Source organism: Chryseobacterium taichungense (assembly GCF_900109935.1).
Classification (GTDB): Bacteria; Bacteroidota; Bacteroidia; order Flavobacteriales; family Weeksellaceae; genus Chryseobacterium; species Chryseobacterium taichungense.
In genome coordinates this window covers 1-230,686 of the sequence record NZ_FOBV01000002.1, presented here as the reverse complement: position 1 = coordinate 230,686, position 230,686 = coordinate 1, and the positions used below count along the sequence as shown (strand labels likewise).

The following is a 230,686-nucleotide window of genomic DNA, read 5'->3' as shown; positions in this document are numbered from 1 at the left end:
TTATTGATTCTTCATCATTAACTTTGAATATTTCTTTGACATCCAGTTGTATCTCTGGTTGATCTTTAACTAAAATAAATCCATTTTTAAAAACGACATCCTTAAACTTGAAATTTTTTAAAGCTGATCCCTTCAATTCTCTGGCTTTTTTGAAAAGTTTTTTATTTAAAGCCTGACAGGCGTTTTGTACGGCAGGTCCAACGGTTGCTGTAGTAAACGACCCACCCTGAATAGGAGCAAACGGCATCTTACTGTCAGCATATGAAAATGTAATATCTTCCATCGGAAGTCCCAGTTCATCGGCTGCAATCTGCGTCATAACCGTCTTCGTGCCAGTTCCGATATCAGTCACGGCACTTTTTATTTCAACTTTTCCATCAGCAGTCATGATCGCTTCTGCGCGTCCCAAAATACGATTGGCATCCCAAATTCCGGTAGCCATTCCATAGCCGACCAGCTTATTTCCTCGCTTCATGCTTCGGGGTTCTGGATTTCTCTGATTCCATCCAAATTTTTCTGCACCTTCCAGATAACATTTTCTGAGCTCTTTACTGGAATATTCCTTATCGCTGCTTTTATCAATCTCAGAATAGTTGATAAGCCTCAAGTCTAGCGGATCTATATTTAATTTGTAAGCAATTTCATCCATCGTTACTTCGACAGCATGCATTCCGGTGCTTCCTCCGGGCGCCCTCATATCAAGCGGGCTGTAAACATCTAATGGAATAAGCTGATGTTCCAGTAACGTATTTTCTGCCGGATACAGCATATTCGCCCAATTGACAACAATTTCCACATAGTCTTCAAAACGCGAAGTTTCACCAACTGCTTTGTGATAAATGGCATTTACTTTACCATCTTTATCAGCACCAAATCTCGTATGCTGCAACGTCGGTGGTCTGTGTCCGATCATGTACATCTGCGCACGATCAAGGGTTACACGAACATTTCGTTTTAAAGACAACGATGCCATTACTGCCATAAAAAGCTGCTGTTGCGGACGAAGGCCCGAACCAAAACCACCACCAACGAATGGTGAAATCACCTGCACATTTTTCATTTTAAGCCCGAAAACATTGGCAACATACATTTGGGAATTGATGGTTCCCTGGGTTTTATCAAAGATGATTAGCTTATCTTTTCCTTCGTAAATTACGGTGGAAGCATACATTTCCATGGGATTGTGATGCTCGGTTCCGTGACTGAAGTGACTGTCTGTTTTTACAAACGAATTCTTATATTCTTTTTCAAAATCACCGGTAGGTTTTGGCGGAGGCGGTTTCAGGAGCGAGGCTAAACCTTTTTTAGGATCTCTCGCCTTATCAAGATTCGTTTTCATATCTGTTTGAAAATTATCCTCTTCGTAAATGACTTTTATTTTTGCTGCAGCATAACGCGCTATTTCAAAGGTTTCTGCAACGACCAAAGCAATTGGCTGACCATTGTATTTAATCTCATTATCTTTAAGCGGTTTAAAAACAATTCCCGGAGGAGCATCCATATCAGCATACTGAAAATCAAACCAGGCAGTCGAAGGTCTGTTATCGTGGGTAAAAACCTCAACAACGCCTTCCATTTTCTTTATTTCTGATGTATCGATGGTTTTAATTTTACCTTTTGTGATCGTACTGTTCACGATATATCCGTACAATAAATCGGGAGCATCATATTCCGCGGCATATTTTGCCTTTCCTGTGACCTTCAGATGACCTTCCAGACGACTTATGGGTTGTCCGACAGATGGTGTATTTTTCATAAAATTTTAATTAGCATTAACAATAAATTATAAAGAAGGTTTTGCCCCCGGTCTCTGAGAGCTTGGGTCGAGCGCCATCATACAATTTCTCACGATCGCTTTTTTAGCCAGCTTAATTTTAAAGCCGTTATGTTCAAAACCTGCTGCTCCCTGTAAAATAATATCTGCTGCAGCCGCAAAATTTTCTGCATCAGCTTTTTTGCCCTTTAAAAATTCTTCAGCTTCTTGTACACGCCAGGGTTTGTGCGAAACGCCGCCCAGCGCAATTCTTGCTTCTTTAATTAATCCATCTTCAAGTTCCAGACCTGTTGCAACCGAAACGAGGGCAAATGCATAAGAACTTCGGTCTCTCAATTTCAGATAAGAATAATTTTTGGAAAATCCATTTCCGGGCAGCTCAATTCCGGTGATTACTTCTCCTTTTTTCAGATTATTGTCTATGTTCGGAGTATCACCCGGAAGCCTGTGAAAATCGGAAAATGCTAACGTCCGATCTCCGTCTAGTCCCGATATATGGACGATTGCAGCCAAAGCAGCCAATGCTACACACATATCCGAAGGAAAAACAGCAATACAATTTTCACTGTGCCCTAAAATGGCGTGAATACGGTTGTATCCTTTGATTGCTGAACATCCTGATCCAGGAGTTCTTTTATTACAGGGTGTGTGGATATCGTAAAAATAATAACATCTTGTGCGCTGTAACAGATTTCCGCCATTAGTCGCCATATTTCTGATCTGTGCCGAAGCTCCTGCCAGAATTGCTTTTGAAAGCAGCGGATATTTTTCTTCAATGAGTGGATGATATGCCGTGTCGGCGTTGGTCATTAAGGCTCCGATTAAAATTCCTCCGTTATCGAGTCCGACAATATCACGTTTTCCCTCAATTTTATTAATATCGATTAAGGTTTCTGCTTCAGTAACAAAATACTTCATCAGATCGATAATATTGGTACCGCCGGCAATGAATTTGTTATCTTCATTTACATTTGTCAATGAAACTGCTTCATCAACACTGTATGCTTTTGTATAGGAAAAATTATTCATAGATACCTTGTTTTACTGATAGTACAGCGTTAATTATTCCTTTATTCGCCCCACATCGGCAAAGATTACCACTCATCAATTCCTGAACTTCTTCACGGGTTTTTGCTTTATTTTCATTTAATAATCCTATGGCACTGCAGATCTGTCCCGGAGTGCAGTATCCGCATTGAAAAGCGTCGTGATCGATAAAAGCCTGCTGAACAGGATGCAGGCTTTCACCTTCGGAAATGCCCTCTATCGTTGTAATTTCCGCATCAGTTTTCATTACACAGAGACTAAGACAGCTCAAAACTCTCTTTCCGTCGATCAAAACCGTACATGCTCCGCACTGGCCATGATCGCAGCCTTTTTTTGTTCCTGTAAAATGCAGATTTTCACGTAGAGCATCAAGAAGTGAAACCCAGGGAAGTACATCCAGATGGTGTTCCTTTCCATTTACTTTCAGTGTAATAGATTGTTTTCCAGTATTTGACATAAATCTGTAATTTGGTTATCGGTTATGATACAAAAAGGAAACCGTTATTCATGAAAACAGGTCATGTGTGGTATATTACGTACTGAAATGATTTTAAATGTATTCAATCTAAATAAGAATATCAGGTCATTAATGAATAAAAAAATATTCCGTACCATTTCGATACAGAATATTTTATGATTGTAATAGTTGAAAATGTTACTTAGTGTGATAATGCCATTAATATTTTATCGGGGGTAATCGGTAAATCTCTCATCCGTACACCGATAGCATTATAAATTGCGTTTGCTATTGCCGGTGCCGTACCAATAATTCCCACTTCTCCCAAACCTTTGGCACCTGACGGATTGATATTCGGGTCCGGTTTATTAATAAATTCAACCTCAATAATAGGTGCATCAGCATTTACGGCAAAGTGATATCCTGCCAGATCATTACCGATGAGTGTACCTAATTTTGCATCGATCTGATTTTCTTCCATTAAAGCCATACCGATTCCGCCAACCGCAGCTCCTGACATCTGATTTGCTGCAGCCTGCGTGTTGATGATTTTTCCGCCATCTCCCACGACTGCCAGCTTTTCTATTTTCACTTTTCCGGTTCGCTTATTGACACGCACTTTACAAAAATGTGCCGCAGATGAACAGAAGGCAAATTTTTCACGCTCACTTCCCGGCTTTGATGCTACTTCAAGACGTACTTCGGTAAGATTATTCGTTTCAAACAATTCTTCGTAAGAAACAAAAACTTTTGAATTATTTTTTAAACTGATGCCTTTATCCGACAGAAGAATATTTTCCAGAACAGCTCCTTTAAAGCCTTGGTTAACCGACGATGCATATTCTGCCAGCTTCTGTTTTAGCTGATTGCTTGCATCATACACGGCTCCACTCACGGAAGACAGCCCTGTACTTCCACCCTGACTTGGTGCAGGAGGCAGCGCTGAATTTCCCAGTTCTATGCTGATTTTATCTTTTGGAATTCCGGTAATTTCGTGGGCAATATTCTGCATTCCGGTTCCGGTTCCGGTTCCAATATCGGTCATAGCGGTCTGTACAACAATATTTCCGTCTTTACGCATGACAATCGCTGCTTTTGCTTCTCTCCTTCCTGCATTCCACATTCCGACAGCCATTCCGTAGCCAATGTACCAATCTCCATCAGTGACGGTAGCAGGAGTTGATTTTCTGGCATTCCATCCAATCATTTTAGCACCTTTTTTTAATCCTTCATCAAGAAAATGAGTAGACCATGGCAGATTTGAATCGGGATGTTTTTCCAGTGAGATATTCTTTAACCTTAATTCAACGGGATCCATTTTAAGTTTATAAGACAATTCATCGATTGCCGACTCTAAAGCGAATACTCCGGTACAGTCGCCCGGGCCTCGCATCCAGGTTGGTGTACTTAAATTTAAAGGGACATTTGCTGCTTCTGTTTTTAAATTGGGAAACTTATAGATTAATCTTGTAACGCGGGTAATACCGTCGTTAAAGTTTTCATAAACAGATGTCTCATTCTTTGCCTGATGTAGAATTCCTAAAAAATTCCCAGACTGATCAGATCCTATTTTGACTCTCTGCCAGGAAGCTGGTCTGTATCCGGTAGCCGCAAACATCTGCGGTCGGGTAAGCATGAGTTTTACAGGGCGCCCAGCCTGCTTTGCTGCCATAACTGAAGCCAAAACGTGAGGCCAGACCCTTAATCCGGAACCGAAACCACCGCCTACAAATTCACTGAATACTTCTATATTTTTTTCAGGAAGTTCAAATAATTTGGCAAACGTTTTCTGAACATTGTTTACGCCTTGGTTTTTGTCATAAAGACGCAACGTATCATTCCCAGTCCAATGCGCGATTGTGGCATGCATTTCCATTGGGTTGTGCACATCAGCCTTAATATTGTATTGCTGATCTATAATAAAAGGTAAATTTTGCCAACTGTCAAAGCTTCCTCTTTCTTTCCCTTCTGCTTTTAAAGCAACGGATTCTTTTGCAGAATCAAAATCGACATTAAAATTATCTTTCTGATATTCAGCTTCTACCAATGAAGCTGCGAAAGTTGCGTCTTCCAGTGTCTCTGCAATGACCATTGCAACAGGCTGACCTTTAAAAAATATTTTATCAGTATGAAAAATCGGTAATCCGAATTTTGCTTCTTTAATTTTTTCTTCAGTCGCCAAACCAGGAACCGAAGGCTTGTGTAAATGTGTGATCACATCAATAACACCTTCTACCGCCTTAGCTTTATCAATCAATATCGATTGTATTTTACCGGAAGGCACTGTACTGTTTACCAACACGGCATAACACATATTTTTCACTTCATATTCAGCAGCATATTTACCGCTTCCGGTTACTTTTTCGACTCCTTCAACACGTCCTTCGGGTCTTTTGGATTTAATTTTCAGTAATTCGAGTAATCCCATAATTGTTACTTTTTAATATATCCTAACCTTATTGATTTACACAACTTTGCAGTGCTGTTACCATAGCTCCCTGAAGCATTGGAATCTTATAGCCGTTTTCAGATAAGGGCTTCAAATCTTTGGTTGCCAATCTTGCTGCCGCCTCAAAAACATCTGTTGTAGCGCGTTTGCCATTCAGAAATTTTTCCACTTCAAACCAACGCCATGGCTTGTGTGCCACTCCTCCTGATGCCAAACGTGCATTTTTTATTGTTTTTCCGTCAAGATCCAGTGCTGCGGCAACCGAAACCAATGCAAATGCATATGAGGTCCGGTCTCTTACTTTTACGTAGGCAGAATGTTTTTCAAAAGCATTATCCGGAATTTCGATACTGGTAATAACAGCGTCCTGTGGCAAATTATTATCGAGCCAAGGTGTGTTCTCCGGTAATTTATGAAAATCTTTGAATGGTATTTTAACTTCTTTCTGATCTTTTGTCTGTGCTATTACAGTTGCATCAAGAGCTGCCAGAGCAACACAGAAATCGGAAGGATGTACAGCTACACACTGATCATTATATCCTGCAACGGCACTCATTCGGTTCGCTCCATGAAGCGCACTGCAACCGCTGTTGGGTTTTCTTTTGTTGCAAGGTGTTGTGATATCATAAAAATAAGGACACCTTGTACGCTGCATCAAATTTCCTGCTGAGCTCGCCATATTTCTGATCTGAGGCGATGCTCCGGCTAAAATAGCTTTTGAAATAAGAGGAAATTTTTCAACAACATCTTTATTATTTGCTATTTTACTGTTGCTAGCCATTGCTCCAATCTGTAATATGTTATTTTGATGATTTACCGTATTAGACAACGCTATTGTTACATCAATCAGGGTTTCCGGCTGAGTAATATTTTTTTTCATCAGATCTACCAGGTTCGTTCCGCCTGCGATATACTGACCGACTGCTGATTTCATTGAAGAAGCTTCAGCTGTAGATTTTACTTTTTCAAAATTAAATGGTCTCATCGGGCTGCAACTTTTTGAATGGACTGAACAATACCGTTATACGCTCCGCAACGGCAAAGATTACCGCTCATATATTCTTTAATCTCTTCCACAGAACCTGTATGGCCTTCATTTACACAGGCAACAGCAGACATAATCTGACCTGGCGTGCAATATCCACACTGAAAGCCGTCGCATTCCACAAAAGCTTTCTGCATTGGATGAAGCTCATCACCATTTGCCAAACCTTCAATCGTTGTAATCTCTTTTCCTTGGGCCATCGCTGCCAATGTAAGGCAGCCCAATGCTCTTTCACCGTCAATGTGTATGGTACAGGCGCCACACTGACCGTGGTCACAACCTTTTTTTGATCCTGTAAGATTAAGCTGTTCCCTTAAAAGGTCAAGCAAGGTAGTACGGGTGTCAACATAGAGGGTATGACTTTTTTTATTAATGGATAAGGTAAGCCTCGATACATTTTTCTTGGGAACAAGATATTGCTTTACGTCCTGATAGAAAGCTTTTACCGACGACGGAATAGCCATAAAACCAGCCAGTAATCCCGAAACCTTGAGGAAGTTTCTCCTACTGTATTGTCCTTTTAATTCCATAAAAATATTTTTTTAAATCAATATAATTGTATACGGATATGGTTCTAACAAATATCAATAAATAAAATTACAAATCGATGATACAAATTACAGTTTTATATACCAATATTACTGTTTTCGATTAAAGATGCGAAAAAAACAGATATTATTTATGTAAATTTGAATAGATAATAACTTTTTAATGATTTTAATTCAACAAAAATCATACTTAAAATTAAAAAACAATTATTAATCCATAAAAATGTTTTCTGATGAAAGAGATCAATGATATTGTAAAAGCTTATAAACAAGCGCAGATTAATGGGTTAAAAACAGCTCTCGCAACAGTTGTAAAGGTTGAAGGTTCTTCTTACAGGCAGGCCGGAGCACGAATGCTGGTTACCGAAGACGGACAACTCACCGGTGCCATCAGTGGCGGATGTTTAGAGGGAGATGCTTTAAGAAAGGCATTACTTGCAATCCATCAGAAAAACAACAAGCTTATCACTTACGACACCAGTAATCCCGATGATGTGGAATTTGGTGTCCAGTTGGGATGCAACGGAATCGTACATATTCTTTTTGAATACATTGATGAAAATTCCTCTCAAAATCCGATCTCTCTTTTAGAGAAAACAATTGAAAACAGGAATGAATCTGTCATCACCACCTTATTTTCACTGGAAAAAAGAAGCAAACAGGCCGGAACCGTTGGATTGGTACGAAATCAAAATACTGTTTTGTCGGATTCAAGTTCTATTTCAGAAAGAGAACTGCTGAATTTTTCTTCAGAAGTTTTAGAAAAAAAACAAAATATACTGACCAGACTTTCATCAAATGAAATTTTGCTGCAATACATTCCTCCACAAACAACGCTAATCATTGCAGGAGCCGGAAACGACGTTAAACCTCTGGTAGACACCGCTTCCATTTTAGGCTGGAAAACAGTAATTGCAGACGGAAGATCAACGCACGCTCTGAAAAAGAGATTTCCTCTCGCAGATGAAGTATTGCTTGCCACACCGGAAGAAATCATTAAAGCAATCGAAATTGATGAGTCTACGGTTTTTGTTATGATGACCCACAATTATAATTATGACCTTGCTTTGCTGAAACTCATCATCCATAAGCCCGTGCAATATATAGGATTATTGGGGCCTAAAACCAGGTTCAACAGAATGATGGATGATCTTAAAAGTTCAGGAATTGATATCGGTGAAAAAGAATTAAATAAACTTTATGGTCCTGTTGGAATAGATATTGGTGCTGAAACTTCGGAAGAAATTGCCATTTCAGTAATTGCAGAGATCAAAGCGGTCTTGAGCCAGAAAAAGGGTTTATCATTACGGGATAAACCGGAAAAAATACATACTGATATTCTCAGTATATAAGAAAAAATTATGCTAACAGATCAATTCGGGAGAAACCATAACTATCTGCGGATATCTTTGACGGACAATTGTAACCTGCGATGCTTCTACTGTATGCCGGAAGAAAATTATGATTTTACACCACATTCAAAACTTATGCAGATCGATGAAATTGATACCATAGCAAAACTATTTGTAAAACAAGGCATTAATAAAATAAGACTCACCGGTGGCGAGCCATTCGTAAGAAAAGATGCTTCAAAGATCATCAGGAATTTAGGTAAACTGCCTGTCCAATTCACCTGTACCACAAACGGTATTCGTATTGATGATATGCTTCCTGAGATTATTCAGGCAAATTTCCACAGCATTAACATCAGCCTTGATACTCTACAGAAGGAAAAATTTCTAAAGATAACCCGCCGTGATTATTTTGACCGTGTTGTAAGAAATATTGATCTTTTACTGCAGCATAATATAAAAACCAAAATCAATGTTGTCGTAATGAAAGATATCAATGATAATGAGATTCCAGATTTCATAGCTTTTACAAAAGACAATCCTGTAGAGGTTCGGTTTATCGAGTTTATGCCTTTTAGCGGAAATAAATGGAGCAGCAATCAGGTGATGACGCAAAAAGACATTTTAAATATCATCAGAGAAAAATACGATTTTATTCCGTTGCCTATCGGTTTTCATGATACAGCGAAGCAATATAAAATTCAGGGTCACCAAGGAAGTTTTTCGATCATCAGTACAATGAGCGAGCCTTTTTGCAGTGGCTGTAACAGGATAAGACTAACAGCAGACGGCAAATTAAAAAACTGTCTGTTTTCAAAACAGGAAACCGATCTTCTGACCCCTTTGCGAAACGGCCAGGATATTTTACCAATCATACAGTCTGCTGTCTGGTCAAAAGCGAAGAAGCAGGGCGGGCAACTGAATGAACAATTTGAAAAAATAAATACTTCCATCATTCAGAACAGAAGCATGATCAATATTGGCGGATAATGAAAAATACAGGAATTATATTACTGGCAGCAGGAAATTCTTCGAGGATGGGATCTGCAAAGCAACTTTTAAGCTATCAGGGAAAAACCTTTCTGGAAAGAATCATTGATACTGCACTTGAAGTATTTGATAAAGATCAGATTATTTTGGTTTTAGGAGCAAATCACCATGAAATATCTTCAACTATTAAAGATAAAAATATATTGATTGCCATTAATGAAGATTGGGAATCAGGTATGGCCTCGTCGATAAAATCAGGACTGAAAACCTTATCAGATCATTTTCCCGAAATGGAAAGATGTTTTATTTCGGTATGCGATCAGCCTTACCTTACCAATGATTTATTTTTGAAAATGTCGCAGTTACAAGACACTTCCCAAAAGGAAATTGTTGTCGCTACATATGCCGATACGGTTGGCGTTCCGGCTTTATTTTCTAAAAAATATTTTAAACAATTAATGGAACTTACCGGTGAACAGGGTGCAAAAAAAATCATCCGGCAAAATATGGAAAATGTCGAAACGTTTGCATTTGCAAAAGGCGCAATTGATATCGACACCCCATCAGACTATGATCATTTAAAAACTAAAGCATGATAAGCGTAGAGGAAGCAGAAAAAATAATCGAACAAAACACCCCGGAAAGCAAACACGAGATTCTTCCTTTGAAAGAAGCATTCGGATATACTACTGCTGAAGATATCTATTCAGGATACGATACCCCGAATTTTTCCCAATCTTCGATGGACGGCTACGCAATCCGCTTTGAAGATAAAGATGTAAAGTTAAAAATAGCAGGTGAAATGCAGGCCGGATCGACAGAACAGTTTCATCTTGAAAAAGGAACTGCCTGCCGTATTTTCACAGGTGCGCCGCTTCCAACAGGTGCAGATACGATCGTTATGCAGGAAAAAGCCTTCATTGAAAACGGATATCTTACAGTTAATGATAATGAACTCGAAAAAGGATTACATGTAAGAAATGCCGGAAGTGATGCAAAAAAAGGCAGTGTGGCGATCAGTTCTGGAAGTTATCTTTCTGCTGCTGCAATAGGCTATCTGGCAGGCATCGGACGTACAGAAGTGAAGATTTTTGCGGCGCCATCGGTTTCCTTAATTCTTACGGGAAACGAGCTGGTACAGCCCGGAGAAAATTTAAGTTTCGGGCAGGTTTATGAATCCAATTCCTATCAGCTGGAAAGTGTTTTAAAACAATGTGGAATTAAAACTATTGAAAGCTTTTGGGTAAAAGATGATCCTTCTGAAGTTGAAAAAACGTTGAATTTGGCAATTGCCAAAACAGATATTGTAATTTTAGTAGGTGGCGTGAGCGTTGGCGATTATGATTTTGTGATTGATGCCACAAAAAAATGTGGTGTCGAGCAGAAATTTCATAAAATCCGACAAAAACCCGGGAAACCGTTCTATTTCGGAGCCAAAGCAGAAAAGCTCATTTTCGGACTACCAGGAAATCCTTCGTCCGCATTGACCTGTTTTTATTTATATATCGCTCCTTTACTCTCAAAAATGATGAAACGTAAAGCTATTACAGAAAAAGCCAATGCAACTTCAACTTCTTCGTATGAAAAGAAAACAGGACTTACTCATTTTCTGAAAGCAACTTATGACAACGGAAAAGTAACGCCACTTCACGCACAGGAATCTTATCGTCTTCAGTCTTTTGCAGAAGCCAACTGCCTGATGGTTTTACCTGAGAATTCTAAAGGCTGTAAAAAAGATGAACTGGTTGAAATTATATTGTTAAAATAAAATCACATAATGAGCGTAGAATTTTTTTATCTGATTTTATTCGTCATTGCGGCTTTGTATGCAGCAGTTGGGCACGGCGGAGCTAGCGGTTATCTGGCATTGATGGCTCTATACGGAATAGCGCCCAAAGAAATGAAGCCAACCGCTCTTGTGCTTAATCTGTTTGTATCACTCACTTCTTTTGTTCAATATTATCGTGGAGGACATTTTAAACTCCGCATTTTTATTCCGATTGCTCTGGCGTCTATTCCTCTGGCTTTTGTAGGAGGAATGATTCATGTTGAGGATACCCTTTACAAACGTATTTTAGGCATTTTACTACTTTTTCCGGTTTTTCGTTTTTTCTTTTTTAAAAGTCCGGATGACAGTGAACTGAAAGAGCCCAAAATCTATTTATCCTTGCTATTCGGAGGTGTTATTGGTTTATTATCAGGGATGATCGGTATTGGTGGAGGAATTTTATTATCTCCGGTTCTTATTTTATTGAAATGGACGAACCAGAAACAGACGGCGGCAATCAGTGCAGCCTTTATTTTTGTTAATTCCATAGCAGGTTTGGGAGGAATGCTTACAAAAGAAATTTCCTTTACAAGCGATATGTGGATGTACATCATCTGTGCGTTTGCAGGAGGATTGCTTGGTGCTTATTTAGCTTCAAAAAAACTCAATCAAAACGGTCTGAAATATGTACTTGCTGTTGTACTTTTGATGGCTTCCTATAAATTAATATCAAGCACTATTTAAAATAACGGAAGATAATACAATGCAGCTAAAAAAGTAAATGAATGAGTACTGTAAAAATAATAAGCTTTGGCAGACTGAAAGAGATTTTAGGTCCGGATTTTGAAATTGAATCCGAAAATACTGATGAATTGCTTAGTCAGCTGACTGAAAAATTTCCTCAGTTGAAAGATTTGAAAGTAAGAAGTGCGGTCAACCAAAAAATTATTTCAGAAAACAAAGCTTTACAAAACAACGACGTGGTAGCTTTAATGCCACCTTATTCAGGAGGATAAATTATGCTAAATTTAGAACGATACGACAGACAAATCAAATTGCAGGGTTTCGGGATTGAAGCTCAGAAAAAACTTGTCTCAGCAAGGGTTTTAGTGATCGGAGCCGGCGGTTTAGGATGTCCGGTTCTCCAATATCTGACTGCAGCCGGTGTCGGCAATATAGGCATTGTGGATGATGACCGGGTTTCATTAAGCAATTTACACAGACAGATTCTCTATAATCCTAATGACATCGGGAAACTGAAAACCGAAACTGCTTTTGAAAGGCTGAATGTAATGAATCCCGAAGTAAAATCCAGCATGATTCCTGAAAGAATTGCTACAAAAAATGCCGTTAAGATCATATCCAATTATGATATAATTATTGACTGCACAGACAATTTCCCGACACGCTATCTGCTTGACGATGTGTGCAGGATTTTACAAAAACCCCTGATATTCGGGGCAATTTATCAGTATGAAGGTCAGGTCGCTGTTTTTAATGTCAAAAATAAAGATGAATCTGTCACCCATTACAGACATCTTTTTCCTGAACCTCCAGAACCGGGAGAAGTTCCGGATTGTAATGATGCCGGAGTTTTGGGCGTTTTACCAGGAGTGATAGGAACTATTCAGGCTGCCGAAGCGATTAAATTAATTACAGGAATCGGAGAACCATTGATCAATAAATTAATGACCATTAATATCCTGAATTATCAGACTGCTGTATTTGAAATTCCTTCAATGAATTTAACCGATAAAAATATTCCTTCAAGTGTAGAAGAATTTGAGAATATGAATTATCAGCTTCACTGCGGAATTGAATATGATGGAATTAAGAATATTTCACCTTCAGAATTTAAAAAAACAGCACAACTTCATGATACAGTCATTATTGATGTTCGTGAACCTGATGAAAATCCAAAGCTTGATCTTCCGTATATTTCGATACCTTTATATCAATTAAAGGAAAATCTCAGTCAGATCCATAATCGAAATATTATTGTTGTCTGTCAATCCGGTAAAAGAAGTATTACCGCAGCGAAAATTTTGCAGGAAATTTTAGGAGCGGAATACAAGATTAGCCATCTGGAAGGCGGGATCAATCATTTAAATAAAAAAATTAATGAGCAAGATTAAAAATATATTTCAGGACTCTCCTATCTCCCCTTTATTCATCGCGGAAAGTATTACAAAACATTCCACGAAAACTGAAATCGGAGCGCATCAGATTTTTCTGGGCCAGATCCGGGCAGATGAAATTGGCAATAAAACTGTTAAAGCCATTGAATATACAGCGTACGAAGATTTAGCACTGACTCAAATGGCAACGATACGCGAAGAGATTTTTGCAAAATATAACCTTAGCTGCATGCATATTCATCACAGCTTGGGTATCGTTCATACAGGGGAAATCTGCCTTTTTGTATTCACCTCATCCAAACATCGAAAACAAGCGACACTTGCCTGCAATGAAGTAGTTGAACGTATCAAAAACGAACTTCCGATCTGGGGCAAAGAAATCTTTGAAGATGAAACGCATCAATGGAAAATAAACCAATAAACCATGGTAGATATTACTTTTAAAACTTTTACGCTGCGAAAGGCAATTGCGGCTGCAACCATAAAAACTTCGGACATTTCAACAATAGAAGCTGTTCAAAACGGAACAGTTCCGAAAGGTAATGTTCTGGAATTTGCGAGAGCTTCCTCTTTATTGGCGATCAAAAAAACAAGCGATGTTATTCCGGATTGCCATCCTTTGCCTGTAGAATATGCTGCCATTAATTATGAAATGAGCGGTTTACATATTAACATCACTGTTGAGGTTCATACCATCTACAAGACCGGCGTAGAGGTCGAAGCCATGCATGGAGCTTCCGTAGCCGCTTTGGTGATCTATGATATGCTGAAGCCCATTGATAAAAACGTAGAAATCTCCAACATCAGGCTTTTAGAAAAGCAGGGCGGAAAAAGCAGTCAGAAAAATATAGAAGCTGAACATCTTACAGCAGCGGTAGTGGTGTGCAGTGATACTGTTTCTCAGGGACTTAAAAATGATACTTCCGGAAAATTTTTGGTTGAATCTCTTAAAAATCAGGGAATTGCTGACGTTAATTATTCAGTTGTTCCAGATGATATTTCTGCGATTCAGGAAAAGATAGAACTTTTAAAAAATAAAGGCTGTAATCTTCTTATTTTTACGGGCGGAACAGGACTTTCCGATCGGGATGTTACTCCGGAAGCGGTTTTACCGTTTATTACGAAAGAAATTCCGGGAATTATGGAAACGGCCAGAAACTATGGGCAGGATCGGATAAAAACCTCCATGCTTTCACGGGGAATAGCCGGCTTTTCTAATGATATGCTGATTTTAACCTTCCCAGGATCCACTGGTGCTGTAAAGGAATATTTCCAGGCTCTGTTTCCGCAGGTTTTACATGTGTTTTCCGTAAAAAAAGGTGATGGCCATTAGTTTCCATTTCTCAGCTGAAGTACTGCTTTCTGTATTTTTTCCACGGCTAGTTCAATCTCTGAAAGTGTGGTGTATTTCCCTATGCTGAATCGTATTGAAGACAACGCATCTTGATCGCTCATTCCCATTGCCTGAAGAACGTGAGAGGGTTTAGTAGTGACTGCATTGCAGGCAGAACCACTTGAAACACAGATATTCCCTAAAGAAATAATTAATTCTTCGGAATTGATCCCTTCAAAGCAGATATTTGTGGTATTGAAAATTCTTGCTGAATGATCTCCGTTAATAGATGTTTGAGGAATTTTTAACAGTTCGTTTTCAAGTTGATCTCTTAATTTTTTAGCTTTTTGAGCATCTACTTCCATTTCCTCAACTGCGATCTGAGCGGCTTTTCCCATTCCGACAATTCCCGGAACATTTAAAGTACCGCTTCTCAGATTATTCTGTTGCCCACCGCCCTGAATTTGTGGCTGTATCTTATTTTTAATGTCAGAAGAAATATAAAGTACCCCTACTCCTTTCGGCCCGTAAAATTTATGTGCTGAAAAAGCCATCATATCAATATGTAATGTTTTTACATTAATCGGGATTTTTCCTACAGCCTGTGTTGCATCACAAAAAAAATAACAGCCGTTTCGATGGGCTAATTCAGCGATTTCTTTTATTGGGTGAATGACTCCTGTTTCATTGTTAACGAACATGATACAAACCATCAAAGTTCTTTCATTGATCAGAGATCCCAATTCAGAAAGATTGATATTCCCCAAATGATCAACACGTAAATAATCAATTTGAAATCCGTCTTTTTCAAGTTGCAAACAGGTATCTAAAACTGCCTTATGCTCTGTGGTAATTGTAATAATGTGGTTTTTATTTGCCTTAAATCCTTTTAGTGCAAGATTTACAGATTCTGTTGCGCCCGATGTGAAAGTAATTTCTTTAGGATGCGCTCCGATAAGTTCTGCAACTTCTTCTGCTGCATTTTCAACCGACTCTTTCACAGTAAGCCCGAAAAGGTGAGCACTTCCTGAATTTGCATATAATTGATTGAAAAAAGGCAACATTTCATCGAGTATTCTTGGATCGACAGGAGTTGTTGCATTGTAATCTAAATAAACGAAATCATTATCCATCTTGACATTTTAATTCAGTATAAAAATAACGATCTTTTTTAGTTTAATTTAAATCTCAGTAAAAGATGATTATTAATTTTAAAATAAAGAATCTAATTCTGTTTTAAAGCTTCGCACAATCCTGTACTTTATTCAACTTTCAATATAGGATTCTTTAACAATAGCTGTTACTTACAATTTAATTTCTATTCTAATCAGTTCTCCATGCAGTTTTCACCTTAAAAACTTATATTTGGCATCCCAAACGCTATTTCCATGCAGAATTTCTTTCCCGCACAATATTCTACGTTATCCGCTACAGCTTTAAAGGATTATTTAATTACAAAATATCGGTTAGACCATTCCACAACATGCCGATTACTTATCAGAAATGTAAGCGATACATATATTGTTGAAACTCTAGATCGAAAATATATTTTTAAAATTTACCGTGATGCTCACCGTAAACGCAGCGAAATTGAAGCTGAGGTAGAACTGCTCAACATTTTAAGAACAAGTGGAAATTCAGTTGCCTATCCGATTAAGGATATAGAAGGAAAACAGGTTCAACAGCTTAATGCCATTGAGGGCATACGAAATGGTGTATTATTTTCTTTTGCTGAGGGGAAAGTGATTGTAGATCTCACGGATCAACACCTTATTCAGTTGGGACATGATATGGCTAAATTACATCAAACCACATCATCAATAAAACTGAACAATCCCAGACCGTTATGGAATTTTGAAACCACTTTGTTTGAGCCCTTAAAAGATCTAAAACCCCATTTTTCAGAAATGAAAGAAGAATATGAATATTTGTATAATATCTCAGGAAAAGTAGTTGAAAAGTTTAAAGATTTCGATACCTCAAAATTCAGCTATGGCTATTGTCATTATGATTTCTTCCCTAAGAATTTTCATTTTGATGAGCAGCGGAAAATCACGTTTTTTGATTTCGATTTTGCTGGAGAAGGCTACCTTATCAACGATTTAATGTCATTTTTCAACCATTATTTCTTTCACCAATTTAATAACTTAATTTCAGCCGAACAGGCAGAAAAAGATTTCAATGTCTTCCTAAATGCCTATCAGCAGCAGCGGCCTTTAACTAACGATGAATTACAAGCCATTCCTTATTTAGGCATTACTTTTCATATTTTCTTCCTGAAATTCTTTTATGACAATTATGATGATTGGTCTAATGTTTTTTTAACTCCTCGATATACAAAACATCGTGTGGCATTGATTAAAAGATGGGAAGAAATGTATTGTAAATTTTAAGATTTCTATATATGATTCATTCCATTGATCATCAAAGCGGCTCAGGATTTGTTAATTTTTAACGATAAATTAAAAAATGGAAAAAAGACCCCATTTCAAAGCAACACTTACCTATCTTTCAACGGAAGACGGTGGTATTGTAACGCCTGTATCCTCGGGTTTCAGAGCAATCATTAGATTTCCATATGATAACCGGGAATTAATTGTCAATCAGACATTCTTAGAAACAGATATCGTATTTCCGGGAGACACTGTGATTGCAGACATGTTTTTGTTAGATGCCAAAGAAACGTTAGAAAAAATATATACAGGACTGGGCTTTGATCTTCTTATTCAATCAAATATAATCGCAAACGGCGTGGTCACTCATATTTATCGTATGAATGACAATAAATAATGTTTAAAAGAATTCAGCAAATACTTAAAAGAGAGGATCATACCATTTCCCGAAATCTGATCGGGGTAATCTGCATATTTTTTTTGAAAAAATTATTAAAATGTGTAGCCTCCTTAAATCCAAGTGAATAGGCAATTTCCGAAACGTTCCATTCGGTATGTTTGAGTAAAATTTTTGCTTCTTGTAACAGCCGTTCGGTAATAATTTCGGAAGTTGTTTTTTCAGTAATTTCCTTCACAGCTCTGTTAAGGTGATTAACATGAACAGAGAGCTGACCGGCAAATTCCGAGGGCGACCGAAAGTGTATCCGTTGTCTCACATCTTCAATGGGAAATTGACGCTCTAAAAGCTCCAGGAACAGATGGGTGATCCTCTGAGAAGCGTTAGCCTGTTGTTTTTCAGCTTTTGAAGCCGGTTTCATTTTGAGTGTATAATGCAGCAAGTCAAATACCAGGTTTCTTAGGAGGTCATATTTATGTACATAATCAGAACCAATTTCAGCCTGCATTTTCCTGAAAATCTGCGTTACATCATTCAGTTGTTCATCTGTCAGTTCAAAAACAGGTACTGCATTAGGTTTAAAAACTTCATAGTCATTCAGGTTTCCGAAATGATGAAAAAAAGCAGGTGTGAAGACACAAAAAAATCCTGATTTATGATCGTCAATCCATTCAAATTTGTACGGAATCTGGGGATTGGTAAAAAATAACGCATGCTTTTGAATATCAATGACCTTATCTGCATAATGGATCCTGTTTTTACCAATAATCAGGGTGATTTTAAAATAATCTTTCCGGCTATAGACTACAGGTTTAGTGCTTTTACCGATATATTCATCTATTGTGAAAACATTAAAATGCCCTACTCCATTTCTGATATTTTCAGGAATTTGGTTAAATTTTGAGCGGTAAAATTCTTCCAGTGACTGCATTTTTTCCATTTGATAAATGTACGAAAATCAAACAAAAGCGCCGTCTATTTATAATGACAACGCTTTAATTTTCGCCTGAAATATTACTAAAAATCAGTAGAAAAAGAAATTTCTTTATTGCTTTCCAATTCTTTTGAAAGTAAACGGATTTTTTCTTTTGCACGGGTATAGGCATCGCTTCCGACATATAGACGAACAGGCGGATTCGGGTTTTCTGCCAGATCGATAAGAACCTGAGCCAGCTTTTCGGGATTACCGATTTGTGTTCCGTTCATTGTAGTGTATTTCTCGTGTGAAGCTCTGATTGCATTATAACCTTCGATTTTCTCTTTAGCAAAAACAAGGGAACTGTCTTGTAAAAACTCAGTCCGGAAGGCCCCTGGTGCAACTACCGTCACTTTTACACCAAACTCTTTTACATCTTCTGCCATGACTTCGGAAATTCCCATTACCGCATATTTTGTTGCAGCATACATTGCCCAACCGATTCCCGGAGCAAACCCTGCAATAGAAGAAATATTGATGATATTTCCCGATTTTTGCTCCTTGAAATAAGGCATTATCGATTGCATTGTTTTGATAACAGCCAATACGTTTATATCAAAGCTGTCTTTGATTTCTCTTTGATTTAATTCTTCCACAGCTCCACCAATCCCATAACCTGCATTGTTTACCAAGACATCTATTTTTCCGAAGTGAGCAACCGCTTTTTCAACAGCCTCACTGATAGATTTTTCACTTGTCAAATTAACTTCCAGCGGTAAAAATTTTTGCTCATTAAAATTTCCAACGGCATCAATTAAGCCCTGAGATTTTCGGCTTGTTGCCGCTACTTTATAGCCTTTTTCAAGGAGTTTTTCCGCTAATGAAAGTCCCAATCCTTTAGATGCTCCTGTTATAAACCATACTTTTTTTGTGTTCATAATTTTTAAACTTTTTTATAGTACAAAGGTAGAACGCAATAAAAATCATGGGTTAACAAAATCAAAACAAATTCTTACAAAAATCAAACAATTACGCTCAAACCATCATATTCAGCACATCAGGATTATCATTAAGATAGGATTCAAAATAACCAAGGTTTTGCATTCTCTGTCTCAGGCCATTAAAATCAGAAATGCTGGAAAGCTCTATGCCGACGATTGCCAGCGCAGTTTCTCTTGAGTTTTTCTTGGTGTATTCGAAATGGGTGATATCGTCATTTTCTCCCAAAACATTCAGAACAAAATCTTTCAGAGAACCGGGACGCTGCGGAAATTTTACCATAAAATAATGTTTCAAACCATTGTAAAGCAAAGCGCGTTCTTTGATTTCCTCCATTCTGGTAATATCATTGTTGCTTCCGCTGACGATGCAGACCACATTTTTACCTTTAATCTGATTTCGATATTCTTCTAAAGCTGAAATAGACAACGCTCCGGCAGGTTCCAAAACAATTGCATCTTTGTTATAGAGTTGAAGAATCGTATCACAAATCTTCCCTTCATCCACAGGAATGCAATCTGCAAGCGCATTTCTGCAAATCTCAAAAGTCAAATCCCCTACTCTTTTTACCGCTGCTCCATCTACAAAACCATCAACTTCCTGCAATTCTGTATTGAGATTATTATCGATGGAGGTTTTCATAGAAGGTGCTCCTTTTGGTTCAACTCCAATCAATAGCGTTTCTTTTGATAATTCTTTAAAAACAGTAGAAATTCCCGAAGCCAAACCACCACCGCCAATCGGAATGAAAACAAAATCTATATTTTCTTTTTGTTGTTCTAAAATTTCCAGTGCCAAAGTCGCCTGTCCTTCAATAATCTGAACATCATCAAAAGGATGAATAAAAGCTGCTCCCGAAGTTTGCGCAAATTCCAAGGCTGCATTTTTTGAAGCATCGAAAGTATCGCCGACCAACTTGATTTCGGCAAAGTTTCCGCCAAACATTTCTACCTGTTCCAGCTTTTGTTTCGGAGTTGTCACAGGCATAAAAATCGTTCCCTTAATCTGAAGCTGTTTACAGGAAAAAGCCACTCCCTGAGCGTGATTTCCGGCGCTTGCACAGACTATTCCGTCCGAAGTTTTGCCTTCATTGTAAAGACTTTTGATTTTATTGTAAGCCCCGCGCAATTTATACGACCTCACAGGTTGCAGGTCTTCTCTTTTGAGAAAAATATTGGCTCCAAATTTATCTGACAAGCGGGCATTGTATTGCAATGGTGTGTAATTCACCACATTCTCTATACTTTTCCGGGCGTCTTTTACCGCTTCCAATGTTGGAAATATCATCGTTTCATTCATCTTCATTTATAATTACAGATTCTTTGATTTTAGTTTTAATCACTTGTTTTACTTAATTTTCTTAATCAAAATAAACTTGTTTATTCTGAATTTTTTGAAACATTAAGAAGTTTAGATTTATCTTTATTTGATATTCTATTTTTAAGAAATTGATAAATCAATTTAATTTAAGAATATTAAGTTCTTAATTCCTTAATGTTTTAATAATTCAAATGAACTATTAATTTTTCCGTTTTCCAGAACGAGTTTGTGACTGAGTTTTTTTGGTAATTGAGATTCAAAATGCCCAACGTAAATCAACGATTGTCCCTGGCCTGCCAAATCATCAATGACCTGATTAAAATATTGTGTCTGTTCGTTGTCCATTCCCTGACAAGGCTCATCCAGAATCAAAAGCTTTGGTTTTTTAATCAATGTTCTTGCGAGTAAAGCCAAACGTTGTTTCCCAAGCGGTAAAGTATTTAACTTCTTATTTTTATCATCTTTCAAATCGAAGAAATGCAGCATCTGCTCCAATTGTTGTTGCTGACTAAAACTCAGTTTCTGAAACAACGACATCGAATCAAAAAAACCGGAAGCAATGGTTTGTCCGACATTCGCATTCATATCGAAATACCAATGCAACTCAGGCGAAATCATTCCGATTTTTTCTTTGATGTCCCAGATACTTTCCCCGCTTCCCCGCTTTTGTCCGAAAAGATAAATCTCATTGGCATAAGCCTGAGGATGGTCACCATTTAACAAACTGAGCAATGTTGATTTTCCCGAGCCATTGTGACCCTGCAACAGCCATTGCTCACCGGAATTGACTTCCCAATCGATATTTCTCAGTACTTGTTTTTCACCATAAGAGATATTGATATTTTCCAGTTTGATGAGACTTTCCTGTTCGTTTTCCTGATTGTCTTGAAGGAAAAAAGGAAGCGATTTTGGCGTTCTTTCTTCTCCTTTGGAAAATTCTTTTGGAGAGTTTCTGTGAACTAATTTTCCGTTTTCTATTTCTACAAAATACTGAACACTTTCAGGATATTCTTCATCGTTATTTATCAAAATCAATGTGACATTTTCCTGAATTAAATTATCAAAAGCCTGATTCAAAAACTGTCTCGATTTGGTATCCAATCCTGTGTAAGGCTGGTCGATAATCAGAACCTGAGGTTTTAGCCAAAGTGCTTTCAGTAATTGTAATTTCTTGTGTTCGCCGCTTGACAATTCTATCAATTGCTGATTTTTAAAATTTTCAAATCCAAACGGTTCTAAATAGGATTCTAATATTCTGAAATCCAGATTTTCTTCTTTTCCAAAATGATTAAGCTCTGCAAAAACAGTGAGTGTATCATTTTTAGCAAATTGATTATATCGCTGTTGATAATAAAAATTGCGGTCGCCTTCCAGATTAGTGAACTGAAACCAATTGGAAACGTACAGAACTTTCCTCTTCAAGTTTAAATTTTCATTAAAATTGACCTCAACTTTTCCTTCAAAATTTTTGATTTCTCCGGAAATGATTTTGGCTAAGGTTGTTTTCCCGCTTCCGCTTAATCCGCCTAACATCCAGCATTCCCCGGAAGATATTTCCCAGTCGAAATGGTTCAGCATGAGTTTGTCATACTGGAAATTCAGGTTTGAAATGTGGATGATTGGGGTTGACATTTTTTAAGTTTTTTGAATCAATTTTGAACACAAAGTGCACAAAGATTTTTTATTAACTAACTGCTTTAAGTTCACAAAGCCGCTTCGCTTATAAAAGGTTTTGCATATAATTTGTCATTGACTTCTTCGAATCTCTGATTTCCGTAGGAATCTAAACTTAGTATTTTAAATTATTGCTGAGATTTCTACGAAATGACAAAAATGCTGTTGGTTTTAACGTGCCCCGGCTTGAACGGAGCTCGTCATTGCGAGGAACGAAGCAATCTGGATCTACTGGAGATTGCTTCGTTCCTCGCAATAACAGCGGGAGTGGAAGACGGATAAAGGCGCCCAAATAAATATTTTATACTGTTTTGATAGACTTCATCGCCGTCATTGCAGAGCGCAGTTTTCTGCCGACAATTTCTACCGGATGATTTCTCAAAACATCGTTCACATAAACCAATTGAGCGTTGTCAACCGAAGTTTTTTTGCCTTCGTTGAAGTCTTTTCCAACCAAATCCGTATCCACCGACTTCATAAAATCTGCCAGCAAAGGTTTGCAAGCCTGGTCGAACAGGTAACAGCCGTATTCTGCAGTGTCGGAAATCACACGATTCATCTCGAACAGTTTTTTTCGTGCGATGGTATTGGCAATCAAAGGGGTTTCGTGAAGCGATTCGTAATAAGCGGATTCCGGCTTGATTCCGGCTTCAACCATCGTTTCAAACGCTAATTCAACACCCGCTCTGATGAAGGCCGACATCAAAAGATAATTGTCAAAATATTCCTGCTCCTCGATTTTCACATCGCTTACAGGTGTTTTCTCGAAAGCGGTTTCTCCTGTTTCTGCACGCCATTTCAAAAGATTGGCATCGCCGTTTGCCCAGTCTTCCATCATTGTTTTGGAAAATTCGCCGGAGATGATATCGTCCTGATGTTTCTGGAAAAGCGGGCGCATAATATCTTTCAGTTTTTCTGACAACTCAAAGGCTTTTAGTTTCGCAGGGTTAGAAAGTCTGTCCAGCATTCCGCTTACACCGCCGTGTTTCAAGGCTTCTGTGATGACCTCAATACCGTATTGAACCAATTTGGAAGCGTAACCTGCATCAATTCCTTTTTCGACCATTTTGTCAAACGAAAGAATAGAACCTGTCTGCAAAAGTCCGCACAAAATCGTCTGTTCTCCCATCAAATCGGACTTCACTTCTGCCACGAAAGAGGATTTCAAAACACCGGCTTTGTGACCGCCTGTTCCTACACAATATGCTTTTGCTTCTGCCCAGCCTTTTCCTTGAGGGTCATTTTCAGGATGAACGGCAATCAGCGTCGGAACACCGAAACCTCGCAGATATTCGGCACGAACTTCGGAACCTGGGCATTTTGGAGCGACCATAATCACCGTCAAATCTTTACGAATCTGCATCCCTTCTTCCACGATATTGAAACCGTGTGAATAGGACAAAGTCGCACCCTGTTTCATCAAAGGCTGAACCGCATTGATTACCGAAGTGTGTTGCTTGTCAGGCGTTAAATTGATGACCAAATCCGCAGTGGGAATCAGTTCTTCGTAAGTTCCGACTTTGAAATTATTTTCGGTTGCGTTTTTCCACGAATCTCTCTTTTGGTCGATAGCTTCCTGACGCAATGCGTAAGAAACGTCCAGTCCGCTGTCTCTGAGATTCAGACCTTGATTCAGCCCCTGAGCGCCGCAACCAACCACTACGATTTTCTTTCCTTTCAATGCAGAAACGCCATCAGAAAACTCTGAACTGTCCATAAATTCCGCCTGTCCTAACTGATGCAACTGGTCTCTCAGTGATAAGGTATTGAAATAATTTGCCATTATAATATAATTGATAAATGATTATTGATAATTGATTTTATTTTATTTTTGAACACAAAGCGCACAAAGGTTTTTTAACAATTGAATGTTTTTAAGTTCACAAATCGAAGATTCATCGATTTCTTTGAATTCAATAAAAACTTTGAGATAAAGGCGCTTACGCTCAACAAAGTTTGATTGTTTATTTACATTGTGAAAACATCGTCTCTTTTATCGAGATATTCGTTTTCAATAAGTTCGGGAGATGGTTCTCTTTTTTCAAACTCGAGGACTTTTTCGTGGATTCCTGCGCTGTTTTTGATGATAGCGATTCTTGCTCCACGCACGAATTCGATGAGTCCGTATTTGTTGAGCTCTTCAGTTAACCGGTCGATTTCTTCCCGATGTCCTGCCGTTTCAAAAACGATGTAATCCTGACGAATCACAACTGTAGATGCGCCATACTGACGAAGCAATCGTTCTACATAGACCTTTTCTGTCACCACATTTGCGGGGACTTTGTAAAGTGCCTGTTCCTGCCAGACAATCTCATCATCTGTATTGAAATAAGCTTTCAGAATGTCGATTTGTTTTTCCAGCTGACGGCAAAGTTTTCTTACGACTTCTTCGGTTTCATTAATGAGAATTGTGAATCTGTGAATGCCTTCCACCTCGGAAGGAGATGTATTAAGACTCTCGATATTGATTTTTCTTCGTGAAAAAATCCCTGAAATTCTGCCAATTAATCCAACAGAATTTTCGGTGTATAATGTGATGGTAAATTCTTGTTTTTCCATTGTTTTTTCAAAATTTTCCATTATTGGAATGATATTGAACCCTTCGGGTTCTGTGGAATGTTGATTTTATGTTCCATAGGTTGCACCTACGGCTATTCATATTAAACCCTTCGGGTTTTGATAGGATTTTCATCCTATCATTTATTAAATCGTCCTTTCAGGACCCTATTGAAAATTTATTTCAGGCGAATTTCTGATACCGAAGTACCCTGCGCTACCATTGGAAAAACGTTATTTTCTTTTCCCACCATTACTTCCAAAAGATAAGCTCCATCGTGATTAAGCATTGTTTCCAAAGCTGTTTTGAGGTCTTTCCTTTCTGATATTTTTTGTCCGTCGATGTAATAACCTTTCGCAACGGCTACGAAATCCGGGCTCGTGATATTTACAAAAGAGTAACGCCTGTCGTGGAACAGCTGTTGCCATTGTCTTACCATTCCGAGGAATTCATTGTTTAGAATCAGGATTTTGACCTTCGCTCCAAACTGCATAATGGTTCCTAATTCCTGCAATGTCATCTGGAATCCGCCATCTCCAATGATTGCAACCACTGTTTTTTCCGGTGCGCCATACCAAGCGCCGATTGCCGCCGGCAAACCAAATCCCATTGTTCCCAATCCGCCTGAGGTTACGCTGGATTTAGAATTATTGAAATTTGCATAACGACAGGCAACCATCTGATGTTGACCAACATCGGTCGTTATAATGGCATCGCCATTTGTCAGCTCATTCAGAACTTTGATGACTTCTCCCATTGTCATTACATCGGTGGTTGGATTAAGTTCATTTTGAATGACCTCTTTGATTTCTTCTTTTTCCAACTTACGGAATTTTTCCAACCAAAGTGAATGGTCGTTTTCTTTGAGAAGCGCCGTCAGCATCGGAAGTGTCTTTTTACAATTTCCCCAAACCGGAACGGTGGTCTTCACATTTTTATCAATTTCGGCCGGGTCAATATCAAGATGAATTATTTTCGCCTGTTTTGCATATTTATCCAAACGACCTGTAACCCTGTCATCGAAACGCATTCCGACCGCAATCAGAACATCACATTCGTTGGTCATTACATTGGGTGCGTAATTGCCGTGCATTCCCAGCATTCCGACGTGTAACTTGTGGCTGGTTGGAAGCGCACTCAATCCCATTACAGTTGCTGCCGCAGGAAGATTGATTTTTTCAATAAATGCTTTGAATTCTTCTTCGGCTTTTCCCAAAATCACCCCTTGTCCAAAAAGAACAAATGGCTTTTTTGCCTGATTAATCAATTCTGCAGCCTGTTCGATATATTCATTTCTGATTTCCGGCTCCGGGCGGTAACTTCTGATATGATTGCATTTTTTATACCCCGAATATTCGAATAATTGCAACTGGGCATTTTTGGTAATATCAATCAAAACCGGACCTGGTCGACCCGTACTTGCGATATGAAAAGCTTTCGCAATCGCTTCCGGGATTTCGGTTGCATCGGTTACCTGATAATTCCATTTTGTAACCGGCGTTGTGATATTGATGACATCGGTTTCCTGGAAAGCATCCGTTCCCAAAAGTGAGGCGAAAACCTGACCTGTAATACAGACAATCGGATTGCTGTCTATCATTGCATCCGCTAAACCTGTCACCAGATTGGTTGCTCCCGGACCACTGGTTGCAAATACAACCCCCGTTTTTCCGGAAGTTCTGGCAAATCCCTGTGCAGCGTGAATTGCGCCTTGCTCGTGACGAACCAAAATATGTTTCAGTTTTTCGGAATAGTCGTACAAAGCATCATAAATCGGCATAATTGCACCACCGGGATAACCGAAAACCGTGTCTACATTTTCCTGCAACAGAGCTTCTAAAACGGCTTTGGAACCGGATATTTCTATCGATTTTGGCTGTTCTAATTCTGTGTTTTCTACTTGTAAAATGGTATTATTCATTTTTAATATTTTTCAGTTTAAAATTGAACCCTTCGGGTTCTGATTTGTTTGGGTTTATATCCGTTCCATAGGTTTCACCTACGGCTATTCCTATTGAATCCTTCGGATTCGTTTTGAGTTTTTATCCTGTTTTCAAATTTCACCTCCACATTTATATTAAATCCTCCAGATTTTTTTAAAACATTAATTTTGGAACGCAATACGATTGCAGCCCGGCTTGAACGGAGCTCTTTTTGCGATTCCTAATAGTTCAACTTATTGCTTCACTTCGTTCGCAAAAAAGCGGGAGTGGAAGACGGAAATAGCTGCCCCAAATAATATATTTTACAAATCGGTGACACAGCCTTGTGAGGCATCTGCTACAGATTTGGCGTATTTGTACAACACACCGCTTTTCACTTTGTATTCCGGTTGTTGGAACTCAGCCTTTCTTTTGGCGATTTCATCGTCTGACAGCAATGCGTGGATGGTATTTTTTTCAGCATCCAATTCAATCACATCTCCATCTTTAATTAAGCCAATCAATCCTCCGGCAAAAGCTTCCGGCGTGATGTGACCAACAACGAAACCGTGCGTTCCTCCGGAAAATCTTCCGTCGGTAATCAATGCGACATTTTTACCTAAGCCTGAACCCATCAAAGCGGAAGTCGGTTTCAGCATTTCCGGCATTCCGGGTGCGCCTTTTGGGCCTTCGTTTTTAATAACCACGACGTTTCCTTCATTAATTTTTTTATCTTCGATACCTTTGATGAATTCTTTTTCTCCGTCAAAAACAATCGCCGTTCCTTTGAAATAAGCGCCTTCTTTTCCTGTGATTTTTGCAACAGAACCTTTCTCGGCAAGATTTCCGTACATAATTCTGATGTGTCCGGTTTCTTTGATTGGATTTTTGATATCGTGAATGATGTTTTGCTGTCTGTCAATAATTGAAGTGACGTGTTCCAGATTTTCCGCAATGGTTTTTCCCGTAACCGTCAAACAATCACCGTGAAGCAAGCCTAAATCCAATAGATATTTCATCACGGCTGGAACTCCGCCTACTTTGTGAAGGTCTTCCATCAGATATTTACCACTTGGTTTAAGGTCGGCTAAAAATGGTGTTTCGTCGCTGATTCTCTGAAAATCATCTAAAGTCAAATCGTATCCGATGGATTTTGCAATGGCTATAAAATGGAGAACCGCATTGGTACTTCCACCCAGAATCATAATCAGCCTCAAAGCATTTTCGAAAGCTTTTGGCGTCATAATATCAGATGGTTTAATGTCTTTTTCTAAAAGAATTTTAATGTAATGCCCGGCAAACTGACATTCTTCTTTTTTTTCACGACTGAGAGCCGGGTAAGACGAGGAATAAGGCAAACTCATTCCAAGCGCTTCGATTGCGGAAGCCATCGTATTGGCTGTGTACATTCCGCCACAAGCTCCTGCACTTGGGCAGGAATTCTGAATCACACCCTGGAAATCTTCTTCGGAAATTTTACCTGCGATTTTATTTCCCAACGCTTCGAAAGCTGAAACGATGTTCAAATCTTCGCCTTTGTAATGTCCCGGCGCAATACTTCCGCCATAAACCATTATCGAAGGTCGGTCAAGGCGTGCCATTGCTATAAGAGAACCCGGCATATTTTTGTCGCAACCGGGAACTGTAATCAATCCATCATAATATTGTCCTGCGCAAACCGCTTCGATGGAATCTGCAATGATATCGCGACTTACGAGGGAATAACGCATTCCGTCTGTTCCGTTGGTCATTCCGTCGCTGATTCCGATGGTGTGGAACATTAATCCAACAAGATTTTGTTCTTTAACACCTTGTTTTACAATCTCCGCAAGACCATTGAGGTGCATATTACAGGTATTTCCGTCATAACCCATACTTGCAATTCCAATCTGTGCTTTGTCGAAATCCTCTTTTTGAAAACCAATCCCGTAAAACATCGCCTGAGTTGCCGGCTGCGTGGGGTCTTTTGTGAGGGTTTTAGAATATTTGTTTAAATTTTCTGACATATTTTATTTTTTTTGATGATAGGACTTCATCCTATCCTGTAATAGGACGTCCCTTTGGGACTTTTTTGATTATTTTTCGAGAATTAAATTTTTATTTTTTAAATAAGAATAATCTTGTTCTAACACTAAATGACGATAAGCTGTCTGAATTTTAGATGCTAAGCTTTCTTCCCAGTTCAGTTTGAAAGGAATGTTATCAAGAGAATCCAATGCTACAATTTCCGCCGCTGTACCGCAGAAAAAACCTGCATCTGCACCGTGCATTTCTTCCGGTTTGAAGAATTTTTCTTCGTAAGGGATTCCCAGATTATCACAGATTTCAAAAACTGTAGCTCTTGTGATTCCCGGAAGAATACTTCCTTTTGCAGGTGTAAAAAGTTTGCCGTCTTTTTCAAAGAAGATATTGGCTCCTGAACTTTCTGCTACATTTCCTTCAGCATCAAGAACCAACGCTTCATCAAAACCTTTGTCTTTTGCTTCCTGGCAAGCTAAAATAGAATTAACATAGTGACCGCTTACTTTTGCTTCAACTTTGAAAGCTTTTGGATTCGGACGTTCAAAAGAAGACGTCATAATTCTCATTTTGTTTGCCATATAACCATTATCCCAATTCCAAACTTCGATTACAAGATAACTTTTTTGTCCTTTTGATAATGACATATTCGGAGAACAAATGACCAATGGACGGATGTATGCATTGCTCAAATTATTAATTTCCAATAATTTGTAAGTTGCTTCTACCATTTCTTCGGTAGAATAATCAAAAGGCATCATCATCGTTTCGGCAGATTTTCTAAGTCTGTCGTAATGTTCCTCTGCTTTGAAAATTTTAGTCCCATTAACTGTTTTGTAAGATTTAATTCCCTCGAAAACAGCATATCCATAGTGTAACGATTGACCGTACAGGTCGGTTTTGGCTTCTTTAGCTTTCACATATTCCCTATCAAAAAAGAGAATACTGTCATCATTGTAATACATTCTGTATCGTTTTTATATTTATTAAATGTTTTGTTTTTAAATAAAAAAACCATTCTCGTGATGAGAATGGTCTGTCGTATTTCAATTTCAAAAATTATCACAAGCCATCGCTCACCACCGGAATCCGATAATGACAGAAATGACAATAATAATAATTGTGTTATTCATCTGTTTTTGTTTTGAACAGTACAAATGTATAAACTAAATTCAATAAATATTATATTTTTCACAAAAATTATCTTCAAAAAATATCGAAAATACATAATTTATCAGATTTTCTACGATATTCATTAAAAGAAAATCACATATAAAGTATTGATTATCAATCATCGATCGTTATAAAAAATACGACATCTGAAATTTGATAAAATTTGATTATTTTTAGACCTAATTCAAAGAAAGTGCAGAACTTGAAAATGTAACCTCTGAGTAAGGGAACTTCGAAATCGATTCCACCATTTTTGAAAGCTAACCTGTTTTCGATTTGTAGAAAACAAATTCAAAGTAAATTACGATTATTTTATTTGCGATGAAATAATGATGGGCAAATCATGTAGGATTGAATGAAGAATCACTTGTTTTCTACCATTCAAAGCATAAAAATTCAAATTTTTCAGCATCTGATTTTCAAGATATTGATGGACAAGCTCTAAAAAATTTAAGTAATTCATCCCCCTTCAGATGATCAATGGGATATAAAAGTTCATAGTTGGATCGATATACCTTTTAGCAGCAATGTCTGCTATCTTATCTTCTACAGTGATTCTCAAATAGACTGGAGCGGTACCGTTTTTAGCTTATTTTGGTTTCTAACCTAGCGGAAAGTGAGGGATTTTGTACCAATTCCTCATCGCTTTATGGATAAGATTTTCGCTGTAGCATCTCTGTGAATGGCCTCAAATAGGACATTTGCAAAAAAGTGGTAAAATCCTAATTTAAATTTTACGTAGTAAAGCTAAAAATTTCTGCTCAAATCTGCAAGTAAAAAGTCCAAAATTTGAATAGGTTTTTAGAATTCAAACCAAGAATCTATCTTTCTCTTTGCGTCTGAAATTTCTCAGTTGAAATATTTCTAAAAGAAAACGAAGAAAAAAAATTTAAAAAAAAGAAAAAAAGAAAGCCTTTTGAAAATGAGCGTGGTATTCTGTCAAGGTTTTTTGGAAAAAGTTTTTGCGTAGATTTTATACGTAAAAAGTTTTTCTGAAAATCCGGAGGGCTTGACCTTGACAGAATTTAGCTGTTGGATTAGGGAGCGAATTATTTTTGGTTTCTGTTTTTATTTTATGCAAATATCTGTAATTAGCCTTATGAAATTACTATATAGAATTGTAATTCTACTTCTTAATTATATTTAATAATTTAATTCCAATAGTATCATCTAATTGTCCAAAAGAGTTCAAAACAGAAATCTTACCCGAACCACATTGATGATGTTCATTTTCTGTAATTTTCTCAAAACTTAAAAAACTCTCTAAACTATCATCATTTGAAGGATAAAGTAAAAGAGCTTTTTCACTCTTCCAATACTCATTATAAACATACATCTGCCTTAGGTCATGAGTTGAAGGTTGAGACTGATCAATATTCTTCCATTTGGTATCAATTATCAAAGCAACCTCATCATTCTTTTTCAAGACGATATCAGGGCGAATCGTAATTCCGTTCCAAAAAGCCTTTGAATCCTGTCCATAAACTTCTATTCTGCTTTGACTTTCCATTGCTGCATGTTTTAATTTAATTAAAACATATTCTTCCCAAAGACTGTTCATATCAAAAAGTAAGGCAAGCATATTTTCTGATCCGCTGGAAATATTGGGTGCGTAATTCAAAATAATAGGTCTGGCAATTGCCAAAGCAGTTTGGTAAGGTGCCGTCTTTCTGGATTTAGGAATTTTGCTGAATGTATTTTCATTGGCTTTGATAGCTTTCACTTCTGGAAAATCAAGCTGTAGGGTTTTGCATTTATTGTACAGATAGCTGCCCTTTGAAAGATGCTCAATAATATACAATGCCTGACCTAATATCTGATGAATCAGATGATCTTTATCATATACTTGATGAATCGTATAAAATCTCTCCTTATGAACCAGATTTTTCTGAATATGACCAGCAAATTCAAGTTTACCTTTTAATGCTTTGACATTTCCTGTCTGCTGATAATATTGTTTGATTAAGCCTTGATGGATTAACAGTTGTACCTCGCTCAAAAACCATTCAAAATAAATATCCAAAAGATGAATAGACTGTTTGGAAACATTCGCCTGACCTACCTGCTTAATTTTCAACTTTCGGGTAACGCGAAGCATTTCTATCAAAACCTTTTGCCATTTGTTTTTGTTTGTAATATTCTCTGTTTCATAACGGTCAATTTTAGGTAAAATTTCTATTGTCAAACTATCTATCTGAATTATACCCACAAATTGTTTAAATACAATACCATTATGTTTCAAATCAAAATATTTGTAATTGTGTAATTCATTGAGTCTTGATAACGCTTTAAAATGTCGTTTTTCAAAACCTTGCTCTCCGATGGATAAAAAGCTATGTTCAAAAACCTGAATTCTACTCATTGTCGCTTTTACTCTTTTTTTGAAGAATGTTTAAAGCATCGATAATATTAAAATCGTTATCAATTTTTTTAAGTCTATTAATGCTCCCTGCTTCAGGAAAATTTTGAGAAGGAAATTCTGCAAATATATTCTTATCATATTTTTCAGTAACTTCAAAAAAACCATTTCCTATAACCATTCCTATTTTCTCATAATCGCCGTAAAAATATTCTTGTAATAATGGGATAATGTTATTTTTAAAGGCACTTCTAAGATCTTGTTCTGTTTCTAAATTAATAAAATAAGAATGCCCAATGGTATGATCTCTATCCAATAATACTTCAATTCTTTTGTTGATTGTAATTAACAGTTCCTTTAAATTAACTACACCAATATTCTTATCTATAAGCAGGTCGGGCTTTGGTAGCATTTCTTCAAAACAAAACCGCCTTCTTAAAGCAGTATCTAAGGCTTCTACACTTCGGTCAGCAGTATTCATTGTTCCGATGATATAGAGATTGGGGGGAACACTAAACTTATCTTTACTATAAGGTAATATAACTTCAAGTTCTTCAGAATTTCCCAACCGTTTACCTTCCTCAATAAGAGTTATTAATTCACCGAATATCTGTGAAACATTGCCTCGGTTAATCTCATCTATAATTAAAACGTATGGTTTAACATTTTTTTCTTTAATTAATTCTTTATCGACAACTTCATATTGTTCTCTTACTTCTTCGTAAGATTGATCTTTATAGTTAAAATGTACTGCTTCTACTTCACCTTTATTAATAATTACAAAATCATAAAATGACTTATAAACAGCAAAAAGCTCACAATGAATATAGCCAATCAAAGGATCTAATTCTAACTTTAAATTTTTTACTTCAGAAGGGTTAATACCTTCTAAAAGTACTTTTTTAAGTTTCTCTTTACTTATAATAAATGGTTGTTTTGCTTCTTTATCTTTTGTTTTATTATTATCCCAAAGATATTTTACGACAACAGATTTATCATTTGCATTAACTAACATCATTTCTATTCCTGTCTTCGTCGTGAACGTGCCCTTTCTTATCCCTTCTTCAGGTTTTATACTTTCAATAAAAGAGTCATAAAGCTGATCAAAATCTTCTTTTTCTGAACCGTTTTCGATATCATCTTTGATATATTCAGAAAGTGCCATCTTTACTATGTTTTTAAAAATCCCATCTTTTACTGAATATGTAACTATATCATTTTTAGTTTGTGGCTTAATCCCCTCAATAAAATCCTCATAGCTCATACTTTGATGAAATGTTGTAAAAACTATTTGTCCAGACTCAACTAGAAGCTTATATTTTTCTTTTAAAATTTCTCGATTCTCAATTTTACTAAAATCTGGATGTATAAGGCAAACAGCTTTATTCATCGTGTTATATGTTTTCCCTGTACCCGGAGGGCCATAGAGAATTTGGTTGATTGCCATAATCTTTTGTTGAGGATGATTTAATTTGAGTTTATTATTACTTTGTTTCTCAAAAAATTCGTTAAGAAAGGTGATATAATTTTTATTTCCTAAAATAGCTTTCGGACGACCATTACCAGTAAGGATATACTTGGAAAAACTGCTGGTGGAATTATTATAAATGTTTTTAGAGATTTCATTTATTTTGCTGATAAAATTAGTAGGATTTACTAGGAATAGATCATTCTTAAAATCATTTTTATATAGTTCCTCATACTTTTCAACTTCACTTGTAAAACGTGATAGACTACTACCAAATTGTTGATTAAAATAATTATTTTCTAGCCCATCTCTGGATACAAACCAGTTAATAAAATCATTTTTAACATTAACTGAGTTAATTATATCCTTTATATTTCTTACTTTATTTCCTAAGTTTACTTCTAAATATAATAATGCTTCTTCAATTTTCATTAAAAGTTCAGGATCAGAATAACTAAAAATATTTTGATAAGTTATACTAATACTTGGCTTATGCTTATCATTCCAATATACATCTGATGGTAAATTATCTTTCAGTAAAGAAAAATACTGTTTTTTAAATTTATCTTCAAAATGAATTTCTACAGAAAGACCTTTAGTATTGTCCAAACCATTTCTTTCTATTAATTCGTAATGACAGTTATCATCGCAAATTGTATTTGAATCATCAGAAATCCAAACATATTTTGCTCTTGCACCAAATTTAATAATGGAAAATTTAGATACAATTGAATCACTAATCTTTAAATAATCTATCAATGCATCTACTGCTTCAGAAAATTTTGTAACATTAGAGTTATTATGTGCTTTGTTTTTGATAACAAAACCTTCATTTTTTAGCAAATTAAAGGCTGGAGTACCTTGACCACCAGCAAAAGTATTATGATCCAGTTCTTCCCCCGTTGCATATTTATTTGCTATGCTTATCACTAGTTTTGGAGGATATGGTTTATTATTATATATCAAATCATATGTACTCGAGTTTCTTCCTGACCTTATCCCTTCATTGTCTATTTCTTGTATTGCTTTTAAAATATGTTCTTTTGTTATTAGTTTCATTTATATATTTTTTTTAATTAAAATATCTTCAAAGATAATTTAGAATAAAGTATAGATTATATCAAACCCAACTGCTTAGCGATATCTTGAGTATATTTTGCCATTGGTCTCTTAAATGTGTCGGAAGAATTAGCATAGTTTCCTAATATGAGATTTTCCAGAATCTTCTTGTCAGGAAATAAATCATGAAAAGTACTAACTAAGCTTTTATTATACGCATCTGTATAAACTTTAGCCTTATGTACAAGTTCTTCAGCAATATCATTCTGAGTGTCGTAGATTCCCTGTATTCCAAAAATTTTATTGTATTCATTTAACAGCTCATCATCACCCTCTATAGATTGGAAGTGAATTTTCAGCTTAGATGAATCTGATGTTTTTTCTAAACAATAATCAATGACTGTTTTATCATCAATCCAAAAATTAAATACATCTAGTTTAGATGGATCATCGGTATAGAGTTCAAATCTTATATCTAATTTAGACTTTGCTCTATTACAATTTCCACAGACTGGATATAGGTTATAGAAAGATGTGCATAGAAAAGGATATTGCGATTTTGAATGATAGTGGTCTAATTCAAATTTTGCTGATATTTTTGGTTTTCTTTTTTTCTCTTTTTTATCATAAAACGAGATCTCAGATATTATTGCTAATTGAGAATTACAGTAAACACAAGTCTTGATTCCAGAAGAACTAACAAATTGACGAAATTCTGAACTTCTTAGCTCATCATACCTCATTGCTTTTACTATTAATTCATGAAATTTTAATTTATCCTTTGTTTTCAGCTTGCTTTCCAGTATGTCACTTTTAGCAATTGTTTGAAAAGAAGTTATTAGCAATCTCATTTCTTCAGGAGAAGCTTTTAAAATTTCTTGATATTGATCAATAATCTTTTGAACATATTGTTTTTGTACTCCATGTTTCATTTGCAAACTATCCCTCAGTTTCTTGAGTTCATCAAGAGGAGTTTTAAAGTTTGCATTTCTACCCGTAAATAAGTTTTTACTATAGTTTTCAGCCTTAATCTCTAATTCACTATCTATCAGAATTCTTCTCATTTAATTCTTTAAGTTTTTGTTGAAGTTCATTGATTTTAGATTCCAAAGCCTCCTTTTCTGAGATATTAAATTTAATATCAAATAATGATTGTAGTCTCTGTTGAATAACTGGTTCACCTACGATTTCAATTAATTGCTGGGCTGAACTTTCATCCCATATTCCAATCGGATGATTTTCATTTGACGATTCCATATCAAATGTTAAAAATGCAATCAAATCCCTAATTTTCTCTTTTGCAAAATCTCCCATTAAACCATCTGAGATAAAAAAGCTATCTGCCAAAAGTTCATTGACGTTTGCGCCAAATGTTTCTATGTTCTGTTCACTTATGATAGTCTGTCCTTCATCATTTTTATCTAAGAAAATGACATTTTGTTTTGGCACGTCAGATAATGCCAAGGGGTCATGGGTCGTAAAAATTATTTGTATTTTTTTTCCTTTAAAAATTACTGGTAAAATTTTAATTAATAAAGAAATGTAGCGTTTTTTCCATGTTGGGTGGAAAGAAAGGTCAGCTTCATCTAATAAAATAAGATATGTTTCAAACTCATTTTCAAAATTAAATTCTCCATTTGATATTGCGATTTCCAACTTATACATTTGTGAAAAAAGCTCATACATAGAACGCTCTCCATTACTTAGCAGTATGTCTGTACTTAATCTTAAGATGGGATAATCATCATAAGTAAAATTAGACTTAAACGCTCTAATAAAACTTTGATACTTTATAATAAAATTATATGCAACATCTGAATTTACAGAAAATTTCGTCCAATTTGAAAAATTTTGCTGCTCTTCTACTATTGAAAGTAATGCATCCGCGAATTCTTTTATTTCTTCAAATGGTAAAAATATAGGCTGAGAATCCTTGGTTAATTTAAAATATGTTTTTTCAATAATCCAATAAAATGCTTCTTTATAAGAATTTACATTTTTCAACTCAGAAATTGGCTCATCAATAAAGCCTTCTTCTAAATATCTATTGCCTGTTCTTTCTAAAATTCTTTTAACCTTTAAGATTACAGCGTTAATTACCTCTAATTCCAAACGAATCTTATATGAGGTTTCATAATATTCTTTACTGAGCTTGATTTCGTCAACGTTTTTTAATCCTAGGTCGTCGATTTTTTGCTGTTCCCTTACTGAGCGTTCTTGATCCTTTTTTAGCTCTAATTCTTCAAAATAAGGTCTCAAATTTCTAGAAATATTCCAATCATCTTCTTTCAATTTAAGAAGTGAAATTTCATATTTTTCGATATGAGGTAATCCCAAATCTAATAAAAGAGAGTTTAATTCTTCATTTTTCTTAAGTTGAATTAAATCTAAATAAAATTCTGAATTATGAATTTCAAGCATTTCTGTAACTCCAATTTCATCTCCCCGCAATTCTCTTTTTAATCTTGAATATAAAGAGAGATTAATGACTGTGTTATCTTCAAATTGGTCATTTTCATAACTTAAATTAGATGTATAATAAATTTTTAAAAAAGTAGACACAGGAACTTCTTCTCCTAAGTCATTTACTGCATCTATATACGAATCTTTGATTGATCTTAGTATGCTAGTTTTGCCAGTTCCATTCTTACCTACAATGGCGGAAACCATATCAAGATTTCCTCCCCAAAAAGAACCTTTAATAGAGCCTAAATTTAATTCTACTTCAACTTCTTCATCTTTAAAAAGAAAAGGGAAATTTGCAGTATTTAATATTATTTTTTGTATCATTTTATTAATTATAAAACACAACAATTTTTGCTTGTTAGCTTCTTTGTTGTAAAATAAAATCTCTCATCATATTAACCGAATTTTCTAACTGTTCAAATGTAAATCGTAGATTCAAAGTATTCTCTGGATGATGTATTTGATGTCTTACATATTCTGTCAAGATAATCTGATGTACAGTTGTATTTCCTCGATATGTTTTATTATAGTTCATAGTTGGTTTTCCATTTTTATAATCATTCCATAATTCTTCGGCTTCAATATAACCATGTAGCTCATTATGATATTCTACTGTTAAATCTCTGAATGCAATAAAGTTAATTTCATTTAAGGAAGGATATGGAAGTTGATTTGGGATAACTTCCTCAATTAATTTATTACCATCATCGTTTTTAGACACTAAACGTAAATGATCAAATGATAAACCTTTTACCACTGTAGAGCTATGTGTTGTTAATAAAACCTGTGTCTTATCTGCTGAAGAAAGTTCTAAAAATGCTCTAATTAATATTTTTTGATGTTCAGTATGTTGAGATGTTTCAGGTTCTTCAATTGCATAAATAATAGACTGAGAATTAACCGAAGACATTCTTCTCTCGGCTTCTGCTCTGAAAAAATTTAACAAAATCAATCTCTTAACTCCGCTACCTCTTTTATTTACAGGTATATTTTCATCGCCTGAAATTGAGACACTTTTAAAAACATCAACCCATTTTAGTGCATTAGCAGGTGGTATAATAGGATTTAAACTACTAGCAATCTCAGGATTCATTTCTCTGAGTTTTTCTAATGTGGAATCTGAAACTTCTGTTAGTCGCTGCGAAACTCTTTGTGCAATATCTGCAAACATCGTAACTATTTCTTGATCTCCAAGAATCTGTGCAACAGCTTTTTTTAAAGGATCTTGAACCTCGCTATCATTATCGCTATTTTTTCTATCAGACTGAAACAAACAATACTGAGGAAGATATTGCTGTATTTTTTCCCAAATATTTTTTGCATCTTCTTTAGAAGCATCAATTTCTAATTTCTGTAATTGTAAATTACTTGAAAAATGTGACCAAATAGCGCTTCTCATCACTGCATTAATAGTATTATTCTCACAGACAATATTATGTTGCTGAATTATTTTTCTATAATCAGTACTTTTCTTAAGTAATAAATCTGAACATTCAACATTCGTAGGGTGATATGCTTTAATAAAAACTTTTGCAGACCCTGCATTCGGATACATTTTTGTAATTTCTAAGTTTCCGTCTGAGTTTAAAAGATATTCTGCGTCAAAAGAAGTCTCGTTTGTAGTATCTATAACTATTGAATTTGGTAATTCTGAAAATACTGTTGTAATAGAAATAACATTATCTCCTTCATTAACCGCAGATTTATTAACATCATCTTTATCCAATTTAACAGCACCTTTATTATCATTAAAGAATATATCTAACGCTTCTAAAATTGTTGACTTACCAATATCATTTTTTCCAACAAATGCAGTTAAATCATCTAAATTTATTATTACTTCATCTTTATAACTTCTAAAATTTTTTGAGTTTTAATTGTAATAATTTCATGGCTTAGTTATTAGTTTTTATTATTTATCATTCAGTCATTTTTAATAGTATATAATATTTTGACACCTAAGATCATATATTATTTAAAGTTTTAAAAGTACAAAGCATTACAGCATGAAAATTATGGTAATCCGTAAAAACGATTTTTATTTTTAATTTCTACGATGCCACCCCATCAATAAACACATCCACAAAATCCTGTACCTTCTGAATAATTCTTCTTCCGATATTATTACGTTCAGTAAGCTTTGGCTTTATTTCAAGGAGTTTTAAGGTATCACTTATTTTTGGAGTTTTGGAAGTGAAAAGAAAATCATCAATAGCATCTCTAAATCTATCTTTATTCAAAGATTCTTCGGTAGCAATTTTCTCAAAAGCAGAGTTTTTTTCTCTATTCCAGTATTTTTCAAATTCTTCACTGACGTTGTCTCCGTCAGAAATATGAGGAAGATTTTCTTCTATGAATTTTTCTATCAGTTCTTTTTTACTTCGAAGCTTGGCATCGCCGGAAAGAATATCTCTGATTTCTTTTTTCTTTTTTTCTAATTTATCACCTTTCAGATTTGAATCAGTAAGATTGGCTAAAAGTGATAGAATATAACTTACATTAATTTCATCACGATGGATTAGTTCTAGCTCAAAATCAACATCATCTAAAACACTTTCTTTTCCTTCTCCTCCTTTTGGTTTGGTTTCGTTCCAAATATCCAAATACTTGCTTTTGTAACCATCAAATTCAAATTCAGTCATTTCCAGTTTATCAAAATCAAAATCCGCAAATGATTTTAAAACATTCAGAACACGCATTATCTCACGGAAAGCAGTGATAAATTCAAATTTTTCCTGCTCGGTTTGGTAAGCATTAACACTGTCAATTTCAGGTGCAACTATTTTTAATTTATCCAGCGCTGCATTGAAAAGCTCAATATAATCTTCAATCGGTAGAATGATAATTTCCTGAATCGCTTCTTTATTGGAAAACAAGGTCACGGCATCATCAGTTGCAGATTTTAGATTTCTAAAACAAACAATATTTCCTTGTGATTTCTTTTCGCCTAACAATCTGTTGGTCCGGGAAAAAGCCTGTATTAATCCGTGATATTTCAGGTTTTTATCAACAAATAAAGTGTTCAATTGTGGACTATCAAATCCAGTCAGAAACATATTCACTACAATAATTAAATCAACTTCTTTATTGCGGACTCTTTTAGCAATATCATTATAATAATTATAAAAACTTTGGCTGTCTTTGGTCGTAAAGTTTGTTCCAAACATTTCATTGTAATGACCAATATATCTTTCTAACACATTTCTGCTATGAGAATCTCCGTATTGTGCCTGCGGTTCTGCAACCATTCCAAACTCAGGTTCATCATAGATTCCATTGGCATCTTTAGATTCTTCATTTGTTCCATAGCTGAAAATAGTAGCAATTTTTAATTGATGCTTACCTTCTTCTTTTTTCTTCTGAAAAAGGTCATAATATTTCTGTAAAACATCAATACTGCTTACACAAAACATTGCATTAAAAGTACCGCTGTGCGTTTTTCTACCGTATTCTGCGATGAGATAATCTGCAATTTTTTCAAGACGTTTTGGACTTTCAAGAAGTTCTTGTGTATCGATTGCTTCAACATCAGTATCAATATAAGTATTGCTGCCTTCTTTTTCTTTGTATCTTCCGACATATTCCACAGAAAACTTCAAAACATTATCATCCCGAATGGCATCTGTAATCACATATTTATGCAGGCAATCTTCAAAAAGTCTATTAGTCGTTGCAGGAGCTCCGTCTATTTTCCCAATTGAATTCACTTCAGAAATCGGAGTTCCTGTAAAGCCAATAATTTGGGCGTTCTTAAAGTATTTTTTAATATTCTGATGTGTATCTCCGAACTGGCTTCTGTGACATTCATCAAAAATAAAAACCACTTTTTTGTCTTTCAGCTTATCAATTTTATTGCCGTGCTTTTCCTTTGTAATAGCAGTATTCAACTTCTGTAAAGTAGTTACAATCAATTTTGTATTGTCTGAAAGTTGCTTAACCAAATGTGCTGTGTTTTCAGTGGCATCAACACTTCCTTTTTCAAAAGCATCAAATTCTTTTTGGGTCTGATAATCCAAATCTTTTCTGTCAACTACAAAAACAACTTTCTCTACTTTCGGAATTTCCTTCAGAATCTGACTGGCTTTAAAGGAAGTCAATGTTTTTCCTGAACCTGTTGTATGCCAGATAAATCCATTCTTATCGGTATTTCTTACTCTATCAACAATTTTCTCAACGGCATAATATTGATAAGGTCTTAAAACCATCAGTATCTTATTCGTTTCGTTCAAAACGATATACTTTGTAATCATTTTTGCAATGTGACAAGGCTCTAAAAATGCAGGAGCAAAATGGTCGAGTTGAGTGATGTTATTGTTATGCTCATCAGACCAAAAGAAGGTTTGCTTAAAAGTTTGCTTTGCGTTGTTGGAATAATATTTTGTATTGACTCCGTTACTGATGATAAACAACTGAACGTAATTAAACAATCCACTTCCGGAATTGAAAGACTGATGATGATAACGATTGATTTGATTGAAAGCTTCTTTCATTTCCAACCCACGACGTTTCAATTCAATCTGTACCAAAGGCAGTCCATTGATGAGAATGGTTACATCATATCTGTTTTTGAAATTTCCTTCCTGAGCAATTTGATTCGTTACCTGAAACTGATTCTGACACCAATGATCTTGGCTGATGAATTCAATCCACTCTGAAGTCCCGTCATCTTTTATGAAATGAAATTTATCGCGTAAGATTTTGGCTTTTTCAAAAACATTTCCTTTGGAAAGATGATTGAGGATTTTTTCAAACTCGGTATCTGAGAATGTTTTTTTATTATGAATTTCGAGTTGAGTCTTTAGATTTTTAATAAGGTCTGCCTCATTACATATCGTAACTTTTTTGTGACCTAACTGTTGTAATTGTTCTACTAATTTCTGCTCTAAAATATATTCCGGCTGACTTGACATTCGGTTTTGAGTTTTTGGTTAAAAACTTTGTCAGAAGTATGAGTTCTGACAAAGTGATTGATAGTTTTCCCAAATGTAAGAAATTATCAATTATAATTACAACTATTTTAGCGCTTTAAACATCTGGTCAATTGCTTTTTTCTTTTGTTCCAGATTGGGATGAACGTATAAGTTCAAAGTTGTACTGATATTGGAATGACCTAGCAAAACACTCACGGTTTTATAGTCACATTTGCTTTCGATACATCGGGTTGCAAAACTGTGTCTAAGGCCGTGAAACTTGATATCAGGAATTTCTAAAAACTTCATCAGGTTTTTATAATAACTTCGGTAAGTTCTTGGTTCTGTTGGTTTAGAATCGTTGGTTAACACATAGAACGCCGGATTTACAATTTTCTTAAAAGGTTTCAGCATTCTCAACAAATCCCTACTCATCGGGATTTCACGTATGGAGTTTTTGGTTTTAGGCGTATCAATCAATAATTCTGTTTTGCGTTCCCCATCCTCAATCACATAAATTCTTTGAATGGTTTTTCGGATATTAATAATCCCATTATCCGTATCAATATCTTCCCAAGTCAACGCACAAATCTCGCCAATCCGCATTCCCGAACAAAGACAGATATAAACGCCTAAATTTCTAAAAGTAAAATGTTCCTGAATATAGCTCATCACTTTTTTCTGATGTGTTCTACTCAATACTTCAATTGTATGCGTTTCCCTCACTGTAGGATATTGCACATCAAAATTGATAAACTCAATCCATTTATTCTTTGCTCCAAACTTCAGCACCATTTTCAAAACAATGAGAATATCTTTGATACTTTTCTGACTTAATCCTTGTTCTAATTTTTGAAATACAAACTTTTGTACCTCCTCATCTTCAATCTCAGAATAGTCTTTAAATACAGGCAATAAATGATTTTCCAGCAACAGCACATAAGCCGAAAAAGTTGATTTTTTCACATACAGCTTTTTGTCATTCTTCCATAGTTCAGCGATTTCTGCCAATGTCTTCTTTCTTGTCATAATTTTTTGATTTTATATTTATTATTTAAAATCCTAAAAGGTATGAATTGATAACAGCTAATCAAAAATTTAGGATTAGTGGATAAATTTCTCCTCAATGTGCGGAAAGGAGATAATTATGACTTTCTTTCCTAATTTATTACCGAAGCTTAGATTTCCCGAGTTTGAGAGGAATTGGGAAGTGAAGAAATTGGGAGATATATGTAAAATGCAAGCTGGAAAATTTGTTAGTGCTTCAGAGATTTTAAAGGAGACAAATAATAAATTATATCCTTGTTATGGAGCAAATGGATTAAGAGGATTTACTTATTCATATAATTATGATGGAGAATACTCTTTAATTGGTAGACAAGGAGCACTTTGTGGAAACATAACAAGAGTATATGATAAATTTTATGCAACTGAGCACGCAGTTGTTGTAACTCCTAAAGATAAAGTACATTCCAATTGGTTATTTTATTTATTAAACTACCTAAATTTAAATCAGTATGCTACTGGTATGGCTCAACCGGGATTATCTGTCCAAAATTTATTAGAGGTTGAATCAATAATTACAGATTCCATAGAGGAGCAGAAAAAAATTGCATCTTCATTATCATTAATCGACATCAGAATTTCAACCCAAAAGAAAATAATTGAACAATTAGAAACCTTAATGAAAGTAAGTCGTACAAATATTTTTTCTCAAAAATTAAGATTCAAAAACGAACAAGGATATGATTTTCCTAATTGGGAAAAATTAAAACTTGGTGAAATTGGAAATTTTCAGACAAGTAGTATTGATAAACTTTCAAGGGAAAACGAAAATGAGGTCTATCTAGTAAATTATATGAACGTTTACAGACACGAAGATATAAATTCTACGACCATAAAATCGTTTCAAAAAGTAACTGCAAAAGAGCAGCAAATTACAAGTTGTAATTTAAAGAAAGGAGATATTCTTTTTACTCCATCATCAGAAACCCCTGATGATATTGGTCATTCAGTTGTTATTTCTGAAAATCTTGAAAATGCTGTGTTTAGTTATCACTTAATGCGTTTTAGACCAAAAATTGAGATTGACATATTATATTCTCACTATTTCTGTAATGTTCCAATTGTTTTAAGCCAGTTATCAAAATTTGCAACAGGGAGCACAAGATTTACAATATCTGTTAAATCATTTTCCGATGTTGAAATTAGTATTCCAAGTTTACCCGAACAAAAAGTTATAGGAAAGTTTCTTTCTGTAATCGAAAATAAAATAGAAGCAGAAAAACAGATTTTAGAAAAGTTAGAACTTCAAAAAAAGTTTCTTTTGGCTAATTTGTTTGTTTGATGGAAAAAAAGTCTTTTCAAGTTTTAAAACTTGAAAAAGACTTCTCTAATTCCCAATCTCTTAAACAAAAAGATTTTGTAATAAATATTTTTTCTGATTTTCGTATTGAGTTAGTAACTCGTTCTCTAAATTTATTTTTTCATCAAACTTTGATAAAAACTCAGCTATTTTAATTTGTTCCTCAATAACAGGAACTAATACAGATTCATTATTTACAATTTCCGAGTTAAGGTTTATTTGAATTCCTGGCTGTCCATACTTATACCAATTCAATTGAATAAAATCTAAATAATAATATAGAAACTCTTTATCGAGCGTTAGGTTTTCAAAAACAACAAAACCATCGTGTATACAAACATCAAAATTTGTGTAAATAGGCTTTCCTATAGTAGCACAAATGCTCATTATCATGTTTCCTTTTTTCACCAATCTGCTTTTCGAAATACCTGCATTAGATAAATATTGTTCTGTCTTTTCTAAATACTTATTAGATTTTGTAACGTCAGAAATTCTTACCCATCCAATTTTGGAATCTTCATCAAACCATTTACTCTCTGAAATAGGGCGTGGGGAAGCGCCTCTTTTTATTTCGCAAACATCTCCTAGCTTTTTAATATCCCACTTAGGAAAATCATTATCTTCAGAATCTTTAAATCTAAAAACTTGATTAAATATATTTTGAGCAGTACTAGATTTTAAAATAATTAAATCCTCAATTATTTTCATTGAATATAATATCCTCTTATCCAAAAGAGATAAAAATTCAGAAATCTTTTGTTGCTCTGGAATTGAAGGATATACTAAATGAATATTAGAAATCCTACCCACATTAATGCTTAATACCTTAGACCCTTGTGATTCTCTTTTTATTTGATTTCTTACATAATCAGATTTTAATAAATATCCAAGAAATCCTTTAGAGAAATTATTTTTTTGCGGTCTTGCTAAAAGAGTATGCAAACCGGAAAGTAATTTTTCTCCATTAACATTTATAATTTCAATACTTTTCCCAACATCGTTTAAATCTTCAGAAGCATCTGCAAAAATTACATCTCCTTCTTGGCAATAAAAATCTTCTGAAATCCTATTCAGAGAAATATCTTCATTTATATATGGAACATTTTCTTTTTCTAAATCAAAAAGAGTTTGAAATTTGGTATGGATATCTCCATAGTGAATATTTTTTACGGTTCCTGATTCATAATTGAGATTATCTCTTGAATAAGAATTAGTTACTTTGAAATTCATTAAGTCTCCAAGTTTCTTATCTTCCCATCCATCATTGAATTTTAAAAACCTCAATTTGGGTATGTTTCTCGAATTAGGAAAATTCTTTACACTTTTATTTTCTTCTGTCATCTTTATAATTTATTTGTTAAAATTCTAAACCTTGAGGATTTTACTAAGCCAAAAAAAATTTAGCTGACTAATCCCAATTCTTTCAAATAAACTTCAATTTCAGAATCCAATTGAGAACGCTTTGCTTCAAGCTCCTTAATTTCTGCCATTACCGCCTGAATATCAATTTCCTCTTCTTCCTCAAAAGCATCCACATAGCGAGGAATATTTAGATTGTAATCATTATCTGCAACCTCCTGCAATGTCGCTTTATGACTGAACTTTTCAGTTACTGTACGATTTTGATAAGTGTCAACAATTTTATTGATATGAGCATTGAGCAATACATTTTGATTTTTTTGCTTCTCAAACTCTTTGCTTGCATCTACAAATAGGATATCTTCATCGGCTTCACGACATTTCTTAAAGACTAATATACAGGTAGGAATACTGGTTCCAAAGAAAATATTGGAAGGCAAACCAATCACAGCATCTAAATAATTTTTCTCTTTAATCAGATATTTTCGGATAACCAATTCGGCTGCACCACGAAACAGAACTCCGTGTGGCATTACGACAGCCATAATTCCGTTTTCATCCAAGTGATGAATCATATGCTGGATAAAAGCAAAGTCTGCTTTTGAAGACGGCGCTAATTTTCCGTATTGTGAAAATCTTTCATCTAATAAAAGAAGTTCATTAGAGCTCCACTTCGCAGAAAAGGGAGGATTGGCTACAATAGCATCAAAGGTTTTATCTAAATGTTGAGGTTTTTCCAGAGTATCTTCCTGACGGATATCAAAGTTGCTGTAATTGACACCGTGCAGAATCATATTCATCCTTGCTAAGTTGTAAGTCGTACGGTTCATTTCCTGACCATAGAAATCGCTTACTTTTGCTTCACGGGCAACTCTTAAAAGCAATGAACCACTTCCGCAAGTCGGGTCATATACAGATTTTAATTGTGATTTTCGACTCGTAACAATTCTTGCTAAAATAGTAGAAACCTGTTGCGGAGTATAAAATTCTCCTGCTTTTTTACCAGCCCCACTTGCAAACTGTGCAATCAGATATTCATAAGCATCGCCTAAAACATCAGCATTGGTATCTGATAAATTGAAATCAATATCATCTAAATGATACAGAACTTTGGAGATTAATGTATTTTTTTCGTCTTCAGTTCGTCCAAGTTTTGCCGAAGTAAGATCCAAATCATCAAACAATCCTTCAAAATCATCTTCACTATTTGTTCCTAATGTGGATTGCTCAATATTATTGAGGATTTTAGAAAGTTCAGCTAAGATAAAATTAGATTTCCCTTCCTGTTTCTGATGTCCTTTTTTGGCAATATTACTGAAAAGTTCCGAAGGTTTCAGGAAATATCCCAAATCTTCAACGACTTCTTCATAAATGGCTTCTACAATTCCTTTCCCTTCTTCAGTATTTTCATCAACATCATTGTAATCAACATCTTCTCCTGAATCTAATAAAATTTTGTTAGCCGTAAAATGTATTTTCTCTGAAAGATATTTATAGAAAATAAATCCTAAAATATAATCACGGAATTCATCCGCATCCATTTTACCTCTTAAAGTATTCGCTATATTCCAAAGTTGCTGCTGCAACTGACGTTTCTGTTCTTCTGACATTTAATGATAATCCTTAAGGTTAATTCCCAAAGATAAAAAATGTTAAATGTATAAACCCTAAAAATAGCTATAAATATTAAATCAGTATTGGAAAAGTAATAAAGATTATTTATTTCTTTGCTGCTGACCAACCTTCAACTCCCCACCAAAATCCACCATCACCACCTGGCTTCCCTGAAACGGATTATACGACGGCTGATAATCAATATAGCCCGAAGAGTGAAGATTCTTCAGGCATTTATGATAGGTGGCCTTTGAGCGGATTTTACTGATACGCATCACTTCATCGCGGGAAATACTGACCGGATTTCGGAAACGGCTGAAATTCCAGAACTGGAATAAGGCTAAATAGAGGCTGATGTGTGATGGGTTGAGCGTATTATCCTGAGCCACCTTTTCATAGAAAGCTGTGAGGTGTTTGATATAATTCATAATTTGGTTCGCTGTTGTTAAATATCATTACTTCTTTTTCAGCATTTCTTCAATGTCTTTGTAATTGTAATATAATGTCCCGCCGACACGGGTGTACGATAAGCTTCCATTGGTACGGAGGTTTTGCAGTGTTCCGGAGGAGATTTTTAGAAGTGCTTTGACCTCTGAGGAGCGGAGCCATAATTTCTGCTGGGAAATCTTGATCTGAAATAGGTTTTGTAGGTCTTCCAGCAATTCGGTTCTAAATTCCTGAAGGTCTTCTTTGGTGATTAGGTTTACGATCATAACTACTTCATTTTTGTTTTTGACTTGGTTTTCTTCTACAAAGTTGTAGCATTAAAACATTCAAAACAATAGTGTTAGAGGGGCGTGGGCTAAATAAGAACAATCTGGATGATGCAGGAATCTTTTAGAGATTAAAAAAGAATAAATTGGAATCAACTAGATGGTTTACAAAGAAAAAAGACGAGTTTCGAAGTCTTTTCCCCTTTTTGCAAAAAAGGCAAGAGAGTCTTGGATATAAAACTTGAAAAGTTTGTATATACAAAGACACATCTTGCTTAATTGTATCGCTGATTTTTCAGAGCTCTGAAATGTGACTGCATTTTATTGATTATTAATCAGTTGTATTAATTGCTTTTGAAAAGAAAAAAAGCAGAAAAGACAATGACATCAGGGTTGTTCAATTTTTGAGCCGCATTGACAGTACACGGCTCAAATTCTGCACCGGGTTAGGATTGGCCGGCTCACTTTTTGAGCCAGGTCAGCGTGTTGTGGTTATAATTTTGAGCCGGTTTTGCAAAAAGTGGTTCAGTTTTTAAGCAGAGTTATGAGCTGCTTTACTTTCTTGGATACAATTTAGAGATATGGAGGTTTAATTTTTAAGCCGCATCGACAGTATTTGGCTCAAATTCTGCGCCGGGTTAGGGATCACCGGCTTATTTTTTGAGCCAGGTAAGTGTGTTGTGCTAATATTTTTGAGCCGGTTTTCATAAAAGTGGCGCAATTTGTAAGCAGAGGTATGAGCTGCTTTATTTTATTGAGATACACTTCAGAAATATGGTTGCTCAAATTTTGAGCACGCATTTAAATATCCGGCTCAATTTTTACGCAGGATTAGTGTTGAGTTGCTTAATTTTTTGAGCCGGTTTTACGCTGACCTGTGCACATTTTGCGCAGACTTCCAGCTAACCTGTATTTCAATTACGCAGGTTTATAATAGGTTATCCATCAATCTTTCCATACGATTGATTATATTTGAATTGCTTAAAATAACTCTTATCAAAAAAGCCAATGAATTACCAGACATTTGAACCGGATCAGGACTTAGCAGCATTTATCAAATGTTATTGGACAATGGAAAGCCCGAAAGAAGAAACTCCGGAAAAACAAACCATCGTTCCTGACGGATGTATGGAGATGATCTTTCATTATGGCGATCTATACAAACAATTATTGGATAATAGGAACAGCATTATCCAGCCCAGATGTTTTGTCATCGGACAACTGACTGGACCACTTGAGATCGAACCGACCGGCGAGACCGGAATTTTCTCCATCCGTTTTCATCCCGAAGGGTTTTTGCCTTTTACCACATTTTCTATAAAAGAGATGGAAAATACCGCTGTTTCATTGGAAATGATGTTTGGAAAGGACGGACAGGAAATTGGACAACAGATCTTAAATGCCAATTCCACTTCAGAGAGAATAAAGCTTATTGAAATATTTTTACTTAATCGGCTGACTAACATCGAAACCATTGACCGCATTGTAAAATCAACGGTTGAAACCATTATAACAGCCAACGGACAACTCCCGGTTGACGAACTGTCTAAACTTAACAAAGTCAACCGAAGACAATTGTTACGCAAATTCTCTTCAGCCATTGGTCTAAGTCCTAAACAACTATCGAGGACGATTCGACTGCAGACTGCGCTCAAAATGTTGCTCAACGATCAGTTTACAAACCTCGCACAATTGGCTTACGAAAACGAGTATTACGACCAAGCACATTTTATCAAAGAGTTTAAAGAATTTACCGGATCTACGCCCAAAGAATTTTATGGCCCTCATCTTAAAATGTCTTCACTTTTTTACGGAACGGATTAGACTTGTCCCATTTTTACAATTTTAGTTTTCAAAAACATTGCAACTTTGCCATCTCAACTTTCACAAATAAGTCATCCGGTGTTTGGAAATTAAATAAAATGACAATTATTCAATCAGCTAAAGTTATGAAAACAGGAGCAAAATTTTTTATTACGGTTGTGAGTTTGGCTATTCTTTATGCCTGGACAATAAATCAGGCCAACGACATTCAAAAAGCGGAATGGCTGATCGGTACTTGGGAAAACAAAACCCAGAAAGGCAGCATCTATGAAACCTGGACCAAGACTGGCAATACTGAATTTTCGGGGAAAAGTTATAGTGTCAAAGACAAGGACACGATCGTTTTTGAAAGCGTTCGGCTCGTGAAGGAAAATAAAAAGTTGTTTTACATTCCAACTGTTAAAAATCAAAATGATGGTCTGCCTGTTCGTTTTGCCGCTAAAACTATTTCTGAAAATCAGTTGGTCTTTGAAAATCCTGAGCACGACTTTCCGCAGATCATCACTTACACAAAAATCACTTCCGATTCATTGATCGCCGAAATTTCAGGAATAAAAAACGGACAGAAACGCAAACAGGCCTTTCCAATGAAACGAGTGAAAAGGTAGTAATGTCAACAAGCTTAGGTTAATTTGTTAAATTCAATTATATAACTGAAAAAATTCTACAGATTGTCCCTTCCTTCACTGTCAGGGATATCAAGATCTTCCAAAGAACTTTTACCACCCAGAGTATCCGATTTTTTGATGACACTGATCTCTCCATTGAGCTCGATGACAACCGCCAAGACATCATCTAACTTTTCAAGTCCTGCCTGACGTACTACAGCGTAGATCTCATCAACCGTTATGGCCTCGGTGTTCATATTGTCTTTAAGATATTTGCCTTTATAGAACAGTAAGCGTGGAGAGGAATTGATCAGGTGTTCCATCTTATCGGATGTACTGGCCAATTTTGCAAACAGGTATTGTAAGGCAATTATCAGAAATAAGACCATTACACCTTCTGCCAATGGAACCATCGCAAGCATCATATAGGCCAATGTGGAACCCAGAGCGACCGTGACCACAAAATCAAAAGCGTTGAACTTGGCCAGTGTCCTTTTTCCTGAGATCCTGATGAAAAGGAATAGAATGACAAAAGAGGCAATGGTCATCAGTGCGACCTGTCCAAGTTTTTCCCAATTTTCAAGTAGCAAATCTTCCATTTATTATCTTTATCATTAGTGTTGATAAAATAATGCCAGAAATGATCTTGAATGGGAACGATTTTCACATAAATGTCTACGGTGCAATCTCTTCGTCAAAGTTGTTTATACATTACTCTTAAAATAAGCCCGATGTCCGGTCGAAACACTTAAATCATTTGATTACTAACAACGTTCAACCACATATAAAAAGAAACCGTAGCAGAACAAAAAACTGCATCAGTACTAAAAAGAATAGTGATAGTCCACATAAAAGCTACCATCTTGGCAAGCCTAATAATATCTTCTGCTTTTCTGTATTATTAATTTTTAATGTTCGGGCTTGAAGTTAAAGTTTCTGAGAAGGGTTCAAGAATGTGGCAGCTTGTGACGTTCTGTGGTAATGTCTGACTAAAATATTATTGTGATACATCTTTTATTGTTTTATGGTTCTCTAGCTCGTCCGGCGATGCGAAAGGGACATTTGTCAATTCCCCAAAATATTGATTAATATAGTCAGTACGTTGCTTAGACTTTTCAGCAGTAATGTGTTTTAAGGATTTTCCTCTCGTATCAGTTAGAGTTATTTGTAAATTTTCTCCATTATCTGTCATTGTTAAAATTCCATTTGGTACGGATACTATCTCTTTTTTCTCATAAGGGAAAATGTCGATTGTAATATTCAATGGTTTATCTCCCAAATTGTATGAGTATATTTTGGTCTTCCCGTCCTCTGAATAGTTGGCACGATATAAATAATTACCTATAATAAAACTGTATGTTAAGCCTTTTATCTCGTTTGGTAATCTTGGTGACAAATGTAATCTGCCACTGATCATATCAGGTCTGATACCCAAAAAATACTGATACCAGATACGAAGCTGTTCTGCATTCGACCAAGCCTGAAGATAGGTTCCGGTAAGTACCGGGAAATTTTGTCCCTTGTGCGGAAAAGCATCCAGATTTTCGCTTAAACCTCCTACTACCCCTTTGGTAAGTGCCATTTGATTTACATTTTTAAAAAGCTGGTAAGCTACTTCCGGTTTTTCAGCCTCTAACATTCTTTGCATTGCCATTCCGTTTAGCCAAGTCCAAATAGTACCATTATGATATGCTGCATCTTTATGATAATCTTTTGTTCTATGGAAAGGATGAAATAATATGTCTTGCTTGTTTAAAGTTGCTACACCCCAAGGATAGACAAGTTCTCGCCAAACCTTGTCAAGACTTTTGCTTCTTGTTTCAGCGTTTTCTATCATATCCAAGGCAAAGAGTTGGTTGGGTCTCAGAGAAAAATCCTGTTTTCCGTCTTTTGTAAGGCGATCTGCAATAAATGGGTACGCTGGGCTAGTAAAATCTTTCTCAAAATTATTTCTTACTTTCAAAGCAATAGCTTTCCATTTTTGACTACTTGATTCATCTCTCATATAATCTGCAAAGTAAACTCCTGCCAAAAGCTGCTTATACCAAAGTGCCTGTATATCATTCGCCCGGCTTCCTCTTGGAGAATAGGATACTAGATTCTGGTCACGGGCATCCATCCAGGTTTCATTGTCTTCGTGGAGGAGATAACCACGTTCATCCATCCAATATTTCATCGGACCCTCAATACTGTTCTTGATATTTGAATATAGCTCCTTAATGATGGAAGTATCTCCCGAATATTTTACGTAGTCCTGAAGTTCTATGATAAAGCGAGGCGTTCCGTCAGTGGTATGATAATCTATATTTTGAGGATTGACAATATTAGGTACTCTTCCAAAAAATTTTGAGCTTGGATTGATGTCCTGATATTTTGCAAACGAGAGAAGGATTTTTTTTGCAATATCAAATTGTCCAGTAACCAATACAGCTCCAGGAAATGAAATAAACTCATCCCGTCCCCAATATTCGTTAAACCATGGAAGCCCTGCATAAATACCGTAACCCTGCTGTTTGGTAACCAACTGGTCCATAGTGATTTCCAGCCAGTTCAAAGCCAAGGACAATTCAGGGTCAACGGATGAAATAAACACATTCTTCGTCAGAAGATTTTCCATTCGTGTGATCCGTTCTTCTTTAAGTCTAAGATTATTTTTTCTTGTTTCCTGAATTAATGAAGAAACTTCCTCGATATTTTTTCCAACGGCAATAAAGAACCCCTGGGACTTACTGTCAGAAACTATAAAATTCCCTTTTACATCAATGTTTACCGGCATTTTGGCACTCACGCCAATAATATAGTCTTTTGCCATTGATTTGAAATAAGAGATTGATGGAGTTTTGTTTATAATAGAAATATCATTTCCTTTCAACTCTATGCCAATTGATTTTGCTTCTCCTGATAAAGAGACTTCAATAATATTTTTATTATCAAACATCCATAGTTCTTCTTTCAAGCCAACTTGATACTGACGAAACATTTTATAGGGATAAACTTCAACCTTAGAGCCACTGTTATTTAATTTTTCCCCGTCTGAATAAAGGTCGTATCCCTGAAAAATTCTGTTTTTGGAAACATTCATTCCTTCAAACCAAGCATATTCAGGATGATTTGTAACGTGGGATTGCATATAATAATATGCTGCCTCTTTATTGGTAAATGATATGCTACGGTTTTCAGATTCCAAAGCATCAATTCTCATTTTATCCAAAACTTTTGAGGATTGTGCAACCATTTGCGAAGGTGCTGATAACACGGTTAGAATAAATCCATACGTTACGTTTTTAAAAATTTTCATACTAATAAATTACCTTATTATTTTTTTTGAAGAATATTTATAAATAGAATCCTATCATTTTTTAAGTGAAGAAATGCTGTTTAATCTGCTAAATTTACACATTTTTATTAAAGATACTTCAAAAAGACACCATCCTACGAAGTTTGTAAGCTAAAGTAAGGGCATTGAATTTATAATCTGAAACTTTTCTATCAGTAGGATAGAGATTTATTTTTGGCGTATTTTCTGATTCCCTCGTTTAGAATTTCAATAGAATTTTTGAAGTCCAATTTGAAAGTATCAGGTACCTCTAAAAGCTATTCGCATAATGAATGTTGTAAAACTTTTTAATTCAATGTTTCTCCAAAAGTTATCAAATTATTATCAGGGTCAAGAATAGAAAATTCTTTTTGTGCCCAAGGTTTTTCCGCTAAATGTCCATTGGGATGTATTGGAACTTTATTTTCGATGAAACTATTGTACAGGTTTTCGATGGATGTTGTACGGATATAGATCTGTCCATAATTTTCGCCCGGAACAAGATCCTTAAATTCAAAAAAATGCAATTGCAGATTATCTTTCTGTAGCATTAAGTAATGATCAAATTCATTTCCGAAAACGGTGAAGCCTAATTTTTTATAAAAATCTGAAGTCAATTCTTTTTGCCTCATCGGCAATTTTGCAATAATATCAGTGATCATTTTTTTTCTTTCAAATTTCTATAATTAATCTCGAAGCAACACTTGACTGAAATCAAAAAATCACATTGGCTCTTACCCGGCTCAGAGTTTCCTGGCGCATTTTCAGATAAGAAGCAATCATATTCAAAGGGAAAATTTTTATGATCTGAGGTTTATTGCTAAGAAGGTAATTATACTTTTCAGTCGGATTCAGATTGCTGTCATAAATATGGATTTTAGCAGACAAAGAATTGAAGATCTTGTTGAGTTGCAAAAAGTTTTGAGAAATTGAAATCAACTTATGTAAGTTTTCCAACTTTAGCTCTACAACTTCAGATCTAGTAAATGCCTTTATGATTGTATTAGAAGGAATTTGATTTGTCAAACTATCAAAATTAAAAACCCAATCATTCTGAATATTCAGATCAATAATTTTTTCTCCATCATCAATCTTTTGGACTTGAAAAAGAGCTCCGGTTTTAATAAAGAAAATAGATTTTGAAATTTCACCTTCAGAAAGTAAAACTTCATTCTTTTCAACGATTTTAGTCTCAATATTTTGATTAAATAATTGAACTTCAAAATCCGAAAAAACTCCCAGGCTTCTTAACATATTCTAATAATTAGCGATCAGCTATCAAATTTAAACAATAATCAAATCTCTTCAATCTCCTTCAATCTCTTCTTTATAAATTCGGTCGGTCTCATCCCGTTGATTTCGAGAAAGTGTGCGGAGAAGGACTGTCTGTTAGACATTCCACATTGATCAGCTAAAACGTGAATATTGTATTTGAGATAGTTCTTGTCTTCTAGCAGAATATTAGTTATATACTTGATTCTTAATATTTTTAGATACTGTGTGAAAGACATTTTCAGATGCTCGTTAAGTACGTAAGACAATTGGGAATGGTTTCTGCCAAACATTTTGGCAACCTTTGGTAAAGTGAGATTTTTGGTAAGAAACTGTTTCTGCTCTTCAAAATTTTTAAGTTTAACTTTGATATCTTCTATAACTTCCGGACTGAAATGCTCTTTTTTACTGGAAGGAATGGGAACTGCCCCAACAAAACCATCTTGATTTCTCATTCTCTCCAGCAATTCATAATACTTAATATCAATCCTTTTCTTTTTCATCCGCCGCCGGTAAGCCAGTAGAATAAAGAACATAATAGTGATCGTTACAGCCGCAGCAATATTCAATAGGTTAATATTATGATTTTTCTTTTTCAACAATTGTTTGTCCTGTAATAATGGAATCCTGTCATATTCGTGATAGATTTTTGATGCCATCATTGGAAAATCAGCAATGAGAATTGAATCCATTTTCAACAGCTGGTCAATATAATATAATTGCCCGTCAACATTACCATTCTGTTTTGCATCATCAAGAAGATACTGATAATTCGAGCGGATCTCCGGACTTATGAAATGGAATTTATGAATCATAGAATCTACTTTATTCAGGTAACACAAAGATTCCGTCCTGTTTTCTTGGAGCCAATATGCTTTTCCTAGATAATAGTAAACCATTGTCAACGAACCGTAATCCTGATTATTAAGCAAAATATCACGGGATAGTTTTAAATGTTTTAAGGCTTCATTTTTATCTCCTTTTCTCAAAAGCTGTAGGCCTTTTCCTGTTTGCAAATAGCCGTATTCCAATAGATGGTTATTGATATTTTCCAGTTTTTGCAAACCCATATCAACCAACGAATCTTCCTGACCGTACAACCCTAAATTTCTATAACAGGTGCTAAGCCGATAAATGCTGTTAAAATATCCCGCTTCATTATTCAGCCTGGTGTTTGGACTAAGATTTTCTTTCAGACGTTCCTCAAAATATCTCGTTGTATTTCTAAAATGTCTGGACGCTTCCTCGTAGTCACCCAGATAACTTTTTACCATTCCGAGGTGATAGACAACCTTATTTTTCTGATAACCGTTGTCTGAATTTTGAGACCATTGATAAGCTTTAAGGTATTGTTCCAAAGCTTTCTTATACTGTCTTTTGTTGTAATAGTAAATAATTCCTTTTCCGAGGTAAGACCTTGAGATGACATCAGGGACTTTTGCTTGTAATGCCACAGAAATGGCACTGTCAGCGTAAGATAATTTGCGGTTTACATTTTTAGTATAAAAGATGGCTTCTTCATAACCGATGATTTGCTTATTAAGGCAACGCTCTCTTTTGGCTTTTTCGATATAGCGGTTTACAAAGACCATTGCTCTTTCATCATTTTCAGGATAACCCTCATACAAGTCTGAAATCGTCTTGTATGTCAGTTTTTCTAAATCCTGCGCCATCATAAAGAAGGACAATAGATTGAAAATCAGCAGTAAAATCTTATGATGATAATTCATAGCGATAAGATATACTCAAATTTACCGGAAAAATCTTTTTAAAATCACTTGTATGAGCCAATGCCTTGATAGAAATCACGAAAACGACACAAATATTTTATTTTCAGTTATTTAAAAATAAAAACAGTGGTAAAAATGTATCATTTGTTCCTTCTAAAATATAAATCGTTCCCACGATTTCTTTTAGTAACGTTGCATTCACTGTAATTTAGTCTTCAGAATTCAAGGCAAATAAACTGGAAGAAAAATTTAAAAACTAATAATGATTATGAAAAAGTCGAACACAAGAATCGTAGAATTCATCAGCTACTTTTTTATCCTGCTATTTTGTTACGCTGGTATCAGTAAGTTAACGGATTTTGAAAAGTTCCGGGAGCAGATTTCAGCATCACCATTGTTGAATGGATCATCGCAATTCCTGCCTTATATTTTGATTATTGTTGAGTTTCTGATTGCAGGATTGTTATGCTACCGGAAAACCAGAACAATTGGACTGATAGGAAGCCTTTTTTTGATGCTCATCTTTACTGGATATATTGCTAAACTATTAAGTACAAGTAAAAATCTCCCTTGCTCCTGCGGCGGAATTTTGGAGAAAATGAGTTGGAACCAGCATCTGTATTTCAATGTTGGCTGTGTCATTCTTTCTATCATCGCTTTAAGTTTAAATCTAAAATACAGCAGGCCTGCTGAATAATTATGTTACCGTATTTACGGACAATTATGACTGAATTTGTAATTAATGTTCAACCTTAAAATTAGACAGCCGAAAGCTGTTTAACAACCCGAAATTCTAAAATGATTTTATTAACAACAATTTGTTTGAGAATATGTAGAATAGGATATTTTGGTGCGATAAGATTTGTAAATCTATCGATTTAATTAAATGACTTAACCTACTCAGTCTTACTTCTCACGCAGGTTTCTAAAGTTTTTATGGTAATCTTTTTTGATGTATAAAAAGACCGGAATTATGAAACTTAATCAAATTTTGAAAGCCAATGCGGTAGCCATTGCTGCCGTGATATTCTCTGGGGCTGTAATGTCCTTTAAAGTGATGGAGAAAAAGTCTGCTGACAAACAGTACTTTTACAACAGCAGTGATGTGTCAGAAGGTGCATTCGCTGAAGTCGCCAACTGGCAGGAAGGAACAAGCCCATCTTGTATTACTTCAGGAAACAGACCTTGTTCGATGACCGTTCCGGAAGGAAGCAGCCTGAGTGATGTGATCGATGGGCTGACCAATGCCCAGGTTCTTGCGATTAACCCAAGTGAAAGAAGACCGTAACTGATCATTTTTTAACAATGCAGGGCTGGAAAATTCCAGCCCTGTTTTGTTTATCTTGGATTCTGTGGCATTCCGCTCAGAGTTATAATATCTTCCGGAATAGCGATCGCATAGCGAGGGTCGTTCGGTGGTAAAGTATAAGTTTGCCCTTTCACTGTTCTTGTCAACGTAATATTAGCTCCGTCCCGATTATACCGTTTGAGGTCTGGCCACCGGAGTCCACGGATCAAAAGCTCTTTCCGCCGTTCTTTCAGAACAATATCCAAAGCCTGTGCCTGTGAATTGGCTGTTATCGGAACAAAGGCTCCTGTTTTCCACCTCTTGACAAGCAAGGCATTAAGATAACCGATACCTTCCTGAATTTTATTCATTCTTACCTTACATTCAGCTGCCATCAAATACAACTCATCAGTGGCCACACTTACGAGCGGACCATTGGCATTATTGTAATACGCTTTAAATAGCACCTCGTTCGCTGCATTCTTCCTGAAAATACGGTTTTCCGTAGATCATTATTATCGTACATCTGATAAATGTGGTCAGGAATTTTGGCCGGAATCAGATGATATTCGTATTTCATCGCTGCCCAGAGCAGGACCTCTTTGTTCATTTCAGCAACAGGATAATCTAAATTAGGATTCAGGGAATTAAAATCCATCAGCTCGCTGTTGATGTTTAGTGCCGCTTCCGTATTGCTGAGCGCTTTCTCATAATCTCCCATAAAAAGATAGGTACGGGCCAATAGACCATAAGCCGCTGCTTTTGAAATCCGCATTCCGGAAATCTGCTTTGGCAATAGTAATGGAATGGCCGTCTGAAGGTCACTGATGATCTGCTCGTAGGTCTGCTTAACCGTTGACCGGACTGACGGAATATTCATATCCGGATCTAATCTGAGCGGAAGTCCCAAGTCTGTTCCTGCGGTTTGAGGATTATAAGCCTTACACCAGATCTGCGCAGCATCCAGGTAGCGGAATGCACGCAATGCCAACGCCTGTCCTCTGATGTTATCAGCCTGTTCACCGGTGTAGTTTTTATCCTTCATATTGAAAAGTACGGCATTACATACATAGATGCTTCGGTAACAGGCTGACCAGTCATTTCCGGAGGAAACCGGAGTGGCCACATAATCCGGCATCCAGGTATAAAGCCGTTTGGAGGCCTCAAAGCTTAATGCGTTATAATCAGCATCCGTCAGGTAATAGTCATCCGAACTCGTTTCACCACTGGATGCAAAATCCACATTCAGAAAACCATAATTGTTGAGCAGCATCTGGTTGTCTTCCAGCTTATCAGGCGTAGCCAGCTTAAGGTCTGATTTTTCATCTAAAAAATCACTACAACTCAAAACGGATAGTATTAACGGTATTAGTAGTGATGATTTAAAGAGTGTTTTTATTATTTTAATTGTGTTAATCGTTTTCATATCTAACTTTTTTCATTCCATATTTAAAATTTAGCTTTTAGTCCTAAAGTGTACATCACAGGAGGCTTTACCACGTAGCTGCCCAGATTAAAATCCGGATCGATCCCGCTTTTGCTTTCCTGCCATAGGATTCCCAGGTTGCTGATATTGGCATAAAGCTGTAAGGCTTTAAGCGGCATCTGCTGCCACTGCTTTTTGCTGATCTCATACCCCAGATTGATGTACTGCAGACGGATGTGGTCACCCTTTTCGATAAGAGCCGCCGAACCTGCATAAAAGGCATCACGGTTGGAGTTGGTCTGGTACTGGTTGGAAGGGACATCGGTAAACGCTTCATCCCCGGGTTTCTGCCACCGTAAAGCATAATCGCTGTGTCCAACCCAATCCTTAAAAAGACTGGTGTAATTGATCGAAGGCCTTCTGAAATAATATCCCAGTTTGTAAGTAACTCCTACATCCAGCGTAAATTGTTTATAAGAAAAAGTATTGGTAAACGAACCATACACCGTAGGAATCGCAGAACCGAAATATTGCAGATCTTTCACATCAGCGCCCATCATCTTGGCGTAATCCTTACTGACCTCACCATTCAGATAACCTCTGGGGTCACCATTCTGAGGATCAAGCCCTGCCCAGCGATAAGCGAATATGGAATAGACCGGCAATCCTTCAATCCCCGAAATAGGAACGCTGGAAAGCACAAAGTTCCTTGCAATGGTGCTGCTCGGATAGTATTTCGTCACCTTGTCCTTGTAAGTGCTGAAATTAGCCGTGGTTTGCCAACGGAATGCTTTATTGATGTTGATGGTCCTTAATTCCACATCAACACCGTTCCCTTCAATACCTGCCACATTCCATATCAGGCTGGTTAAGCCTATCGTATAATCCAGCGGAACCTGTCCGAAGAGGTTTTCTCCTTTTTTACGGAAATATTCTACAGAGCCGGAGATCCTATTGTTGCGGGTCGCAAAATCCAGTCCTGCATTGATCATCCTTACCGTTTCCCATCGAAGCTGTGGATTGTAATAGTTGTCAAACCTGGCCATCTGCTCTTGGGTGTAGGTGGAAACGCCGAGTAGGGCCATTGTGGTTACAGCAACCATTGCAGGGTTAATATTACCATTATAGCCATAAGAACCCCTTAATTTTAGTTCAGGGAGCCAGCTGAAAGGATAGAACTTTTCGTTAGAGACATTCCAGGACAGTCCTGCCGACCAGAACGGATTCCACTGGTCATTGGTCTTCAGCCCGAACAGGTTGCTGGCATCTCTTCTGGCACTTCCTGAAATGGTATAGCGGTTATCGAAGGTGTAGGCCGCATTGGCATATACGGAGACGAATCGGTTATTGGTCTCCCGCAAGGCATTAAGGTTATCAATGAAAGAAGTACCGCCTGTGATCAGCGGGTATTTATTTTTAAAGTCGACGGTGCCGAATGAAAGATTATTCGGATCATAGCCATAATATCTGGTATTGGCAGACTGGGAATTGGCGTCCCGGACCTCTCCGCCGGCAATGGCTGAGACCTGATGTTTTCCAAACCCTCTGTTGAAATTCAGCTGGCCACGGAAATTGTTGATGAGCAGTTGTGAGGTCGTTTTATCCAGTATGCTGCCTTTCGGAACGTTATAGGTAAGGCTGCCGTTGGAATTGATGACTGTGAAGCGATTGACATAATCCCTGACATAGTAGCTTTCTTCATCATAAAGACTGTTGGATATACCGGTAGTTCTCTGGTACTGGTATTTCAGATCAGCATCCAGTCCCTTCAGGATCTTGTAGTTCAGTCCCGCATTGAGGATGACCTCCGAGCTTCTGCCTGTTCCTGAGAAATGCTGCCAGTCGGTCAGCGGATAGTAGTTCCAGTCCAGTAATTTCCCATTGCCCAATCCCGATTTGTAGCTCTGTTCAAAAGATTTTGAGACAATAAGCGCATTACCGTTGGCATCCGCCATTTCCATATAGGGAACCGCATTGGTCTTCATAATGATGCTTCCGTAGGCACTTCTGCCGTTTTTGGTAGCTGAATGGGTAAAGAAGATTCCGGTGTTCAGGGTCAGATTCTTCAGAGGTTGCCAGTTGTTCTGGAAACGCAGGTTCATCCGCTGGTAGTTCTCACCGAGGTTTCCGGTATTGTCATCGTAGCCCAATGAGGATGTCCACGAAAACTGGGGTGCACCTCCCGACATACTCAGTGAATACTGCCTGTTCTCCAATGGCTGATACATATACTTTTTGAACTGGTTACGGGAATCGATGCCTTTGAGCCGTTCGATCTCCCGCTGGACTGCTTCGTGAGAAAGGAGGCCTTTCTTTTCCTTGTTGAGAAGATCTACAACCGGAGAAAGGACCGGATGGCTTGATGAATTGATGTCCGTATTATAAAAGTTCTTTTTAAAAAGTTCCTGTTCGACATCGATAAAATCTGCGCTGGAGATCGCTTTGAGGTAATTCAGATCCGGTTTGGGGCTTGTTGTGAGAAAGGTATTGAAGTCCACTGTTATCGGCTGATTGTATTTTGATGTTTTAGTAGTAATGACGATGACCCCGTTGGCTGCCCGGGCTCCCCAGATGCTCGCAGCTGCCGCATCTTTAAGGATGGTGATGTTCTCAACAATATTGGGGTTGATATTGCTGATGTCGCCTTCGTATGGAAAATTGTCCACAACGATCAGGGGAGCTTTAGGTCCCTGAATCGTACTGAGTCCTCTGACCATAATCTGCGGCGTTCCCTGTGAAGTCCCACGGCTGATAACAATGCCGTTGGCGGTGGCAGCCAAACGGTCAAGAATATTGGTGGAAACCTGTGTGTTCAGGGCGGTCTTACCCACGGAGGAGAACGAACCTGTGGAACGTTCTTTTGGTATTTTCTGGTACCCGGTAGTTAGCACCACCTCATCAATCTGTGCCACTTTTTCCGATAAGTAAATCCTCAAAGGTTCTGAAAGTGGGAGTTCCAAAGAAAACACCTTTTCCTCATAGCCTTTTCCAAGAATAACAAGGCTGATTCTTTTTTCTTCTGTACTGAGGCTGAATTTCCCGTTTTGGTCTGTTGTGGTAGCAGTTTTTGTATTTTGTATGGCTACCGTCACGCCTTTCACCGGCAATCGGGTTGTTTCATCAATTACGCTTCCCGTAATTATCTGCTGCGCCATTATGGGCAAGGCAAAGCAGATGGCGGGAAGCATTAATAATTTCTTCATAGTTGGATATAGTTTTGAGTTGTTGATAATTCAATGAAATATTTAAATGTTAACCTTAGAATCAAGTAGATCAATGATCCAATTTGTTTGACGCTGGATAGATGACAGATAATTTTCATTATTGATTATCTTTAATGACCATCATCAATAGGTTTCGCTCTGCCGGGATCAGATCCAGATCATATTTTTGAAGTTCTCTCCTGAGGGTCGGGATATCCTTGATGCCGGAGACTTCCAGATCTACATTTCCGGTATAGCCGGTTTCATCGACAAAGATTTCTTTAATGGGAATTTCCCCATTCAGCATATTGATCATATTCCTAAGCGGTGCGTTTCTGAGGATGGATGGTGTCCGTGGAAAGGTGGAACGTTTTTCTCCGCCTTTGCTCGCCATTTTGTCCTTCTGACTTGTTCTTACCAGCACCAGGCATTGTACAGGTCTCTTTTCCAGCGTTACCCTATAATCCGAATAGCGGTTGATATCTTCCAGCATATATTGATAAAGCGCATCAGCCTTACTTTCGGGAATAATGAATTCGTAGTTATAAAGATTAGAGGTATCATTGGAACCATCTGCTTTTTGTTGAAGCATCAAACTTTTGGGGTCTTTAACCTCAATGAGCATTCGTTTACCTGTAAAGGATTCTTGAGAATTATGTCTGAACAATTCAAAACCGATAGCATAATACATATCCCAAAGAGGAAGGTTGGTAAATTGTCTTCCATTGATCGTTCCTGATGGTGTGGTTCGGAATGTTCCGCCGGAGCCAATGTCGGGAATGGAGCCTTTGGCAAAGAACGAATAATTGAGAAGCTGGATATTCTTCTGACGGTCATAATCCTTGGAAAGCATCAAGGGACGTTTTCTGTCCATCTGGATAATGGTTTGCAATGAAGATTGCTTTCCATCGAGAATCTCATTGATAGTTTCTTCGGTGAGCTGCGTGGCATCGGTTGTACTGAGTAGCCTTCCATCTTTGATCCAGATGATAAAGGGGACGCCGGCGTGTGGAAAAAGCTGATGGAAATAGGAATCGTTATAAACGGAGGTTAGTGTATTAAACTTCCTTCCGTTTTGGGACGCAGAGAATTTATCCAGTTCCGGCTTATCCTGGTTGCTTACCGGGAGTATCCTGATCCTGTCCCCGAACTTCTGCTGCAAAGAAGTGATTTTCGGGAGATTCATCAGGCAGGCACTGCACCAGGTGTTCCAGAAGTCTATTAGAATTAATTTGCTTTTATCCTGTAAAAGATTTAACGTTTTCTGTGAGTGGTTGACCACGGAAAGAGAGGTTGTCCAGAAATTTTCGGGTAGAGGTTCTCCGACTTTAACAGACTTGTTCTGGGCAAAGGATGTGCTGGCTGCTACTAGGGTAAAAACAAGGGACAGGATTCCCCTGCAAAAGATATTTTTCATACTTTTGAATAGGTTTTTAATAATTATTAATCACTGATTATGCTCTTTCCGTTTGGTCGCCAAACTCTTGCGGAAAGGGCTTTCTTATTTTAATGGTGTAAGTTCTATGTACTGTTTTCCATTCTCTGATTTTTACTCTTAATGGTTATTGATTCTTTTGGATTCTTCTTTCGAGGATAAGGTGTGCCGCATCCAGCATTTTCGTGAGATAGATATAAGTATTGACAAGGTTACTCTCGCCAGCATTTTTAAATACACCCATTGAGAAATAGACTGCAATGGCTATATGATAGTCGAAATCTTTGATGCTGTATTCTGCAAAAGCCTTTCTAAATACCAGGGTTGGGTTTAGATATTCCTCATCCGAAAGGGAAGCCTGAATTAATGATGAACGATTCTCAGGAGGTATGGTAATCGACCATTTCTCTTCCTTCAGCCTGATAGCATAGCACGCCCGCACGAAGGATCGTAAGGCCTGATGAAAATGGAAAATCTTCGACGAATCCTCATTGATCGCCGTTTTCTTTTTCCCGGCATAGATCATAATCTTGTTGAGCATCTGTTTGGCGGTGACCAGGTCATTAAAATGGAAGAAGGATTCAATAAGTTTTACCCCGGAATGCTTCCTGCTGCCGGACCAAAATCGGGCCTCAAAGTCTATCCTTTTATTTTTCAATCGTTGTTGTTAGGTTTTATGACCGCATAGGAGGAAGCCTTGGAAGTCTTTCTCACGAAGCTCCCTGCCCATACAAGCCAAAAATTAATATGAATGAAAATGTGTCCCGTGAAAGCTGTAAAGCCACAATGGTTGCGCTGCCATTGTATCTGTCCTAATCTGATACTGTATTTTGTAAAAGCAGCTTAGAGAATTGTAGAGATAGCGGACTACATAGGAAAATAAAACGGCGTGGAACTCTACATTATCCAATTCGGGGCACTGGTATACCTTTGACACAGATAAGAGAGCCCACGCCTAGGTCGTGAGCTTTCTGCTTATCGTCTCGTGTCATAAAATTACCAGTTTTCGAATTGAGATTCTAAGCAATAGCTTCTAATATTTCGTTGAAGTATCGCAAAATTACGTTTCAGTAATTTATTTTACAAATATAATAAAAATTTTTAAATCGTTCGCTATAGCGAACGGTATTTTTCTTTTTAATCTTTTCTTTTGATAAAGATTATTATGAAATGCAAAATAAAGAAGTTTTGAATACAAAAAATACACTTGTTAATAAGCACTTGTGTAATTTTATTGAAAGTAAATTTCTACGTGAATATCGTGACCAAGACGGTAAGGTAATAACACAAAATAAATATGCAAAAATGTGTGGAATCACTTCATCAACAATCTCAAAGTTGAAATTAGAAGAAGGGTATAATATTCCAATGTCTACAATTTATAATATACTACGCCACGAGCGTTATTCATTAGAAAAATTCTTCAAAGAATTTGAAAGTGCAAAAGGTATAAATATTCCAGATTAATCTTAATGAAAGTTGGTATTTTCTATTTACACATTTAGCATAGCCAGAAATCTTATTAGCAATTTTATAAGAAATGGATCGTTTAATTGAAATTTATAAATCCTTATCTTTTCTTTTCACGCAAATAAAATTAACAATTCTCTGTATTGAGGAATGTATAAAAAACCATTCGGAATTAAGTAAAATAGAATTTGATGAAAATTTTTATAATGAACCTGGATTTTCAATGGCTTCAAGAGCAATTTTATCAAATCATTGTTTAATACAATTCAAGTCATTTTTAGATGAATATAAAAACTTCAATGAAAGTAATTTTGATAAAAAGTATGCTGAATCGATAAGAAAAGTGCGAAATATCAATCAATACGGAATTAAACGAATTAGTAAATGGAAAGATTTAGAAAAATTCAGAAATGACATTCTCGCACATAATTTTAGAGCAAATAAGAAATCATTTTTTAATAATCCGAATAATGAAGTTTATGAATACTTAATTCCAGATTCTTTAAATGAAAAAAAAGTTTGTTTGATGATTATGCAAAAAATATGTTTGAATATAATGAATGAATTCCCTGAAGTTATAACACATTCGAATGTAATTTATTATAATATAGGTATGAATTTAAAAATAAACTTTGACAGCAAATTGGACTTAGAAGAGGAAATTAGATTAATAAATGAAAATATGTAATGTAATGTTGTCAATTAAATGTAAAATCTGTACAAATTTTAATTTATTGTCTTTTATGAAAAAACATAACTATATGATTAGGGGTCATTTATTCTAAAATATGTTTAAAAAACAACCTGAAAGTTAATCAATATAACAAACAACTAATTATTTAAATTCATTATTATATAACAAATGAGTCTCAACACGCATTAATAATTTGTTATTTTTCTTATAAAATAATTTTAATGAATAATCAAAGCCTTCTCTTATACAACTCGCTAATACTCTAATATCCCAAGGGATATTTTGTTTCCCCTCCTCTTGATTAGCTTTTTCTGTAAGAACCATTGATAACAATCCAAAACCAAAACTTAGCTCGGGAGCAAGTCGATTAACAAAGTTTCTGGCCTTGACTAAATAGCCCGTATTATCTGCTCGACTGACATCAGGAATTTTATCATTTAACTCATTTAAAGGAATTCCTTGAACATAGTATTTTAGGATATCTGCTAATATTCCGATTTTAGAAAGTACATCTGAAACTGAACTTTCTGATTTCAAACCAATTGATTTCTTTATTTGATCTATTGTAGACTTTTTGGTAAATATTTTTTCGATAAAAACTTCGTTAGTACTTATCCACTCAAAAAACCAATCAATGAGTTCAGTAATAGATTTTGAAAGTAGATTTTCTATTCCTCGTTGTTCAATCGCATTTCCTAACTCATAAATTATTAATGGTTCAACTCCAGTCTTAATTCCAATTTCTTTTTGCCATAAATATTCTTCAGATAAATTATATAATTCATTAATTCTGTCTAATAGTCTTCGAACTTGCATATTAAATTGTTCACTTTTACCATTATTTGCTGCTTTATAAGCATAAAACGATTTATTTAACAAATTTTTAGTATCAATATGTGAAATATTCTCGGGCTTAAACCTATATAAAATATTTTTTTGGTCAACAGTCAAATCTTCATTATTTTCTTGCATTGTATCTAAAAAATATTCCAGTGGGTCTTCAATCTTAAGACATTGATCACCTTTCGAAAATACTTCGTTTTTTAAATCCCACCACCTATCGGAAATTGTAGAGTCTTTGATTGTAACTATATCTCCTGGAATTAATATTACCGCTCCCTGCGAAGAAAGACCAGCCCTTCCAGCTCTTCCAGCAGCATTTAATAATTCGTGAGGATTTACCCTTTGTCTATTTTCTCCATCTTCATCGAAACGATCATCACCAGCAATAATAACGATTTCTGCAGGTAAATTAATGCCTTGAGCTAATGTTGCTGTTGCAACAAGTGCAATCGCACCATTCGTAGATTTAAAATAATTTTCAATTAAAGTTCTTTCTAACGGTAATAATAAACCATGATGTACTCCTACATTTTTACAGTCAGTAAAAAATGAATGTTTAAAATCTCCCAATTCAATACGAATACTTTCTATTAAATCTTGGTTACGATGAATATATTCATCATAACTATTTTCTCTATCATTAAGAGCTTCAGCAATAGTGCGTGAAGTTGAATTAGTTATTCTTGGATCATCAACGAAGACAAGTGTTTTGAGACCTAAATTAGAAAAATGTATTGCAAGCATTGCAGCAACATTATTTCTATTGCTTGTTAGTTGCCACCAATTATTAATTCCCAAAAACACACTATGACTAAGAACTTGGGATCTAAAATAATCATCGTTATTATCAGTTTCCCAAACATTTTTTAAACTAAAAAAGCATAAAGCATCAATAATTAATTCTCTTCTAAGTTTTGCAGGTGGAGCTTTAGTAACAGCATTCTTTCTTTGTTGTTGAATTTTTCTATTTAAATTTAAAATTTTATCTTCATCGAATACTAAGCACCCATGTAGTTGACGAGTTGGTTTCCATGTTGAATTAAAAACCTTGCACTCTTTTTTTGTAATTTGTTTTACCCAAGAAGCTATTTCATCTCCGTTTTCAACCATTGCAGATATGAGAAGATAATCAGCATGAGAAGCCAATGTAAACACTGATAATAGACAATACATTGCATCAATCGACCTTCTATCTTTTTTAATATCCGTGCCATGTATTAGGTGAAACTCATCGAAAATTACCAGTCCAACACTATCAAAAAACTCGGGATTAATATTTAGAAAAGTTAAGCATCGTTCAGGAGTCATAACTAGAATTGGAAAACTCTCTATTTCCTCAAAATCTGTATATTCACCACCAAATTTAATATTGATAGGTTCAAATTCATCAAATAATTTTCTTAAATTTCTATTGACCTGATCTTCTAAAGCGTGCGTAGGAACCAAATAGATTACTCTTCTTCCAGAATAAAGACATGATGCTATTTTCAATTCGGATAAAGTGGATTTACCAGCTCCCGTAGGAAGTGTTAGAACTGCTGATATACCAGGGGTCAGGAAGTCAGTTTCTACAGCATCTTTATGATTTTCCCACAAATAGGGACGGTCTTTAGCCAACTTTGATAGGAAATCGTACCAAGAGTGGGGATCTACACCCGTTGGTGGTGGAATGTCAATGACGGCTCTATTAAAAATATCCTCTTCCAGTATTTTTAGTAATTTTGCAAGACGATAAGGTCCTGAAAAAATGTTCCTCTGGTCAAAAATATCCGGGGCTGATATGGAAAGTTCAATTACTCTATCGAAATGGTTTTGTTGTTCATCGTTAAATTGGCCAACTAGTCTTTTAGCTATATTTATGATACCAAGTCCAAGTTCTCGCCATAAATAATTCAACGCTGTCTGCTGAAAGTCTTCTTGTATAACCTCATCTTCATTAAAATTACTATCCGCTATTTTTGATAGTTTTCCAGTCGCTAAAGAAATTATACAGGAAATTAATCGCTGTTGTACTAAGTTTTCGCTGTGTATTTCTGTGATAGAAATAGCTGTTTCAGCAGCATCGGCTTGACTATTACCAATTAAAAAAAGAACTGTTGCTGCGATATAGGACGATATTGAATCTACCTCTAAAAGAGCCTCATTTTGTTCATTAATTAATCCCATCTTATGGATAAGATTATTCGCAGTACCTGCCACAAAGGCGACTGACTCTTTCTGCTCGTGTTGAGGGAAGGTTAGCAATATGGTCTCCAGATTATTTGCTAACTTTCTAAGAAGAGTTAAACCCGAAACAAGATCCTCATCTTGAAAATTAATTGTCCCATCAACAACCTGACGTCTTAAACTGACTATTTGAGCATAGATTCTTGTTAAGTCTTGAGGAAGTCTATCAATATCAATATCTCCAATCGTCGGTATATCTTTTATTTTTTGTTCTGTAGCACTATTATACATTTTAAGACTTTTTGGATTCTAAATAATTGACAACCTTATCTGAAAAGTCCTGCATCCAATTTCTCATATCATCAAGATATATCGTTGCACCGCTTCTTCTAGAACTAGTCGGTCCTGAAACATAGTCATCGTAATTCTTAAACAATCTACGCCTTCCTCTAAGAGATTGGTGAGAATCTTCTCTAGTAATACCTATTCTATACATTCTCAAATCAGTATTATAAATATCATTTTGTACGCTTTGAAAAACAGCTCCTGCATCTAAATGTGCAATTAGACTTGATAAAACACTAATCAACGCAGAATCCTTTTTACCATCTTCGAAACCTTTAAACTCTGGAAAAACTTGTTCTCTAATAGTATCTCTGGGATTTGCAGTACACTTATCTTCAGTTATTATTATTTTATCGATTGTGTTATCTGGTTTTAAAACAATGCTTAAGCCATCAATTCCATGCTGAGCAGGAGCAAAATGAGGATGCTGGGTGTGATAATTACTTCCCAAATTTCTATGAGCTAAAACCAACCATGAAATCATTTGAAATAACCAACCATCTCTATGAATCACATTTACATCTTCTGTAACGTTAAGTTTCTCAATCGCAAAATCTATAATTCTATTTGATGGTGTCGATGAAGATGAAGAAAGTGAGTTGATAATATTTAGTATGTGGAAATAATGTCCGAGAACTAATTCACCTACGTATTCTGCTAACAAATCCTTATTCGCTATTTCATATTCATAGTCTATTACTAAATCTGAACAATCAGTATCAATTAGGTTAAATGGCATAGTTATATAATTATCACTTTATTATGTAGTCTCTATTCTTCATACAATGGAATCTCGGGTAATGCTGATATTTCCGATTGTACCTGTATGTTTTGTTCAATTTTAAATTTTGCTTCTTCGATTTTATCAAGAGAAAGAACGCTTAATAAAACTTGTTCATCAGCATTAACAAACTGATCTATACTACTAATTCCTCTTTTTGATAGTTCAAGGTATTCTCCCCGGTTCAATGTTCTACCTAAAACTTCAGCTAATTCTCTGATTGAAGATGGAATACCCAATTCTAATCTCAAAAGTAGTTTTAAGACTTTATCACTCAAGTTCAGTTCTGGGTGTAATATCTCTGCTATGCTGGTGACTATAGGTAAAATATCACAAGTTCTGGCAACTACAGCTCGTATTGCCCCAGCTGAAGATTTATCAAAATAGTGTTGCATCAATGTAGCTTCGATCTCAGCAAGTTGTTTGTCTGTAATCCAAAGCAGACAAGAAATGGTTTTTTTATATTTTAATGTTGTATCTATTTGATCTTTTGAATGATTTGAAAATGCGTTTACTAATTGTGTAGGTATTCCTTGAGCGTGAACGGCATTTAACCATGTTTGGGATTCCTTAAAAATTCCTTTCCGATTTATGGGCATATATACTTGCTCCAATTCTTTAGAAAGCTGAGTAATGCCTAATAACACCGGACTCGAAAGTTGACTTGAAGGGATTTGTTTCAATACACTAATAATACGAATAATAGATTCAACCTCAATACCCGAATCTCCAACTATTTTGCCAATTAGAGTTGTCTGAAAATAACCATCGCTATTCATTTTTATCAGTTGATGATGTGTCAACTCAGTCAATGCATTGATAATGTCATTTTGATTCCAATCCCAGCCGTCATATTTTATTTTCTCTTGATAAGCTCCAAAACTTTCTGTCAGGAATCCAATAATATTCTCCTGACTCATACCTATTTGAGATTTGGACGCAGAAAGCACTCTCAGCACTAAAGATCTGCAATCTGTATCTTTTGAAACAAAATTGGATTGCATGTCTTCCGGTTTTCCTAAAATGTAATCCTGCCAATAAGTATGTTCGGCTATAGACGTTAGTGCAACTAAGAAGGAGTATCCCCTCTCGGCAAATCCTAAACGCCCAGCTCGACCAATAATATTTTTATACTCTGAAATGGAATAGGGAACATTTCCAGGATGTGTCAAACCTGAAATAATTACTGCTTCTGTAGGAGTATTGACACCCATTGCTAAAGTTGTTGTTGCTGCTATAACTCGTAAGCCAGACTCTTTATTTCTGAACTGATCTTCGATAACAGATCGCTCGTCCGGATCAAGATCGGAAATATGAAAAGCAATACCTTTGTTTAATACTTGCCTTAATTTCTGAGTTGCGGTTGACGGATCTCTTTGAGGTAATAACTTTATGGTCTCAGACGCAGGTGCTAACTCTAAATTATTGGCAAGGTACATCGCACAAGCCTGTGCCTCTGACTTCGTTTCTCGAAAAACGATTACATTTTTACCTTCGTTTACCAGTTTTTGAACTAACGGAATAATAATGTCTTGACCCGAACCTTTTCTAAATTGCGGCGTCATTAGATTTATCGTTTTTTCCTCACCAGTGTCAGATTCAATATATCTAAAATCACCATTAGACTTTATAATACCCTCATTTAAAGGAACTGGTCTTTCTGTGTGCAGCAATAAACGTCCTCCTAACCATCTCTCCAATCCGTTCAAATCACCGATAACTGCTGATAAAGCAATAATTTGAGGTTCAATATCTTCTTTACGCTTGAGCTTCAATAGTGTGAGTAGAAACTCTAGGTTTACACCCCTGTTTTTATCTGCAATCATTTGAGCCTCATCAACAACGATAGTGCCTATCTGATTAAGTATATATGGATTAGCCAAGACAATGGCGGAGAATTTTTCGTAGGTCATTAAACAAACATCATATTGCCCCTTCATCAATGGAGTTATATCATCTGTACTACTTTCGCCTGTTGCTTTGATTGTTTTGATATCAAATGAGCCGTACATTTCATTAAAATGCCTTAATTTGTCATTTACTAATGCTTTTAACGGAAGAAGAAATACAGCTCTTTTTCTTTGTGTAACTCCATATATAGCAGCAAGCTCTCCTACCATTGTTTTACCTGAAGAAGTAGGGGCAGATACTATAAGGTGGCTACCATCCAGAATGCCATAATCATTAATCGCATCTACTTGTAATTGATTTAGAGAGGGTATTTTTGACTTCCACACATTCAAGATACCAACTGGAAATCCAAACCCTAATAGAGAATCGATATTTGAATCTGCCAATGCAAAATTTCTTTCAGGAAAGGCTTCTTTATATAATTTTCCAGGTTTGAATATAGGAAAACTGATCTCTTCTATTATTTGCCCCAAAAGCATCGGATTCTGTTCAGCGCCTAATTGTCCTGCTGAATTTTTTACGCTTGACGTGACATATTCCAACAGACGATAGATGCCTATTTTATTGTCTTTTCTTACTTCATCGGCACCTTGTAATGCTTCGAGAAGGTGGTAAGTTAATAAACCATGACCAAGTTTTCCGTTTTCCCACGCTGGTTCAGTAGCTTTAGAAGCTGTTAGGATAACCCGACCACTCCCTGAAAACTGCTTTATCAGATCTTCTCCCGATCTTAATTCCCTCGAAGCAAAATTTACTTCCAAAGCTTTAGTCCCCATTCCTCCAGAAAAACAACAATCAATGATACATATCAATTGCTTTGCAGGAATGTTTTTAAACCATCCTGCCAAAGTATCCAATGATATAGTGGTTGAGCCTATATCATTAATGTTTGTATCGTAGGTTACTAATTCGTGCGTTGTTGTTCCATGTCCAGAAAAAGAAAATATTACTATATCATCCTCTGAACAGGTTGATAGTTCTTTAATTCTGTTTTCTATTGAGTTTCTTGAAGCATTTTCATCGTACATCAAATGAAAATCTCCCTGAAGATTATCAGAAAACAAAGAATATAAAGCAACTGCATCTCTTTTTGCACAAGAAAGCCAGTTAATAGAAGGAGATTGAAATCTATCAATACCTATGAATATGCCATGTATTTGCATCACTTATAGTTTTTGATAACAATATTATTATTCATATTCATTATTAAAAGTTTTAATTCTGGAAATTATCAATTGATTGTTAAGTTTATTAACAAATATAATCAAATAACATTTTTTTTATTAGGGAAAACCGTAAAATATTGAAACTATATCATTATTCATAAAAATAAACAATTACAAGAGGTGACTGTTCAGTTAATTGATTTTAAATTTTTGTTTAATAGCAAACAAGTTTTGAAAAAAATACTTTAAAATTCTCAATATCCTCAACACCATGTTAACAGCTGGTTATTTTGAAAATTTTACATGTTTTTGTAATTTTATATTTTAGTTTAAAACTATTGCAATGATTTAATATTTTACTGGATATAAATGTAATTTTTAGATACAAAGGTTTAGAAGGCCTAGAGCATTTTTTATAAGAGTTAATTGTAAAGTTGTTTGAAATGAATGTTAATATGCTTAGAAATAAAAATCTCTTTTAAAACCACAGCTTTTTCAGTTGGGATTTTTAGACTAAATTGAAAATTTTAAATCCATTTACAGTAGACGGTTTGTTTTTTTACTATGAAGTTTTCCTCTTAAGACCGCCATATCATCACTCACTTTTTTATCCAGAATCTTCGCATAGTGCTGAGTAGTCTTAATGTTCGTATGCCCCAGCATTTTACTAACACTTTCAATAGGAACACCATTGGATAAAGTAATAGTTGTAGCAAAAGTATGTCTTGCTATATGGAACGTCAAATCCTTATTGATTTCACATACACTCGCAATTTCTTTAAGGTAAGAATTCATCTTCTGGTTGCTTAGGACAGGAAACAGGACATCCGAATTGACACATTGCGGATGGTTCTCATACTTTAAAACCAGCTCCTGAGCCACTGGCAATAAAGGAACTCTGGTTGATGTATCAGTCTTTTGACGGTGGGTAAAAATCCATTGATCACCATCAATTCCGACGTTTATGTTAGATTTTGACAGTTGCTTGACATCCACATAAGCCAGGCCAGTGTAGCAGCTGAAAAGAAAGATATCGCGAACTTGGTTCAATCGGTCAGATGCAAATTTCTTTTCGTAGATCATCTGTATTTCTTCTTTGGTAAGATATGGACGCTCCACCTCTTTGATCTTTGCTTTATAACCAAGAAAAGGATCTTTCGTGATCCAGCCGTGCGCCAAACACAAACGAATGATCTTTTTGAAATTTTTGAGGTATTTAACGGCTGTATTGTTTGCGCATTTACGCACACTGCGCAACCAGAAATCATAATCACTGATAAAACCGTGATCGATTTGCGTGATGTCAATATCAGAAACTTTGTATTTCCAACTAATGAATTCCTGCGTATGTTTTAAAGAAGTTTTGTAACGTTCTAATGTTCCTGGAGCAAAATCCTGACCGACCAAAGCTTCCACTTTGTCATTATGCTCTTGGAATATCGGAATAAGCATTCTTTGCTCAATATCAGTTCCAAGCAGTTTAGATTTTAAACTCTCTGCAGTTACAAAGTTTTCTTCTTTCAGCATCAGGTAGTGGAAATCGTAAACTTTCTGTTCCAAAGTTTTAAGATAGAGATTCAGTGTTTTAGCTTCTTGCGAATTACCCAATGCCTTGTGTGCTTTAACATCCCATTTCTTCGGATCGATATACCTTTTAGCAGCAATGTCTGCTGCTTTGCCGTCTATCGTAATTCGTAAGTAGATGGGAGCGGTTCCGTTTGTTCTGATCTTGTTCTTTTTGATAAAGAATAGCAGGTTGAATGTTTTGTTCATTGTGTGATAACTTTAATGGTTTAATAATTTACTTTTTGTTACCACTTTTTGCAAGATGTACAATCGTTAGACTGCCTATTGGTCGGGCTTTCCTTGATTTTTCGTGACCCATTTTTGTGATTTTTTGAATGGGACACGAAATAGGACATATAAATCGTGACCTATTTTGATTTTTTTTGATACAGAGCCAAAACAAAAAACGCTGTAAACATCGATGTTTACAGCGTTTTAGCTTATTTTGGTTTCTAACCTGGCGGAGAGTGAGGGATTCGAACCCCCGGACCTGTTACAGTCAACAGTTTTCAAGACTGCCGCAATCGACCACTCTGCCAACTCTCCAGAAACTCCGATGATATCGTCGTTTTCAGTGGTGCAAATATAGAATGTTTTTGTGTATTGCCAAAATATTTATGAAACAAATTTTAACAAATCTAATAATATACTATAAATCAGAATGATTATTTTTATACTTCAGCTTATATGCTTTCTGCAAAAGGTTTCCTAAATTTAATACGAAAAAAAACGCACTTCAAGAAATGCGTTTTGTATAATTTAAATTTCAATAATTAATTAATGTAACTCAGCTAAATACTTTTCAGCATCCATCGCTGCCATACATCCGCTTCCTGCAGCGGTGATAGCCTGTCTGTAAATATGATCCTGAACATCTCCTGCAGCAAAAACTCCAGGAAGATTGGTTCTGGCAGAGCCCTTTTCAGTGAGAATATAACCATTTTCATCAAGATCAATCTGTCCTACGAAGATATCCGTATTCGGCTTGTGACCGATAGCAATAAAAATTCCATCTACATCAATCGTAGAGGTTTCATTAGTCTGATTATTGATCACTACAGCTCTTTCCACCAAACTATTTTCACCTTCAATGGCTATCAGTTCGTGATGAAATTTCACTTCAATATTTGGAGTATTTTGGACCCTGTGAATCATTGCTTTAGATGCTCTGAATACATCTTTTCTTACCAGCATAGTAACTTTTTTGCAAAGTTTGGCAAGATAAGTAGCTTCTTCCGCTGCCGTATCCCCCGCCCCTACTACAACCACGTCTTTTCCCTTGTAGAAAAAACCGTCGCAGGTAGCACAAGCTGATACTCCTCCGCCTGCATATTTTTTTTCATCATCAAGCCCTAAATATTTTGCTGTAGCACCCGTGGAAATAATTACTGTTTTTGCAAAAATTTCTTTATTGCCTGCATATAATTTGTGAATTCCGCCAACTTCTTTAGAAAATTCAACCTTTGTGATCATTTCGTAATGCACTTTTGTATCGAATCTTTCTGCCTGCTTTTGCAAATCCATCATCATTTCAGGACCTGTAATTCCCGCCGGATACCCCGGAAAGTTATCAACTTCCGTAGTTGTAGTAAGTTGACCACCCGGTTCCAAACCTGTATACAGTTCAGGTTTCAAATCTGCTCTTGCCGCATAAATTGCTGCTGTAAAGCCAGAAGGCCCAGATCCAACGATCACACAATCTAAAATGTTTTGCTCCATAATTTCTTCTCAAAAAGATGTTAAAATTTACGTTTGCTAAGTTCGTAATTTTTAAGTTTTATTTAAAGTTATTTTAATGATACTTGTCAATATTTAATATGTGAATGATCAATTGTCAACGGTAAATGGTCAATTGTGAATTTGTTACTGAATTTTTTTCAATATCCCTTGACAAATGAAATGAATTGACAGTTCATCATTCACTTTTTCACACTTTCATCTTGATTTTATCGACATTTATAATCTTGTAAACCAGCTCTTTAATAAGTTCCGCTTCACTCATATTCACAGCGCCTAATCCTTTCCCCTTCATATCAAATTCACGAAGAATTGAGATTACTCTCGTCGCATGTTTTAAAGGATAAAGTCTTGCCGATTCAGCATAATCTTTAATAAAATAAGGATTCACCCCCATCTGTGCGGCAATGGCCTGTGGCGACTGACCAGCCATTGTGTTGTAAATAATGACGTTGGAAAAATAATTATATAAACTTGCCAACATCATCACAAAGGGATTATTTTTTGGATTTTTACCCATGAAATGAGCAATTTTAAAAGCAGCATTGGCATTTTTAGTTCCTAATGCTTTCTGCAGTTCAAAAACATTATATTCCTTGCTGATTCCGATATGATCTTCCACTATTTTTCCGTCGAGGGCTTCACCCGGCTTAAGGATGATCTTCAGTTTGTTCAGTTCATTGGCGATCCTGGAAAGGTCGTTTCCGAGATATTCTGCGAGCAAATGGGAAATATTTGGTACCGTTTTGATGTTTAATTTTATACATTCATCGGCAATCCATTTTGGAAGATTGTTTTCTTTTACGGATTCACTCAGAAACAAAGCATTTGCCTTATCGAGGGCTTTTGTCGCTTTTTTACGGCTATCAAGTTTTTTATGTTTGTGGGCAAAAACGAGTACTGTAGAAGGTACGGGATTTGTCACATAGGCTTCGAGAATTCTGTTTTCTTCTTCATTTAGTTTTAAATCCTGCGCTTCCTTAACAATAATCACCTGCTTGTCTCCCATCATCGGAAACTGCCTTGCCAGTGAAAGAACTTCCTGATAAGAAGTATCTTTTCCGTAAACTACCGTCTGATTGAATGCTTTTTCATCTTCATTCAAAAAGTCGTGCTCGAGTGCTTTTACAGCAAGATCAATAAAGTAAGGTTCTTCTCCATGAAAAAAATAAATCGGTAAAACTTCTTTATTTTTAATATTTTTGAGGATTAAATCTAATTCTTTCATCTTATAAATGGAACTTCCAAAACTGAATTTTCAGGAAACTTTTGATTTTAAATTCAAGAAAGACAAAGATAAGTTTTTTATTTATGATTTGGTTCGTAAAACTTACCTTTTGCTTACTCCTGAAGAATGGGTGCGCCAACACTGGATTCATTATTATCTTACTGTAAAAGCTTATTCTGCTTCTGCTTTAATCACTGAAAAGAAAATCGTTTTGAACGGTTTGACTAAGAGAATTGATTTATTAGTAACAGAAAAAACCGAGCCCGTTATTTTAATTGAATGTAAAGCTCCGCAAATTAAATTGACTGAAAAAACGTTTGAGCAAACGGCAAGATATAACTCCATCGTTGGAGCGAAAGAAATTATTTTAACGAATGGTTTACAGCATATTAATGCGTATTATGAAAACGAGCAATATCAGTTTTATAAACGGGATTGATGGAGAGAATAGGCTAAGGTTAAGGCTGAGGCAAGGTTGAGGTTGAGTTAAATAATGCTCTGGAATATTTTACTTTTATGGTGTTAATTATTTTTTTTAATTTAGATTGTTGAGTTGATATCGTCTATGATGAATGGCAAAAAGTAATATATTGCAGACTTCCCTAGCCCCGATTGAGCGGTTTGTTTGAGCTCTTTCCGTGTATCGGCGGCTCCGCCCGCCGATACACGGAAAAGCGAGTAGCGAAAGCGGGAAATTGCTCCTTAAAAAAATAAATAAATACAATTCAACGAAGTCAAAAAGCTTCAACTAAAAATATATGTTGCTTTCCATGTAATCGAAGTGCTCCAAAAAATAAAAATAAAAGTTCAAATTAAATTACAAAATATGATACGTACAATTTTACTTGCAGGAATTCTGATGACTTCAGGAAAATTCTTGGGTCAGAATTTAAAACCTGTTGCTTATCAGGACGGTTCGCAGAAACTGAATGGCCTGGTAACTTCCAATGCCGGAAAAAAATTACCGGGAGTGTTGATTCTTCCCGCCTGGAAAGGAATTGATGATGAAGCAAAAACCGCAGCGAAAGAACTTGAAAAACAAGGTTATATTGCATTTGTTGCAGACATTTACGGAGAGGGAAATATTCCTACTGATAATGCAAGTGCTGCAAAAACGGCAGGTTTCTATAAAAAAGATTATGAAGCCTATCAGAAAAGAATATCGCTGGCTTTGGAACAGCTGAAGAAAAACGGAGCAATCCCAGATAAAATTGCAGTAATCGGATATTGTTTTGGTGGAACGGGAGCTTTAGAATCTGCGAGAGGAAGCCTTCCTGTGGTGGGTGTAGTTTCTATTCATGGAAGTATTGGAAAAGATCAGTCAAGGAAAAACGGACCGATTTCTACTAAAATTCTAGTTGAAAATCCTGCTGATGACCAGGGTGTAACGCCTGAAGATTACAATAATCTGATTAAAGAGATGAATGAAGGAAATGCGGATTGGCAAATCATCACATACGCCCATTCAAAACACACTTTCACGGATCCGAAGTCACCGGATTATAATCCTGTAATGGCAAAAAGAGCTTGGAATCATACATTGATGTTCCTGAAAGAAATTCTGAAATAGTGTAACAATGTAAAAATGTAACAGTGTAGCAATAATGAGATTAAATTGTTATACTGTTACATTTTTACATTGTTACATTTTAATCCACCCCTTCTTCTTCCCTATGCACCGACTCCATGGAAAATGCGGGAAGGCAAATAGAAATATATTCACATTCTTGCTGAAACGGATTGCTGTAGCGGATTCTTGCCCCTTTCTCAATTAAGATACTCTGCCCTTTTTCCAGAACGACCGTTTCACCGTCGATTTCGAACTGCTTTTTTCCTGAAATAATGAGGGTAAATTCATCAAATTCGGGAGTCTGATACGGCTCGCTCCAGCCTGCAGGTGCGATCATGTGTGCGATCGAAATATCGGAATTTCCTGTGGAGTTTCCCCAGTGTTCTTCAATCAGCTTTCCATCTGTCGTTGGGACAATAAATGGTGATTGTTGGATTTTAAATTTTTTCATAACCAGTTTTCTTTTTTGATTTGGTATAAGATGTTTATTTTGGAAGGTTCTCCGAAATATGCAATTTCAAATTCACCCTTATTTTCTGCATTCAACCGTTCCATAGCTGTGCGGGAGCGGATATTGTCTTTTCCGACATGGAAATAAACGAGATCTACGAATTGAAATATATAATCCATCATCAGCTTCTTTATCTGCGGATTGATTCCTTTCCCCCACGATTCTGTTCCATAAAAGGTGTAGCCTATAAAAATACTGTTTTCCTTTTCATTATAATCATAAAAACGAGTGCTTCCCAATGTTCTGCCTGTAGATTTTTCAACAACCTTAAAAGCGCCGGCACTTTCCATAGCGCCTTTAAAAAAGATCTCAAACACTTCTTTTTGGTACCGGTCTTTATTAGGATGCTGTTTCCAGACTTCGGGATTGGAGGCGACTTCATATAAAGACTCAAAATCCCCTTGCTGTAAGGGGATTAATTGATATTGCTGATTTTCTAATATGGTCTGAATCGAGAAATTCATTTTCGTGTCGCCTAGCTTTTTGTTTTGGCAGCGTCAGCTTCTATTTTTTTGATTTCCTTTAGTTTATCTGCAATCTTAGTTACTGCATCAGGACTTGATGGTTTTAAAGCCACTTCGGCTTGCGCCATATCCCATTTCAACACAAGATTTGCAGAATTTTCACCTGTCGGGTTAAGGGTAATTTCAAACCACTCCTGTTTGTCTGCAAGTTTATTTACCGGAACAGTTACATCTACAACATCCTGCTTAGGGTCATAAGTATAAGCTCCCCACTGCTGGAAATCTTTATTTAAGATCACTTTCCATTCTTTTTCTGTAGGAACGATAAACAAGCCGTATGTTCCAGCCTGAACGATTTTTCCTCCGAAATTTACTGATTGTCCGAAAGTAATTTTCGTGGATGAGTTCGCTCCTGCTCTCCAAACCTGACCGTAAGGAACAAGTTCTCCGAATATTTTGCGCCCTTTCACACCTGGTCTTCCATAGTCAATTGTGATTTTAGACATGGAGAACTGCTGCTCCACTTTTTGGCGCGGACTAACCGCCGGCACTGAATAATCCTGTGCAAAACTTAATGCTGATGCTGATATGCAAAGTGCAACTATTATCTTTTTCACTTTTTAAAAAATTTTGTCTAAAAATACGAAAACAAGTGCAGAAAAATGTTTGTTTAGGATGATAAAATTTTGTTAAAACAGTTCTAAAAAGGTTAATAGATCTTCATTTAATATTTGGTGAACTCTGGAGCCGGAACTTTATCTTATTTTGAATAAAAAACGCACCTTTAAAAGATGCGTTTTAAATATATTTTAATCCGAAAAATTACATCGTCTCCATTTTGAAGCTCATGCTTTCGATAACTTTCAGGATAGCTTCAACCGTATCCATGGATGTTAAACAAGGAACACCGTTTTCCACACTCATTCTTCTGATCTGGAAACCGTCTCTTTCTGACTGTTTTCCTTTCGTCATGGTATTGACAACATATTGAACTTTTCCTTTTTGAATAAGGTCGATGAGATTTACACTTTCTTCTCCGATTTTATATCCGATTTTACAAGGAATTCCTTTTTCTTCGAAGAATTTTGCTGTTCCTTCCGTTGCCCAGATTCTGAAACCAACTTCATGGAATCTCGCCGCCAGATCAGCCGCTTCCTGCTTGTGCTTATCCGCTACCGTGAATAAGATCGAGCCATGCATCGGAACTTTTCTTCCTGCTGCAACCAATCCTTTGTAAAGCGCTTTCTCCAATGTTGTATCTTTACCCATAACCTCTCCTGTAGACTTCATTTCAGGGCCTAAAGAAATGTCAACTTTCGTTAGTTTTGAGAAAGAGAATACCGGAACTTTTACGAAAACACCTTCTTTATTCGGAATCAATCCGCTTTCGTAGCCTAAATCTTTCAGCTTCTGGCCTAAAATTGCTTTTGTAGCCAAATTCGCCATCGGAACTTCCGTAATTTTAGATAAGAAAGGAACTGTTCTTGATGAACGTGGATTTACCTCGATTACATATACATTTCCTTCAAAAAGAACGTACTGGATGTTCATTAATCCGATCACGTTTAATCCTTTCGCCAACCTCTTTGTATAGTCCACTAAAGTTTCGATTTCTTTTTGTGAAATATTCTGTGGAGGATATACCGCAATCGAGTCACCGGAGTGAACTCCCGCTCTTTCGATGTGTTCCATAATTCCCGGAATGATTACTGTTTCCCCATCACAGATCGCGTCGATTTCAACCTCTTTTCCAACCATGTATTTGTCAACCAAAACCGGGTGTTCAGGACTTGCTTCTACCGCATTTTCCATGTAGTGCGCCAGCTCTGTTTCTGTGTATACAATTTCCATGGCTCTACCTCCTAACACGTAACTCGGACGAACCAATACCGGATAACCAATTTCGTTGGCAATTTTTATTGCTTCTTCTTTTGAAGTGGAAGTTTTTCCTAAAGGCTGCGGAATCTGCATTTCCTGAAGCCCTTTTTCAAACTTATCTCTATTTTCGGCTCGGTCAAGATCTTCAAGAGATGTTCCTAAGATCTGAACTCCATGAGAAGCCAATTTATCTGCTAAGTTGATGGCTGTTTGACCTCCAAACTGTACCACAACACCTTTTGGTTTTTCCAATTCGATGATGTTCATTACATCTTCTTCCGTTAAAGGCTCGAAGTATAATTTATCTGAAATGGAGAAATCTGTAGAAACCGTTTCAGGGTTGTTGTTGATGATGATTGCTTCGTAGCCCATTTCTTTGATCGCCCAAACTGAATGAACAGTCGCGTAATCAAATTCAACACCCTGTCCGATTCTTATCGGTCCTGAACCAAGAACAATGATTTTTTCTTTATCCGAAACTACACTTTCGTTTTCTTCTTCGTACGTTCCGTAGAAATATGGCGTTTCAGATTCGAATTCTGCGGCACAGGTATCAACCATTTTGTAAACCGGCATTATTCCGTTTTCTTTTCTGAAATTGAAAACTTCTCTTTGTGTAACATCCCAAAGCACAGCAATGTTTAAATCTGCAAAGCCCAGTTTTTTAGCTTCTAAAAGAATTTCTTTGTTGAATTTATTGTCAGCAATCGTTTTTTCGAAGTCAATTAATTTTTTGATTTTCCAGATGAAAAATTTATCGATTTTGCTCCATTCTACGATCTGCTCCCAGTCGTAACCTCTTCTTAATGCGTCACCGATGATGAACAATCTTTCGTCATCACAAACTTTGATTCTTCTTTCGATTTCTTCAGCTGTTAAAGCTGCAGCCTGTTTTGTTTTTAAGCCGATATGTCTGATTCCGGTTTCCAGAGAACGGATCGCTTTTTGTAAAGACTCTTCGAAGTTTCTTCCAATCGCCATTACTTCACCCGTCGCTTTCATCTGGGTTGATAATCTTCTGTCTGCTGTTTCGAATTTATCGAATGGGAATCTTGGGAATTTAGTAACTACATAATCCAAGGCCGGCTCGAAACAAGCGTATGTTTTCCCTGTAACCGGATTCATGATTTCGTCAAGCGTTAAACCTACCGCAATTTTTGCAGCGATTTTTGCAATTGGATAACCTGTTGCCTTTGATGCTAAAGCTGATGAACGGGAAACCCTCGGATTCACCTCAATGATATAATAGTTGAATGAATGTGGGTCTAATGCCAACTGTACGTTACATCCGCCTTCGATTCCTAAAGCTCTGATGATTTTCAGTGAAGCATTTCTCAACAACTGATATTCTCTGTCAGAAAGTGTCTGAGAAGGCGCCACAACGATTGAATCTCCTGTGTGAACTCCAACCGGATCTATATTTTCCATGTTACAAACCACAATTGCATTGTCGTTTGCATCACGCATTACTTCGTATTCAATTTCTTTGAAACCTGCGATCGACTTTTCAATAAGACATTGCGTAACAGGACTATGCTTTAATCCTAATTCAGCAATCTCCTTTAACTCAACCTCGTTGGAAGCGATACCACCTCCTGTTCCACCCATGGTGAAGGCTGGACGAACAATTACAGGATATCCGATATTGTCAGCAAAATTCAATGCTCCTTCTACCGTATTTACGATATCCGATTCAGGAACAGGCTCATTTAATTCTCTCATCAATTCACGGAACAGATCTCTGTCTTCCGCTCTGTTGATCGCTGAAAGTTTCGTTCCCAAGACCTCAACTTTGCATTCTTCAAGAATTCCTGATTTTTCCAATTCTACCGCCATGTTCAGACCAGTTTGTCCTCCCAAAGTTGGTAAAAGTGCATCCGGGCGTTCTTTTCTGATGATATGACTTACAAACTGAAGTGAAATCGGCTCGATGTATACTTTATCTGCGATTTCAACATCCGTCATAATCGTTGCAGGGTTTGAGTTAATCAAAATTACCTTGTAACCTTCTTCTTTCAAAGACAGACAAGCCTGCGTTCCTGCGTAATCAAATTCTGCCGCCTGACCGATGATGATTGGACCTGAACCGATTACTAAAATTGTTTTTATGTCGTTTCTTTTCATTTTTAAATTTATCCTTTTGTTAGTGTTGAACCCTTCCGGGTTCTGATGATGGTTGTTTAACCATTTTCATGGGGTTCACCGTTTTCCATAGGTTGCACCTACGGCTATTCATATTGAATCCTTCGGATTCATTGAATTCTGATATTTAATTTCAGCAGCGAATTGCACGCAGCCCGACTTGAGCGGAAATCCTTTTTTGCCATCCTGCTTGTTCTACTTTAGCTGAAAAGTTCTGCAAAAAAGATTGGGAGTCCTTCGACTTCGCTCAGGATAAACTACAGGCGGATTAAGCTGCCCAAATTAATCTTCTACTTTTTAAAATCTTCCATTAACTGGATAAAATCATCAAACAAATAATTCGCATCTTCCGGACCTGGACTAGCTTCCGGGTGATACTGAACGGAGAAACAAGGGTGAATTTTATGCTTCAGTCCTTCGTTGGTTCTGTCGTTCAATGCAATGTGCGTTTCAATTAAATCTGTATTTCTTAAGCTTTCCTGATCTACAGCGTACCCGTGGTTCTGAGACGTGATGGCCACTTTGTTTTTCTCTAAATCCAACACTGGGTGATTTCCTCCTCTGTGTCCGAATTTTAATTTGAATGTTTTTGCTCCACAAGCCAGACCGATTAATTGATGTCCTAAACAGATTCCGAAAATCGGAACTTTTCCTAAAATTCCTCTGATCATTTCCAGCGCCTGTTGGTTATCTTCCGGGTCACCAGGACCATTGGACAACATTACTCCATCAGGATCCATCAGTAAAATTTCCTCTGCCGTTACATCCTGAGAAACTACCGTGATATCGCAGTTTCTTTGAGACAATTCTCTAATAATCCCTAATTTGGAACCGAAATCTACCAATACCACTTTTAAACCTCTTCCCGGATTTGCATAAGGTGTTTTTGTAGAAACCTGCTCTACCTGGTTTGTAGGGAAGCTTGTTGATTTTAATTCTGCAACCACCGTGCTTTCATCGGCATCAGCGTTTACGATTTTTCCTTTCACAACCCCATGATTACGAAGAATTCTTGTTAGTCTTCTTGTATCAATTCCTGAAATTCCTGAAAGGTGTTTCTTTTTAAATAATTCATCTAACGTAATCTGAGTACGGAAATTGGATGGCAGATCACAAAGTTCTTTTACAATAAGACCTTTAATTGCCGGCTCAATACTCTCATAATCATCTCTATTAATCCCATAGTTTCCGATAAGCGGATAGGTCATACACACAATCTGACCGCAATAAGACGGGTCGGAAATAAGTTCCTGATACCCTGTCATTCCGGTATTGAAAACCACTTCTCCTGCCGTTTCCAATTCTGCTCCGAAACCTTCTCCATGAAATACTTCACCGGACTCCAGTATTAATTTTTTCTTCATTTTAAACTTTTATCTCTTATTATTTTATTCTTAATCTTTTTAAACCACCCCGTCAAAAATTCTTTGAATTTTTGCCACCCCTCCCAGAGGAGGGGAATTCACTCGTGGCTATTAACAGGTCGCTCCTACGGAGCTCGGATTATTACTCCTTTTTATTCCATGGGTTGCACCCACGGCTATTAATAGGTCGCCCCTTCGGGGCTTTGTAACCTTTATGTTTTTTTCCACGGGCCTCACCGTGGCTATTAACAGATCGCCCCTCCGGGGCTTGCTAACTTTTACTTTTCTCTTTTACCTTGGTTCTTATTTAAAAGTATAGCCTTCCTTCTCCAGAGCTTCTTTTAAAATTGCCATTCTTGCGAAAACGCCATTCTGCATTTGTTTGAAAACCCTTGAACGTTCGCATTCCACGAGATCCGTATCAATTTCCACACCTCTGTTGATCGGCGCCGGATGCATGATGATCGCATCTTTTTTCATGGCTTTTTCTCTTTCTTTAGTTAAACCATATTTTCTATGATACTCGGAAGCAGAGAAACTCATTTTTGCGTCGTGTCTTTCGTGTTGAATTCTTAATAGCATTAAAACATCAACTTCAGCAATTAATTCATCTACGCTTAGATATGTCCCATTGATTAATGCTCCTTCGTCAAACCATTGTTCGGGGCCGGAGAAATATACTTTTGCTCCTAATCTTCTCAACGCTTCTGAGTTTGAATTGGCTACCCTGCTATGCTTAACATCTCCTACAATTCCGACTTTTAAGCCTTCGAATTTTCCGAATTCCTGATAGATCGTCATCAGGTCAAGCATGCATTGAGACGGATGGTTTCCTGTACCGTCTCCCCCGTTGATTATCGGAATTTTTATATTTTTTAATTCATCAAAATATCTGTCTTTTTTATCTCTGATTACAACAAGATTCACTCCTAAACTCTCAATGGTCTTTACAGTATCGTACAAGCTTTCTCCTTTGTTTACAGAGGAATTTGAAGCATCAAAAGGCACTACCTGCAAGCCCAGTTTTCTTTCTGCAATATCAAAGCTCGTTTTTGTTCTGGTACTGTCTTCGAAAAAAAGATTCGAGCAAAAAACTTCTCCTTCAATTTTGGCCGTTTTTCCATTCGCAAAAGCTAAAGCTTCTGTCACTATTCTGTTGATTCTCCCGGTGCTTAGTTCTGTAATCGTAAACATAACATTTTAATTTTTTTACAAAAAAAAAGCGAAGAAAATATCTTCGCTTAAAATAAATAAATATCGTAAAGGGCGCTATCGCCCGGTAATTCTAATGATATAAATACTGTGTTATTCATTAGGTGCAAAGATACAACAATTTTACAAACTGACAAAACCAAATTTCATTAATATTAAAATACCATGATTTTTAAATAATTTTAATTTTTAAATACTATTTTTGTTACCATTCAACGTTTATATAATATGGATTTAAAAGACAAAATGATTCTCAGCATTATTCAGGAAGACTCTACTTATTCTGTGAAAGAAATTTCAGAAAAGATCGGCCTTACTTTTACTCCCACCTATGAACGCATCAAGCAGCTGGAGAAAAACGGAATTATCGAGAAATATGTAGGGCTCTTAAACCGTGAAAAATTAGGACTTAATATTGTTGTATACTGCAATATCCGACTCAAAGAGCAATCACAAAAAGTTCTGGAAACATTTGAGAAGAATATTGGCAAATACGATGAAGTTCAGGAAATTATAAGTCTTTCCGGGGAATATGATTACATGCTGAAAATTATTGCGAAAGATATCAATTCATATAATGATTTCGCGGTAAACGTTATTTCAAATATTCCTAATATCGGGCAATATCACAGTTCTATCGTGCTTCACGAGGTAAAAAAATCTACTAAGTTTAAGATTGATTTGGATTAAAATTAAATTGAACCATTAAGGTTTTATTTAAGGAATTAAGAATATTTAAGATTCGAAAGCGAATAATAAAACAGTAATTAAAAATCTATAGATTTTTCTTAATTAAGCTTAACTTCTTAATAGAAATCTTAATGGTTTAAAATAAATCAACCCAATAATTTATTTTTCAGTTTATTAAACTGATATTCTATTTTATCTAAACACAAATTCCCAATACTTCCCTGATGGGTATGGCTAAGATTTCCAATTTCAAAATCAAATGCACCCTTTTCAATCTCCTGCCCTACTTTTATATAAGCATCACGGAATGAACTTCCATTTTTCACTTCTTCATTGATTTTTTCTACACTGAAAAGATATTTATACTTTTCATCCTCAAGAATTCCATCTTTCACCTGAATATTCGGTAAGGTATAATTTAAAATTTCCAGACATTCTTTTAAGGAATCAATAGCAGGGAAAAGAATTTCCTTTGTCAGTTGCATATCCCGATGATAGCCTGAAGGAAGATTGTTCGTCAACAAAATAAACTCATTTGGCAAAGCCTGAATTCTATTGCAACGCGCGCGAACCAACTCAAAAATATCCGGATTTTTCTTGTGAGGCATAATGCTGCTCCCAGTTGTAAATTCTTTGGGAAAGATTATAAAATCAAAGTTCTGGCTTAAATACAGACAAACATCATAAGAAAATTTGCTTAAAGTTCCCGCCAAAGTTGCCATGGCCATCGACAACATTTTTTCAGATTTCCCACGCGTCATCTGAGCATAAACGGAATTATAATTCATCGACTGAAAGCCTAAATTATAGGTTGTACTCTCACGATCAATTGGAAAAGACGAACCGTAACCTGCTGCCGAACCTAACGGATTTTTATTAATGATATTTTTAACCGAAAACAACATTTCCAGATCATCCAACAACGCTTCTGCATACGCTCCAAACCACAATCCAAATGAGGATGGCATGGCAATTTGTAGATGCGTATAACCCGGAAGCAAAATATGTTTATGCTGTTCTGCTAGTTTGATTAATATCTGAAAAAATTCATCTGTCAGTGCTGTAATTTTACGAATTTCATCCAATAAATACAGTTTAATATCCAACAAAACCTGATCGTTTCTGGAACGTGCCGTATGGATTTTCTTTCCGGTATCTCCTAATTTTTGAATTAAAATAGATTCAATTTGCGAATGAATATCCTCAGCATTTTTATCGATTTCAAAATTTCCGTTCTCAATTTCTTCCAAAATTTCAGTTAAAACAGACAACATCTGTTGTGATTCTTCATCGGAAATAATTCCGACTTCTGCCAGCATCTTACAGTGCGCCATAGAGCCTTTAACATCATATTTTGCCAAGCGTTCATCAAAGTCAAGATCTTTCCCGACTGTAAATGTATTGACTAATATGTTTGTGGCATTATCGTCTTTCTGCCATATTTTTTTCATAAAATTTTCTTTTTTTGATGGAAGCTGGGTGCTGGAAGTTTACTACCAACTGCTTTATCTTCCTTTTTTATTTAATTTATAATCTTATTTTGTCATTCCGACGAAGGAGGAATCTGTATAAATATTATTATAGATTCTTCAATCCACTTCGTTTCTTTCAGAATGACAAAGCAAAACATTCATTACGGAAACTGGTTTTAGTGAAAGACTTCTAAACTTCCATCATCCCTCTTCCAACTTCCAGCCTATAAAACCTTTTCCAAAATTTGGATGTAAATCTCAATTCCTTCTGCGATTTCTTCGATGAAAATAAATTCATCTGCAGTGTGAGAGCGCCTGCTGTCTCCGGGACCAATTTTTACTGAGGTACAAGGAATAATCGCCTGATCGGATGAAGTAGGCGAACCGTAAGTTGTCCTTCCAATTTCCAAACCTGCCTGTACGAACGGATGTTCCATTTCTATTTTTGAAGAATTTAGCCTGAAAGATCTCGCTGTCAACGTTGATTTCATCTGCGATTGGATGATTTCAAATGCTTCTTTGTTGGAATATTCATCCGTAACCCTCACATCCAAAGTGAAAGTGCAAGATTCCGGAACCACATTATGCTGAACTCCGGCATGAATTCCTGACAACGTTATCTTTACCTCACCTAAATAATCCGAAACTTTTGGAAATTTAAAGTTCAGAATATGTTGCAGGTCTTCCATACATTTTACAATCGAATTGTCATTATTTGGATGAGCGGCGTGAGAAGGCGTACCTTTCATTTCACCGTCTATCACCAACAATCCTTTTTCCGCGATCGCCAGATTCATCTGCGTGGGTTCTCCTACAATGGCGAGCTCGATATTGGGCAGCTGTGGAAATAAAGCTTCAATTCCATCAAAACCTGAAATCTCCTCTTCAGCCGTCAAAGCAATAACTAAATTATATTTTAAATCTTCTTGAGTAAAAAAATGCAAAAAAACCTGTGCCATCGAAACCAAAGAAGCGCCTGCGTCATTACTCCCTAATCCGAATAATTTTCCGTCCTTTTCGATTGGTAAAAACGGATCTAAAGTGTACGCTTTATTCGGTTTTACAGTGTCATGATGTGTATTCAGCAAAATTGACGGTTTGAAGACATCGAAATTTTTATTCACCGCCCAGATGTTGTTTTTAAATCGCTTCGTCGGAATCTGATGTTTTTTGAAAAAATTTTCAATTTCCACCGATGTATTAAATTCATCTTTGCTGAATGACGGAATTTCAATCAGTTTTTTCAGCAATTCTACTGCGTTATTCAGTAATTCTTCTTTACTATAAACAGATTTCAGTTCCTGCATGATGGTTTTCTATATGGTTTTTTAGTTCGGTTTCTTTAATTAAGAATACCTTATTGACTTTATTTTTTACGGCCCCCAAAGCATTTTCCAGTTTGGGAAGAATTCCTTTATGAAGTTTTCCTTCGTCTTTTAAGTTCGAAAATTCTTCTTCAGAAATATTTTTTATAACAGATTCCGGATTATTTACATCTTCTAAAACGCCTTCTTTATCAAAACAATACAACAGTTCTACATCATATTTTACCGATAGAGACTGAGCAATTACCGAAGCAATCGTGTCTGCATTGGTATTGAAAAGATGGCCTTTTTTATCATGGGTAATGGCTGAAAATACAGGAACTAATTTCAGTTTAAGCAATTTTGAAATCAGTTTTTTATTAACACTTTTTTCGGTGATATCTCCCACAAATCCAAAATCTATTTCGGCGTGCTCCCGTTTTTTAGCTTTAATCAAATTCGCATCAGCGCCCGAAAAACCTATTGCTTTACACTTCTTCTGCTGAAGTTTTGCGACAATATTTTTATTGATTCCTCCTGCATACACCATCGCTACAATATCCAAAGTATCTTTATCTGTGATTCTTCGTCCGTTTACCATCTTTTGTTCAATTCCAAGCTTATCAGCTAACGTTGTTGCTAATTTTCCGCCGCCATGAACAAGGATTTTCTTTTCCTGAATTTCAGAAAACTGTTCTAAGAATTGTTCTAATAATTCTTCGTCATCGATTAATGCACCGCCAATTTTTATGATGTATAATTTTTCTTTCATTTTTATACATTTTTGATTGTTAAACCTCATAGGTTTTTGAAACCTATGAGGTTTGATTTATTTAGAATTCATTTTATCCAAAATTTCAGAAAAAACCGCCTGAGCCGAGAAAATCCGGTTTTTTGCCTGCTGATAAATAATCGAATTTTCGCCATCCATTACCTCATCGCTCAATTCAACATTTCGTCGTACCGGAAGACAGTGCATCACTTTTGCCTGATTGGTGTTTTCTAGTTTTTCGTTCGTTAACATCCAGTTTTCTTTCACTTCCGGCATTGTTGCGTAATCATCAAAAGACGACCAGTTTTTAACATAAATAAAGTCTGCATCTTTCAAAGCTTCGTTCTGATCATGAATTACTTTTACGTCTTTTGTAAAATTTTTATCTAAATCATATCCTTCGGGATTTGTGATGATGAAATCCACATCCATTTCCTGCATCCATTCTGCGAAAGAATTTCCCACCGCCTGAGCAATCGGTTTGATGTGAGGTGCCCAGGTTAAAACAACTTTCGGTTTGCGGTTTTCTTTCCAGTTTTCTGTAATTGTGATGCAATCTGCCAAACTTTGCAAAGGGTGACGTGTCGCGGATTCCAGTGAAATAACCGGAACTTTTGCATATTGCTCGAACTGGCTTAAAATACTTTCATTTACATCATCTTCCTTGTTTTTCATTCCTGCAAAACAACGAACCGCAATGATGTCACAATATTGATTCAACACTTCAATCGCGTCTTTAATATGTTCAACCGTATCGCCGTTCATCACAGCACCGTCTGCAAATTCCAAGTTCCAGGCTTCCTGAGCGGCATTTAATGTTAAAACATTTAAGCCTATATTCTGCGCCGCAATCTGGCTGCTTAAACGGGTTCTCAAACTTGAATTTAAAAAGACAAGTCCGATGGTTTTTCCTTTTCCTTTTTCAGGTTCCGAAAGAGGATTTTCTTTAATTTGTAAAGCTTTTTTTATAATTTGCTGTAAGTTTTCAACGTCACTTACAGAGGTGAATTTTTTCATTTTGAATTGATTTTAAAGATTTTTTATCTTACATATTATGTTGAGTTTTTAACGCTATGATCGCGAAGTTTTTTTTATTAAAATTGAAAGCATTTTCGTTCGCAAGGGCGTTTTACTCAGCTAATGATAATTGTGTTTGTCATTCTGATCATAAACTGAAAGTTTACGAACGTAGTTCAGAAAGTGTAGTGAAGAATCTCTTTTTTATCATATTAATAGATTCTTCCTTCGTCAGAATGACAGACCATATAATTTTCACAGCTTAAATATTCTCCAACACTTCTTTCAAAGCATTAATAAACAAATCAGTTTCTTCTTTCTTAATGTTAAGTGCCGGAAGAATCCTCAGCACCGTCTTATCATTAGAATTTCCTGTGAAAATATGATGATTGTACAGCAGGTTGTTCCTCACTTCCGAGCAATCCCTGTCAAGTTCAATCCCAATCATCAAGCCTTTCCTTCGAATCGTTTTAATATGTGGAAAATCTTTAATTTTATTTTCAATATACTCGCCCATTTTCTGAGCATTTCCGATGAGATTTTCATCTTTCATCACGTCCAATACAGCAATCGCTGCAACACAAGCCAAATGATTTCCACCAAAAGTAGTTCCCAGCAAACCGTTGCTTGCCTGAAATTTCGGATGGATCAAAACACCACCAATCGGGAAACCATTGCCCATTCCTTTCGCTGTTGTGATGATATCGGCTTCAATTCCGAATTCCTGATGGGCGAAGAAATAACCGCTTCTTCCGTATCCTGACTGAACCTCATCTAAAATCAAAACAGCATAATATTTTTCACATAGTTGTTTGATTTTAATTAAAAATTCAATCGTTGGAATCATTATTCCGCCAACTCCCTGAATTCCTTCGATGATTACGGATGAAATTTCATTTCCATGTTTTTCGAAGACTTTCTCAAGCTGTTCGATATTATTCCATTCAGATTTAATAAATCTTTCATCATAGTTTACCGGAGCTACAATTTTTGGATTATCCGTCACCGAAACCGCCGCAGAAGTTCTTCCATGGAATGAACCTGAAAAATACAGCACTTTACTTTTTCCGTTATGGAATGAAGCCAGCTTCAATGCATTTTCATTGGCTTCAGCGCCAGAATTGCACAGAAACAAATTGTAATCTTCCAAACCTGAAAGTTTTCCTAATTTTTCAGCTAATTCAGTCTGTAATTCATTCTGAACAGAGTTTGAATAGAAAGAAATTTTATCTAACTGATTTTTTAATTGAGCTTGATAATGCGGATGATTGTGACCGATAGAAATCACAGCGTGACCACCATAAAAATCAAGATATTTTTCACCTTTATCATCCCAAAGAAATGACCCCTGAGCTTTTACAGGATTTATGTTGAATAATGGATATACGTTGAATAAATTCATATTTTGTTTTTTTATCAATTTCTTTTGCCTTGAAGCAAAAGAAACAAAAGTTCAAGACTTGGAAACTTCCGCTAAAAAATATTTTTGTTCTCTAAAAATTCTAAAACTTGCGCGAAATCAAGATTATTTCTTCAATTCAGCATTTGTGTCGCGCTTCGAACAATAGAATTTTTTTAACGTTCACAAAATTATTTTTCTTAACGCTCCACTTTCCTATGTCGTTTTGATTTGAGTTTTTAAAATTCACGATTGACTTATTGACAATTCACATTTTTAATTCACTTTTAAAACGCAATCGGCTTTAAGTTTAATCCTAAGTTTTCTTCCCACCCCATGGCAATATTCATATTTTGAACAGCCTGCCCGGAAGCTCCTTTTAACAAATTATCAATTGCTGAATGAATAACCGCAACATTTCCACTCTTTTCTATCTGAATCACACAGCGATTGGTATTGACAACCTGTTTTAGATCAATTGCTTTTTCGCTTACCTTTACAAAAGGTTCATCTGCATAAAAATCCTTAAACAATTGCTCAATGTCTGAAAGTTCTAAATCTGTTTTCAGTGTGGAACTCGTAAAAATCCCTCTCGCAAAATCTCCTCTCCATGGAATAAAATTCAGACTGATTTCATTTGTATTATAAGAAACTAACTGCTGTAAAATCTCATCCACATGTTGATGTGTCAATGTTTTATAAGCCGAAATATTATCATTTCTCCAGGTAAAATGTGTCGTTGCCTGCAAAGACTGACCAGCACCTGTGGAACCTGTAATTCCCGTTGTATAAACCTCATTTAACAACCCTTTTTCTGCTAAAGGAAGCAAAGCTAGTTGAATTGCCGTTGCAAAACATCCCGGATTCGCAATGCTTTTCGCTCCAGAAAGTTGTTTTTTGTTGATTTCAGGTAATCCGTAGATAAAATTTCTGTCTCCAAAATTACCGTCCAAACGAAAATCGTTTCCTAAATCAATAACCAACGTTGAATCTTTTACAGGATTTCGTGCCAGCCAATTCTGGCTTTCTTTGTGAGGAAGACATAAAAATAAAATATCTACTTCTTCTGGCTGATCTGTTAAATCCATTTCACAAACTGTCACTAAATCCGGGTACAAATCTGAAATCTTTGTACCCGAATTCGAACGACTATATAAAAAACTCAAAGACACATGAGGATGAAAAGCCAGCAGACGAACCAGTTCGCTTCCTGTGTAACCGTTGGCGCCAATGATTCCTGCTGTTTTATTAATTTCAATCATTTTTTATTTTTCCATAGGTTTCACCTACGGCTATTATTATTGAACCCTCCGGGTTCTCTGTTTATGTTGATCTTTTTTAATCCATAGGTTTCACCTACGGCTATTCGTATTGAACCCTGCGGGTTCATTGATCACCCAATCTCTTGCAGCCCGACTTGAGCGGAAATCCTTTTATGAGGAGGAACGACGAACAAAAGATTGGGAGCGGAAGGCGGATAAAGCTGCCCAAATCTTATTTATTTATCTGATGATATATATTCAAGGAATTGCTTACAATTTTCGTATAGCCTTTCACATCTTCACCTGTCCATGCTCGGTTTGCTTCGCCATAACTTCCGAATTTATCGGACATTAAATCATGCTCAGATTCAATTCCATTTAAAATAAACCGGTAAGGGTGAAGCGTTATGAAGACTTTTCCAGTAACTGTTTTTTGAGAATCAATCAAGAAAGACTCAATGTTTCTCATCACAGGATCCAGGAAAAGAGCTTCGTGAAGCCAGTTCCCGTACCAGTCGGATAATTGAGATTTCATCATCTGCTGATATTTTGAAAGCGTATGTTTTTCCAACAAATGGTGGGCTTTGATAATCACCGATGCTGCAGCTGCTTCAAAACCAACTCTTCCTTTAATTCCGACAATCGTATCTCCAACGTGAATATCACGACCGATTCCATAAGCAGAAGCTAATTCTTCAATTTTTTGAATCGCGTACACAGAATGTTCAAAATTTTCTCCATTTACTGCTACAACTTCCCCATTTTTAAACTCAATTTCTAAATCTGAAGGCTGAGTTTCTTTGATTTGAGAAGGGAAAGCTTCTTCAGGCAGATAATTTCTTGAAGTTAAAGTCTCCTTACCACCAACCGAGGTTCCCCAAAGTCCTTTGTTTACAGAATATTGCGCCTTTTGAAACTCCATTTCATGACCATAACTTTTCAAAAATTCGATTTCCTCTTCGCGGGATAAAGCCATATCACGAATCGGCGTAATGATTTCTATATCAGGACACATTACCTGAAAAATCAAATCAAAACGAACCTGGTCGTTTCCTGCGCCAGTACTACCGTGCGCAATAGCATCCGCACCAACTTCAATAGCAAATTTTGCAATTTCCTGTGCCTGAATCGTACGCTCCGCACTTACGGATAAAGGATAAGTATTGTTTTTAAGTACATTTCCAAAAATCAAATATTTCACACAAGAATTGTAATAATCTTCTTGAGCATCCACGCACCTGTATTTTTCCACTCCAAGATTCAGGGCTTTTTTTTCCAGTTCTTTTTCTTCTTCTTTAGAAAAACCTCCGGTATTTACAGTAACTGCATATACATCATATCCCAGTGTTTCACTGAGATATTTGGCGCAGTAAGAGGTATCAAGACCTCCGCTAAATGCTAAAACTACTTTCTTGTTCATTATTGTATTGATTTTCAGACTGAGATTTCTCAGCACTGTTTTTTATATTTTCCGGAACGAAAAGCATTGCTGTGCAAAGACAGTTTTTTCGTTCTTTTTTCATTAAAATATCATAATTTATACAGCTTTTGCAGCCATTCCAAAACTCTTCATCCTGAGTAAGTTCGGAATAAATAACAGGTTTATATCCTAAATCACTATTAATTTTCATAACCGCTAATCCGGTAGTTAATCCGAAAATTTTTGCATTCGGATACTTATTTCGGGACAAAGCGAAGACTTTATCTTTAATTAATCTTGCTACACCCAAATGCCTGAAATCAGGCGAAACGATCAGTCCGGAATTGGCTACAAACTGACCATGAGACCAGGTTTCAATATAGCAGAAACCAATCCATTTTCCGTTATCAGTAGCTATTACAGCATTACCTTCAATAATTTTCTTACTGAGATATTCAATGGAACGTTTGGCAATACCCGTTCCCCGGCGCTGTGCAGAATCATACATTTCCTGCTGTATTTCATTCACATACATCAAATGAATGGATGAGGAAATTTCTATTTCCATTTATTTATCTAAAATTTTCGGCAAATTTAAAATATAATTTCCATAATAAACAAATAAAAAAGATAATTTTATTGAATTAAATTAATATTCAGGTAATTTTATCTTTATCCGAGTTTAATATTTTGCTAAATTATTATATATTTGCTAAAAAGGTATAGCTATGGAAAATAAGTGTCCGAAATGCAATAGCAGCAAAGTTGTAAAAAGCGGAATTGTAAACGACAAGCAACGTTTTCTGTGCAAATCCTGCAACTATTATTTTACGGTAAAGAAATTAGGAAAACAGATCGATGATTACTATGTCACCAAAGCATTACAGCTCTACCTGGAAGGGTTGAGCTTTCGTGAAATAGAAAGAATTATCGGCGTTTCACACGTTACTATAAGTTCGTGGATTAAGAAATACAATATCACAAGACCACCACATTCTGAATTTCATCCGGTGTACAAAATTTTAAAGCAGAATGAATTGATTGAGTATATGAGCAAGGAAGAAAATATTAAAAATTCCGGATTGATCATTACGCAATTCGCTGATAAATATATGCTAATAAAATGGGAAAGATTTAAGAAATAATTTCTTTAGTCAATTGCTAATAAGTTAGTTGTGAATTTATTCATTATAATTTGCAACTTTAAACTAGAAACTAGAAGCATAAATATTAAATATAACTATACTCTTACCATTAATATATATTAAATTTTTTCAAACAAATTATTAATTACAATTTGGCTTTCATAAAAAACGATACCAAAAATTGATAATTTATGAAAAAATTACTCACTTTTATCGGATTGGCTTTAATCAGCAATTCTTTATACTCCCAAGGTTCACCTGATTACGGAAGTGGACTCAAAGTTAATTTAAATCAACAAGGTGATAAGTACATCAGATTTATTTTATGGGATCAGTTTTGGTTGAGGAATACCGACATGAATCCCGGAAGTATGGTTGGCGGAGAGCCGACTGACAATTCCTGGAGCCTTGGAAACAGAAGATTACGAGCATTGGCATACGCCCAAATTTCCAAAAGGTATATGATCTTAGCACATTTTGGAATTAATAATCAGACATTTATCAACGGAGGTGGTTCGGGAACTTCAGGAACGGGAGGCTACGGAAACGGTAAGAAACCGCAAATGTTTTTCCATGATGCATGGAACGAATACGCTGTTATTATGCCGGGAGAAGCAGGAAAATTCAGTTTGACTTTAGGGGCCGGATTACATTATTATATGGGACTTTCCCGTATGACGATGGCTTCTACGTTGAATTTCCTTACAGTAGACTCTCCTATTTTCACGTGGCCACTGATTGACAATTCCGATCAGTTTGCGAGACAATTGGGAATGTTTGCCAAAGGAAAATATGGAAAACTGGAATACCGCTTCAGTTTGAATAAACCCTTTGCAACCGACCTCGTTCCTGCGAATGTCACAGATCCCTCAAAAGCTGTAGCCGTCGACAATAACGGAAATCCGAACTTCTCAAAAGCAGGATATGTCGAATACCAGTTTCTGGATGAAGAATCAAATCTGCTGCCTTTTAAAGTGGGCTCTTATTTAGGAACCAAAAAAGTTTTCAATGTAGGTGCCGGATTTTATCATCAGAAAGACGGAACGAGAACTTCTGTGAATTCCAATATTGAAAAACACGACATTACACTCGTTGCAGTCGATGCTTTCGCAGATATTCCGTTGGGAAATGCCAAAAATAAGATGGCGGTTTCAGCTTATGCAGGATACTACAATTATCAATTTGGCCCTAATTATATCAGAAATATCGGCATCATGAATATCGCATCTTCCGATCCGAATTTTGTTGGAAATAAAGCCATTGCCGGTCCGGGAAATCTGCAGCCAACTATCGGAACAGGTAATATTATCTACGCACAGGCGGGATTATTATTACCGAGCCAGGCAGAAAAACCAAAAATAAGAATACAGCCTTTTGCGGCGTATACGCATAAAAGCTTTGAAGCTTTCGATAAATCTTCATCACAATTTGACATTGGTGCGAATTGGTTTATAGACGGTCACCATGCTAAAATCACTACTCAATATTCTACGAGGCCGGTGTACACAAGTCCGACTGAAAGTCCGTCTTCCAAAGGAGAATTCATAGTACAGTTTCAAATTTACTTATAGATATACTGAATTTAAATAGCAAGAAAACTCATTAATCAATTCAAATTAACATTAAAAATTACATCATATGAGCGATAACAATCAAGTAAGCTACGAGAATATGACCGAAAGGCAAAAAAATCGCACGATTTGGAGTGTGATTACGGCATCATCACTCGGAACATTAATCGAATGGTACGACTTCTACATTTTCGGGAGTTTAGCCGTCGTTTTAGCTACGAAATTTTTCCCGGCCGATAACCCGACCGCAGCATTTCTATCTACCTTAGCCACTTTTGCGGCAGGTTTTGTGGTTAGGCCTTTCGGAGCATTATTCTTCGGAAGACTGGGAGATATCATCGGAAGAAAATATACCTTCCTCGTTACTTTACTGATCATGGGATTTTCAACTTTCCTTATCGGATGTATCCCAAGTTATGAGACCATCGGATTTCTAGCACCTGTTTTAGTTTTAATTTTAAGATTATTGCAAGGCTTGGCTCTTGGCGGTGAATATGGAGGAGCAGCAACTTATGTCGCAGAATATGCACAGCCCGGAAGAAGAGGCTACTGGACTTCATGGATCCAGACAACGGCTACAGCAGGACTTTTTATTTCATTAATCGTCATTCTAGTCACCAAAACGACGCTTTCGGCAGAAGAATTTGATGGTTGGGGCTGGAGAGTTCCATTCTGGATATCCATTCTAATGGTAGGAGTTTCTTATATCATCAGAAGAAACATGAAAGAATCTCCACTGTTTGCAAAAGCTAAAAGTGAAGGAAAAACTTCGAAAAACCCTTTAAAAGAAAGTTTCGGGAATAAATTCAATTTTAAATTTGTTTTACTCGCATTATTCGGAGCCGCGATGGGACAAGGCGTTATCTGGTATACGGGACAGTTTTATGCAATGAGCTTTCTTCAGAAAGTAATGAATGTAGAATCTGCACAGGTAGATTCATTAATGGCCACCGCATTATTTCTGGGAACACCGTTCTTCGTATTCTTCGGATGGCTGTCGGATAAAATCGGACGAAAAGCCGTGATGATGACGGGAATGCTGATCGCTATCCTGGCCTACAGACCTATTTATGACAGTATGTTTAAAAGCGTAAATCTTGAGAATAAAACTATTGCCGCCAATGGAATTACGGAAACGAGAACAGCCAAAATACATAATGAAATCCCTACGGACAGTTTGGTTACATTTCATAAAGAAACCCTGTTTACAGACGGAACTTTAGTAAAAAAAGACAGTATTGCCCACTTGTCTCCAAACGGTCCCGTAATGAAAGAGGGAAAAGCTGAAGAGCCTAAAGTTTCACAAACAATAAAATTAGCAGATAATACAAAATGGTATCTCGTTTTTATGGTATTCATCCAGGTTATTTTTGTAACGATGGTGTATGGTCCTATCGCAGCATTTTTGGTAGAAATGTTCCCGGTGAGAATCCGCTACACTTCAATGTCTCTTCCTTATCATATCGGAAACGGTGTTTTCGGAGGATTGCTTCCGGCTGTAGCAACTTATCTGGTTACCACAGGAAAAGAAGCAGGTCATGCGACATGGTATCTTGAAGGACTCTGGTATCCTATAGGAGTGGCTGGAGTGTGTTTACTTATCGGATTATTTTATCTGAAAAACAAGAACAATAATATTCATGATTAACAACCGAATCAGTCAATTTTTTTATTAATTTTAAAACAACTAAAATGAACGGACTCAAAAAAATATTAGGTATACTCTGGATCGCCATCGCCCTGGTAGTGGGTTACTTCGGAATTACAGTAATGGGAATCCCGAAAATAACATCAGGGAAACAGGAAGACCTGGTTTTCGGAATCATCATTCTCTTTGTGCTGATGCCGATTATCTCCGGCGGAATGGCCATTTTCGGATATTACTCGCTGACGGGAGAATATTCTGACCATAAAGAATAATTTATAATAAATAATGAATGATAATTGATACGTGATGAGCTCAAAATCGTCAAACTATCAATTATCATTCATCAATCAATCATGAAAAAGAGACACGAACAAAAATTAATCATCCTGAGCATCGGGCTTTTAATAGCATTCAGCATTCCGGTTTCGCTACTTTTTAACAGCGACAGGGAGGTGCTCGGCTATCCGATGATTCTGATTTATATTTTCGTTATCTGGATGATTTCCATCATTATATCTTTTGTAATCATAAAAAAATATGATGAGTAGTTTCGCATTATTCACCGTGGTTTTGTTTTACCTGGCACTTTTATTCTTAGTCGCTTACCTGGCGGAGAAGAAAAAGAGCAAGCTATGGATAAACAATCCCTACATTTATGCACTTTCGCTGGCGGTGTATTGCACAGCCTGGACCTACTATGGCAGCATAGGTGTAGCAGCAACAAGCGGACTCAACTATCTTCCAATCTACATCGGACCTATCATCATTATTCCTGCATGGATCTACATCAATACACGGATTGTACGGATTTCAAGGGTAAATAAGATAAGCAGCCTCGCAGACTTCATCTCGCTGAGGTATGGAAACAGCAGAAGCTTTAGTGCAGTAATTACGATTGTCTGCCTTTTGGCTATCGTTCCCTATATCGGTCTGCAGATTAAAGCAATTTCCGAGACCTTTCATTTGGTAACAGAAACACCAATGTCAAAAAACATCCTTACAGACAATGCTACTTTTGTGGTCGTTTTAATCGCTTTATTTTCATCATATTACGGAACAAGATATGTTGACGCATCGGAAAAACGTTTGGGAATTATTTCCGCGATTGCTTTAGAAAGCTTTCTGAAGCTGTTTTTCATTATCATTTTGGGGCTTTTTGTTATTTACTTTGTTTTTGACGGCTTTTCAGATATTTATCAGAAGGCAAGTCAGTTTAAAGACTTTAAAGAAAAGAATACGTTCAACGGAATCGAAGGAGCAATGAACTGGATGGTTTTGTGCATGATCTCCGGAACGGCAATCTGTATACTTCCGAGACAGTTTCATACCGCGATCGTAGAAAACAGACAAGAGAAACATATCAAAACAGCGATATGGTTTTTCCCTCTTTACTTATTGATTTTCACTATATTTATCTTTCCCATCGCTTGGGGCGGGCGACTGATCTTCGATGGTCAGAAAGTAAATCCTGAATTCTATTCCATTTTAATTCCGCAGCATTTCAACAATACGCTGATTACAGTTTTAGTATTTCTGGGAGGATTAAGTTCTTGTATATCAATGATTATTATTTCGGCCATCACTTTATCCATTATGCTTTCCAATAACCTGATTATTCCGTATGGATTGTTGGGAAAATTTAAATCTGAAAATGAAGTCCAGAATACCCGTAATATTACCAATATCAGAAAATTCAGCATTTTTGCCCTGATTATCATGGCATTTGCCTTTTATAAATATTTTATTTTAAAAACTTCCCTGGATTCCGTCGGATTGATTTCATTTGTAGTCATCGCCCAGTTGGCGCCTTCTTTTTTCGGAGCTATTTTCTGGAGAAGGGGAAGCTATAAAGGTGCTATCATAGGGCTTTTAGCAGGACTGATCATTTGTTATTTCGGGTTAATCATCCCTCAGTACTATTTCTCTTACAATCAGGAATTTAAAGGGGTTCTCAGAGACATGTATAACGCTTTCGATTTTTTCACCATTCCTTATCTGGGAAGGATTCCACAGATTTTCTTTTGGTCGCTGCTAGTGAATACAGGCCTGTTTGGGATTATCTCAGTAAGCATCAAAGGGAATTATCGTGAAAGAAATTTTGCCGAACTGTACGTAGACATCGATAAATACATTCAAAATCATGAAAATGCTTTTATCTGGCGCGGAACGGCCTATGTATCAGATATTAAAAATATTCTGGAGCGATTTTTAGGTAAAAACAAAACGGAACAGGCTTTAAGGATATTTAATTTAAAATATAATATTGATTCTCAGGCGGAAACCGCAGATTCCCGATTTATCAAGTTCTCCGAAAACCTTCTGGCAGGAAGAATAGGAACAGCTTCTGCAAAAATATTAATCGAAGGCGTAACAAAAGAAGATAAAATTTCCTTAAAAGAGGTTTTGAATATTTTGGAAGAATCTAAAGAAAATATTACTCTTAATAAAAAACTCACCGAACAATCGGAAGAACTGCAAAAACTGTCCGATGATTTGCGAAATGCCAATGAAAATCTGATCATCAAAGATCGTCAGAAGGATGATTTTCTGGACTCTGTGGCTCACGAATTGAGAACACCGATTACAGCAATTCGTTCGGCAGGGGAAATTTTAGCCGATGATGACGATATTCCACCAGATATCAAAAAGGAATTTTTAAATAATATCATTACAGAATCCGACAGGCTAAGCGAAATTATTAATGATATCCTGTATCTGGATAAGCTGGAACACGGTGAAATAGCCCTGCACATTCAGGAGAATAACATTATTGAAACCTATAAAAAGGCATTGAATCCGCTTTTGCATCTTATCCATCAGAAAAATATTCATTTAAGCGAGGTTAATCTGCTCAATCATTTTTTATTTGAATATGACGAAGCGCGAATGATTCAATTATTTCAGAATATTTTGGGAAACGCTTTAAAATTTACCGACGAACAGGGAACCATTCAGACGAAATTATCGGATAAAGAAAACCAGCTGATTATTAAGATTTTCAATACCGGAAAACATATTCCTGAAGAAGATTTGGAAATGATCTTTGATAAATTTTACCAGTCGAAAAATCAAAATATCCTGAAACCTACAGGAAGCGGACTGGGTCTGGCTATCTGCAAAAAGATAGTCCAGGCACAAGGCGGAACCATCAGCGCGGAAAACAGCGGATTAGGCGTGACCTTTACGATTATTTTACCAAGTAGAAAGATCGGTGATAAGAACCCGAAAGGTTCAACAACAATAGCCGTAGGTAAAACCTATGGAAATAAAAAATAAATGTAAAATAAACCCGAACCCGAAGGGTTCAATAATAAACACAAATGAAAAAAAATGGGAACGTATAGACAAATATTTTATCATATTGTTTTTGGAACAAAACATAGAGAACCAACAATTAACGAAAAGAATGAAACAGAACTATACAAATATATTTGGGGTATTTTAAGAAATAAAAAATGCAAATTATACAGAATTAATGGAATGCCGGACCACATCCATATTTTCTGTGATCTTAATCCCAATATAAATCTCAGCAATCTGGTAAAAGACATTAAAGTTGCAACAAATTTATGGATGAAAGAATCAGGATTGTTTCCTGAATTCGCGGGATGGCAGGAAGGGTACGGAGCATTTACCAATTCTATAAGAGACAAGGAAATAATTGTAAATTATATAAAGAATCAAAAAGAACATCATAAAACAGAAAAATTTGAAGATGAATTTAAAAAACTTTTAGCTGAACATGGAATTGAATCAGAATGAACATTAATATATTCAACCCTTACGGGTTGGTTTAATAATCACATTCCGTATTCCATAGGTTTCACCTACGGCTATTAAAATTGAACCCTTCGAGTTCCCAGAAAAACAAGCAATGAAGTTGAACCATAAAGAAGAAATCAGACAATGAAAAAGATAATCATTGCAGATGATGAACACAAAATATTAATGTCACTGGAGTACAGCTTTAAGAAAAACGGCTACGACGTATATATTGCCAGGGACGGAACCGAGGTGCTGGAATTTTTAAAAAATATGGTTCCGGATGTTATTTTACTGGACATTATGATGCCCAATCTCGACGGTTTTAGCACGTTAGAGATCATTAAGCAAAATGAAAAATTACAAAATACAAAAGTCATTTTCCTGAGTGCAAAAAATAATCCGAGAGATATTGAAAAAGGCTTGGAAATGGGAGTTGATGCATATGTTACAAAACCCTATTCTGTCAAGAAACTGATGCAGCAGATCGAAGAAATGTTTGAATAGTTTTTAAGATTGAAACACAAAATAAAAATATCATGAATGCAGAAAATTTATTTCAAAGAAGTATAGAAGATAAAGAAAGTTTCTGGAAAGACCAGGCACAGGGAATCGACTGGTTTCAATTTCCTTCACAAATTCTCTCCAAAGACGAAAATAATTACACCCAATGGTTTTCCGATGGGAGATTGAATATGTGCTATTTATGCATAGACAAGCACATCAATGATGGTCATGGAGAACAAATCGCAGTGATCTACGACTCACCGGTCACAGAGCAAAAGAAAACATATACTTTCAATCAGGCGAAAGAGGAAATTTCGAAATTAGCGGGAGGCTTGGTTTCTTTAGGCTTAAAAAAGGGCGACACCGCGGTTATTTATATGCCAATGATTCCACAGACGCTTTTTGCCATGCTGGCCTGCGCACGGATAGGCGTCATTCACAATGTTGTTTTCGGAGGTTTTGCACCGCACGAACTCGTGGTAAGAATCGACGACTGTAAGCCAAAAGCTTTAATTACAGCAACAGCAGGTGTTGAAATTGCCAAAAGAATTCCTTACTTACCACTGGTTGAAAAAGCGATCGCTCTTGCACAGGATAAAGTTGAAAACATTATTGTATTTAACAGAAAATTAGCTGATAATCAACACGAAATGTTTGACGGATTGGTTGATTATGAGGAACTGGTTCAACAATCAGAAACAGCAGATTGTGTTTCTGTTGAATCCACGCACCCACTCTATTTATTGTATACATCCGGAACTACAGGAAAGCCAAAAGGAATTACCCGTGATACCGGTGGCTATGCCACAGCCCTGAAATTTTCCATGAAATACATTTATGGTGTCGAACCCGGCGAAACGTATTGGGCAGCTTCTGATTTCGGATGGGCGGTCGGTCATAGCTTTTCTGTGTACGGACCATTGATCAACAGGAATACAACCGTTATTTTTGAAGGTAAACCCATTATGACACCAGATGCCGGAACATTCTGGAGAATTATTTCAGAATATAAAGTTTCTGTGATGTTTACGGCACCCACGGCAATCAGAGCTATAAAAAAGGAAGATCCAAACGGAGAACTGGTGAAAAAATATGATTTAAGCCATTTTAAAAAGCAGTTTCTGGCAGGTGAAAGATGTGACGTGGCAACGCTGGACTGGTTTGCAGAACACATAGGAATTCCCGCTATCGACCATTGGTGGCAGACAGAATCTGGCTGGCCGATGCTGGGTTTAATGACTTTTAACGGAAATTATACAATCAAAAGAGCTTCCGCCGGAAAACAGATTCCGGGGTATGATATAAAAATCTTTGACGAAAATGGCTATGAGCTGGATCCACACCATGAAGGTTACCTGGTAATCAAACTTCCACTTCCGCCTGGTGCTTTACTCGGAATCTGGAATGATCATGAGCGCTTTCAAAGCAGCTATCTGTCGCAGTATCACGGTTATTATTTTTCAGGGGATGGTGCAATTAAGGATGAAGATGGATATATTTTTATTACCGGAAGAGTTGATGATGTGATCAATGTCGCAGGACACCGGCTTTCGACATCAGAAATGGAAGAAATCGTTTCGTCTCATCCCGATGTTGCAGAATGTGCCGTGGTAGGAATTGATGATGATCTTAAAGGACAAATTCCCTTTGCCATAGTCGTTCTGAAAAACGGTTCCATAATTTCTGAAGAAGATGTAGAAAAAGACATCGTGAAAAATGTGCGTGAAAAAATTGGAGCTGTTGCTTGTCTTAAAAATGTAATGACTGTCACACGCTTACCCAAAACCCGTTCCGGGAAAATATTACGGAAGCTCATCAGAACTCTTCTGGATAAAAAAGATTTTCAGATTCCGTCAACAATCGATGATGAAAAGATCATTGAGGAAATTCAGCAAAAAATCATAGAGTACCGAGCAGAAAAGAGAAATTAAGTTTAAATTTAAAATATAAAAAAGAATAAAATTAAGGGATATGAGAAACTACCTGATTGAAGATTTGCCACATTATTTCGAAGATTATAAAAAATCGATTAAAAATCCTAAAAAATTCTGGGATAAAATAGCCGATGAAAACTTTGTATGGTATCAGCGCTGGAGTAAGGTCGTCAAATACGATATGAATGAGGCCAAGATTGCCTGGTTTAAAAATGCCAAATTAAATATCACTAAAAACTGTCTAGACAGGCACCTTTCCGTGAGAGGAGATAAAACCGCCATTATCTGGGAACCCAATGATCCGAAAGAAGAAGCACAGCATATTTCTTATAGTGAATTATATACCAGAGTAAACAAAACAGCTAATGTTTTACGGGAAATGGGCATTGAAAAAGGAGACAGAGTATGCATCTATCTTCCGATGATTCCTGAGCTGGCCGTTGCGATGCTGGCCTGTGCTAAGCTGGGAGCAATTCATTCTGTAATCTTTGCCGGATTTTCAGCTTCTGCTGTAGCTTCGAGAGTGAATGACTGCGGAGCAAAAATGGTGATTACTTCTGATGGAAGTTATAGAGGTAATAAAGTTTTAGACTTAAAAAGTATCGTTGATGAAGCGTTAGAAAAAACACCAAGCGTAGAAAAAGTACTGGTTGTAAAAAGAACCCGTAATGACATCAAAATAAAAGAACACAGAGATTACTGGATGGAAGATCTTTACGAAAGTGCTTCACCTGATTTTGTAAGTGTGATTATGGATGCAGAAGATCCGCTTTTCATTTTGTATACTTCAGGTTCCACTGGCAAACCGAAAGGAATGCTTCACACTTGTGCAGGGTACATGGTATATACAGCTTATACTTTTAAAAATGTATTTAATTATAAAGAGAACGACATTTATTGGTGTACTGCTGATATAGGCTGGATTACCGGACATTCGTACATCCTTTACGGTCCGCTTCTGAATGGCGCAACAACCGTTATTTTCGAAGGAATACCAACATATCCTGAACCGGACAGATTCTGGGAGGTAATTGAAAAACATAAAGTTACCCAGTTCTATACTGCTCCTACAGCAATCCGTTCACTAGCAAAAGAAAGTGTGGAATGGGTCGATAAACATGACCTGAGTACACTAAAAGTCATTGGATCGGTAGGTGAGCCAATTAACGAAGAAGCGTGGCATTGGTTCAATGATCATGTAGGAAAGAAAAAATGCCCGATTGTCGACACGTGGTGGCAAACGGAAACCGGAGGAATTATGATCTCTCCTCTCCCATTCGTAACTCCTACCAAGCCAACATACGCCACATTACCTTTACCGGGAATACAACCGGTTTTAATGGACGATAAACGTAATGAAATCATGGGCAATCAGGTAACCGGAAATCTTTGCATCCGTTTCCCATGGCCGGGAATTGCGAGAACGATCTGGGGAGATCATCAGCGATACAAGGAAACTTATTTTACGGCTTTTCCGGGTAAATATTTCACAGGTGACGGGGCATTGCGCGATGAAGTAGGCTATTACAGAATTACCGGCCGTGTGGATGATGTGATCATCGTTTCGGGACACAACCTGGGAACGGCTCCTATAGAAGACAGTATCAATCAGCATCCGGCTGTAGCAGAATCTGCGATTGTAGGCTATCCTCACGATATTAAGGGAAATGCTTTGTACGGTTATGTTGTTTTAAAAGAAACAGGCGAAAGCAGACAGAGAGATAATCTTAAAAAAGAAATTAACCAACTGATCTCCGAGCAGATCGGTCCGATCGCGAAACTGGACAAAATACAGTTCGTTTCAGGTCTTCCAAAAACACGTTCTGGAAAAATTATGCGAAGAATCCTGAGAAAAATTGCAGAAGGCGACTTCGGTAATTTCGGTGACATTACAACACTTTTAAATCCAGAAATTGTTGAGGAAATCAAGAATGAAAGAGTATAAAAATGGGCGGAATATTTTCCGCTCTATTATTTTTATAAAGTAATAGATATTTTAAATAAAAATAAATTTAATTATAGACAATACAATAAATCAAATATGATATTGAAAATAATTTAATAATTCAGAAAAATTCCTTACCTTTAATACAAATTAAAAACTATTGCTATGTCAAATATTTTAGCTGGATTATTTGAACCCCACAGCGATTATAAGAAACTGGAAGCCGATCTTGAAAATTCAGGTTTTGGGAATTCAGATTATATTGTGTACCTGAATGAAGATAATCACCATTCACCTTATATTGTAAGTGTAGCGGTGAAAGAAAATCAGATTGACAATGCCAAGAATGTCTTCAGCCAGAATACCGTCATGAAGACTTATCTTTTTGAAAATATGAGTATTGAACAGGCCAATTACGTAGACATTAAAAACTATATAAACGTCAGAAACAAAGCGGAAATCCACAATAGTCCTGACGTAAAGATCAAAGGCTCTACCAGCGGAATGGACTCCGAGGTAAAGTTTTAGAAACAAATGATAAGAATTAATAACCGGAATCCGTAGATTAATCTACGGATTTTTTCGTATTTGAAAAGTGCGAAATTTTTCGTATTTTCGTTTAAATATAGGCTTTAGCGCGAATGAGTTACGACTTAGAACAAGAAAACAAAGAAATCTTAGCCCGGTATAAGGATCTGATTTCTAACACATACAGAACTTTGGATGAGGAGAATAACAAACTTATCCGAAAAGCATTCGATATTGCATTGGATGCACACAAAGATCAGCGAAGAAAATCCGGTGAACCGTACATTTACCATCCTATTGCTGTGGCCAAAATTGTAGCTACTGAAATCGGGCTAGGTGCTACGTCTATTGCCTGTGCGCTTTTGCATGATGTTATTGAAGATTCCGATTACACATACGACGATCTGAAGAAAATTTTTGGGGAAAAGATAGCCAATATTGTCAACGGGCTTACGAAAATCTCCATCATGAACCACCAGAATATTTCGGTTCAGTCGGAGAATTACAGAAAACTCCTACTTACCCTTTCAGAAGATTTCCGGGTGATCCTTATCAAAATTGCAGACCGTCTTCACAACATGCGAACACTGGAAAGCATGGCTCCGGACAAGCAGAAGAAAATTGCTTCGGAAACGGTCTATATTTATGCTCCCATGGCGCATCGTTTAGGGCTGTACAATATAAAATCCGAGCTTGAAGATTTATCATTAAAGTACAATAATCCTGACGTTTATACGGAAATAACAGAGAAACTCGAACTGGCGAAGGAAAGCCGTGAAAGATACATTGAAGAGTTCAAGAAAGAAGTCTCTGAAAAACTGCATGAGGAAGGGTTAAATTTTAAAATAAAGGGCCGAGCCAAGGCTATTTCTTCCATTTACAGGAAAATGCTGAAACAAGGCGTTTCTTTTGAAGAGGTTTACGACAATTATGCAATCAGAATTATTTATAAATCAGACGCTAAGAACGAAAAATTCCTTGCCTGGAAAATTTATTCGATCGTAACTGATGTTTACCACAGCAATCCATCCAGGATGCGTGACTGGATTACACAACCGCGTTCTACAGGATACGAAAGTTTACATTTAACGGTTTTAGGACCTGATAAAAAATGGATTGAGGTGCAGATCCGTTCCGAAAGAATGGACGAAATCGCAGAAAAAGGAGTTGCCGCTCATTATAAATACAAAGAGGGTTACAAGCAAAGCTCAGAAGACAGAAATTTTGAGAACTGGGTAACGGAAATCCGCGAGGTGCTTGAGCAACAACAGAATCTTTCTACTTCTGAACTTTTGGATAATATTAAACTGAATTTATATTCCAAAGAAGTTTTTGTGTTCACTCCGAAAGGTGAAATCAAAATTCTGCCCACCAATGCAACGGCTCTTGACTTTGCTTTCTCCGTCCACTCTGATCTGGGAATGAAGTGTTTAGGGGCAAAAATCAATGGTAAACTTGTTCCTATTTCTTATGTATTGCAGAATGGAGATCAGGTCGATATTCTTTCTTCACAAAATCAGAAACCCAAATCTGACTGGCTGGAATTTGTCGTAACTTCCAAAGCTAAGTCTAAGATTAAGAGTTATTTAAATTCACAAAAAAATCAGCTGGTAGAAGAAGGAAAAGAAATTCTTCAGCGAAAACTCCGCCACGCCAAAATCAATTTTAATGATGATGAGGTCAATAAACTTCAAAAATTCTTTCATCTTAAAACCTCTCAGGAGCTGTTCCTTAAATTCCAGAGTAACGAACTGGATGCAAGCAGTTTAAGAAAATATATAGAAAGTAAAAATGTATTTAACAATTTGCTTTCAAGATTCAGAAAATCGCCATCCAAGAATACCACTTTTGTAGAGCCCAAAGAGCAGAATCTGGATATGATCGTCTTTGGAAAGGATGAAGAAAAGCTCAATTATACCTATGCAAAATGCTGTACTGTAATTCCCGGAGACAAAATTTTCGGATTTATCACCATTTCTGACGGAATAAAAGTACACAGCGATAACTGTCCAAATGCTATCAATCTTCGTGCTCAATATGATTACAGAGTTATTCCTGCAAAATGGGTTAATGCGGAAAGCTTTAAAAACAGGGTAAAAATTGAGATCGAAGGACTCGACAGAATGGGAATGATTAATGATATTACAACGGTAATCAGCGGTGCGATGGGTATGGATATGAAGAGTATGTCTATCGAATCTAATGACGGTATTTTTACGGGAACGATCAATCTTGAGGTTAAAAATAAAAGCCAACTCGAGCAGACTTTTAAAAAACTTAATGATATCAATGGAGTTTCGAAAGTAAGAAGAGTACAATCTTAATTTATGAATTTAACAAAATATTTCAAGAAGTTTTTCAGCAGCAGTCAGGCGTCTGGAATCATTCTTATTTTTTGTGTTTTAATTTCATTACTTATTGCTAATTCGTCACTAGCAGAAAGCTTTCAGGCATTTTTGGATCAGGAAACGGGAACGGATATTTTTCATTTAAAATATTCTGTCAGCATTTGGATCAATGATGGTCTGATGGCTGTTTTCTTCCTTTTGGTAGGATTGGAAATTAAAAGAGAAATGATCGAAGGTGAGCTTTCATCTTTTAAAAATGCCTCTTTACCCATTTTTGCAGCTATCGGCGGAATGGTTGTTCCAGCTGTTATCTATACTATTTTTAACTCTGGGACAATGTATGGAAACGGCTGGGGAATACCTATGGCTACTGATATTGCTTTTTCACTGGCTATCATTTCATTGTTAGGAAAAAAGATTCCGAATTCTATTAAAATATTTTTAGCCGCATTAGCCATTGTAGATGATCTGGGAGCAATTTTGGTCATTGCCATATTTTACACCGATCAGATTCATTGGATGTATTTATTACTTTCTTTTGGGATTACTGCTTTATTATTCTTGTTAAATTTCTTAAAGGTCACGAAAATTATTTTTTACGTAATTCCCGGATTATTTTTATGGTACTTTCTTCATCATTCAGGTATTCATGCAACAATTGCAGGAGTGCTGCTTGCGTTTTCAATTCCAACCAATATTTCAGATACGGAAATTTCACCATTAGAAAAGCTTGAACACCAGCTTCATTTTCCGGTAAGCTTTTTAATCATGCCGATATTTGCGCTGACAAATACCAATATTACCTTTACCAATGAAATGGTTTCAGGCCTTACCAGTACGTTAGGATTAGGAATTATTTGCGGACTTGTTTTAGGAAAGCTTTTGGGAATTAATTTATTCTCTTTATTAGCCATCAAATTAAAGCTGAGTTCTTTACCACAAAATAGTTCCTGGAAACAAATGCTTGGGGTAGGTTTTCTGGCAGGAATAGGTTTTACCATGTCAATTTTTATTGCGTTGCTTTCTTTTAAAAATGAAATTGAAATTCAAAACGAAGCAAAATTTGCAATCTTAATAGCTTCTTTTCTGGCGGCTGTTATAGGTTATTTTATACTAAATCTAAGTTCGAAAAAAAGTTTCAGTGAAGAAGAATAGGCAAAATTTATTCAACATCACGCTCAGAACTAACATTATGATTTCTCGATTGCTTTAATTCATCCGACAACAGTTTCTCGATTCTCAGTTTTCTGATGGCCATATTCAGCTCATTTCCGAAAAGAAGCAGATAGACATTTACATTGACCCAAACCATCAGAAGGATCATACTTCCTATAGATCCGTAAAGTACATTATACCGTGCAATATTTTTAACATATAATGCAAAAAAATAAGTCGTTGCCACAAACAAAACCGTTGTAAGAATTGCTCCAGGTATAGCCTGCCTGAATCTTGTGATCCTCACCGTTCCAAGCCAGTAAAAAAGGGTTAGAAGAATAAAGTAAAAAAGAGGAAAAGATACAAACCCAATGATCTTTGAAAGATTATCTACCAGCCAGGTAATATCATAAACAGGAGTAAAAAGCTTTAAAACTACCTCAGAATAATATACCCCGAAAAGTGCCAGAAAAACGATCAGTACAAAGCCAATGGTAATAAAAAATGAGAGGATAAATTCTTTTACATCACTCATTTTCTCACGCGTGTTTTCATTGAATCCATTGATGAGTGAAAATGTTCCGTTTGTGGCAAAAACCAATGCCAAAACAATAGTTAAATTACTGATTCCCTTCATATTAGGAATAATACTCTTTTCAATATAATTCCGGACATCTCCTTCCATATTGGAGGGGAAAACATTATGCATCAAAACATCGAATATATAAAACTGAAGCTTCTCATAGTGAGGCATATAAGGAATTACCGACAGAATAAAAAGAATAAAAGGAAATAAGCTGATCGTAAAACTCCAGGAAATAGCGGCTGCTTTTCTGCCGATCTTGTCTTTAAAAATCCCTCTGATATAAATCTGAAACATCTGCCAGAGCGATATTCCCAAGAGAGGAATATGTATATCATCGAAAAATTCATGAACTTTTACTATAAATTTCGGAAGTTTCAGACCCATATTATTTTAAAATATTATCTATTTTGTCAAAGTTTCTGTTTACAAATGTAGGAGAATTAAAACGAAAACCAATTCCGGCACGAAAAAGCCATTGCGTCGTGGAATAGAAATTTTCATTGGAACTGTTGACCCAGCTTAACTGTGCTCCTCCACCGAAAAACCATTTTCCGTTGTCGTAGCCAATCCGGGCATTCGAAAATATCCCGACATTAAATTCATGAAAATTTTCACCTACTAATTTTGCATAATATAATTCCGGATAGACTTCCACAATAGCATACCAATTGTTTTTAATTTTTTTCTGGATACCACCACCCGACCTTAAAGCAATTCTGAAATCCTTAGAAGGCGAATTATCACTATCACTGAACGTTTCTCCCAGATACACTGTTTTCCCGATATCACTTAAAATATTATACTGATAAAAAAGTCCTGTACTCACTACAAAAACATCTTTCAACGGTTGATAGGTCATATTGTTGAAGCTTCTGTAGTCTTTTTTATTTCCTACCCACAGATATGTTGTTTCACCTTTAAAAGATCGGTATTTCGCATCGGGAAACTGCAGATAACCTTCTTCATTGTAATCGTTCCCATACAACAGCCGCATAAATTCTTTTGTATCCTGAAAATAAAGACCTTTAACCTGGCTAAAATAGACATATTGCCGGATTTTCGGAGCAAGAAAAAAAGTGAATCCAAAGTTGAAATATTTTGATTTCCCCTTTTCCGGATCGTCATTATTAATGTGTGTCAGTTTAGGTGCAAAGGAAAAGCTAACATCAACCCAGCGATATCTCAGAAAAAATTCAGTATAAAATGCATCATTGGGTCTTAAACGGAAAACTTTATGCTCATACAGCAAGCCAAATGAATTGTGAAGGTAGCTTAATCCACCAACAACAGAGATTTTCTTTTTGTCTTCTTCAAGATAATGATCTGTTTTTTCATCATTAACTTCCTGTGCAAAAGAAATTAATGGAAAAAAGAAAAACAAAAAAGATGGAATTGCTACTTTCATCGGACCGGTGTATTACAAAAATAATAATTTTTTTGAGACTTGAAACCGGCAAAGACAGAATGTGACTATGACTTTTCTTGATTTATGAATATCTTTGGAACTTAATTTAAAAAAATGCAGATTAACTTGCTTTGTATCGGTAAAACAGATGATAAGGAAATTACTTCTTTAATAAATTATTATCTAAAAAGACTTCCCAAGCACTGGAACTTTGAAATCACTGAAATTCCTGATGTAAAAAACGCAAAAAATTTATCTCCAGATCTTTTAAAGAGGGAAGAGGCCAAGCTGTTTATGAATAATATTGACAAAACAGATCTGGTAATGATTCTTGATGAAAAGGGCAAGCAGTTTACAAGCCGGGAATTTGCACAGAAAATTGATACCTGGATGAATTCTTCAGTAAAAAAAATTCATCTTCTGATTGGCGGAGCGTATGGATTTTCCGAGGAAATTTACAACAGAGCGAATGAAAAAATTTCGTTATCAAAAATGACTTTTACCCACCAGATGATCAGGCTTTTTATTGTAGAACAAATTTATCGTGCGGATCAGATATTACAGGGAAAACCTTATCATAATGATTAAGAAATTTTTAGGTTTCAGGCGGCGGCGAAGCCGCCGCCTGAAACCTAAAAATTCCGCAAATATTATTTCTTAACCTCGCATTTAGAATAATACTCTGTGAGCAAAGGCTTTTCATAACCCAAATTTACCGCTTTGTCGAGGCTTGCACACGCTTCTTTCGGCTTTGCGGTTTCAAATAAAATCAGCGCTTTATTTACATATGCCTGAGCGAATTTAGGATCTATGGAAATGGCTTTGTTAACATCAGCCAGAGCCTCTTTGTTTTTCTTTAATTTAAAATAAACATCTCCTCTTCCGGTATACAGGAGCGATTCTGGTTTTTCGGAAATGAGCTGGTTGTATTCTTTTAGAGCGCCTTCTAGATCGCCGCTGTTCTTTTTAAGATTAGCCAATCCTGTTCTTGCATAAATATTATCGGGTGCAAAACTTAAGATCTGGTTCAGATCCTTAGCGGCCAAATCTTTTTTTCCTAAAGTTTCATAAATCCTGGCCCGCGTGAGATACATATCAGCATTTTCCGGCTCAAGTTTAAGGCCCTGATTAAGATAGTCCAATGCAGCTTGCTTGTTGCCTTTCTGCCCGTGAATAGAACCTAGATTGGCATACACAGCAGCAGACATGGGATTTGCTTTTAATGCCGACTCATAGGATTTAAAAGCTGAATTTGTTTTGCCAAGTCTTCTTTGTGAAGTTCCGAGATAATTATAATATTCAGATTTTAATTTCTGAATTTTTTCACTTTGAACTAATTTTGAATATTCTTCTTCAGCACATTTATAATCTGCTTTTTGGAAGCATTCTTCAGCATTTTTTTTATCCTGCGCCTGCAGATAGAAGGTAGAAAACGTTAAAGTTAAAAAGAGTAAATGTTTTTTCATGAGGTAATATTTTGTTTGTTGATCACTTTTTTGGCAAGTGCAGAAAATATCACTCCCAATAAAATTCCAACAAACGCCCCCACCATAATATCTATCGGGAAATGCACTCCTAAATATATACGGCTGTAAGATACTATTGCCGCCCACACAAATATAGCATAAGGAAACCATTTAAGCTTATTTTTTAACAAAATACTTAAATACGTTGCCAAAAAGAAAGTATTTGAAGCGTGGGCAGAATAAAAACCAAACTGACCTCCACATTTTACAATCCTCATATGATGCTCTAAAGCAGGATCATGACACGGTCTTAATCTCTCAATACCATGTTTGAAAATACCGGCAACCTGATCAGAAACCGTCACTCCTATCGCAACAAATATCAAAATAAAAACTAAAGATCTTAGTTTGTAATTTTTAAATAAAAAATAACAGAAAATAATATAAAGCGGAACCCAGATCCAGGTACTGGAAATCAGCATCCAAAACTGATCAAAAGATGAGTTTCCTAAATTGTTAAGAAATAAAAAAAGTCTTTTATCTTCCTGAATAATTTCCTCCATAAATCACATTATCTGCTTACAGGACCTTCATAAGTTTCATCTTCGGAAGGCTTTGGTTTAGGAGGCTCATTTGAAGCCTGAGAATCGGTAAGAATATTTTCCTGAACATCTTTCATCGGATTGAAATCTTTTGCGGCATCCTTTACTTTTTCAATCTCACGTTTAATCTCAGAAACAGGATTATCTGTCTCTTTCATAATTTCCGTTTTGATATCTTCTACTGCACCACGCATCTTTCTTACCCCTGCACCCAAATCACGGGCAATTTGGGGAAGTTTATCCGGTCCGAACAATACTACGATTGCTATGGCAATCAGTGCCATTTCTCCAATGCTTAGTTCCATAGTACAAAATTACAAAAGATATGTGAATCTGAATACTTAATATTGAGTTTTAATAAAATATTAAGCTTAGATATGGAAAACTAAATTTCTTTTCTCTTAATTTCTTTCTTACTGAAATTCAAATAAGTAATAATAACGCTCACCGCCATTAAAATAAATGCCAGAAAGAACGGCGCCCCTGAAAACTTAAATGGAGCCTGATCATGTGTAAAAAAGTAGAATAAATTAGTCATCATCGGCGGGCCGATAATTGAAGTTGCACTCATAAGACTGGTGAGCGCTCCCTGTAACTCTCCCTGTTCGTTTGAAGGAACACTTTTTGTAATAACTGATTGAAGTGCAGGTCCACAGATTCCTCCCAGACAATAGGGAATTAAAAAAGCAAACATCATCCAACCCTGGGTAGCAAAGGCAAACAAAAGCATTCCTATTGCATAAAGTGTCAGTCCGTAATAAATGCTTTTCTGTTCACCAAACTTCGGAGTTGTCCATCTGATCAGTCCACCCTGAACCAACCCTACCAATAAACCGACAACACCTAAAGAAATTCCGACCATTCTTTCATTCCAGTTGAATTTATACATGGTGAAAAAGCTCCAGTTGCTCTGAACCGCGTGTCCTGCAATATAAATTAAAATCAAAGAAACAATCAGTCCTGAAATTTCCGGATGCTTGCCTAAAAATTTAAAAGAACCAATCGGATTGGCACGTTTCCAGTTAAATTCTCTTCTTTTATCTTTATCTAAACTCTCCGGAAGAATAAAATATCCGTAAAGGAAATTCAACAGACACAATCCGGCCGCCGCATAAAATGGAACTCTGGCCCCATAATGTCCCAACAACCCTCCTAAAACCGGACCAATGATAAATCCAAGACCAAAAGCAGCGCCAATAAGTCCGAAATTCTTTGCACGGTCTTCGTCTGTTGAAATATCTGCGATATAAGCACTTGCAGTCGTCACACTGGCACCTGTAATTCCTGCAATAATCCTTCCGATAAATAACCATACTATTGTAGGAGCCAAAGCCAATAAAATGTAATCTATAGCAAATCCGAAAAGGGAGATCAGAATAATCGGTCTTCGTCCGAACTTATCACTAAGATTACCCACAACCGGCGAGAAAATAAATTGTGTAAATGCATAGGCAAACCCGAGCCAGCCGCCATATTTTGCAGCTTCACTTATATCGCTATGAATCAGTTCCTCAATAAGCTTAGGAACTACCGGAATGATGATTCCCCATCCCGTAATATCGATTAAAAGCGTAATAAATATAAAGCTCATTGCAGCTTTCTTCCTAGAGTTTTCCATAATGGTGCAAAAATAGTGAAATCGAAGAATAGTTTGAATTGTCAATTGGCAATTTATGCTGTAAAATAAATTTAAGCAAATTAAATTCACCATTAACCACTATCCATTAATTATAGAATATCAAACAAAAAAGCCTTTCATTACTGAAAGGCTTTTCTTATTTATTGTAGTATACATTATTTTGAAGCAAGTACTTCTTTATTGGTAGTCGACTTACCGTGAACTTCTTCTTCCTTACCGGTTTTCAGGAAGTCATAAGCAATAGCCGATGCTACAAAGATTGATGAATAGGTACCGAATCCAATACCAATTAACATGGCAAACATGAATCCTCTTAGGTTATCTCCACCAAAAATGAAGATCGCTAAAATTACTAAGATCGTAGTAAATGAGGTGTTAAATGTTCTACCCAACGTACTTGAAATAGAATCATCAAATAATCCTGCAAGAGTTAAAGATTTCTTCTCTCTTAAGTATTCCCTGATTCTGTCGAAGATGATTACGGTATCGTTGATTGAATATCCTAATACGGTAAGGATCGCCGCCACAAAATCCTGGTTGATCTCCATATTGAACGGCATGTATTTGTGAAGTAACGAATACGTTCCTAAAATAATAACCGCATCGTGGAATAATGCTGCAACAGCACCCAGTGAAAACTGCCACTTTCTGAATCGTACAAGAATATAGATAAAGATACCTGCCAAAGCTGCAACAACCGCAAGAATACCATGCTTCTGAATATCATCAGCCACCGTAGGACCTACTTTCTCGGAAGAAATAATTCCCGCATGGTCTTTGTCAGCAGATTTAAATGCATTCATTGTCATATTGGCCGGTAAGCTTGATTTCAGGCCTTCGTAAAGCTTTTTCTCAACCGCCTGATCTGCTTTTAGCGATTCGTCATCGATCAGGTAATCCGTAGAAATTTTCAGCTGCTTGTCATTCCCGAATGTTTTCGCTTCCACAGAAGAGTTCTTACCGTCTTCAGTCTGGAACATTTTCACAAGATTGGCTTCAACATCTTCAGCATTGACCGGTTTATCGAATCTAACGATATAGTTTCTACCACCGGTAAAGTCGATCCCGTATTTGAATCCGTGAATTGCGATCGACGCGATAGAAATTACCGTTAAGATCCCGGAAACGATGTATGCATATTTTCTTTTCCCGATAAAATCGATCCAAGTATTTCTGAAAAGATTTTTCGTGGCCCCAGTCCATACGGAAAGGTGTTTTCCTTTATTAAGTCTTGAGAAGATCATGACCCTTGAGATCAGTACCGAAGTAAAGAAAGTCATCAGGATACCGATTCCCAGTGTTAAGGCGAAACCTTTGATCGGTCCTGTTCCGAAAAGGAAAAGTACCCCTGCGGTAAGCAATGTCGTCAAGTGACCGTCTACAATTGCGTTCAACGCATGTTTGAAACCGTCTTTGTAGGCTTCCAGAATGCTTTTGCCGGCGAAAAGTTCTTCTTTCGTTCTTTCATAGATAATAACGTTGGTATCCACTGCCATGGCCATGGTCAGTACTATACCCGCGATCCCCGGAAGTGTAAGGGTAGCATCCACGGAATCCATAATTCCGAAAATATAGAATAAGTTGATGATCATGGCAATCACTGCATAAACACCCGCTCCTCCGTAATAGAAAATGATATAAACAATAATCAGAAGGAATGCGATACCGAATGAGATCATCCCGGCGTTGATCGATTCCTGACCCAATGACGGTCCTACTACCGTCGCCTGAACCACTTTGGCACCTGCAGGCAATTTACCTGCACCCAGAACATCAACCAATTCCTTTGCTTCCTCCTGAGAGAAATTACCGGAAATCTGCGTTCTACCGTTAGGAATTGCATTCACAACGTTCGGAGCTGTATAAACTCTGTTATCAAGTGTTACCGCTACTGGTTTACCAACGTTCTTTTCAGTTAAAGTTTTCCATTCTTTGGCTCCTTTGGAATCCATCTGCATGTCTACCACTACCCTGCTCAGCTCATCATAGCCGATATTAGCAGTTTCAACAGCACCGTCTACCGGAGCTTTTTGGTTAATGTTTCCTCTGATTGCATATAATACCAAGCTTTCCGCATCTGTAGCTTCCGGCTTGTAGCCCCACATGAACTGTGTATATTTAATGTTGGCCGGACGTAAAGACTGTGCTACTTTACTGTTTAAAATTTTATTAACAGCGGCGGTATCAGACAGTTTCACATTGGCAACACCATTGGTTCTCAATTTATCAATATGTAAAAGGTTCATGAAGTTGGTTGTTTTCGCAACCCCCATAGAATCACCTTTTGCAGCAACGGCTGCGGTTAAGCTTTGGAAATAAGGCGCTATTTCAGGAACCTGCTGTACTTCCCAGAACTGAAGTTTCGCAGAAGTCTGAAGCATTTTTTTCACTTTATCGATGTCTTTCATCCCCGGCATTTCCACGGAGATTCTTGCAGTACCAGGGACTCTCTGAACATTTGGCTGCACGGCCCCCATTTTGTCGATCCTGGTTCTGATTACTTCATAAGCAGTTCCTACAGAAGCATCGATTTTTCTTTTCACGATACTTTTTACCTGCTCATCAGGCGTGTTGTACTTCACTTCGGTAAGCGTGGTATTTCCGAAAATTTCCGGATCCGCCAGCTTCAGGTTGGTACCTTTTGCCTTGTTGATTGCATCGAACTGCTCAAAGAAATTGTCGATGTACGATTTTGTAGAATTCTTCTGAGCTTCATCGGTTTTGTTCAAAGCCTCGATAAGAACAGGGTTGGTGGAATAATTGGTAAGATCGTTTACCAGGTCTCTCTGGTTGATCTCCAAAAGAACGTTGATCCCGCCTTTAAGGTCAAGACCAAGCTTCATTTCCTTGTCTCTGGCTTTTGTGTAATAAAGTTTTGTGAATCCAAGATTCAGCGTATCCTTAGAAAGTCTTGCGATTTCTTTGTTATACTTTTCCTGATTGTCTCCTGCAATAGCAGTCGCCTGCTTTTCAATTTTGCTGGCGTACCATGTTGGTAATAGCTCATTTAAGCAAATCAACCCTAGTACAATAGCAACAATTGTAATAAGTCCTTTTCCTTGCATTTTATTATAACTACGTTAAATTAAGTCGGCAAATATAATGATTTACAATAGAATTATAAATTTTTAACTAAAGTTTTTATAAAAGTAAAATAATATTAGGATAATTATTTTCTTATTGGTTTAGTGTTATAAAAAGAATATTTTTGCCTCAAAATTTCCCATGAAAAAATATTTTATTTTTTTTATCTTAATTACTTCACTAGTAAATGGACAAAATATAATTTTTGCCGATAATAATCTTAAAAATGCATTAATAACTTCATTATGCGTTGATACAAATAATGACGGAACTGCGGATACGGATGCAGATGTAGATAATAATGGAGAAATAAGTTTAAATGAAGCATTATTAATTAACACACTTATTTTAGAAAACAAAAATATATCCTCATTAAATGGATTAGAGTATTTTACAAATCTTGAAACTTTAGATGTATATCAAAACTTAATTACTACAATAAATTTTGCAAGTTTTCCAAATTTAAAAGATATTGCGATAAGTAATAACCAATTAACAAGCATTACAATTACAAATAATAATGTTCTTAAATATTTTTTTGCAGATAACAATCAAATAAATAATGTTAATATTACAAACTGCAGCAATTTAGATTTAATATCCCTTGCTTCCAACCAAATATCAACAATAAATCTACAAAATCTACCTTTGTTAGCAATTCTATCTTTAAATAATAATCAGCTTACGAATTTTAATGTTTACAATTTTCCTGAGTTGATAACATTTGAAATCAACAACAATGATTTAACTTCTTTAAATTTTAATAATTCTGGTAAAATAGCGTCAATTCACTGTATAGATAATAATCTAACAACCCTTAATATAAGTAACTTATTATACTTGACCGAGGTACGTTGTTATAATAATAACCTACAATCAGTCAATTTACAAAACACACCACTTTTAAATAATTTTTGGTGCCAAAATAATAGTATTACTTCTTTAGATTTTTCTACATCTCCATCATTAGCAGTTTTGGAGGCTCAAAACAATTCTTTATCCTATTTAAATCTAAAAAATGGAACTTTAGGTACAACTTATGCCATTTGTGGGAATCCAAACTTATCACATATCTGCGTAGATAATATAAACTCAGAAATTCAGCATCTTAATATACAAGTTGGGCCAAATTATTGTGGATATACAAATGTAAATATTGATCCTTTATGTGTACTTTCAGTATATGACCCTTTAAAAGATTATTTTGAAATATTTCCTAATCCATTTAGTGATTTTATTTATTTAAAATCTGACAAAAATATTGGTGAAAATATTGAAATTATAAATAGTGTTGGACAAACTGTTCTTAAGAAAAAAATAACAAATCAAAAAATTGATCTATCTACATTAGCCAAAGGCATCTATTATTTAAGATTATTATCAAAAAATACTACTATTTCTAAAATAATAAAGAATTAATTATCAAACATTATTAAATTTATTTCTTTTTTTACAGTATTTAGATGGTATGAAATTTTCATTGGTATTTAACACACTAAATTTCAAAATATTATGAAAAATCTACTTTTTTGCGCAGGCATTCTTTCCTGTACCATGTTGAATGCCCAAAGCATTAATCTTGAAGAATTTGCCACAGGGTTTACAGCCCCGGTAGAAATTGCAAATGCCAATGACAGCAGAATGTTTGTAGTTCAACAAAATGGCATCATTAAAATCGTACAGCCTGACGGAACTGTAAATACAACTAACTTTCTGAACATCAGTTCCAAGATCACATACGGTGGCGAAAGAGGACTTTTGGGACTCGCATTTCATCCGCAATACTCAACAAATGGGTATTTTTTTGTGTATTACAATGATACCAGCGGAAATATTACTGTCGCAAGATATACGAGAAGTTCCAATCCTGATGTAGCCGATGCTACAACTGAAAAAATTATTTTAAATCAGCCAAAACCATTTGATAATCATAATGGCGGAAGCATTCATTTTGCACCCGATGGCTATCTTTGGATTGTGACCGGTGACGGTGGAAGCGGCGGAGACCCGAACAATAATTCTCAAAATAAAAACTCTCTTTTAGGAAAATTATTGAGACTGGATATCAATTCGACAGGTCCCTACAATATTCCGTCTGACAATCCTTTTGTCGGAACCGACGGAGCCGACGAAGTATGGGCTTACGGATTAAGAAATGCATGGAAATTTAATTTTGATACAACCTCAGGAAATGTGATGATTGCAGATGTAGGCCAGGGACAGATTGAGGAAATCAACAGAATGCCTCTAACACAGGCAGGCATCAACTACGGATGGAGATGCTATGAAGGTAATAGCACATACAATACGGCTGGATGTGCCGCACAATCTACCATGACGTTCCCTGTTGCCGTCTATAATCATTCAGGTGGAAGATGCTCTATCACAGGCGGATATGTTTACCGAGGAACACAATATCCTGCTTTGCAGGGAAAATATATCTTTGCCGATTATTGCTCGACCCAGATCGGAATTCTGAATACTGACGACTCCATTACATGGACACCCGCTTTTTCAGGAAACAATTTTTCCACTTTCGGAATCAATAATCAGAATGAGCTTTTCGTAGCAGCAGTAAATAATGGTAAAATATTCAGGGTCACATCAACATCTTTAGCAACGAACGAAAATGACTTTTCATCTCAAATAAAAATTTATCCTAATCCTGCTTCCAAAAGGGTTTTTATTGAAGGTGTAAAAGATAAAAATACAACCGTGGAAATTGTGAATGCTGAAGGAAGAAAAGTTCTGGAACAAGGAAAAATTGAAGGCGACAACGGGATAAATATTTCAGGAATTCCGAGCGGAGTTTATTTCATCAACCTCAATTCCGCAAATCAGAAAGCTTACAGTAAAAAGATCATTATTAAATAACAAATAAACATCCATAATCCTTTAAGCTCCGGTATTTCAGCCGGAGTTTAATTTTGCTTTCAAATTTACCCTAATGAATTTAAAAATTCATCCTGATGATTTTCCGAAATTATCAGGATAAATTCAAAGATTTATACGGATAAATATCTAGATTTATACGGAGGAATATTTTTAACCATGCAAAGAATAATAAAAAAATGTTTCCGCCTTACTATTCGGACAGAAACATTTTAACAATATTTTTTAACGTTGGTTTTTTTTAAATCGTCATTGAGAAAATCCTTGTTTCAGGTTTATTTCGCATCATTCGCAGGTCAAAAACCATCGCTACATTTCTGGTAAAAGCTCTTCCTTTTTCTGTTATTTTGATTTGGCTGTCATGAATTTCAACCAGTTCATCATTCTCCATCTCTTTTAACATTTCGAATGCGTTTTGCAATTCCGGGAATGAATTATTGATATCGAAATTCGTTTCCAGCTGACACATTAAATTAAGAATGTGCCTTCTTACGACAAGATCTTCTTCATTTAAAATATGACCTTTGACAACAGGAATCTCACCCTCTTCCACTATTTTCTGATACTCTTCCACTGTTTTTACATTCTGCGCAAAAGCATACCATGAATCTGAAATAGCAGACATTCCGAGTCCAACCATCAGCTGGGTCTTGCTGGAGGTATATCCCATAAAATTCCGGTGCAGTTTCTTTTGAATCAGAGATTGATAAAGATCATCATGTTCAAGGGAAAAATGATCCATTCCCACTTCGATATATCCCAAATCTTCCAATAATTTTTTGCCGTCTTCATACAACCTGCGCTTTTCCTCACCGCTTGGAAGGTCGTTTTCATCAAAACCTCTTTGTCCGACACCTTTTACCCAAGGAACGTGGGCGTAAGAATAAAAAGCAAGTCTGTCCGGCTTCAGTTCCATTGTTTTTCGGATGGTGTATTCCATCGCTTCCCAACTCTGGTGCGGAAGACCAAAAACAAGATCGTGACTGATTCCTCTGTATCCGATTTCCCTCGCCCATTCTGTCACCTGCTTAACATTTTCAAATGGCTGAATCCTGTTGATCGCTTTCTGCACTTTCAAATCATAATCCTGCACTCCAAAGCTTACTCTTCTGAAGCCAAGATCATATAAAGTCTGAAGATGTTCTCTGGTCGTATTATTAGGATGTCCTTCAAAAGAAAACTCCTGATCTTCTGCAATATCGACTGTTTCAAAAATACCTTCCAGTAAAGCCTTAAGATTCTGCGGTGAAAAAAACGTTGGTGTACCGCCTCCCAAATGAAGTTCCTTCAGTTTTGGTTTCTCATTAAATAAGTTGAGATAAAGCTGCCATTCTTTCAAAACACTCTCCAGATACGGAATTTCTACACTGTGCTGCTTAGTGATACGCTTATGACAGGCACAAAACGTGCAGAGCGCCTCACAAAATGGCAAATGGATATAAATAGAGATCCCTTCCTCAGCATTCGATTCATTAAAGGTTCTGATCACACTTTGTTTCCACAATTCCGGAGAGAAACTGCTTTCATCCCAATATGGTACGGTAGGATAAGAAGTGTAACGAGGACCTGGAATATTATATTTATCTATTAAAGAATTCATTTTTGATTTAAAATTTTAATGAACTTTTAACAAGTTTCATAATGCAAAATTACGCATAACTGATGAATTTTAAACCATGAAATATATTAGGGCATTTTAAAATAGAAAAACATTTAAAGTTTTTTAACTATAAAAGATATAACCATTATTAAATGAAGTTTAATTAAATTAGTTTTAAAACTTCAGTTTCATAACAGAAATTTTGTCTTTTCCTGCGAATACAAGAGTATTTCCATCGATCCACTGGCAGACGAAAAATCCTTTTTCATCGGAAATCTTTTTCCAGGTTTTCCCGGAATCTGATGAATAACTGATATGCTGATCTCCCACTGCAATGATTTCTTTTCCTTTTGAATTAGGTTTAATTCTAACGCAGGTCGTATATCCTGCATTGTGTCCCGAAGCCTGGATTTGCCATATTTCACCACCATCGTTTGTTGTAGCGATATTGTTGATATTGGCTTCCTGTTTGGTATAATCTCCGCCTACAGCGATTCCGAATTTATTATCCAGAAAATCTATGGAATATATTCCCTGAGAAGATTCACCCTGAATAATTGGTGTATTGAAAACATCAATTTGATTATTCTTAAAATTCAACCTTAAAATTCTTGAAGATTTCCCGCCGGTTGCAACCCACAAATATTTTTTTGTCGAAGCAATATTGGTATTGCTCGCGGCAAATGCGGCCTCTCCTTCATTTAATTTGATATTATTTTGAAAGAAGCTCCATTCTCCATTTTTATACATAGCCAGTTTTAATCTTGCATCATCCGTATCGCTAAACGCAAAAGCTAAATTATTACTAACGAAATGAAAGGCGTCATAAAATGCTCCTTTGCTCATATCAGTAAATACAATCTGATAGGTAAGATTCTTTTTATCAATCTTAAAAAAACGAGCCGGGCTTTCAATATTGGCCGCATAAAAAAAATCTTTATCCTGCGCCAGTGTTCTGAATTGAAGTTTTTCATCAGATAATTTAATCTGATTTTTATGTTCAGGATCTTTCAGATCAACGAAACCGAATTTGGAATCCGTTCCGCTGTACCAAACTTTATTATCATATATTTCAATCGCTCTGATGCTTATTTTATCATTTAAAATGGTTGTAAAGCTTTCTATTTGTTGAGAAAATGTAAAAATGCCCAAGAACAGGAATAAAAATAGTGTGGTCTTTTTCATATGAACAAAAATAAAAAATCCACAGAATTCTGTGGATTTTAAGTGATATTTTTTATAAATCTAAATCAGGTTTATCTAAAGGTTCCTGTTCTGCTTTGAACGTTTCGCCATAACCGACTTTATGAAGCTTACTGTTTTTAAGACTGTAGGTGAAATAAATCAAAACCCCCAGTACAAGCCATCCTAATGAAAGGTATTTTGCTTCGTGGCTCAGGTTCCAGATCAGGTATACGTTGATGCAGATTCCTAAAGTTGCAATTACTGGCAATGCAGGTACTTTAAATGTTCTCGGTAACTGAGGCTCTTTTTTTCTAAGGATCCAAACTGCTACACAAACCATTGTGAAAGCGAAAAGTGTCCCGAAACTCGTCATATCTGCCAGTTTACTGATAGGAGTTAATGCAGCAATGGTAGCAATCACGATTCCCAAAAGCATTAAACTTTTCGCAGGAGTTTTTCTTACCGGATGTACATCACTGAATAGTTTAGGGATCAGTCCGTCCTTAGACATTCCCAAGAAAATTCTTGATTGTCCCATGATCATTACCATTAACACAGATACCAAACCTACTGTTGCTGCGATAGTGATAATATAGCCTGCCCAGCCTTGTCCCGCAATTTCAAATGCATACGCCACAGGTGCCTTGATGGCATCAGGATATTTCCCCTGAGGATCAAAATCTGAATAATGCATCATCCCGGTAAGTACAAGGGATACTAAAATATATAATACGGTACATACCAAAAGAGAAACAATGATCGCAAAAGGAACATCTTTTTTAGGATTGATAGCTTCCCCCGCCTGTGTGGAAACCGCATCAAAGCCGATATAGGCAAAGAAGATCGCTGCTGCTCCTGAGATAATTCCCTGAACACCGTAGGCTTCTTTCATATTCTCGCCTTCCTTTACCATTGCCGGAGCAGGAATAAAAGGATCCCAATTGGCTGTATTGATAAAGAAAACACCGGCAATGATCACAAAAAGCACCGCTGATACCTTCATGATTACGATAAGATTATTGGTTTTGGCAGCCTCTTTTGTTCCTTTTATCAAAATACCGATAACAAATAAAACAATAAGGAAAGCCGGCAAATTCATGGCAAATCCTTCACCCGCATAACTTGCAGGATCTGAAGTAAGATAATCCGGAAGATGTATACCGAACATTTTCAATAGTTTATTAAAATAGCCCGACCATGAAACGGCCACTGTCATTGATCCCATTGCATATTCGAGAATGAGTCCCCAGCCGATGATCCAGGCAAAGATTTCACCAACCGTGCCGTAAGCATACGCATAGGCGGAGCCCTCCACAGGAAGTATGGAAGCAAACTCAGAATAACATAATGCTGCGAAAATACAGGCAATACCTGCAATGATGAAAGAAATGGCTAATGCGGGTCCTGCATGGTAGTAAGCTCCGGTACCTGTAAGTACGAAAATTCCCCCACCAATAATAGCACCGATTCCGATAGCCGTAAGACTCCATTTACCGAGTACTCTTTTGAGCTGACTGCTTTTCATATCATTTTCGAAAGCACTCATCGGTTTCTTGGTCCAAATTTTAGACATATTTTATTATTTATTAAAGATTTACGAAAATATAAAAATTTTAGAAACATTAACGTTTATTAGTAGATTTTCATGATTTATTTTAAACAAAGAAATATAAAAATCTGATTTTCATATTATTTAAATCATTTCAAAGTAAGCGTTTTTTTGCTTATTTTTGATCTCATGAATCTATACGATCTTTTCGTAAAACCCTACGAAAGCTACACTACACTGCAGATTTTCCTTGAAGCCTTCGCTACTGTATTCGGAATTTTAAGCGTTTATTTTTCCATTAAAAAAAATATCTGGGTTTATCCTACCGGCATTATTTCAACACTAATTTATGTGTATATTCTCTTTAACTTCGGACTTTTGGGAGACTGTATGATCAATGTATACTACACGGTGATGAGTATTTACGGATGGATTTTATGGGCAAAAAACTCAGATGATCATGTGCATGTGGATGTTACATGGGCTACAAAAAAAGAATGGCTGTATGGGATTTTACTTTTTGTCATAAGTTTAATCTTAGTAACTGTAGTATATTATTATAAACCGTATATTGACAATCAGTTTTCAATGAAAAACATCAGCCTTGGTTTATACCATCTAGACTGGGGCAATTGGCTGGACGTCGTTACCACATCCGTATTTTTAGTAGGAATGTGGTTTATGGCGAAAAGAAGGATTGAAAACTGGATCTTCTGGATCATCGGAGATTTTATCTGCATCCCCATGATGATTTATAAAGGTCTCGGTATTACTTCGGTTCAATATTTGGTATTTACTATAATGGCGATCCAGGGCTTTGTAACCTGGAAGAAAAGTTTAAGAAAAAAAGTTTAAAGAAAGTCATGAAAAATTTATTAAAAATAGCATTTAGTGTTGTCACCATAGCGAGTTTAGCATCGTGTACAGCCTACGCGGATCCGTATGCAAATACATATGGAGATCCGTATTATGATAACGGATATTATTATGCTCCACAGGGATATTACGGCGGCGGCGGATATTGGGGAAATGATGGATATTATTACCGAAATAATATGAATTATTACTATGATAATGGAATTCCGTACTACTATCAAAACTATAACAATTCCAGAAGAAAAGTTTATGTTGAAAGAAGATCCGATAATGGAACAACTTCTGCCAGACCAAATAACGGATTCCGTGGAAATGTAAATGACGGAACATCCAACAACGGAAGTTTCAGAAACAGTAACAGACAGAATAGTAATCAAAGATCAAATAACGGATTCAGAAATCAGCAGAGCGCTCCGAAATCTCAGAATAATAGTGGCGGATTCAGAAATAACTCATCCAACAATTCAAACAGCGGTTTCAGGAATAATTCGTCTAATAACAATTCCAATAGCGGAGGATTCAGGAATAATTCCGGGACGTCGACTCAGCAAAGTTCTCCTCAGCCAAACACCAATAGGAATACGAACGGGGGCGGATTTAGATAAAACGATTATAAATAAGAAAACGGACAGCTAACACTGTTCGTTTTTTGTTTTAATTGCACTAATTTTGCATGCTTAATTCGGATAAAATCAGCTATTAGATATGGAATTTTATAAATATCAGGGAACCGGAAATGATTTCGTAATGATCGACAACCGTTCCGGGGAATGGGATGACCTTTCTATTACCCATATTCAGAAGCTTTGTGACCGCCGTTTCGGGATCGGTGCAGATGGCCTGATCAAAATAAATGCAGCAGAAGGTTTTGACTTTGAAGTAGATTATTATAACTCTGACGGTTCAAAAAGCTTTTGCGGAAACGGAGCGCGCTGTTCGGTCGCTTTTGCTTTTTTTCTTGACATATTTGAGGGTAATTGCAAATTTGTTGCGATCGACGGAGAACATTTGGCTGAAATTCATAATGGTATTGTAAAATTAAAAATGTCTGATGTCGATACAATTTCTAACGACGGAGACAATACGGTCATGAATACAGGATCTCCACATTATGTAAAATACGTTGAAGATTTAGTCAACTACAATGTTTTCGCTGAGGGCCATGGCATTCGGAATTCTGAAAATTATTCAGAAAAAGGAATCAATGTAAACTTTGTGGAAAAAATTAATGAAGATGAAATCTTTGTAAGAACCTATGAACGAGGCGTTGAGGACGAAACATACAGTTGTGGTACAGGAGTTACGGCTTCAGCTTTAACTTTTCTTCAAAATAACAATCTAATTTCCGTAAAAGTAAAGACTTTGGGAGGAAACCTTAAAGTATACGCTGAAAAAGACGGAAATTCCTTCAAAAATATTTGGTTGGAAGGTCCTGCAAAACAAGTTTTTAAAGGTAAAATTGACCTCATTTAAAACAAACTTAATCAACGGTAAATGAAAAAAGCTATACTCATAATTATCCTGCTTGTTTTTGTTATAGGCGGATTTTTTGGTTTTAGATTTTATATTAAATATTACGGGAACAATATTAAAAATGACGGTTACGTACTGATTCCCCATAATGCAAATTTTAAACAGATTATTGATTCTGCAGCAAAATATGTGGATAATAAAGAGACCTTTGAGGCGGTTGCTAAAGAAAAAGAACTGGATAAGCATTTCAAAGCGGGACGATATCATTTTCAGAAAGGTTTGGGAAATGCGAATCTCGTTAATATGATTAAAGCCGGAAACCAGAGTGAAAACAGTTTCAGGATAGGTGACTTTGGAGACATGTATCAAATGTTGGGTAAAGTAACAAAAAAAACAGAGCTGGATTCTTTGAAATTTGTAAACGGTCTGAATACTATTGCTGCCGAAAAGGGCTATAACAATGCAGAAGATCTTAAAAAATATTTCTTTATTGATACGTACAATTTTTTCTGGACGGTAACTCCTGAAGAGTTTTTCAGGAAATTCGACGATCAGTATAATGAATTCTGGAACGCTGAAAGAAAAGCGAAGGAGCAGCAGTCAGGACTTACAAGAGATCAGATTTACGCATTGGCTTCTATTGTTTATAAGGAATCCGGAGGTAAAAAAGATGAGATGAGAACCATCGCCGGATTATACCTGAACCGATATAGAAAAGGGATGAAACTGCAGTCCGATCCGACAGTTATTTATGCGATTAATAAACAAACTAACTTCAAACAGCCTATTAAAAGGGTTTTCTATAAACATTTGTCTACGCCGTCACCGTATAATACGTATGCCAATAAAGGCATTCCACCGGGACCGATCTGTGTTGTCGATAAAAATTCGGTTGATGCCGTTTTAAATGCTGAAAAGAACGATTATATTTTTATGTGTGCAGATCCGGCGAGATTAGGATACCACAAATTTACAGCAAGTGCAGAGCAGCACGCAATTAATGCAAAAGCCTATCAGGACTGGCTAAATTCGAAAAATATAAAGTAATAACCATATTAACTTTTTTTTAACAATTTAATAATTAACATTTCGCATTTAAAAGCGACATATACATTACAAATAATAAATTAGGCTTAATATTTGAAATTAAAAAACGATTGATAATTTCACAATATTAAGAGAAATCTTTCATGATTTTACACAAAAAAATACCTTATGAATCAGACGGAAATCATTAACATTTTTACAAAAAAAACCTTAGGGCTTACTTTTGTACTTTCGGCAGCCGCATTGGCTTTTGCACAGGAGAAGGTAGGTATTTCGGGGTCGGTGGTAAGTAAGAGCAACCAGCCTGTTCCTTACGCCTCTGTAACGTTCAGTAATAAAGCAAACAAGCAATTCAGTGATGCAACTCTTACCGACGAAAAAGGACAATACAAACTTGATCTTACACCCGGGCAATATGACATTACCGTAGAGGCAATCGATTATAAAAAGAATGTTATTACGAAACAAATCACAGCCGCAGGTAATATAGGAGCGCTTTCTATTGATCCTGAAGCAAGTGCAACCAACATCAAAACAGGAGACATACAGGGGGTTGTAATTACAGCACCTTCTACCAAGCCTTATAAAGTAGAACTCGATAAAAGAACCTACGATCCGTCTCAGGATATTGTAAGTAAAGGAGGAAATCTTCAGGATGTTCTTTCTAATGTGCCTTCAGTTTCGGTCGATACAGACGGTACTGTTTCGATGAGAGGTAGCTCAAATGTAAAATTTTTAATTAATGGAAAGCCTTCTGCCCTACTAGGAATTGATGATGGCGCCAATGCATTACAAAGTATCCCGGCTGACCAGATTGAAAGAATTGAAGTAATTACCAACCCTTCATCAAAATTTGAAGCAAGTGGAACTTCGGGTATTTTAAATATAATCCTGAAAAAAAATAAAAAAGTAGGTTTCAATGGAAACGTTACGGGAACTTTGGGTTATTTACCAAGAACTGCACTTAATACTAATTTAAGCTGGAGAAAAAATAACTGGACATGGTTCCTTAACGGTGGCGGAGGTTACTCTGAAAACAAAAGTAAAAATGATACGGAAACTACCTATCAAAATATTGTTTTGCCAACAATAAATCCTTCTGACCCTTCTTTTGTTCAACCAAAAGATATTGCCACCTATCAGCTTCAAAACTCTACCAATAAAAGTTATAATGATAATTATAACGTGAGTGCCGGTTTTGTGTACGATATTTCAGAAAAAACATCACTGAATCTATCCGGAGTTGTACGAACATTTGATGGAAATAATACTGAACTCCTTAACACTTATGACAGCTTCTTCAGATATTCACAAAATCAGAATACATGGAATCCTATAAATTCTTTTTCACAGAGAGATTCTAAAGGATTTAATAATAATCTCGCTTTTCAGGGTGATATTGGATTAGATCATAAGTTTGATGACAAAGGTCAGAACATATCTTTATCCTTGAGCTTACAAAGAAACAGAAGTAACAACAATTCTGACATTCTGCAAACAATGAATTCCGTTCCTGTACTGGAAGATATTACGCGCCGAAATTCCATCAATAAAACTTTAGTTGGTAAGGCAGATTATGAACTTCCTATCGGTGAACAGTCCAAAATTGAAGCTGGATATAGAATTGATGTAAATAATAATGATTATGACAATTTTGTGAGCAGTACAGCAGAAAATCCTTTTATACCGAGCTATAATAATACTACAGATTACAGAGAGATTTTCAACGCCCTTTACCTCCAGTTTAAAAGTAAAATTGGTAATCTTGGATATCAGGTGGGATTAAGAGATGAACTTTCGAATATCAAAATAAATTATGATAATTTGGATCCGTCTTTTGTTCCCATTAATAAAACAAAAAATTACAATAACTTATTTCCTAGTGTATTTTTAAGTTATGAATTATCTAAAGACAATCAGATCCTGATTAACTACTCTCGTAGAATAGACAGACCAAGATCATTCTTCATGGTCCCTTTCCCAAATTATAGTAACAGTCAAAATATTTTCGAAGGAAATATTGATCTTAATCCATCATATGTAGACTCGTACGAAGTAGGTTACAGCATCTCAAGAAAGAAATTTACAGTTAACCCTACTCTCTATTACAGGCATACAACAGACGACACAAAAATGCTTGTTTACAGACCCGATGAAAGCACAAGTGTTTTCTATACAAAACCGATTAATTTAGGAAATGATGAAAGGTATGGTCTGGACCTAAATTTCACCTATGATCCTTTTTCCTGGCTAAAATTAATGGGAAGTCTCGATGTTTTCGGATATAAAACTTCAGGTATTGCTTATTATGATGCAAAAGATGCTCTAGGTAATGAAAAAGTAGGATCAATGGATTTTACGGGAGATGGCTTTTCGACAAGAGCCCGACTAAATTCAACTTTTAAAATTGATAAAACTTTAAGTATTCAATTGCAAGGTTTCTACAGAGGTGCACAAAAAGCTGCGAATCAAGATACTCAAGATATGTATGCTTTAAACCTGGGTGCATCAAAAACAATTTTGAAAGGTGATGCTACTATTACATTCAATATTCAGGATATTTTCAATACCAGAAGCAGAGAGGTATACAGTTATAATACAGATTATACGCGTCGTAATTACATGCAATGGCAGCCAAGACAGTTTGCTCTTTCTTTCACTTACAGATTCAAGCAGGGAGAAAAAATCGAACAGCCTAAACGAAAAAAAGATATCAACTCCAACGCTGCAGGAGACGATCAGCAGGGAGGGCCAATGTAATCTTCCTATATATACAGCAAAAATCCCGAAATTACTTTCGGGATTTTTTATTTTATGGCTGCTTCAGCTCTTGAAACCTTTTCCAATTCTGCTTCATAAATTCTTCGCCGCAAATCGCTTGACGAAAATCTGTGATCCCTTTTGTTATAAAAAATTTCGATTCCTTTCTCTTCACAGTATTTTTTTCCGGTGAAATCTTTATCCATATAATCGTCACCAATGATTCTGACATCGATAACAAATGATTTTAAAATATCTTCCAGATCCTGCTCCGTATAATAAGGAATAATTTCATCGACAGCATCCACTGCCTTCAGCTGAATATATCTTTCAACAATGGTTTGTGTAGGTTTATTCTTATTAGGACGATCATGCGATGGATCTATTTGCAAACCTACAATAAGATAATCACAAACTGTTTTAGCCTCTTCAAGCATTTTGATATGGCCGGCATGCAATAAATCGAATGAGGAAAATGTAATGCCTATTCTTTGCGTTTTCATATATTTTTAACTAATTATAATTTAATCTCAGTATTTCTGGTCTCAAGATATTTTTGCCATTCCCAGACCGTTTTTAAGGCTTCTTCCAGAGAAGTTTCAGATTTCCAACCGAGTTCTCTTTCGGCTTTGTCTGCATTGGCATAGGCTATGGTAATATCACCTTCTCTACGGTCACATATCTGATAAGGAACTTCTACAATATTAGCCAGTTCAAAAGCTTTTACAACTTCCATAACAGATGATCCTTTTCCGGTTCCGAGGTTATAGATATCAATCAAAGCCTCTTCAGAAGTACTTTGCATTAATTTTTGCAGAGCCGCAACATGCGCTTTTGCAAGGTCTACTACATAAATGTAATCACGAACAGCTGTTCCGTCTTCAGTCGGATAATCATTTCCCCAGATATTAAGTTTTTCACGGACTCCAGCCGCAGTTTGCATTACGTAAGGAACCAGATTATTAGGAATCCCTATAGGCAATTCCCCCAATTTTGCAGAAGGATGTGCCCCTATCGGATTAAAATACCTCAACAAAGAAACTTTCCTCTGATAAGCTTTTGCAAAATCAGATAAAATTTCTTCTCCCATCTGTTTTGTTTTTCCGTAAACGCTTTCCGGCATTTTTAAAGGAGTATTTTCGTCAATCGGCATCTTGTCTGCCTGACCATATACTGTACAGGAAGAACTAAAAATAAAATTTGAAATTCCTCTTTCTTTAAACTCCTGCAAAATATTAATCAAGGAAAATAAATTATTTTCATAATAATCAATCGGCTTCAGCTGGCTTTCTCCAACTGCTTTTGAAGCAGCAAAATTGATACAGCCTTCAATATGATGGGCATCAAAAACCTGGGTTAAAAGCTCCCTTCTTTTTAAATCAAAAGGATAGAAAACAGGCCTTTTACCCGTAATCTCTTCAATATTTTTTAATATAAATCTCTCAGTATTGGATAAATCATCCACAATAACAACTTCAAAATTATTATTCAAAAGTTCTACAACCGTGTGCGAACCGATATATCCTAAGCCACCTGTTACAAGTATTGCCATTTTTTATTTTTTTACAACTTTGCCAAAGTTAAAAATCTTTAATAAAGTATTGTATTAATTATTGCGTGTTCCTATTTCTTCAATTTCTGAAAATTCTACACTTTTATATTTAAAAAAATTAATAACGAATAATAAAATGAAAATTAATGAAAACACAATGATAAACTTGATATTATCTTCTTTATAATAATCATTTCCAAGAAGCATTTTTACAAAACCAGAAGCAAAAAATAAGAAAATTATTGAGTATTGAATATTTAAAAAGAATATACTTTTTTTAGCACTTAATAAAATCAGTATTAAATTTAGAAAGGCTGTAGACGCTACCAGTACCGCAAAAATAAAAATAAAGTTTTGAACAATAAAAATCTGGCTAAGATTAAAATCTATAAAACTGTCATAACTTCCATAAGTGAATAAAGCAAATATGAAGAGTTCTATTAAAAAAATTAATATGCCAATAATTTTATATTTAAAAACCTTCCTTTTCATTATTTCATAAACTCCAACACCGCATCCGTAATATACTTCAGCTGCTCATCATCAAGCTCTGTGTGCATCGGAAGAGAAATCACCTGATCCAAAAGTTTGTCCGTATTTACAAAATCTGCATCATTACTTTCCTGATAATATGCTTTTTGCTTTCTTAATGCTACAGGATAATAAATCATGGCAGGAATTTCTTTTTCTGTTAAAAATTTCTGCAATTCATTACGTTTTCCGTTTAAAATTCTCAACGTATACTGATGGAAAACATGAGTAGAATTTTCTGCTCTTTTAGGCGTTAAAATATATTCATGACCGGCAAAAGCTTCATCATAATAATCTGCAGCTTTTTTTCTTGCTTCGTTATAATTGTCAAGATTCGGTAATTTTTTTCTCAAAATTGCCGCCTGAATACTGTCCAGTCTTGAATTTACCCCAACCTCCTCGTGATAGTATCTTTCGTACATTCCGTGGTTTACAATCCCTCTTAAACGGTGCGCCAATTCATCATTATTGGTAAATATTGCTCCTCCATCTCCATAGCATCCTAAATTCTTTGATGGGAAAAAAGAAGTAGTCCCCACTGTAGACATTGTTCCTGCTTTTTTTACCATTCCGTCAGCAAAAGTAAATTCAGCACCGATGGCCTGGGCATTATCTTCGATGACGTATAAATTATGTTCTTCAGCAATCTTTAAAATTTCCTCCATATTCGCACATTGTCCGAAAATATGAACAGGAATAATAGCCTTTGTTTTTGGAGTAATAGCCTTTTTAATAGCTTCCGGCGAAATCGTAAACGTATCATAATCAACATCCACCAGTACAGATTTCAGTTTCAGCAGATGAATAACCTCAACTGTTGCCGCAAATGTAAAATCTGCCGTGATTATTTCATCCCCTTCTTTAAGATCAAGTGACATCAAAGCAATCTGCAGGGCATCGGTACCATTTGCACACGGAATCACATGTTTTACATCCAAATAAGACTCTAATTCATTCTGGAAAGACTTTACCTCAGGGCCATTGATAAAAGCCGCTGAATCCATTACATTTAAAACTGCATTGTCCACTTCATTTTTTATCTTGTAATACTGACTTTGTAAGTCAACCATTTGAATCTTTTTCATAAATAAATATTTCTGTAAAAATAAGGAATTTAAAATCCTTTCAAAAATTTTATTGATTTTGTTTTATCTTTATCTAAAAATAGATATATGAAAAAAACTTTATTTTTTTGTCTCTTAGCAAGTTATTCAGTAAGTTTTGCACAGACATCGCTTGTTTTTGTGTTTTTTAATGATAAACCTAACAAAGCGGCATTTTATGCCAATCCCCTTTCCGAGCTTTCACAAAAATCTCTCGACCGTAGAGCAACACTGGGCGTAACATTGAATGATCAGGATGCTCCCATTGAGCAATCCTATATTACCAACATTCAAAATCTGGGCTTTACTGTCACCGACTATTCAAAATGGCTGAACGGTGTTGCCGTAAATGCGACTCCTGCTCAAATATCAATACTGGAATCTCAAAGCTATGTTGATTCTGTAGAAAGTTTTGCTAAAAATTCCTCGGTGGTTCCGAAGATTAAGCATTCCAACAAGTGGGAAGATCCTTCATCAGCCACAAATAAAAACTTAACTGTTTTTGATTATGGTTCAGGTTCTGAGCAGATTGATCAAATCAACCTTCGTCCGTTGCACCTTGCCGGCTATACGGGAACCGGCGTCACCATCGCTGTGATTGATGCAGGCTTTCCAAATGTGAATACAGGTTCAGCCTACACAAGATTATGGAATAACGGTCACATTAAAGGCGGATACGATTTTGTGACAAAAGGAACGGATATCTATAATGCATCGCTTAGCGCCCATGGATCTGTAGTTTTGGGAGCCATCGGAGGCTACGTACAGGACACGTTTGTAGGATCTGCTCCGGATGCTGACTTTTATCTTTACCGAAGCGAAAATGCCACCGTAGAAATCCCTGAAGAAGAACTCTACTGGATCGAAGCTGCGGAAGAAGCAGACAGAAAAGGGGTCGACATGATCACAACTTCCTTAGGCTACTCCACTTTTGACGATCCGAAATACAGCTATACATACTCCAACATGAATGGCACTACATCTTTTATTGCGCGTGGTGCTGAAATTGCCGTTAATAAAGGGATTTTTGTACTATTTGCGGCTGGTAATTCGGGAGTACAGCCATGGCATTATATCATGACACCGGCTGACAATGCAAAAGTCTTTTCGATCGGTTCCGTGGATGCCAGCGGAGCATCTTCTGATTTTTCATCTTACGGACCTAATTCTGCAGGGGTAGTAAAGCCGGATGCCAGCGCAAGAGGTACTTTAGCAACAACAGTCAACAACAACGACTCGACGGTTCTGGTAAGCGGAACTTCTATTGCCACTCCGATTGCAGCAGGAGGAGTAGCTTGTTTAATACAGGCTTTTTATACCATGGATCGGGATTTAATGAGAAATAAACTGAGACAAACGGCATCCCTTTATCCCAATCATTATGACCAGATGGGCTTTGGAATATTGAATTTTGGAAGTCTTTACAACAATGTGTTGAATACTTCAGAATTGGTAAAGAAAAATAATATTGCTATTTTCCCGAATCCGGTGAAAAACATTCTGAATGTTGCTTCGGAAAATGAAGTTTTAGCGTTGGAAGTGTATGACAATTTAGGAAGATTAATTACAAAAGTTAACAATCAAAAATCTCTGAAGGTTGAAGATTTTGCCAAAGGAGTATATTACCTGAAAATTCAGACGAAAGGTAAGATTTATTATGAAAAATTCATCAAAGAATAAAGCAAAAAAACCTCTCGGCTCGAGAGGTTTCTTTGTATGGTAGATGACTAAAAATCAAGTCTGTCAAAATCATTAATTTCAGATAAAAGAACAGGCTTTTTATTATCAATAGCAGACCAGGTTTCCTGGAAAACCTCATCGCTGTCTTCTGAATCTTTGTTGATATTATCTTTAAACTGTTTTTTACCCGTCAAAAAATTAATGCTTGTTTCCGACTGTACAATCGGTCCGCGATTTTCACTTGAATCATACCCGATCAGCTGGAAATCAGAATTTCTGTATTTGAATGTATACGTCCAATAGCCATATCTGCCGTGTCTGTAATTCACATACAGATTATTTTTATCAATGGAAACATCCATTTCGGGAGCGTAATAGACGCCGCCATCTTCATTTTCAGAAGAAAAACAACTTTTGTTTTCCAAAATCTTTTCATAGCTGCCATCTTCAGTTTTAAACAAAATGATTATTCCCCGGCGGTTGCGGTCCAGCTTTCCCCGGTATTCGTCATTAATAATTTTATCCTTGTCGGTTCCTTTAATGATCAGAACATAATCGTTGCGTCCGTCATTATTCAGATCGCCTTCAGTTTTATCAAAAATCACAAATCCTTTTGGAACGAAATCAGAAGGCTGTTTCTTCTCAGCAGTTTTCACATGATCTTCCAGCGCTTTTTCTACCGACAACGCTTCATTTTTGGCAGCAGGCGGCAATTTATTCTGTGTTGAATCTTTACTACATGAACCCAGCAACAGTAAAACGATTAATACAGAAACTGAAAAGAAAACATTTTTCATACTCTAATTTTTAAGCTGAATTTCTGCTTGCATTGATATTCCCGAATAAAGAACGTGTCACAAGCTTTTCATAAGCTTCTTTATTTCCTTCTCCTTTCTGAATTTTCATCAACGCATATTGCTGAATACTCAACAATGGAAGCACAATTCTTTCCCTGATTTTCACTGATTTCCTTGAAAGCGGATCTTCTTCCTGAAGCATTTTGAAGCCCGTAAGCTCCAGCATAATATTTTTAGAAAGATTGTATTCATCAAACAAAACATTCCAGAAAGCGCCAAATTTCGGATTATTTTTAATATAGTACGTCAAAGGGAAATACGTTTTGTTCATACTCATCATTGAGTTTAACACCAACGTTTTAAAGAAATCCGAACCTTTATAGAGCTCTTTCACTTCATCAAATCTTCCCTGCTCTTTCATCTGCTGCATAGCAAACCCAAATCCGAAGAACCCCGGAACATTCTGTTTCAGTTGTGCCCATGATCCTACAAAAGGGATAGCTCTCAGATCCTCAAATTTAAGTTCGTTACCGGCACCTCTTTTTGACGGACGGCTGCCGATATTGGTTTTCCCGTAATATTCCAGCGTACTCATTTCCTGCAGATAAGGTACAAACATCGGATGAGCCTTTAAATCTGAATATTTTTTATAGCTTATATCCGCTAATTCTATAATTAATGCCCTCTCTTTTTCCGTGAGGTCTTTTTTGGAATTTTTAAAGACATCATTTTCCATGCCAGCGGTTAAGAGCTGTTCAAAATTATATTTTGCCTGTTCTTTATTTCCGAAAATGCTGGTAATCGTCTGCCCCTGAATCGTTAATTCAATTTTATGATTGGCAATTGTTTTACCCTGAGAGGCATAAAAATCGTGCGTTTTTCCGCCACCTCTTGCAGGTGGGCCACCTCTACCGTCAAAAAATACGACTTTGATTCCACGCTCTTCGGATAGTTTTGTCAGGACTTCTTTAGCCTTATAAATTTCCCAGTTGGCTTTCAGGTAACCACCGTCTTTGGTTCCGTCTGAAAAACCGAGCATAATCGTCTGCTGGTTTCCTCTTCTTTCAAGATGTTTTTTATACACAGGGTTCTGATATAATTCGGCCATTACATTTTCTGCATTGGCAAGACCTTCCATGGTTTCAAAAAGCGGAACAATATCCATATTAATGGCTTCATCCCAATATCCGCAGATTTTGAAAAATGCATAGACATTCATTACATCTTTCACGGCGTCAGAATTGGAAATAATATAGCGGTTCATCCCTCTTGAGCCATTGAGTTTCTGAATTTCCGAAATCTGCGAGACCGTAAGCAGTGTATCTTTAACGATATCTTCAAAATCATCAGGATTTACCTTTTCCGAAACATTAATCAAGGTGTTGAACTTTTCTTCATGATCAGCATCAGGATTTCCGTTTATCTTAGCAAAAACCTCATCAATTACTTTCTGATGAATCCTGCTGTCCTGGCGCACATCCAACGTGGCAAAGTGGGTTCCAAAAATTTTTACACGGTCTCTGAAATCAGTCAGCAGATCAATAAATAATGAATTGTGCTGTTTTGTAAGGATTTCTTCAGCCTCGTCAATTCTTCTGATGATATCTTCCGCTGTTATTTTTTCATTCCTGAAAATGGCCGCATACAACTCATTGCTCAGTTTGGTAAGAACTTCGGAAACACCCCTGAAGCTCAATCTTCTTCTTACCGATTTAAGATTATTGTAATACGCTTTCAGTATAGCTGAATGAAGCTCTTCCGCTACCCTTCTGGTAACGTCTGCCGTCACAAACGGATTTCCATCACGGTCACCACCCGGCCAGAAACCAAGCTGGATGAGATCTTCATGAAGATGGAAATGCTCATTTCCAAAAGTTGATTTTATTTGTGTGAAAAGCTCTCCAATCGAATCATAATACACATATCTCAAATAATAGATGATGCTCATCGCCTCGTCAATTGGGGTAGGTTTTTCTTTATTGACAAATGGCGTTTTACCCAGTTGCTGCAAAAGCATATCGATATTGGTGATCGAGTCTGTGGTAATCGCATTTCTCAGATCATGAAGGATTCTCTGGACAGAGTTTGGATAAAACTGTGTGGGATGCGCTGTAAAAACAATTTTTACGGTAAAATCCTTCAACTTTTGTCGGACTTCCTCAAGTTTATGATCCTGAAGCGAATGCTCATAGAGATTGGTGACCGTCCCTTTATCGCTGTCAGAATGAAGCTTGGGAAATGCCGCATCTTCGATACTGTCGAACAGAACCACCTGTCTTTCGATGTATTGTATGATTTTAAAAAGCAGTTCGAGTTTCTGCTCTTCCGTCTGTAGATCGGTATGATTTTTAAAGAATTCCTCAACGATTTCTTCGGGTGTTTTTCCGGCCTGGTAACCGATTTTGCTTTCTTCGCAAAGAAACGGAAGGAGCATCCCGATATTCGTCATTTTATCATAAGGCAGGCTCATAAACAATGAATTGTAGATCTGGAACTTATTTTCCACGATCTGCCTGAATTTTTCTGCGCGTTGGTCGTGTATCATAATAACAAATGTAGGGGATTTTGATTTTAATTCAAATGCTGTTTTAAAACTTGTTTAAACTTTTATGTAACCTATTTACACATATTCTTTACAGCATTATAGTTCTTTTATGGACGAAATATCAATGGTTTCAGTGCTAAAAATACGCTTAAGATATATTATTTGATATATTGATATTATTTTTCCATATATTATAATTATTCAGATATATTTTATATATATCATTTTATGTTTAAAACTTAAACTAGTATATTTTAAATCAATATTTATCAATGTAATATTAATATTTATATATTTAAAGCGTATATTGACCTTAAAAACACCTGTTTTTATAACTCCTTCACCCATAATTTTGATAGCAGAACTTTAATAATTATTTTTACAACTCACAAAATCAATCCCATGAAAAAATTCATCCTATTCCTCCTTCCCCTTCTCCTCTTCACCGCCTGCGGTGAAGACTGCTACAATGCTCCCCAACCCGTTGTTTTTGAATTCGTGAATGCTGCCGATGAAAATCTTATTGCCAACGGAACAATAACTACCTATTCCATTCAGGATGAAAATCAGACAGGAGTACAGCTGACAAAAACTTCAGACAACAGAGTGTTGCTGGAAAATGTAGGTGCCTACGACGGGACAAAAAATTATAAGTTTTATTCTAATGTCAAGCTCTTTGATTTTTCTATACAGTCATCCGAATTTAACAGCGGTTGCGAAGGGTTTCAGATCAATAAAATTACCTTTACAGGAGTTGGAATTGATGTAAAAGATGAAAACGGGTATTACAAAATTATATTCCAGTAAATTTATTTATCGTTTTTTCTTAATTTTCTAAATTAAATAAACTTTGTTTATTCTTTATTTAAGATTAAGAAATCTTTAGATTCGACGTAGTCAATTTTAGTAAGTTAGACTTTATTACGGTTAAGAATCAATAAATTGATTTTTATTAAGTTTTTTAAGCTGAAGGGGCTTAATTCCTTAATGTTAAAAATAAATTATAATTTAAACATACTCTAAAATGAAATTGTTAATTCCGGTTGTATTTCTATGTTCAGTTTTGGTTTTCGGCCAGAAAACTGTTCCCGCAGATTACAAAAAGATCCCGGAAATTTTGGATAATCCCGAATTGCTTTTCCCTTTTATTGTTCCTGACAAAAAGTACGATTATTGGTCGGTACTTCGCAATAATCCTGATCCCGACACAGCGGTTATTTATGAAAGTCAAACACCGGATTTTATGACATTAAATGATCCTGCTCCGGGGAAAGGATTTTTCCAGAAATGCCTGGGAGAAGATTGCTTTTCTTACCTGCTGGCCTGTGAAAAAGGTAAAACGAAATATTTTTCTACTGAGCAGCAACTGAGAGATTTTATCGGAACTGTCGATAATCTTCCGGAAGCTATTTTAATAGCCAATACGTATGGTTATACTGTTGATACGAGTAATTCATTGGGCAGTTCTTATAAAATGGATGACAAATATATTTCTCTTTATCTCACCAAGCTTATAAACAATGCTGAAAATAAAGAATCTTTTTCCGTTAAAATCAACAGGAAAACGGGAAAACAAGAGGTAAAAAGCAATGGAACTTATTAATATAAAATACGTCAGTTCTATTTCTATAATATTCGCTATTTATTTCATACACAGACTTACTTTTTACGTTCAAAAATATATCTGAAGTCTGTTATACAGCGTATTGTTTAACTGATTCACCTTTTTCAACAAAGCTATAAACCATTGAAAAATAACAAATTGTACTTGATTGCCTCTTCGGACTACTTGATCGGCTCTTCGGAGTGGTTAAATGTCTCTTCGGAATGGTTGATTGTCTCTTCGGAGTGATTGATTGCCTCTTCGGAATGGTTGATCGCTCATTCTAAACACTTGATTGCTTCATTGAACTGGTTGATTCCCTGTTCGGAGTACTTGACGGTCTCATCGAAGTAGTTGATGGCCTCAACTGAATGCCTGAATTTTACTTTACATATAAAATACTTTAATACGTCAGTTCGAGTAGGTTTTGCAATACAATGGAGAAAGCGTATCGAGAACTTTTGATAATTAAGACTTCCGTTCTCGATACAAAATTCTTTCAGAATTTCAATCGAATTGACGAAACATTACTTATAATAAATCCGATAGTTTTAATAAAAATCAACCATTAGAATTTTAAAACTTTCTTAACTCAATTTTCAGTGAGCATTGCGTACATTTGAATCAAAATAAATCAAAGAACAATGCTTAATTTCGAGTTTAAAAATCCAACCAAAATACTTTTCGGAAAAGGTGAAATTGCCAAAATATCCAAAGAAATTCCACAAGACGCTAAAATCTTAATGATCTACGGTGGCGGAAGCATTAAAAACAATGGTGTTTATGACCAGGTAAAAGATGCGCTAAAAGGTCATGAGATCTATGAATTCGGCGGAGTTCCTGCTAATCCGGAATATGAAGTTCTGATCAATGCCTTAAATTTTATCAAAGAGAAAGAGATCACCTATCTCCTTGCTGTGGGTGGCGGATCAGTAATCGACGGAACCAAATTTCTTTCTGCAGCAGCCAACTATAATGGCGAACCATGGGAAATCCTTACAAAACCGGTAAGAACTTTTGAAGGAGAAGGAATGCCTTTCGGAACGGTATTAACGTTGCCGGCAACCGGCTCTGAAATGAATTCAGGATATGTGATTTCAAGAAGAGAAACCAATGAAAAGCTTTCTTCGGGAGGCCCAGGACTGTTCCCTCAGTTTTCAGTGTTGGATCCTGAAGTAGTGAGAACGATTCCACCAAGACAGATCGTTAATGGAATTACCGATGCTTATACCCACGTACTGGAACAATATATGACGGCTCCTTCGTCAGCCGACCTGCAGGAACGAATCGCAGAAAGCATTTTGATCAGCCTACAGGAAACCGCTCCTAAAGTGATGGCGGATGATTTTGATTATGATGCGGCAGCAAATTTCATGTGGTGCTGTACGATGGCACTGAATGGTCTGATTCAAAAAGGCGTTATTACCGACTGGGCAGTTCACGCTATGGGCCATGAGCTAACAGCTTATTTCGGAATAGATCACGCGAGAACACTGGCCATCATTGCTCCTTCTCATTACCGTTATAATTTTGAAACTAAAAAAGGAAAGCTCGCACAATATGCAGAAAGAGTCTGGGGAATAAAAGACGGAAGCATTGAGGAAAAAGCAGAAGCCGGAATCAGAAAGCTGGAAGAATTTTTCCATAGCCTGCATATCCAGACCAAACTTTCAGAATACACGGAAGATTTCCAAGGGACAGCAGAAAGAGTAGAAAAAGCATTTACAGAAAGAAACTGGACAGGTCTTGGTGAATACAGAAAGCTTACTCCTCAGGATGCTTATAAGATTGTGGAGATGAGCTATTAGGAAGCTGGAAGCTGGAGGCTGGGTGATGGAGGTTTATTTCGCTATGTTAAAAAAAATTAAGTATATACGATAAACTTCCAGCATCCATCTTCAAACCTCAAACCAAAAAATCAAGCGGTATAATAGTAAACTTCCAAGCTTCAAACTTCCGGCACAGATTATTTTTTCTACAAACATTCGTTTAAAAAAGCTGAAATTCATTAGAGATATTTCAAATTTATTTATATTTTAGCATATTCTTAAATTTGTAAAAATGAAAAAACAATTACTTTTATTTGCCTTTTCAGCATTAGTGCTTAGTTCATGTGAAGATGATGATATCCAAGCTTATGAAATGGATATGATGAAAGGTGAATGGAAAACCAGTAAAACAGAAGTAATTTCAGGAAAAGACGATAAAACCATCATTGATACCGATGTTCCTACCGGATGTAGTGCTAATAATATTACAGAGTACAGAACAGATTATTACACTGCATACACAGGATATTCGGGAACAGGTACAGACTGCCAGGTTGCCAGTAAATCTGAAGGTACGTATGAGTATGATACGGAAACTAAAAACCTTACCATCAAATACACCAATGACAGTCCGAGAAAATACCAGGTAGTTGTTCTTACAAGTTCGGAAATGAAGCTTAAGCAAATGTTTGGAAACATTGATCAGGACGGAGATCAGGTGATTGACTACACTTACATTTCTTATAAAAGATAAAAAATAAACTCCCGGAAATACGGGAGTTTTTTATGAGATAGAAATTTTAAAATGATTAAACAATGAAGAAGATGTTATCAGCATTTCTATTGCTGACTTTTGCTCTTTTCTTTTCACAGGAAAAAAAACCGATGTTCTGGCAGGACATCCAGAATTTCAAAAAACAGGATCAGGAAACAACGCCTCCTAAAGATGCCATCCTTTTAATAGGAAGCTCATCATTTACCAAATGGACGGATGTTGCTACTTATTTTCCAGACAAACAAATCATCAACAGAGGATTCGGCGGTTCGAGATTAACGGACCTCAATTATTATGCGAACGATCTCTTAAATTACGATCCTAAACAGATTATTATTTACTGTGGTGAGAATGATTTTGCCGATGATGACAAATTAAAAGCCGATGTCGTTGTAGATAGGTTCAAAACTTTTTATAAGAAAATAAGATCTAAATTTCCAACTATTGAAGTGGATTATATTTCGATTAAATATTCTCCAAGCCGCGAAAAGCTATGGCCACAAATGAAAGAAGCCAATAAAAAGATTGCCGCTTTCATGAAAAAAGAACCTAATTCTGAATTCATCGATATTACAAAAGTGATGCAGGATAGCAAGGGAAATGTGAGAAAAGACCTGTTTGTAGGAGATATGCTTCACATGACTCCGGAAGGCTATCAGTTGTGGACTTCAGTGATGCAACCTTATATGAAATAAATGCACGGATCTTTCAAAAATACACCACTCTACCAAAAAGCTGAAGAAATCCATCAAACATTGAGGATTATTACAGATCTTTTTCCTGAAGACAATATGTATCTTCAAACCATAAAGCAGCAAATACTGGGGGACATCATGCTTATTCAAGCTAAAATAAGAGGTGCCGAAGCAGTAAAGCTTTATGATATTAAAATGGAAAATGCAGCCATCATCCGAAAAGCCGGAAAAGATATTCTGGTGAGCGGAAACAATCTTGAAATGTTCGGATTTGCAGATGCCAAATATTATAATCTGATCAGAGAACTCATCGAAGATTTCCGGATATTATTTGTAGATTGGTTAGCAGGATTTAACCGGAAACATTTTATTGTTGATGATTGGGGTCTTTTTAATCCGCCGGGAATAGCTCATGATCATATTCAGAACGATGATGAACTTGATTTCCTTGATGAAGATGACGATGAGTTTAATTAACCTAAAAATTATTTTAACTTAAAGCTTTTTTAAAATACTTGCAGAAATAACCGCGTTCTCAAAAGAATAAAAATCGAAGATTTTTTAAGGCTATTGTGCACTTTTTTCATTTATCATCATCAACTTTAGATAAAATTGAGCTCATCTTTTGTAACTTTTGTGGTTATATAAAAAGTTTAAACAGCTTTTAATTATAACAATAACTCCCGAAAATTTCGGGAGTTATTTTATTTCTTTCTTTTAGATTTCGAGATTGCTTTTTGCTGAGCCCTGTTTGCCCCAAACTTTTTGGGTGCTTTTCTTTTAGACGGGCCTCCCCAGTTTTCTTTTGTATTCTTTGCCTTCTTCTCATGGAAAGCTCCCCCACCATCGTTTAATTTTACCTGAGCAGGATTTTTCATAGCGATCTGTTCTTCTTCTGATGCTATCTTTTTAGGATTAATCTTCACTTCTTCAGGGAAGTCAATGAATTTTAGCTCCTTATCCATCAGCAATTCAATATCAAGAATCAGCGGTTCTTCCTTTTTCGTAACAAATGTTACCGCTTTCCCGTCTTTATCTGCTCTACCCGTTCTACCGATTCTGTGGATATACTGCTCGGGAACATCCGGAGTTTCAAAATTGATTACATGCGTAATATCTGAAATATCCAGACCTCTTGCCATTACATCCGTAGTAATCAAACCTCTTATTTCTTCATTTTCAAAGCGTTTCATCGCCTTGAGCCTGTAATTTTGTGATTTATTCGAGTGAATAACATCAAACTGTTCAGGGAAAAGCTCATCAATTTTATTAAAAAGAAGATCTGCATTTTTCTTGTTATTATTGAAGATTAAGACTTTCGACATATCTGAATCTTTCTTCAACAAATGTTCAAGAAGATTGATTTTGGTATTAAAATTCTCAACTTTATAGGCAGTCTGTTCAATCTTTTCAAGGGGAGTTCCTGATTTCGCCAGTGAAATTTCAACCGGACTTGCAAAATATTCGTCCAGCATTTCATCTACCGCTTCCGTCATGGTAGCAGAAAAAAGAATATTCTGTCTCTTTTCTTTCATCATTTCAAATATATGCGTCAGCTGAGGTCTGAAACCAAGATTCAGCATTTCATCAAACTCATCGATGATCAGCTTCTGAACTTCTTTTAAAGAAATAGCATTATCGATCGCGAGATCCATTACTCTTCCGGGTGTTCCCACAAGAATATCACAGCCTCCGTCAAATAAAAGCTTTTGCGTATTGATATTTTTCCCACCGTAGATACCGATTACTCTTGCAGTGATATTTTCTGTCAACGTTTCAAGAATTTCCGTTACCTGAACAACAAGTTCTCTGGTAGGAACAAGAATAAGAACTGTAGGATTTCCGTTTTTATTATATTTCCAGCTTTTGAGAACAGGCAAAAGATACGCCAGTGTTTTTCCTGTACCGGTCTGTGCAATTCCCATGACATTGCGTCCTGAAAGAATTGGCTTCAGACTTTTTTCCTGAATGGGTGTAGGTTCGAATAATTCCAGATCTGCTAAAACATCAAGAATTTTAACGGGAAGTTCAAAATCTGCAAAAGTGAGTTTTTCCATTTTGCAAAGATAGGTAATTAATTTTTTAAACTTTGGCGAGAAGTTTCGCAGATGGATAATGGTAGTTTTTTGGAATAGAGATGCTTCAACAAGCTCAGCATGACACTTCTGATTCTAACTGTTTAAAGAAAAATTTATAGCGATATCATGCTGAGCGAAGTCGAAGCATCTCAACAATTATTTTCTTGTAATCCTTAACAGAATAATAATAACCAGTAAAATTGAAAAAATAAATCCCAGCACCGCCACCAAAGACATTTCACCGACCTTTGGTCCAGATTCAGAAACAAAAACAATCGCCGTAGCAATGATATTGGCACCAAGAATCATCGCAAGCATTAAATTAACAATACTTGACTTTATTAATTGATTCGTTTTTTCGATATTCTTGATCTCACTGGAAACCGTGAATTTATTCTCGTCCAATTTCTGCAGAACAGAACGCAATTCCCTTGGGATTTCATCTACATTATCTGTAAAATTCATCACTTTATCCATGCCTGTCTTGAGAATATTCTGCGGACTAATTTTCCTGGCAAATATTTTCTTGGTATACGGATGTAAGCTTTTCACAACATCCAGATCCGGATTAATGGTTCGGCCAACGCCTTCGATCAGGCCTATTCCTTTGAATAAAAGATAAAAATAATCGGGCATGTAAAGACGGTTATCTTTCAGGACATCCTTCATCTTATTCATAACCGCATGAGGATCAATTTCCTTGAGCGAAGTGCTGTGAACGAATTCCAGGATATCTTCAACATCACCTTCAAACCTTCTTTCATCGGGGATCTGATAGCTGATTGCCATTTTCTTAAGATAGCGTACAATCTTATGAGGATTTTTGGCAACGAAACTTACGATAAGATTTTCCAAGACTTCCTTATCATTGGGAGGAATTTTACCTACCGCTCCGAAATCTATGAAAACAACTTTTCCGTCTTTTTTAACCAAAATATTTCCGGCATGAGGATCTGCATGAAAAAAGCCGTAATCGAGAATCTGTGAAACAAAAAGTCTCAATCCGGTTTCTGAAACATTTACAGGATCTATAGAATTGGCTAAAAGCGATGCTTTATCTGTAACTTTAATCCCATCAATAAATTCCATACACAGAACATTATTGTTGGAAAATTCTTCATAGACTTCCGGAACATACGTTTCTTTATTATTCTTAAAATTCCTTCTGAACTGAAGAATATTTTCTTTCTCATTGATTAAAGAAACTTCTTCCAGCAAAGATTTTTCAAATGTTGAAATAGCCTGCTTGAGATTAAGTTTATCGCCGATTTCAGAATATGATGAAATGAGTCTTTCAATATCTTTGATGAGCAGCAAATCATCTTCTATGACCACCTGTACGTCCGGTTTTTTGATCTTTAAAATAACCGGCGATCCGTCTGTCAATGTAGCCTTGTAAACCTGTGCAATGGAAGCCGTGGCTAGAGGATCTTTCTGAATATCGGAAAAGTGATCGGCAACAGAAATATTGAATTCATTTTCAAGGATTTCAGCGACATTCATTTCAATTTTATCAACCTTATCCTGAAGTTTCTGCAGCTCCTGAATCAATTCCGGTGGAAGAAGATCTTCCCTGTTGCTGAAGGTCTGGCCAAGCTTTACAAAAGTTGGTCCCAACTCTTCAAGAGCCAGCCTTATTCTCTCATAAACGGTATCTTTTGAAATAATTTCTTCCGGATTGTTGGAAATTTCAACAGGTTTATTTCCGACGTTCATCCTTGACAAAAGATCTTTAAATCCGTATTTACTCAATACGGAAATTAATTTGGCAGATCTTTTCAGTTTTCTTTGTTGCTTGTCAAACATAATTATAAAAATAAGAAAAACAAGCCACAATTATTTCAAAAACCATTCCTAATAAACGGATTACTGAGTAATAAACAGCTTTAAACGACAAAAAGTTTTTTCCATCTTGAAACGGTATTACGGCTAAGTTTGTAATGTAAAGCAAGCTTGGTATTATTGAGGCCGTGTTGTTTCTGAAATTCCAGAATCTTAATAATGGTCGATTTGCTGTAAGATCTGTGCTGCTGATTAGATTTAATAATATCTTTTGATACCGGAGCAAATATGATATTGTTAATGGCAATAACATCAAGCTCTGAAAATGTCTTTTTATTTAATATTTTCTCACAAAGCTTCTTCTTTTCCGGGAACTTTTTTTCCAGAATGTCGGTATATATTCTTTTGAAATCGGGCTGAGAAGTATTCTTTTTCATTGTTAATCATTATTAATATTTCCGTATTTCTTAGTCCATCTGTGTAGTGTCGATTTTGGGATTCTGTATTCTTTAACGATCTGAGGCATTGTTTTTTCCTGAGTTTCGATAAGCTCAACAATAAAATCGATGACTTCGCGGGTATAGATACTCTTCCTGAAATTGGGAAGCTGAGATTTTTTTTCTTCCTGCTTATCAACCTTGGAAGGCGGGGCATAGAGGATAAGATGTTGAGAATATATTCTGAAGAAATCGTATTCCAGAAGCTTGCTCCATCTCATGAGAATATCACTGTCCAGGCTTTTTGACTGATACATTTCTTCGATTTGTTCTTTTGTAGATTTCATGAATTTACAAATTCGTTCCAGATCAGTTGCCGTATCTGCTACACGGGTTTGTATGATGCTTCCTATGTGTATTTCTTTGTAGTCAAATTTCATCCTAATTGGTATAATATGTGAAAATTATGGTGTATAGTTTTTTACTGAATAAAATAAATTTCGGCGATTTGTTTAAATTTTAAGAAAGTTTACTATTGAAAATATTTTATCACCGAGTAAAGAGTTATAAAAAAATTGTTGTTTCATGGTATATTTTATGATTTTATTTTTAAAATTAAAAATTAGGGTGTGATATTAGCTGTACTTAGACTAAACTATTTTTACAAATTTAAATAAAACTAAATGATAATACAATATATTTAAAATATTGATATTTAAATATTAATATTACAAGCATTTCAGTTGACATTGCTCTTCAAAATTGTTTTATTATTATCCATCAATAAGATGATTACGAGACAGATACTATATCAAAAGTTTTACAATGTTGATTTCATCTGAAATTTTCTAAAAATCCAGACGCTCAAATGAAGTTTAAACATAAATAAAAACCTCCCGTTTCGAGAGGTTTGAATATTGTTAAAAATAAACGCTATTTTAAGTAAGTTTCATAGAGATCTTTTCTACGGTCTTTCATTACCTGAACAGAGCCATGGTGATGAAGATCTTTGAGAAGATTTAAATCCACATCAACAATGAGGGTCATTTCTGTATTCGGGGTAGCTTCTCCTTTGATTGCATTCGATGGAAAGGCAAAATCTGACGGAGTGAAAACCGCTGCCTGACCAAACTGAATATCCATATTATTAACTCCCGGAAGGTTTCCGACGCATCCCGCAATGGCAACATAACATTCGTTTTCAATGGCTCTCGCAGCCGCACAGTGGCGAACTCTCATGTATGCATTCTGAGTATCGGTAAGGTATGGAACGAAAAGAATTTTCATTCCTTCATCCGCAAGAATTCTCGGAAGTTCGGGAAATTCCACGTCATAACAGATTACCAGTCCGATTTTCCCGCAGTCGGTATCGAAAACCTTGATTTCGTTTCCACCCTTCATTCCATAGTATTTTCTTTCGTTTGGGGTGATGTGAATTTTCCTGTATTCATCGGTTCTTCCGTCGCGGTGCAGGAGATAACTTACATTGTACAGTTCATTGTTTTCGAAAACAGGCATGCTCCCTGAAATGATATTTACATTATAACTGATGGCCAGATCAGAAATTTTCATTTTGATCTCTTCCGTTAATTTTGCCAGCTCAATCATACTGTCACGCTCAGAAAGTTTGTTAAAAGGAGCGAGCAGCGGAGTGTTGAACAATTCAGGGAAAAGGACAAAATCGGCTTTATAATCGCCCATCACATCAACAAAAAACTCGACCTGCTCGTAGAAAGCATCAATATCTTTAAAGTGTCTCATCTGCCACTGTACAAGTCCCAGACGGATAATGCTGTCCTGCATGGTGTTCGGTTTTTTGCTGTAGTATATATTATTCCATTGCAGGAGCACCGCATTTTCTTTTGACGATTCGTCTTCGGGAAGATATTTTTTCAGCACTCTTATGGGCAGAAAATTGTTGGAAAGCTGAAATGATAAAACGGGATCATAGATTTCCTTATCACGAACCCTGCGGATGTATTCCCTCGGTGATAATTCACTATGCTTATGATAGTTCGGAATTCTTCCTCCTAAAATGATAGATCTCAAATTCAGTAATTCGCAAAGCTCTTTGCGCGCATCATATAACCTTCTTCCCAGGCGAAGCTCACGAAATTCCGGGTCGACAAAAACTTCGATTCCGTACAAGACATTTCCTGTGGAAGTATGGGTATTAAATGTATAATTGCCTGTAATATCGCTGTAGGTATGATCGTCTCCGAACTCATCATAATCAACAATGATGGAAAGCGCTACAGCTGCCAGCTTACCATCAACCGTAATGCAGATCTGTCCCTGAGGAAATATTTTGGTTAGTTTCTCTATACTTTTTTTAGACCACACATATTCTGACATTTGTGGATAAGCCCTCTTCATTGTCTCTACCAGTCCTGGATAATCTTGAACAGTGAGTGTTCTTGTTTCAATTTGCATTTGATGTAATTTTACCTAAATTTAGTAAAAATCTGACACTTCTTCCAGCTACCTGAATATTTTTCCTTCCATTTTATAAATTATGTTATAACTGTTTACAATTGTGCTAACAACATTTTTCCTAAAGTTGCTAATACCTTAAATGGAGTCCTCATATTTAAACTAATGGTGCGAATATTTAAAATCACAATGTGAATATCTTAAACAACGTTGCTAATATCTAAATCTACACTGCTACTATTTAAAATGACATCGCGAATATCTAAATCTACACTGCCAATATTTAAAATGACATTGCTAATATTTAAATCAACAGTGTTAATATCTAAGTCAACAATGCGAATTTATAAAGCCACATTGCTAAAATATACAATGACAATGCTAATATCTAAACTTACATTACGAATATCTAAGCCAACGGTGCTAACATCTAAAATAACCTTACTAATATTTAAACTAATATTGGTAAAATATAGAATGATGGTTTGAATATTAAACCGAAATTATAAGAATCGCCAAGACTGATAAATAATTCTAATACTACGTTTAGATCCCTACGGGATGACAAAAGAAGTTTACGAATGTAGTTCATGAGGCCGTAACCAAAAAGATATAGTACTTCGACAGGCTCAGCATAAACTCCAAGCTGGAAAAGCTTCTAATAATTTCAACCATTAAACCAAAAAATCCCGCCCGAAGGCAGGATTTATATGTAAATTCAAATCAAAACTATTCCCACTCAATGGTTGCAGGCGGTTTGCTTGAAATATCATACGCTACTCTGTTGATTCCTCTTACTTCGTTGATGATTCTGCTTGAAACGGTATCTAAAAACTCGTAAGGAAGTCTGCTCCACGTGGCTGTCATGAAGTCGATGGTGTTGGCAGAACGCACAACTGCTGTATATTCGTACGTTCTCTCATCGCCCATTACGCCGACCGATTTTACCGGAAGAAGCACAACGAACGCCTGGGAAACTTTTTCATATAAATCATTTTTATATAATTCTTCAATGAAAATATCATCTGCTTCCTGAAGAATTCTTACTTTTTCAGCATCAACGGCTCCCAATACTCTGATTCCCAAACCAGGACCCGGGAAAGGATGTCTGTGTACCAAATGATGAGGAATTCCAAGCTCTTCTCCTACTTTTCTTACTTCATCTTTAAATAATTCTCTTAGAGGCTCAAGGAGTTCAAACTCCATTTCTTCGGGAAGACCACCTACATTGTGGTGAGACTTGATCACTGCTGAAGGGCCATTCACGGACTGGCTTTCAATAACATCGGGATAAATTGTTCCCTGAGCTAAGAATTTGGCACCTTCAATCTTATGAGATTCTTCATCAAAAACATGAATGAATTCGTTTCCGATGATTTTTCTTTTTGCTTCAGGGTCATCAACTCCGGCCAGCTTAGATAAAAATCTTTCGGAAGCATCTACCAGCTTAATGTTCATATGGAAATGTTCTCCATAGTTATCCATCACTTTTTTGCCTTCATCTTTTCTTAAAAGCCCTGTATCAACGAAGATACATGTCAGCTGATCGCCGATAGCCCTGTGAATTAATACGGCTGCAACAGAGGAATCTACCCCACCGGAAAGTCCAAGGATCACTTTCTGATCTCCTACTCTTTCACGGATTTCGGCAACTGTTTTCTCGATATAGTTTGTAAGCTTCCAGTTTTTTTCTGCATCACAGATTCCGAACACGAAATTCTCCAACATTTTTCCGCCTTCTTCGGTATGGGAAACCTCCGGGTGGAACTGCACGCAATAGATTTTCTTGTCTTCATTGGCCATGGAAGCAATTACGCCTGATTGTGCATTCAACTCAAAGCCTGGAGGCAATTGTCCTACTTCATCAAAGTGGCTCATCCAAACGATAGAATTGTTGGTAACGCCCTTTAACAAAGAACTTTCTTTTACGATTTCAAGATGAGCTTTTCCGTACTCACCTTTTACGCCTTTATGTACTTTACCGCCTAAAAGGTGTGCCGTCAACTGCATTCCGTAGCAGATTCCCAAAACAGGAATTCCCTGCTCATATAGTTCTTTTTGTACCAGATGGGCATTTTCTGCATTTACAGAACTTGGCCCTCCTGAAAGGATAATTCCTTTTGGCTGCTTTTCTAAAATTGTTTCTAATGGTGTATTGAAAGGCAAAATTTCAGAATATACTCCCATTTCACGTATCCTTCTTCCGATAAGCTGGTTGTACTGTGATCCGAAATCTAATATGATAATACCGTTGTTCATTTTTTATAATTGATGAATGATGATTGATAAATGATGAGTTTTTAATTATTTTAAACCTTTAAAAGAGTATTTGTCATTACATAGGAATCTAAACATTTACATTTTTATCATTGCAGTAGAGATTCCTACGAAATGACAAAAATCGGGTTTATTTTAAATTAAAATTTAACTCAAATATTTTTAATTAATCTTTTACGTTTTGGCTAAAGCCGATGTGATTTCTTTTTTGTTAATCGGGCTTCCTTCGACAAGCTCAGGATGACATTGCCCGATCCTATTGATGGAAATCTTTTAAATGATGAAACCTTTACAAAAAAAGACCTGGATTTCTCCAAATCTTTTTTCGTGATTTATGTTAGAACTTTCCGATGTCTTCTCTGTAGAAGCCGTAATCGAAATGTACATGACTTGCATCTTCGTAAACTTTCTTGCGAGCATCTTCATAAGTGGCCCCAGTCGCTACGATGTTCAGTACCCTGCCTCCGTTGGAAACTACTTTATCACCTTTCCTGATGGCACCTGCGTATAAAAGCTTGCTGTATTTCATTTTGTCTTCTCCTACAATCTCGAAACCTAATTCGATATTTCTAGGATATCCTCCTGAGCACATTACCAGGCAAACGGCTTTTTCGTCTTTAAACTTAAGTTCGATCTCTTTCCCGTCCATACAATCCTGGATAACATCAAGAAGATTGTTTTCCATTAAGGCCATTAATACCTGCGTTTCAGGGTCTCCGAATCTCATGTTATATTCCAGAAGATACGTTCCGTTTTTGGTGACCATTAATCCGAAGAAAATGATTCCTTTAAACCCGAGGCCTTCTGCTTTAAGCCCGTTAAGCGTAGGCTGCATAATATTTTTTTCAAAGTCTTCGTAGTGGGTCTGCGTAAATTCAGGGCTTGGAGCAACACACCCCATCCCTCCTGTATTCGGTCCGGTATCGCCGTTTCCTGCTTTTTTGTAGTCTTTGGCAGCAACACAAGGGAAAAGTTTTTCCCCGTTTGAGAAAGCTATGATTGACGCTTCAAACCCTTCCAGGTATTCTTCGATCACTAAACGGATTCCGGCATCTCCAAAGATCCTTCTGATCATGAAATCATGAATGGTAGCTTCCGCTTCTTCCACAGTATCGCAAATCACGACACCTTTTCCGCCAGCCAGTCCGCTCGCTTTGATTACCAGAGGATATTGCTGGGTCTGAACATACTGTTTAGCCTCATTGTATGAATCAAATACTTCAGCTTTTGCTGTTTTGATATCATAGGTCTGCATGAATTTTTTAGAGAAAGCCTTACTTCCTTCGAGGCTTGCCACTTTGTGAGCGGGACCAAAAACTTTAAGATCGTGTTTTTTAAATTCATCCTTCAAACCGGCTACCAGCGGTGCTTCGGGACCAACGATCGTTAAATCAATCTTTTCTTTGATTGCGAAATCTCTCAGTTCTTTAATCTCTGATAAATGAACATTTTTTCCTATTACATCAGTGGTCGCGTTTCCGTTGGCGAAAAACATCTTAGTAATTCTCGAATCATCCTGAAGTTTAACAGCCAAAGCAGATTCTCTTCCACCTTCACCTATGATTAATATTCTCATACTTTATTTAATTATCTAGTCTATAATTTACAAATATATAATTTTGAATGCTATAAATACAATCTCAAAATATAATTTTAGCCAATTGCCAATTGCTAATAGCTTATTGCTTTTCAATTAATGTAAGAAGTGTCTGATTCCGGTAAACATCATCGGAATGTTGTGCTCATTGGCTGCATCAATGCTGTCCTGGTCTTTTACACTTCCTCCTGGCTGGATGATCGCTGTGATACCTTCCTGAGCGCAGAAATCTACTACGTCACGGAAAGGGAAAAATGCGTCCGAAGCCAACACCAATTCGCCTGAGAACTTTTCTTTGGCTCTTTCAATTGCCTGTTGGGTTGCCCAGATTCTGTTTACCTGTCCGCCACCGATTCCGAAAGCCTGAATTCCGTTGGAAACTACAATAGCATTTGATTTAACGTATTTTACTACTCTCTGAGAGAATAATAATGCTTTTTTCTGCTCTTCCGTAGGCTGAGTTTCAGTAACGACTTTAATATCTTCAGAGAAGATACTGTCGTTGTCCTGAACAAGAATTCCTCCGTCGATCTTCACCCAAGTCTGTTTGTCGGAAACAGGGTTTACGATTTTTATAATTCTTACATTCTTTTTCTTTCTTAAAATTTCCAGCGCTTCCTCATCAAATTCAGGAGCCATTACGATTTCAAGGAACGTTTTATTTAATTCTTCTGCTGTTGCTGCGTCGATTTTGTAGTTCATTGCAACAATTCCGCCAAAGATAGAAACAGGATCGCATTCGAAAGTCTTCTGATACGTTTCCAACGCTGAAGTTCCGATCGCAACGCCACAAGGTGTGGAATGTTTTACAGCACAACAAGCCATTTCTTCTTTGAACTCTGTTACTACTTTCCAGCAAAGATCCATATCACGAAGATTGTTGAAAGACAATTCCTTACCTCCCAATTGCTCGAAATCTTTCATGGCACCGTTTTCGAAAGTAGAAACGTAGTAAGCGGCTGTCTGATGCGGGTTTTCACCATATCTCAGGTCAGAAACTTTTTTGTAAGAGGCATTTAAATAAGTTGGATAGTCTTCTTCCAAAAGCATTCTTGAAATCGCTGCGTCATACGCAGAAGTAAGATTGAATACTTTTCCTGCGAGTTTTTTACGGGTTTCGATGTAGGTATCACCGTTTTGCTCCATTTCGATTTTTACCGCCGCATAATCTTCCACGTCAGTAATTACCGTTACAGAATCAAAGTTTTTGGCCGCAGAACGAAGCATTGAAGGACCACCTATGTCGATAAATTCTACTTTTTCATGTAGAGAAATGTCTTTGTTTACATTTTCAAAGAAAGGATAAAGATTCACGATCACCATGTCGATCAGTCCAATTTCATGTTCCTGAACGGTTTTCATGTGCTCTTCGTTGGAACGAACGGCCAATAATCCACCGTGAACTTTCGGGTGTAATGTTTTCACTCTTCCATCTAACATTTCTGGGAAATCGGTCACCTCATCAATCTGAATCGGATTTAAACCAGCATCTTTCAAATGTTTGAATGTTCCTCCTGTAGAGATCAATTCATAATTCTGGGCTTCGAGAAACTGTGCGAATTCGATCAATCCGCTTTTGTCAGAAACACTGATTAAAACTCTTTTTTTGCTCATCTTACTTTCAATTTTTTCTTTGTAATTGTTCTTCATTTACAATTTGATAGGACTTTCATCCTATCCTGATGTAGGTCGTCCTTTCGGGACTTTCATTTATAATCTGATAGGATTTTCATCCTATCCTAATGTAGGTCGTCCTTTCAGGACTTTCATTTTACAATCTAATAGGACTTTCATCCTATCCTGATGTAGGTCGTCCTTTCAGGACTCCACGACTTAAAGAACTTTTACTTTCAATTACTTTTTACAGCTATTTCAAACTGTGGACCGGTTCTTTCACCTCCGGTCTATTATTTTTACTTAGATTTTCTTGTTTTTCGAAATAATAAAATCTAATTGTGCTTTGTATTAATATAATAATGTATCAGTATAACAATGTATCAATCATTTAGATTGGTAAATTGTTACATTACTAAATTGGTACATTATTTAATACTTTGTTTATGGCTTTTGGGAAAATTTCATACTCAATTTGATGAACTTTTTCTGCTACGGTTTCCGGAGTGTCATTTTCTGTAATTTCAAATGATTTCTGAAGAATAGCTTCTCCTTCATCAATTCCTGACGTTACAAAATGTACCGTGGCTCCGCTTTCTTTTTCCTTCGCTTCAATTACCGCATTGTGAACATAATGTCCCCACATTCCTTTTCCTCCGAATTTCGGAAGCAACGCCGGATGAATGTTGATTATTTTACCGTTCCACTTTTCACAAAATTCTGGTTTTAGAATTGAAAGAAATCCTGCCAACACGATTAAATCTGTATTTTCAGGAATCATTTTACTCAATTCACTGCTGAAGTTTTTGCCTCTTTGAATCAGAACGTTGTCTATATTATGATTTTTTGCTCTTTCAAGTCCGTAACAATCCCTGTCAGCCACTACCAACGATATTTTTGCATTCCGGATTTCTCCGCTATCAATGGTATCGATAATTCGCTGAAGATTGCTTCCTGAGCCTGAAACGAGTACAACTAGGTTTTTCATAGATTAATGTAACAATGTATCAGTTTATCAATGTAACAATGATTCAATTGGTACACTGGTACATCGATAAATTGTTATATTGATAGTTTGATTTTTTCGCTGCCTTCTGTAATTTCTCCGATTTCGTAGGCATCATCAAGAAGGTGCAATACTTTTTCTGCGTGTTCTGAATCTACTACCAGGATCATTCCGACACCCATATTGAAGGTTCCGAACATTTCATCACGGGCTACGCCACCTCTTTTTTCCAATTCAAGCATAATACTCGGAATTTCGATTTTTGATGCCTCGATTGAAGCACAAAGCCCTTCAGGAATAATTCTCGGAACGTTTTCGTATAATCCGCCACCGGTGATGTGGGCAATACCACATACTTTTACTTCTTCAAGAACTCTATGAATATCCTTATAATATAATCTTGTAGGAACTAAAAGTGTCTCATATAAAGGCTTTCCTTCAAATTCTTCATTGAAATCAGGGAAAACTTTTCTTACGAGTGAAAATCCGTTGGAGTGAAATCCTGAACTTGGTAATGCAATAATTTTATTGCCTGGTTTTATAGTTGAACCGTCGATGATCTGGTCTTTTTCAACGATTCCTACGCAGAATCCTGCAACGTCGTAATCTCCAGGCTGATACATTCCCGGCATTTCGGCAGTTTCTCCACCGATCAATGCACAGTTGTTATCTTTACATGCTTCTACCATTCCTAAGACGATTTCAGCTGCAATTTCAGAGTCTAACTTCCCGCAGGCAAGATAATCAAGGAAAAACAATGGCTTTGCGCCGTGGCAAAGGATATCATTGGCGCACATTGCGAAACAGTCTACACCAATAGAATCATATTTTTTAGAATCTAAGGCTACTTTCAGCTTTGTTCCTACTCCATCGGTTCCGGAAACCAAAACAGGGTTTTTGTATCCTCCGATTTCATAAAAAGCACCGAAGCTTCCCAAATGGTTCAATACATTGGAATTGTGAGTTTCTCCAACTGCTTTTTTGATTTTGTCAACGGTTTTGTACCCTTCTTCTTTGTCTACTCCTGCAGATTTGTAAGTGTTGCTCATATTATTAATGTAAGAGTGTATCAGTTTAACGATTAACAATGATTATTTGTTAATGTGCTAAATTGGCACAATTTATTTCTATTTTTAGTTCTAATTTCGAAAATAAAAAAGCCGACAATCTTGGTAGATTATCGGCGTTGTATTATCTCAGAATTTCAGAGCCCACAATATTCCCTTTCTTGGAGAAACATTCTTTAAAAGTGGTCTGAATATTCATCTTTTTTTCTTTTTGCAAAGATATTAATTTTAAATTAATATTCAAATCTATTTTTCAAGGATAATTTCTACTGCCGAAATTTTTGCAATTTTTTCCTTCAATTCGCTGTCTTTCTCTTCATTAGAAATTTTCTGAGCTGATTTGTCAAAATTATCATTGAAGAAAGGTAGCGTAAAGGTATCAACAATATTTCCGCCGTGCAGTGGAAAACGTTTTGCTGCCGCTTCTAAAACACCCAATCCTCCTCTTGCTCCGGGAGCTGTTGCCATCAACAGCATTGGTTTTTCATTCCAAACTGCTCGATCTTTGATTCTGGAGGTCCAGTCGAATACATTTTTGAAAGCTGTAGAATATGTTCCGTTGTGTTCGGAAAGAGAAACTAAAAGTATGTCTGCAGCATCAATTTTTGAAGCAAAATCCATCGCTTGCTGAGGCACGCCATTTTCCACTTCGCGCTGATGTTTGTAGATCGGCATTTCAAATTGATTCATATCTACGATTTCCACTTCTGCATTCTGAATGAGTGAAGCTGCGTAAGAAGCTAAAAGTTTGTTGATTGATGTTTCGGAATTGCTTCCGGCTATAGCTAAAATTTTCATTGTTTTTTTATCTATTTAAAGTATGTTGTTATTTGTTTTGAATTTAACGCAAATGTCCGCAATGTTTTTTTTATTAGCAAGCGTTTTATTTCGTTCACTATTTTGCTTAACCACCCCGTCAAAAATTCTTTGAATTTTCGCCACCCCTCCAGAGGAGTGGAATTTTTTACTGTGGGAAAATTATTTGTTTTTATTATCTTAAATATGATGGTAATTCCATCGGAACTTCCATTAAAAGAATTTCGGTATCCTCTACTGCTTCAATATTGAAACTTTGGGTATCCCAAATTCCCAGTCCATCTCTTTCGTTTAATACCCTGTCGCCAATTTTTGCACTTCCTTTTAAAACAAATGCATATACCCCGTTTCCTTTTTTATGAAGCATATAATTTTTACCGTTTCCTTTGGTAAAATTGGCCAGATTGAACCACGCATCCTGATGAATCCAAACTCCGTCGTCATTTTTATCCGGTGATAGAATTTGCTGGAATCCATTAATCTTCTCGCCTTCTTTGATACTTTTCTGATCATACCTCGGTTCAACATTCATTTCTCTTGGGAAGACCCATATTTGTAAAAATTTTACTTCCTCATCTTTATTTTTGTTGTATTCGCTGTGCATTACGCCGGTTCCGGCACTCATGACCTGAATCTCTCCTTTTCTGATAACGGCTGTTGTACCCATGGAATCTTTGTGTTCCAGATCACCTTCCAGAGGAATAGAAATAATTTCCATGTTTTTATGCGGATGCGTTCCGAAACCCATTCCCTGGGAAACGGTGTCGTCATTTAACACTCTCAAGACTCCGAAATGGGTTCTTTCATGGTTTTGGTAGTTTGCAAAACTGAATGTATGGTATGAATTCAGCCATCCATGATTGGCGTGGCCTCTTGTGTCTGCTTTATGATATACTGTTTTCATATTGTGATTATTTATGGTACAAATGTACATTCAATAAATCGGTAAGGTGTTGATGTAGGATAAGAATGGATTTAAGCTAATTTTTGTAAGGAATTTAGAAACTATATGTATTTAAACTTCGGCTAGAGCCATTTATGTGATATATAAAAAGCGGACTAAAGTCCGCTCCTATTGATTATTTATATGAAACAAAATTTCAATTAAAAATGTACCTGCTGAATCTCTTCTTCAATTTCCTTTGGAGTATCATGTTCTGATTTAATAAAAATCATTGTTAAAACAGCACCCAACAGCATACATATTCCACCGACTACGATATAATCAATTGCCATTTTTCCGAAAATTCCACTTACGATCGGGCCTCCAAAAATTCCGTTGATGATCTGAGGAATCACGATAAAGAAGTTGAAAATCCCCATATAAACCCCCATTTTCTTTTGTGGAATTGAATCGATCAGCATGGCATAAGGCATAGCTAAAATACTTGCCCAGGCAAATCCAAGTCCGACCATTGAAATCCATAGATAATGAATGTCTTTAATGAAATACATGGCAATCAGCCCCAGTCCTCCGCAGGTAAGTGCTAACGCGTGTGTCTGCTTTTTACCTATAAATTTAGCTATCGGCGTTAAAGCAAAAGCAAAGAAAATGGCATAGAAATTATAGCTTCCGAACAAACTTCCTGTCAAGTCTCCGGCTTTATTAAATTCCGCAGAATGGGTATCATCAGGTGAAAGTCCGAAATGATGTGTTGCTAATGCACTCGTTGTAAAAACCCACATTGTAAACAAAGCAAACCAGGAAAAAAACTGTACAATTCCCAATTTCTTCATCTGGGAAGGCACATTGGCAAAATCTTTAAAGATATCTGAAAGCTTTGATTTGTCTTCTACTATTTCCTTTCCGCCTTCAAATGAGGCAAATTCTTCCGGTGAGTATTCTTTAGTGGTGATAATCGTGTACAGAATCGATAATATCAGTACTGCCGCTCCAATGTAGAAAGCGTAGATCACGTTATCTGCCACAAATCCTTTAGGCGCCTCATTGGAAATTCCCATTTTGGTCAACCAGCCCGGCAGATCTGATCCGATAACAGCACCAATTCCTATGAGAATCGTCTGAACTGAAAAGCCTATCGTTGCCTGATGTTTCGGCAGCATATCTCCCACCAAGGCCCGGAAAGGTTCCATAGCTACGTTGATGGATGCATCCATCATTGCTAAGAAAATGACAGCCATTAACAAAACGTTTGCGGCCATCATCTGCGTTGCTGAAGCTGCATTTGGAAGCATCACCAATCCAATGGCGCACAAAACCGCTCCTATTAAAAAATAAGGTTTTCTTCTTCCCAGCGGGCTCCAAGTATTGTCTCCCATATGACCGATGATTGGTTGTACAATTAATCCTGTTATAGGAGCCACCAGCCAAAACCACGACAACTCATGAACATCTGCCCCAAAATTTGCCAAAATCCTGCTTGCATTTCCGTTCTGTAATCCAAATGCCATCTGAATTCCCAAAAAGCCCATGCTCATGTTGATGATCTGAAGCATGGACAGGTTCGGTTTTTTTGTTTTACCAAATTTACCTGTAACGTATTTTCCTTCTATCTCAGCCATTATTTTTGCTTCAGTTTTTCGATTAACATATCTTCTATCGGGGTTTTAATTTCAACAACTTTATCTACGACTTCGTTGGGAACAGTTACCGAAAGAACATATTGTTTCACTTTCCATTGTCCGTTGATCTTTTCAACCACACCTGAACCACGGCAGATCTTCATCTGAGTATCCAGTAATTCATCAAACCAGGCTAGTTTTCCATCGTTGCTTAAATAAATATTTCTTTTTAATGATGTGAAATCCCATGTTCTTTTTTTGTCGAAATGAGGTTTAGCCCAGATCATAAAAGCTTTTTTATCCCAGACTTCCGTTGCATCTGTTCCGATAAAGGTAGATTCATCTGCGAAATAATTGAAATAGGTTGTAAAATCTGCTTTTGCGGCTGCGACATTGAATCCGTCGAGCATTGCTGCGATTTCTGCTTTTTCTTTTTCAAATTTTGTTTGAGCCGAAATGTTTGTAAAGCTCAATATACATATGATGAAAGTAAAGAATATTGTTGTTTTTTTCATATTTAATTTTTGTTTTTAACGCAAAGAGCGCTAAGAATTTTTTTTTAGATTTCGTCTAATATTTTCGTTCGCAAAGGTACTTCGACAAGCTCAGCATAAACTATCACTCAGCAAAGATTAATGAATATACTTTTAATTTACTTTAATTCAATGATCATAGATGTTTTTGCAGGTATTGTGAGATTATTCTGTAATGAAAATTCTTTATCGGAGATGATATCTTTTCCTTTTGAAAATCCTTTTAATGATTCAGCAAAATGCTTCAAATCCAATGTCTGCTCTGTTTCATTATTATTTAAAATGACCATCACACTTTCTTTTTCGTTATATCTAAAATACACAAAAACATTATTCTGCGGGACGAAATTTTTAGTTTTTCCGGTGTGGATAACTTCTTTTCCTTTTCTCCAGTTCAATAGTTTTTGGGTGAACTGATAAAATTCTTTTTGTTCAGCAGTCTGCTCTGAAGGGTTAAAAGCGTTTACTTTATCAGACTTCCAGCCTCCCGGAAAATCTCTTCGGATATCTGCATCCCCACCTTTATTTTTATCACCCCGCATTCCGACTTCTGACCCGTAATAAATCTGTGGAATTCCGCGGACTGTTGATATTAATGTTAATCCTAATTTATAAGCTTTCGGATCATCATTGAATATTTCATTCCATCTTTCGGTATCATGATTTTCAAAGAAAACCATAACGTTGTTGATATCAGGGTAAAGGAAATCACTTGCCAGACTGTTGTATATACGATTCATTCCGCTGTCCCAGCCTTCTTTTTCCTTTAATGCTTTTGGCAGATCACCGTACAACATAAAATCCATTACCGACGGAAGATTAGAATTATAATTTGCCGCTTCACCGGTTTTAGAATCTTTTTGCCATGCAGAAATATATGCCGCCGTATTCAGCCAGGTTTCCCCTACGATGTTAAATTTCGGATATTCATCGGTAATCGCTTTCGCCCATTTAGCCATCGCCTCTTTATCGTTGTAGGGATAAGTATCCACACGAAAACCTCCCAGATCTGCGTATTCAATCCACCAGATGGCATTTTGGGTAAGATATTTTAAAACTAAAGGATTCTTTTGGTTAATATCGGGCATTGTTGTATCAAACCATCCGTCCAACGCTAATTTTTTATCAATATCGGAAGCATTAGTATCAAACTGTGTCGTTGTTTTGTAATTGGAACGTTCAAAGCCATTTTCTTTGTCATTAAACCAATGGATCCAGTCTCTTGTCGGCAGATCTTTGATCATCCAGTGTGAAATTCCCCAGTGATTGGTGACATAATCCATCACGAGCTTCATGTTTCTTTTGTTTAATTTTTGGGAGAGTTCACGATACTCTTCGTTGGTTCCGTAGCGGGCATCTATTTTATATAAATCGGTCTGTGCATAGCCGTGATAAGAATATACTTTTTCATTGTCTTCATTCACCGGAGTAAGCCATACTGCTGTTGCTCCCAGATTCTGAATATAATCGAGATTGTTGATAATTCCTCGTAAATCTCCGCCATGACGTCCGTTGGGAAGGCTTCTGTTTGCTTTTTCCGTTAAGTCAGGACTTGAATCATTTTTCTCATCACCATTGGCAAAACGATCGGGCATGATCAGATACATTAAATCCTTAGATGTAAAAGATTCCCGGTCTGCAGAATGGGGCTCTCTTTGCTTTAATTCATAAGTGTAAGAGCTGGTTGTTTTTTTGCCTTTTTTAGTATTTATTTTAAACTTGGGAACATTGATCTCATTGGTATTTACGGTTATAAAAACGTAATTCGGATTTTCAACTTTTTGGATATTCTTGATTTGAACTCCGTCTGAAATTTCAAGTTCATCATTTGCAATATTTTTTCCATAGACCAGGATCTGTAGCTCAGGATTTTTCATTCCTTTCCACCAAAAGGCCGGTTCTACTTTTTGAATTTGCGAAAATGCAACCGATGCTGCCGATAAAGCAAATATGGTATATATTTTTTTCATTTTATGATTTTTAAAACGTTAACAAAGATTCAACTTTGAACGAGTCGTTTGTCTGGTGTATATTATTAGCTCCGATAGAAACGGAATCCTTTTTTGTTACGGCCAAAACATAAATCAGAGGTTTACGAACGCAGTTCAGGAGGTCGTAACAAAAAAGATACAGTACTTCGGCAGGCTCAGCATAAATTCCAAGCGGAAAAAAGCTTCTAAAAATAAAAAAACTTTGTCAAAGATTAAACTTTGACAAAGTTGATTATCCATTATAATGGTTTTATTGAAATTGCAAAACCGCCGCTTCGTGCCATTTTAAAATTGATTTTAGACTTGCTTGTAATCTGTTTTTTATAAATGTGATAACTTTGAGGATTGTCGATGTAATCTGCATCTTTGCCGTCTTCATAAATTGTCGCTTCGTACTTTTTACCTTTATCCAAGAAAGAGAAATCTACGGAATAATCACGTTTGTTTTCATCCGTAATACCACCTACAAACCAGTTTTCTGTTCCTTTTGCTTTTCTTGCAGTGATGATATAATCTCCAGGTTCAGCTGATAAAATTTTGGTATCGTCCCAATCGGCTGCCACATCTTTGATGAACTGGAAAGCATCCATGTGTTTCCTGTAATTTTCAGGAAGGTCGGCAGCCATCTGAAGTGGCATATACATTACTACATAAAGTGCTAACTGTTTAACTAAAGTTGTTTTTACAAAACGTTTGTCACCTGGAAAATAGTAATCCAACTTAGTCTGGAAAATTCCTGGTGTGTAATCCATTGAGCCACCCATCCATCTTGTAAAAGGAAGAATCGTTTGGTGATCGGGATTATTTCCGCCAAAAGCTTCGTATTCCGTTCCACGGGCTGCTTCTGCAGAAATATAGTTCGGATAGGTACGGCTTTCTCCGGTAGGTCGCACGGATTCGTGAGAATTGACCATAATTTTATACTCATTGGCTTTTTCTGCAATTCTGTAGAAGTGATTGATGGTCCACTGAGAATAATGATGTTCTCCACGAGGAATCATGTCGCCTACATATCCTGTTTTTACGGCATCGTAGCCATATTTATTCATCAACTGATACGCTTTATCTGCCCATCTTTCGTAATTTGTAGCAGAACCAGAGGTTTCATGGTGCATGATCAGCTTGATGCCTTTTGAATGCGCATATTCATTCAGCATTTTGATATCAAAGTCCGGATAAGGCGTGATAAAATCAAAAACAAATTCTTTTGAATGTCCGAACCAGTCTTCCCAACCGATATTCCAGCCTTCAATTAGAAGACCTTGGAAACCGTTTTCCGCTGCGAAATCGATGTATTCCTTAACTTTTGTGTTGTTCGCACCGTGTTTTCCGTTAGGTGTTAATTTAGAAAAATCAGTTATCCCAATACGCACATTTGATTCCGGCTGACCGTAAGCCCACTGCGATTTTCCAATGATCATTTCCCACCATACGCCCATGTATTTTGTAGGATGAATGTAGGAAGTATCGGTATATTTTGTAGGTTCATTCAGGTTGAAAAGCATTTTAGAATCCATTACCTCTTCTGCTTTCGGAGCGGCAATAATGGTTCTCCAAGGCGTTACGGAAGGAGTCTGGATATATCCTTTTGCCCCTTGTCGATCCGCTGTAAGATGTGTTTTGAATTTAAAATTAACCGCATCCACCTCAAGATGGGAAGCCGGATAATCTAAAACGGCCGCTTCTGCAACGTTGATATATAAGGGTTCTTTACCTTCCTGCTTCAGCATTACCGGTGACTGCACTGCATTTTTTATCAAAGTCTGCGAAGCATTGGCATCTGCGGCTTTCGGCCATCTGGCAGGAATCTCGGAAAGTTTTGTTTCCTGGTACTGGTATTCCTGAGAATCATAATCGGCAACGATCCACCAGGCTTTCATATCTGTTGGGAAATCGATCTCGGAATCCTCTTCACGGATCACGAAATAATTCAGGTTTTTCTGCTGTGGGAATTCGTATCTAAAGCCCAATCCATCGTTAAAAAGCCTAAACTTAACGATAATATTTCTGTCAGTGGTATCCTGGTGAAGCGTAACCGCTAATTCATTATAGTTGTTAATATAATTTTTCTTTTCTCCCAGAACCGGCTGCCAGGTTTCATTCTTAGCATCACGTTTCTCGTCAACTTTCGTAAAGCCGTTATTAAGATCAAATTTTACATCTTCCGGTTTTGCGATTTCAGATGCAAATTTGATGGAAGTATCTTTAAATAATCTCAGCCCCAATTTTGAATCTTCAACTATTGTTTTACCGTTGTATTTTAAATTATAGTAAGGTACGCCCTGCTTCAGCTGAAAATCCATTTCAAATTTTCCATCCGGCGATTTTAAAGATTGTGCATTAACACCCGCAAACATCATTGAGAACAATAATGCCCCCATTGTAATTTTCTTCATAATGATTATTTATAAACTTTAAAAATAAAGAAAGTGCTGCCGAAAAGCAACACTTTGCTATGTTATTCAACTTAAATTAATACTATAATGGTTGTATTTTGTAAACTCCCAATTTTACATCAACTGAAATTTTATAACTTCCTCCAGTTCCATCAAACTTAATATTTCCATTGCTTCCTTTAGGGCCTAAATATCCTGTATTCCCATCGGCTGTAATATTTCCCCAATCCAGATCTCCCCAGCTTTGTTGTCCTAAAAACTTAAATTCAGAAGCAGCCGGAAGTGCCACAGTATATTCAAATTTACCATTTCCCAAGCTTGTCATCGGAATTGCCGTTCCTGCATTCCATCCATTGACCGTTCCTACTAAGTATACATTGGCAGGATTCCATGTATTGACAGGAGAAGCCGAAACTGTAATAGATTTTACCGTAGCATCAGCGTCTATCTGCACCTTATACATTCCCGAAGCTCCGGTAAACTGTATATTTTCAGGTGTAGAAGGTGATAAGTTGGTAGACCATGTTTTAAAATACCTGTTTCCGGCGTTCATTCCCGCAACATCCAAACTGTAGTTAAGAGGTCCCCAGTCCTGTTGCCCCAGGAATCTGAAAGATTTACCATTTTCGAGATAGGTATAAATGGTAGAAAGGTTGTCTTTTTTATAAAGCAATTGTGCTGTTCCCGCATCCCAGCCTACAGCGGATGCATCGCCTACTATATAAAATGATGGATAAGCTGTCATATAAGGCTGAACATTGATCGTTAAAACATTAGAATTAACAGGATTATAACTACCTAATTTAGAAGATAATCTTACTTCTATATCAGTAGCAATATTGGGAGCAAGCCCTGCATCTAACATCATATTATTAAAATCAGCAACCGTATAGCTAACTTTTTTAGCTCCATCTGCCAAATCAACATTTTTTGGATTCGCAAAGTTTGTTCCTTTAACCGCAATCTGCAACTGATTTTTTTGCGCTACTGCTACTCCATAATCAGGATTACTCCAATCGAATGTAATGGCAGTTTGAGATTCATTATCTTTTATTAAAACTAAAGTAGTTTTATCTGCTTTAAGACTAGATGCAGACGGATTCTGTAAAACAGCCTGATCTTCATCTTTTTCACAAGAAGTAATAAAAAATGTTATTACTAAGAGAGTGAATATTTTAAATAAATGTTTCATTTTTTTTAGTGTTTTTTATTAGTACCCAGGATTCTGAACTAAATTAGGATTCGCCACAATATCATTAGCAGGAATTGGGAACAAGCTTCTATAATCCTCAACTGCTTTCCCATCTTTCACCCCGCCTTTCCATGGCCATAAATATGACGACGATGTAAATTTACCATAACGAATTAAATCAGTTCTTCTTGTTGATTCCCAAGACAATTCTCTCGCTCTTTCATCCAAAAAGAAATCTGTGCTAATAGAGCCAACAGTATTTGCTCCTGCTCTAGTTCTTAAAGCATTCACATAATCCAAGGCTGTCGCTGTGCTACCTCCGGAACCACCTCTTGCTACCGCTTCACCATACATCAAATATATATCTGCCAATCTATACAAAGGAATATCCGCATCTACAAAATCACCTGACGCATCCGAGCCTGGAGCACCGTTTGAGAATTTTATATTTTTATATTTTATGAATGCATACCCATCTGTAAAAGTGCTTACGTTGTTTATCTCTAAATTTTGACCGTTGGTATAAAAATTACCTCTCTGGTCATTTGAAGCGAACAAATTAACAAATGCTTTTGTTGTTCTTAAACCGCCCCAGCCTCCGTTGATCCCAAACTGAGAAGCTGGCATAGAACCCCCAACTGCTGCATGAACCATGAAAGTCGACCCACCATAAGTTCTTGTACTTGTACCATCGTAATTTACAGATAAAATAACTTCGGGGTTATTTAAATTGTTATCTGCCATAAACAATGATGCATAGTTTGTTTTTAATGAATATCCGCTGCTGATAACTTTATTACAATAGGTGATACAGTCTGTATATCTTGCTGTACCTGTATACACCTGAGCATTAAGGTATAATCTTGCTAATAATGCCCAAGCCGCTGCTTTGTCTGCTCTGCCATATTCGTTTGTTCTTGCATCTTTCAAATCATTAGCGCAAGCCAGAAGTTCTGATTCTACGTATTTGAATAATTCTGCTCTCACAATTCTTGGCGGGGGAGTATTGATTATATCAGTAGTTTCAGTAACGTAAGGTACATTTCCGAACAAATCCAACGCATGATAATATGATTGTGCTCTCAGAAAACGAGCTTCAGCACGCATATATTTTGCTTCAGTAAGATTACTACCCGTAATACCATTAGAAGAAAGCTTCTCATCGGTTGTATTTTTGATAAATTCATTACTTATTGCAATAACATTGAATATTCTGTAATAAATGGCGGCAACAAACGGGTTTGAAGCATTCCATGTCATACTATGCATTTCCGGAAGGCCAGCGTCTGCCCAGGCTATAACTGCTTCGTCAGTAGTTAAAACCTGCATACTATACATTTGACGAAGATAATTGGAAAATCCGCCATCAATACCTCCAATATCAGTATTTGCGTCTCCATTATTCTGATCTCCTTGCCCGCCAATTGCAAAACCTGCATAGATTTTTGCCAAAGCAGGTTTGTAATTATTAAAATCTTTGTATAACACAGAAGAAGTTAGTCCTAAAGTAGGTTCTTGTTCAAGATCTTGTGTACATGAACCTGTGAAAAACAGAGTTCCTAAAGTAATTGATCCTACAATAATCTTTTTATATAAATATTTATTTTTCATGTTAATTAAAATTGAAAGTTAAAGCCAACTGAATACACTTTAGGTCTTTGATAGAATCCGTTATCAATTCCTCCAAACACTTCGGGATCTATTCCTTTATACTTTGTAATGACGAAAACGTTTTGTGCCATTGCATTTACTCTGAGATTAGTTCCTTTACCCATGAATTCTCCTACATTATAAGCAATTGAAAAATTGTCCATTCTTAAAAATGAAGCGTCTTCTATAAACATATCAGAGAAAAGTTGTGTTGTGGCAAACTGTGTGCTTAAAACACTTACATTCGTGTTACTCAAGAAATTGTTAGCCTGAATATTTGCAATGGAACTGTTAGAAGCCGAGTTATTATAAACATAATTACCTAGCACCGCTCTCAAGGCAGTACTAAATTCCCATTTTTTTACGCTAACTTTTGTCGAGAAACCTAAAATTACATCCGGTGTCGGAGATTTATAAAAATACTTATCATCTTCAGTAAACTTTCCGTCACCATTCCGGTCTACATAAACACCTTCTAATGGTCTTCCATTACTGTCATATACCTGCTGGTAAACGTAAAATGCATTGAGAGGCTGGCCGACTGTAATTGCCTGAATATAATTATTGATACCGGTAAGTGTTCCTACCGGAATTTTATACGCGGAATCCACAAATTGTGACAAACTTGTTACTTTTGGATTAAATTTTGTGGCGTTTAAATTAACATCCCAGGTTATGTTATCTTTTTTAATTGGAATTAAATTCAGATTAACCTCAAAACCTTTATTAGCAATAATTCCAACATTTTTAACATTGAAATTACTTAAATCACCTGCCCAAGTTGGTACTTTGGAAATAAGATTTTCTGACTTTTTATCAAAGTAATCAAAGGAACCACTGATTCGGTTATTGAAAATCGCAAAATCCAACCCAATATTTTTAGTAGTTGTAGTTTCCCAAACCAGGTTTGGATTGTAAACATCCGGTCGTAATAAACTATAGAAGCTATTTCCAAATTGATATTGTGAAGTACTGCTATTACTATAAGAGTATGAACCAAAAGCAGGATAAGGATTATCATTTCCGGTTTCTTGCTGACCCGTTTTACCCCATCCAGCTCTTATTTTTAAGGAATTGATACTAGATACATTTTTTAAAAATCTCTCTTCATTAATTTTCCAGGCTACGGACACAGCAGGGAAATCCCCCCATAAATGATCTCTGTTTCCGTTCCAGAACGTTGATGAACCATCTCTTCTTACTGAACCATTAATCACATATTTATCTGCGATCGTAAAGATACCTCTAGCATAAAAAGAAATTAATGTTCTTCTAGTATCTGCAGGTGTTGAAAAATTGGTTTTCTGACCATTTCCAAAATAAGTGGGTGCATCCGGAGTAGTTTTATTTGTATTCTGATAAGAATAACCACCTATTACATCTACGGTTGTATTAATAGCCTGAATCTTTTTTACATAATTTAAATAAGACTCAAATAATCTACTTTTAACTTCTTGAGAATAAGACCTATAAGATCCTAAAGTTCCTATTCCTTGAGCAAAGTCCTTAGATACATTTACGGAACCGTCACTTTTTGCATAATCATAAGATCCGTTTAAATTCAAACGTAAATCAGGTAAAAAATGAAATTTATAGTCCAATTGCAAACTTGGGATAACTCTGAATACGGAAGAAAGATCTCTTTTACCGTACAGTAAACCAAGCGGGTTTCTGGTTCCATTTACATTCAGTCCGGTTGCTGTGTTTGCAGGATCTAACCATTCGTAATAACCTCCATAATTTGAATTTCCTGAATAAACAGGCTGTGTGGGGTCAAAATAGATTGAAGCTCCGATAGCACCTCCGTCCGGAAATCTGTTTTCGGAAAAAGTTCCTTTAAAATTACCATTAACCGTTAAATGATTATCAAAGAACTTAGGTGAAAAATTCAAGCCTAAAGATGTTCTTTTAAATTCATTTGTTCTTACAATACCATTCTGCTCATTATATCCTAATGAAACTCTATATGGTAAACCTTTTAGTCCTCCGGAAAATGCGATATTATTATCAGTTCCCCAAGCGTTCTGATAGATCAAGTCTTGCCAGTTTGTATTAGCATTACCTAAATAAGATTTTTGAGCAGTTGTTCCGTAAGTATTCACAAAGTTTCTAAACTGGTCAGCATCCAAAACATCAGCGTTACCCATTTTAGTAGAAACTGAAAAATTGGTATTAAAATTTACCTTAAATTTTCCAGTTGTCCCTTTCTTAGTTGTAATTAAGATTACCCCATTCGAAGCCCTGTTACCATAGATAGCTGCCGAAGAAGCATCTTTTAAAATATCAAAGGTTTCAATATCATTAGGGTTAATTAAAGATAATGGATTTGTTGCCCCGCTTAAACCGTTGAAATCAATCGGAACACCATCGATAACGATTAAAGGATCATTATTGATAAATGATGATCCTCCTCTTACTCTAATTGTAGAACCAGATCCAGGAGCACCACTATTACCCGTAATTTGAACACCCGGAGTTTTACCAACAATTAGTTGATCAGCTGTTGATGCGCCTCCATTAAAATCTTTGGAAGATACCGACGTTATCGACCCCGTAAGATCCGTTTTCTTCTGCTTTCCATAACCAATCAGAACAACTTCTTCTATTTTTTTCTCTTTCGTAGCAGAGTCGCTGGTTTGCGCATGAATTATTGTACTTGCCAATAAAAATGCAGGCGCAATTTTTAATACCGTTGTAAAATTTTTCACAATATTATTTTTTATATAGTTTCTTTTTTATCGTACATGGCCTAAGCCTGCTGCAATTTAAAAAAAATCCAGAATTATCTTAAATTTTTAAAAATTTTATTAAAATTGTGTAAATTAAACGAACATTTTACTACATACATCTAATTGTCAATCATTTAAACTAAAATATGCATTGCATAGCACCATTTTAAATTTAACAAAAAGTTAAACATTTGTTTAACTAAATGTAATATCAGACCATCTTGATAGACTTTAAAGCTGTACAAAAAGAAGGCTTACGGTATTCCATAGATATTCGTATCTTTGCATATAAAAACTTTACTATAAATGTCGAACAGAAAGATGATTACGGCGGCTTTGCCTTACGCAAACGGACCGGTTCATATAGGACATTTGGCAGGTGTCTATATTCCTGCAGATGTTTACGCAAGATTTCAACGGAGAACAGGAAAAGAGGTAGCGTTTATCTGTGGATCAGATGAGCACGGAATTCCCATTACCATAAGAGCCAAAAAAGAAGGCGTTACCCCACAGGATATCGTCGATAAATACCACGAAATCATCAAAAAATCTTTCTCAGATTTGGGAATTTCATTTGATGAGTACTCCAGAACAACATCTAAAAAACATTACGAAACCAGCCAGGATTTCTTTAAAGTTCTTTATGAAAAAGGAAAATTCATAGAAGAAATATCCGAGCAATATTTTGATGAACAGGCCGGAGAATTCCTTGCAGACCGATACATTGTCGGCACCTGTCCAAATTGTGGAAACGAAAACGCTTACGGAGACCAGTGCGAGCGATGCGGTTCTACCCTTTCCCCATCTGAATTGATCAATCCAAAATCAATGTTGAGCGGAAATGTTCCTATCCTTAAAGAAACAAAAAACTGGTATCTGCCATTAAATGAATATGAAAGCTTCCTGAACGAATGGATCATCGAAGGCCATAAGGACGACTGGAAACCGAACGTGTACGGACAGGTAAAATCCTGGTTAAATGACGGCCTGAAGCCCCGCGCCATGACAAGAGATCTTAATTGGGGAGTTCCCGTTCCGCTTCCGGGTGCTGAGGGAAAAGTATTGTATGTTTGGTTCGATGCGCCGATCGGTTATATTTCTTTCACCAAAGAATGGGCGGAGAAAAACGGAAAAGACTGGAAAGACTACTGGCAGAGCGAAGATTCTGATCTGGTTCACTTTATCGGAAAAGATAATATTGTATTCCACTGTATTATTTTCCCAAGCATGATGAAGGCTCACGGAGATTTCATTATGCCGGCAAATGTTCCCGCCTTTGAATTCCTTAATCTTGAAAATGATAAAATTTCAACCTCAAGAAACTGGGCAGTTTGGGCACATGAATATGTAGAAGATTTCCCTGGTCAGCAGGATGTGTTGAGATACGCTCTCCTTTCATCGGCTCCGGAAACAAAGGATAATAACTTCACATGGAAAGATTTCCAGACAAAGAATAACTCTGAGCTGGTAGGGATTTTCGGAAACTTCATCAACAGGGTTGCCGTACTTATTCATAAATATTATGATGGCGTTGTTCCGCAAGGCGATGTAAACGCTCCTGAATTAAATGAAATCAATAAATCAGCAAAAGAGATCGCAGGATTCCTGGAAAATTATGAATTCAGAAATTCTTTATCAGCATTGATGAATTTAGCACGTTTCGGAAATCAGTATTTACAGACTGAAGAGCCTTGGAAAACGATCAAAGACAATCCTGAAAAAGCAGCTCATTCATTATTTGTTGGCGCCCAGATTGCCGTTGCCCTTGCACAGCTATGTGAACCGTTTATGCCTTTCAGCTCTGAAAAGTTATTGAATATGTTTAATATTGAAAAGCAAAGCTGGACTGATATTGAAACAAAATCTGTATTGATAGAAACAGGTCATAAAATCAACGAATCCTCACTTCTTTTCTCAAAAATTGAAGATGATGTGATCGAAGCTCAAATTCAGAAACTGGAGCAGACCAAACAAAATAATAAAAAGACAAACCCTAACGCCAACCCTATGAAAGACGAAATCACTTTTGATGATTTTACAAAAATCGACTTGAGAACAGCAACCATTGTAGAAGCTGAAAAAGTGGAAAAAGCAGATAAATTATTGAAACTAACGGTAGATACAGGTGTTGACGTGAGAACGGTTGTTTCAGGGATTGCAGAAAGCTTTACCCCTGAAGAGGTGATTGGAAAGCAGGTGATGATCTTATTAAATCTTGCCCCAAGAAAAATCAGAGGCATCGAGTCTCAGGGAATGTTATTATTAACGACAAAACCAGACGGGAAATTATCTTTTGTAACACCGGACGACAGCAATGTAGAAAACGGTATTGAGATTGGGTAAAATTTAAATAAAGTATGTAAATGGGCATTTCGGTGCCCTTTTCTGTTTTATATGGTCAGTAAAAATGTTCTGAGAAAATTATCTGATGCTGAACTGGATAAATATCTCATTGCCGGAAATCGCTTTACTCCCGAAGCCGTGGAAGTCGCTTTTGAGATCCTTCAGGAAAGAGGCCGTCATTTCAGTGAACCTGAAAAAGAAGCTATAAATGAGATGATCCTGGCTAAAAAACGCGAAGAAGAAAACAGGACAAATGAAGAAAAGGAAATCTGGAAAGATCATGTTACAGAAGATCCTAATGCCATAAAGCTTTATTCAAGGACAACAATTATAGTTCTTACGGTATTATTTGGTACCATCCCCGGATCCGTTCTGCTATTTTTGAATTTTCTGACGGTAAGAAGATATGTCGCTGCTGTTTTCACCTTATTAATTGGATTCGGAATATTCTTCCTGCAAAATTATATTTTATCAAAAGGATTTGATAATCATATCAGGTCGCGACATAGTCCCGAAATGGGAGTTATTGCATTGGGAGCAATAATTCTAATGGTCATATCTGTCAGCTGGATGCCTAAAAAATTACCTTACCGATCTAAATCTCTTATATTTCCTGTCATTTTAGCCATAGTTATGACCGTCCTACTTTACATCAATTACAAGGGATGGTTTTCAACATATCCTTTCGCGTCAGTTTTTAGATTACTGAGAGATTTCTAATTGGAAAATGATTTTTAAGCAAAGAACTACCTTTTAGTAAGCTTTGCCAGATAAGAGTCATCTTCCTGCAACACCTTTTCTATTGTAAAACCATTGTTTTCCGCAGCATTTTTTAAAGTATTAAAGTCAAGATAGAGCCATTTGATCGGGTCTTCAGATTCGCCTTTGTAGTGAACAATATAGTCAAGTTCGCCATAATATCCTTCCGCCGGAATATAAACTCCTCCGTCTTCATCACGGTCAAACATATAAAGAATATCTGTACTGTCAATCAGAATTTGCCCGTTTTCATTCAGAAGCGAATGAAGCTTTTTAAGATACATATCAATAACTGTAAGACTTTGGAAAATTCCTGTTCCGTTCATCAGAAGTAAAATAGTATCGAAAGTTTCACCGGAAAAATAAAGCATATTCTCGGCTACCGCTTTATTTATTCCTCTCAATTGGCACACTTCTACTGATTTTGGAGATATATCGAGGGCTGTCACGTCAAGACTTCTTTCATTCTGAAGGTAAAGACTGTGCGAACCAGCTCCAGCGCCAATATCCAAAGTTTTTCCCTGAGCCAGCTTTAATGCTTTCTGCTCCAGTTTATTCATTTCTTCAAAATCACGGAAGAGATAATCTACCGGAAGCTCATCCAGTTCGGAAATTGAAGTTTCGGTCTGCAGGTTCTCGGGATTTTCCTGATGGTAATAATCCCAGATCGCCTTTCCCATAAGGTCTTTCATAATACGAATTATGGGTGTAAAGATAGCTGTTTTTGATGTATTTTCAGAATACCGTTTAGGTAATTTACTATGCAAGGAAAGAAAAAGAATTGATTAACCATTTAAAAATAAGATAAGCAAAAGCATTTGACTTAGTCGAAAATTCGGTTTGCAGTTAATTCTGAAATTAGTTTAAAAGGTTTAATATATAATTTAAAAAAATACTTTCTCTACCTTTGTAAGTAATAAAATGTATTCACATTCAATACATCAACGCAAACAATTAATTAAAATACCTTGAATCAAAATATTCCATTAGCCGAAAAATTAAGGCCGAAGACACTGGATGATGTTCTCGGGCAGGAGCATCTGACAGGAGAAAAGGGGACGATACGGAAGATGCTGCAGAATAATTCCCTGAATTCTCTCATCTTCTGGGGGCCACCGGGAACGGGAAAAACAACACTGGCTGAAATCATTTCGGAACAGTCAGGAAGAAAGTTTTATAAACTTTCAGCCGTTTCATCGGGAGTGAAAGACGTACGGGATGTCATCGAAGATGCCAAGAAGCAGAATCTTTTTTCGGGAAAATCACCGATCTTATTTATTGATGAGATTCACCGTTTCAACAAATCGCAGCAGGATTCTTTGCTTCATGCCGTAGAGAAAGGCTGGATCGTACTCATTGGTGCCACCACGGAAAACCCAAGTTTTGAGGTGGTTTCCGCACTGCTGTCCCGAAGCCAGGTGTATGTACTGAAAGCCTTAAGCTATGAAAAGCTTGAAGAACTGATTGATATTGCCCTGGAAAGATTCAACCGGGATGAAGGGACAAATTTTAAAGTCACCGAAAAAGAAGCTATGATTCAATATTCCGGAGGAGATGCCAGGAAATTGATCAATTCCGTGGAGCTGGTGCTGAATCAATATAAAGGTTCTTCAAAATCAGACATTACTAATGATGATGTGCTTGAGGTTTTGCAGGAAACGATGGCCCTGTATGATAAAAATGGGGAGCAGCATTACGATATCATTTCAGCCTTCATTAAATCCATGCGCGGAAGCGATCCCAACGGTGCAGTATACTGGCTGGCAAGGATGCTTGTGGGGGGTGAAGATATTAAATTTATTGCAAGAAGAATGCTTATCCTGGCCTCGGAAGATATCGGACTGGCCAATCCGAATGCTTTGGTGATTGCCAACAACTGTTTTCAGGCCGTGAACGTGATCGGGAATCCGGAAGCAAGAATTATCCTGAGTGAAACGGCGGTTTATCTGGCTGTTTCTCCAAAGAGCAACTCAACCTATATGGCGATTAATGAGGCCATGGCACTAGTAAAGAAAACCGGAAACCTGCCCGTACCGCTGCATCTGAGAAATGCACCTACCAAACTCATGAAAGACCTTGATTATGGAAAGGAGTATAAATATGCCCATTCTTATGAAGGGAATTTTGTAGATCAGGATTTTCTGCCGGAGGAAATCAAAGATGTAAAATTGTATGAACCTGGGAATAATGCCACTGAAAAAAAAATCTACGAAGAACTGAAAAAGAAATGGAACAATAAATATTAATACTATTGATTCTTCAGTTGCGGTTTAGAACTGAAGTAATATTTCACAAATTAAAAAGGATACTCACAAAAGTATCCTTTACATTTAAATATGTTTAAGAAATTATTTCTTAGTGGTAACTGATATGGCTTTTAAACCGTGGCTGTCATTCACTTCCACTTTACTCAGCATTTCTTCGAAAACTGTGAGATTAGTATTTTTAAATTCATAACCATCGATGAATACGGGAGTTCCATTAGCAAGTCCATAGCGGTTATTAAGATCAGAAAGTGTGGTTTTATCAAGGGCTCCCTGATTCTTTTTAAGCTTGTATTCTACCAGACCATTGTCTGCTATAAAGCTGAATTTTTTTAAGTTTTGCGGAAGTTCAGCGGCAGATTTATAAGAACGCGTACCTTCGATTGTGTTCTTGTAACTGTTTGTAAAGAGATCTACCGTTCCGACAGTATCACCGGCCACTGCAAATTTTGCGGAAACATTTTTCTGGGCAAATAATGTAGCAGATGACAACAGTAATAAAGAGTAGAATAATTTTTTCATAATGCTTTACAATAAGTCTTATTAAATACTTGATAAATATAGTTATTTTTTGTAAAGTGCGAATGGATTTTTAAAATAATTTAAAGAATATTTATAAATAAACATTTTTTTATAATTCATGGTGGTTGTTTTCAGGCTCATCATCTTTTTTTTCAACAATCGTTTTCAATAGATTCTTCAATCGCTGAAACAGGAATGAACTGAGAAGCAGAATGATCCCGAGGATAATAAAAGCAATAATTCTTGAAACATTATCCATTTTCCAGACATCGTGGAGATATAATTTCAAAATCATTACAACCAGAAGGGCAAATCCTGCCTTCCCATATTCCCGCGCATTGCTTTTTAATCCTATGTAAATAAAAATACTTGCGAGCACTGCCCAGATAATCGGCAGATATAGAAGGCTGAAATGAGTCTGCAGTTTTGGCACCTGAGGTATGGCTTTAGCAAAAAGCAGTATATACAGATGATAAAATTCCATACTTACGGCAATGACAATAGTTGCAGTAAGGAGCCAATAGGAAAGCCTTATCTGGAAGAACGCGGAATCCCGTAAAATTTTTAATGTTGTATAAAGTAGCGGAAGCAGATACAATCCATATAAAAAGTAATATTGGATATCCAGCTTTTTCATTACAATATGGCTTACGATACCGGTTCCGGAGATGACGGTATTAAAAATAATCAGAGATAAAAAGATATAGAGAAGGGCGATTTCCAGCATCTGACGGATCTCCAGTTTTTTCCTGAAAAGCAAAATGGTAAAAATATAGCAGATACTGAAAAGCATCGCAGTACTGAAAATAATGATCGGAGGCATTTCCGAAATTTGATATAAAATTTCCAGCAGCAATGCTACGTAAACTATGGCGAAGCTCACCGAAGTGAAAAGGTTTTCAAAAAAGCTGTTGTCGTGCAGTTTACTTTCGGGGAGTTTTCTCAATAAAACTAAATTGACAAGCGTAGTGAATACCGTTACGGAACTCGTCAGAAATATCGGATTGAAAACAGGGGTAAGATTTTTTGCATCAAGATATTCTGCCCAGGTCATCATCTGAGCAATAATTACAAGAGGGAAGAGGATGTAAAAGAAGATTTTGAAAATCCGGAGATTGTTTTTTTTCCAGATAAACAAAAGAAGCGTGGCTTCAACGGCCCATACACTGGTAATCAAATGTGCCCGGAACTGCAATGCTACCGCTACCGTAATAAGACTCACCACCATTCCTGAAAATACAGAATGGCTGAGGCTGGATTTATTTTCTGCACATTCCCGGTAAAGCAGAATGCAATTAAGAAAACCAAAACTGACCGGGAATATAATAACAGGATCATACTGTAATTGCTTAAAAATATATACCGTGCCAATGATGCTGGTAAAATTGATAAGAACAAGCATTAAAATGTCCCGGGATGATAAGCTTTGTTTCCTGAAATAACTCTGCAATGCAAACACGTAAAAAATAATATAACTTGCTATATAAAAGTAAATCGTAATGATCTCGGTTTTTTCAAGCGTCCAGTAAAAAAGATATAGGTATGTGAAAATAAAAGAGATCCATCCAATACTTTTCCACTGTCGCAGAAACGCTACTGCCAGCATCCCAATATTGATCACGCTAATGTAAGTGAATAGAAACGGGTAGTTACTCTGCCCCGTACTGATCATCAGCGGCGCCAGGAATCCTCCGAACAAAGAAAAGATGATGAGAATTTCACTTTTATAGTAGTAAGAAAGCAGTATTGAAAGAACAGTGATGATACACGTAACGGAAAATGCTGTGCTTTGTGCAAAAAGATGGTATTCCCGAAATGCAATCGTAGTGGTAAAATATAAAATTGCGATACCGCCGCCTGTAATTATGGAAGCAAATACTGTATAATTTCTACGCAGAAAATGACCCATGGCAATGATTGTTACACCCACGGCAAATCCTATTCCTGCTCTTGATATTTCACCGATCCAGTTTTTATCAATGGCATACTTTACGAAATATCCGATTCCCAGCACTAGTGTAAAGATGCCGGTAATCGTCAGGGAATTCTGTTGTAAAAACTCAAACACCGGCCTGATCCGGTCTTTCGGCTGCTCTTTAACATCGGAAACTTCAGAAGGAATTTCCTGTGCTATATCTGGCTTTTCTTCAGCAAAAATTACTGTTTCAGCAATTTCTTTTTCTTCTTCCTTTTGTTTTTCTGCTTGTATTTTTCTGATCTCAGAAATTTCGTTTTCCAGATTCCTGATTCTTGTACTCAGCTGGGTAAAAAGAAAAATAACGATTATAATTAAGATGATGACCAGGATATACATGTTTTCCGGTTTTGATATTCTCAAATATAACCAATGTTTTTTTAAGTATGTATGATAATTCGACCATACAAATCGCAAACAGAGTAATTTTAACTTTCTAAATTAAATTCTTTATAGTTTCCTAAAAAGTAAACTTCTGCATCCAGCGCTTTCAGCTCTTCCAGGGCATTCAGGTGTAATGCTGTTTCCCATTTTCCAACCACATTGATATAAAAGAAATAATTTCCCAATCCTGTTTTTAATGTTCTGGATTCTATTTTGCTGAGGTTCATCTTTCGCCATGCAAAAACAGATAATACCTGATGAAGTCCACCTGCGTGGTCTTCTGGTAATGTAATAAGAAGTCCGGATTTTTCACCCAGAATCTTTAAGCCTTCATTTTCATAACTGCCTGAATCTTTGGAGAGGATGATAAATCGTGTATGATTCTGCTCGAAATCCTGGATATTATGGTGAATAATCTTCAGCCCGTAAAGGTTTGCAGCAAACTGATTGGCAACGGCAGCCAAATTTCTTTCAGGATTTTCCACGACATGTTTTGCCGCGGCGGCAGTGGAGGAAAAATCCTGTTTCTGAACATCTTTAAAATGTTTGTCCAGAAAATGAAAGCTCTGGGCCAATGCCTGGGGGTGCGAATATATTTTTTCAATACGTCCCGGGTCAGAATCAGGATGAATCATCAGGTGATGGGCAATCGGCATGACAGCTTCTGCCTGTATTCTGATGCCAGGCGTTTTGTATAAATAGTCGAGTGTCATAGATACTGTTCCTTCAATAGAATTCTCGAGTGGGACAACTGCTTTTTCTACTTCACCTTTTTCCACGGCAATAAAACAGTCTAATATATTAGGCTGGGGCACAAGTTCATGATCTGGAAAAAGCTGAATCGCTGCAAGCTGTGTAAAACTGGCCTCAGGACCTAAAAATGCAATCTTCATTATTTTTTTATTATGATTGAAATTTATTCATTCCAGTTCTCTTTGATAAGTTTCATAAGATAATCCGGACATTTTACTACTTTATTGGTTGTGGCATCAAGGAAAAACAGAGTAGTGGAAGCTTCGGTGATTTTAATATTTTCTTCATTAAAAATTTCATAATCGAATTCTATTCTTACGCCCGGTATTTTTCTTATATAGGTGTGTATTTCCAGTTTTTCATCATAATAAGCAGGACGCAAATACTTAATTTTATACTCTGAAACGGGCAGCCAAATTCCTTGATTCTCAATCTCATTATACGACATTCCGATGCTTCTGAAAAGTTCTACTCTTCCAATTTCGAGGTACTCTGCGTAGTTGCCGTAGTAAACGTATTTCATGGGGTCGGTTTCTCCGTAACGGACTCGTAATGAGTGCTTTGTGTGTATCATTATTATCGCTCAATTATACATACAAATATATTTTTAAATAATCAATAAGCGCAATATTTTTTTTTAAAATAAAAAATTTAGACCTTTGTCTTCCTTCCAAACAATAATACTAACAAAGAACAATCGGGGCATAAATTATGGATGAAAATTTAATGTTGACATGGCAGAAGTGCCTTCAGTTCATGCGCGATAATCTAAACGCAGCTGAAGATAATTCTGATCTTAAAAAGCTTGAAAAATCTTTCGATTTGCTATTTGATAAGGTACAGCCAATTTCTTTGGTTGACAATAACCTTACGCTGATGGTCCCGAGTGATTTTTACAAGGAATATATAGAGGATAATTACCTGTCCTTGCTTTCTGCTGCCCTGAAGAAAAATATAGGAAAAGGTGTTAAATTGTGGTATTCTGTAATGGAAAATAAGCCTGCCGGCTTAGAGAAGCCCGTTACCATGAATATGAAAGGAAAGACAGTTCCTACTCCAAAAGTTCAGGAAACGATGCCTCAGGGTTTTTCATCCAACATTGTAAATCCTTTTGTAGTACCGGGAATTAAAAAGGTAAATATTGATTCCAACTTAAAATCTGATTTCTCTTTTGATAATTATGTAGAAGGAGAAAGCAATAAATTTGCGGCGACAGTGGCAAGATCTATTGCCAAAAGACCGGGTGCAACGGCTTTTAACCCATTATTCTTATACGGTGGATACGGTGTCGGAAAAACCCACCTTGGCCAGGCTGTTGGATTGGAAGTAAAAAGTCAGTTTCCTGACAAAGTGGTTCTGTACCTGTCTTCAGAAAAATTTATTCAGCAATTTATTTCTGCGGCAAAAGCACATAAACAGACAGAATTTGCCAATTTTTACCAGATGGTGGACGTTCTGATCATTGATGATATCCAGTTCCTTTCCGGGAAGTCTGCCACTCAGGATAGCTTCTTCCATATTTTCGATTATCTGCATCAGAACGGAAAACAGATTATTCTTACTTCTGATAAGGCTCCGGCTGATATTATGGATATTCAGGACAGAATTGTTTCCCGTTTCAAATGGGGGCTTTCTGCAGAGATCAAATCTCCGGATTACAGCACCCGTAAGCAGATTATCGTTGATAAATTAAGCAGAGATGGTATCGTATTGACTGATGATATGCTAGATTTCCTTGCTTCTGAAGCCAAGACAAATGTGAGAGAGCTTATCGGGGTGATCAATTCTGTGATTGCATATTCTACTATTTATAAATCAGACCTGAGTCTTGAATTATTAAAGGACACGATCAATAAGATTGCGGCCAATCAGAAAAAAATCATCAATATTCCTTACATTCAGGAAGTGGTTTGTGATTATTTCGGAATTAAAAGAGAGCAGCTTTTATCAAAAACAAGAAAAAGAGAAATTGCTCTTCCGAGACAGCTGGCCATGTATTTTGCTAAAGAATTAACAAATGCCACTTTCACAAAGATCGGCGAAGAAATGGGAGGAAAAGACCATTCTACGGTAATGTATGCCTGCGAAACCATTAAAGATGTTTCTAAAATCGACAAGGAGGTTAAAAAATACGTTAAGGAATTATCTGAAAGAATTAAACAATAAGAAATAATTTAATAATAATGAAAATGGAGAATAATTTTATTCTTCATTTTTTATTTAGTTTTGTCTGAAATTAAATTTTAACCGATATATTGCCATGAAAATACTGATGGTCTGCCTGGGAAATATCTGCAGAAGCCCTCTTGCCGAAGGAATAATGAAAGCTAAAGCACCTAAAGATTTCTTAATAGATTCTGCGGGAACGATTTCACTTCATGAAGGTGAGCATCCTGATAAAAGAGCTATAAAAACTGCAGCTCATCACGGAATCGATATTTCAAAGCAGAGATCAAGGTCTATCATCGCAAATGATTTTGAGATATTTGATAAAATCTACTGTATGGATGTAGATGTATTGGCAGATGTCGTTTCAAAAGCACGAAATGAGGATCAGAGACAGAAAGTTTCTTTATTTCTGGAAGCTTTGGGCGATCATCAGAACGCTGAAGTCCCGGATCCGTATTGGGGTGATATGACGGATTTTGAGGATGTTTTCCAGCTTTTGGATCGTGGATGCGAATCAATTTTAAAAGAAATTTTACATTAAAAATAAAGAGAATGCTTTTTTTACTTCCAGCTTACCTTTCCGAAAATACTTCTATCACACACTTTTCACCTGTGATAAAAGATTACATCATGCAAACCGACTGTTTTTTTGTGGAAAATGAAAAAACGGCGAGGAAGGTTGTTAAATTTTTTGCCCCGCAAAAAAGACAATCGGATCTGAAACTTTTTCTTTTAGATAAGTACACGGAAAATGCTGATATCAAAGAAGCTCAGGAGCTGATGCTGAAAGGCCAGGATTTTGGATTGCTTTCCGAAGCCGGGCTTCCATGTATTGCTGATCCCGGTAATTTAATCGTGAAATGGTGCCACGAAAAGAATATTCGGGTAATCCCGATTTCCGGACCTTCTTCGATTATTCTAGCGTTGATTTCGAGTGGTTTCAACGGTCAGGAATTTACATTCAACGGATATTTGCCGATTGATAAAGGAGAAAAGAAAAAACAGATTCTTCAGCTTGAAAGCCTGGTTCAAAAGACAGGATATTCACAGATTTTTATGGAAACACCTTACAGGAACAACCAGCTTTTTGAAGATCTCTGCAAGTTTTTATCACCGAATACAAAGCTTTGTATCGCTGCCAATATCAACGATCCGGAGCATGAGTTTATCAAAACCAAAACAATAAAAGAATGGCAGAAACAAAAACCGGAACTCCACAAAATCCCGGCTGTATTTGTGCTAGGAAAATAAAATCAGTTATTAGTTGATTATAATCTCTCGCTGATTTTGCTGATGACGCAGATTAAAATTAAAATAATATCTGCTTGATCTTCAAACTCAGCGAGAGAAGATTATAAATTATTCACAACTCTTTTAATTCCATCCAAAATATTTGTTGTATTAAAATTGATAAGTAATCCTAGTTTTTTATCTGAAAGTTTCAAATAAGTCTGCAATTGCTTGCAATGAATACTTCAATACTTTTTACAGACTTTAATTCTAAGATAACTTTGTTTTCCACCAAAATATCAATTCTGAAATTTAAATCAAACTTTTTCTCGTCATAAATTACAGGAATTTCTACCTCTGATTTTATATCCAGTCCGTTTTCTTCAAACTCGTTTAGATTACAATTTCGATTAATTTTTTAGAACATAAACTTGAAATAATTTTATATTTTTAGTCAATGAAAAGAAGTCTCTTAGTCGTTATTTTTCCTTCTGTTCTGATGTTTGCTCAGAAAGCGCCGATGCTTACCGATGAAATGGCGGTAAAATTAGCTGAAAAGCCGATTCACTGCATTACTCAGGAGTATCCTAATAAAACGGCGCATATCATTAATAATGCTAGTGAAGTTCCCTTAAGTCCTAAAGAACTGCATCCTGCTTTTTACGGATGTTTCGACTGGCATAGTTCGGTACACGGACATTGGATGCTGATTCGGCTCCTAAAATCAAAAAATGATTTATCGATCGCAAAAGACATCGAAAATATTCTCGACAATTCGTTCAGAAAGGAAAATCTGCAGGCAGAAGCAGATTATTTTACAAAATACCAACTGACAGGAACTTTTGAAAGAACGTATGGCTGGGCATGGTTACTCAAACTTGACGAAGAATTAGCCACATGGAATCATCCCAAAGCTAAAATCTGGCATCAGAATCTTAAACCTTTGACAGATAAAATTTTAAACGCCTGGAAAACCTATTTACCTAAGCAGACTTACCCGAACAGAACGGGAGTTCATCCTAATACGGCTTTTGCCATGGCTTTTGCAATCGATTGGGCAAGAGCAACAGGAGATAAAGAATTTGAAAACCAGCTTATTGAAAAAGCAAAATATTTTTATTTGAAAGATGAAAAAACTCCGGCTTACCTTGAACCGGACGGTTCGGATTTCTTTTCTCCGAGCCTTGAAATTGCGGATCTGATGAGAAGGGTGTTACCGATGGCTGAATATGTACAATGGCTGAACAGATTTTACGATAAACGCGGTATTGAAAATATAGAAAAGATTCCTGTGGTAAGCGATTTGTCTGATTATCAAACGGTACATCTGGTAGGGCTGTCTTTCACCAAAGCATGGTGTATGAAAGGAATCGCAAAATCACTTCCTGCTAATCATCCTCTAAAGAAAGAATTTCAAAAAACAGCAATAACTTTTTTAAATAACGGACTTCCTCTACTTTTCCAGGGAAATTACGGAGGTGATCACTGGCTCGCAAGTTTTGCAGTATATGCTCTGGAAGAGTAATCAGGCTTGAAGTGTGATGCCGTCGTCCTTTTTATCTTCCTTACCAAGAATTCTAATATCTGATTCCAATTTTCTTAAGGATAAAACTTAGCAGCCAGATTGGTCCCACTAAAAGAAACTGTAAATCTTTAAGAAAGGAAGGTTTCTTTCCTTCAATTTTATGTCCTACAAATTGTAAGATCCAGGTGACAATGAAAACCGAAAGATAGACGATCCATGAATTTTCTTTGAACCGAATATTGATTCCATACGCAAAACTTTCCATGATTACCATTATAATAAGCATCACGATGCTGATAAGAACAGAAAGTCTTATATAAAAGATCGTAACTAAAGCCATTGCAGCAAGGCTTACATAGCTGATGCAACCAATGTAGATAAAGCATATCGATTTTGACGGGATAAGTGAAATAAAGCCAAGGATCGTCCAGAAAATAAGCGGAACACAGATCCAGTGAATCAGTTTATTAGTAGAATTTCTGTGGCTTTCACTATACTCTGCGAAAAGCAAATCAATTTTTCTCATAGCTGTAATTTGGGAATTACTAAAATAATAAATTTTTGTAATCACTCGACATATTGCTTACATTTGTCTTATGTCTGTCTTAGAAAAATTCGGGGTTGAGATTTTTACGCAACATAATATTTTCGAGAGAATTGCTGTCGACAAGCCTTTCCGGCCAGATAATCCTGCATTTATCTTTATTAAAACAGGAACCATTAAGCTAAAGCAATCTTTCCGTGATCTGGAGCTTTCTGCCAATATGTTTATGGTAACAGACCCGCAAACGGTCTATGAAATGATTTCTGTAAGCGATGATTTTCAGTCGAGGATGGTTTCTTACAAAAGAGAATTTATCTCAGCACTATCGTTAAAATTCAACAGATTAATTACGTACAGGTACTTCCGCCAGCAGATGAATATTGGTGTCCCTTTTCATGCTGATGAAATGGAAGTCGTATGGAAAAGTGTTAATTTTTTAAAATATATCCTCGATTCTGATACGGAGATGACCTATAAAAAAGAAATTGTAGAGCATCTTTTTTCTGTATTCTGTTACCAGATGGCCGGTATTATTTCCAAAGAAGACAATACTGCCATGAACCAGATGTCGAGACAGGAAGAAATTGTTTTTATTTTTCTCAATGACGTGGCAAAATACCACAACACTGAAAGAAGCGTTGAGTTTTATGCCGGGCGCCAGTCGATTACAACCAGACATCTTTCTTCTGTCGTTAAAGCTGTTACTGGTAAGTCGGCAAGCGAGATCATCGCTTTGATTGTTATCAATGAAGCGAAAGTCCTTTTAAATTCCTCTAATAAGCCTGTTTCTGAAATTTCCGCAATGCTCGGTTTTAGTGATCAGTACTCTTTTTCACACTTTTTTAAAAAACATTTAGGCGAAAGCCCCACACAGTACAGAAATCAGTTCGAAAGTTAGAATCTTACATTTGAACATCTTTTTCCAAAATTCAAACATTTGTTTGAGTTTGTTCGTGCCATAACTTTGCATTCGTAAAACAAGGTAAAATGGTACAGAATATAAAAACAGTGCTGTCATTTATGATAGCAGTCTTTCCTGCGCTGTTTTTTTCACAGGAAATAAAACAGATGACGGCGAATGAAGTGGCAGAACTTGCCCTTCAGAATCATCAGCAGCTGAAAGTCTCGGCGCAGAATATTGATATTGCAAAACAGAATACCAATGTCGTAAAACTTCAGAAACTTCCCAATATTACCGCTTCTACAAGTCAGTTTTATTTAGGTGATGCGGTGGTGATTGATAAAGATTTTTCGCAGTCTACAAACGTTCAGATTCCTCATTATGGAAGCACGTATGGTGTTCAGGCTACCCAGCTGATTTTCAAAGGTGGATTAGTCAATAAATCGATTGAACTGGCGGGACTACGTGAGCAGCTTTCTGAATTAGACCTCGAAAAGAATAAGCAGGATATAAAGTTCCTGGTGATCTCCAACTATCTCGACGTTTATAAAATTTTAAATCAACAGCAGGTTTTTGAAAGTAACAAGAAACTGGCTCAGGAACGTCTTAAAAACATTCAGAAATTCTATCAGCAGGGAATGGTAACCCGAAACGAAGTCATCCGTGGTGAGCTTGCTATTAAAAATTTAGATCAGGGAATTCTTACATTGGTGAACAACAGAAAAATCCTTAATTATAACCTGAATATTGCCCTAGGCCTTCCTGCAGATACTGAAATTCTTCCCATTGAAAGTCTGGAAAACAAAGAATCCGGAATCGGAATAGCGTATTACCTGAATCTTGCCCATGACAACAATCCTTTGCTGAAATCTGCACAAACCAATGTTAATGTGGCCGATAAGAATATCGAAATTATTAAAACCGACAAGATGCCTACGGTTTCAGGTTTTGGAGGATATACTTTACAGAGACCTATCACTACGAGAAATCCTGTAATCGATATGTATTCGGGAGGATGGCAGACCGGAATCTCTTTGAGCTATAATATTGATAATTTATATAAAACCAAAGAAAGAGTAAAGCTGGGAGAACTTCAGAAAAACCAGGCGAATGATGCCGTAACACTGACCCAACAGAATGTGGATATGGCTGTGAATGCCGCCTATATCAAATATCAGGAAGCCATTCAGCAGGCTGAAATTCTTAATGATGCCAAACAACTGGCTGAAGAAAACTATAAAATTACCGAGGCAAAATACCTTAACCAATTGGCGGTACAGGCAGAAATGATTGATGCACAAAACCAGAAACTGCAATCGGAATTAGATTATGCCAATGCAGAGATCAACACGCTGTATCAATATTACAATCTTCTGAAATCTACGGGAACATTATAATTTTTAAAAGGTGAATAAAACAATGGAAAACAAGGAACAAAATATACAGAATACATCTTCTGCCCAGGTACAATCCAGTACAGAAGCAAAAAAGAAACAAAATAAAAAGAACAGAATAAGAGCCATCATATCCAATATCATCGTCTTTGTAGTGATCGGTTTCGGACTGTTCTGGCTGGTGCGCGAATATTTTCATGTAGGAGATAAAACATATACAGAAGCAGCACAGGTGGAGGAATTCATTAATCCTATCAACACAAGGGTTTCAGCTTATATCAAAGAAATAAAATTCATAGAACATCAAAAGGTAAAAAAAGGAGACACCCTGGTGATCCTTGATGACCGTGAGATTCTTACCCAATTGGGGCAGGCAGAAGCAGCTTATCAGAATGCTCTTGCACAGAGAACGGCTACAAGTTCTTCCGTAAATACAGTTTCCAATAATATCAGTGTGATGGAATCCAATATTGCCGGAGCTAAAGCAAGACTCTGGAATGCTGAACAGAATCTCAACCGTTACAAAAACCTGTTGGCTTCGGAAGCAGTGACCAGACAACAATACGATCAGGTAAAAACTGAGTATGATGCACAGAAAGCTGCCTATGAAACTTTAGTTAACCAGAAACAGTCTGCAAATCTTTCTACCACAGAGGTGAAAAGCAAATTGGGAATCAATGATGCGGAGATTAAAAGAACAAAAGCTGCTTTGGATATGGCAAAGATCAATATTTCCTATACCGTGATTACGGCGCCCTATGACGGAGTAATGGGACGCAGAACGATCTCTGAAGGTCAGCTGATACAGCCGGGGCAGCAGGTAGCGACGATTGTATTAAACGGACAAAAATGGGTAACTGCCAATTTCCTTGAAAGCCAGATGCCTGATATCAAGATCGGTGAAAAGCTGATGATGACCGTAGATGCACTGCGCGGACAAAAATTTGAAGGTGTTGTAACGGCTATTTCTGCCGCGACAGGCTCAAGATATTCCAGTGTTCCGACGGATAACTCTACCGGGAACTTTATCAAAGTTCAGCAGAGAATTCCGGTAAGAATAGAGTTTACCGAATCCAATAAGAAAGCGGATCTCAATAAGCTGAGCGCAGGAATGAATGTGAATGTGAGAATTAATGGTGAGAAGTGAAATGTGAAAAGTGAATTATGAAAAGGAAAACATTTTACCTTCGAACTTCCAGCCTCAACCTTCAACCTCTAACCTAAATCTATGTACAACAAAGGACTATACAACGACTGGGTTCCCAAGCCTCTACAGCTATTTCTTATTGTGTTGCTGCTCGCGGTAGTGATGCCGCTGGGTGGGGTGTACACGGGAAACATCAGCTATCTTGTCAGTGGTACCGGGGCAATGACCGAATATTTTATGTGGGCCAATTATGCCACTACCATCGGAATGGGCGCCTGTATGCCCATCGTGCTCAGAATGAAAATGAGATTTAAGGTCCGTGATAAATTGGTGGTTTTGCTGGTGCTTTTGGGATTATTAAGCTACCTGAATTCCACGACGTATGATCCTATGATCTTTGTGTTCAGCTCATTGGTTATCGGGTTTTTAAAGATGATGGTGACTATTGAGCTTTTTCTTCCGCTGATGGCGATGATTGGTAACCGAGGAATGTTTTATGGGGCATTTTATACTTTTGTTCTCGTCCTTAATCAGATCGTTGCTTATTATGCGGTGGATATTTCCATCCGTTACAACTGGCAGCACTTTTACATCATGGCGGCAGTAGGATGTTTCATTCTGGCTCTTCTGCACTGGATTTTTATGCATGATAAGTATTTTGCCTTAAAGGTTCCGTTGCATTATATAGACTGGCTCAGTGTCTTACTTTTTATGTCTACCTTTATGTTTTCGGCATATGTATTTTCATTTGGAAAACAACAGGATTGGCTTAATTCAGATAAGATCATCAACGCCACAATAGCAGCTCTTGTAAGCTTTGCACTGCTTGCGATACGTCAGCTGACTTTAAAAAGGCCATATTTATCCTTTAAGATATTTACTAAAAATAATGTACAACACGGGCTGTTCATGCTTCTGTGTCTGGGGATGTTTTTGGGGACAACTTCTATTCAGAATACTTTTGCTGTAGGTGTTTTAGGATATGATCAGCTAACGAATGCTGGGCTTAATCTCTTAATGATTCCCGGATTAATACTGGCAGGTGTGACAGCCATCTTTTGGTTTAAAAAAGAAATTCCATTAAAAATGTACATCTTTTCAGGATTTTCAGCGATGCTGGGGTACGCCATCGTCATGTATTTCTCCATGGTGCTGGAATTCAGCTATAATTACTGGTACCTACCGATGTTTCTGAAAGGATACGGAATGGGAGCGCTCTTCATTTCAGTATGGTTTTATACCCTTGACAAATTGGAAATGGATGAAATGCTTGCAGCCATCGGCCTTGTGCTGGTATGGAGGACATTTCTCGCGGTAGGTGTTTTTTCGGCTCTCTATTCATGGTTTCAGTACCGTTTTCAGGTAGTAGCCGTTGGGGATCTGGCAGTGTATTTAGACGGAATGACGGTGACTCCGCAGAATGTTGCGGCCAACATGAAGCTCATTCAGCTGAACGCCATTATTATCGCTTCAAAAAAAATATTCGGATATATTATTCTGGCTGGTATCGGTATTCTGATCTATGTTTTTACCCATCATTTCGGAAAAGAACGTTTCGAATATGTACGATTTATAAGAATGCTCACCGGGAAATCGGTGATTGCAAGAAGAAGACTCCGTGAGAGGAAGAAACTTCTGGAAGAAATAAAAGACGCAGCTGGTCCTGCGATATAAAGATACCTTGTTTTTCATTTACTTAGTCAAAGCTTCATTTTATGTATATAGAATGGAGCTTTGCATTTTTACGAGATCGTCTTTAAAAAAGGTTTTTTGTAATTTGCTACTGTTTGTCAATGTGGTGTTGACCGTACTGTTGTGGATGCGATGACCGAACGGTCAAAGGAGTGTTGACCGCCCGGTCAAGGGTATGTTGACCGCCTGATGCATGAGGGGTTGGCAAGTCGAGATGAACTGACCGTACAGAGCAAGATGATTGTGTCGAGGCTAGCACGATGCTTGTGACGTACCTTGCATGATGCTTGCAAGCTACCTTGCATGGTGCTTGTGACGTTCGATGTAATCATCTTGCAAAAAAGAGGATGGTTTAAGAGTTTTAGGATATGAGTGTGGGAGTGTTTTAGATGAGTACTGTCCTGGTGGCTTCTAGTAACCTCAGCCATCAGGATTTATATCATTAGGAGTTACTATCATTTGCTGAGCAAAGCGCCTTTGCGCTCGAAAAAAATATGCATAAAATGATAAGACTTTTGCGAACATAGCGTTAATAACTGCAAGAGATTCTTCACTTCGCTTTGCTACGTTCAGAATGACAAACGTGAGATGAAGGTTGAAGGGTTTTAGGGTTTGAGAGTGAGAGTGTCTCAGATTGGTAGTGCCCTGGTGGCTTCTAGTAACCTCAGTCATCAGGATTTATATCATTAGGAGTTACTATCATTTGCTGAGCAAAGCGCCTTTGCGCTCGAAAAAAATATGCATACAGTAATGTTCTTGCGGCCATAGCGTTAATAACTTCAAGAGATTCTTCATTTCGCTTTGCTACATTCAGAATGACAAACGTGAGATGAAGGTTGAAGGGTTTTAGGGTTTGAGAGTGAGAGTGTCTCAGATTGGTAGTGCCCTGGTGGCTTCTAGTAACCTCAGTCATCAGGATTTATATCATTAGGAGTTGCTATCATTTGCCGAGCAAAGCGCCTTTGCGCTCGAAAAAAATATGCATACAGTAATGTTCTTGCGGCCATAGCGTTAATAACTTCAAGAGATTCTTCATTTCGCTTTGCTATATTCAGAATGACAAACGTGAGATGAAGGTTGAAGGGTTTTAGGATTTGAGAGTGAGAGTGTCTCAGATTGGTAGTGTCCTGGTAGCTTCTAGTAACCTCAGCCATCAGGATTTATATCATTAGGAGTTGCTATCATTTGCCGAGCAAAGCGCCTTTGCGCTCGAAAGAATATGCATAAAACGATAAGACTTTCGCGAACATAGCGTTAAGCTTGTTTAAACTAATTGCAGAATTAACCACAAAAACAAAAGATAATCTTAACGCAATGATTAGAATAATCAAAGTTTTCAAAAGAATAAAAATCGAAGATTTTTTAAGACTATTGTGCCCTTTTTTCATTTGTCGTCATCAACTTTAGATAAAATTGAGCTTATCTTTTGTGACTTTTGACTCCGTCGAACATTCGGTTTGTGGTCATATAAAAAGCTTAAATAGACTTCATATATACATATTCTGATTTGAAGAAAAAATGGATCGAGAATGAAATTTATCCTCAAAACCAACTTCTCAATACGATTTTTTCAAAATCTAATCGAAGTGACGAAATGAATCAATGCACAACGTGTTATTAATATTTTATTACTTTAAAGGAGACTTTTGATCACTCTCTGAAGTGGTCGTATCCTTTCGTTTCACCAGCAATACATTATAGCGCATTGAACTGATTGATCACTGTGGAATAACGCGACAGCGGTGTTTCCGTCAGCAGATGAAGCGCATTGATACGGTCGCGTAATGCATAATAAGCGGCATTGGTTTCTTCCCTTTTCGATTTAATCGGATCCGGATTCGCATCATCATATTCCTGGGTGCGGAAAAGAAATTTTGCATTGAACTGACCTTTGGCATCTTTGAGCTCATTTACCCAATCTGATAAATCAAAAAAGGCAATGGCATACACCAGTTCCGGCTTATTTTCCCAGTCACGGATCAGGTTGTTGAGGGTGGCAGTTTCTGCCTGGTAATTGAGTCTTGGGATACCGCTGCCATACAATGTAATATATAAAGCAATTTGAAATGAATAAAGCCAATTATATCGGGCAACCATTTTCTAAACTTTTGAACGATATGAACCAAATACAACCTAAACGGTTTGGAGTCTACCTATTAGAAGTAATAAAAATATTATTAAAAATACCAGTTTTAATTTTTGTGAAAAAGCATTTTCTTTTTATAATGCGATTACATTATCTATTGAATGGCAAACTAATATTCCTATCAGTCAAACAGATACTTTAGGCGTACCACATCATTTCTTTTTTACCAACGCTGAGAAAACTTTTTATGGAAACAAAATAGTAAAAGATATCAGAGTATACAGGAGATGAAAATAATGTTAAGAATATTCTTAGTTTTGTGCCTCATAGTAGAATATTACAAAACTTATGGACAAAAAGATACCATAGGAAAGAAGAAATAGAATTAAACAAGCCTCTTCGAAGGCTTTTAAAATAACAAAATATGAAACAAACTTTATTTATTTTATTGTTTCTCTCTGTTTATGGTAACGCTCAAATTATAAAAGATACGGTTTTGGGCAAGCCAAAGTTCGTAAAAGAATACGTAGTTTTTCTAAATGATTCCGGTCCGTTTACTTTTATGAAAGGTGACAATGAGTATGGTCATGCTACTATTATGAGACCTGATAATTTAAGGAAAAGGATGTCGGGATCTTGGTTTGAGTCAGATTTTTGCAGATATATTAATAATGAAACTTATTATGATAAAAACCATAATATTACAAAAGAAACATGGTACTACAAATCGGGAGAAATTGTAGATGATTATGATTATACTTATGATAAGTTAAACAGATTGATAACCAAGAAATCTAAAAACAGCTATTCAGAGCATATATCCCGTTATTTTTATGAAAAAGATAGCAAAACTTTTACGTTTAAAGAATATTATTCCAAATGGAAAGATGAACCTATGAAGAAATATGTAGGTAAATATGAAAACTTCCAGCCTATGCTGACTACAAAATTTGACACTATCACCAAAACCGACAGTATTTTCATCATAACAAATGATATTTGGAAAAAAGTTGGAGAACGTTCTTATACTGAAAGCAAAGATTCTATTTATCATAAAAAATTGTATCAGATAAAAATTTATGACAATCAGTATAAAGTAATTGAAGAAAAATTTTTTGATTATAAAAGCGACTACCAAAACAAATTGGTTTCCGAGAAAAGCCACCTTAAATATGAGTATGACAAACTGGGAAATATAATAAAACAAACCGTTTTTACAAATGGGAAAATATCTTCATTTATTATATATGATAATGGTAAAATGGTAAAAGAAGAAAATATCTATGATGAGGGTACTATCTTCTCTAAAATTTATGACTATACTAAAGATCAAAAAAGGTTGAAACGGAATACATTTTATAAGAATAATAAAATATGGCATGACATTAATTTTGAGTATGGCGGTAATTATATAACCAAACTTTACTATTTGGATAAATTCGGACGTGAAGAAGAAGATATTAAACCGACAGTAGTTACCTTCAGATACACGTTCGACAAGCATAAAAACTGGACACAGATTATCAAAAACATAGATGGAAAAGACCTGTATAAATGGGTCAGAGAAATTAAATATTATGAGTGAAATCTGTTTCAAGATTGAGGCAGCAAACAACAACCAATCTGGAAAGGAAATTCTATTTTGATTTCGATCAATAAAATAACAGGCAAGATCACTGGAAAATTCCGGTGATTTTTTTATGTCAACAATTATTATTTCTGTTGAATCAACTGTATAAAACAACAAATCGACCAACCCTGGAAAATCTCCGACAAACACTCTTTCGCACTGCCGAAAGTTCTGACATATTTAAACCAATTTCCAATTTTTTAGCCTATTTTTGCAATGTTTTGAAAGTCACAGCCAATAAAATAATCACTTTTCCTCTGGTAATTCTTATCCGGTTTTACCAATGGTTTATTTCACCGCTGCTCCCTAAAAACTGCAGGTATGAACCGACATGCTCGCATTATATGGTAAAAGCGTTGCAGGTACACGGACCAGTTAAAGGGTTCTGGCTGGGCATAAAAAGAATTTCAAGATGTCATCCCTGGGGAGGAAGCGGCTATGATCCTGTTCCACTAAAAAAAAGTAAAATTTAGATTAAAACAAACTACTAAAAAAATAGAAATGAGTAATATTTTTTTCAGAATGTATCTCGTCATTTTTGCGCTGATCACCCAATGTTTATTTGCGCAGAATTATCCGGACGGAATGTCGGAAGGAACTTTAAAAATCAACTCCACCAGCGTACCTGTAAAAATATACAGCACGACTGAATTAGGCGACCTTAATGTATTTCCTGACAGAAAAGTAGACGGGAATGTACTGATTATTCTGAACGAATCGAATTTCGAGCCCGCATTCTTTAGTTTCGGTGCTATGACCCTGGATAAGCTGAAGCAGGCAAAATACCAGCTCCTGGATAAAAATTTCAGACTGATAGAGTCTCCTGCAACCAAGGAAAACATCGAAACCTTTAAATACGCGGTAAAATCCAACAAGCCTATCGCTTCCGCAGATCAGGTAAGCCTGGAGACCCCTTTTAAAATCTGGGATCCTTCAAAAGGAATTGTGCTTGGTCCAATTACCCTACACTTTTACAGCTTAATGTTCATTTTCGCATTCGGATTCGGTTATGTTTTAATGACAAAAATATTTAAGATTGATAATGTTAACCAAAAATATCTTGAACCTTTATTTACATGGACATTGGTGGGAACAATTCTCGGAGCACGTCTGGGACATGTTATTTTCTATCAGCCGGAATTGTTTAAAGAAGATTTTTGGAGTGTATTCTTGCCAATCAGCACCAAAAACGGATTTCACTTTACGGGTTTTTCCGGATTGGCAAGTCACGGGGCAACCATCGCTTTGATCTTTACCACTCTTTATTACTCATTTAAAATCATTAAGAAAAATCCTTTCTGGGTATATGACAGACTGGGAATCGTCGTTGCTTTGGGTGGTGCTTTTGTAAGAATGGGTAACTTCTTCAACTCTGAAATTATCGGAAAGCCGGCAGATCCCAACTCTCCTTTTGCTTTACTTTTCCCGCAACAAAGCAGTGAGTACGGAGTAACTGTTCCCCGTTATCCTTCACAACTGTTCGAAGCGTTCGGATATGTATGTCTGTTTGTCCTTTTGTGGATATTATACAGAAAAACCGACAAGAAATACCAGCAGGGATGGCTATTTGGTCTGTTTTTCATCATTCTTTGGGCCATCAGATTCTTTGTAGAATTCCTGAAAGAGCCTCAGGGTGACGAATTCATCCAGTTTGGAGGATTAAACACAGGACAGGTGCTATCGATTCCTTTTATGATTGCCGGTGTTGTGATCATGATTATTTCTAAGAAGTTTAAAATTACGCAGGCCGAAAACGAAAAACCTGAATAATTTAAAAAATATATTTACGGAAAAGCCGTTAAAAAAAGCAAGTCTATTCAGGCTTGCTTTTTATATTAACCTGAGTTCAGGATAATTTATATACCACGCAAAGCTAAACAAAAGTATTAATCACATGGTTTTTAAAAATTTATGATATACAAAGGCGTAAAACTTATCAAAGTAATACAAAATTCTTGTGTTACTCTTATAAACGAAGTGGCATTGTTTAACTTAAAAGCATTTCAAAAATTAAACATTTCTTTGTTTCTCTTTGCGATAAAATAATTTTATTTTGAAAAATCAATTATTTAAAATATCTCTTATCCTGATCTCAGGTTATATCACATCTATTTTCTGTCCGTCTATTCTACTCGTCTTATAAAACCTTCTGAACCTTCGCATTCAACTCCGCAAAAACATTCCCGAATTCAGCAATGACGTCGGTAGGCAGCATCGATTCTTTAGAATACTTTTCGGAAGCAAACTCGGCAGCCTTTCCGTGGAACCATACGCCAAGCAGAGCAGCTTCTTCTTCAGAATATTGCTGAGCCAGTAATGAGGTGATAATGCCTGTCAGAATATCTCCGCTACCACCTTTTGCAAGTCCGGAATTGCCGGTAATATTATAGAACACCTTTCCTTCCGGTGTGATAACCTGCGTATGATGATCTTTTAATACAATATAAATCTGAAGTTCATGCGCTTTATTTTTGGCCAACAAAGTTCTTTCAAAAGAATTCTCAGTTTTCCCAAACAGCCTTTCAAATTCTTTCGGATGCGGCGTAATGATGGAATTTTGCGGAATTAAAAGAAGATGATCAGGATTCTCAGCAATTATATTTAATGCGTCCGCATCCAGAATTAAAGGCTTTGAGTAATTTTTCAGGAATTTTAAAAGGCTTTCTGATGTCTTTTTGTGAGTTCCCAAACCGGGACCTATTCCGCATACCGATGTTTCATCAAACTCGAAATTGTCGATATAGTCGATTCCACCTTCCATAAACATGGCCTCCGGATCAGAGGTCTGCAAAATTTCATATCCGCATTTGGGAGCGAGCACAAAAGTAAGACCTGCACCAGTCCTAAGCGCTGACCTCGCAGAAAGTACCGCAGCCCCCATTTTGCCATAACTTCCACCGGCAATAGTAATCTTTCCATACGTCCCTTTATGTGAAAATTCGTTTCTGACCCTGAAAATATTTTTAATCAGTTCTTCATCGATGACAAAATCCTGAGCTTCTGTCTCGTCAATATAATCCTGACTTAAATTAATATCTAAAATCTGAACTTTTCCGGCAAATTTTCCGGTTTCGGTATGAAGAAAACATTTTTTCCAGAATTGAAAGCTGAGGGTATAATCAGCCGCTAAAACGGTAGCAGCAGAATCTGACATACCATCTGCCAATAGTCCAGAAGGGAGATCAATGGAAATTTTTATATTGTTTTTTTGGTTTAAAAATTCAACAAGATCCTTCATTTGATTCTCTAAGTTTCTGGAAAGCCCGGTTCCAAATAGCGCATCGATAATGACCGTTCTGCTGTCAAACCGGTAGTTCATTGCTTCTTTGAATTCTCTTACCGTTATCCCTGATATTTCTCTGATATGTTTAAAATTTTCCAGGGCATCCGGAGAGAATTTTGATTTTGAATTGGTAAATATATCGATATCAAAACCCTTCTGATACAGCATTCTCGCTATTGCAAAGCCATCACCACCATTGTTTCCGCTTCCGCAGAATATGGCGAAGTTTCTGTGATGATTACAGTTTTCGGAAATCCAGTCTACGCAGGCTTCTGCCGCCCGTTCCATTAGCTGGATCGAAGAAATCGGTTCATTTTTTATGGTATATTGATCACAATTACGAATCTGCTCTGCTGTGAAAATCTTCATTGAAATATTATTTATGATGTCTTAAGAGCAATTTACGAAAAAGTAAATTTAAAAGTAATACGCCAAGAGATTTATCATAATATATCAGGATAAAATTTATACCTAATCGGTACCTATTCATTAAGAATATTATTTAAGTATCAATATTTACACATTTTTTTGTAACTTAATTCCCTGTTTCCAGATAAACTTAAAAAATATAATATGGGATTTGTAAAAGAATTTAAAGAATTTGCATTCAAAGGGAATGTTCTCGACCTTGCTGTCGGTGTGATTATTGGTGCTGCTTTCAGTGCTATTGTAAAATCATTCGTGGATGATATCATCACTCCTCTCCTGCTGAATCCTGCGTTGGAAAAGGCTAATGTAAAGAACATTGCAGAACTTTCATGGGGAGGTGTAAAGTACGGTAATTTTTTATCTTCCGTGATCAGCTTCCTTATTGTAGCTTTTGTATTATTCCTTCTGATTAAAGGGGTTAACAGCCTCAATAAAAAACCGAAAGAAGAAGCTCCTGCAGCACCCGTACTTACTGAAGACCAAAAACTGCTGATGGAAATCAGAGATTTGCTAAAAGCTAAAAACAACGTATAAAACAAAAGCACTTCATCCCGAAGTGCTTTATCTATTTTTCTGTTACATTCAATTACTGAATCTGTAGAATACTTGAGATCTGTTCTGCCAGAGAAAGCCCGATTCTGTCCTGAGCTTCCAGTGTAGAGGCACCGGTATGTGGTGTCATAGAGATCTTTGGATGATTCAGAATTTCTTTAGAAGGTGTCGGTTCATTGATAAATACATCAAGCCCTGCAAACTTAACTTTTCCTGAATCCAATGCTTCAATTAAAGCCGTTTCATCAATTACGCCACCTCTTGAACAGTTCACGATGGCTACGCCGTCTTTCATCATCTCAAATTCATTTTTCCCGATCATATATCCGTCTTTCTGAGCCGGTACGTGAAGCGTTATGAAATCGGAATGCTGAAGGACATCCTGAAGTGGTTCTGTTTCAATATCAACATTGATAAACTGTTTATTGTAAAAGGTTACTTTAATACTTGCCTTCCCTACATTACTGTCCGCTGCAACGACTCTCATTCCAAGACCTAAAGCGATCTTAGCAACTTCCTGCCCGATTCTACCCATCCCTACAATACCGATGGTTTTTCCTTTTAGTTCGATACCTGCGGCATATGCTTTTTTAAGTGTAGCAAATTCAGTATCACCTACTACAGGCATTTTTCTATTGGAATCCTGCAGGAATCTTGCTCCTGAAAACAGGTGGGCAAAAACCAGTTCAGCTACAGATTCTGATGAAGCCGACGGCGTATTGATCACATGAATTCCTTTTTCTCTTGCATAATCAACGTCGATGTTATCCATTCCTACACCGCCACGCCCGATGATTTCCAGAGACGGACAGTTGTCGATAATATCTTTTCTTACCTGTGTTGCACTGCGCACCAACAGAGTACGGATCTTATGTTCATTAATATAATCCATCAAAAACTCCTGCGGAACTTTTGTGGTAATTACTTCAAAACCTTTCTCAGTCAATGCATCAATACCAGATTGATCCAAGCCGTCGTTTGCTAAAACTTTCATAAAATTTTTTGTCATTATATTAAAGATTAAACGACAGAATAAGGTTAGGTAAAATTAATCGTTTAATCCGTTTATTAAATTTTTATTCTTCCTCTTTGAAAACTTCAATCGTTACCTGCTTTTCAACAAGATCTGTAAATTTCCCTTTGTATCTTGTTGCTCTTACCAGATGATTATCGATCCAGTGATAATTGCCGCCTCTGGGCTTTCCGCAAAGTACGCTGTGATATTTGAAACCATGCTTGTCGAGCCAGTCGATGGTAATCTGCTTAAGGTTTTCTGTTCTTGATGTGAAAAAACAGATCTGATGTCCTTCATCATACCATTTGTTGATGGTTTCCAGTGCATCAGGAAAAGGCTCGCAGGTAACCATTCTCTCAGGTTCTTCGTTCGGAACATCTTCTGTAATGGTTCCGTCAATATCAATCAGGTAGTTTTTTACGCCATCTTTCAGGATAGGGCTAATGTGCTCTTTGTACTCTAATTCCATCATAAAAATTTGAATGGCAAAGTTACGGCTTTTACATCAATAAGTCCTGCTAAACTTAGCAAATGTGAATTTTTTAAACCACATTTGAATATTTGATTAATAATTTTAATAAAAACGGTTATTTTTTGTAATTAAAGTTAAAAATATTCTTTTGGCGAATAATAAAATTCTGACAACATATTTTGTTATATCTAAAAATCATGATGTTTAACCAAAAATTTCCAAAATACATTTATTAGACTTACATTTGTAAAAATGGAAGAATACGTAGTTTTAGTCAATCCTGAAGATCAGATCACCGGCACGATGGAAAAGCAGCAGGCACACGTCAACGGCCTTTTGCACAGAGCTTTTTCAGTATTTCTGTTCAACAGCAAAGGCGAGATGCTTTTGCAGAAAAGAGCTTCAGGAAAATACCACTCTCCATTAAAATGGACCAATGCAGTATGTTCTCACCCCAGAATTGAGGAAACTTATCTTGAAGGCGCAAGACGCCGCGTAAAAGAAGAACTCGGAATTGAAGCCGATCTTTCGGAAAAATTCAGTTTCATTTATAAAGCTGATGTCGGCAACGGCCTTTGGGAGCACGAACTGGATCACGTTTTCGTAGGGATTTTCGAAGACGAATTTTATCTGAATAAAGAAGAAGTGGAAGAAGTACGCTACATCACTCTTGAAGATCTTGATCAGGAAATGTCGGAACATCCGGAGAATTTTACAGAATGGTTCAAGATTATTCTTGAAGAATATAAACACCATTTCAATTCATGAAAAAGATAATTCTTACGTTTCTGCTGTTTTTAGGATCACTGTTTTATGCCCAATCTGTTCCCACAGAGACTTATGAGAGTGAAAATTACTCCATCAGCCATCCCGCCGGCTGGAAAGTTACGAATAATGATGATATAATCAATATCTTTCCTCCTAATCAAATAGGGGCCATCACTATTTCAGAATATCACGATCTGAAGCTTCCGAAAGCGGAAACCAAAAAATTCATTCTTGCGCTTTACAAATCTGCGGACGAGGAAAAAAAAGTCACCTCTAAAAGCGGTAAAAAAGGATACACAGAATATTTTTACGAATATCTTGATGAAAAAGAAAAGCTAATATGGCTTACGAAAGTATTTCAGAAAGATAAAAACCTCTACCTGGTATCTGTAAATTGCAGCCAGAAATACTGGAACGGCAATTATATGAAAATTTTCAACGAAGCTTTTGACAGTTTTAAAATAAAGAAATAGAAATAAAAATTAAATATGAAGAAGACAGCATTGTACGACAAGCACGTGTCTTTGGGTGCTAAAATCGTACCTTTTGCAGGTTTTGAAATGCCTGTACAATATTCCGGAGTTACGGAAGAACATTTTGCCGTAAGAGAAAAGGCAGGTCTGTTTGATGTTTCCCACATGGGACAATTTTTCATTGAAGGACCTGGTTCCAAAGAACTTTTACAGTACGTTACGACAAACAACGTAGACGCTTTGGAAAACGGAAAAGCTCAGTATTCATGCCTTCCTAATGAAAATGGAGGAATTGTGGATGACCTGATCGTTTACAAAATGGAGGACGACAAATATTTCGTAGTAGTCAATGCTTCAAACATCGATAAAGACTGGGATCACATCTCTAAATACAATACTTTCGGAGCAAACATGACAAATGCTTCAGACGATATGTCATTATTGGCTGTTCAGGGTCCGAAAGCAACTGAAATTCTTCAGAAACTAACAGAAACCAACCTTTCAGAAATTCCTTATTATCACTTTACTGTTGGATCTGTAGCAGGCGTGAATGATGTAATCATCTCCAACACAGGATATACCGGAAGCGGCGGATTTGAAATTTATTTTAAAAACGAAGATGCCGTAACTCTTTGGGATGCCATTATCGAAGCAGGTACCGAAGAAGGAATTATCCCTTGCGGACTGGCTGCCAGAGATACGTTACGTCTTGAAAAAGGTTTCTGCCTTTACGGAAACGATATCGATGATACCACTTCTCCGATAGAAGCAGGCTTAGGGTGGATTACGAAATTTGATAAAGATTTTATTTCTAAAGAAGTTTTTGCGAAACAAAAAGAAGAAGGGGTAACCAGAAAATTAGTTGGTTTCGAGCTTACTGACAAAGGTGTTCCGAGACACGACTACCCTGTTGTAGACGCAGAAGGAAACGTGATCGGAAAAGTAACTTCAGGAACACAGTCTCCAATGAAAAAAGTCGGTTTGGGTCTTGCTTATGTCGACAAATCTCATTTTAAATTAGGTTCTGAGATTTTCATCCAGGTAAGAAATAAGAATATTCCTGCCAAAGTGGTGAAAGCACCATTTGTGTAATCTCGTAATATCACTTCGTCAAAGTCTACATTTTTGACAAAGTTTAAAATACTGTAAAACCTGCTTTGTCGCAGGTTTTATTTTTTTAGGAGCTTGATCCGGCTATCCACTATATCTTTATTTTTGGCGGGAGCTTCGCTCCCGCCAAAAATAAAGGATGCCGTTCCTATCCGGGCTAGAATTATTAGTCAATCAAATTGTATTCTCTCAATCAATCCGGAGTATTTTGAAAAGTTATTGATTGCGAAATATTTGTTTGAGACTTTCATCAAAGTTGTTCGATAAGCAATTGACAAAAAAACCTCACAGGTTTTAAAAACCTGTGAGGTTTGAGACTATTCAAAACATATTTTAAATTTGAATTCTTTACAAAGCTACTTCACTCCAAAAAATGTCTGTAAAGCCTCAATATTTTTCTTATCATTTCCCACAAAAATCTGATCTTCTGTAAGAAAAACCGGACGTTTAAGAAAAGTATAATGATCCAATAATAATCCTTTATAATCATTTTCTGTTAAAGATTTTATATCAAGTCCTCTTAATTTAATCTGTGTCGATTTTTTGCTGAATAATGCTTCGTAAGATTTTGTATGATTGTACATTTCCTGCAACTCTTCCTCCGTCAGTGGCTGTTTTCTTATTTCATGCATTTCCCAGTCTGTAAGATCAAACTGTGCCAAAATTTTTCTACAGGTATCGCATGTATTTAAATGAAATACTTTTTTCATAAAGATGATAATTTATATTAGGATAAAAACTAAGTTTTTCGCCTTCAAAAGTAAGATTTAATCTAAAATTTTAAAAATTATAAATACCTTTAATCAAATTTTTTGATTAATGGAGAACAAGCCAATTACTTTTCAGTTTATTTCCGAACCTTCGGATGTTAATTATGGAGGCAATGTACACGGAGGAAGCGTCATGAAGTGGATTGACCAGGCCGGCTATGCATGTGCCACAACCTGGAGTGGAAACTATTCCGTTACTGTGTATGTCGGTGGAATCAGATTTTATGAACCTATAAAAATCGGGGAAATTGTAAAAGTAGAAGCACAGGTGATTTACACCGGATCTTCAAGCATGCATATTTCGATAAATGTTTTTTCACGGAACCTGAAACAGCCGAAATTCGATAAGAAGACCCATTGTATTATTGTTTTTGTTGCGGTTGATGAAAACGGGAAAAAGCTTCCTGTCCCCAAATGGATCCCTGAAACGCAAGAAGAAAAACAACAGGAACAATACGCCAAACGCCTGATGGAGCTGAGGACACAGATCGAAGATGAAATGAAACCTTTCCTGTAATGCTTAGAAAAGACTTTATAAAACTTTCATCCCTGGGATTTTTAGGCTTATATTCCTGTGGAATTTTTAATGTAAATAAAAGAAAAAACACATTGGCTATTCAGTTATATACCGTTCGTGATGCTATTGCAGAAGACCTTGAAAAAACAATGGAGAAACTTGCTTCATTAGGCTTTACCGGACTCGAAATTTATGGATACAACGGTAATTTTTTCGGGAAAAACAGAAATGAGTTTAAAGAGATCCTGAAAAATACTGGATTTAGAGTTATCAGTTCACATCATACTACGGGAATTCAGCACAAAGAACAAGGAACTTTATTACAAAACTGGGGAAAATCCGTAGAAGATCTGCATTTTATTAATTCAGAATATATGGTGTGCTCCTACCTTTTCCCGGAAGAAAGAACCATTGAAAATTATAAGAAGCTCCCCGAGTTATTTAACAAATCAGGGGAAATGACAAAGAATGCGGGAATACAGTTTGCCTATCACAATCACGATTTTGAATTTGAAAAATTTGATGAAAACCAAAATGTTTATGATTTTATTTTAACGCATTCTTCATCTGATTTGGTAAAAATGGAGCTTGATCTATACTGGATTGCCAAAGCAGGGCTTGATCCCATAAGCTATTTTGAAAAATACCCGGGAAGATTTCCTTTGTGGCATGTGAAAGATATGAAAGTCCAAACAAAAGACTTTGCAGAAATCGGAAACGGAACCATTGATTTCGAAAAAATCTTTAAAGTAAAGGAAAAAGCTGGTCTTCAATATTGGTTTCTTGAGCAGGATTCCAGCGATAAAGATATGTTTGAAAGTATTCGCATCAGCCGGGATTTTATTGCTAAACATGATTTCTTTCTGAAATAATTTTTATATTTGTAACGTTAAAAAGGAAATGGTGTTCTTCCTTGCCCAACCGCTTTTCAAAAGCTGATGACGCCTGATTAAAAAGATTATTAACAGTAACTTGATCAGGTAAATTATGTCTAAAAATTTAAAACCTTTCACCCGAAAAACAAAAATCCGTACCCGATTTTTCTTACGGAAATATCCAGCATTATTATATGTTATCAAATGGCTGTTAATCAGTATTATCATCGGGATCCTTGTAGGAACTGCTTCTGCGGGATTTTTAGAATCATTGTCGTGGGCTACAGATTTCAGAGAGAAGCATAGGTGGCTGATTGCTTTTCTGCCATTGGCCGGATTGATCGTCGGGATGTTATATTATTACTATGGAAAAAACGTTGAAGCAGGAAATAATCTGTTGCTTGAAACGATCCATGAACCTGGCAGAGAAACTATTCCTTTCAAAATGGCACCATTTGTTTACCTTGGAACGATAGTCACTCATTTTTTTGGAGGATCGGCAGGACGTGAAGGAACAGCCTTGCAGATGGCCGGAGCCATTTCGGATCAGTTTAGTCGACTTTTAAGATTAAATCAAAATGAAAGGAAAGTTCTGATCATTTCATCAATTGCTGCAGGGTTCGGTTCGGTTTTCGGAACTCCTCTGGCCGGAGCGGTTTTTGGACTGGAAGTTTTTTTAATAGGTAAAATCAGATACAACGGCATTTTTCCTGCTTTTGCTTCTGCCATTTTAGCAGACCAGGTTACTAAACTCTGGAATGTACAGCACACGCATTATCATATTGATTTTATCCCTAAAATTGATCTCTCATCATTCGTTTACTGCATCATTGCCGGAATAGCTTTCGGAATATGTGCTGCATCTTTTAGTAAAATGATGCATAAGGCGAGTTCCTTGTTCAAATCAAAAATACATTATCAGCCATTCCGATCCTTTGTCGGAGGAATAATCATAGCTGTTACAGTTTTTGCAATGGGATCAACACGATATATCGGGCTGGGAATTCCTGTGATTGAAGAAGCATTCGGAAAACAACTTCCTTTCTATGATTTTGCCTTAAAAATGATTTTTACGGTGGTTACACTTTCCGCAGGTTTCAAAGGTGGTGAGGTTACTCCTTTATTTTTCATCGGGGCTGCACTGGGCAGTGCGCTTTCCCTTGTTATCCCTCTTCCATTCTCCTTATTAGCAGGAATGGGCTTCGTAGCGGTCTTTGCAGGAGCTACCAATACTCCGTTAGCCTGCACATTAATGGGGATTGAACTGTTTGGAGCCGAATGCGGTGTTTATATCGCAATAGCATGTATTGTTGCTTATTTATTTTCAGGGAACAACAGCATCTATACAAAACAAAAGATCGGAGAAGCCAAAAACAGCAGATCGGAATATCTTGTCAATAAAAGCTTTGAAGATTTATAAATAACCAACAAGCTCAAAAAAAATTTACATATATCATTACAAAAACCTCCCGGAGAACCAGAAGGCTTTTGCGTATTAAATGTGGAAATGTTTATTTCTAATTGAAATAATTCTGTTGATTAGCAGGTAATTACCTGTGGACAAGCGATATAAGAGGAGCAGTATTTTGGACCTGTAACAGCGCCTGTACAGCTGCATCCGCAAAGTGAAAGATCAGGAGTTCCCAGTGAGCCACCGCCTCCTACACCTCCTACGATGTTTTTAAGATCTGACTTCTTTAATTTCTTGGCGTTTTTCAAAAAATTTTGCATTGTGATTTGGTTTTTAAGGTGATATAATTTAATTACAGTCTCAAAGTTAAACAAATATTAATTATTCAAAGCATAATTTAATATTAAATTTGATAATTTATTTATATTGTTTAACTTATTAAAAATTAATAACGAAAATATTCATAGAAATATTTTAAACAGCATAAATTATTCTGTAAATTCTAGGTCTCTGTTATGCGTTTCGGATATTGTCAGTGAAGAATAAAGTGCGAGCCCGAACACGATTGCTCCTACTATTGCTGCACTTATAATAACAGAAAAATCATTTTTAAAAAAGTCAAAAGCCAGGATCATTACAGGAACAAATCCGCGAACCATATTCGGTACAGTTGTCGTAGCCGTATTTCTGATGTTTGTTCCGAATTGTTCTGCAGCCAGCGTTACAAACATTGCCCAATAGCCTGTTCCAAGTCCTAGCCAGACACAGAAAATATAATATTTGGTTTCTGTATCTGTATTTCCGAAGAGCATGATAACAACTCCGATAATGGTAAAAAGCAGCATGATGAGAATGGCTCTTTTCCTTGACTTTAAAAGATGAGAAATAAATCCGCTGGCCAAGTCGCCTACGGAAATTCCAATATAAGCCCACATAATGGCTTTTCCAGGACTAAGATCTTTAATGCCTAGCTCCGGAGCAAATTGATTGGCAAGAACTGCCAGAATTCCAATGCAATACCATGTAGGCAAACCAATTGCAATACATTTGATATATCTTATAAACCGATCTTTATTGGTGAAAAAAGAAAAGAAGTTTCCTTTTGAAACGGACTGATGTTCCATGTTCTTATAAATTCCCGATTCTGATACGCTGATTCTGAGAAATAATAATAAAATTCCAAGAATACCTCCGATAATGTAGGAAATATTCCAGCCGCCAGCTAATTCTACCGTTAGCTGGGCCACAACAGCTCCCATTAATCCAAATCCGGCAACTACGGAGGTCCCAATAGCCCTCAGATTCTTCGGAAGGCTTTCAGAAACTAAGGTAATTCCTGCTCCAAGTTCTCCGGCAAGCCCAATGCCTGCAATGAATCTCAAAGCAGCATATTGATAGACCAAATGCTTCTCAGGGAAATGCGGTAAAAATCCACATGCAATATTCGCCAGTGAGTAGACTAAAATTGAACCAAACAGTACAGACAGCCTCCCTTTTTTATCACCAAAAACTCCCCAGAATATTCCTCCAATAAGCAATCCTACCATCTGTGCATTAAGAATAAATGTTCCGTCAGTATCAGGATTTAAACCTAAAGCTTTTAAACTGGGAATTCGTACAATACCAAACAATAACAAATCATAAATATCAACAAAATATCCCAAAGCGGAAATGATCACCGGAATTGAAAAAATGTACTTCAGTTTCGAAGACAAGGAAAGCTCTTGCATTGAATTTAATTTTGCTAAAAATAAAAAACCTTCCAATTTCTTGAAAGGTTTTTATGAAATATCTTTTTTGATTATTATCTCGCAATATTTACAGCTCTGGTTTCCCTGATTACGGTTACTTTTACCTGTCCTGGATAAGTAAGCTCGTTCTGGATTTTTTCTGAAATATCATAAGAAAGCTGGGAAGCGACTTCATCATTTACTTTTCCGCTTTCTACCATTACTCTTAATTCTCTACCCGCCTGGATGGCATATGCTGATGAAACACCATCAAAGCTTAAAGCTGCAGATTCAAGATCTTTTAATCTTTGGATGTATGATTCAAGCACCTGTCTTCTCGCACCCGGTCTTGCCCCGGAAATTGCATCCGCTACCTGGATGATCGGTGATAACAATGAGGTCATTTCCACTTCGTCGTGGTGAGCTCCGATAGCGTTTACCACTTCTGCATTTTCACCATATTTTTCAGCCCACTGCATTCCTAATAAGGCGTGAGGAAGCTCAGATTCCTGCTCAGGAACTTTACCGATATCATGTAATAAACCTGCTCTTTTCGCTAATTTTACATTCAATCCTAATTCAGCGGCCATTGTTGCAGCAATGTTTGCTACTTCTCTTGAGTGCTGTAGTAAGTTTTGTCCGTAAGAAGAACGGTATTTCATTCTACCAACGATTTTGATCAGTTCAGGATGTAATCCGTGAATTCCTAAATCAATGATCGTTCTTTTCCCTACTTCAATAATTTCCTCTTCAATTTGTTTTCTGGTTTTTTCAACTACTTCTTCAATTCTTGCAGGGTGAATTCTTCCGTCTGTAACCAATCTGTGAAGTGATAATCTCGCGATCTCTCTTCTTACCGGATCAAAGCATGAAAGAAGAATAGCTTCCGGCGTATCATCAACAATGATCTCTACACCCGTTACGGCTTCTAAAGCACGAATATTTCTACCTTCTCTACCGATAATTCTACCTTTTACTTCATCCGATTCAATATTAAATACAGAAACGGAATTTTCGATGGCCTGCTCTGTTCCTATTCTCTGAATAGTCTGGATAACGATTTTTCTTGCTTCACTCTTCGCATTAAGCTGAGCTTCTTCCATGATGCTCTGAACGTGCGCCTGAGCTCTTGTCTTAGCCTCTGCTTTCATGGTTTCTACCAATTCTGCTCTTGCTTCATCTGCAGTGTAATTTGCAATTTTTTCAAGAATTTCAACTTTTTTAGCAGTAGCAATATCCAATTCGTGTTGTTTCTTCTCTAAGATCTCTGTTTTCTTAGCATAATCAGCGATTTGCTTATCCAGATCTTTCTCTAGTTTTCCTACTTTGCTAAGCTCATCATTCAGCTTATGCTCTTTATCCTTAATTCTTTTTTCAACCTCCTGCATTTTCTTTTCACGCCCCTGAATATCAGCATCATGCTGGGATTTAAGTTCAAGAAATTTTTCCTTAGCCTGGAGATTTTTCTCTTTCTTTATGGATTCTGCCTGTACATTGGCTTTTTCTATAAGATTTTCGGCATTTTTCTTTGCATCGTCTATAATGAATTTTGCTTTAGTATTCAGTGAACTTTTGGAGAAAAATACTCCTGCCGCAGCTCCGATTACTAAACAGACAACGCCGACTATAACTTCTATCATAATTTATATTGAGTTTTAATTGTATTTACATAAATAAAAAAAGCCCACAATAATCCAGAGATTGAGAGTAAACTCCTAATCAACACGATTTGAACTGATTTCCACTGTCTGTAATCCGGACGGACCGGCACGCCATTCAATGGACATTTGTTCGGTAATTGTTTAGCGTTGAGTTTACCTTTAATGTGTTAGAATTATTGTAGGCAGCATTTTTCGGGAAAAAAAATCTATTTCCCTGTTTCATTCAACGACTGATTAATTTTCACTAATCTTTCGTTGGTAGATTGTATTGTTTTTTCGTAATTCATCGATACTACTTCTGCATTAGTTCCCAATTTAAGGGCACACATCGCCAACGCATCCTGTTTATCTCTGACATCGAAATTTTGTTCAAAATCTTTAATCATATTTTCAATCTGCTTCCCGACTTTACGCAAAGTTTCTTCTTCTGCTGCCGGTACGTTCAGCGGATATACCCTTCCTGCAATATTAATGGTTATTCTTCTTACTTCCATTATAATCCACTGTTTTGAAGCTGTGCAATACAGAAATCTATTTCCTTTACCAATCTGTTGATGTGATTTTTCATCAATCTGTTATGTTCAGGATTTCCGGATATTGCTGAATAAAGTTTTATATTTTTTTGTTCTTCTGCTAATACCTGATTTTTCTTCCTTTCTTCATCATACTTTTTCTTCAGGTCTTCATGCTCAATACTTAATTCCGAGAACTTTTCAGTAAGATTTTTATAGTTCTTTTGTAACAGCAAAATCTTTTTCTCTAATTCTGAAAAATTGTTTTCTAAATCTTGAAGCATTTCAGGTTTTGTATATTCTAACTAATAGCAAAAATAACAAAATATTAACACTAACAAAAATAAAAGTCTCTATATTTTGTTTTCAAACGGAAAAGGAGACGCAAATGCATCTCCTTTTTATATTTTATAATTATTTTCTTATTCAAATTTCAGTACAAAGAATACGGCTCTTGTTTGCAGCGTAGACATGGCGGAAGTCCAGTACGGAGGTGTTGTGGCATTATCAGCAACGATCTCATTGTTCATGATGAACGTCCCTCTGATTGCAGGAGTCAGCTTAAATTTATTAAAGTAGAACTGAATCCCCATTTCCGCAGACCATGCAAAATTGTGCGTTGTTGATCTGAAAACCTGCTGCAGGTTGTCATCGGTAGAATCTGAATTAGACTGAAGGTTCACGATATAGTTTACCCCGGCAGCCACATATGGTCGAGAATTGTACCATCTCTGTCCGTGGAATTCCAACAACACAGGAACATCTACCAAAGTAGTTTTAATTTCTCTTACTCTGTCTTTTTCTGTTAAAGGAAACGGAATAAAAGGATCGTTCGTTAAAGTACCCGCCGCATACTGGTCATTAGACTGTGTGTTAAAAGTCAACTGCCTCTGACCAAATTGTAACCCTGGTTCCAATCTTACATCCAAATAATCATTCAGTCTCCATTTTGCGATCAAGCCGGCACCGAAACTGTAGCTTTCTTTAGATGAAACAAGATTCTGATTATTATTCATCCCGTATCTCGGATTCAAAACGATACGGTAGTCTAGTCTGTTACCATTCAGATAAAAACCCCAGCTGAATTTCTGCTCGTCGAAATCTTCCAACTTATCCATTCTGTTTCGGGTTCTGAATTGCGCGTTTGCTAAAACGGCGATATTTACTGAGGTTAAAACCAGTGCTCTTAATAAAAATTTACTCATAGGTTACTTTGTTGCTTTATAAATTGTGGCTATACCTAAACTTAGTTTTTTATATTCAACTTTTTTAAATCCTGTATCTAAAAGAATTTGTCTCATCTTTTCCCCGAAAGGAAAAGCATTTACAGAATCCGGAAGGTATGTGTATGCCCTATTATCCTTGGAAACCAGTCTGCCAATGGCAGGTAATATATTTTTGAAATAAAACATATAAAATGGCGCCATGAAACCCTCAACCTTTGAAAACTCCAGTATATAAACACTCTTGTTATCTTTAACAACTCTTCTCAACTCTGCCAAACCTTTGGTAAGGTTTTCAAAATTCCTCACTCCAAATGCAACCGAAACCGCATCGAATCTGTTTTCCTCGAAAGGTAAATTCTCTGCATCTCCTTTTTGCATGGAAATTTTGCCGTCTAATTTAAGTTTTTTTATTTTAATAACGCCAACATTTAACATTTGTTGCGATAAATCTAATCCAATTACTTTAGATCCCGTTCCCTTTTCAATTGTAATCGCAAGATCTCCCGTTCCTGTAGCCACATCCAGCACTTCCTGCGGATTGTCATTTTTCATCCATTTCACCAAGGTATTTCTCCATAAAACATCTATTTTCATGGACAGAACATGATTCAGAAGATCATATTTCGGTGCAATATTGTCGAACATATCCTCTACCTGGCTCTTTTTGGTTGCCTCAGAGTTGTAGGGTGTAATTTTGGTAATATCTTTTGTCAAAACTTAAAACTTGTAATATTCGTTATAATAATTTAGGTAATCCTGTTTCCTGAAGATTTTTGATCTTGATTCCACCTGCTGGATATTTTTGATCACCTTATCGTAATCCTCATCTACATTGTAGTAAAAATCATCAGTAAATAATTTATTGAAGCGTCTCGCTCCTCCAAAATATGTTTTTCCGTCAATGACGGTTTTATCCAGTGCCAAAAGTAGTGAATCTTTTTTAAGGTTGTAGCCATAATACTGATCATTGATATAATAATCCTGATGTGCTATATTGATAAGGCCTCTTACTTTATTCACCTCAAAAGCAGAATCAAACAGTAATTTTTTATTTTTATCAAAAACCTTAATGGAGTTTTTACCTTTATTCAGATCCACATGAACGGTTTGCCCACCGGCAATTGTCCCTTCAGAACCATTATTTATGGTATAATAAAATGTATTGGAAGTCGGATTGTCTACGACATAATAATTCTTTTTGGCTAAAAAGAGGAAGTATATCCCAAAGGCAAAAATAAACGCCACAATTGCAATCAGTAAGCCTTTTAAGGATGGATTATTTTTCATAGGATTGTAAAGTACAATTTTTGCAAATTTAATAATATTTTTAATTCTCTGTTATTAATATTAATTATTAACTTTGCGTCTTTAAAAAATCATTTAAACGAATGCCGAATACGATCATAATTGGTTCTGGATCTTACCTTCCCAGCAGAATTATCGGAAGAGACTATTTCTTAGGTTCAGAGTTTTATACAGAAGACGGGGTAAAGATTGACAAACCTGCTGAAGAAACTATTGCAAAATTTGTAGAAATTACAGAAATAGAAAACAGGAGATTCATAGAAGAAGATCTATCCAATTCACAAATCGGATACGAGGCTGCCAAAATTGCTATCGAAGACGCAAAAATAGATCAGGAAGAACTTGATTACATCATTTACGCCAGTAATTTCGGTGAAGTAACCGTTCACGGATACGCAGATTTCATGCCGACAATGGCCGCAAGGGTAAAGAATAAATTAGGCATTAAAAACAGAAAATGCGTTACTTATGATATGCTTTTCGGATGTCCGGGATGGGTGGAAGCGATGATTTTGGCTGATAATTTAATTAAAGCTAAAGTTGCCAAAACAATTCTTGTGATCGGTGCCGAAACCTTAAGCAGAGTAACAGATCCTCACGACAGAAACAGAATGATCTTTGCAGACGGAGCCGGAGCAGTGGTGGTAAAGGCGACCGACGATGAAAACGTAGGAATCATTGCCCATAATACCATCTGTGATAATGGTCTTGAGCTGGATTATCTGGCAAACGGACCATCCATCAATAAAGAATCTGACCAGACCCGTCTATTTGTAAGAATGCAGGGAAGAAAAATTTATGAATACGCCCTGAAAAACGTTCCTGCAGCTATTAAAGAAACAATCGAAGACGCAGGTCTTTCTATTGAAGATATCAACAAGATTCTGATTCACCAGGCTAATGCAAAGATGGATTATGCCATGATCGAAAGACTTCATAAGCTTTATGATGTGAAAGATTATGATCACTCTATCTCTCCAATGACGATTCAGGACTTCGGAAATTCTTCCGTAGCAACAATTCCTACCATGTTTGATTTAATAATTAAAGGAAAAATGGACGGTCAATCGTTTAAAGAAAAAGGTAACATTGTGATGACTTCGGTAGGTGCCGGTATGAATATCAATGCTATCGTATACAGATTTCCTTAATATTATTATTTAATTTAAAAATATAAAAAGCACAGGGAAACTATTCTTTGTGCTTTTTTTAAACGGATTATGCAAAAAAACTTTTTAATTATTGCAGCCATTTTCCTTTTCCTGGAAATATATATCTATCAGGCTATCAGAACCCTCACAGATAATTTCTGGGTACGGATCGGATACTGGACAATTTCTCTTGCGGTGTATGGCTTCTTCGCCTATGAGGTGATGCATTTCAGCAGGGCCGACAGAAGTATGATGAGAGCACAGATCATGATATCTCTTTTTTTGATCTTTATTCTTCCTAAAATCTTTGTCGTTCTGTTCCTGCTAATTGACGATATCATTAGAATCTTTGGATATCTTATCAGTTTGGTAGGATCTTCAGAAAATCACTTCCCTGAAAGAAGAAAGTTTTTAAGCCTGGTTGGTTTAGGTCTGGGAGGTGTTCTTTCTGCTCTTTTCATTGACGGGATCACTTTCGGGAAGTACCGCCATAAAGTAAGAAAAGTAAGAATCAATTTTGCCAGTCTGCCAAAAAGTTTCAAAGGTTACAAAATTGTACAGATTTCTGATGTACATAGCGGAAGCTTCTCTGATCCGAGTAAACTTGAGCATGCGATTAATCTTATTAATGAACAAAATCCTGATCTGGTCTTATTTACCGGGGATATGGTTAACAATGTGGCAGAAGAATTCAAGCCTTTTATTCCGCTATTTTCAAAGATAAAAGCAAAAGACGGTAAATTTGCCGTTCTGGGAAACCATGATTATGGCGACTATATCAACTGGACTTCACCAGACGAAAAAAGGCAAAATCTTAATACGTTGATCGATTATGAAAGACAGGCCGGTTTTGATATGCTTCGGAATGAAAACCGTATAATTGAGAAAAACGGCGATAAACTTTATATCCTTGGAGTAGAAAACTGGGGACTTAAACCTTTCCCGCAATTCGGGAGAATAGATGACGCCTTGAAAGGAGTGCCTGAATCCGCTACAAAAATTCTGATGAGCCATGACCCTACTCATTTTGATTACGTCGTTAAAAAACACCCTGGAAACATTCAATTAACGCTTTCTGGACATACACACGGAATGCAGTTTGGCCTTGATCTTAAAAATGTAAAATGGTCACCGGTTCAGTATAAATACCCCAAATGGGCAGATTTATACGAAAGTGAAGGAAAAATGCTGTATGTCAACCGTGGTTTCGGCGTTCTGGCCTATCCGGGAAGAGTGGGTGTATTACCTGAGATTACGCTTTTTGAATTGACATAAGCCACCTTTTAACCAAATAATTTGCAATGAAGGATACCGGAGAAAGACACATCATACATCATTATTTTACAAATAAATCTGAACTATACCTGCATTTAATACACATTGCAACCTACGAATACGCTAAAAAATTCGTAAAAGATAAAAAAGTTCTGGATTACGGATGCGGTTCTGGATATGGTTCACATATGCTTTCTGAAGCTGCAGCAGATGTTACAGGTGTTGACATCAGCAAAGAGGCAGTAGATTTTGCGGCCCAGGAATACAGATCTCCTAATCTGAATTTCAAAACGATTGCTGAATTGGGAAATGAAAAATTTGACATCATCACTTCATTTCAGGTCATAGAACATGTACCAGATGATAAAGAGTATACTTCTACACTAAAACAGCTTTTAAATCCAGGCGGACTATTAATTATTTCAACTCCTGATATAAAGCACCGGCTATTTAAATATATTCAGCAGCCCTGGAATATTTTTCATCTGAAAGAATATACTCCTAAAAGCCTAGAAAAACTTCTCAGAAAATATTTTAATCAGGTAGAAATTCTAAAAATAGGATCAGATTCAGACTTAGTTCTGGAAGAGATCAAAAGGACAAGAAAACAGCGAATAGCTGTATTACCTTCCACGTTATATATCTATCCTTATTCTTTAAGAGTTTATCTTTTAAATCTTCAGAAAAAAGTATTTAACCTTTTAAAGAAAATCAGGAACAGACACAATAACCCAACTCAATCATTGCATAATACTTCAAGCGATTTCGCAATGCAATATTCGCATGAAGACATTTTATTCGACAAGGAGATGGAGCATTCTACAGATCTTCTGGCCATCTGTAAAAATGAATAGTGGAATTTAAAATATATAATCTTTCATACGGGAAGTAGCCATTTCTTTCTCGTTAATCCAACTAAGGAGGGCATCCAGTTTGTCCTCCATTTTTTTGCCGGAATTCAACCTTCTGTAAAAAGGAACATCAAAATGATACTTACCGAAATCTGTAAACTGCCACGAATTTAAATAAATCAAAACAAAATCATCATTCTTCAAGGTTTCAAAAACCATATTCTGATAATATTTCATCGGCAGCACCTGGAATACAAAATCATTATAAGGCAGTTGACTGTATGGGGAAATACTTTCAGGAACAATACTTAATCCGTCTTCCTCAACAATTTCCGTAGTCCTTTTCAGGCGTTTGAAGGGAAAAAGGATATTGGCATTATCGATATTTGAAATGTAGCTAAATTCCATCAGCTTCAAATTTTGAGGCGGGATTTTTATTTCTTTTTGACGGATTCCCCTAACCTGTTTTTCTAAAAGTTCCTGAACAAATATCTTCGTATTTTCAACTTCTTCTACGATAGAATCTTTATTGTAAAAAGCAATTTCATGCCCTTTGGATGAAATTGCTTTTAATAAATCCTGAAGCTTTTCCGCAATAGAAATCTCCACAAAAAAGCTCGCTTTTATATCATGAATATCTAAAATTCTCAGAATCGCTTTTGTATTATCGATTGAAATTTTCAGCCTTTCAACATCGGATACCTGTGCTTCATTTTTGCATGAAGCTTCAATATTAATGATGTTAAAAGTTAATAATACCATATCAATTTAATTTTAGATAAAATTTGAAAATAATTAAAAATCAAATGTTAAGAGTAATTCTATTTAAAGTATAACTTTACATCTAAAACTACTTTCCTAACTTCAATTTAAGGTTCTTGATCATATCTTTAGTCATCTCCGAAATTCCAAATTCATAAGATAATCCCCAGTCTTTTTTGGCCACAGAATCATCAATTGATGCCGGCCATGAGTCTGCAATTTGTTGTCTGAAATCCGGCTTATAATCGATCTTAAAATCCGGAATTTCTTTTTTGATTTCTTCAGCCAGTTCTTTTGGGGTAAAAGACATTCCTCCCAAATTGTATGATGAACGAACGGTAAGATTCTCCTTCGGTGCTTCCATTAATTTTAAAGTCGCGTTGATCGCATCATCCATATACAACATCGGCATTCCTGTATTTTCAGAAATGAAGCTGGTATACTTCCCTTCTTCAATAGCCTCGTAAAAAATCTCAACGGCATAATCTGTTGTTCCTCCACCGGCTGGCGTCTTCCATGAAATCAGTCCCGGGTATCGTATACTTCTTACATCTACCCCATGCTTATCGAAATAATACTCGCACCATTTTTCTCCTGCCATTTTTGATATTCCGTATACTGTTGTTGGGTTCAGCACGACATCCTGACCTACATTTTCCTTGGGAATCCCTTTCCCGAAAACAGCGATCGAGCTTGGCCAGAATATCTTCTGAATAAGACCTTCCTTTGCCATTTCACAAAAATGAAGAAGAGGCTCAAGATTAAGTTTCCATGCAAAAACAGGCTGCTTTTCAGAAGTACCTGACAATAATGAAGCCAGGTGGTAAACCGTAGTGATCTCATAATCTTTTACGACCTGTCTTACCAGCTGAGTGTTGGTAACATCCATCCTTTCATAATGTCCTGCTGAAGTAATTCCTTTCTGCCATCTGTCAAGGCCTGAAGCCACTACATTTTCAGCGCCGTGAATTTGGACAAGTCTGTTTGTAAGCTCGGTACCGATCTGTCCTAAGGCACCTGTAATAAGTATTCTTTCCGTGTGGGATTCCATTTTTGATTTTTATTAGTTGATGAAAGCAAAAGTAAATATTTTAAAGCCTATCTTAAAAGAAAATTGTAAATTGGATTATAAAATTTACAAATGAAAAAGATTATCATTTTACTTATTCTAATTACTAACACAGTTTCAGCACAATACACCGATTTCAATATTGTAAAAGAAGTTAAGGTAAGGAATAAGGGAGTTGTGGTTTCGGCCCATCCGCTGGCGAGCGAAGCTGGTGCGAAAATACTCAGAATGGGGGGCAATGCTTATGATGCTGTAATAGCGACGCAATATGCGCTTGCCGTTGTTTATCCTCAGGCAGGTAATATAGGAGGGGGTGGATTTTTAGTGGGTGTCAAAAACAATGGTGAAAGATTTACGATTGACTACCGGGAGACTGCACCTCACAAGGCCAGCCACGACATGTATACAGACAAAAGCGGAAAGGCTGATACCGATCTTTCCCAAAACGGAAGACTGGCGGTCGGTGTTCCCGGAAGTGTGGCAGGCTTTTTTGCAACGGTAAAGTACTGCAAACTTCCTATGGATAAGCTTATTCAGCCAGCGATAGATTTAGCAGAAAAAGGATTTGCCATAACCCGCCAGGAAGCAGATTTATTAAATGCCCATAAAGAATACTTTCAGAAACATAATAAGAGTAATATTGCTTTCGTAAAAGACATTCCCTGGAAGACGGGTGATCTCCTAATCCAGAAAGAACTGGCTCAAACGTTAAAACTCATTCAGAAATACGGACAGAAAGGTTTCTATGAAGGCAAAACTGCAGGACTTATTATTTCTGAAATGAAAAAAGGAAATGGGATTATTACTCTGGAAGATTTAAAAAATTACAAAGTTGCCGAAAGAAAAGCCTTGGAATTTGACTATAAAGGAAATAATGTAGTATCGATGCCATTGCCTTCAAGCGGCGGGATTTTACTTGCTCAGATGTTAAAAATGGCGAGTTATGAAAATCTGGAAAAATATCAACTGAATTCGACAAAAGCAGTTCAGATCATGGTGGAAGCCGAAAGAAGAGCGTATGCTGACAGAGCAGAATATATGGGCGATCCCGATTTCATTCAGGATAAAACTTCATACCTGATCTCCGATGAATATTTAAAAAGCAGATGGAAAAGTTTCAGCTTTCAGAAAGCCACAGCGAGCGCAGAGGTCGGAAAAATAATTAAACAACCTGCAGAATCTACACAAACCACCCATATTTCAGTTATTGATAAAGAAGGAAATGCCGCTGCTGTCACGACCACCTTAAACGGATTATACGGAAGCAAAGTCGTGGTATCCGGAGCCGGTTTTTTCCTGAACAATGAAATGGATGATTTTTCCATAAAGCCGGGTGTTCCCAACATGTTCGGAGCTGTAGGCGGAGAGGCCAACTCTATCCAGCCCAACAAGAGAATGCTTTCTTCCATGACACCGACGATCATTATGAAAGGTGGTAAACCTTATATGGTGGTAGGAACGCCTGGAGGAACTACCATTCCTACGTCGGTATACCAGTCTGTTGTTGATGTTATTGATTTTAAGCTTACCGCCAATATTGCGGTCAATTCTCCGAAATTCCATCACCAGTGGCTTCCGGAGATTGTCGCTTTTGAGAAAAACTTTCCTGAAACAACCATTACAGAGTTGGAAAAATTAGGATATAAAGCGGAAAGAAAGGGACAGATCGGAAGAACAGAATTGATTTTAATGGACGATGACGGAAGTATTCATGCGGTTGCTGATGGCAGAGGCGATGACTCTGTAGCGGTTGAATAATCATATTTAAATAACCCGTTGTGCGTTATGATTAAAAAAAGAATAAAGTTGTTCATTTGATTGATAATCAGTAAATTGTTTTTACCACAAAACATTTACAATGAACAACTTGCAAGCAAATTACGAAAGAATTTTGGAAGTTTTAAGAAAAATATCCAATGATCATCTTCTAGAGTATCAACGCCGAAGGCCTAGGTTGAGTGATCTGGAATTAATTAGCTTGAGCTTAACCGCTGAATATATGGGAATCGACAGCGAAAATCATTTATTTAGAATCTTACCCGCATTCTTTATAAACAAGATAGAAAGAACCGTTTACAATCGTCGTAGAAGAAGGTTAATTGACTTTACAAACAGCATAAGACTACAATTATCCGAAATATTTAATGAATTTGAGAATTATTTCATTGTGGATAGTATGCCTTTGGAAGTTTGCAAAATATCCAGAAGTACTCGTTCCAAGGTCTGTAAAGAAGCAGAATTTAGTTTTCCCGATAGAGGATTTTGTGCTTCTCAAAAAATATCTTTCTATGGTTACAAACTGCATGCGGTATGTTCTGTAAGCGGAGTTTTTCAAAGTGTGGATCTCAGTGCAGCTTCTGTACATGATATTCATTATCTAAAGGATATTCAGCATCAAATGTCCGATTGTATTTTGATTGGAGATAAAGGCTATTTATCTGAAAGTATACAGCTGAATTTATTTGAAACAGCCAATATTAGGCTTGATACTCCAAAAAGGAAAAATCAAAAATATTATAAACCTCAGTTTTATGCATTCAAAAAGAAACGAAAAAGAATTGAAACTTTATTTTCTCAACTTTGTGATCAGTTCATGATCAGAAGAAATTATGCAAAAACATTCTCTGGATTTAAAACCAGAATAATATCAAAAATCACTTCTTTAACTGTTATACAATACATTAATAAAGTGATTTTTGATAGAAATATTAATAATATTAAAATTAGCATTATTTAAAATGCACAACGGGTTTAAATAATAAAATAATACAGTTTCGGCGGTGCTTTCAGCACCGCCGAAACTTTTACTGACATTTATCATATCAAACAATAATTTTTTCATAATTTTCGCTTCTCAAAACAATTTCATTGAAAGCAAAAAAACTTTATCAGCAGCTATATTTTCAGGTCATCATAGCTATTCTGGCCGGAATTCTTTTAGGAAGATTTTATCCGGAATTCGGAGAAAAGATGAAACCGCTGGGTGACGGATTCATAAAACTGGTTAAAATGATTATCGCTCCCGTGATCTTCATTACCCTTACGTTAGGAATAGCCCACATGACGGACCTGAAGAAAGTAGGAAGAATTGCCATTAAAGCCATGATTTACTTTTTGACATTCTCAACACTGGCGCTGATCATCGGACTGATTGTCGGAAATATTTTACAACCCGGGCATGGTCTTAACATAGACCCTTCTACCCTTTCGGGAGACGTTTCCCAGTACCAGCAGAAGGCCCATGAGTCTACCCTCACCGGCTTCATTATGAATATCATCCCGGAAACCCTTTTTAGTCCGCTCGTGGGAGAAAATATACTTCAGGTATTGCTGGTAGCAATTTTAATGGGTGTTGCTTTGGTTTTAACAAAAGAAAAAAGCCGGAAGATTACGGAATTCCTACAGGACCTTTCCACTCCAGTGTTTAAAATTGTTCATATGCTCATGAAGCTGGCTCCGATAGGAGCATTCGGGGCGATGGCTTTTACCATTGGCAAGTACGGGTTACACTCCGTTCTGAATCTCATTTTTCTTGTCGGAACTTTTTATATAACATCAGCTCTTTTTGTTGTCCTGGTGCTTGGAGCGGTTGCATGGTATAATGGATTTAATATCTTTAAATTAATGTATTTCCTAAAAGAAGAACTTCTGTTGGTTCTGGGAACCAGCTCTTCAGAATCTGCACTTCCGGGAATTATGGAAAAACTTGAGAAAGCAGGATGTTCCAGAGCTATTGTCGGACTTGTAGTCCCTACAGGATATTCTTTCAACCTTGACGGCACGAATATCTATATGACACTGGCTTCCTTATTTATTGCTCAGGCATTAAATATACATCTCCCCCTCGAGAAACAGATCATACTGCTTTTAGTGGCTATGTTGAGTTCAAAAGGTGCGGCAGGGGTAACAGGAGCTGGTTTTGTAACATTAGCTGCTACCCTGGCCGTCGTTCCCGAAATTCCGATTGCGGGAATGACTTTAATTTTGGGAATCGATAAATTCATGAGCGAATGCAGAGCCTTAACCAATGTAATCGGAAATTCCGTTGCAACAGTAGTCGTAGCCAACTGGGAAAAACAGCTGGATAAAAAACAACTGCAGTTCTGCCTCGATCATCCGAATGAAGTAGAAAAGAAACTGGAGGTTTGAGAAATTTCATCTCTTGTAATGCGGGCCTTCGACTCCGCTCAGGCGCCGCCAGCCGACTACTTTTTGTCGTTCCGTAGAATATCCATACACCCTAATACGCAAGAACACTCATACTCTAAAACTCTCCAACCCGTCACACACTACCACACACTTTTGTCATTCCGTAGGAATCTCGACATAGCGGGTAACATTAGCTTTTAATTTTTAACGCTATGTTCGCAAGAAATTATACTACATACACATTCTCTCGAGCGCAAAGGCGTTAGCACTCAGCAAATGATAGCGAATCTTAATGAAACTCTTGTAGCCACCTTCAAACTCTCCCCCTACTTTGTCATTCCGTAGGAATCTCGGCATCATTAACATTATCCTGGAAAGATTCAGGCTTAGATCCCTACGGGATGACAAGGGAGCGTGGTATCCTCCGTTCAATGGTGGCTGAGGCGACTCGAAGCCACCAATCCCTCAAGTGTAATGCGGGCCTTCGACTCCGCTCAGGCGCCGCCAGCCGACTACTTTTTTGTCGTTCCGTAGAATATCCATACACCCTAATACGCTAGAACACTCATACTCTAAAACTCTCCAACCCCTCACACACTACCACACACTTTTGTCATTCCGTAGGAATCTCGGCATTGCTTTTAAAGTTATCCTGGAAAGATTCGGGCTTAGATCCCTACGGGATGACAAGGGAGCGTGGTATCCTCCGTTCAATGGTGGCTGAGGCGACTCGAAGCCACCAATCCTTCAAGTGTAATGCGGGCCTTCGACTCCGCTCAGGCTCTGTCAATCGACGACTTTTTGTTATCATTATTTGCGATGTCAGGCTGAGCTTGTCGAAGCTTTTATTGTTCTTCGACGGGAATTTTACCGACCCTTCGACATGCTCAGAGTGGCATGGTGGAAAACTTAATGTTTAGATCCTTTCAGGATGACAAGCTGAAATGGAAAAAGCTCACGCTCTAAAACTCCCGAACACTACCCACACACTTTGTCATTCCGTAGGAATTTCGGCATCATTAATTAACATTATCCTGGAAAGATTCGGACTTAGATCCCTACGGGATGACAAGGGAGCGTGGTATCCTCCGTTCAATGGTGGCTGAGGCGACTCGAAGCCACCAATCCTTCAAGTGTAATGCGGGCCTTCGACTCCGCTCAGGCTCTGTCAATCGACGACTTTTTGTTATCATTATTTGCGATGTCAGGCTGAGCTTGTCGAAGCTTTTATTGTTCTTCGACGGGAATTTTACCGACCCTTCGACATGCTCAGAGTGGCATGGTGGAAAACTTAATGTTTAGATCCTTTCAGGATGACAAGCTGAAATGAAAAAAGCTCACGCTCTAAAACTCCCGAACACTACCCACACACTTTTGTCATTACGTAGGAATCTCGGCATCGTTAACATTATCCTGGAAAGATTCGGACTTAGATCCCTACGGGATGACAAGGGAGTCTGGTATCCTCCGTTCAATGGTGGCTGAGACGACTCGAAGCCACCAGTCCTTACTCAAACACTCCCACTCAAAGTTTGCCGAGCGTAACCAAAGCCACAAAAAACTCCGGCCGGGAATCTATCCCAAAGCCAGAGTACCATTATACTAAAGAAATAGTTGTCAGCTTCTTTCAGTGAGGAATCATTTTCACTGACTAAAACGATTCCCTTTCATAATTATGGCAATTTATTCGGAACAGAAATTACTGCATTTTATCACAAGCCGATTGCTTGCTACCTAGCAAGCGTCTTGTTAGCCTCGTAGTAAGACCCTTGTTTGCTACCTAACAATCACCTTGCTTGCACCGAAACAATCCGCTTGTTGTACTCTACCGTTGATTGCTTATCCAGGGTAGCAGTGCGGGGTAATTTATTTTAAAAATGATTATTTGTTTTAAAAACCCTCAAGTTTAGGTCTCATTTATTTTTCTATATCAGATCATGGATTACAATCCGCGACATCTTTGTGCTAAAAATTAATTTACTCATTGAATAACCTAATTAAGTCGCTGAGCCGTCATATAGAAATAATAATTTGTACCATCATTTGTTGCATGCCATGTACAGTTATACCATTCCCCGTTAGGAAATGTTAACATAGCATTCACATATTCCGCTGAATCATTTGCACCCATTCCAAAAGCATCATCTCCGTCTATATAATAGCTATAATGACCTGCTGCAATATTAGTTGTAACTCCATAAACATATGAATTGCCTGTTGATAATGATGATATGCTATAAGTAATAGGTGATGCTGTAGCATTATATAGTTTGGGGCTAACATATTGGCCACTTGAATAAGCTAAGAAATCCATTCTTAATCCATTAATATAAATGAATTTGGTTTTCTGGCTGCTGGTTGTTTCTTCGTAGGCCGCTTTTCTATTTGTCACTGTAGTATTTGTAAGTGCTTTACCAGTCATTAAATTTCTAGATCCGCCTCCAACTGCAAAAGAGGCTCCGTTAACAAATATTCTGGATGATCTAATTTCTCCAATTACAAACGGAGAAGTATTTAATCCTATGGTGGCATTACAGCTAAATCCAAGAAAGCTTACAGGTACTGTTATGGTTGTTGGTGATGTAAAGTCTGGCGTTCCTGTAACTGAATAAGTTATGTAACCATTCCCTTTATTTAGCATGCCTTGATCCATGGTAAAGGTGAGTCCATTTTGTGTAAACGAAGTTCCTGCGGGATAACTTCCGCCATTTCCCCCTGAATAATAAACGGTTAATATACCTGTGTAAGGTGTTCCGGAGGTGAACGTTGAAGGACTTATAGAGACACTGTTACAATTTAATCCGGTAATAGAAGGATTTAAAGTTGTTGTATTATCAATCTGTCTCCATTCTGTTCCATTCCAGAAGACAAAACCTTTGTAGGTAAGAGTGCTTGCTCCGGTATTGTAAACCATCAATCCGGTAGCCGGAGCAGAAATGGTGGTTTGATCGGTAGAACTCATTAAAGCCACCCTTGGAATCAGCATTCCTTTGTTGGTAGAAGCCACTTCTAAAGCTGCACTGGCATCCGGAATGCTTGTTCCTATTCCGATCT

At 36.6% G+C, this 230,686-nt stretch carries 192 protein-coding genes, 1 tRNA gene, 2 pseudogenes and 1 riboswitch (1 of these 196 cut by a window edge); of the genes and pseudogenes, 77 read left to right on the top strand and 118 right to left on the bottom strand.

What is annotated here, in order from left to right:
- The 6 genes from BMW64_RS04755 to BMW64_RS04730 form a co-directional block, all read right to left on the bottom strand.
- A protein-coding gene (locus tag BMW64_RS04755) for a xanthine dehydrogenase family protein molybdopterin-binding subunit (protein ID WP_089998814.1) crosses the window boundary here: on the bottom strand, nucleotides 1-1,756 show its 5' portion. Its footprint begins 482 nt before the window's first position; the window shows 1,756 of its 2,238 coding nt (coding positions 1-1,756); its start codon is at nucleotides 1,754-1,756; its stop codon lies off the left edge, out of view.
- A gap of 27 nt (nucleotides 1,757-1,783) precedes the next feature.
- A complete protein-coding gene (locus tag BMW64_RS04750) occupies nucleotides 1,784-2,803 on the bottom strand; it encodes an FAD binding domain-containing protein (RefSeq protein ID WP_089998812.1) in 1,020 nt (339 codons plus the stop codon).
- Entirely contained in the window at nucleotides 2,796-3,278 is a 483-nt protein-coding gene (locus BMW64_RS04745; protein WP_089998810.1) for a (2Fe-2S)-binding protein, read from the bottom strand. The genes BMW64_RS04750 and BMW64_RS04745 overlap by 8 nt, the downstream gene beginning before the upstream one ends.
- 202 nt (nucleotides 3,279-3,480) lie before the next feature.
- Nucleotides 3,481-5,706, bottom strand: a complete 2,226-nt coding sequence (locus BMW64_RS04740) for a xanthine dehydrogenase family protein molybdopterin-binding subunit (RefSeq protein ID WP_089998808.1) — start codon at nucleotides 5,704-5,706, stop codon at nucleotides 3,481-3,483.
- 28 nt (nucleotides 5,707-5,734) lie between these two features.
- Nucleotides 5,735-6,712, bottom strand: a complete 978-nt coding sequence (locus tag BMW64_RS04735) for an FAD binding domain-containing protein (protein ID WP_089998806.1) — start codon at nucleotides 6,710-6,712, stop codon at nucleotides 5,735-5,737.
- Nucleotides 6,709-7,302, bottom strand: coding sequence for a (2Fe-2S)-binding protein (locus BMW64_RS04730; protein ID WP_089998804.1), 594 nt, complete (start codon nucleotides 7,300-7,302; stop codon nucleotides 6,709-6,711). The genes BMW64_RS04735 and BMW64_RS04730 overlap by 4 nt, the downstream gene beginning before the upstream one ends.
- Before the next feature lie 251 nt (nucleotides 7,303-7,553).
- Between BMW64_RS04730 and BMW64_RS04725 the strand changes: the two genes are divergently transcribed.
- From BMW64_RS04725 to moaCB, 9 genes are read left to right on the top strand one after another with little or no spacing between them, the layout of a single operon-like run.
- Nucleotides 7,554-8,672, top strand: coding sequence for an XdhC family protein (locus tag BMW64_RS04725; RefSeq protein WP_089998802.1), 1,119 nt, complete (start codon nucleotides 7,554-7,556; stop codon nucleotides 8,670-8,672).
- Between the two features lie 9 nt (nucleotides 8,673-8,681).
- Nucleotides 8,682-9,662 carry a GTP 3',8-cyclase MoaA gene (moaA, locus tag BMW64_RS04720; RefSeq protein WP_089998800.1) on the top strand — a complete coding sequence of 327 codons (981 nt, stop codon included), beginning with the start codon at nucleotides 8,682-8,684 and terminating at the stop codon, nucleotides 9,660-9,662.
- Nucleotides 9,662-10,258: a nucleotidyltransferase family protein gene (locus BMW64_RS04715; protein ID WP_089998798.1), complete on the top strand. Its 597-nt coding sequence runs from the start codon at nucleotides 9,662-9,664 to the stop codon at nucleotides 10,256-10,258. The genes moaA and BMW64_RS04715 overlap by 1 nt, the downstream gene beginning before the upstream one ends.
- Nucleotides 10,255-11,430: a molybdopterin molybdotransferase MoeA gene (locus BMW64_RS04710; RefSeq protein ID WP_089998797.1), complete on the top strand. Its 1,176-nt coding sequence runs from the start codon at nucleotides 10,255-10,257 to the stop codon at nucleotides 11,428-11,430. The genes BMW64_RS04715 and BMW64_RS04710 overlap by 4 nt, the downstream gene beginning before the upstream one ends.
- A 9-nt stretch (nucleotides 11,431-11,439) precedes the next feature.
- Nucleotides 11,440-12,174: a sulfite exporter TauE/SafE family protein gene (locus BMW64_RS04705; protein WP_089998796.1), complete on the top strand. Its 735-nt coding sequence runs from the start codon at nucleotides 11,440-11,442 to the stop codon at nucleotides 12,172-12,174.
- 41 nt (nucleotides 12,175-12,215) lie between these two features.
- Nucleotides 12,216-12,446: a MoaD/ThiS family protein gene (locus BMW64_RS04700; protein WP_089998794.1), complete on the top strand. Its 231-nt coding sequence runs from the start codon at nucleotides 12,216-12,218 to the stop codon at nucleotides 12,444-12,446.
- A 3-nt stretch (nucleotides 12,447-12,449) separates the two neighbouring features.
- Nucleotides 12,450-13,565 (top strand): HesA/MoeB/ThiF family protein, encoded by a 1,116-nt coding sequence (locus BMW64_RS04695; RefSeq protein WP_089998793.1) that lies wholly within the window; start codon nucleotides 12,450-12,452, stop codon nucleotides 13,563-13,565.
- Nucleotides 13,552-13,989 (top strand): molybdenum cofactor biosynthesis protein MoaE, encoded by a 438-nt coding sequence (locus tag BMW64_RS04690; protein ID WP_089998792.1) that lies wholly within the window; start codon nucleotides 13,552-13,554, stop codon nucleotides 13,987-13,989. Before BMW64_RS04695 ends, BMW64_RS04690 begins: the two co-directional genes overlap by 14 nt.
- 3 nt (nucleotides 13,990-13,992) lie before the next feature.
- A complete protein-coding gene (moaCB, locus tag BMW64_RS04685; protein ID WP_089998791.1) occupies nucleotides 13,993-14,901 on the top strand; it encodes a bifunctional molybdenum cofactor biosynthesis protein MoaC/MoaB in 909 nt (302 codons plus the stop codon).
- Here the strand turns inward: moaCB and BMW64_RS04680 are convergent.
- Entirely contained in the window at nucleotides 14,898-16,034 is a 1,137-nt protein-coding gene (locus tag BMW64_RS04680; RefSeq protein ID WP_089998789.1) for a cysteine desulfurase family protein, read from the bottom strand. The two genes, moaCB and BMW64_RS04680, sit on opposite strands and share 4 nt — an antisense overlap.
- Before the next feature lie 255 nt (nucleotides 16,035-16,289).
- On the opposite strand from BMW64_RS04680, the gene BMW64_RS04675 reads away from it, so the two are divergent.
- Both BMW64_RS04675 and BMW64_RS04670 read left to right on the top strand, forming a co-directional pair.
- Nucleotides 16,290-17,294: a phosphotransferase gene (locus tag BMW64_RS04675; protein ID WP_089998787.1), complete on the top strand. Its 1,005-nt coding sequence runs from the start codon at nucleotides 16,290-16,292 to the stop codon at nucleotides 17,292-17,294.
- Between the two features lie 76 nt (nucleotides 17,295-17,370).
- Nucleotides 17,371-17,691, top strand: a complete 321-nt coding sequence (locus tag BMW64_RS04670) for a hypothetical protein (RefSeq protein ID WP_089998785.1) — start codon at nucleotides 17,371-17,373, stop codon at nucleotides 17,689-17,691.
- 37 nt (nucleotides 17,692-17,728) lie between these two features.
- Here the strand turns inward: BMW64_RS04670 and BMW64_RS04665 are convergent, their stop codons facing one another.
- The 17 genes and pseudogenes from BMW64_RS04665 to BMW64_RS04590 all read right to left on the bottom strand — a co-directional run bounded on the left by BMW64_RS04665 (nucleotide 17,729) and on the right by BMW64_RS04590 (nucleotide 43,562).
- Nucleotides 17,729-18,631 (bottom strand): helix-turn-helix domain-containing protein, encoded by a 903-nt coding sequence (locus BMW64_RS04665; protein WP_089998783.1) that lies wholly within the window; start codon nucleotides 18,629-18,631, stop codon nucleotides 17,729-17,731.
- 77 nt (nucleotides 18,632-18,708) lie between these two features.
- Complete coding sequence (locus BMW64_RS04660) at nucleotides 18,709-19,545, bottom strand: SDR family NAD(P)-dependent oxidoreductase (RefSeq protein ID WP_089998782.1); 837 nt, start codon at nucleotides 19,543-19,545, stop codon at nucleotides 18,709-18,711.
- Nucleotides 19,546-19,642: 97 nt separating this feature from the next.
- Entirely contained in the window at nucleotides 19,643-20,911 is a 1,269-nt protein-coding gene (gene ilvA / locus BMW64_RS04655; RefSeq protein ID WP_228400836.1) for a threonine ammonia-lyase IlvA, read from the bottom strand.
- A 186-nt stretch (nucleotides 20,912-21,097) separates the two neighbouring features.
- Complete coding sequence (locus tag BMW64_RS04650) at nucleotides 21,098-22,558, bottom strand: ATP-binding cassette domain-containing protein (RefSeq protein ID WP_089998779.1); 1,461 nt, start codon at nucleotides 22,556-22,558, stop codon at nucleotides 21,098-21,100.
- Nucleotides 22,559-22,901: 343 nt separating this feature from the next.
- Complete coding sequence (gene ilvC, locus BMW64_RS04645) at nucleotides 22,902-24,383, bottom strand: ketol-acid reductoisomerase (protein WP_089998778.1); 1,482 nt, start codon at nucleotides 24,381-24,383, stop codon at nucleotides 22,902-22,904.
- A gap of 185 nt (nucleotides 24,384-24,568) precedes the next feature.
- Nucleotides 24,569-25,159, bottom strand: a complete 591-nt coding sequence (gene ilvN / locus BMW64_RS04640; protein WP_027384999.1) for an acetolactate synthase small subunit — start codon at nucleotides 25,157-25,159, stop codon at nucleotides 24,569-24,571.
- A gap of 176 nt (nucleotides 25,160-25,335) precedes the next feature.
- Nucleotides 25,336-27,078 (bottom strand): biosynthetic-type acetolactate synthase large subunit, encoded by a 1,743-nt coding sequence (ilvB, locus tag BMW64_RS04635; RefSeq protein ID WP_089998777.1) that lies wholly within the window; start codon nucleotides 27,076-27,078, stop codon nucleotides 25,336-25,338.
- Between the two features lie 324 nt (nucleotides 27,079-27,402).
- On the bottom strand, nucleotides 27,403-29,085 hold the full coding sequence (gene ilvD, locus BMW64_RS04630) for a dihydroxy-acid dehydratase (protein WP_089998775.1): 1,683 nt from the start codon (nucleotides 29,083-29,085) through the stop codon (nucleotides 27,403-27,405).
- A gap of 69 nt (nucleotides 29,086-29,154) precedes the next feature.
- Nucleotides 29,155-30,063: a branched-chain-amino-acid transaminase gene (gene ilvE / locus BMW64_RS04625; protein WP_089998774.1), complete on the bottom strand. Its 909-nt coding sequence runs from the start codon at nucleotides 30,061-30,063 to the stop codon at nucleotides 29,155-29,157.
- Nucleotides 30,064-30,740: 677 nt separating this feature from the next.
- Nucleotides 30,741-30,845: pseudogene (locus tag BMW64_RS21105) on the bottom strand (hypothetical protein); the annotation flags it as partial.
- A gap of 552 nt (nucleotides 30,846-31,397) precedes the next feature.
- Nucleotides 31,398-32,633: an McrC family protein gene (locus BMW64_RS04620; RefSeq protein WP_089998773.1), complete on the bottom strand. Its 1,236-nt coding sequence runs from the start codon at nucleotides 32,631-32,633 to the stop codon at nucleotides 31,398-31,400.
- Nucleotides 32,626-35,157 (bottom strand): McrB family protein, encoded by a 2,532-nt coding sequence (locus BMW64_RS20835; protein ID WP_228400835.1) that lies wholly within the window; start codon nucleotides 35,155-35,157, stop codon nucleotides 32,626-32,628. Before BMW64_RS20835 ends, BMW64_RS04620 begins: the two co-directional genes overlap by 8 nt.
- Nucleotides 35,158-35,213: 56 nt before the next feature.
- Nucleotides 35,214-36,221: a hypothetical protein gene (locus BMW64_RS04610; protein ID WP_089998771.1), complete on the bottom strand. Its 1,008-nt coding sequence runs from the start codon at nucleotides 36,219-36,221 to the stop codon at nucleotides 35,214-35,216.
- The gene (locus BMW64_RS04605) at nucleotides 36,199-37,947 is read right to left on the bottom strand and encodes an AAA family ATPase (protein WP_089998769.1); all 1,749 of its coding nucleotides are present in this window, start codon (nucleotides 37,945-37,947) and stop codon (nucleotides 36,199-36,201) included. Before BMW64_RS04605 ends, BMW64_RS04610 begins: the two co-directional genes overlap by 23 nt.
- Before the next feature lie 34 nt (nucleotides 37,948-37,981).
- Nucleotides 37,982-39,457 carry an ATP-binding protein gene (locus tag BMW64_RS04600; protein WP_394332257.1) on the bottom strand — a complete coding sequence of 492 codons (1,476 nt, stop codon included), beginning with the start codon at nucleotides 39,455-39,457 and terminating at the stop codon, nucleotides 37,982-37,984.
- 217 nt (nucleotides 39,458-39,674) lie between these two features.
- A complete protein-coding gene (locus BMW64_RS04595) occupies nucleotides 39,675-42,533 on the bottom strand; it encodes a type I restriction endonuclease subunit R (protein ID WP_089998766.1) in 2,859 nt (952 codons plus the stop codon).
- A gap of 102 nt (nucleotides 42,534-42,635) precedes the next feature.
- The gene (locus BMW64_RS04590; RefSeq protein ID WP_089998764.1) at nucleotides 42,636-43,562 is read right to left on the bottom strand and encodes a tyrosine-type recombinase/integrase; all 927 of its coding nucleotides are present in this window, start codon (nucleotides 43,560-43,562) and stop codon (nucleotides 42,636-42,638) included.
- A gap of 97 nt (nucleotides 43,563-43,659) precedes the next feature.
- Here BMW64_RS04590 and BMW64_RS04585 point away from each other — a divergent pair, with 97 nt between their 5' ends.
- Nucleotides 43,660-44,880, top strand: a complete 1,221-nt coding sequence (locus tag BMW64_RS04585; protein ID WP_089998762.1) for a restriction endonuclease subunit S — start codon at nucleotides 43,660-43,662, stop codon at nucleotides 44,878-44,880.
- 60 nt (nucleotides 44,881-44,940) lie between these two features.
- Here BMW64_RS04585 and BMW64_RS04580 read toward each other — a convergent pair whose 3' ends face one another.
- The 4 genes from BMW64_RS04580 to BMW64_RS04565 all read right to left on the bottom strand — a co-directional run bounded on the left by BMW64_RS04580 (nucleotide 44,941) and on the right by BMW64_RS04565 (nucleotide 48,584).
- On the bottom strand, nucleotides 44,941-46,239 hold the full coding sequence (locus BMW64_RS04580; protein WP_089998761.1) for a restriction endonuclease subunit S: 1,299 nt from the start codon (nucleotides 46,237-46,239) through the stop codon (nucleotides 44,941-44,943).
- Between the two features lie 59 nt (nucleotides 46,240-46,298).
- Nucleotides 46,299-47,867, bottom strand: a complete 1,569-nt coding sequence (locus BMW64_RS04575; protein WP_089998759.1) for a type I restriction-modification system subunit M — start codon at nucleotides 47,865-47,867, stop codon at nucleotides 46,299-46,301.
- A gap of 105 nt (nucleotides 47,868-47,972) precedes the next feature.
- Nucleotides 47,973-48,299: a hypothetical protein gene (locus BMW64_RS04570; protein WP_228400834.1), complete on the bottom strand. Its 327-nt coding sequence runs from the start codon at nucleotides 48,297-48,299 to the stop codon at nucleotides 47,973-47,975.
- A 27-nt stretch (nucleotides 48,300-48,326) separates the two neighbouring features.
- Entirely contained in the window at nucleotides 48,327-48,584 is a 258-nt protein-coding gene (locus BMW64_RS04565; protein WP_089998758.1) for a helix-turn-helix domain-containing protein, read from the bottom strand.
- A gap of 1,008 nt (nucleotides 48,585-49,592) precedes the next feature.
- On the opposite strand from BMW64_RS04565, the gene BMW64_RS04560 reads away from it, so the two are divergent.
- Both BMW64_RS04560 and BMW64_RS04555 read left to right on the top strand, forming a co-directional pair.
- Nucleotides 49,593-50,408, top strand: a complete 816-nt coding sequence (locus BMW64_RS04560; RefSeq protein ID WP_089998757.1) for a helix-turn-helix domain-containing protein — start codon at nucleotides 49,593-49,595, stop codon at nucleotides 50,406-50,408.
- Between the two features lie 98 nt (nucleotides 50,409-50,506).
- Nucleotides 50,507-51,016 (top strand): DUF6265 family protein, encoded by a 510-nt coding sequence (locus BMW64_RS04555; protein WP_228400833.1) that lies wholly within the window; start codon nucleotides 50,507-50,509, stop codon nucleotides 51,014-51,016.
- Nucleotides 51,017-51,072: 56 nt separating this feature from the next.
- Here the strand turns inward: BMW64_RS04555 and BMW64_RS04550 are convergent, their stop codons facing one another.
- The 5 genes from BMW64_RS04550 to BMW64_RS04530 form a co-directional block, all read right to left on the bottom strand.
- Nucleotides 51,073-51,615, bottom strand: coding sequence for a DUF421 domain-containing protein (locus tag BMW64_RS04550; RefSeq protein WP_089998755.1), 543 nt, complete (start codon nucleotides 51,613-51,615; stop codon nucleotides 51,073-51,075).
- Nucleotides 51,616-52,013: 398 nt separating this feature from the next.
- Complete coding sequence (locus BMW64_RS04545) at nucleotides 52,014-54,314, bottom strand: amylo-alpha-1,6-glucosidase (RefSeq protein ID WP_089998754.1); 2,301 nt, start codon at nucleotides 54,312-54,314, stop codon at nucleotides 52,014-52,016.
- Nucleotides 54,315-54,640: 326 nt separating this feature from the next.
- Nucleotides 54,641-54,994 (bottom strand): bleomycin resistance protein, encoded by a 354-nt coding sequence (locus tag BMW64_RS04540; RefSeq protein ID WP_089998752.1) that lies wholly within the window; start codon nucleotides 54,992-54,994, stop codon nucleotides 54,641-54,643.
- A gap of 52 nt (nucleotides 54,995-55,046) precedes the next feature.
- On the bottom strand, nucleotides 55,047-55,586 hold the full coding sequence (locus tag BMW64_RS04535; protein ID WP_089998751.1) for a Crp/Fnr family transcriptional regulator: 540 nt from the start codon (nucleotides 55,584-55,586) through the stop codon (nucleotides 55,047-55,049).
- A 41-nt stretch (nucleotides 55,587-55,627) separates the two neighbouring features.
- Nucleotides 55,628-57,334, bottom strand: a complete 1,707-nt coding sequence (locus BMW64_RS04530) for a helix-turn-helix domain-containing protein (protein WP_089998750.1) — start codon at nucleotides 57,332-57,334, stop codon at nucleotides 55,628-55,630.
- A gap of 268 nt (nucleotides 57,335-57,602) precedes the next feature.
- Between BMW64_RS04530 and BMW64_RS04525 the strand changes: the two genes are divergently transcribed.
- A complete protein-coding gene (locus BMW64_RS04525; RefSeq protein ID WP_089998748.1) occupies nucleotides 57,603-58,031 on the top strand; it encodes a MauE/DoxX family redox-associated membrane protein in 429 nt (142 codons plus the stop codon).
- A gap of 276 nt (nucleotides 58,032-58,307) precedes the next feature.
- Complete coding sequence (locus BMW64_RS04520) at nucleotides 58,308-58,622, top strand: hypothetical protein (RefSeq protein WP_143052641.1); 315 nt, start codon at nucleotides 58,308-58,310, stop codon at nucleotides 58,620-58,622.
- Nucleotides 58,623-58,672: 50 nt separating this feature from the next.
- On the opposite strand, the gene BMW64_RS04515 is transcribed toward BMW64_RS04520, so the two are convergent.
- The 5 genes from BMW64_RS04515 to BMW64_RS04495 form a co-directional block, all read right to left on the bottom strand.
- Nucleotides 58,673-59,017 (bottom strand): RagB/SusD family nutrient uptake outer membrane protein, encoded by a 345-nt coding sequence (locus BMW64_RS04515; RefSeq protein ID WP_143052640.1) that lies wholly within the window; start codon nucleotides 59,015-59,017, stop codon nucleotides 58,673-58,675.
- A gap of 26 nt (nucleotides 59,018-59,043) precedes the next feature.
- Entirely contained in the window at nucleotides 59,044-59,970 is a 927-nt protein-coding gene (locus BMW64_RS04510) for a RagB/SusD family nutrient uptake outer membrane protein (protein ID WP_177175235.1), read from the bottom strand.
- Between the two features lie 101 nt (nucleotides 59,971-60,071).
- Nucleotides 60,072-63,251: a SusC/RagA family TonB-linked outer membrane protein gene (locus tag BMW64_RS04505; RefSeq protein ID WP_089998743.1), complete on the bottom strand. Its 3,180-nt coding sequence runs from the start codon at nucleotides 63,249-63,251 to the stop codon at nucleotides 60,072-60,074.
- 118 nt (nucleotides 63,252-63,369) lie between these two features.
- Nucleotides 63,370-64,668: a TlpA family protein disulfide reductase gene (locus tag BMW64_RS04500; protein WP_089998742.1), complete on the bottom strand. Its 1,299-nt coding sequence runs from the start codon at nucleotides 64,666-64,668 to the stop codon at nucleotides 63,370-63,372.
- A gap of 145 nt (nucleotides 64,669-64,813) precedes the next feature.
- Complete coding sequence (locus BMW64_RS04495) at nucleotides 64,814-65,344, bottom strand: hypothetical protein (protein ID WP_143052639.1); 531 nt, start codon at nucleotides 65,342-65,344, stop codon at nucleotides 64,814-64,816.
- A gap of 512 nt (nucleotides 65,345-65,856) precedes the next feature.
- Here BMW64_RS04495 and BMW64_RS04490 point away from each other — a divergent pair.
- The gene (locus BMW64_RS04490) at nucleotides 65,857-66,153 is read left to right on the top strand and encodes a helix-turn-helix domain-containing protein (protein ID WP_089998739.1); all 297 of its coding nucleotides are present in this window, start codon (nucleotides 65,857-65,859) and stop codon (nucleotides 66,151-66,153) included.
- 73 nt (nucleotides 66,154-66,226) lie between these two features.
- Nucleotides 66,227-66,844, top strand: coding sequence for a hypothetical protein (locus tag BMW64_RS04485; RefSeq protein ID WP_089998738.1), 618 nt, complete (start codon nucleotides 66,227-66,229; stop codon nucleotides 66,842-66,844).
- Nucleotides 66,845-66,991: 147 nt separating this feature from the next.
- Here BMW64_RS04485 and BMW64_RS04480 read toward each other — a convergent pair whose 3' ends face one another.
- The 7 genes from BMW64_RS04480 to holA all read right to left on the bottom strand — a co-directional run bounded on the left by BMW64_RS04480 (nucleotide 66,992) and on the right by holA (nucleotide 78,593).
- Entirely contained in the window at nucleotides 66,992-70,150 is a 3,159-nt protein-coding gene (locus tag BMW64_RS04480) for a DEAD/DEAH box helicase (protein WP_089998737.1), read from the bottom strand.
- Nucleotide 70,151: 1 nt separating this feature from the next.
- Complete coding sequence (locus BMW64_RS04475; RefSeq protein WP_089998735.1) at nucleotides 70,152-70,943, bottom strand: hypothetical protein; 792 nt, start codon at nucleotides 70,941-70,943, stop codon at nucleotides 70,152-70,154.
- Nucleotides 70,944-70,975: 32 nt separating this feature from the next.
- A complete protein-coding gene (locus tag BMW64_RS04470) occupies nucleotides 70,976-74,059 on the bottom strand; it encodes a DEAD/DEAH box helicase (RefSeq protein WP_089998734.1) in 3,084 nt (1,027 codons plus the stop codon).
- 540 nt (nucleotides 74,060-74,599) lie between these two features.
- Nucleotides 74,600-75,835 carry a site-specific integrase gene (locus tag BMW64_RS04465; RefSeq protein ID WP_089998733.1) on the bottom strand — a complete coding sequence of 412 codons (1,236 nt, stop codon included), beginning with the start codon at nucleotides 75,833-75,835 and terminating at the stop codon, nucleotides 74,600-74,602.
- A gap of 251 nt (nucleotides 75,836-76,086) precedes the next feature.
- Nucleotides 76,087-76,174 (bottom strand) — tRNA-Ser (locus BMW64_RS04460).
- A 231-nt stretch (nucleotides 76,175-76,405) separates the two neighbouring features.
- Nucleotides 76,406-77,347 carry a thioredoxin-disulfide reductase gene (gene trxB, locus BMW64_RS04455; protein ID WP_089998732.1) on the bottom strand — a complete coding sequence of 314 codons (942 nt, stop codon included), beginning with the start codon at nucleotides 77,345-77,347 and terminating at the stop codon, nucleotides 76,406-76,408.
- 208 nt (nucleotides 77,348-77,555) lie between these two features.
- Nucleotides 77,556-78,593, bottom strand: a complete 1,038-nt coding sequence (holA, locus tag BMW64_RS04450; RefSeq protein ID WP_089998730.1) for a DNA polymerase III subunit delta — start codon at nucleotides 78,591-78,593, stop codon at nucleotides 77,556-77,558.
- Between the two features lie 7 nt (nucleotides 78,594-78,600).
- Here holA and BMW64_RS04445 point away from each other — a divergent pair, with 7 nt between their 5' ends.
- Nucleotides 78,601-79,032: a type I restriction enzyme HsdR N-terminal domain-containing protein gene (locus tag BMW64_RS04445; RefSeq protein WP_089998729.1), complete on the top strand. Its 432-nt coding sequence runs from the start codon at nucleotides 78,601-78,603 to the stop codon at nucleotides 79,030-79,032.
- A 387-nt stretch (nucleotides 79,033-79,419) separates the two neighbouring features.
- Nucleotides 79,420-80,163, top strand: a complete 744-nt coding sequence (locus BMW64_RS04440; protein ID WP_177175234.1) for a dienelactone hydrolase family protein — start codon at nucleotides 79,420-79,422, stop codon at nucleotides 80,161-80,163.
- Between the two features lie 79 nt (nucleotides 80,164-80,242).
- Here BMW64_RS04440 and BMW64_RS04435 read toward each other — a convergent pair whose 3' ends face one another.
- The 6 genes from BMW64_RS04435 to BMW64_RS04410 all read right to left on the bottom strand — a co-directional run bounded on the left by BMW64_RS04435 (nucleotide 80,243) and on the right by BMW64_RS04410 (nucleotide 87,716).
- A complete protein-coding gene (locus tag BMW64_RS04435; protein ID WP_089998728.1) occupies nucleotides 80,243-80,614 on the bottom strand; it encodes a cupin domain-containing protein in 372 nt (123 codons plus the stop codon).
- Nucleotides 80,611-81,138 (bottom strand): GNAT family N-acetyltransferase, encoded by a 528-nt coding sequence (locus BMW64_RS04430; RefSeq protein ID WP_089998726.1) that lies wholly within the window; start codon nucleotides 81,136-81,138, stop codon nucleotides 80,611-80,613. The genes BMW64_RS04435 and BMW64_RS04430 overlap by 4 nt, the downstream gene beginning before the upstream one ends.
- A gap of 11 nt (nucleotides 81,139-81,149) precedes the next feature.
- Nucleotides 81,150-81,755 carry a DUF2911 domain-containing protein gene (locus BMW64_RS04425; RefSeq protein ID WP_089998725.1) on the bottom strand — a complete coding sequence of 202 codons (606 nt, stop codon included), beginning with the start codon at nucleotides 81,753-81,755 and terminating at the stop codon, nucleotides 81,150-81,152.
- A gap of 205 nt (nucleotides 81,756-81,960) precedes the next feature.
- On the bottom strand, nucleotides 81,961-85,140 hold the full coding sequence (gene carB / locus BMW64_RS04420) for a carbamoyl-phosphate synthase large subunit (protein ID WP_089998724.1): 3,180 nt from the start codon (nucleotides 85,138-85,140) through the stop codon (nucleotides 81,961-81,963).
- 308 nt (nucleotides 85,141-85,448) lie between these two features.
- Nucleotides 85,449-86,522, bottom strand: a complete 1,074-nt coding sequence (locus tag BMW64_RS04415) for a carbamoyl phosphate synthase small subunit (RefSeq protein WP_089998722.1) — start codon at nucleotides 86,520-86,522, stop codon at nucleotides 85,449-85,451.
- Nucleotides 86,523-86,825: 303 nt separating this feature from the next.
- Nucleotides 86,826-87,716: an aspartate carbamoyltransferase catalytic subunit gene (locus BMW64_RS04410; RefSeq protein ID WP_089998721.1), complete on the bottom strand. Its 891-nt coding sequence runs from the start codon at nucleotides 87,714-87,716 to the stop codon at nucleotides 86,826-86,828.
- Between the two features lie 246 nt (nucleotides 87,717-87,962).
- Between BMW64_RS04410 and BMW64_RS04405 the strand changes: the two genes are divergently transcribed.
- Nucleotides 87,963-88,424 carry an Lrp/AsnC family transcriptional regulator gene (locus BMW64_RS04405; protein WP_089998719.1) on the top strand — a complete coding sequence of 154 codons (462 nt, stop codon included), beginning with the start codon at nucleotides 87,963-87,965 and terminating at the stop codon, nucleotides 88,422-88,424.
- A 146-nt stretch (nucleotides 88,425-88,570) separates the two neighbouring features.
- On the opposite strand, the gene argH is transcribed toward BMW64_RS04405, so the two are convergent.
- The 8 genes from argH to BMW64_RS04360 all read right to left on the bottom strand — a co-directional run bounded on the left by argH (nucleotide 88,571) and on the right by BMW64_RS04360 (nucleotide 97,638).
- A complete protein-coding gene (argH, locus tag BMW64_RS04400) occupies nucleotides 88,571-89,875 on the bottom strand; it encodes an argininosuccinate lyase (RefSeq protein ID WP_089998718.1) in 1,305 nt (434 codons plus the stop codon).
- A 245-nt stretch (nucleotides 89,876-90,120) separates the two neighbouring features.
- Nucleotides 90,121-91,203 (bottom strand): M20 family metallo-hydrolase, encoded by a 1,083-nt coding sequence (locus BMW64_RS04395; protein WP_089998717.1) that lies wholly within the window; start codon nucleotides 91,201-91,203, stop codon nucleotides 90,121-90,123.
- A complete protein-coding gene (gene argB / locus BMW64_RS04390) occupies nucleotides 91,178-91,972 on the bottom strand; it encodes an acetylglutamate kinase (protein ID WP_089998715.1) in 795 nt (264 codons plus the stop codon). Before argB ends, BMW64_RS04395 begins: the two co-directional genes overlap by 26 nt.
- 57 nt (nucleotides 91,973-92,029) lie before the next feature.
- The gene (locus BMW64_RS04385; RefSeq protein ID WP_089998714.1) at nucleotides 92,030-92,989 is read right to left on the bottom strand and encodes an N-acetylornithine carbamoyltransferase; all 960 of its coding nucleotides are present in this window, start codon (nucleotides 92,987-92,989) and stop codon (nucleotides 92,030-92,032) included.
- 262 nt (nucleotides 92,990-93,251) lie between these two features.
- On the bottom strand, nucleotides 93,252-94,391 hold the full coding sequence (locus BMW64_RS04375; RefSeq protein WP_089998711.1) for an aspartate aminotransferase family protein: 1,140 nt from the start codon (nucleotides 94,389-94,391) through the stop codon (nucleotides 93,252-93,254).
- Nucleotides 94,392-94,675: 284 nt separating this feature from the next.
- A complete protein-coding gene (gene argC, locus BMW64_RS04370; protein WP_177175233.1) occupies nucleotides 94,676-95,650 on the bottom strand; it encodes an N-acetyl-gamma-glutamyl-phosphate reductase in 975 nt (324 codons plus the stop codon).
- Between the two features lie 232 nt (nucleotides 95,651-95,882).
- Entirely contained in the window at nucleotides 95,883-97,070 is a 1,188-nt protein-coding gene (argG, locus tag BMW64_RS04365; RefSeq protein ID WP_089998709.1) for an argininosuccinate synthase, read from the bottom strand.
- Nucleotides 97,042-97,638, bottom strand: a complete 597-nt coding sequence (locus tag BMW64_RS04360) for a GNAT family N-acetyltransferase (protein ID WP_228400832.1) — start codon at nucleotides 97,636-97,638, stop codon at nucleotides 97,042-97,044. Before BMW64_RS04360 ends, argG begins: the two co-directional genes overlap by 29 nt.
- Nucleotides 97,639-97,798: 160 nt before the next feature.
- Between BMW64_RS04360 and BMW64_RS04355 the strand changes: the two genes are divergently transcribed.
- The 13 genes from BMW64_RS04355 (at nucleotide 97,799) to nhaA (ending at nucleotide 113,613) form a co-directional block, all read left to right on the top strand.
- Nucleotides 97,799-98,215 carry an IS1/IS1595 family N-terminal zinc-binding domain-containing protein gene (locus BMW64_RS04355; RefSeq protein WP_089998707.1) on the top strand — a complete coding sequence of 139 codons (417 nt, stop codon included), beginning with the start codon at nucleotides 97,799-97,801 and terminating at the stop codon, nucleotides 98,213-98,215.
- Nucleotides 98,216-98,406: 191 nt separating this feature from the next.
- Nucleotides 98,407-99,786, top strand: coding sequence for a porin (locus BMW64_RS04350; RefSeq protein WP_089998705.1), 1,380 nt, complete (start codon nucleotides 98,407-98,409; stop codon nucleotides 99,784-99,786).
- Nucleotides 99,787-99,853: 67 nt separating this feature from the next.
- A complete protein-coding gene (locus BMW64_RS04345) occupies nucleotides 99,854-101,434 on the top strand; it encodes an MFS transporter (protein WP_089998704.1) in 1,581 nt (526 codons plus the stop codon).
- A 44-nt stretch (nucleotides 101,435-101,478) separates the two neighbouring features.
- The gene (locus tag BMW64_RS04340) at nucleotides 101,479-101,706 is read left to right on the top strand and encodes a DUF6814 family protein (protein ID WP_089998702.1); all 228 of its coding nucleotides are present in this window, start codon (nucleotides 101,479-101,481) and stop codon (nucleotides 101,704-101,706) included.
- Nucleotides 101,707-101,787: 81 nt separating this feature from the next.
- Nucleotides 101,788-101,982, top strand: coding sequence for a hypothetical protein (locus tag BMW64_RS04335; RefSeq protein WP_089998700.1), 195 nt, complete (start codon nucleotides 101,788-101,790; stop codon nucleotides 101,980-101,982).
- A complete protein-coding gene (locus tag BMW64_RS04330; RefSeq protein ID WP_228400866.1) occupies nucleotides 101,975-104,710 on the top strand; it encodes an ATP-binding protein in 2,736 nt (911 codons plus the stop codon). The genes BMW64_RS04335 and BMW64_RS04330 overlap by 8 nt, the downstream gene beginning before the upstream one ends.
- Before the next feature lie 54 nt (nucleotides 104,711-104,764).
- Nucleotides 104,765-105,196: an IS200/IS605 family transposase gene (gene tnpA / locus BMW64_RS04325; protein WP_089998698.1), complete on the top strand. Its 432-nt coding sequence runs from the start codon at nucleotides 104,765-104,767 to the stop codon at nucleotides 105,194-105,196.
- Between the two features lie 144 nt (nucleotides 105,197-105,340).
- Nucleotides 105,341-105,703, top strand: a complete 363-nt coding sequence (locus BMW64_RS04320) for a response regulator transcription factor (RefSeq protein WP_089998696.1) — start codon at nucleotides 105,341-105,343, stop codon at nucleotides 105,701-105,703.
- Nucleotides 105,704-105,735: 32 nt separating this feature from the next.
- A complete protein-coding gene (locus BMW64_RS04315) occupies nucleotides 105,736-107,634 on the top strand; it encodes an AMP-binding protein (RefSeq protein ID WP_089998695.1) in 1,899 nt (632 codons plus the stop codon).
- 40 nt (nucleotides 107,635-107,674) lie between these two features.
- Nucleotides 107,675-109,582, top strand: coding sequence for an acetate--CoA ligase (gene acs / locus BMW64_RS04310; RefSeq protein ID WP_089998692.1), 1,908 nt, complete (start codon nucleotides 107,675-107,677; stop codon nucleotides 109,580-109,582).
- Nucleotides 109,583-109,747: 165 nt separating this feature from the next.
- On the top strand, nucleotides 109,748-110,110 hold the full coding sequence (locus BMW64_RS04305; protein WP_089998690.1) for a hypothetical protein: 363 nt from the start codon (nucleotides 109,748-109,750) through the stop codon (nucleotides 110,108-110,110).
- Between the two features lie 113 nt (nucleotides 110,111-110,223).
- Nucleotides 110,224-112,434, top strand: coding sequence for a RelA/SpoT family protein (locus BMW64_RS04300; protein ID WP_089998688.1), 2,211 nt, complete (start codon nucleotides 110,224-110,226; stop codon nucleotides 112,432-112,434).
- A 3-nt stretch (nucleotides 112,435-112,437) separates the two neighbouring features.
- Nucleotides 112,438-113,613: a Na+/H+ antiporter NhaA gene (gene nhaA / locus BMW64_RS04295; RefSeq protein WP_089998686.1), complete on the top strand. Its 1,176-nt coding sequence runs from the start codon at nucleotides 112,438-112,440 to the stop codon at nucleotides 113,611-113,613.
- A 7-nt stretch (nucleotides 113,614-113,620) separates the two neighbouring features.
- On the opposite strand, the gene BMW64_RS04290 is transcribed toward nhaA, so the two are convergent.
- Both BMW64_RS04290 and BMW64_RS04285 read right to left on the bottom strand, forming a co-directional pair.
- Nucleotides 113,621-114,583: a YihY/virulence factor BrkB family protein gene (locus tag BMW64_RS04290; RefSeq protein WP_089998684.1), complete on the bottom strand. Its 963-nt coding sequence runs from the start codon at nucleotides 114,581-114,583 to the stop codon at nucleotides 113,621-113,623.
- A gap of 1 nt (nucleotide 114,584) precedes the next feature.
- Entirely contained in the window at nucleotides 114,585-115,604 is a 1,020-nt protein-coding gene (locus tag BMW64_RS04285; RefSeq protein WP_089998681.1) for a DUF4421 family protein, read from the bottom strand.
- 114 nt (nucleotides 115,605-115,718) lie between these two features.
- Here BMW64_RS04285 and rlmH point away from each other — a divergent pair, with 114 nt between their 5' ends.
- Nucleotides 115,719-116,192 carry a 23S rRNA (pseudouridine(1915)-N(3))-methyltransferase RlmH gene (rlmH, locus tag BMW64_RS04280; RefSeq protein WP_089998679.1) on the top strand — a complete coding sequence of 158 codons (474 nt, stop codon included), beginning with the start codon at nucleotides 115,719-115,721 and terminating at the stop codon, nucleotides 116,190-116,192.
- 62 nt (nucleotides 116,193-116,254) lie between these two features.
- Here rlmH and BMW64_RS04275 read toward each other — a convergent pair whose 3' ends face one another.
- The 5 genes from BMW64_RS04275 to secD all read right to left on the bottom strand — a co-directional run bounded on the left by BMW64_RS04275 (nucleotide 116,255) and on the right by secD (nucleotide 122,376).
- A complete protein-coding gene (locus tag BMW64_RS04275) occupies nucleotides 116,255-117,070 on the bottom strand; it encodes a tetratricopeptide repeat protein (RefSeq protein WP_089998677.1) in 816 nt (271 codons plus the stop codon).
- On the bottom strand, nucleotides 117,067-117,633 hold the full coding sequence (locus BMW64_RS04270; protein ID WP_089998676.1) for a phosphatase PAP2 family protein: 567 nt from the start codon (nucleotides 117,631-117,633) through the stop codon (nucleotides 117,067-117,069). The genes BMW64_RS04275 and BMW64_RS04270 overlap by 4 nt, the downstream gene beginning before the upstream one ends.
- A gap of 8 nt (nucleotides 117,634-117,641) precedes the next feature.
- Nucleotides 117,642-117,977, bottom strand: coding sequence for a Sec-independent protein translocase subunit TatA/TatB (locus BMW64_RS04265; RefSeq protein ID WP_089998675.1), 336 nt, complete (start codon nucleotides 117,975-117,977; stop codon nucleotides 117,642-117,644).
- An 80-nt stretch (nucleotides 117,978-118,057) separates the two neighbouring features.
- Nucleotides 118,058-119,290, bottom strand: coding sequence for a TCR/Tet family MFS transporter (locus BMW64_RS04260; protein WP_089998673.1), 1,233 nt, complete (start codon nucleotides 119,288-119,290; stop codon nucleotides 118,058-118,060).
- 176 nt (nucleotides 119,291-119,466) lie between these two features.
- Nucleotides 119,467-122,376 (bottom strand): protein translocase subunit SecD, encoded by a 2,910-nt coding sequence (secD, locus tag BMW64_RS04255; protein WP_089998672.1) that lies wholly within the window; start codon nucleotides 122,374-122,376, stop codon nucleotides 119,467-119,469.
- Between the two features lie 160 nt (nucleotides 122,377-122,536).
- Between secD and BMW64_RS04250 the strand changes: the two genes are divergently transcribed.
- Both BMW64_RS04250 and BMW64_RS04245 read left to right on the top strand, forming a co-directional pair.
- Nucleotides 122,537-123,814: a T9SS type A sorting domain-containing protein gene (locus BMW64_RS04250; RefSeq protein WP_089998670.1), complete on the top strand. Its 1,278-nt coding sequence runs from the start codon at nucleotides 122,537-122,539 to the stop codon at nucleotides 123,812-123,814.
- A 93-nt stretch (nucleotides 123,815-123,907) separates the two neighbouring features.
- On the top strand, nucleotides 123,908-125,269 hold the full coding sequence (locus tag BMW64_RS04245) for a PQQ-dependent sugar dehydrogenase (protein WP_089998667.1): 1,362 nt from the start codon (nucleotides 123,908-123,910) through the stop codon (nucleotides 125,267-125,269).
- A gap of 259 nt (nucleotides 125,270-125,528) precedes the next feature.
- Here BMW64_RS04245 and hemN read toward each other — a convergent pair whose 3' ends face one another.
- From hemN to BMW64_RS04230, 3 genes are all read right to left on the bottom strand, one after another.
- Nucleotides 125,529-126,887, bottom strand: coding sequence for an oxygen-independent coproporphyrinogen III oxidase (hemN, locus tag BMW64_RS04240; protein WP_089998665.1), 1,359 nt, complete (start codon nucleotides 126,885-126,887; stop codon nucleotides 125,529-125,531).
- Between the two features lie 174 nt (nucleotides 126,888-127,061).
- The gene (locus tag BMW64_RS04235) at nucleotides 127,062-128,072 is read right to left on the bottom strand and encodes a WD40/YVTN/BNR-like repeat-containing protein (protein WP_089998664.1); all 1,011 of its coding nucleotides are present in this window, start codon (nucleotides 128,070-128,072) and stop codon (nucleotides 127,062-127,064) included.
- Between the two features lie 52 nt (nucleotides 128,073-128,124).
- Entirely contained in the window at nucleotides 128,125-129,645 is a 1,521-nt protein-coding gene (locus tag BMW64_RS04230) for an APC family permease (protein WP_089998663.1), read from the bottom strand.
- 165 nt (nucleotides 129,646-129,810) lie between these two features.
- Between BMW64_RS04230 and pnuC the strand changes: the two genes are divergently transcribed.
- The 5 genes from pnuC to BMW64_RS04205 all read left to right on the top strand — a co-directional run bounded on the left by pnuC (nucleotide 129,811) and on the right by BMW64_RS04205 (nucleotide 135,777).
- Nucleotides 129,811-130,476 (top strand): nicotinamide riboside transporter PnuC, encoded by a 666-nt coding sequence (pnuC, locus tag BMW64_RS04225; protein WP_089998661.1) that lies wholly within the window; start codon nucleotides 129,811-129,813, stop codon nucleotides 130,474-130,476.
- 8 nt (nucleotides 130,477-130,484) lie between these two features.
- Nucleotides 130,485-131,102, top strand: a complete 618-nt coding sequence (locus BMW64_RS04220) for a hypothetical protein (protein WP_089998660.1) — start codon at nucleotides 130,485-130,487, stop codon at nucleotides 131,100-131,102.
- Nucleotides 131,103-131,202: 100 nt separating this feature from the next.
- On the top strand, nucleotides 131,203-131,970 hold the full coding sequence (gene dapF, locus BMW64_RS04215) for a diaminopimelate epimerase (RefSeq protein ID WP_089998659.1): 768 nt from the start codon (nucleotides 131,203-131,205) through the stop codon (nucleotides 131,968-131,970).
- Between the two features lie 21 nt (nucleotides 131,971-131,991).
- Nucleotides 131,992-133,017: an endolytic transglycosylase MltG gene (mltG, locus tag BMW64_RS04210; RefSeq protein ID WP_089998658.1), complete on the top strand. Its 1,026-nt coding sequence runs from the start codon at nucleotides 131,992-131,994 to the stop codon at nucleotides 133,015-133,017.
- Between the two features lie 168 nt (nucleotides 133,018-133,185).
- A complete protein-coding gene (locus BMW64_RS04205) occupies nucleotides 133,186-135,777 on the top strand; it encodes a TonB-dependent receptor (RefSeq protein ID WP_089998656.1) in 2,592 nt (863 codons plus the stop codon).
- A 47-nt stretch (nucleotides 135,778-135,824) separates the two neighbouring features.
- Here the strand turns inward: BMW64_RS04205 and BMW64_RS04200 are convergent, their stop codons facing one another.
- Genes BMW64_RS04200 through BMW64_RS04185 form a run of 4 tightly spaced genes read right to left on the bottom strand, consistent with a single transcriptional unit; the run spans nucleotide 135,825 to nucleotide 138,945 of the window.
- Nucleotides 135,825-136,280 (bottom strand): adenylyltransferase/cytidyltransferase family protein, encoded by a 456-nt coding sequence (locus BMW64_RS04200; RefSeq protein WP_089998654.1) that lies wholly within the window; start codon nucleotides 136,278-136,280, stop codon nucleotides 135,825-135,827.
- Nucleotides 136,281-136,294: 14 nt separating this feature from the next.
- Nucleotides 136,295-137,329, bottom strand: coding sequence for a UDP-glucose 4-epimerase GalE (galE, locus tag BMW64_RS04195; protein ID WP_089998652.1), 1,035 nt, complete (start codon nucleotides 137,327-137,329; stop codon nucleotides 136,295-136,297).
- Between the two features lie 54 nt (nucleotides 137,330-137,383).
- Entirely contained in the window at nucleotides 137,384-137,821 is a 438-nt protein-coding gene (locus tag BMW64_RS04190; RefSeq protein ID WP_089998650.1) for a hypothetical protein, read from the bottom strand.
- Nucleotides 137,821-138,945: a DegT/DnrJ/EryC1/StrS family aminotransferase gene (locus tag BMW64_RS04185; RefSeq protein WP_089998649.1), complete on the bottom strand. Its 1,125-nt coding sequence runs from the start codon at nucleotides 138,943-138,945 to the stop codon at nucleotides 137,821-137,823. The genes BMW64_RS04190 and BMW64_RS04185 overlap by 1 nt, the downstream gene beginning before the upstream one ends.
- An 87-nt stretch (nucleotides 138,946-139,032) precedes the next feature.
- Between BMW64_RS04185 and BMW64_RS04180 the strand changes: the two genes are divergently transcribed.
- Nucleotides 139,033-140,643, top strand: coding sequence for a S8/S53 family peptidase (locus BMW64_RS04180; protein ID WP_089998648.1), 1,611 nt, complete (start codon nucleotides 139,033-139,035; stop codon nucleotides 140,641-140,643).
- A 47-nt stretch (nucleotides 140,644-140,690) separates the two neighbouring features.
- On the opposite strand, the gene BMW64_RS04175 is transcribed toward BMW64_RS04180, so the two are convergent.
- Both BMW64_RS04175 and BMW64_RS04170 read right to left on the bottom strand, forming a co-directional pair.
- Nucleotides 140,691-141,440: a hypothetical protein gene (locus BMW64_RS04175; protein WP_228400830.1), complete on the bottom strand. Its 750-nt coding sequence runs from the start codon at nucleotides 141,438-141,440 to the stop codon at nucleotides 140,691-140,693.
- Between the two features lie 10 nt (nucleotides 141,441-141,450).
- Nucleotides 141,451-143,985 (bottom strand): phosphoenolpyruvate carboxylase, encoded by a 2,535-nt coding sequence (locus BMW64_RS04170; RefSeq protein ID WP_089998646.1) that lies wholly within the window; start codon nucleotides 143,983-143,985, stop codon nucleotides 141,451-141,453.
- A gap of 402 nt (nucleotides 143,986-144,387) precedes the next feature.
- On the opposite strand from BMW64_RS04170, the gene BMW64_RS04165 reads away from it, so the two are divergent.
- The 6 genes from BMW64_RS04165 (at nucleotide 144,388) to BMW64_RS04140 (ending at nucleotide 149,304) form a co-directional block, all read left to right on the top strand.
- Complete coding sequence (locus BMW64_RS04165; protein ID WP_089998645.1) at nucleotides 144,388-144,792, top strand: hypothetical protein; 405 nt, start codon at nucleotides 144,388-144,390, stop codon at nucleotides 144,790-144,792.
- Between the two features lie 217 nt (nucleotides 144,793-145,009).
- Nucleotides 145,010-145,588 carry a hypothetical protein gene (locus BMW64_RS04160; protein WP_089998644.1) on the top strand — a complete coding sequence of 193 codons (579 nt, stop codon included), beginning with the start codon at nucleotides 145,010-145,012 and terminating at the stop codon, nucleotides 145,586-145,588.
- 644 nt (nucleotides 145,589-146,232) lie between these two features.
- On the top strand, nucleotides 146,233-147,396 hold the full coding sequence (locus BMW64_RS04155) for an iron-containing alcohol dehydrogenase (protein WP_089998643.1): 1,164 nt from the start codon (nucleotides 146,233-146,235) through the stop codon (nucleotides 147,394-147,396).
- 253 nt (nucleotides 147,397-147,649) lie between these two features.
- On the top strand, nucleotides 147,650-148,111 hold the full coding sequence (locus tag BMW64_RS04150) for a lipocalin-like domain-containing protein (protein ID WP_089998640.1): 462 nt from the start codon (nucleotides 147,650-147,652) through the stop codon (nucleotides 148,109-148,111).
- A gap of 62 nt (nucleotides 148,112-148,173) precedes the next feature.
- Complete coding sequence (locus tag BMW64_RS04145; RefSeq protein WP_089998637.1) at nucleotides 148,174-148,827, top strand: GDSL-type esterase/lipase family protein; 654 nt, start codon at nucleotides 148,174-148,176, stop codon at nucleotides 148,825-148,827.
- Nucleotides 148,828-149,304: a hypothetical protein gene (locus BMW64_RS04140; RefSeq protein ID WP_228400829.1), complete on the top strand. Its 477-nt coding sequence runs from the start codon at nucleotides 148,828-148,830 to the stop codon at nucleotides 149,302-149,304.
- Between the two features lie 227 nt (nucleotides 149,305-149,531).
- Here BMW64_RS04140 and BMW64_RS04135 read toward each other — a convergent pair whose 3' ends face one another.
- From BMW64_RS04135 to BMW64_RS04045, 19 genes are all read right to left on the bottom strand, one after another.
- Nucleotides 149,532-150,884 carry a DEAD/DEAH box helicase gene (locus tag BMW64_RS04135; RefSeq protein ID WP_089998635.1) on the bottom strand — a complete coding sequence of 451 codons (1,353 nt, stop codon included), beginning with the start codon at nucleotides 150,882-150,884 and terminating at the stop codon, nucleotides 149,532-149,534.
- A 177-nt stretch (nucleotides 150,885-151,061) separates the two neighbouring features.
- The gene (locus BMW64_RS04130; RefSeq protein WP_089998633.1) at nucleotides 151,062-152,711 is read right to left on the bottom strand and encodes an ABC1 kinase family protein; all 1,650 of its coding nucleotides are present in this window, start codon (nucleotides 152,709-152,711) and stop codon (nucleotides 151,062-151,064) included.
- Nucleotides 152,712-152,791: 80 nt separating this feature from the next.
- Nucleotides 152,792-153,124 (bottom strand): transposase, encoded by a 333-nt coding sequence (locus BMW64_RS04125; protein WP_089998630.1) that lies wholly within the window; start codon nucleotides 153,122-153,124, stop codon nucleotides 152,792-152,794.
- Between the two features lie 2 nt (nucleotides 153,125-153,126).
- Nucleotides 153,127-153,564 (bottom strand): transposase, encoded by a 438-nt coding sequence (locus tag BMW64_RS04120; RefSeq protein WP_089998629.1) that lies wholly within the window; start codon nucleotides 153,562-153,564, stop codon nucleotides 153,127-153,129.
- A 493-nt stretch (nucleotides 153,565-154,057) separates the two neighbouring features.
- Nucleotides 154,058-155,557 carry a carbon-nitrogen hydrolase family protein gene (locus tag BMW64_RS04115; protein WP_089998627.1) on the bottom strand — a complete coding sequence of 500 codons (1,500 nt, stop codon included), beginning with the start codon at nucleotides 155,555-155,557 and terminating at the stop codon, nucleotides 154,058-154,060.
- Nucleotides 155,558-156,286: 729 nt separating this feature from the next.
- Nucleotides 156,287-157,816 carry a glutamine-hydrolyzing GMP synthase gene (gene guaA, locus BMW64_RS04110; RefSeq protein WP_089998624.1) on the bottom strand — a complete coding sequence of 510 codons (1,530 nt, stop codon included), beginning with the start codon at nucleotides 157,814-157,816 and terminating at the stop codon, nucleotides 156,287-156,289.
- Nucleotides 157,817-158,171: 355 nt separating this feature from the next.
- Nucleotides 158,172-159,410 carry a phosphoribosylamine--glycine ligase gene (gene purD / locus BMW64_RS04105; RefSeq protein WP_089998622.1) on the bottom strand — a complete coding sequence of 413 codons (1,239 nt, stop codon included), beginning with the start codon at nucleotides 159,408-159,410 and terminating at the stop codon, nucleotides 158,172-158,174.
- A gap of 117 nt (nucleotides 159,411-159,527) precedes the next feature.
- A complete protein-coding gene (purH, locus tag BMW64_RS04100; protein ID WP_089999255.1) occupies nucleotides 159,528-161,045 on the bottom strand; it encodes a bifunctional phosphoribosylaminoimidazolecarboxamide formyltransferase/IMP cyclohydrolase in 1,518 nt (505 codons plus the stop codon).
- Nucleotides 161,046-161,460: 415 nt separating this feature from the next.
- Nucleotides 161,461-162,033 (bottom strand): phosphoribosylglycinamide formyltransferase, encoded by a 573-nt coding sequence (purN, locus tag BMW64_RS04095; protein ID WP_089998621.1) that lies wholly within the window; start codon nucleotides 162,031-162,033, stop codon nucleotides 161,461-161,463.
- 74 nt (nucleotides 162,034-162,107) lie between these two features.
- Complete coding sequence (purM, locus tag BMW64_RS04090; RefSeq protein ID WP_089998620.1) at nucleotides 162,108-163,100, bottom strand: phosphoribosylformylglycinamidine cyclo-ligase; 993 nt, start codon at nucleotides 163,098-163,100, stop codon at nucleotides 162,108-162,110.
- A gap of 264 nt (nucleotides 163,101-163,364) precedes the next feature.
- Complete coding sequence (locus BMW64_RS04085) at nucleotides 163,365-163,916, bottom strand: NADPH-dependent FMN reductase (protein ID WP_089998618.1); 552 nt, start codon at nucleotides 163,914-163,916, stop codon at nucleotides 163,365-163,367.
- Nucleotides 163,917-164,109: 193 nt separating this feature from the next.
- Nucleotides 164,110-164,838 carry a pirin family protein gene (locus tag BMW64_RS04080; RefSeq protein ID WP_089998617.1) on the bottom strand — a complete coding sequence of 243 codons (729 nt, stop codon included), beginning with the start codon at nucleotides 164,836-164,838 and terminating at the stop codon, nucleotides 164,110-164,112.
- A gap of 200 nt (nucleotides 164,839-165,038) precedes the next feature.
- The gene (locus BMW64_RS04075) at nucleotides 165,039-166,457 is read right to left on the bottom strand and encodes an MFS transporter (RefSeq protein ID WP_089998616.1); all 1,419 of its coding nucleotides are present in this window, start codon (nucleotides 166,455-166,457) and stop codon (nucleotides 165,039-165,041) included.
- Nucleotides 166,457-166,972 carry a nuclear transport factor 2 family protein gene (locus tag BMW64_RS04070; RefSeq protein WP_089998615.1) on the bottom strand — a complete coding sequence of 172 codons (516 nt, stop codon included), beginning with the start codon at nucleotides 166,970-166,972 and terminating at the stop codon, nucleotides 166,457-166,459. The genes BMW64_RS04075 and BMW64_RS04070 overlap by 1 nt, the downstream gene beginning before the upstream one ends.
- A 137-nt stretch (nucleotides 166,973-167,109) precedes the next feature.
- Nucleotides 167,110-168,960 (bottom strand): glycoside hydrolase family 13 protein, encoded by a 1,851-nt coding sequence (locus BMW64_RS04065; RefSeq protein WP_089998614.1) that lies wholly within the window; start codon nucleotides 168,958-168,960, stop codon nucleotides 167,110-167,112.
- 260 nt (nucleotides 168,961-169,220) lie between these two features.
- Nucleotides 169,221-171,377 carry a glycoside hydrolase family 97 protein gene (locus BMW64_RS04060; protein WP_089998612.1) on the bottom strand — a complete coding sequence of 719 codons (2,157 nt, stop codon included), beginning with the start codon at nucleotides 171,375-171,377 and terminating at the stop codon, nucleotides 169,221-169,223.
- Nucleotides 171,378-171,459: 82 nt separating this feature from the next.
- Nucleotides 171,460-172,569, bottom strand: a complete 1,110-nt coding sequence (locus BMW64_RS04055) for a SusE domain-containing protein (RefSeq protein WP_089998611.1) — start codon at nucleotides 172,567-172,569, stop codon at nucleotides 171,460-171,462.
- An 18-nt stretch (nucleotides 172,570-172,587) separates the two neighbouring features.
- Nucleotides 172,588-174,180 carry a RagB/SusD family nutrient uptake outer membrane protein gene (locus BMW64_RS04050; protein ID WP_089998610.1) on the bottom strand — a complete coding sequence of 531 codons (1,593 nt, stop codon included), beginning with the start codon at nucleotides 174,178-174,180 and terminating at the stop codon, nucleotides 172,588-172,590.
- A gap of 5 nt (nucleotides 174,181-174,185) precedes the next feature.
- A complete protein-coding gene (locus BMW64_RS04045) occupies nucleotides 174,186-176,927 on the bottom strand; it encodes a SusC/RagA family TonB-linked outer membrane protein (protein WP_089998608.1) in 2,742 nt (913 codons plus the stop codon).
- A 327-nt stretch (nucleotides 176,928-177,254) separates the two neighbouring features.
- On the opposite strand from BMW64_RS04045, the gene metG reads away from it, so the two are divergent.
- Nucleotides 177,255-179,291, top strand: coding sequence for a methionine--tRNA ligase (gene metG, locus BMW64_RS04040; protein WP_089998607.1), 2,037 nt, complete (start codon nucleotides 177,255-177,257; stop codon nucleotides 179,289-179,291).
- Nucleotides 179,292-179,342: 51 nt separating this feature from the next.
- Nucleotides 179,343-180,011, top strand: coding sequence for a hypothetical protein (locus BMW64_RS04035; RefSeq protein WP_089998606.1), 669 nt, complete (start codon nucleotides 179,343-179,345; stop codon nucleotides 180,009-180,011).
- A 26-nt stretch (nucleotides 180,012-180,037) separates the two neighbouring features.
- Here the strand turns inward: BMW64_RS04035 and BMW64_RS04030 are convergent, their stop codons facing one another.
- On the bottom strand, nucleotides 180,038-180,742 hold the full coding sequence (locus BMW64_RS04030; protein WP_089998605.1) for a class I SAM-dependent methyltransferase: 705 nt from the start codon (nucleotides 180,740-180,742) through the stop codon (nucleotides 180,038-180,040).
- A 276-nt stretch (nucleotides 180,743-181,018) separates the two neighbouring features.
- On the opposite strand from BMW64_RS04030, the gene BMW64_RS04025 reads away from it, so the two are divergent.
- Nucleotides 181,019-182,296 carry a replication-associated recombination protein A gene (locus BMW64_RS04025; RefSeq protein WP_089998603.1) on the top strand — a complete coding sequence of 426 codons (1,278 nt, stop codon included), beginning with the start codon at nucleotides 181,019-181,021 and terminating at the stop codon, nucleotides 182,294-182,296.
- A 102-nt stretch (nucleotides 182,297-182,398) separates the two neighbouring features.
- Here the strand turns inward: BMW64_RS04025 and BMW64_RS04020 are convergent, their stop codons facing one another.
- The 4 genes from BMW64_RS04020 to BMW64_RS04005 all read right to left on the bottom strand — a co-directional run bounded on the left by BMW64_RS04020 (nucleotide 182,399) and on the right by BMW64_RS04005 (nucleotide 186,522).
- Nucleotides 182,399-182,836, bottom strand: a complete 438-nt coding sequence (locus tag BMW64_RS04020; protein WP_089998602.1) for a hypothetical protein — start codon at nucleotides 182,834-182,836, stop codon at nucleotides 182,399-182,401.
- Nucleotides 182,837-182,945: 109 nt separating this feature from the next.
- Nucleotides 182,946-185,174 (bottom strand): DUF2339 domain-containing protein, encoded by a 2,229-nt coding sequence (locus BMW64_RS04015; RefSeq protein ID WP_228400828.1) that lies wholly within the window; start codon nucleotides 185,172-185,174, stop codon nucleotides 182,946-182,948.
- Between the two features lie 65 nt (nucleotides 185,175-185,239).
- On the bottom strand, nucleotides 185,240-186,088 hold the full coding sequence (gene pheA / locus BMW64_RS04010) for a prephenate dehydratase (RefSeq protein WP_089998599.1): 849 nt from the start codon (nucleotides 186,086-186,088) through the stop codon (nucleotides 185,240-185,242).
- Between the two features lie 23 nt (nucleotides 186,089-186,111).
- Nucleotides 186,112-186,522, bottom strand: coding sequence for an acyl-CoA thioesterase (locus BMW64_RS04005; RefSeq protein WP_089998598.1), 411 nt, complete (start codon nucleotides 186,520-186,522; stop codon nucleotides 186,112-186,114).
- Between the two features lie 137 nt (nucleotides 186,523-186,659).
- Here BMW64_RS04005 and dnaA point away from each other — a divergent pair, with 137 nt between their 5' ends.
- From dnaA to BMW64_RS03990, 3 genes are all read left to right on the top strand, one after another.
- Nucleotides 186,660-188,114, top strand: coding sequence for a chromosomal replication initiator protein DnaA (dnaA, locus tag BMW64_RS04000; protein WP_089998597.1), 1,455 nt, complete (start codon nucleotides 186,660-186,662; stop codon nucleotides 188,112-188,114).
- A gap of 94 nt (nucleotides 188,115-188,208) precedes the next feature.
- On the top strand, nucleotides 188,209-188,658 hold the full coding sequence (locus tag BMW64_RS03995; protein WP_089998596.1) for a low molecular weight protein-tyrosine-phosphatase: 450 nt from the start codon (nucleotides 188,209-188,211) through the stop codon (nucleotides 188,656-188,658).
- Between the two features lie 11 nt (nucleotides 188,659-188,669).
- Nucleotides 188,670-189,368, top strand: a complete 699-nt coding sequence (locus tag BMW64_RS03990; RefSeq protein WP_089999254.1) for an SAM-dependent methyltransferase — start codon at nucleotides 188,670-188,672, stop codon at nucleotides 189,366-189,368.
- A 101-nt stretch (nucleotides 189,369-189,469) separates the two neighbouring features.
- Here BMW64_RS03990 and BMW64_RS21025 read toward each other — a convergent pair whose 3' ends face one another.
- Nucleotides 189,470-189,562: a GxxExxY protein gene (locus BMW64_RS21025; RefSeq protein ID WP_262484202.1), complete on the bottom strand. Its 93-nt coding sequence runs from the start codon at nucleotides 189,560-189,562 to the stop codon at nucleotides 189,470-189,472.
- Nucleotides 189,559-189,696, bottom strand: coding sequence for a GxxExxY protein (locus tag BMW64_RS21020; RefSeq protein WP_262484201.1), 138 nt, complete (start codon nucleotides 189,694-189,696; stop codon nucleotides 189,559-189,561). The genes BMW64_RS21025 and BMW64_RS21020 overlap by 4 nt, the downstream gene beginning before the upstream one ends.
- 108 nt (nucleotides 189,697-189,804) lie before the next feature.
- Between BMW64_RS21020 and BMW64_RS03980 the strand changes: the two genes are divergently transcribed.
- Entirely contained in the window at nucleotides 189,805-190,872 is a 1,068-nt protein-coding gene (locus BMW64_RS03980) for a DUF2891 domain-containing protein (protein WP_089998595.1), read from the top strand.
- Between the two features lie 52 nt (nucleotides 190,873-190,924).
- Here the strand turns inward: BMW64_RS03980 and BMW64_RS03975 are convergent, their stop codons facing one another.
- Nucleotides 190,925-191,398 (bottom strand): Mpo1 family 2-hydroxy fatty acid dioxygenase, encoded by a 474-nt coding sequence (locus BMW64_RS03975; RefSeq protein ID WP_089998593.1) that lies wholly within the window; start codon nucleotides 191,396-191,398, stop codon nucleotides 190,925-190,927.
- Nucleotides 191,399-191,468: 70 nt separating this feature from the next.
- Here BMW64_RS03975 and BMW64_RS03970 point away from each other — a divergent pair, with 70 nt between their 5' ends.
- From BMW64_RS03970 to BMW64_RS03955, 4 genes are all read left to right on the top strand, one after another.
- Nucleotides 191,469-192,314, top strand: coding sequence for a helix-turn-helix domain-containing protein (locus tag BMW64_RS03970; RefSeq protein ID WP_089998591.1), 846 nt, complete (start codon nucleotides 191,469-191,471; stop codon nucleotides 192,312-192,314).
- An 89-nt stretch (nucleotides 192,315-192,403) separates the two neighbouring features.
- Nucleotides 192,404-193,714: a TolC family protein gene (locus BMW64_RS03965; protein ID WP_089998589.1), complete on the top strand. Its 1,311-nt coding sequence runs from the start codon at nucleotides 192,404-192,406 to the stop codon at nucleotides 193,712-193,714.
- Between the two features lie 22 nt (nucleotides 193,715-193,736).
- Entirely contained in the window at nucleotides 193,737-194,858 is a 1,122-nt protein-coding gene (locus BMW64_RS03960) for an HlyD family secretion protein (protein ID WP_089998586.1), read from the top strand.
- An 81-nt stretch (nucleotides 194,859-194,939) separates the two neighbouring features.
- The gene (locus tag BMW64_RS03955; RefSeq protein ID WP_089998584.1) at nucleotides 194,940-196,532 is read left to right on the top strand and encodes an MFS transporter; all 1,593 of its coding nucleotides are present in this window, start codon (nucleotides 194,940-194,942) and stop codon (nucleotides 196,530-196,532) included.
- A 1,713-nt stretch (nucleotides 196,533-198,245) separates the two neighbouring features.
- Here BMW64_RS03955 and BMW64_RS03930 read toward each other — a convergent pair.
- Nucleotides 198,246-198,647, bottom strand: coding sequence for a DUF6261 family protein (locus BMW64_RS03930; protein WP_089998576.1), 402 nt, complete (start codon nucleotides 198,645-198,647; stop codon nucleotides 198,246-198,248).
- A 413-nt stretch (nucleotides 198,648-199,060) separates the two neighbouring features.
- Here BMW64_RS03930 and BMW64_RS03925 point away from each other — a divergent pair, with 413 nt between their 5' ends.
- The 3 genes from BMW64_RS03925 to lgt all read left to right on the top strand — a co-directional run bounded on the left by BMW64_RS03925 (nucleotide 199,061) and on the right by lgt (nucleotide 202,036).
- Complete coding sequence (locus BMW64_RS03925) at nucleotides 199,061-200,221, top strand: hypothetical protein (protein ID WP_089998573.1); 1,161 nt, start codon at nucleotides 199,061-199,063, stop codon at nucleotides 200,219-200,221.
- Nucleotides 200,222-200,487: 266 nt separating this feature from the next.
- Nucleotides 200,488-200,739 carry a membrane protein insertion efficiency factor YidD gene (yidD, locus tag BMW64_RS03920; RefSeq protein ID WP_089998572.1) on the top strand — a complete coding sequence of 84 codons (252 nt, stop codon included), beginning with the start codon at nucleotides 200,488-200,490 and terminating at the stop codon, nucleotides 200,737-200,739.
- A gap of 430 nt (nucleotides 200,740-201,169) precedes the next feature.
- The gene (gene lgt, locus BMW64_RS03915; protein WP_228400865.1) at nucleotides 201,170-202,036 is read left to right on the top strand and encodes a prolipoprotein diacylglyceryl transferase; all 867 of its coding nucleotides are present in this window, start codon (nucleotides 201,170-201,172) and stop codon (nucleotides 202,034-202,036) included.
- Nucleotides 202,037-202,403: 367 nt separating this feature from the next.
- Here the strand turns inward: lgt and BMW64_RS03910 are convergent, their stop codons facing one another.
- Nucleotides 202,404-203,918, bottom strand: coding sequence for an NAD(P)H-hydrate dehydratase (locus tag BMW64_RS03910; RefSeq protein ID WP_089998571.1), 1,515 nt, complete (start codon nucleotides 203,916-203,918; stop codon nucleotides 202,404-202,406).
- A gap of 204 nt (nucleotides 203,919-204,122) precedes the next feature.
- On the opposite strand from BMW64_RS03910, the gene mscL reads away from it, so the two are divergent.
- Nucleotides 204,123-204,512, top strand: a complete 390-nt coding sequence (gene mscL, locus BMW64_RS03905; protein ID WP_089998569.1) for a large conductance mechanosensitive channel protein MscL — start codon at nucleotides 204,123-204,125, stop codon at nucleotides 204,510-204,512.
- 52 nt (nucleotides 204,513-204,564) lie between these two features.
- On the opposite strand, the gene BMW64_RS03900 is transcribed toward mscL, so the two are convergent.
- Nucleotides 204,565-205,524 (bottom strand): D-2-hydroxyacid dehydrogenase, encoded by a 960-nt coding sequence (locus tag BMW64_RS03900; RefSeq protein WP_089999252.1) that lies wholly within the window; start codon nucleotides 205,522-205,524, stop codon nucleotides 204,565-204,567.
- A gap of 82 nt (nucleotides 205,525-205,606) precedes the next feature.
- Nucleotides 205,607-206,014: an LNS2 domain-containing protein gene (locus BMW64_RS03895; protein WP_089998567.1), complete on the bottom strand. Its 408-nt coding sequence runs from the start codon at nucleotides 206,012-206,014 to the stop codon at nucleotides 205,607-205,609.
- 255 nt (nucleotides 206,015-206,269) lie between these two features.
- On the opposite strand from BMW64_RS03895, the gene idi reads away from it, so the two are divergent.
- Genes idi through gcvT form a run of 3 tightly spaced genes read left to right on the top strand, consistent with a single transcriptional unit; the run spans nucleotide 206,270 to nucleotide 208,350 of the window.
- Nucleotides 206,270-206,785, top strand: a complete 516-nt coding sequence (idi, locus tag BMW64_RS03890) for an isopentenyl-diphosphate Delta-isomerase (protein WP_089998565.1) — start codon at nucleotides 206,270-206,272, stop codon at nucleotides 206,783-206,785.
- On the top strand, nucleotides 206,782-207,258 hold the full coding sequence (locus BMW64_RS03885; protein WP_089998562.1) for a hypothetical protein: 477 nt from the start codon (nucleotides 206,782-206,784) through the stop codon (nucleotides 207,256-207,258). Before idi ends, BMW64_RS03885 begins: the two co-directional genes overlap by 4 nt.
- 15 nt (nucleotides 207,259-207,273) lie before the next feature.
- Nucleotides 207,274-208,350 (top strand): glycine cleavage system aminomethyltransferase GcvT, encoded by a 1,077-nt coding sequence (gcvT, locus tag BMW64_RS03880; RefSeq protein WP_089998560.1) that lies wholly within the window; start codon nucleotides 207,274-207,276, stop codon nucleotides 208,348-208,350.
- 374 nt (nucleotides 208,351-208,724) lie between these two features.
- Here the strand turns inward: gcvT and BMW64_RS03875 are convergent, their stop codons facing one another.
- Nucleotides 208,725-209,078, bottom strand: coding sequence for an arsenate reductase family protein (locus BMW64_RS03875; RefSeq protein ID WP_089998557.1), 354 nt, complete (start codon nucleotides 209,076-209,078; stop codon nucleotides 208,725-208,727).
- A gap of 109 nt (nucleotides 209,079-209,187) precedes the next feature.
- Between BMW64_RS03875 and BMW64_RS03870 the strand changes: the two genes are divergently transcribed.
- From BMW64_RS03870 to BMW64_RS03860, 3 genes are all read left to right on the top strand, one after another.
- Nucleotides 209,188-209,655, top strand: a complete 468-nt coding sequence (locus tag BMW64_RS03870) for an acyl-CoA thioesterase (RefSeq protein ID WP_089998556.1) — start codon at nucleotides 209,188-209,190, stop codon at nucleotides 209,653-209,655.
- Nucleotides 209,655-210,527 (top strand): sugar phosphate isomerase/epimerase family protein, encoded by an 873-nt coding sequence (locus BMW64_RS03865; RefSeq protein ID WP_089998554.1) that lies wholly within the window; start codon nucleotides 209,655-209,657, stop codon nucleotides 210,525-210,527. Before BMW64_RS03870 ends, BMW64_RS03865 begins: the two co-directional genes overlap by 1 nt.
- A 15-nt stretch (nucleotides 210,528-210,542) precedes the next feature.
- A riboswitch (Fluoride riboswitch) is annotated at nucleotides 210,543-210,610 on the top strand.
- A gap of 32 nt (nucleotides 210,611-210,642) precedes the next feature.
- Nucleotides 210,643-211,950 (top strand): voltage-gated chloride channel family protein, encoded by a 1,308-nt coding sequence (locus tag BMW64_RS03860; RefSeq protein ID WP_089998552.1) that lies wholly within the window; start codon nucleotides 210,643-210,645, stop codon nucleotides 211,948-211,950.
- Nucleotides 211,951-212,069: 119 nt separating this feature from the next.
- On the opposite strand, the gene BMW64_RS03855 is transcribed toward BMW64_RS03860, so the two are convergent.
- The 8 genes from BMW64_RS03855 to BMW64_RS03820 all read right to left on the bottom strand — a co-directional run bounded on the left by BMW64_RS03855 (nucleotide 212,070) and on the right by BMW64_RS03820 (nucleotide 218,357).
- The gene (locus tag BMW64_RS03855) at nucleotides 212,070-212,261 is read right to left on the bottom strand and encodes a hypothetical protein (RefSeq protein ID WP_089998551.1); all 192 of its coding nucleotides are present in this window, start codon (nucleotides 212,259-212,261) and stop codon (nucleotides 212,070-212,072) included.
- A 168-nt stretch (nucleotides 212,262-212,429) separates the two neighbouring features.
- Entirely contained in the window at nucleotides 212,430-213,671 is a 1,242-nt protein-coding gene (locus BMW64_RS03850; RefSeq protein ID WP_089998549.1) for an MFS transporter, read from the bottom strand.
- 74 nt (nucleotides 213,672-213,745) lie between these two features.
- On the bottom strand, nucleotides 213,746-215,311 hold the full coding sequence (rny, locus tag BMW64_RS03845) for a ribonuclease Y (RefSeq protein ID WP_177175231.1): 1,566 nt from the start codon (nucleotides 215,309-215,311) through the stop codon (nucleotides 213,746-213,748).
- A 227-nt stretch (nucleotides 215,312-215,538) separates the two neighbouring features.
- Nucleotides 215,539-215,826: a cell division protein ZapA gene (locus BMW64_RS03840; RefSeq protein ID WP_089998547.1), complete on the bottom strand. Its 288-nt coding sequence runs from the start codon at nucleotides 215,824-215,826 to the stop codon at nucleotides 215,539-215,541.
- Nucleotides 215,826-216,128, bottom strand: coding sequence for a hypothetical protein (locus tag BMW64_RS03835; protein ID WP_029294115.1), 303 nt, complete (start codon nucleotides 216,126-216,128; stop codon nucleotides 215,826-215,828). The genes BMW64_RS03840 and BMW64_RS03835 overlap by 1 nt, the downstream gene beginning before the upstream one ends.
- Before the next feature lie 138 nt (nucleotides 216,129-216,266).
- Nucleotides 216,267-217,049 carry a type IX secretion/gliding motility protein PorT/SprT gene (gene porT, locus BMW64_RS03830; RefSeq protein WP_089998545.1) on the bottom strand — a complete coding sequence of 261 codons (783 nt, stop codon included), beginning with the start codon at nucleotides 217,047-217,049 and terminating at the stop codon, nucleotides 216,267-216,269.
- A gap of 3 nt (nucleotides 217,050-217,052) precedes the next feature.
- On the bottom strand, nucleotides 217,053-217,784 hold the full coding sequence (ubiE, locus tag BMW64_RS03825; protein WP_089998544.1) for a bifunctional demethylmenaquinone methyltransferase/2-methoxy-6-polyprenyl-1,4-benzoquinol methylase UbiE: 732 nt from the start codon (nucleotides 217,782-217,784) through the stop codon (nucleotides 217,053-217,055).
- A 3-nt stretch (nucleotides 217,785-217,787) separates the two neighbouring features.
- Entirely contained in the window at nucleotides 217,788-218,357 is a 570-nt protein-coding gene (locus BMW64_RS03820) for a hypothetical protein (RefSeq protein ID WP_089998542.1), read from the bottom strand.
- A gap of 101 nt (nucleotides 218,358-218,458) precedes the next feature.
- On the opposite strand from BMW64_RS03820, the gene BMW64_RS03815 reads away from it, so the two are divergent.
- The 3 genes from BMW64_RS03815 to BMW64_RS03805 all read left to right on the top strand — a co-directional run bounded on the left by BMW64_RS03815 (nucleotide 218,459) and on the right by BMW64_RS03805 (nucleotide 221,655).
- Entirely contained in the window at nucleotides 218,459-219,526 is a 1,068-nt protein-coding gene (locus BMW64_RS03815) for a 3-oxoacyl-ACP synthase III family protein (protein ID WP_089998540.1), read from the top strand.
- Between the two features lie 69 nt (nucleotides 219,527-219,595).
- Nucleotides 219,596-220,801: a metallophosphoesterase gene (locus tag BMW64_RS03810; RefSeq protein ID WP_089998538.1), complete on the top strand. Its 1,206-nt coding sequence runs from the start codon at nucleotides 219,596-219,598 to the stop codon at nucleotides 220,799-220,801.
- 26 nt (nucleotides 220,802-220,827) lie between these two features.
- The gene (locus tag BMW64_RS03805; protein WP_089998537.1) at nucleotides 220,828-221,655 is read left to right on the top strand and encodes a class I SAM-dependent methyltransferase; all 828 of its coding nucleotides are present in this window, start codon (nucleotides 220,828-220,830) and stop codon (nucleotides 221,653-221,655) included.
- Nucleotides 221,656-221,661: 6 nt separating this feature from the next.
- Here BMW64_RS03805 and BMW64_RS03800 read toward each other — a convergent pair whose 3' ends face one another.
- Both BMW64_RS03800 and BMW64_RS03795 read right to left on the bottom strand, forming a co-directional pair.
- On the bottom strand, nucleotides 221,662-222,414 hold the full coding sequence (locus tag BMW64_RS03800) for a polysaccharide deacetylase family protein (RefSeq protein ID WP_089998536.1): 753 nt from the start codon (nucleotides 222,412-222,414) through the stop codon (nucleotides 221,662-221,664).
- Between the two features lie 88 nt (nucleotides 222,415-222,502).
- Entirely contained in the window at nucleotides 222,503-223,465 is a 963-nt protein-coding gene (locus BMW64_RS03795; protein ID WP_089998534.1) for an NAD-dependent epimerase/dehydratase family protein, read from the bottom strand.
- A 90-nt stretch (nucleotides 223,466-223,555) separates the two neighbouring features.
- On the opposite strand from BMW64_RS03795, the gene ggt reads away from it, so the two are divergent.
- From ggt to BMW64_RS20585, 4 genes are all read left to right on the top strand, one after another.
- Nucleotides 223,556-225,241, top strand: coding sequence for a gamma-glutamyltransferase (gene ggt / locus BMW64_RS03790; RefSeq protein WP_089998532.1), 1,686 nt, complete (start codon nucleotides 223,556-223,558; stop codon nucleotides 225,239-225,241).
- A gap of 100 nt (nucleotides 225,242-225,341) precedes the next feature.
- Nucleotides 225,342-226,220 (top strand): IS982 family transposase, encoded by an 879-nt coding sequence (locus BMW64_RS03785; RefSeq protein ID WP_089998530.1) that lies wholly within the window; start codon nucleotides 225,342-225,344, stop codon nucleotides 226,218-226,220.
- A gap of 131 nt (nucleotides 226,221-226,351) precedes the next feature.
- Nucleotides 226,352-227,632, top strand: a complete 1,281-nt coding sequence (locus BMW64_RS03780) for a dicarboxylate/amino acid:cation symporter (RefSeq protein WP_089998529.1) — start codon at nucleotides 226,352-226,354, stop codon at nucleotides 227,630-227,632.
- Nucleotides 227,633-228,576: 944 nt separating this feature from the next.
- Entirely contained in the window at nucleotides 228,577-228,738 is a 162-nt protein-coding gene (locus tag BMW64_RS20585) for a hypothetical protein (protein WP_177175230.1), read from the top strand.
- Between the two features lie 887 nt (nucleotides 228,739-229,625).
- On the opposite strand, the pseudogene BMW64_RS20580 reads toward BMW64_RS20585, so the two are convergent.
- Nucleotides 229,626-230,686: pseudogene (locus BMW64_RS20580) on the bottom strand (hypothetical protein); the annotation flags it as partial.

What these genes read in the sequence shown, in the direction of transcription:
- BMW64_RS04330 (WP_228400866.1), top strand. Translation starts at nt 101,975, where the DNA reads ATGAGTAGTTTCGCATTATTCACCGTGGTTTTGTTTTACCTGGCACTT.
- BMW64_RS04205 (WP_089998656.1), top strand. Translation starts at nt 133,186, where the DNA reads ATGAATCAGACGGAAATCATTAACATTTTTACAAAAAAAACCTTAGGG.
- pnuC (WP_089998661.1), top strand. Translation starts at nt 129,811, where the DNA reads ATGAATCTATACGATCTTTTCGTAAAACCCTACGAAAGCTACACTACA.
- argH (WP_089998718.1), bottom strand. Translation starts at nt 89,875, where the DNA reads ATGAAAAAAATATGGCAGAAAGACGATAATGCCACAAACATATTAGTC.
- BMW64_RS04265 (WP_089998675.1), bottom strand. Translation starts at nt 117,977, where the DNA reads ATGGAACTAAGCATTGGAGAAATGGCACTGATTGCCATAGCAATCGTA.
- BMW64_RS04165 (WP_089998645.1), top strand. Translation starts at nt 144,388, where the DNA reads ATGAAAAAATTCATCCTATTCCTCCTTCCCCTTCTCCTCTTCACCGCC.
- galE (WP_089998652.1), bottom strand. Translation starts at nt 137,329, where the DNA reads ATGGCAATACTTGTAACAGGTGGCTTAGGATATATCGGTTCGCACACG.
- BMW64_RS03865 (WP_089998554.1), top strand. Translation starts at nt 209,655, where the DNA reads ATGCTTAGAAAAGACTTTATAAAACTTTCATCCCTGGGATTTTTAGGC.
- BMW64_RS04410 (WP_089998721.1), bottom strand. Translation starts at nt 87,716, where the DNA reads ATGTTTACGATTACAGAACTAAGCACCGGGAGAATCAACAGAATAGTG.
- pheA (WP_089998599.1), bottom strand. Translation starts at nt 186,088, where the DNA reads ATGAAGATTGCATTTTTAGGTCCTGAGGCCAGTTTTACACAGCTTGCA.
- porT (WP_089998545.1), bottom strand. Translation starts at nt 217,049, where the DNA reads ATGAGTAAATTTTTATTAAGAGCACTGGTTTTAACCTCAGTAAATATC.
- BMW64_RS04050 (WP_089998610.1), bottom strand. Translation starts at nt 174,180, where the DNA reads ATGAAAAATAAATATTTATATAAAAAGATTATTGTAGGATCAATTACT.
- BMW64_RS04475 (WP_089998735.1), bottom strand. Translation starts at nt 70,943, where the DNA reads ATGCCATTTAACCTAATTGATACTGATTGTTCAGATTTAGTAATAGAC.
- BMW64_RS03860 (WP_089998552.1), top strand. Translation starts at nt 210,643, where the DNA reads ATGTCTAAAAATTTAAAACCTTTCACCCGAAAAACAAAAATCCGTACC.
- BMW64_RS03955 (WP_089998584.1), top strand. Translation starts at nt 194,940, where the DNA reads ATGTACAACAAAGGACTATACAACGACTGGGTTCCCAAGCCTCTACAG.
- BMW64_RS04190 (WP_089998650.1), bottom strand. Translation starts at nt 137,821, where the DNA reads ATGAAAAGGAAGGTTTTTAAATATAAAATTATTGGCATATTAATTTTT.
- ilvD (WP_089998775.1), bottom strand. Translation starts at nt 29,085, where the DNA reads ATGTCAGAAAATTTAAACAAATATTCTAAAACCCTCACAAAAGACCCC.
- purD (WP_089998622.1), bottom strand. Translation starts at nt 159,410, where the DNA reads ATGAGAATATTAATCATAGGTGAAGGTGGAAGAGAATCTGCTTTGGCT.
- dnaA (WP_089998597.1), top strand. Translation starts at nt 186,660, where the DNA reads ATGGATGAAAATTTAATGTTGACATGGCAGAAGTGCCTTCAGTTCATG.
- BMW64_RS04385 (WP_089998714.1), bottom strand. Translation starts at nt 92,989, where the DNA reads ATGAAAAAATTCACCTCTGTAAGTGACGTTGAAAACTTACAGCAAATT.
- carB (WP_089998724.1), bottom strand. Translation starts at nt 85,140, where the DNA reads ATGAAAAGAAACGACATAAAAACAATTTTAGTAATCGGTTCAGGTCCA.
- BMW64_RS04730 (WP_089998804.1), bottom strand. Translation starts at nt 7,302, where the DNA reads ATGGAATTAAAAGGACAATACAGTAGGAGAAACTTCCTCAAGGTTTCG.
- BMW64_RS20835 (WP_228400835.1), bottom strand. Translation starts at nt 35,157, where the DNA reads ATGAAACTAATAACAAAAGAACATATTTTAAAAGCAATACAAGAAATA.
- BMW64_RS04285 (WP_089998681.1), bottom strand. Translation starts at nt 115,604, where the DNA reads ATGAAAGTAGCAATTCCATCTTTTTTGTTTTTCTTTTTTCCATTAATT.
- BMW64_RS04150 (WP_089998640.1), top strand. Translation starts at nt 147,650, where the DNA reads ATGAAAAAACAATTACTTTTATTTGCCTTTTCAGCATTAGTGCTTAGT.
- BMW64_RS04700 (WP_089998794.1), top strand. Translation starts at nt 12,216, where the DNA reads ATGAGTACTGTAAAAATAATAAGCTTTGGCAGACTGAAAGAGATTTTA.
- BMW64_RS03910 (WP_089998571.1), bottom strand. Translation starts at nt 203,918, where the DNA reads ATGAAGATTTTCACAGCAGAGCAGATTCGTAATTGTGATCAATATACC.
- tnpA (WP_089998698.1), top strand. Translation starts at nt 104,765, where the DNA reads ATGGGAACGTATAGACAAATATTTTATCATATTGTTTTTGGAACAAAA.
- BMW64_RS04335 (WP_089998700.1), top strand. Translation starts at nt 101,788, where the DNA reads ATGAAAAAGAGACACGAACAAAAATTAATCATCCTGAGCATCGGGCTT.
- ilvE (WP_089998774.1), bottom strand. Translation starts at nt 30,063, where the DNA reads ATGTATTACAATGATGACAGTATTCTCTTTTTTGATAGGGAATATGTG.
- BMW64_RS04315 (WP_089998695.1), top strand. Translation starts at nt 105,736, where the DNA reads ATGAATGCAGAAAATTTATTTCAAAGAAGTATAGAAGATAAAGAAAGT.
- BMW64_RS04590 (WP_089998764.1), bottom strand. Translation starts at nt 43,562, where the DNA reads ATGACAAGAAAGAAGACATTGGCAGAAATCGCTGAACTATGGAAGAAT.
- BMW64_RS04435 (WP_089998728.1), bottom strand. Translation starts at nt 80,614, where the DNA reads ATGAAAAAATTTAAAATCCAACAATCACCATTTATTGTCCCAACGACA.
- BMW64_RS04520 (WP_143052641.1), top strand. Translation starts at nt 58,308, where the DNA reads ATGAAACTTAATCAAATTTTGAAAGCCAATGCGGTAGCCATTGCTGCC.
- BMW64_RS03900 (WP_089999252.1), bottom strand. Translation starts at nt 205,524, where the DNA reads ATGAAAGTTTTAGCAAACGACGGCTTGGATCAATCTGGTATTGATGCA.
- BMW64_RS03805 (WP_089998537.1), top strand. Translation starts at nt 220,828, where the DNA reads ATGAAGGATACCGGAGAAAGACACATCATACATCATTATTTTACAAAT.
- BMW64_RS04570 (WP_228400834.1), bottom strand. Translation starts at nt 48,299, where the DNA reads ATGAATTATATCAAACACCTCACAGCTTTCTATGAAAAGGTGGCTCAG.
- BMW64_RS03990 (WP_089999254.1), top strand. Translation starts at nt 188,670, where the DNA reads ATGCTTTTTTTACTTCCAGCTTACCTTTCCGAAAATACTTCTATCACA.
- BMW64_RS03840 (WP_089998547.1), bottom strand. Translation starts at nt 215,826, where the DNA reads ATGGAAGTAAGAAGAATAACCATTAATATTGCAGGAAGGGTATATCCG.
- BMW64_RS04725 (WP_089998802.1), top strand. Translation starts at nt 7,554, where the DNA reads ATGAAAGAGATCAATGATATTGTAAAAGCTTATAAACAAGCGCAGATT.
- BMW64_RS04690 (WP_089998792.1), top strand. Translation starts at nt 13,552, where the DNA reads ATGAGCAAGATTAAAAATATATTTCAGGACTCTCCTATCTCCCCTTTA.
- BMW64_RS04430 (WP_089998726.1), bottom strand. Translation starts at nt 81,138, where the DNA reads ATGAATTTCTCGATTCAGACCATATTAGAAAATCAGCAATATCAATTA.
- BMW64_RS04290 (WP_089998684.1), bottom strand. Translation starts at nt 114,583, where the DNA reads ATGGGTCTGAAACTTCCGAAATTTATAGTAAAAGTTCATGAATTTTTC.
- BMW64_RS04145 (WP_089998637.1), top strand. Translation starts at nt 148,174, where the DNA reads ATGAAGAAGATGTTATCAGCATTTCTATTGCTGACTTTTGCTCTTTTC.
- BMW64_RS03835 (WP_029294115.1), bottom strand. Translation starts at nt 216,128, where the DNA reads ATGCTTCAAGATTTAGAAAACAATTTTTCAGAATTAGAGAAAAAGATT.
- BMW64_RS03980 (WP_089998595.1), top strand. Translation starts at nt 189,805, where the DNA reads ATGAAAAGAAGTCTCTTAGTCGTTATTTTTCCTTCTGTTCTGATGTTT.
- BMW64_RS04735 (WP_089998806.1), bottom strand. Translation starts at nt 6,712, where the DNA reads ATGAGACCATTTAATTTTGAAAAAGTAAAATCTACAGCTGAAGCTTCT.
- BMW64_RS04060 (WP_089998612.1), bottom strand. Translation starts at nt 171,377, where the DNA reads ATGAAGAAAATTACAATGGGGGCATTATTGTTCTCAATGATGTTTGCG.
- BMW64_RS04620 (WP_089998773.1), bottom strand. Translation starts at nt 32,633, where the DNA reads ATGAGTAGAATTCAGGTTTTTGAACATAGCTTTTTATCCATCGGAGAG.
- BMW64_RS04185 (WP_089998649.1), bottom strand. Translation starts at nt 138,945, where the DNA reads ATGAAAAAGATTCAAATGGTTGACTTACAAAGTCAGTATTACAAGATA.
- BMW64_RS04180 (WP_089998648.1), top strand. Translation starts at nt 139,033, where the DNA reads ATGAAAAAAACTTTATTTTTTTGTCTCTTAGCAAGTTATTCAGTAAGT.
- BMW64_RS04695 (WP_089998793.1), top strand. Translation starts at nt 12,450, where the DNA reads ATGCTAAATTTAGAACGATACGACAGACAAATCAAATTGCAGGGTTTC.
- BMW64_RS04130 (WP_089998633.1), bottom strand. Translation starts at nt 152,711, where the DNA reads ATGTTTGACAAGCAACAAAGAAAACTGAAAAGATCTGCCAAATTAATT.
- BMW64_RS04250 (WP_089998670.1), top strand. Translation starts at nt 122,537, where the DNA reads ATGAAAAAATATTTTATTTTTTTTATCTTAATTACTTCACTAGTAAAT.
- BMW64_RS04320 (WP_089998696.1), top strand. Translation starts at nt 105,341, where the DNA reads ATGAAAAAGATAATCATTGCAGATGATGAACACAAAATATTAATGTCA.
- BMW64_RS03995 (WP_089998596.1), top strand. Translation starts at nt 188,209, where the DNA reads ATGAAAATACTGATGGTCTGCCTGGGAAATATCTGCAGAAGCCCTCTT.
- BMW64_RS03795 (WP_089998534.1), bottom strand. Translation starts at nt 223,465, where the DNA reads ATGGAATCCCACACGGAAAGAATACTTATTACAGGTGCCTTAGGACAG.
- BMW64_RS04065 (WP_089998614.1), bottom strand. Translation starts at nt 168,960, where the DNA reads ATGAAAAAAATATATACCATATTTGCTTTATCGGCAGCATCGGTTGCA.
- BMW64_RS04490 (WP_089998739.1), top strand. Translation starts at nt 65,857, where the DNA reads ATGCAAAATAAAGAAGTTTTGAATACAAAAAATACACTTGTTAATAAG.
- BMW64_RS04605 (WP_089998769.1), bottom strand. Translation starts at nt 37,947, where the DNA reads ATGATACAAAAAATAATATTAAATACTGCAAATTTCCCTTTTCTTTTT.
- BMW64_RS04085 (WP_089998618.1), bottom strand. Translation starts at nt 163,916, where the DNA reads ATGAAAATTTTAGCTATAGCCGGAAGCAATTCCGAAACATCAATCAAC.
- BMW64_RS04230 (WP_089998663.1), bottom strand. Translation starts at nt 129,645, where the DNA reads ATGTCTAAAATTTGGACCAAGAAACCGATGAGTGCTTTCGAAAATGAT.
- BMW64_RS04670 (WP_089998785.1), top strand. Translation starts at nt 17,371, where the DNA reads ATGGAAAAAAGACCCCATTTCAAAGCAACACTTACCTATCTTTCAACG.
- BMW64_RS03815 (WP_089998540.1), top strand. Translation starts at nt 218,459, where the DNA reads ATGCCGAATACGATCATAATTGGTTCTGGATCTTACCTTCCCAGCAGA.
- BMW64_RS03800 (WP_089998536.1), bottom strand. Translation starts at nt 222,414, where the DNA reads ATGGTATTATTAACTTTTAACATCATTAATATTGAAGCTTCATGCAAA.
- BMW64_RS04305 (WP_089998690.1), top strand. Translation starts at nt 109,748, where the DNA reads ATGTCAAATATTTTAGCTGGATTATTTGAACCCCACAGCGATTATAAG.
- BMW64_RS04160 (WP_089998644.1), top strand. Translation starts at nt 145,010, where the DNA reads ATGAAATTGTTAATTCCGGTTGTATTTCTATGTTCAGTTTTGGTTTTC.
- BMW64_RS03975 (WP_089998593.1), bottom strand. Translation starts at nt 191,398, where the DNA reads ATGAGAAAAATTGATTTGCTTTTCGCAGAGTATAGTGAAAGCCACAGA.
- BMW64_RS04120 (WP_089998629.1), bottom strand. Translation starts at nt 153,564, where the DNA reads ATGAAATTTGACTACAAAGAAATACACATAGGAAGCATCATACAAACC.
- trxB (WP_089998732.1), bottom strand. Translation starts at nt 77,347, where the DNA reads ATGGAGCAAAACATTTTAGATTGTGTGATCGTTGGATCTGGGCCTTCT.
- BMW64_RS04505 (WP_089998743.1), bottom strand. Translation starts at nt 63,251, where the DNA reads ATGAAGAAATTATTAATGCTTCCCGCCATCTGCTTTGCCTTGCCCATA.
- mltG (WP_089998658.1), top strand. Translation starts at nt 131,992, where the DNA reads ATGAAAAAAGCTATACTCATAATTATCCTGCTTGTTTTTGTTATAGGC.
- BMW64_RS03885 (WP_089998562.1), top strand. Translation starts at nt 206,782, where the DNA reads ATGAAAAAGATAATTCTTACGTTTCTGCTGTTTTTAGGATCACTGTTT.
- BMW64_RS04005 (WP_089998598.1), bottom strand. Translation starts at nt 186,522, where the DNA reads ATGATACACACAAAGCACTCATTACGAGTCCGTTACGGAGAAACCGAC.
- mscL (WP_089998569.1), top strand. Translation starts at nt 204,123, where the DNA reads ATGGGATTTGTAAAAGAATTTAAAGAATTTGCATTCAAAGGGAATGTT.
- BMW64_RS04665 (WP_089998783.1), bottom strand. Translation starts at nt 18,631, where the DNA reads ATGGAAAAAATGCAGTCACTGGAAGAATTTTACCGCTCAAAATTTAAC.
- BMW64_RS04340 (WP_089998702.1), top strand. Translation starts at nt 101,479, where the DNA reads ATGAACGGACTCAAAAAAATATTAGGTATACTCTGGATCGCCATCGCC.
- BMW64_RS03965 (WP_089998589.1), top strand. Translation starts at nt 192,404, where the DNA reads ATGGTACAGAATATAAAAACAGTGCTGTCATTTATGATAGCAGTCTTT.
- BMW64_RS04560 (WP_089998757.1), top strand. Translation starts at nt 49,593, where the DNA reads ATGAATTACCAGACATTTGAACCGGATCAGGACTTAGCAGCATTTATC.
- BMW64_RS04485 (WP_089998738.1), top strand. Translation starts at nt 66,227, where the DNA reads ATGGATCGTTTAATTGAAATTTATAAATCCTTATCTTTTCTTTTCACG.
- BMW64_RS04595 (WP_089998766.1), bottom strand. Translation starts at nt 42,533, where the DNA reads ATGTCAAGTCAGCCGGAATATATTTTAGAGCAGAAATTAGTAGAACAA.
- BMW64_RS03895 (WP_089998567.1), bottom strand. Translation starts at nt 206,014, where the DNA reads ATGGAATTAGAGTACAAAGAGCACATTAGCCCTATCCTGAAAGATGGC.
- BMW64_RS04710 (WP_089998797.1), top strand. Translation starts at nt 10,255, where the DNA reads ATGATAAGCGTAGAGGAAGCAGAAAAAATAATCGAACAAAACACCCCG.
- BMW64_RS04415 (WP_089998722.1), bottom strand. Translation starts at nt 86,522, where the DNA reads ATGAAGAAAAAATTAATACTGGAGTCCGGTGAAGTATTTCATGGAGAA.
- BMW64_RS04705 (WP_089998796.1), top strand. Translation starts at nt 11,440, where the DNA reads ATGAGCGTAGAATTTTTTTATCTGATTTTATTCGTCATTGCGGCTTTG.
- moaA (WP_089998800.1), top strand. Translation starts at nt 8,682, where the DNA reads ATGCTAACAGATCAATTCGGGAGAAACCATAACTATCTGCGGATATCT.
- BMW64_RS03820 (WP_089998542.1), bottom strand. Translation starts at nt 218,357, where the DNA reads ATGAAAAATAATCCATCCTTAAAAGGCTTACTGATTGCAATTGTGGCG.
- BMW64_RS04465 (WP_089998733.1), bottom strand. Translation starts at nt 75,835, where the DNA reads ATGAACAAAACATTCAACCTGCTATTCTTTATCAAAAAGAACAAGATC.
- BMW64_RS04610 (WP_089998771.1), bottom strand. Translation starts at nt 36,221, where the DNA reads ATGAGAAGAATTCTGATAGATAGTGAATTAGAGATTAAGGCTGAAAAC.
- BMW64_RS04675 (WP_089998787.1), top strand. Translation starts at nt 16,290, where the DNA reads ATGCAGAATTTCTTTCCCGCACAATATTCTACGTTATCCGCTACAGCT.
- BMW64_RS04500 (WP_089998742.1), bottom strand. Translation starts at nt 64,668, where the DNA reads ATGAAAAATATCTTTTGCAGGGGAATCCTGTCCCTTGTTTTTACCCTA.
- BMW64_RS04075 (WP_089998616.1), bottom strand. Translation starts at nt 166,457, where the DNA reads ATGGCTGAGATAGAAGGAAAATACGTTACAGGTAAATTTGGTAAAACA.
- BMW64_RS04585 (WP_089998762.1), top strand. Translation starts at nt 43,660, where the DNA reads ATGTGCGGAAAGGAGATAATTATGACTTTCTTTCCTAATTTATTACCG.
- BMW64_RS03925 (WP_089998573.1), top strand. Translation starts at nt 199,061, where the DNA reads ATGAAACAAACTTTATTTATTTTATTGTTTCTCTCTGTTTATGGTAAC.
- guaA (WP_089998624.1), bottom strand. Translation starts at nt 157,816, where the DNA reads ATGAACAACGGTATTATCATATTAGATTTCGGATCACAGTACAACCAG.
- BMW64_RS03930 (WP_089998576.1), bottom strand. Translation starts at nt 198,647, where the DNA reads ATGGTTGCCCGATATAATTGGCTTTATTCATTTCAAATTGCTTTATAT.
- BMW64_RS04395 (WP_089998717.1), bottom strand. Translation starts at nt 91,203, where the DNA reads ATGCAGGAACTGAAATCTGTTTATAGTAAAGAAGAATTACTGAATAAC.
- BMW64_RS04350 (WP_089998705.1), top strand. Translation starts at nt 98,407, where the DNA reads ATGAAAAAATTACTCACTTTTATCGGATTGGCTTTAATCAGCAATTCT.
- BMW64_RS03875 (WP_089998557.1), bottom strand. Translation starts at nt 209,078, where the DNA reads ATGAAAAAAGTATTTCATTTAAATACATGCGATACCTGTAGAAAAATT.
- metG (WP_089998607.1), top strand. Translation starts at nt 177,255, where the DNA reads ATGTCGAACAGAAAGATGATTACGGCGGCTTTGCCTTACGCAAACGGA.
- BMW64_RS04300 (WP_089998688.1), top strand. Translation starts at nt 110,224, where the DNA reads ATGAGTTACGACTTAGAACAAGAAAACAAAGAAATCTTAGCCCGGTAT.
- ilvC (WP_089998778.1), bottom strand. Translation starts at nt 24,383, where the DNA reads ATGGCAAATTATTTCAATACCTTATCACTGAGAGACCAGTTGCATCAG.
- BMW64_RS04715 (WP_089998798.1), top strand. Translation starts at nt 9,662, where the DNA reads ATGAAAAATACAGGAATTATATTACTGGCAGCAGGAAATTCTTCGAGG.
- hemN (WP_089998665.1), bottom strand. Translation starts at nt 126,887, where the DNA reads ATGAATTCTTTAATAGATAAATATAATATTCCAGGTCCTCGTTACACT.
- BMW64_RS04750 (WP_089998812.1), bottom strand. Translation starts at nt 2,803, where the DNA reads ATGAATAATTTTTCCTATACAAAAGCATACAGTGTTGATGAAGCAGTT.
- BMW64_RS03970 (WP_089998591.1), top strand. Translation starts at nt 191,469, where the DNA reads ATGTCTGTCTTAGAAAAATTCGGGGTTGAGATTTTTACGCAACATAAT.
- BMW64_RS03810 (WP_089998538.1), top strand. Translation starts at nt 219,596, where the DNA reads ATGCAAAAAAACTTTTTAATTATTGCAGCCATTTTCCTTTTCCTGGAA.
- BMW64_RS04525 (WP_089998748.1), top strand. Translation starts at nt 57,603, where the DNA reads ATGAAAAAGTCGAACACAAGAATCGTAGAATTCATCAGCTACTTTTTT.
- BMW64_RS04375 (WP_089998711.1), bottom strand. Translation starts at nt 94,391, where the DNA reads ATGAATTTATTCAACGTATATCCATTATTCAACATAAATCCTGTAAAA.
- rlmH (WP_089998679.1), top strand. Translation starts at nt 115,719, where the DNA reads ATGCAGATTAACTTGCTTTGTATCGGTAAAACAGATGATAAGGAAATT.
- BMW64_RS04660 (WP_089998782.1), bottom strand. Translation starts at nt 19,545, where the DNA reads ATGAACACAAAAAAAGTATGGTTTATAACAGGAGCATCTAAAGGATTG.
- BMW64_RS04140 (WP_228400829.1), top strand. Translation starts at nt 148,828, where the DNA reads ATGCACGGATCTTTCAAAAATACACCACTCTACCAAAAAGCTGAAGAA.
- BMW64_RS04515 (WP_143052640.1), bottom strand. Translation starts at nt 59,017, where the DNA reads ATGGCAGCTGAATGTAAGGTAAGAATGAATAAAATTCAGGAAGGTATC.
- BMW64_RS04245 (WP_089998667.1), top strand. Translation starts at nt 123,908, where the DNA reads ATGAAAAATCTACTTTTTTGCGCAGGCATTCTTTCCTGTACCATGTTG.
- BMW64_RS03855 (WP_089998551.1), bottom strand. Translation starts at nt 212,261, where the DNA reads ATGCAAAATTTTTTGAAAAACGCCAAGAAATTAAAGAAGTCAGATCTT.
- BMW64_RS04170 (WP_089998646.1), bottom strand. Translation starts at nt 143,985, where the DNA reads ATGATACACGACCAACGCGCAGAAAAATTCAGGCAGATCGTGGAAAAT.
- BMW64_RS04200 (WP_089998654.1), bottom strand. Translation starts at nt 136,280, where the DNA reads ATGAAAACGCAAAGAATAGGCATTACATTTTCCTCATTCGATTTATTG.
- BMW64_RS04115 (WP_089998627.1), bottom strand. Translation starts at nt 155,557, where the DNA reads ATGCAAATTGAAACAAGAACACTCACTGTTCAAGATTATCCAGGACTG.
- secD (WP_089998672.1), bottom strand. Translation starts at nt 122,376, where the DNA reads ATGCAAGGAAAAGGACTTATTACAATTGTTGCTATTGTACTAGGGTTG.
- BMW64_RS04360 (WP_228400832.1), bottom strand. Translation starts at nt 97,638, where the DNA reads ATGGAAATAGAAATTTCCTCATCCATTCATTTGATGTATGTGAATGAA.
- purH (WP_089999255.1), bottom strand. Translation starts at nt 161,045, where the DNA reads ATGAGCAAAAAAAGAGTTTTAATCAGTGTTTCTGACAAAAGCGGATTG.
- BMW64_RS04650 (WP_089998779.1), bottom strand. Translation starts at nt 22,558, where the DNA reads ATGTCAACCCCAATCATCCACATTTCAAACCTGAATTTCCAGTATGAC.
- BMW64_RS04470 (WP_089998734.1), bottom strand. Translation starts at nt 74,059, where the DNA reads ATGCAAATACATGGCATATTCATAGGTATTGATAGATTTCAATCTCCT.
- ilvB (WP_089998777.1), bottom strand. Translation starts at nt 27,078, where the DNA reads ATGAATAATACCATTTTACAAGTAGAAAACACAGAATTAGAACAGCCA.
- BMW64_RS04445 (WP_089998729.1), top strand. Translation starts at nt 78,601, where the DNA reads ATGGAACTTCCAAAACTGAATTTTCAGGAAACTTTTGATTTTAAATTC.
- BMW64_RS04550 (WP_089998755.1), bottom strand. Translation starts at nt 51,615, where the DNA reads ATGGAAGATTTGCTACTTGAAAATTGGGAAAAACTTGGACAGGTCGCA.
- BMW64_RS03870 (WP_089998556.1), top strand. Translation starts at nt 209,188, where the DNA reads ATGGAGAACAAGCCAATTACTTTTCAGTTTATTTCCGAACCTTCGGAT.
- BMW64_RS20585 (WP_177175230.1), top strand. Translation starts at nt 228,577, where the DNA reads ATGGAAAAAGCTCACGCTCTAAAACTCCCGAACACTACCCACACACTT.
- BMW64_RS04035 (WP_089998606.1), top strand. Translation starts at nt 179,343, where the DNA reads ATGGTCAGTAAAAATGTTCTGAGAAAATTATCTGATGCTGAACTGGAT.
- BMW64_RS04135 (WP_089998635.1), bottom strand. Translation starts at nt 150,884, where the DNA reads ATGGAAAAACTCACTTTTGCAGATTTTGAACTTCCCGTTAAAATTCTT.
- BMW64_RS04125 (WP_089998630.1), bottom strand. Translation starts at nt 153,124, where the DNA reads ATGAAAAAGAATACTTCTCAGCCCGATTTCAAAAGAATATATACCGAC.
- BMW64_RS04175 (WP_228400830.1), bottom strand. Translation starts at nt 141,440, where the DNA reads ATGAAAAATGTTTTCTTTTCAGTTTCTGTATTAATCGTTTTACTGTTG.
- ilvA (WP_228400836.1), bottom strand. Translation starts at nt 20,911, where the DNA reads ATGAAGATGAATGAAACGATGATATTTCCAACATTGGAAGCGGTAAAA.
- ilvN (WP_027384999.1), bottom strand. Translation starts at nt 25,159, where the DNA reads ATGGAAAAACAAGAATTTACCATCACATTATACACCGAAAATTCTGTT.
- BMW64_RS04745 (WP_089998810.1), bottom strand. Translation starts at nt 3,278, where the DNA reads ATGTCAAATACTGGAAAACAATCTATTACACTGAAAGTAAATGGAAAG.
- BMW64_RS04020 (WP_089998602.1), bottom strand. Translation starts at nt 182,836, where the DNA reads ATGAAAAAATTATTCTACTCTTTATTACTGTTGTCATCTGCTACATTA.
- BMW64_RS04440 (WP_177175234.1), top strand. Translation starts at nt 79,420, where the DNA reads ATGATACGTACAATTTTACTTGCAGGAATTCTGATGACTTCAGGAAAA.
- BMW64_RS04155 (WP_089998643.1), top strand. Translation starts at nt 146,233, where the DNA reads ATGCTTAATTTCGAGTTTAAAAATCCAACCAAAATACTTTTCGGAAAA.
- BMW64_RS04030 (WP_089998605.1), bottom strand. Translation starts at nt 180,742, where the DNA reads ATGAAAGACCTTATGGGAAAGGCGATCTGGGATTATTACCATCAGGAA.
- BMW64_RS04555 (WP_228400833.1), top strand. Translation starts at nt 50,507, where the DNA reads ATGACAATTATTCAATCAGCTAAAGTTATGAAAACAGGAGCAAAATTT.
- BMW64_RS04070 (WP_089998615.1), bottom strand. Translation starts at nt 166,972, where the DNA reads ATGAAAAAAACAACAATATTCTTTACTTTCATCATATGTATATTGAGC.
- BMW64_RS04480 (WP_089998737.1), bottom strand. Translation starts at nt 70,150, where the DNA reads ATGTATAATAGTGCTACAGAACAAAAAATAAAAGATATACCGACGATT.
- idi (WP_089998565.1), top strand. Translation starts at nt 206,270, where the DNA reads ATGGAAGAATACGTAGTTTTAGTCAATCCTGAAGATCAGATCACCGGC.
- purM (WP_089998620.1), bottom strand. Translation starts at nt 163,100, where the DNA reads ATGAGCAACACTTACAAATCTGCAGGAGTAGACAAAGAAGAAGGGTAC.
- BMW64_RS04540 (WP_089998752.1), bottom strand. Translation starts at nt 54,994, where the DNA reads ATGATCACTGATATTATTGCAAAATTGCCGATGAGGCAAAAAGAATTG.
- BMW64_RS04260 (WP_089998673.1), bottom strand. Translation starts at nt 119,290, where the DNA reads ATGGAAAACTCTAGGAAGAAAGCTGCAATGAGCTTTATATTTATTACG.
- BMW64_RS04080 (WP_089998617.1), bottom strand. Translation starts at nt 164,838, where the DNA reads ATGAAAACAGTATATCATAAAGCAGACACAAGAGGCCACGCCAATCAT.
- BMW64_RS04270 (WP_089998676.1), bottom strand. Translation starts at nt 117,633, where the DNA reads ATGGAGGAAATTATTCAGGAAGATAAAAGACTTTTTTTATTTCTTAAC.
- BMW64_RS04530 (WP_089998750.1), bottom strand. Translation starts at nt 57,334, where the DNA reads ATGAATTATCATCATAAGATTTTACTGCTGATTTTCAATCTATTGTCC.
- acs (WP_089998692.1), top strand. Translation starts at nt 107,675, where the DNA reads ATGAGAAACTACCTGATTGAAGATTTGCCACATTATTTCGAAGATTAT.
- argG (WP_089998709.1), bottom strand. Translation starts at nt 97,070, where the DNA reads ATGAACAAGAAAGTAGTTTTAGCATTTAGCGGAGGTCTTGATACCTCT.
- BMW64_RS04055 (WP_089998611.1), bottom strand. Translation starts at nt 172,569, where the DNA reads ATGAAACATTTATTTAAAATATTCACTCTCTTAGTAATAACATTTTTT.
- BMW64_RS04345 (WP_089998704.1), top strand. Translation starts at nt 99,854, where the DNA reads ATGAGCGATAACAATCAAGTAAGCTACGAGAATATGACCGAAAGGCAA.
- ggt (WP_089998532.1), top strand. Translation starts at nt 223,556, where the DNA reads ATGAAAAAGATTATCATTTTACTTATTCTAATTACTAACACAGTTTCA.
- BMW64_RS03960 (WP_089998586.1), top strand. Translation starts at nt 193,737, where the DNA reads ATGGAAAACAAGGAACAAAATATACAGAATACATCTTCTGCCCAGGTA.
- moaCB (WP_089998791.1), top strand. Translation starts at nt 13,993, where the DNA reads ATGGTAGATATTACTTTTAAAACTTTTACGCTGCGAAAGGCAATTGCG.
- BMW64_RS04235 (WP_089998664.1), bottom strand. Translation starts at nt 128,072, where the DNA reads ATGAAAAAGACCACACTATTTTTATTCCTGTTCTTGGGCATTTTTACA.
- BMW64_RS04575 (WP_089998759.1), bottom strand. Translation starts at nt 47,867, where the DNA reads ATGTCAGAAGAACAGAAACGTCAGTTGCAGCAGCAACTTTGGAATATA.
- purN (WP_089998621.1), bottom strand. Translation starts at nt 162,033, where the DNA reads ATGAAAAACCTAGTTGTACTCGTTTCAGGCTCAGGAAGCAATCTTCAG.
- BMW64_RS04275 (WP_089998677.1), bottom strand. Translation starts at nt 117,070, where the DNA reads ATGAAAAAACATTTACTCTTTTTAACTTTAACGTTTTCTACCTTCTAT.
- gcvT (WP_089998560.1), top strand. Translation starts at nt 207,274, where the DNA reads ATGAAGAAGACAGCATTGTACGACAAGCACGTGTCTTTGGGTGCTAAA.
- BMW64_RS04220 (WP_089998660.1), top strand. Translation starts at nt 130,485, where the DNA reads ATGAAAAATTTATTAAAAATAGCATTTAGTGTTGTCACCATAGCGAGT.
- BMW64_RS04545 (WP_089998754.1), bottom strand. Translation starts at nt 54,314, where the DNA reads ATGAAAATTTTTAAAAACGTAACGTATGGATTTATTCTAACCGTGTTA.
- holA (WP_089998730.1), bottom strand. Translation starts at nt 78,593, where the DNA reads ATGAAAGAATTAGATTTAATCCTCAAAAATATTAAAAATAAAGAAGTT.
- rny (WP_177175231.1), bottom strand. Translation starts at nt 215,311, where the DNA reads ATGATAGAAGTTATAGTCGGCGTTGTCTGTTTAGTAATCGGAGCTGCG.
- BMW64_RS04535 (WP_089998751.1), bottom strand. Translation starts at nt 55,586, where the DNA reads ATGTTAAGAAGCCTGGGAGTTTTTTCGGATTTTGAAGTTCAATTATTT.
- BMW64_RS03785 (WP_089998530.1), top strand. Translation starts at nt 225,342, where the DNA reads ATGAACAACTTGCAAGCAAATTACGAAAGAATTTTGGAAGTTTTAAGA.
- argC (WP_177175233.1), bottom strand. Translation starts at nt 95,650, where the DNA reads ATGATTGAAATTAATAAAACAGCAGGAATCATTGGCGCCAACGGTTAC.
- argB (WP_089998715.1), bottom strand. Translation starts at nt 91,972, where the DNA reads ATGAAAGAAAAATTATACATCATAAAAATTGGCGGTGCATTAATCGAT.
- BMW64_RS04740 (WP_089998808.1), bottom strand. Translation starts at nt 5,706, where the DNA reads ATGGGATTACTCGAATTACTGAAAATTAAATCCAAAAGACCCGAAGGA.
- BMW64_RS03850 (WP_089998549.1), bottom strand. Translation starts at nt 213,671, where the DNA reads ATGCAAGAGCTTTCCTTGTCTTCGAAACTGAAGTACATTTTTTCAATT.
- BMW64_RS04405 (WP_089998719.1), top strand. Translation starts at nt 87,963, where the DNA reads ATGGATTTAAAAGACAAAATGATTCTCAGCATTATTCAGGAAGACTCT.
- dapF (WP_089998659.1), top strand. Translation starts at nt 131,203, where the DNA reads ATGGAATTTTATAAATATCAGGGAACCGGAAATGATTTCGTAATGATC.
- BMW64_RS04580 (WP_089998761.1), bottom strand. Translation starts at nt 46,239, where the DNA reads ATGACAGAAGAAAATAAAAGTGTAAAGAATTTTCCTAATTCGAGAAAC.
- BMW64_RS04565 (WP_089998758.1), bottom strand. Translation starts at nt 48,584, where the DNA reads ATGATCGTAAACCTAATCACCAAAGAAGACCTTCAGGAATTTAGAACC.
- BMW64_RS04355 (WP_089998707.1), top strand. Translation starts at nt 97,799, where the DNA reads ATGGAAAATAAGTGTCCGAAATGCAATAGCAGCAAAGTTGTAAAAAGC.
- BMW64_RS04680 (WP_089998789.1), bottom strand. Translation starts at nt 16,034, where the DNA reads ATGGATAATGATTTCGTTTATTTAGATTACAATGCAACAACTCCTGTC.
- nhaA (WP_089998686.1), top strand. Translation starts at nt 112,438, where the DNA reads ATGAATTTAACAAAATATTTCAAGAAGTTTTTCAGCAGCAGTCAGGCG.